This window comes from Lactiplantibacillus modestisalitolerans (genome assembly GCF_005405425.1).
Classification (GTDB): domain Bacteria; phylum Bacillota; class Bacilli; order Lactobacillales; family Lactobacillaceae; genus Lactiplantibacillus; species Lactiplantibacillus modestisalitolerans.
In genome coordinates this window covers 1-182383 of the sequence record NZ_BJEA01000008.1, presented here as the reverse complement: position 1 = coordinate 182383, position 182383 = coordinate 1, and the positions used below count along the sequence as shown (strand labels likewise).

The 182383-nt window shown below is 50.5% G+C and carries 144 protein-coding genes, 1 tRNA gene, 1 CRISPR repeat array and 1 riboswitch; of the genes, 89 read left to right on the top strand and 56 right to left on the bottom strand.

Annotation, left to right across the window (positions count from 1 at the left end):
• Positions 1 to 617 precede the first annotated feature (617 nt).
• From FFM79_RS05485 to FFM79_RS05475, 3 genes are read right to left on the bottom strand one after another with little or no spacing between them, the layout of a single operon-like run.
• The gene (locus FFM79_RS05485) at positions 618 to 2003 is read right to left on the bottom strand and encodes a glycoside hydrolase family 1 protein (protein WP_137642464.1); all 1386 of its coding nucleotides are present in this window, start codon (positions 2001 to 2003) and stop codon (positions 618 to 620) included.
• A 27-nt stretch (positions 2004 to 2030) separates the two neighbouring features.
• Positions 2031 to 4748, bottom strand: a complete 2718-nt coding sequence (locus FFM79_RS05480) for an alpha-mannosidase (protein ID WP_137642463.1) — start codon at positions 4746 to 4748, stop codon at positions 2031 to 2033.
• A gap of 8 nt (positions 4749 to 4756) precedes the next feature.
• The gene (locus FFM79_RS05475) at positions 4757 to 6046 is read right to left on the bottom strand and encodes a glycoside hydrolase family 125 protein (RefSeq protein ID WP_137642462.1); all 1290 of its coding nucleotides are present in this window, start codon (positions 6044 to 6046) and stop codon (positions 4757 to 4759) included.
• A 504-nt stretch (positions 6047 to 6550) separates the two neighbouring features.
• On the opposite strand from FFM79_RS05475, the gene FFM79_RS05465 reads away from it, so the two are divergent.
• Together FFM79_RS05465 and FFM79_RS05460 are read left to right on the top strand one after the other, a co-directional pair.
• On the top strand, positions 6551 to 7609 hold the full coding sequence (locus tag FFM79_RS05465) for a GntR family transcriptional regulator (protein ID WP_137642461.1): 1059 nt from the start codon (positions 6551 to 6553) through the stop codon (positions 7607 to 7609).
• A gap of 4 nt (positions 7610 to 7613) precedes the next feature.
• Positions 7614 to 9752: a GH92 family glycosyl hydrolase gene (locus FFM79_RS05460; RefSeq protein ID WP_137642460.1), complete on the top strand. Its 2139-nt coding sequence runs from the start codon at positions 7614 to 7616 to the stop codon at positions 9750 to 9752.
• A 378-nt stretch (positions 9753 to 10130) separates the two neighbouring features.
• Here the strand turns inward: FFM79_RS05460 and FFM79_RS05455 are convergent, their stop codons facing one another.
• The 12 genes from FFM79_RS05455 to FFM79_RS05400 all read right to left on the bottom strand — a co-directional run bounded on the left by FFM79_RS05455 (position 10131) and on the right by FFM79_RS05400 (position 28128).
• Positions 10131 to 11612 (bottom strand): response regulator transcription factor, encoded by a 1482-nt coding sequence (locus tag FFM79_RS05455; RefSeq protein ID WP_137642459.1) that lies wholly within the window; start codon positions 11610 to 11612, stop codon positions 10131 to 10133.
• Positions 11613 to 13343 carry a sensor histidine kinase gene (locus FFM79_RS05450; protein ID WP_137642458.1) on the bottom strand — a complete coding sequence of 577 codons (1731 nt, stop codon included), beginning with the start codon at positions 13341 to 13343 and terminating at the stop codon, positions 11613 to 11615. It abuts the gene before it with no gap.
• Positions 13344 to 13616: 273 nt separating this feature from the next.
• Positions 13617 to 14747 carry an ABC transporter ATP-binding protein gene (locus FFM79_RS05445; RefSeq protein ID WP_137642457.1) on the bottom strand — a complete coding sequence of 377 codons (1131 nt, stop codon included), beginning with the start codon at positions 14745 to 14747 and terminating at the stop codon, positions 13617 to 13619.
• Positions 14748 to 15884: 1137 nt separating this feature from the next.
• Positions 15885 to 16745, bottom strand: a complete 861-nt coding sequence (locus tag FFM79_RS05440) for an ROK family protein (protein ID WP_137642456.1) — start codon at positions 16743 to 16745, stop codon at positions 15885 to 15887.
• Positions 16726 to 18471 carry a sensor histidine kinase gene (locus FFM79_RS05435; protein ID WP_137642455.1) on the bottom strand — a complete coding sequence of 582 codons (1746 nt, stop codon included), beginning with the start codon at positions 18469 to 18471 and terminating at the stop codon, positions 16726 to 16728. Before FFM79_RS05435 ends, FFM79_RS05440 begins: the two co-directional genes overlap by 20 nt.
• Positions 18472 to 19089: a DUF624 domain-containing protein gene (locus FFM79_RS05430; RefSeq protein ID WP_137642454.1), complete on the bottom strand. Its 618-nt coding sequence runs from the start codon at positions 19087 to 19089 to the stop codon at positions 18472 to 18474. It lies immediately after the preceding gene.
• An 18-nt stretch (positions 19090 to 19107) separates the two neighbouring features.
• Entirely contained in the window at positions 19108 to 20733 is a 1626-nt protein-coding gene (locus tag FFM79_RS05425; protein WP_137642453.1) for a glycoside hydrolase family 13 protein, read from the bottom strand.
• 725 nt (positions 20734 to 21458) lie between these two features.
• Entirely contained in the window at positions 21459 to 22934 is a 1476-nt protein-coding gene (locus FFM79_RS05420) for an ABC transporter substrate-binding protein (protein ID WP_137642452.1), read from the bottom strand.
• Between the two features lie 149 nt (positions 22935 to 23083).
• Positions 23084 to 24001, bottom strand: a complete 918-nt coding sequence (locus FFM79_RS05415) for a carbohydrate ABC transporter permease (protein ID WP_137642451.1) — start codon at positions 23999 to 24001, stop codon at positions 23084 to 23086.
• Positions 24002 to 24016: 15 nt separating this feature from the next.
• A complete protein-coding gene (locus tag FFM79_RS05410; RefSeq protein WP_137642450.1) occupies positions 24017 to 24997 on the bottom strand; it encodes an ABC transporter permease in 981 nt (326 codons plus the stop codon).
• 333 nt (positions 24998 to 25330) lie between these two features.
• Positions 25331 to 27181 carry a beta-N-acetylhexosaminidase gene (locus FFM79_RS05405; RefSeq protein WP_137642449.1) on the bottom strand — a complete coding sequence of 617 codons (1851 nt, stop codon included), beginning with the start codon at positions 27179 to 27181 and terminating at the stop codon, positions 25331 to 25333.
• A gap of 107 nt (positions 27182 to 27288) precedes the next feature.
• Positions 27289 to 28128 (bottom strand): helix-turn-helix transcriptional regulator, encoded by an 840-nt coding sequence (locus tag FFM79_RS05400; RefSeq protein WP_137642448.1) that lies wholly within the window; start codon positions 28126 to 28128, stop codon positions 27289 to 27291.
• A gap of 149 nt (positions 28129 to 28277) precedes the next feature.
• Between FFM79_RS05400 and FFM79_RS05395 the strand changes: the two genes are divergently transcribed.
• The 4 genes from FFM79_RS05395 (at position 28278) to FFM79_RS05380 (ending at position 34220) form a co-directional block, all read left to right on the top strand.
• Positions 28278 to 30053 carry an ABC transporter ATP-binding protein gene (locus FFM79_RS05395; protein ID WP_137642447.1) on the top strand — a complete coding sequence of 592 codons (1776 nt, stop codon included), beginning with the start codon at positions 28278 to 28280 and terminating at the stop codon, positions 30051 to 30053.
• Entirely contained in the window at positions 30031 to 31821 is a 1791-nt protein-coding gene (locus tag FFM79_RS05390) for an ABC transporter ATP-binding protein (protein ID WP_137642446.1), read from the top strand. The genes FFM79_RS05395 and FFM79_RS05390 overlap by 23 nt, the downstream gene beginning before the upstream one ends.
• Before the next feature lie 451 nt (positions 31822 to 32272).
• The gene (locus FFM79_RS05385; protein ID WP_137642445.1) at positions 32273 to 33340 is read left to right on the top strand and encodes a LacI family DNA-binding transcriptional regulator; all 1068 of its coding nucleotides are present in this window, start codon (positions 32273 to 32275) and stop codon (positions 33338 to 33340) included.
• A gap of 13 nt (positions 33341 to 33353) precedes the next feature.
• Complete coding sequence (locus FFM79_RS05380) at positions 33354 to 34220, top strand: helix-turn-helix domain-containing protein (RefSeq protein ID WP_137642444.1); 867 nt, start codon at positions 33354 to 33356, stop codon at positions 34218 to 34220.
• A gap of 179 nt (positions 34221 to 34399) precedes the next feature.
• On the opposite strand, the gene FFM79_RS05375 is transcribed toward FFM79_RS05380, so the two are convergent.
• From FFM79_RS05375 to FFM79_RS05360, 4 genes are all read right to left on the bottom strand, one after another.
• Positions 34400 to 34702, bottom strand: a complete 303-nt coding sequence (locus FFM79_RS05375) for a winged helix-turn-helix transcriptional regulator (RefSeq protein ID WP_137642443.1) — start codon at positions 34700 to 34702, stop codon at positions 34400 to 34402.
• Positions 34703 to 34959: 257 nt separating this feature from the next.
• Positions 34960 to 37563 carry a bifunctional acetaldehyde-CoA/alcohol dehydrogenase gene (gene adhE / locus FFM79_RS05370; protein WP_137642471.1) on the bottom strand — a complete coding sequence of 868 codons (2604 nt, stop codon included), beginning with the start codon at positions 37561 to 37563 and terminating at the stop codon, positions 34960 to 34962.
• A gap of 295 nt (positions 37564 to 37858) precedes the next feature.
• Positions 37859 to 38320: a universal stress protein gene (locus tag FFM79_RS05365; RefSeq protein ID WP_137642442.1), complete on the bottom strand. Its 462-nt coding sequence runs from the start codon at positions 38318 to 38320 to the stop codon at positions 37859 to 37861.
• A gap of 138 nt (positions 38321 to 38458) precedes the next feature.
• Positions 38459 to 39010 (bottom strand): PadR family transcriptional regulator, encoded by a 552-nt coding sequence (locus FFM79_RS05360; RefSeq protein WP_137642441.1) that lies wholly within the window; start codon positions 39008 to 39010, stop codon positions 38459 to 38461.
• Between the two features lie 113 nt (positions 39011 to 39123).
• On the opposite strand from FFM79_RS05360, the gene FFM79_RS05355 reads away from it, so the two are divergent.
• From FFM79_RS05355 to FFM79_RS05335, 5 genes are all read left to right on the top strand, one after another.
• Positions 39124 to 39660 (top strand): phenolic acid decarboxylase, encoded by a 537-nt coding sequence (locus FFM79_RS05355; protein WP_137642440.1) that lies wholly within the window; start codon positions 39124 to 39126, stop codon positions 39658 to 39660.
• A 353-nt stretch (positions 39661 to 40013) separates the two neighbouring features.
• Positions 40014 to 41069 carry an ABC transporter ATP-binding protein gene (locus tag FFM79_RS05350; RefSeq protein WP_137642439.1) on the top strand — a complete coding sequence of 352 codons (1056 nt, stop codon included), beginning with the start codon at positions 40014 to 40016 and terminating at the stop codon, positions 41067 to 41069.
• The gene (locus tag FFM79_RS05345) at positions 41062 to 41976 is read left to right on the top strand and encodes a carbohydrate ABC transporter permease (RefSeq protein ID WP_137642438.1); all 915 of its coding nucleotides are present in this window, start codon (positions 41062 to 41064) and stop codon (positions 41974 to 41976) included. Before FFM79_RS05350 ends, FFM79_RS05345 begins: the two co-directional genes overlap by 8 nt.
• Before the next feature lie 53 nt (positions 41977 to 42029).
• Positions 42030 to 42794, top strand: coding sequence for a carbohydrate ABC transporter permease (locus tag FFM79_RS05340; protein WP_137642437.1), 765 nt, complete (start codon positions 42030 to 42032; stop codon positions 42792 to 42794).
• Positions 42778 to 44040, top strand: coding sequence for an extracellular solute-binding protein (locus FFM79_RS05335; protein ID WP_137642436.1), 1263 nt, complete (start codon positions 42778 to 42780; stop codon positions 44038 to 44040). Before FFM79_RS05340 ends, FFM79_RS05335 begins: the two co-directional genes overlap by 17 nt.
• A gap of 107 nt (positions 44041 to 44147) precedes the next feature.
• Here the strand turns inward: FFM79_RS05335 and FFM79_RS05330 are convergent, their stop codons facing one another.
• The 8 genes from FFM79_RS05330 to FFM79_RS05295 form a co-directional block, all read right to left on the bottom strand.
• Entirely contained in the window at positions 44148 to 45092 is a 945-nt protein-coding gene (locus tag FFM79_RS05330; RefSeq protein ID WP_225424386.1) for a helix-turn-helix transcriptional regulator, read from the bottom strand.
• 159 nt (positions 45093 to 45251) lie between these two features.
• Positions 45252 to 47603, bottom strand: a complete 2352-nt coding sequence (locus tag FFM79_RS12815; RefSeq protein WP_170177387.1) for an LPXTG cell wall anchor domain-containing protein — start codon at positions 47601 to 47603, stop codon at positions 45252 to 45254.
• Between the two features lie 51 nt (positions 47604 to 47654).
• Entirely contained in the window at positions 47655 to 48287 is a 633-nt protein-coding gene (locus FFM79_RS05315) for a uracil-DNA glycosylase family protein (protein ID WP_170177386.1), read from the bottom strand.
• 197 nt (positions 48288 to 48484) lie between these two features.
• Positions 48485 to 48916, bottom strand: coding sequence for a WYL domain-containing protein (locus FFM79_RS05310; RefSeq protein ID WP_263854454.1), 432 nt, complete (start codon positions 48914 to 48916; stop codon positions 48485 to 48487).
• The gene (locus FFM79_RS12720) at positions 48900 to 49457 is read right to left on the bottom strand and encodes a hypothetical protein (protein ID WP_225424384.1); all 558 of its coding nucleotides are present in this window, start codon (positions 49455 to 49457) and stop codon (positions 48900 to 48902) included. Before FFM79_RS12720 ends, FFM79_RS05310 begins: the two co-directional genes overlap by 17 nt.
• A gap of 165 nt (positions 49458 to 49622) precedes the next feature.
• Positions 49623 to 50474, bottom strand: a complete 852-nt coding sequence (locus tag FFM79_RS05305) for an LPXTG cell wall anchor domain-containing protein (RefSeq protein ID WP_137642432.1) — start codon at positions 50472 to 50474, stop codon at positions 49623 to 49625.
• A gap of 437 nt (positions 50475 to 50911) precedes the next feature.
• Entirely contained in the window at positions 50912 to 51712 is an 801-nt protein-coding gene (locus FFM79_RS05300) for a 2-keto-4-pentenoate hydratase (protein WP_137642431.1), read from the bottom strand.
• Positions 51713 to 52312: 600 nt separating this feature from the next.
• Entirely contained in the window at positions 52313 to 52780 is a 468-nt protein-coding gene (locus FFM79_RS05295; RefSeq protein WP_137642430.1) for a GNAT family N-acetyltransferase, read from the bottom strand.
• Between the two features lie 217 nt (positions 52781 to 52997).
• On the opposite strand from FFM79_RS05295, the gene FFM79_RS05290 reads away from it, so the two are divergent.
• A complete protein-coding gene (locus tag FFM79_RS05290; RefSeq protein ID WP_137642429.1) occupies positions 52998 to 53882 on the top strand; it encodes a DegV family protein in 885 nt (294 codons plus the stop codon).
• A gap of 376 nt (positions 53883 to 54258) precedes the next feature.
• On the opposite strand, the gene FFM79_RS05285 is transcribed toward FFM79_RS05290, so the two are convergent.
• From FFM79_RS05285 to rpmH, 9 genes are all read right to left on the bottom strand, one after another.
• The gene (locus FFM79_RS05285; protein WP_137642428.1) at positions 54259 to 54744 is read right to left on the bottom strand and encodes a helix-turn-helix domain-containing protein; all 486 of its coding nucleotides are present in this window, start codon (positions 54742 to 54744) and stop codon (positions 54259 to 54261) included.
• Between the two features lie 10 nt (positions 54745 to 54754).
• Positions 54755 to 56074, bottom strand: a complete 1320-nt coding sequence (locus FFM79_RS05280; RefSeq protein WP_137642427.1) for a C1 family peptidase — start codon at positions 56072 to 56074, stop codon at positions 54755 to 54757.
• 575 nt (positions 56075 to 56649) lie between these two features.
• Complete coding sequence (lepB, locus tag FFM79_RS05275) at positions 56650 to 57237, bottom strand: signal peptidase I (protein ID WP_137642426.1); 588 nt, start codon at positions 57235 to 57237, stop codon at positions 56650 to 56652.
• A gap of 198 nt (positions 57238 to 57435) precedes the next feature.
• Positions 57436 to 59349: a tRNA uridine-5-carboxymethylaminomethyl(34) synthesis enzyme MnmG gene (gene mnmG / locus FFM79_RS05270; RefSeq protein ID WP_137642425.1), complete on the bottom strand. Its 1914-nt coding sequence runs from the start codon at positions 59347 to 59349 to the stop codon at positions 57436 to 57438.
• 20 nt (positions 59350 to 59369) lie between these two features.
• Entirely contained in the window at positions 59370 to 60761 is a 1392-nt protein-coding gene (gene mnmE / locus FFM79_RS05265) for a tRNA uridine-5-carboxymethylaminomethyl(34) synthesis GTPase MnmE (protein ID WP_137642424.1), read from the bottom strand.
• A 257-nt stretch (positions 60762 to 61018) separates the two neighbouring features.
• On the bottom strand, positions 61019 to 62065 hold the full coding sequence (jag, locus tag FFM79_RS05260) for an RNA-binding cell elongation regulator Jag/EloR (protein ID WP_137642423.1): 1047 nt from the start codon (positions 62063 to 62065) through the stop codon (positions 61019 to 61021).
• 743 nt (positions 62066 to 62808) lie between these two features.
• Positions 62809 to 63642, bottom strand: coding sequence for a membrane protein insertase YidC (yidC, locus tag FFM79_RS05255; protein ID WP_137642422.1), 834 nt, complete (start codon positions 63640 to 63642; stop codon positions 62809 to 62811).
• 15 nt (positions 63643 to 63657) lie between these two features.
• On the bottom strand, positions 63658 to 64002 hold the full coding sequence (rnpA, locus tag FFM79_RS05250) for a ribonuclease P protein component (RefSeq protein WP_003640224.1): 345 nt from the start codon (positions 64000 to 64002) through the stop codon (positions 63658 to 63660).
• A gap of 111 nt (positions 64003 to 64113) precedes the next feature.
• Complete coding sequence (rpmH, locus tag FFM79_RS05245) at positions 64114 to 64248, bottom strand: 50S ribosomal protein L34 (protein ID WP_003640225.1); 135 nt, start codon at positions 64246 to 64248, stop codon at positions 64114 to 64116.
• Positions 64249 to 64753: 505 nt separating this feature from the next.
• Here rpmH and dnaA point away from each other — a divergent pair.
• From dnaA to FFM79_RS05130, 23 genes are all read left to right on the top strand, one after another.
• Positions 64754 to 66115 carry a chromosomal replication initiator protein DnaA gene (dnaA, locus tag FFM79_RS05240; RefSeq protein WP_137642421.1) on the top strand — a complete coding sequence of 454 codons (1362 nt, stop codon included), beginning with the start codon at positions 64754 to 64756 and terminating at the stop codon, positions 66113 to 66115.
• Positions 66116 to 66288: 173 nt separating this feature from the next.
• Complete coding sequence (gene dnaN, locus FFM79_RS05235; RefSeq protein WP_137642420.1) at positions 66289 to 67428, top strand: DNA polymerase III subunit beta; 1140 nt, start codon at positions 66289 to 66291, stop codon at positions 67426 to 67428.
• 540 nt (positions 67429 to 67968) lie between these two features.
• The gene (gene yaaA, locus FFM79_RS05230) at positions 67969 to 68202 is read left to right on the top strand and encodes a S4 domain-containing protein YaaA (protein ID WP_137642419.1); all 234 of its coding nucleotides are present in this window, start codon (positions 67969 to 67971) and stop codon (positions 68200 to 68202) included.
• On the top strand, positions 68203 to 69327 hold the full coding sequence (gene recF, locus FFM79_RS05225) for a DNA replication/repair protein RecF (protein ID WP_137642418.1): 1125 nt from the start codon (positions 68203 to 68205) through the stop codon (positions 69325 to 69327).
• A complete protein-coding gene (gyrB, locus tag FFM79_RS05220) occupies positions 69324 to 71270 on the top strand; it encodes a DNA topoisomerase (ATP-hydrolyzing) subunit B (RefSeq protein ID WP_137642417.1) in 1947 nt (648 codons plus the stop codon). Before recF ends, gyrB begins: the two co-directional genes overlap by 4 nt.
• A 130-nt stretch (positions 71271 to 71400) precedes the next feature.
• A complete protein-coding gene (gene gyrA, locus FFM79_RS05215; protein ID WP_371852203.1) occupies positions 71401 to 73956 on the top strand; it encodes a DNA gyrase subunit A in 2556 nt (851 codons plus the stop codon).
• A 305-nt stretch (positions 73957 to 74261) separates the two neighbouring features.
• Positions 74262 to 74561 (top strand): 30S ribosomal protein S6, encoded by a 300-nt coding sequence (rpsF, locus tag FFM79_RS05210; protein WP_137642415.1) that lies wholly within the window; start codon positions 74262 to 74264, stop codon positions 74559 to 74561.
• A gap of 35 nt (positions 74562 to 74596) precedes the next feature.
• On the top strand, positions 74597 to 75202 hold the full coding sequence (gene ssb / locus FFM79_RS05205) for a single-stranded DNA-binding protein (protein WP_137642414.1): 606 nt from the start codon (positions 74597 to 74599) through the stop codon (positions 75200 to 75202).
• A gap of 35 nt (positions 75203 to 75237) precedes the next feature.
• Positions 75238 to 75474: a 30S ribosomal protein S18 gene (gene rpsR, locus FFM79_RS05200; RefSeq protein WP_125072224.1), complete on the top strand. Its 237-nt coding sequence runs from the start codon at positions 75238 to 75240 to the stop codon at positions 75472 to 75474.
• A 240-nt stretch (positions 75475 to 75714) separates the two neighbouring features.
• The gene (locus FFM79_RS05195; protein ID WP_137642413.1) at positions 75715 to 77727 is read left to right on the top strand and encodes a DHH family phosphoesterase; all 2013 of its coding nucleotides are present in this window, start codon (positions 75715 to 75717) and stop codon (positions 77725 to 77727) included.
• Positions 77728 to 77739: 12 nt separating this feature from the next.
• Complete coding sequence (gene rplI, locus FFM79_RS05190) at positions 77740 to 78192, top strand: 50S ribosomal protein L9 (protein WP_137642412.1); 453 nt, start codon at positions 77740 to 77742, stop codon at positions 78190 to 78192.
• A gap of 15 nt (positions 78193 to 78207) precedes the next feature.
• Entirely contained in the window at positions 78208 to 79641 is a 1434-nt protein-coding gene (gene dnaB, locus FFM79_RS05185; protein WP_137642411.1) for a replicative DNA helicase, read from the top strand.
• Positions 79642 to 80155: 514 nt separating this feature from the next.
• Positions 80156 to 81385, top strand: a complete 1230-nt coding sequence (locus FFM79_RS05180) for an MDR family MFS transporter (RefSeq protein ID WP_137642410.1) — start codon at positions 80156 to 80158, stop codon at positions 81383 to 81385.
• A 25-nt stretch (positions 81386 to 81410) separates the two neighbouring features.
• The gene (proB, locus tag FFM79_RS05175; RefSeq protein ID WP_170177389.1) at positions 81411 to 82199 is read left to right on the top strand and encodes a glutamate 5-kinase; all 789 of its coding nucleotides are present in this window, start codon (positions 81411 to 81413) and stop codon (positions 82197 to 82199) included.
• 31 nt (positions 82200 to 82230) lie between these two features.
• Positions 82231 to 83481: a glutamate-5-semialdehyde dehydrogenase gene (locus FFM79_RS05170; protein ID WP_170177385.1), complete on the top strand. Its 1251-nt coding sequence runs from the start codon at positions 82231 to 82233 to the stop codon at positions 83479 to 83481.
• An 830-nt stretch (positions 83482 to 84311) separates the two neighbouring features.
• The gene (locus FFM79_RS05165; protein WP_137642409.1) at positions 84312 to 85937 is read left to right on the top strand and encodes a peptide ABC transporter substrate-binding protein; all 1626 of its coding nucleotides are present in this window, start codon (positions 84312 to 84314) and stop codon (positions 85935 to 85937) included.
• Between the two features lie 473 nt (positions 85938 to 86410).
• Complete coding sequence (gene glgB / locus FFM79_RS05160) at positions 86411 to 88303, top strand: 1,4-alpha-glucan branching protein GlgB (RefSeq protein ID WP_137642467.1); 1893 nt, start codon at positions 86411 to 86413, stop codon at positions 88301 to 88303.
• Positions 88296 to 89435, top strand: a complete 1140-nt coding sequence (locus FFM79_RS05155; RefSeq protein ID WP_137642408.1) for a glucose-1-phosphate adenylyltransferase — start codon at positions 88296 to 88298, stop codon at positions 89433 to 89435. The genes glgB and FFM79_RS05155 overlap by 8 nt, the downstream gene beginning before the upstream one ends.
• Positions 89432 to 90601: a glucose-1-phosphate adenylyltransferase subunit GlgD gene (gene glgD, locus FFM79_RS05150; RefSeq protein ID WP_137642407.1), complete on the top strand. Its 1170-nt coding sequence runs from the start codon at positions 89432 to 89434 to the stop codon at positions 90599 to 90601. Before FFM79_RS05155 ends, glgD begins: the two co-directional genes overlap by 4 nt.
• On the top strand, positions 90594 to 92042 hold the full coding sequence (glgA, locus tag FFM79_RS05145; protein ID WP_137642406.1) for a glycogen synthase GlgA: 1449 nt from the start codon (positions 90594 to 90596) through the stop codon (positions 92040 to 92042). Before glgD ends, glgA begins: the two co-directional genes overlap by 8 nt.
• A 1-nt stretch (position 92043) precedes the next feature.
• Complete coding sequence (locus FFM79_RS05140) at positions 92044 to 94446, top strand: glycogen/starch/alpha-glucan phosphorylase (protein WP_137642405.1); 2403 nt, start codon at positions 92044 to 92046, stop codon at positions 94444 to 94446.
• A gap of 14 nt (positions 94447 to 94460) precedes the next feature.
• Complete coding sequence (locus FFM79_RS05135) at positions 94461 to 96278, top strand: glycoside hydrolase family 13 protein (RefSeq protein WP_137642404.1); 1818 nt, start codon at positions 94461 to 94463, stop codon at positions 96276 to 96278.
• A 306-nt stretch (positions 96279 to 96584) separates the two neighbouring features.
• Positions 96585 to 97352 carry a Cof-type HAD-IIB family hydrolase gene (locus tag FFM79_RS05130; protein WP_137642403.1) on the top strand — a complete coding sequence of 256 codons (768 nt, stop codon included), beginning with the start codon at positions 96585 to 96587 and terminating at the stop codon, positions 97350 to 97352.
• 273 nt (positions 97353 to 97625) lie between these two features.
• Here the strand turns inward: FFM79_RS05130 and pgmB are convergent, their stop codons facing one another.
• The 4 genes from pgmB to FFM79_RS05110 form a co-directional block, all read right to left on the bottom strand.
• Positions 97626 to 98297 (bottom strand): beta-phosphoglucomutase, encoded by a 672-nt coding sequence (gene pgmB, locus FFM79_RS05125; RefSeq protein ID WP_137642402.1) that lies wholly within the window; start codon positions 98295 to 98297, stop codon positions 97626 to 97628.
• Between the two features lie 11 nt (positions 98298 to 98308).
• Positions 98309 to 101032: a glycoside hydrolase family 65 protein gene (locus FFM79_RS05120; RefSeq protein ID WP_137642401.1), complete on the bottom strand. Its 2724-nt coding sequence runs from the start codon at positions 101030 to 101032 to the stop codon at positions 98309 to 98311.
• Between the two features lie 632 nt (positions 101033 to 101664).
• Entirely contained in the window at positions 101665 to 102096 is a 432-nt protein-coding gene (locus FFM79_RS05115; RefSeq protein WP_137642400.1) for a pyridoxamine 5'-phosphate oxidase family protein, read from the bottom strand.
• 149 nt (positions 102097 to 102245) lie between these two features.
• Positions 102246 to 102318: transfer RNA gene (locus tag FFM79_RS05110), tRNA-Lys, on the bottom strand.
• 326 nt (positions 102319 to 102644) lie between these two features.
• Between FFM79_RS05110 and yycF the strand changes: the two genes are divergently transcribed.
• The 11 genes from yycF to FFM79_RS05055 all read left to right on the top strand — a co-directional run bounded on the left by yycF (position 102645) and on the right by FFM79_RS05055 (position 116830).
• Positions 102645 to 103352: a response regulator YycF gene (gene yycF, locus FFM79_RS05105; protein WP_137642399.1), complete on the top strand. Its 708-nt coding sequence runs from the start codon at positions 102645 to 102647 to the stop codon at positions 103350 to 103352.
• Between the two features lie 12 nt (positions 103353 to 103364).
• Positions 103365 to 105239: a cell wall metabolism sensor histidine kinase WalK gene (walK, locus tag FFM79_RS05100; protein WP_137642398.1), complete on the top strand. Its 1875-nt coding sequence runs from the start codon at positions 103365 to 103367 to the stop codon at positions 105237 to 105239.
• The gene (locus FFM79_RS05095; RefSeq protein WP_137642397.1) at positions 105220 to 106545 is read left to right on the top strand and encodes a YycH family regulatory protein; all 1326 of its coding nucleotides are present in this window, start codon (positions 105220 to 105222) and stop codon (positions 106543 to 106545) included. Before walK ends, FFM79_RS05095 begins: the two co-directional genes overlap by 20 nt.
• Positions 106546 to 106556: 11 nt before the next feature.
• Complete coding sequence (locus tag FFM79_RS05090; RefSeq protein WP_137642396.1) at positions 106557 to 107411, top strand: two-component system regulatory protein YycI; 855 nt, start codon at positions 106557 to 106559, stop codon at positions 107409 to 107411.
• Between the two features lie 264 nt (positions 107412 to 107675).
• Entirely contained in the window at positions 107676 to 108491 is an 816-nt protein-coding gene (locus tag FFM79_RS05085; protein WP_137642395.1) for an MBL fold metallo-hydrolase, read from the top strand.
• A 111-nt stretch (positions 108492 to 108602) separates the two neighbouring features.
• Positions 108603 to 109868, top strand: coding sequence for a S1C family serine protease (locus FFM79_RS05080; RefSeq protein ID WP_137642394.1), 1266 nt, complete (start codon positions 108603 to 108605; stop codon positions 109866 to 109868).
• A 555-nt stretch (positions 109869 to 110423) separates the two neighbouring features.
• Positions 110424 to 110903 (top strand): 23S rRNA (pseudouridine(1915)-N(3))-methyltransferase RlmH, encoded by a 480-nt coding sequence (gene rlmH, locus FFM79_RS05075; protein WP_137642393.1) that lies wholly within the window; start codon positions 110424 to 110426, stop codon positions 110901 to 110903.
• A gap of 155 nt (positions 110904 to 111058) precedes the next feature.
• The gene (locus FFM79_RS05070) at positions 111059 to 112504 is read left to right on the top strand and encodes a hypothetical protein (RefSeq protein WP_137642392.1); all 1446 of its coding nucleotides are present in this window, start codon (positions 111059 to 111061) and stop codon (positions 112502 to 112504) included.
• A 403-nt stretch (positions 112505 to 112907) separates the two neighbouring features.
• Entirely contained in the window at positions 112908 to 113960 is a 1053-nt protein-coding gene (locus FFM79_RS05065; protein WP_137642391.1) for a hypothetical protein, read from the top strand.
• A gap of 498 nt (positions 113961 to 114458) precedes the next feature.
• Entirely contained in the window at positions 114459 to 116267 is a 1809-nt protein-coding gene (locus FFM79_RS05060) for an AIPR family protein (protein WP_137642390.1), read from the top strand.
• Between the two features lie 260 nt (positions 116268 to 116527).
• Entirely contained in the window at positions 116528 to 116830 is a 303-nt protein-coding gene (locus tag FFM79_RS05055) for a DUF3784 domain-containing protein (protein ID WP_225424383.1), read from the top strand.
• Positions 116831 to 116910: 80 nt separating this feature from the next.
• Here the strand turns inward: FFM79_RS05055 and FFM79_RS05050 are convergent, their stop codons facing one another.
• Positions 116911 to 118089, bottom strand: a complete 1179-nt coding sequence (locus FFM79_RS05050) for an MFS transporter (RefSeq protein WP_137642389.1) — start codon at positions 118087 to 118089, stop codon at positions 116911 to 116913.
• A gap of 253 nt (positions 118090 to 118342) precedes the next feature.
• Here FFM79_RS05050 and FFM79_RS05045 point away from each other — a divergent pair, with 253 nt between their 5' ends.
• The 5 genes from FFM79_RS05045 to FFM79_RS05025 all read left to right on the top strand — a co-directional run bounded on the left by FFM79_RS05045 (position 118343) and on the right by FFM79_RS05025 (position 123080).
• Positions 118343 to 119008: a hypothetical protein gene (locus FFM79_RS05045; protein WP_137642388.1), complete on the top strand. Its 666-nt coding sequence runs from the start codon at positions 118343 to 118345 to the stop codon at positions 119006 to 119008.
• Positions 119009 to 119284: 276 nt separating this feature from the next.
• Positions 119285 to 119551, top strand: coding sequence for a Mor transcription activator family protein (locus FFM79_RS05040; RefSeq protein ID WP_137642387.1), 267 nt, complete (start codon positions 119285 to 119287; stop codon positions 119549 to 119551).
• Between the two features lie 150 nt (positions 119552 to 119701).
• The gene (locus FFM79_RS05035; RefSeq protein WP_137642386.1) at positions 119702 to 121222 is read left to right on the top strand and encodes a serine hydrolase; all 1521 of its coding nucleotides are present in this window, start codon (positions 119702 to 119704) and stop codon (positions 121220 to 121222) included.
• A 10-nt stretch (positions 121223 to 121232) separates the two neighbouring features.
• Positions 121233 to 122357: a PrsW family glutamic-type intramembrane protease gene (locus tag FFM79_RS05030; protein ID WP_137642385.1), complete on the top strand. Its 1125-nt coding sequence runs from the start codon at positions 121233 to 121235 to the stop codon at positions 122355 to 122357.
• A 135-nt stretch (positions 122358 to 122492) separates the two neighbouring features.
• The gene (locus FFM79_RS05025; protein WP_137642384.1) at positions 122493 to 123080 is read left to right on the top strand and encodes a uracil-DNA glycosylase family protein; all 588 of its coding nucleotides are present in this window, start codon (positions 122493 to 122495) and stop codon (positions 123078 to 123080) included.
• Positions 123081 to 123475: 395 nt separating this feature from the next.
• On the opposite strand, the gene FFM79_RS05020 is transcribed toward FFM79_RS05025, so the two are convergent.
• Positions 123476 to 124468, bottom strand: coding sequence for a choloylglycine hydrolase family protein (locus FFM79_RS05020; RefSeq protein ID WP_137642383.1), 993 nt, complete (start codon positions 124466 to 124468; stop codon positions 123476 to 123478).
• 236 nt (positions 124469 to 124704) lie between these two features.
• Between FFM79_RS05020 and FFM79_RS05015 the strand changes: the two genes are divergently transcribed.
• The 3 genes from FFM79_RS05015 to FFM79_RS12610 all read left to right on the top strand — a co-directional run bounded on the left by FFM79_RS05015 (position 124705) and on the right by FFM79_RS12610 (position 127140).
• Positions 124705 to 126060 (top strand): threonine/serine exporter family protein, encoded by a 1356-nt coding sequence (locus tag FFM79_RS05015; protein WP_137642382.1) that lies wholly within the window; start codon positions 124705 to 124707, stop codon positions 126058 to 126060.
• Positions 126061 to 126164: 104 nt separating this feature from the next.
• The gene (locus tag FFM79_RS05010; RefSeq protein ID WP_137642381.1) at positions 126165 to 126908 is read left to right on the top strand and encodes a tyrosine-protein phosphatase; all 744 of its coding nucleotides are present in this window, start codon (positions 126165 to 126167) and stop codon (positions 126906 to 126908) included.
• A gap of 64 nt (positions 126909 to 126972) precedes the next feature.
• Complete coding sequence (locus FFM79_RS12610; protein ID WP_170177383.1) at positions 126973 to 127140, top strand: hypothetical protein; 168 nt, start codon at positions 126973 to 126975, stop codon at positions 127138 to 127140.
• 506 nt (positions 127141 to 127646) lie between these two features.
• On the opposite strand, the gene FFM79_RS05005 is transcribed toward FFM79_RS12610, so the two are convergent.
• A complete protein-coding gene (locus FFM79_RS05005; protein WP_137642380.1) occupies positions 127647 to 129071 on the bottom strand; it encodes a 4-hydroxyphenylacetate 3-hydroxylase N-terminal domain-containing protein in 1425 nt (474 codons plus the stop codon).
• A 353-nt stretch (positions 129072 to 129424) separates the two neighbouring features.
• On the opposite strand from FFM79_RS05005, the gene FFM79_RS05000 reads away from it, so the two are divergent.
• The gene (locus FFM79_RS05000) at positions 129425 to 130102 is read left to right on the top strand and encodes a type 1 glutamine amidotransferase (protein ID WP_137642379.1); all 678 of its coding nucleotides are present in this window, start codon (positions 129425 to 129427) and stop codon (positions 130100 to 130102) included.
• A gap of 69 nt (positions 130103 to 130171) precedes the next feature.
• On the opposite strand, the gene FFM79_RS04995 is transcribed toward FFM79_RS05000, so the two are convergent.
• Complete coding sequence (locus tag FFM79_RS04995; protein WP_137642378.1) at positions 130172 to 131101, bottom strand: helix-turn-helix transcriptional regulator; 930 nt, start codon at positions 131099 to 131101, stop codon at positions 130172 to 130174.
• A 108-nt stretch (positions 131102 to 131209) separates the two neighbouring features.
• Here FFM79_RS04995 and FFM79_RS04990 point away from each other — a divergent pair, with 108 nt between their 5' ends.
• The 6 genes from FFM79_RS04990 to FFM79_RS04965 all read left to right on the top strand — a co-directional run bounded on the left by FFM79_RS04990 (position 131210) and on the right by FFM79_RS04965 (position 136663).
• Positions 131210 to 131857, top strand: coding sequence for an FMN-dependent NADH-azoreductase (locus FFM79_RS04990; protein WP_137642377.1), 648 nt, complete (start codon positions 131210 to 131212; stop codon positions 131855 to 131857).
• A gap of 655 nt (positions 131858 to 132512) precedes the next feature.
• On the top strand, positions 132513 to 134495 hold the full coding sequence (locus tag FFM79_RS04985) for an elongation factor G (RefSeq protein WP_137642376.1): 1983 nt from the start codon (positions 132513 to 132515) through the stop codon (positions 134493 to 134495).
• Between the two features lie 11 nt (positions 134496 to 134506).
• A complete protein-coding gene (arsC, locus tag FFM79_RS04980) occupies positions 134507 to 134935 on the top strand; it encodes an arsenate reductase (thioredoxin) (protein ID WP_137642375.1) in 429 nt (142 codons plus the stop codon).
• A gap of 60 nt (positions 134936 to 134995) precedes the next feature.
• Positions 134996 to 135886 carry an EamA family transporter gene (locus FFM79_RS04975; RefSeq protein ID WP_137642374.1) on the top strand — a complete coding sequence of 297 codons (891 nt, stop codon included), beginning with the start codon at positions 134996 to 134998 and terminating at the stop codon, positions 135884 to 135886.
• A 145-nt stretch (positions 135887 to 136031) separates the two neighbouring features.
• Entirely contained in the window at positions 136032 to 136238 is a 207-nt protein-coding gene (locus tag FFM79_RS04970) for a helix-turn-helix transcriptional regulator (protein WP_137642373.1), read from the top strand.
• The gene (locus FFM79_RS04965) at positions 136235 to 136663 is read left to right on the top strand and encodes a hypothetical protein (protein ID WP_137642372.1); all 429 of its coding nucleotides are present in this window, start codon (positions 136235 to 136237) and stop codon (positions 136661 to 136663) included. The genes FFM79_RS04970 and FFM79_RS04965 overlap by 4 nt, the downstream gene beginning before the upstream one ends.
• A gap of 137 nt (positions 136664 to 136800) precedes the next feature.
• On the opposite strand, the gene FFM79_RS04960 is transcribed toward FFM79_RS04965, so the two are convergent.
• Positions 136801 to 138132 (bottom strand): MATE family efflux transporter, encoded by a 1332-nt coding sequence (locus FFM79_RS04960; RefSeq protein WP_137642371.1) that lies wholly within the window; start codon positions 138130 to 138132, stop codon positions 136801 to 136803.
• Positions 138133 to 138328: 196 nt separating this feature from the next.
• Positions 138329 to 138484, bottom strand: coding sequence for a hypothetical protein (locus FFM79_RS12605; RefSeq protein WP_170177382.1), 156 nt, complete (start codon positions 138482 to 138484; stop codon positions 138329 to 138331).
• A gap of 253 nt (positions 138485 to 138737) precedes the next feature.
• Between FFM79_RS12605 and pepI the strand changes: the two genes are divergently transcribed.
• Complete coding sequence (pepI, locus tag FFM79_RS04955) at positions 138738 to 139628, top strand: proline iminopeptidase (RefSeq protein WP_137642370.1); 891 nt, start codon at positions 138738 to 138740, stop codon at positions 139626 to 139628.
• A gap of 145 nt (positions 139629 to 139773) precedes the next feature.
• Here the strand turns inward: pepI and yaaA (FFM79_RS04950) are convergent, their stop codons facing one another.
• The 6 genes from yaaA (FFM79_RS04950) to FFM79_RS04925 form a co-directional block, all read right to left on the bottom strand.
• Positions 139774 to 140520 carry a peroxide stress protein YaaA gene (gene yaaA, locus FFM79_RS04950; protein ID WP_137642369.1) on the bottom strand — a complete coding sequence of 249 codons (747 nt, stop codon included), beginning with the start codon at positions 140518 to 140520 and terminating at the stop codon, positions 139774 to 139776.
• Positions 140521 to 141026: 506 nt separating this feature from the next.
• The gene (locus FFM79_RS04945; RefSeq protein WP_137642368.1) at positions 141027 to 141263 is read right to left on the bottom strand and encodes a hypothetical protein; all 237 of its coding nucleotides are present in this window, start codon (positions 141261 to 141263) and stop codon (positions 141027 to 141029) included.
• Between the two features lie 17 nt (positions 141264 to 141280).
• A complete protein-coding gene (locus tag FFM79_RS04940; protein WP_170177381.1) occupies positions 141281 to 142009 on the bottom strand; it encodes an energy-coupling factor ABC transporter ATP-binding protein in 729 nt (242 codons plus the stop codon).
• Positions 142010 to 142013: 4 nt separating this feature from the next.
• The gene (locus FFM79_RS04935) at positions 142014 to 142832 is read right to left on the bottom strand and encodes an energy-coupling factor transporter transmembrane component T (protein ID WP_137642367.1); all 819 of its coding nucleotides are present in this window, start codon (positions 142830 to 142832) and stop codon (positions 142014 to 142016) included.
• Complete coding sequence (gene cbiM, locus FFM79_RS04930; RefSeq protein WP_137642366.1) at positions 142810 to 143793, bottom strand: cobalt transporter CbiM; 984 nt, start codon at positions 143791 to 143793, stop codon at positions 142810 to 142812. The genes FFM79_RS04935 and cbiM overlap by 23 nt, the downstream gene beginning before the upstream one ends.
• Before the next feature lie 14 nt (positions 143794 to 143807).
• Complete coding sequence (locus FFM79_RS04925) at positions 143808 to 144473, bottom strand: Crp/Fnr family transcriptional regulator (RefSeq protein WP_137642365.1); 666 nt, start codon at positions 144471 to 144473, stop codon at positions 143808 to 143810.
• Between the two features lie 251 nt (positions 144474 to 144724).
• Here FFM79_RS04925 and larA point away from each other — a divergent pair, with 251 nt between their 5' ends.
• Genes larA through larE form a run of 6 tightly spaced genes read left to right on the top strand, consistent with a single transcriptional unit; the run spans position 144725 to position 149742 of the window.
• Positions 144725 to 145999, top strand: coding sequence for a nickel-dependent lactate racemase (gene larA / locus FFM79_RS04920; RefSeq protein WP_137642364.1), 1275 nt, complete (start codon positions 144725 to 144727; stop codon positions 145997 to 145999).
• 9 nt (positions 146000 to 146008) lie between these two features.
• Positions 146009 to 146746, top strand: a complete 738-nt coding sequence (gene larB, locus FFM79_RS04915) for a nickel pincer cofactor biosynthesis protein LarB (RefSeq protein ID WP_137642363.1) — start codon at positions 146009 to 146011, stop codon at positions 146744 to 146746.
• Between the two features lie 30 nt (positions 146747 to 146776).
• Entirely contained in the window at positions 146777 to 147691 is a 915-nt protein-coding gene (gene larC, locus FFM79_RS04910) for a nickel pincer cofactor biosynthesis protein LarC (protein WP_137642362.1), read from the top strand.
• Between the two features lie 38 nt (positions 147692 to 147729).
• Positions 147730 to 148161, top strand: coding sequence for a nickel pincer cofactor biosynthesis protein LarC2 (gene larC2, locus FFM79_RS12810; protein WP_137642361.1), 432 nt, complete (start codon positions 147730 to 147732; stop codon positions 148159 to 148161).
• A gap of 5 nt (positions 148162 to 148166) precedes the next feature.
• Complete coding sequence (larD, locus tag FFM79_RS04900) at positions 148167 to 148880, top strand: D/L-lactic acid transporter LarD (RefSeq protein WP_137642360.1); 714 nt, start codon at positions 148167 to 148169, stop codon at positions 148878 to 148880.
• A 31-nt stretch (positions 148881 to 148911) separates the two neighbouring features.
• A complete protein-coding gene (gene larE / locus FFM79_RS04895) occupies positions 148912 to 149742 on the top strand; it encodes an ATP-dependent sacrificial sulfur transferase LarE (protein WP_137642359.1) in 831 nt (276 codons plus the stop codon).
• A gap of 532 nt (positions 149743 to 150274) precedes the next feature.
• Here the strand turns inward: larE and FFM79_RS04890 are convergent.
• Positions 150275 to 151246 carry a zinc-binding dehydrogenase gene (locus FFM79_RS04890; protein WP_137642358.1) on the bottom strand — a complete coding sequence of 324 codons (972 nt, stop codon included), beginning with the start codon at positions 151244 to 151246 and terminating at the stop codon, positions 150275 to 150277.
• A 114-nt stretch (positions 151247 to 151360) separates the two neighbouring features.
• A riboswitch (TPP riboswitch) is annotated at positions 151361 to 151467 on the top strand.
• A 77-nt stretch (positions 151468 to 151544) separates the two neighbouring features.
• Between FFM79_RS04890 and thiM the strand changes: the two genes are divergently transcribed.
• The 6 genes from thiM (at position 151545) to FFM79_RS04860 (ending at position 157992) form a co-directional block, all read left to right on the top strand.
• Positions 151545 to 152333: a hydroxyethylthiazole kinase gene (gene thiM / locus FFM79_RS04885; protein WP_137642357.1), complete on the top strand. Its 789-nt coding sequence runs from the start codon at positions 151545 to 151547 to the stop codon at positions 152331 to 152333.
• Positions 152334 to 152348: 15 nt separating this feature from the next.
• Complete coding sequence (gene thiD / locus FFM79_RS04880; RefSeq protein WP_137642356.1) at positions 152349 to 153173, top strand: bifunctional hydroxymethylpyrimidine kinase/phosphomethylpyrimidine kinase; 825 nt, start codon at positions 152349 to 152351, stop codon at positions 153171 to 153173.
• Positions 153163 to 153810: a thiamine phosphate synthase gene (gene thiE, locus FFM79_RS04875; protein WP_137642355.1), complete on the top strand. Its 648-nt coding sequence runs from the start codon at positions 153163 to 153165 to the stop codon at positions 153808 to 153810. Before thiD ends, thiE begins: the two co-directional genes overlap by 11 nt.
• 113 nt (positions 153811 to 153923) lie before the next feature.
• Positions 153924 to 154655, top strand: a complete 732-nt coding sequence (locus tag FFM79_RS04870; protein ID WP_137642354.1) for a gamma-glutamyl-gamma-aminobutyrate hydrolase family protein — start codon at positions 153924 to 153926, stop codon at positions 154653 to 154655.
• A gap of 124 nt (positions 154656 to 154779) precedes the next feature.
• Complete coding sequence (locus tag FFM79_RS04865; protein WP_137642353.1) at positions 154780 to 156174, top strand: flavocytochrome c; 1395 nt, start codon at positions 154780 to 154782, stop codon at positions 156172 to 156174.
• Between the two features lie 228 nt (positions 156175 to 156402).
• Positions 156403 to 157992: an HIRAN domain-containing protein gene (locus FFM79_RS04860; protein WP_137642352.1), complete on the top strand. Its 1590-nt coding sequence runs from the start codon at positions 156403 to 156405 to the stop codon at positions 157990 to 157992.
• A 101-nt stretch (positions 157993 to 158093) separates the two neighbouring features.
• Here the strand turns inward: FFM79_RS04860 and FFM79_RS04855 are convergent, their stop codons facing one another.
• Positions 158094 to 158555, bottom strand: coding sequence for an NUDIX hydrolase (locus FFM79_RS04855; protein ID WP_137642351.1), 462 nt, complete (start codon positions 158553 to 158555; stop codon positions 158094 to 158096).
• Between the two features lie 240 nt (positions 158556 to 158795).
• Here FFM79_RS04855 and FFM79_RS04850 point away from each other — a divergent pair, with 240 nt between their 5' ends.
• From FFM79_RS04850 to csn2, 7 genes are all read left to right on the top strand, one after another.
• Complete coding sequence (locus FFM79_RS04850) at positions 158796 to 160160, top strand: amino acid permease (protein WP_137642350.1); 1365 nt, start codon at positions 158796 to 158798, stop codon at positions 160158 to 160160.
• Between the two features lie 95 nt (positions 160161 to 160255).
• The gene (locus tag FFM79_RS04845; protein WP_137642349.1) at positions 160256 to 160918 is read left to right on the top strand and encodes a hypothetical protein; all 663 of its coding nucleotides are present in this window, start codon (positions 160256 to 160258) and stop codon (positions 160916 to 160918) included.
• A gap of 22 nt (positions 160919 to 160940) precedes the next feature.
• The gene (locus FFM79_RS04840) at positions 160941 to 161723 is read left to right on the top strand and encodes an alpha/beta fold hydrolase (protein WP_137642348.1); all 783 of its coding nucleotides are present in this window, start codon (positions 160941 to 160943) and stop codon (positions 161721 to 161723) included.
• Between the two features lie 80 nt (positions 161724 to 161803).
• Positions 161804 to 165871: a type II CRISPR RNA-guided endonuclease Cas9 gene (cas9, locus tag FFM79_RS04835; protein WP_137642347.1), complete on the top strand. Its 4068-nt coding sequence runs from the start codon at positions 161804 to 161806 to the stop codon at positions 165869 to 165871.
• A 198-nt stretch (positions 165872 to 166069) separates the two neighbouring features.
• Positions 166070 to 166975: a type II CRISPR-associated endonuclease Cas1 gene (cas1, locus tag FFM79_RS04830; RefSeq protein ID WP_137642346.1), complete on the top strand. Its 906-nt coding sequence runs from the start codon at positions 166070 to 166072 to the stop codon at positions 166973 to 166975.
• Positions 166953 to 167258, top strand: a complete 306-nt coding sequence (gene cas2 / locus FFM79_RS04825) for a CRISPR-associated endonuclease Cas2 (RefSeq protein ID WP_137642345.1) — start codon at positions 166953 to 166955, stop codon at positions 167256 to 167258. The genes cas1 and cas2 overlap by 23 nt, the downstream gene beginning before the upstream one ends.
• Positions 167255 to 167926 (top strand): type II-A CRISPR-associated protein Csn2, encoded by a 672-nt coding sequence (csn2, locus tag FFM79_RS04820; protein WP_137642344.1) that lies wholly within the window; start codon positions 167255 to 167257, stop codon positions 167924 to 167926. Before cas2 ends, csn2 begins: the two co-directional genes overlap by 4 nt.
• 29 nt (positions 167927 to 167955) lie before the next feature.
• A CRISPR array of direct repeats spans positions 167956 to 169179; the repeat unit is 36 nt; unit sequence GTTTTAGATAGAGGTCATTTTAAATAGGTCAAGAGC.
• 72 nt (positions 169180 to 169251) lie between these two features.
• Here the strand turns inward: csn2 and FFM79_RS04815 are convergent.
• Together FFM79_RS04815 and FFM79_RS04810 are read right to left on the bottom strand one after the other, a co-directional pair.
• Positions 169252 to 171996: an HAD-IC family P-type ATPase gene (locus FFM79_RS04815; RefSeq protein WP_137642343.1), complete on the bottom strand. Its 2745-nt coding sequence runs from the start codon at positions 171994 to 171996 to the stop codon at positions 169252 to 169254.
• Between the two features lie 260 nt (positions 171997 to 172256).
• Positions 172257 to 172451 (bottom strand): PspC domain-containing protein, encoded by a 195-nt coding sequence (locus FFM79_RS04810; RefSeq protein WP_137642342.1) that lies wholly within the window; start codon positions 172449 to 172451, stop codon positions 172257 to 172259.
• 231 nt (positions 172452 to 172682) lie between these two features.
• Between FFM79_RS04810 and FFM79_RS04805 the strand changes: the two genes are divergently transcribed.
• From FFM79_RS04805 to FFM79_RS04775, 8 genes are all read left to right on the top strand, one after another.
• On the top strand, positions 172683 to 173102 hold the full coding sequence (locus FFM79_RS04805; RefSeq protein ID WP_137642341.1) for an Hsp20/alpha crystallin family protein: 420 nt from the start codon (positions 172683 to 172685) through the stop codon (positions 173100 to 173102).
• 607 nt (positions 173103 to 173709) lie between these two features.
• Positions 173710 to 174927: a family 1 glycosylhydrolase gene (locus FFM79_RS04800; protein WP_137642340.1), complete on the top strand. Its 1218-nt coding sequence runs from the start codon at positions 173710 to 173712 to the stop codon at positions 174925 to 174927.
• Positions 174928 to 175484: 557 nt separating this feature from the next.
• Positions 175485 to 176717, top strand: a complete 1233-nt coding sequence (locus FFM79_RS04795; RefSeq protein ID WP_137642339.1) for an MFS transporter — start codon at positions 175485 to 175487, stop codon at positions 176715 to 176717.
• 283 nt (positions 176718 to 177000) lie between these two features.
• The gene (locus FFM79_RS04790) at positions 177001 to 179508 is read left to right on the top strand and encodes a beta-galactosidase (RefSeq protein ID WP_137642338.1); all 2508 of its coding nucleotides are present in this window, start codon (positions 177001 to 177003) and stop codon (positions 179506 to 179508) included.
• 168 nt (positions 179509 to 179676) lie between these two features.
• Positions 179677 to 179802: a hypothetical protein gene (locus tag FFM79_RS12805; protein WP_263854453.1), complete on the top strand. Its 126-nt coding sequence runs from the start codon at positions 179677 to 179679 to the stop codon at positions 179800 to 179802.
• Between the two features lie 10 nt (positions 179803 to 179812).
• Positions 179813 to 180661, top strand: a complete 849-nt coding sequence (locus FFM79_RS04785; RefSeq protein WP_137642337.1) for an aldo/keto reductase — start codon at positions 179813 to 179815, stop codon at positions 180659 to 180661.
• A gap of 76 nt (positions 180662 to 180737) precedes the next feature.
• Entirely contained in the window at positions 180738 to 181613 is an 876-nt protein-coding gene (locus FFM79_RS04780; protein ID WP_137642336.1) for an aldo/keto reductase, read from the top strand.
• A gap of 138 nt (positions 181614 to 181751) precedes the next feature.
• Positions 181752 to 182207 carry a nucleoside 2-deoxyribosyltransferase gene (locus FFM79_RS04775; RefSeq protein WP_137642335.1) on the top strand — a complete coding sequence of 152 codons (456 nt, stop codon included), beginning with the start codon at positions 181752 to 181754 and terminating at the stop codon, positions 182205 to 182207.
• The last annotated feature ends 176 nt before the right edge of the window (positions 182208 to 182383 follow it).

Genomic DNA, 182383 nt, shown 5'->3' with positions numbered 1-182383 from the left:
TCTCGATTCAAAATCAAGAGACCCTACACATTTGATTCGTCGAAACTTTGTTCAGTTTTCAAAGGTCTAATTCGTTACGTCATTTCCTTAACGCAACTTAATTATCATAACATCTCAATCAAATCATGTCAACAACTTTTTTCAAAGTTATTAACGATTAACATGTCATGGTTGCCGTGACGACAACAGAAACAATCATATCAAGGACCTAATAATAAGTCAAGGATTAATTAAAATTAATTTTAATGGTTCCCAATTAATATGCTTATCACCGCCGTTACTCGTTGCAGCAGCGTTTACTAATTTACCAATTGAAACGCCCCTTGTCAACTATTTTCGCATAAAAAAATGATTTACACCTAAAAGCGCTCACCGGCAATCGTCTAAGCGCGTTACCAGCGAGCGTTTTTCTTCAATAATCATTACTCATTATTGGAGGCTGCGACATAAGTCATAGTCTCTTGTGCGTTGCCGCATGTTAATAGCCAAAACGCGCACCAGCTAGCCGACTTTCGGCACACGCTCGCATCCGTTCCAGCTAGTCCAGTCGGCCCTACCAACGTTTACTGCCGCAACTTATCGCAGCGTTTCGGTTATCACGAGCTAACCGCAAACATTCACAGTTGATTCGTCGCACTCAGCTTCGCGTACCAGGCCGCCGACTTTTTCAACGTCTTCGTTTGCGTATGAATGTCATTTCGAATCAGACCGTAACGGTTATGGTAGGCGTGATTCCACGACCAACAATCAATCCCGCTCCAAACAAAGTAGCCCCGACAATCAGAGCCCGCCGCCATTCCTTTGGCTAGCGCCTCCAGGTGGTCCTTCATAAACGCGATCCGGTAATCGTCCTGGACGACGCCCACGCCGTTCAGGAAGCGCTCCTCACCGGCAACGCCCATCCCGTTCTCCGAAACGAACCACGGAATGTTGTGGTAGTTCAGCCGCAGGTTATCGGCAATATCCGTTAGCGCCTGCGGGTAGATTTCCCACCCGCGGTCTACGTTCATAACCCGGCCCGGCATGGCGTACTCCTTGAAGTAAATGTCGGGTAGCCAGGGCTGCAGGCTCTTCGGGCTGACGTCCGGGCGCTGCACGCGAACTGGATGATAGTAATTAACGCCCAGGACGTCGACCGGATTGGCGGCGATAATGGCGAGTTCCGCGGCGGTCGCGTCCCAGAGGACCTCGTCTTGTTTCAAGGTCGCCACCAGCTCCGCTGGAAAATGCCCGCGAACCGCCGGATCCAAGAACAGGTTGTTAGACCACAATTCCGCAAAGCGCGCGGCAGCCTGGTCCGCGGGATCCGTCGACGCGGCGTAGGCCGGTGTTAAGTTCAGAATAATCCCAATTTGTTTGGTGGTTTCGGGATACAACTGACGAAACGCCGCAATCGCCTTCGCCGACGCGAGGTTCATATTGTATGCAACCTGAACCGCCTTGGGGCCATCCGTTAAACACGGGTAGTGCCAACCGTACAAGTACTGGCCGTCCACCACCACTTTGGGTTCGTTGAAAGTGTACCAGTCGTCGACCCGGTCACCAAAGAGCTTGAAACACTGGGTGGCAAACTTAACGAATAAGTCAACGACGTGTTTAGATTCCCAGCCACCATACTGCTGATAGAGTTCAACCGGTAAATCAAAGTGGTGCAAATTTAAATACGGCCGAATCCCGTGCGCCAGCATGGCATCGATCACCCGATTATAAAAGGCCGCCCCGTCCGGATCAACTTCGCCGGTTTCAAAATCAGCAATCAGGCGCGTCCATTGAATCGACGTGCGCAGGCCCTTAATTCCCGCTTGGGCCATTAGTTCTAGATCGTGCTCATAGTCGTTATAGAAGTTGGAAGCCGTATCCGGCCCCACGCCGGCGTCAAAGGCCGCCGGGTCGGTCGCGTACCAGTAATCAAAAACGTTTTGGTGCGGTTTATGGAAGTTGCCTTCCGTTTGCGGGCCGGACGTTGCCGCGCCCCACATAAAAGTACTCGGAAATGTCGTCATGGTTTTCGTTCCTTCCATTAGATGGCGTTACTCGCAATGATCAGTTGGTTGCGAACAGTCCGCAAAAAGCAGCGTCTTAATTTCAGCCGGTGCGAGTTGATCAACGGGGGTTGCGGTTAGTGGTTCTTCAAAGAAATTAACTGCTCGTGGCGTTTGCCCGCAACATTGAACCGCTAAGTCAGTTGCCGTCTGACCCAAATTGTACCCGCGCAACGTCCAGCCAGTTGAAGCGTTGGCGCGTTTCAAGCTCGTTACCGCAAAGGTATCCGTGTTCAGTTCAAGGTACTGCCCGTTAGTCGGCAACAGCCCAGCGTGGCGGTCGGTGGCAATGACACTAAACGGCACCTGCGCGTTGCGGGCCCGTTGGTAGCTCCGGTAGCGCTGCGTTTGACTGCCGTCAGTTAGTTCCAAACTATAATGGAACGTAAAATCACCGTGACACTGGGCTTCTGGCGTTGGGAAGTAGCCCCAGTCGCCCATTTCGCCCACACACCGCAGAAGTGTTAGCGCGATGGTGTTATCGGCCGGTAAGATTTCGTATTCGTTGAGGCCGAAGTTACCGATCGTCACCCCGTCGTGGTCGTCCGCCAGGCTAGTAAAGGCTTGCTGGTGTTGGGGATTGGTCGGATTTTGCCACGTAGCAGCCGGGCGGTTGGGCCGGACAGCCGTTTCGTAGATTGAATCGGTCGCATTAACCGTTGTGTTTAAAGCGGTCGTGAACCGCACCCGTAAGCGGTGATCGTCCATTTGATTATTCAGGTGTGATTCAAATTTAATCTGGCGACTGTACTGTCCCAGCCGAATGCGGGTCGTAATCGTCAGTGGCGCAACCGTTGGGGACCGGTGTGCGGTTCTGGCCGTGATGTCGACGACCGCTTGCGCCTCCTTTGCTAAGGTGGCATCCGCCGCGACTGGAATTTGTAATTCGTTAACCAATTCAATTTCGGTCCCCACCCCGTCCGCGTGAATCAACCGGACGTGGCTTGGAAAGTCCGTCGACAAAATAGCTTGATTATCGGCCGTTTGACGGTAAATGTACTCGTTACCCATGTCGCCGGTATCTTCAAAGACCAACATTTGATGGTAACTACGGCCCGTTTCCCGGTTGGTAATCGTTAAGCTACCGTCGGCTTCAACCACTAACTTGACCCAGGCGTTGCTAATTTCCCGCGGGTTGGCTTCAACCGGTGCAATTGGTGCGGCCGGCGTTGCCGCGGCTTGTAGTGCCAGGGTTTTCCACCCGAAGGCTGGCAAGGTCGTCACACTGAACGCCAGCGTCAGGTCAATGGATTGGTACGGCACCCGAAAACCATCCTTGGGTAGGTCGTAGTGAAAATTGACCGCTTTCGATACTAAGCGGTACGGCACCGGTTCACCCTGAGCATTAACGACTTCTAGTGGTGGTAGGGCCGCCAGTTCCTGTTCTAGTTCGGCACGTTGCTCCTGAATCGTCCCGGCATCACTGAAGTTACGCCGGGCCCAAGCAACGGTCACTTCGGTCAACCCGCCCTTCGCGTAGCCACTCGTATTCACCACGATAAACGGCCGGGCACCGGGCACAAAATTATTGGTAGTAATTTTAGCTGCCAGCGTTGCCAGTGCGTCCTGAGCCACGAACCGCGCGACCTCCTGCGACTTGGCGTACCTGGTCAGCATTTCGCGGTGAACCTCATCAACGGAGCAGCCGCAAATACTATCGTGCGGGTGATTTTGGAGCAGGAGCTTCCACGCGTAACGTAGCCGGTCGTGCGGATAATCGCCGGCCGGATAAGCCATCGTCGCCAGCGGTTCGGCCTGATTTTCCAACAGGCGTTCCGTGCGGGTATTTTCCTGCTTGAGGTACACCCGACTAGAGGCCGTGTTCGCTAGCGTGTACCAGCCGTCGGTTTCCTGACTGGTCAGCTCGCCGTGAATCGTGCTGAGGTCGGCCGGCAACGTCGCGCTAAGTGCCTGCAAATAGTCCGGAAAGTTCGACTGCACGAACTCGTAATCCGGATATAACTCGTTGGCGACCTTAATCGCCGCGGTAACGTCTTGCTGGACCGGCTCGTGGTCGACCCCGTTCATCATTAATAAATTATCGGTTGACGCAAACTTCTCAGCATCCGCCAGCTTCTGGTCCCAGAACGCCTTGGCCGCCGTGCGTTCAACCGGGATTTCGTTCCCATTGCTGTACCAGTTGGCAAAGAGCAGGCCCAGAATCTTCGTCCCATCGGGGCCTTGCCACCACATCTCGGAATACTGCGACTCGTAGTCGGCGTCGCTCACCTGATTATTGAAGCCGGTCGGGGTGACACCGCGGCCAAATGCCGCCGTTTTAAGGTTAGCGAGCGCCATCATCTGCGGTGTTTGGCCCATGTTTCCGAAGGTATCCGGGAAGTATCCCAGCGACACTTCTTGGCCGTACTGACGGGCCTCGTCGCGGCCAATCACCATGTTACGCACGTTGGATTCGGGGCTAATTAAAAAGTCATCCTGCAAAATATAGAACGGCCCAATTTGTAGCTTACCCGCCCGAATCGCAGCGGCTAGTTCGGGTTTCCGTTCGGGACGGACGGCCAAGTAGTCGTCGAGGGCGATCATTTGACCATCCAAGTGAAAACTGTCAAAGTCGGGATCGTTTTTAAAGAGGTCTAAGAGGTCGTCAATCAAGGTCACTAGGCGCATGTGATGCTGTTCAAACGGCATGTACCATTCGCGGTCCCAGTGGCTATGGGAAATAATGAAGACTTTTTTCTTGGTCATGAGTTGGCCTACCTTTCAATGTTGTAGCCGAGCGTCGTGAGTAAGAGTTCGCAGTACATCATGTTCGCCCACGAGAACCATTCGCGGGTAAACTGGCGGTCATCGTCCACGTGAAACGATTCGTGCATTAAATCGGTGCCGCCGGTCGTTTCTACTAAGGTCGTCAACGCTTTGATTTGTAGGTCGCGTTGATCAGTCGTGAGTCCCTCCATCGCAATCGCAATCGGCCAAATGTAATCAACCGGCGTATGGGGGCTTCCCTGACCCGCCGCTAATCGCCCGCTATAATAGTAGGGATTTTCCGGACTTAGGAGCGTCTGGCGGGTGCGTTGGTAGTTGGCATCCATCAAATCACAGTAACCAAGGTACGGCGCGCTCAACAGGCTTGGCACGTTCCCATCATCCATGAGCTTGGCGTGGCCGAGTCCGTCCACCTCGTACGCGTACACTTTTTCGCCGTTTGCGTTTGTGGTATAGCCGTGCGTTTCAATCCCGTCCCGCACCGTGGTCTGCAACCGCTTGGCCCGGGCCACGATGGTCGGATCATCTAAAATCTCGGTAAAAATCGTTTGTAAATAACCCAAGATCACAACCGCGAACATGTTAGCCGGAACCAGGTAGCCGTATTCACAAGCGTCGTCACTCGGGCGGAAGCCGGACCAAATCATCCCGGTATCGGCAACCGGCGTCCCGCGGCCATCCCGTACCAACGTGTCCTCCGGCCGATCGACCGTCCGAATGAAGCGGTACGGCGACGTCGCGTGGTGTTGCTCAACCTCAAAGGTCGTTAGTAGTTTTTTGACACCGGTTACAAAATTAGCATCAAACTGTGCCGTCACCCCGGCGTTACGGTATAACAAGTACGCCAATTGAACCGGGTAACACAGTGAGTCGATTTCAAACTTACGTTCCCAGATCCACGGTCCCATTTCAGTCTGATCAGATTGGTGACCGTGCCCATTGGCAGTTTCATTAAAGGCGTTGGCGTACGGATCAAGCGTCATATTGAAAAACTGCCGTTGGACCACCCGGGTAATCAGGTCGGCAATCGCCGGCTGTTCGCGAGCCAACACGAGGTACGGCCGGACTTGCGCGGTTGAATCGCGTTGCCACATGGCCGGAATATCGCCGGTCAGAATAAAGGCGTAGCCCTGTTCGTCGTCGGAAATCGTGGTCGCTAACGTGTTTAGAAAAGTCTTCTGGAAAACGCGCCCTAAACGCGGGTCGCGCGGTTGGCTGAGCGCGTCGATTTGCGCGACGAACGCCTGCACTTGTGGATCAACGTAATTGGTTGTCATTTTTTCACCTCATCGATTTGATATATCATTTGCCGTCATTATACCATGGTCCACCAGATTGTCTATATCAAATTGACCCGAATTCTTCCCTTTTTTTCTCAAAAATGATATATTTACTAGGGACTTATTGCTTCCGTCAGCAGGGGGCTGCCTAACTCGTACGCCCCACCCTAATTTTCAATACCCCACAGACAAACACTAATCGTACGCTAGCCGAGAACGTGCTACTTACTATTCGCAACTGGACTCGTGGAAGAACTAGCCACGACTAGTAAATCAACCAAAAACAAACGGACTATCTAGCCAGCAGGGGGCGCGACCATGGCTCAGTGGTGAAATTATTCTTAGTCGGAAGTGGGTTGCTTCCGGCTTAGAATAAGGCTCGAATTTGAGATTGCTCAGTGATTTTCTGAGTGAGCTCAAATCGATGCCCACCACGTTCCAGCCACCCGGTCGCGCACCCTGCTGGCGGAATAATCACCATCACCAGAAAGGATGCCTTACATGCCAAAATCTGAACCACGTTACGTGACGATCTTTAATGACCTGAAAACGCAAATTACGTCGGGCGCGCTCAAAGCCGACGACCAATTACCAACCGAACTGCAACTGGCTAAAGCCTATAACGTCAGCCGGATTACCTCTAAACGCGCCCTTACCGAATTAGAAGCCCAAAACTTCATCTACCGCCAACAAGGCAGTGGCAGCTTCGTGCAACCGCACCACGCCCTGGCACCGGATAAGCAACTGCTATTCGTCCTCCCGTTTCCGGCCGACGCCGGGCTCGGCGACTACGCGTCCGGTATCAGCCAAGCGGCCAGCGAGCACGGCTACCAAGCCGTTACGATGGATACCCGCAGTTTTACCCAATTAACACCAGCCGAATTGCGCCAGAAGTACGCGGGCTTGATCTATTTACCACAGGACTTATACCAGGAAGCCGAACTGCTTTACCAACTAAAATTAGACCAGTTTCCAATCGTCCTCCTGGATAAGGCCTTTCCAGAACTCGGTCTGCCAGTCGTGACCGCCGACAACTTGGACGGCGGGCGCCAAGCGACCGCCAGTCTAATCCAAACGGGTCACCAACGGATCCTGTTCTACGCCCACAGTGACCACGGCCGGCTGCCCAGTTCCGTTTATGAGCGTTACTTTGGCTACCTGCAAGCGTTACACCAGGCGCACCTCACGCCGGTCGCGCCGATGCGGGAGCTGCCCGCACTCAACCAACTGACGGCCACGGCCTGGCTCAGCTACCTTGACAGCCACGCCGTGACGGCGATCGTTGTCGAAAACGATCTGATTGCCATCCAGCTGATGAATGACCTGCGGGCGGTTGATGCGACCATTTGGCAACGCCTATCGATCATTGGGTTTGACAACATTCAGGCCGCCAGCCTAACGTACCCCACGCTTTCAACCGTTGCGCAGGATTTTCAGGGGATGGGTCAACGCGCGGTCAAACTACTCTTAACCGCACCCACGACCCCCACAGTCGTGCACCTGCCAATTAAGCTGATTGCGCGGGAATCGACCCACGCCGCCCCACATAAGGAGGACTAATCTCATGCTGATCGACGCCATTGATATTCGCCAGGGCACCCAAAACAGCCCGGAACGCTCCCACGGAAACTGCTTACCGTACGTCGGTGTGCCGTTCGCAATGAACTACTTTAGTGTTCAAACGAACGGTGCGGCCGGTGCCTGGTTTTTTTCGCCAACCAGCCCGCGCTTTGAAGGCATCCGCTTGACCCACCAACCGAGTCCGTGGATCGGTGATTACTGTCACCTCCTACTGCACCCGGTGACCTGGGAAACCCCCACGGCTAACTTAGACCTGACTGGCAATTACCGGCCGCGCGAAGCCCGCTTTAACGCCCACGACCTGCGGGTATTCGATGACCACTTTGACGCCCTGACCAAGCTCACCCCGACCACTTACGGGGCGAGCGTTCAAACAACTTTTTACGACGGGGCGACCGCCCACCGCGGCCTTGCCATTCAGCTACCAGATCAGGGGGAATTCACCTTGACCGACCACGGTGTCCGGCTGGCAGTTACCGACTACCACGGTGGCGAGGATCCCGATTTAACGCTGTACCTTGAACTGAACATTCCCGAGCTCGATGTGAACGCTAGCGGCTACTACGACGCCGAACGGCAATGGCACGCGGCTAGTAGTGGGCGTGGACAAAAAATGACGCTCCTACTCGCCACTAAGGCGACCCGGTTGAACTGGCAGTTGGCAACTTCCTACGTTAGTTTGGACCAGGCGCGGTTAAACTTGAGCCGGATTACGCCCAAGTCCTGGGCGGCGCTCCGAAATGAAAGCGCTGACGCGTGGAACCAGTACCTCGACCGCGTCGAGGTCCACGACCACCACCCAGCCACCGTGCAAACCTTCTACAGTTGCCTGTACCGGCTGTTCCTCTTTCCGCAGCGTTTTTACGAACTCGACGCTCACGACCAGCCCGTCCATTACGATACGACGGCTAAGCAGGTCAAACCGGGCATTTTATATACCAATAACGGTTTTTGGGATACGTCCAAAACGGTTTACAGTCTCTTTTCCATTTTGGCACCGGAACTACTGCCCCAATTTTTACGCGGCTTTTTAACTAGCTACCAAGAAACCGGCTACCTGCCGCGCTGGCTCGCACCAGACGAACGCGGGATGATGCCCGGCAACCTCGTCGACTCAATCATTGCGGAGTGTGCCGTCAAGGACCTCGCGCCCGAATTAATGCCGCAACTCCTCGTTGCCATGAAGGATAGCGATGCTAAGCCGGCTAAGGGTGACCGTTACGGCCGCCAGGGGAGTGCGGATTATGACCAACTCGGCTACGTGCCGGCCGACCGCTACCCCGAAAGTGTCAACTGGACGCAGGACTACGCTTACAGTGATTACTGTATTAGTCAGGTCGCCGCTAGTTTGCAGCAGCCCGAACTAGCCGCCAAATACCGGCGGCTTTCCAAGCGTTACCTCAACTTGGTCGACCGCGCTTCCGGCTTTTTACGCCCGAAAAATGCTAACGGTCAGTTTAAAGCCAACTTTGCGCCCGACCGCTGGGGCAGCGATTACACCGAGGGCAGCGCGTGGCAAAATAGCTTCAGCGCCTACCACGACATTCCCGGCCTGATCGCCGCGCTGGGGGGCCCCGACCGCTTCGACGCCCAACTGAGCGCCCTGTGCAACACCCGTCCCAGCTACCAAGTCGGCGGCTACGGGATGGTCATTCACGAAATGGCCGAAATGGCGGCGGTCGACTACGGCCAGCTGGCAATCTCCAATCAGCCGAGCTTCCACTTGCCGTACCTGTTCACTTATTGCGGTCATCCCGAAAAGACCCAGGTAACGGTCAAGCAGCTCCGCAAGTTGTTCAACGCCGGTTTCACCGGCTTTCCGGGCGATGAAGATAACGGTTCGATGGCCGGTTGGTTCATCTTTGCCTGTTTAGGGTTTTACCCGGTGTGTCCGGCCGATGCAACTTACGTGCGCGGCATTCCGGCGTTTGACCGAGTTATTTTACACTTACCGGACCACGATGTGACGCTCACAACCGCGAACAATCACGACCACAATAACTTCGTGACTAGTTTTGCGATCGATGGTCAGCCCCACGAAGCGCTGACACTGACCCACGCGGACTTATTGAAGAGTACCAACATCGTAACGCGGTTAGGTTTGGTGCCGAACCCGGCTTAGTCCGTAGTTATTCAAATAACACTCATCCTAATTGGTACTTATATTGCCGCCAGCAGCGGGGATAACCGGTTGGCTGGAACACTGCAGGCATCGATTTGAGCTCACTCAGAAACCCACTGAGCAATCTCAAATTCGAGCCTTATTCTAAGCCGAAAGAACCCCACTTTCGACTAAGAATAATTTCGCAGTTGAGCCATGGTTATCCCCGCTACTGGCTAGGCTAGCCTTAATATTAATTATCACGATTTACTTTAGCTCAGTTGGATTTGATGCAGATAGTTACGTGAAGTGCCTACTAAGTTAAGAGTAGCTTGCTGTTCATTTTGACAATCATAAAAAACGCTTGCCAATCGAAATGATTGACAAGCGTTTTTTGAATCAGTGCGCCGGCTGCTTATGCCGAAGCGCTTGCTGCCGGTACTCCTTTGGTGAAATATCGCAAATCACCCGGAAGTTTTTGTAGAAGTAGCCGCTATTCGTGTAACCAATCGCCAGCGCAATGTTGGTGATGCTGTCATCGGTATTCACGAGCAACTGCTTAGCTTGGTCGATTCGGTACTGGTTGAGGTACTTGGAAAAACTCGTGTGGACCTCTTTTTTAAACAATTGGCCGAGGTATACCGGGTTCAGGTGCAGGCGTTCGGCAATTTGCGTGAGCGACAGGTCCTGGGCGTACTCCTTGGCAACGATGTCGACGACCCGGTTGATGTTTTGCGAGAAAACATACTGCTGCTTAGGCTCGTAGGTCGCAATCATCGTAACGATCGCATCTTCCAACACCGCTAGCGTGGGCGCGTCGTCGACCGCCGCCAATTGTTGCTCATAGTCTTGATTACTCAACGTTTGGTGGTTACTGAGGACGTTTAAAATCAAGAAGGCGACCTGGCGCGCGTAGGACGGTGCGACGTGTTCGGCACTTAGTTTAGCAAACATCGCGTGGACTAGCGCAGTCATCTCGTCGCGGTCGTCAGCCGCCAGCGCTTGCTTAAAGGCATCGAGTGAAATTTTGGGTATTTCAGCTTGGCGGAGCCATTCCACCCGGCGCGCGCCCGAAAGAAACGGTGCCCGGTCCTCGTAGAATTGGTACAATTCCGCGAGCGTTTGGGCCTGTTCCAAACTATCCGCTAGTTTCGCCAGCTGGCTCACGCGTTGACCGACCGTTACGAAGGCCTTACCACTGATCAACTGGGTTGCCTCCAGCTGGCGCACAAACTGGTTTAGCAGCGTATGGCTGCCAACAAATACAATCATCAGTTGATTTTGACTACTATAATAGAGCTTTTGACGCTGCTCCCGGCAAGCTTGCGCAAGGGCTTCCAAATTCGTCACTTGGTTGTAGCAAACCATTGTAAATTTAGTTTGATCCGGCGCCACCCCGGCACTCGCCAATAACTGGGCCGTCTGCGCGGCGTTCAGCTCCTGCGCAACTAGGCGTTCAGTTTGCATTTCCAAATAGTAGCGCTGGGTCGCGTCAGCTTGTTGCCGCTGTTCTAGGCGCGCTTGAACCTGTTTTAACACCCGTTCAAGTTCATGCGCGTCGATCGGCTTAACGAGGTAGTCGACGGCGCCTAACCGTAAGGCCTGCTTAACATAATCAAATTCTTGATAACCAGATAAGACAATCACAATTGGCGGTTGCGGCAGCGTTTCGAGCCCCCGCATGAGGTCAATCCCCGTCATTTCGGGCATCCGCACGTCGGTAATCACCAGGTCAACCGGTGCTTGCTTGAACGCGGTCAGCGCCTGTTTGCCGTTGCGCGCGGTTTGCACGATTTCGAAACCGTACTGCCCCCAATCGACAATCTTCGCCATGCCCTTTAAAATCATGTATTCATCATCCACAATCATGACACGATGCACTTAATCCACCCTCTTTTCAAAAATCAATTCGACCGTAACGCCCCCCTGCGCATTCGTTTGAATGGTTAGTTGGGCGCGGTCCCCAAAGGTCCCCTGCAAGCGCTCGAAAACGTTGTGCAGGCCGATACTACGCTGCGTTGACTCCGATTCTACGGTCTGCGGTTGGGCCAATTGGGCACGCACCGCGTGCAACCGGACTGGTGAAATCCCGCGGCCGTTGTCGGTGACCCGCAAGTGCACGTCCGCGCCATCCAGCCACGCCGTGACGTCGACGGCGTTATCCGTGCGCGCATAATCAATGCCGTGCGCGAAATAGTTTTCGACGAGCGGCTGGAGAATAAATTTCGGAATCACGAGTTGTTTTAATTCCGGCGCGATGCGTAACCCGTAAGCAATTTGGTCCGGAAAACGCATTTGATATAAATAAATATATTTTTCGATAAAAGCAACTTCCCGTTCAAGCGTGGTCGTCGGCGACTGATCCGTATTATTACGCAGGAGCGCCGCAAACGCGTAAACCACGTCCGCCAGCTCGGTCTGATTGGCCGCAACGGCGTACATCCGAATGTATTCCAAGGTGTTATACAAAAAATGGGGCTGAATTTGCGACTGTAAGGCCCGCATGTTGGCGTCCTTCTGGGCGAGCTGCAAGTGATAAATTTGATAAATATAATGATTGATTTCATCGAGCATTTGATTCAGCCCGTTCGCTAGCACTTGCAGGTCGCCAGTTTGATGCGGCACCGGCATTCGGACGTCGAGGTTGCCGTGCCCCACTTGCCGCATAGCGGCAATCATGGCCGTAAACCGCGCCCGGTAACGGCGAAAAGTCCCCCAGAGACCGCCAATCAAGACGAGGTCGATTGCTAACGCGATGGCTGCAAAGCGTAAAATGAGTCGCTGCTTGCGCTGACGTAAGTAATCGCGGCCGGTCAACGCAATAATCTGATGGCCATTCGGCAAGCGCACGTGGCGCAACCGGTACGTCGCCCGCAACTGGTGCAGGGAGCGCTGACTGTCGACTAGCGTTTGTTGGGCGGCCGTCGTAGCCGTGTTCAGCTGCCGCTTAGAAACGGCCGGCCCCCGGTAGCGGTATAGCGGCGTCCCGTCCGCCGCCAGTACCAACACCTGCAACCCACGGGCGTTGGCGACGTGCGCTAACGCCCGCGTTAACGGTTGCGTCGCGTAAACCAGGTAGAGGTTGCCGTACGACGTTGGTTCGGTATTATTAACAAAGGTGTAGTGAAAACTAAACTGACTGCCTAAATCCGGCGGGGTCAGCGTCCGCTGACCCTTAGTTTGCTGGCGCGTACTGACGAAGGCGTGCTTCGAATCACTCATCGTAATCACCATTTTTTTAATTGCGGTGTTCCCCGCAAACACCTGCGCCGACTCGGTCGGCAAGTAGTAAAACAAATCGTCTTGCCGGTGAGCGCGACTATAAGCCAAGTACTGGCCCGCGCTCAACTGAAAGTACTGGTACAAATTATCCATCTGCCCGCTGGTACTGGTCAGTCGCTGCCCCGTATCGCGGACTTCCCGGTCGTTCGCGACCACCTGATCAGTCACCTTATCCATCCCGTTGATCAAACTGGTCGTGACGTCGCGCTCCAACGTTTTCAGCGTCATCCAGCTAATTAAAGTGACAAACGAACCAATCACAACGGTTAGTAATAGTGCGTAATAAATCATCAAATTCAATAAATTATAATTGCGACAAAACTTCACCATGTTCGTTGCGCCCCCCGATTAACGTTTCAAAACCGCCCCCTGCATAAATTTGCTAAACCGCAGTCACAAATTGCTAGCGTTTTCAAAAATTAATGTCAAGCTTAAAAAAGTGAGTTCAAGTTTATAATAAATATAATTCACAGCATTAACCAGTAAAGGCGCTCGCAGTTTTGCACGCGAGCGCCTTCCGTAACCAACGTTTGTTAATTACCGTTACTTTGCTTAATTCCCACCGGCTAGCCGGATTATACTACTATTCTTGGGGGTTGCGGTTTACGCCGGATTTTCCTCGGCTTCATCCAACATAATTGAATTTTGCGTTTCCTTATCAAAGAAGTGCGCCTTATTAATATCAAAGCCCATGTCTACGACCGAACCCGGCTGATGAAAATCACGGGCATCAACGTTAGCCACAAACTCAGTGTCACCAACCTGACTGTACAGCTGACTAGTTGCCCCGAGCAATTCGGACACGTTGACAGTCGCCTCCACCGTTTGGTCCGGCCAGGTTTTAATAAAGATTTCTTCGGTATGGATATCCTCCGGGCGAATCCCAAACACGATGTCCTTGCCGTTGTATCCCCGCTTATCAAGGACCTTCGACATCCCCTCCGGAATGTGTAGGTGCACACCCTTATGGTCATCAATCACGCCGTCCTGATAACTCACGTTGAAAAAGTTCATCGCCGGCGACCCAATGAAGCCCGCCACGAACATGTTCCGTGGTTGGTCATAAATTTCAGAAGGCGAGCCAATTTGTTGTACTTCCCCGACCGACATCACGACGACCCGGTCCGCCATCGTCATCGCTTCGGTCTGATCATGGGTCACGTAAATCGTGGTCGTTTCCAAGCGTTGGTGTAACTTCGCAATTTCCGCCCGCATGGACACCCGGAGCTTAGCATCCAAGTTTGAAAGTGGCTCGTCCATTAAGAAAATCGGCGCATCGCGGACAATCGCCCGCCCTAACGCGACCCGCTGCCGCTGCCCACCAGACAAGTCGGCGGGTTTGCGGTCCAAGAAGTCGGTCAATCCTAAAATTTTCGCTGCTTCCTGCACGCGTTTATCGATATCTTCCTGACTATATTTCCGTAACTTCAGTCCAAACGCCATGTTACCCGCCACCGTCATATGCGGATACAGGGCGTAACTTTGAAAGACCATCGCGATGTCGCGATCCTTCGGCGGCACGTCGTTCATCAACTTACCACCAATCTTCAACTCGCCCTTACTAATTTCTTCCAGCCCAGCAATCATCCGCAAAGTGGTCGATTTCCCGCAACCAGACGGACCAACGAAAACAATGAATTCCTTATCCTGAATGTGCAAATCAAAGTCGTTAACCGAGTTCTTATCCGAATTCGGGTAGCGCTTATAAATGTGATTCAAGTCAATCTTAACCATTCTAATTCCCGCCTTTCAGTCTCAGTACCAATTACTTTTTCAGTTTTCTAATTGCTTTAAGTGTAATTGAAACCGCTCCCATCCACCATGGACACCCTGCCCAAAAAGCGCCGCCCCGTTCGGCCAACTGCCCAAAAGTTAACCGACTTTTAGTAGATTTGTATTTGTTCTGGAAAAATCTAGCTTAATTATCGTCAGCAGGTTATCGTCCTAGGCCGCCCTGCAAGGGCCCCGGCATAAATAGGCAATAATACGTCTGACTGCCGCCAGCAGGGGGCCGCGACCGGTTGGCTGGAACGTGGTGGGCATCGATTTGAGCTCACTCAGAAAATCGCTGAGCAATCTCAAATTCGAGCCTTATTCTAAGCCGGAAGCACCCCACTTCCGACTAAGAATAATTTCACCACTGAGCCATGGTCGCAACCCCCTGCTGACTAGGTTAGTAGTTCGAATTGATTAAGCGGAGAACTATTTTAGCGGGGCTAGTTCATTCATCAGAGGCCGGGATAATACTAACTTTCTGGCTGGTTAAATCGCACCAGTCTTAGACCGCGCTGGGGCCACGATTAGGGGCTTGGTATTCGGTCAGTCCTCCGAAATACTTAGCAACCAATCGAAAACTAATCACTGTTAAAAAAAAGAAACATTCGCTTGTCAGAATCTATGTACTTAGTACCATGGCACCCGCCTTGGTAGCCCTCGACTTCATAGTTAAGCAAGTCAATCCCAATACGTGGGCTACCGGTCATCTCAGTGGACACTTCCACTGACCAAATACTCGACTTACGACTACTAAGGATGACCGAGCTTTAATTGAATTGAGCCCGGGAATCGCACCTTGAACGTCACGGTCGCTCCGTTCTCGTTGGGTACCACGATCATTGCCGTGATGCCAACCCAGCCCTGCGAGGGCCCCGGTAAATGCTCAGCTGTGTCGATTCACTTGGCAAGCGTCGTTGGCTTGCTTAGTGAATGGCCGGTGTTTAAGACGCGGGTTGTCGGCTTAAACCCGTGCCCACAGCGTTCCAGCGTTATGCCGGGGCCCTTGCAGGGCGGCCCAGGACGACCAGACCAATAAAGCATCCTAAAAAAATACCACCAACCTATATAAAGTCAGGTTAGTGGTATGAATAATAATTAGATTAAGGTGGCCGCCAACGCCCAATCGCCGACCGTGGCGGAGGCATTGTCCGCGAAGTGGCTGTGGACGATCAAATTGTCTGGAATTTGAACGTAGCCGTTATTGAGCTGGTCGAAGTACTCGCGGACCCGCGGCATGTCGTCGTCGCCAATCACCGAACCGCCAAAAATGATTTTTTCGGGAGTGAGGTTGACGTAAGCGTTGAACGCCATTTGAGCGGCGTAGTAATCAATGAAGTCAAAGACCTGGTTGTCGCGGTCCAAGTTTTCACCGCGAATACCCGTCCGGGCTTCAATCGTTGGGCCGGCCGCGACCCCTTCAAAGCAGTGGTTGCCGTGGAACGGGCAGCCGCCTTCGTAATGGTCGTCCGGGTGCATGATGACCGGCGCATGGCCCATTTCGAGGTGGGAATAGCCGCCAATAAAGTGGCCGGCTTGGATTGCGCCCCCACCAATACCAGTGCCGATGGTAAAGTAAACGGCAGAGTCAACGTTTTCGGCTTCCCCCGAAACGGATTCACCGTAAATCGAAGCGTTAACGTCAGTTGTAAAGTAGATTGGCACGTGTAGCGCGGCGGTTAGAATTCCAACGATGTCGGTGTTGGCCCAGCCGGGTTTCGGCGTTGCTAAAATGTGGCCGTATTCCTTAGTACCGTGCTTAATCCCAATTGGGCCAAAGGAACCGAGGCCGATTGCATCGACCGGATTTTCTTTAAAGAAGTCGATGCAGGCCGCCAACGTTTCGTCGGGCGTCGTCGTTGGAATCCGCTTCTTCGTGATCAACTCAAAGCGGTCGGACCCGACCGCTAACACAAACTTAGTCCCGCCCGCTTCAATACTACCTAATTTTTTCATCATGCTTACCATCCTCACTAGTTTCATTTTTTGTATTATTATGATCGTTAAATTGGAGATCCACCTGGACGCCCTGCGGTTCGTTGTGCCGAACCGTCATTTGAAAGGACGCCCCAAAATAGTCGGCCATCCGTGAATAAACGTTTTGCAGTCCAATCGACTGATGGCCGGCGGTATCAAATGGGACCCGCATCCGCTGGTTGATTGCGGTTAATTCATCGCTGGTCAAATCGTGCCCGTTGTTACGAAGCCGGATATAAATGCGGGCGTCTTTCCGCCAGGCTTTTACACTGATGGCGTTGTCGTTACGAGTAAAGTCGATGCCGTGGACGAAGTAGTTTTCGACTAACGGCTGCAAGCTAAACTTCGGTAACTGGACGGCCGCCACGCTAGGATCGACGTCGAACTGGTACGCGAACTGATCTGGAAAACGCACTTGGTACAAAAAGACGTACTTTTCGACGAAGCTCAGTTCCTGACTGATCGTGGTGCGCGGCGATAAATCGGTGTTGTTGCGCAGCAGGGCCGCAAAACTGTACACCACGTTGGCGAGTTGCGGTTGGTCGGCGTCGAGGGCCGCCATCCGAATATATTCCAGCGTGTTGGACATGAAGTGCGGGTTGATTTGCGCCTGTAACGCCTTGCGATCGGCTTCCTGCTGGGCAATTTGAAGCTGATAGATCGTGTAAATGTGCTGGTGAATTTCCGTCAACATCGCGTTAATGCCCGCTGCCAGCGTGTGTAGGTCGCTCGGTTTTAGGTCAACTGGGACCCGCGCATCGAGGTCGCCGTCGGACACCTGTTTTACGGTGGCGACGATCGTGTCGAGCTGGTGTTGGTAGCGCCGAAACGTTAGCCACAGCCCCACGCTTAGGCCGAGCAGGAGCCCGACGCCAAGTAGGAGCAGCGGTAGCGCCCGCCCAAGCAGGAGTGACCGCAACGTGGTCCGATTAATGGCCATCGTGAGGCGGTAATTGCTGGCAAGGCGTTTGCGCGTTACACGGTAGCCGGCCAACCGGCTTAAACGGTCGTCGTGAAGCGCTTGCATAAATTGGCGCTTTTGAGTGGCCGTGACCGCCGGGCCCCCGAAATAGAACGCATCTTCGTTAGCAAGCGACTGAACCGCAATCTGAAACGAGCGGGCCGCTGGCAGTTGGTGGAGCTGGCGGATGAGCGCCCGCTGATTAAAGCTCACGCTCACCACCCCGTCGACTTCTAAAGTATACGGGTTAACGAGCGGTGCGCGCAAGGCGTTTGGTTGGTGAACGTCCTTTTCTGAGTATAACGCACCACCGGGCCGTTGGGCAGTCGCAATAAAAACTTTTTTGTGATTGGTTAACCGGACGGTCAGCTGTTGCACTTGATCATACTTGATAAACAGTTGCCGACTTTCAGTGGGCCAAAAGAAGTACGGCGTGCCACGTAAGCTTTGATCAATGGCGTAGTTACTGTACTGCGCGATACTCGCCGTAAAGTAAGTTTGCAGGCTCGGCAGGTGCCCCTGCGTGTTAGTCGCAAACTGGTCAACAATCTGCTGATTCTGGGCTAGCGTTTGGCTAACTTGGCGTTCAGCCGTACTTTCGGCCTGCTTGATTTCGGCGGTGGTCGTCGCGACCCGGACCGTAACAAAAATCAGGGTCGCCACGATGACCAACACCGTACTAATTAACGTATAGCACTTGATCAGGTTCGCAAAGCTGGCTTGCCGGGCGCGCTCGGACCAGGGCATTTACCCGGCCCCAAGCTGCTGGTCGACCTTGGCGTACCACTGGTGGGACAAAATGTCCGCCACGACCACGTAAATGCCGGGACTCAGAAACAGGATCATCCCCGGCCATTTGAGTGAAATCAGGATGAGCACCCCGGTCATGATGATGAAGCCGAGGAGTTGCATGAAATTGTTGAAAAATTGAACGATGGCTAACTTCACCGCGTTTTTAAAGCTGACGGCGTACCGCGAGCGGGTCATTAGCGTAAAGATGGCTAAACAGAAATCGAAAATCAGGGCGGCCACGATGATGAACTGCACGAAAACTAACCAGTAGGCCCCCTTAATGGTCGTGCTTAGGTAAAGATTATAGGCGAGCACCAAACCGGCCCCTAAAAAGAGCCAGGTATGGGCGTTGATCCGCCAAAAGTCCGTCCGGAAACGGCGCCAGCCCTTTTTAAGCCCGTATTCGTGGTAGTCCCACTGACCGTCCATGTAAAGTTCGGTGACCGTACGGGCGGCCGGGCCAATTCCGAAAATCAGCAAGCCGGCACAGGCAAACAGCCAAAAATAAATCGTCATAATAAAAACGATAAAGACCCGGGTAAAAATTTTATCAGCAGCGCGTCCAATTGCCATGGTGGATTCCCCCTTAAATTAAATCAGTGCGACGATCATGGCTTCGTAGGGTCGGAGTTCGACCGTCCCGAGGCCGTCCGGATAATCCGGATAATTTGATAAGATTAAGCGCGTTGGCTGCTCTGGCAACGTTACGGTAACCGGTTCGGCACCAAAATTGGTACAAATCAACCAGCAAACGCGCCCCCAGGAACGGGTGTAGGCAAATACTGGTTCCGGCACGGCCGTCAGTTCGTTAAAGGTCCCGCGCTGTAAAACTGGGTTCGCGCGCCGTAGCGCAATCAAGCGTTGGTAGGTCGCAAAAATGGAAGTGGACGCTTGCCGGTCCGTCGCCACGTTGATGGCGGGATAGTTGGCGTTCACCGCTAACCACGGTTGCCCGCTCGTAAAGCCCGCGTTAGCCCGGCCGTCCCACTGCATCGGCGTGCGGGCGTTGTCGCGACTAAAGCGGTTCAGTTTCGTGAGGGCTGCGGTTGGCGCGTCCCCTTCCGCCAGTAACTGGCGATAAATGGTTCGCGCTTCAACGTCGTTGACCGCCGCGATGGTGCTCACCGGACAGTCCGTCATCCCGATTTCTTCCCCCTGATAAACGTAGGGCGTGCCCTTCAACCCGTGCAGGGTGATTGCCAGCATTTGCGCACTCCGTACCCGCCAAGTACCCGCCGCGCCAAAGCGCGAAACGGCCCGCGGCAAATCGTGATTGCTCCAAAACAGGCTGTTCCAGCCCCGCGTCGCCAAGGTCGTTTGGCAGGCGTACAGCGCGGCCTTCAGCCGACCAACGTTGAGCGGCCGCACCGCCCACTTAGGACCGCCGAGTTGCCGGTCGGCCCAGAGGTGGCCAAACTGAAAGATCATGCTGAGTTCTTGATGAGCGGCGTCGCTGTATTGCAGCGCATCCACGGGACTGGCGCTCCAAGCCTCCCCGACCGTCAAAACGTCGCGGTCGCCCCAGGTGGCCCGGTTCATCTCGTGGAGGTAGTCGTGCAGGTGCGGCCCGTTAACCAGTTGCTTTTGAAACGGCCGCTTGCCGAGCATGTCGACCACGTCCAGCCGAAACCCCGCCACCCCCTTGGCCAGCCAAAAATTAATCATCCGATAAACCGCGTGCCGCAAGCGCGGACTTTGCCAGTTTAAATCGACCTGCTTGGCAGAAAAGAGGTGGAGAAAATACTGCTGACTGGCGGCATCCAACTCCCAGGCGGACCCCCCGCTAAAATCAGATTGCAAATCGTTCGGCGCCTGCCCGTCGACTGGGTCGGACCACACGTAGTAGTCGCGGGTCGCCCCAGCCGGATCGGCTTTAGCGTTTACGAACCAGGGGTGCTCGTCACTAGTATGGTTAAGGATCAGGTCCATGACGACTCGAATGCCGTGGGCTTTTGCCGCCGTAATTAACGCGTCCATGTCCGCCATCGTCCCGTATTCGGGATTAATGGCTTCGTAATCCGCAACGTCGTAACCATTATCCGCGTTTGGACTACGGTAGACGGGGCTGAGCCAGATGGCACCCACGCCTAGTTCTTGTAAATAATCTAAGCGACTGATAATCCCTTGTAAGTCGCCGATGCCATCACCATCACTATCTTGAAAACTCCGCGGATAAATCTGATACACCACGGCTGATTGCCACCACGGTTGCCCCATGTGGACAGCCCCCTTTCTATGTTTCTGTAACTCTATATTTATATATTTTTATAGATTTAGTATTAAACTGCCACTACATCCCCCACTGCCGCCCTGCAAGGGCCCCGGCATAACGCTGGAACGCTGTGGGCACGGGTTTAAGCCGACAACCCGCGTCTTAAACACCGGCCATTCACTAAGCAAGCCAACAACGCTTGCCAAGTGAATCGACACAGCTGAGCATTTACCGGGACCCTCGCAGGGCTGGATTGGCATCACGGCAATGATCGTGGCACCCAACTAAGCCCTTAAGAGTTAATTTCCATTTTTAAAAGTGAACAACCTTAATGACCAGGAAATTCAGCCCGTTAAAATAAGGCGCCGCTCAATCGTCTCAAACCACTAACCTAGCCAGTAGGGGTTTGCGACCATGGCTCAGTGGTGAAATTATTCTTAGTCGGAAGTGGGTTGCTTCCGGCTTAGAATAAGGCTCGAATTTGAGATTGCTCAGTGGTTTTCTGAGTGAGCTCAAATCGATGCCCACCACGTTCCAGCCAACCGGTCGCAGGCCCCTACTGGCGGCAGTTTAACTCCCTATTGCCGGGGCCCTTGCAGGGCGGCCTAGGACGATGACCTGTTGACAGTCATTAAGCCTATTTTCTAATGTGATTCTTGAACTGGAAAATTCGGCTATGTATACAAAGAAGTCGTGTGCTGCGCACCCGACCTCTTTGTGTTGACGACACTTATTTTTGATCTGCGAGGAAGGCGTCGTACTGTTTCTGCAATTCTTTTTGAACCTTGTCGTAGCCCGCCGTCTTTAATTCTGCGTCCATCTTCTTGATGGTTGGTTCTGGATCCGCCGTCCCGGTGTTTAGAATGTCGAGGTACTTACTCATTACGTTGGATAAGTTCGTAATCTCAGTCTTCATCGAACTCATATCCGGGTTAAAGCCTAACGCTGCGGATGTCTTGGAATCCTTGATTGATTGGTCGCGCTTATCAATCATTGCATCCGTCGTCTTGTCGAGCGTGTAGAGGTTCTTGTTGTTCCCCATCATCCAAGCACCGATGAAGTAGTTTGGTTTGTAATTCTTAGTTAGCTTGATCTTACCCTTTTCCTTGTCCGTGAAGTTCCACTGTTGCCCTTCAAGCCCCCACGCAATGTTGTTTAGTAAGGTCTTGTTCGTGTTCAACAGGTTCAATACTTGCATGGCTTCCTTCTTGTGCTTAGAAGTCTTGGAAATCGTCCAGACCGCAACTTGCGCTTGTGCGGAAGACTTGTAAGGGTCAGTGATGGCCTTCGATTGCATCTGTTTGCCACCGGCGTTGTTGATCAAAGCGGTGTCGCCGTAATCGTAAGGGCCTTGCGTTTCTTGGCGTACGAACCAAGTGTTGTCTTGCAAGTTGTACTGGGTGCTAGAAGTGGCCGCATCCTTTGGAATGTACCCCTTTTGGTAGTAGCTGTGCAGGGTGTTTAAAATGCCCTTCATTTCAGCCGTATCGTAAGCATTCACAACTTTGGTGTTCTTGCCGCTGGAATCAACCGCAAATGGTAAGCCGTTCCCCAGTGGGAAGTCCATTGCCCGGGGTGACGCCTTGAAGCCCTGACCAATGGCAAAGCCGGCTACGCCTGGGTTTTCTTTGTGGAACTTCGCTAAGGCCGGTTCCATGCTAGCGTAGGAGTTCACGTCATCGATGTTAATGTTGTACTTCTTCAAGAAAGCCGAGTTAAACGTCAGCATGTTTTGCGCAAAGACGTTCGCGTTCACTGGGAAACCATAAATTTTATTGTTAACTTTGAGGCCCTTCCAGTAGGCTGGATCGACTTGTTGGTAAGCCTTCTTCGCCACGCCACTCTTGAGTTCGTCGCTCATGTCGGCGTATGCCCCTTTGAGGGCGTTATTCGTGTAGTTTTGCGCGAAAGCGAGGTCGTAGCTGTTCCCAGAAGTGACCATGACGTTGTATTTCTGCGTGTAGTCACCCCAGCCGATGAAATTCATTTTTAAATTAATATTTTTATACGTCTTATGAATTTCCGTGTTGGCTTTCTTGATCAGCGCATCGTAGTTTTTCGGCTTGTCGCCGGGCATGTACATGTTGACGGTGGTCGCTTTGCTGCTGGAACTGCTGCTACTGGATGACTTCCCGCAGCCGGCTAATGCAATCGTTCCTAGAGCGGCGAGGCTGACGACGGTTGCACCTTTGATTAATTTATTCATCGTTGTTTTCCCCCTCGGAAAAAATTTAGTCAAAACGCAAAGACCTAATTAACAGTGCTAAATTGATGACAAGTTGTTTCAAACGAGGCATCCCACCCATCTGTAAAGTAAGTTGGTGTTGAACGCAAGCAGTGGTGGTGCGGTGGGCGTTAGCCCTTGACGCCGCCGATGGTCATTCCTTTGACGAAGTACTTCTGGAAGAACGGGTAAGTTAAGGCAATTGGGAGGGTCGCGACAACGACGATCGCAAACCGCATCCCTTCGCTCGGAACGTTGGCGGCTCCGGCGACGGCCCCGTTATTAGCCATGTTCTGCGTCATGTACTGGATATTGTTTTGAATCTTGACCAACAAGTATTGAAGCGGGGTGACACTGTCCTTGTTGATGTACAGCAAGGCGTTCATCCAGTCGTTCCAGTAGCCGAGCGACGTGAACAAACTAATCGTGGCGATTCCTGGAATCGCAAGCGGAACGACGATCGTCCAGAAAATTCGAAATTCGCTGGCACCGTCAATCCGGGCCGATTCAATAATTGGCTCCGGAATTGACGTTTTAAAGAACGTCCGCATGATTAAAACGTTATACACCCCAAAACTCATTGGCAAAATCAAGGCCCAGATGTTATCTTGCAAGCCCAGCATTTGGGTCACAATCAAGTAAGTTGGGACCATCCCGGGAATGAAGAGCATCGAAATCAGGGCAAAAATCGTAAAGAAGTGGGCGTAGGCGAAGTCCTTTCTCGAAATCGCGTACGCGTAAGTGGAACTAAACAAACTGTTCATGATCGTCCCCACGACGGTCACGAAGATGGTAACGCCCAGTGAAACGAGCACTTGGTGGCCCATCTTGGACAGGTATTGATAACTCGCAAAAGTCCAATGTTTCGGCCAAAACTGGTAGCCGTAAGTTGTAATATCTGACTCCTGCGTTAATGACAGGATGATGATGAAGAAGAACGGTAAGATACAACTAAGGGCAAAAATCGCGAGAAAAATGTTGAAAAATAGGTTGGTGCCCGGCCCAAACTTACGAATTTCAACCGCAGTAATTTGTTTCTTTTTACGCAATCCCGGCACCCCCTTTTAAAATAGTGCTGATTCTGGTTGCTTGCGACGAACGACCCAGTTACTAATGAAAATCAGGAGTGCCCCGACGATCGATTGGAGTAACCCGGCCGCGGTTGACATCCCAATATCGTTGGTGGTCGTTAACGCGCGGTAAATAAAGGTATCGAACGTTTGGGTCACGTTGATCAACGTCCCCGACGACCTTGGAATCAAGTAAAACAGCCCAAAGTCACTGCGGAAGATCCCACCGATGTTTAAGATCAGCATCAGCGTTGCAACCGGTAAAATGTGTGGGAGCGTCACGTTCTTGATTTGTTGCCACTTATTGGCCCCATCAATCATCGCGGCGTCGTAGTAAGTCGGGTCAATCCCCATGGCGGTTGCGAAGTAGAGGATACTGTTGTACCCGATCCCCTTCCACACGCCCAGGAAGATGATGATAAACGGCCAGACCCACGGCGAGTTGTAAAAGTCGATCGGCGTCCCACCAAACGTTTGAATAATGTGGTTCAAGATTCCCTTATCGGAGCTTAAGAACGCGTAAACGAAGTACGCGAGAATTGCCCACGACAGGAAGTACGGGAAGAGCATCGAGGTTTGGTAGACTTTCAACAAGCGTTGGTTGCGTAACTGGCTCATCACGACCCCAAAGAAAATCGCGAAGAAGAAGTTTAGCAATAGGAACGTCAAGTTGTACCCAATCGTGTTACGTAACACAATCCAGAAGTCCGCCGACTGAAAGAAGAACTTAAAGTTCTGAAACCCAACGAAGGGACTGTGGAGCACGCTGTAAATAAATCCCTGGTCTGAATATTGAAAACTCTGGAAGGCCACAACGTTAGCCAACACTGGAATGTAGAAGAAAACGATTAAAAATAACGTCCCTGGTGCCACCATCAGTAAAAATACCCGGTTGGACCATAGTCGTTGGAAAAAGTTCTGGTCTGGCTTTTGCGAAACCGGAACTGGATCCGTATTCGTAACACCTTGTGTCATATCGTTTCTCCCTCCTTTCAATTAATTACAAGCTCATAGTAACCGCTTTCTTTCACGGCAACAATCAACGAACTAAAGGGAAAAAGATACAAATTTAAGGTCTTTAACAAAATTAGGTCTATTTTCGGCTAAAAAAGCAACAGCATTTATAAACCGCGTTATAACGGGCTTTAAGTGCTGTTGCTTAACTATTTTTATTGCTAATTTAGGGTAAATGTTTCACGTGAAACACGCCCCTACCTCGGATTGGGTATACTTTGGGTCCTGACCGGTTCGGCGGCCGACGCACCCCAAGTACTCCAGTTCGCGGTGCGCTTAGGACTGGCAGTTAACTTAGAAAGATAGGTCGCAGGCGCTCACGATTTGCTTGTAGAGCCCGTGTCCGACCACGCCGTTATTAAATTGGTCCATTGGCAGCAGCGGCGCGTGAAGTTCGGCCAGTTGTTCCTGCCCCGCCCGCCAGCGGTTGATGCGCCATTTAACCGTCGCGCACCGGGTTAGTTGGCCGCCTAAGCGAACGTCCATGACTTCGTAACCCGGGCCCCGGCGTTGCTGGTGCCACAACTCGCGCCAGATTGCCATGAGTGGTTGTAAGGCCGCCACGTAAGCGTCGATCGCGGTTAAGGCTCGTTCAGCCGTGGCGTCGTCGGCCGTCGACCAGCCCAGTTGCGCGACCGCTTGTAGGGCCCCGGACTTCGCCAGAACCGTTTGGGCGAGTTGGCGGTAAAACGTGAGCATCAACCGGTTTTCCGCTCGGACCTGCACGTTGCCGAGTTGCGTGATCAGCGGTTGGTATTGCGCGGGCAAGTCAATCGCCGCTAAGTTTTGGCGGTACCGTTGTAGCAGTAGGTCCTCGTACAGAACGATTTTACTAACGTTGTCGGCGTCCACGTTGACCGCCTTGGTAAAGTTATCGAAGCGGTCGAGTAAGCGGTAAAAGTCCGGCGCTTCACCTTGGAATAAAGCGTACTCTTGGTCGATCAGTTCCGGGGTCACCCGGTCATGGTACTGATAAGTTGCGAAGGCTTGCAGTCCGTACCAGGCGGCACTGAGCGGAACTTCCGCCCCGTCGTCGAACCACATTGTCGCGACGACTTGCGGCACACCGCACGCCTTAGCCGCCTTGAGACCGGCGTCGACCGTTGCCAGCATTTTACTTTGGTTGGGCGCTAGGGCACTCCAAGTCCAGATGCCCCCGGCAAACACGACGTTATCACTTAATTCAAAGTGCTGCGCGAAGCGGTCACGGTAAGTTTGCTGATCTTCGTGGTAATAATCCCAGTAAACCTGCCCGACTGGCGGCAGGCTGGCCTTAAAGTCGGCGTCAAAGTGCACCGCCGGGTCGTACATTTCGTGCTTTTCAGAAGCAAAGGTGAACCATAGGTCGCTCCACATATAGGCGTCGAGTCCGAGTTCGGTCGTCAGCTCGACCACCAGTTTAAGCTGTTGTAAGATCAACGTTTGCTGGTCCGTAAAGCCGTTTTGATCAAGGTAGCGCCCACGGCCAAGTTGGTAAGCCTCGTCCATCCCAATGTGAATTTTGTTAGTCGTAAACGGCGCGGTCGCCGCTTGCAGTAAGTGGGTCAAAAAAGTCCGGGTCGCCGGTGCTCCCACTAGTAACGTGTCGGTCGTATCCTTCACGGCGGTATGGGCTTCCCACTTCAACGCGTTATGCAGGTGGGCGAGCGTTTGAACCGCCGGCACCAGCGTCACGCCAAACTGGTCGCCATAACGCGCAAGTTCGTGCAGTTGCGCCTGGGTGTAGCGACCACGTTGGTGCCCAAAATACGGTTCTTCGGGAATCTCAAACAGGTCCTCCAAATATAACCACAGTTCGGTGTAGCCCATCCGCGCCAAGCGCCGAATCGTCGTTTTCAGCATCGCGACGGTCGGGACCCCGTTGCGGGCCACGTCGAGCATCGCCGCGAGCACTTGAAACTGGGGCGTTTGATGACAGTCGAAGTCGGGTTCCTGCCCCGCGCGGGCGCTTAGTAGCGCCGCGCCGCGCATTAAATCCGCCTGGCTACCATACGTGAGGGTCGTGTGCGCCCCCCTCTTTTGAATCTGGATTCCGGGTGCGCCGGCCTGACAGTCGACCGTCAGGGTGCGGGCTAAATTGCCGGGTAAACAAACGGCCGTGACCGCTTGTTGTTGGGTTGCGTTTAAACCGTGCCATTCAATCATCTTGGTTCCTCCTTGGGGCTGACCGCCCGTATTTGCCCCCGAGTATACCTGGTCAGGCGCCAAAATAAAACCGCTTTCACTCGAAAACTTGGCTGGTGCTGATAGCCCTAATTTTTAGATGCGGGTTGCCGTTGACTCGGTGGCGTGCCAAAAAATTGCTTGAACCGCTTGCTGAAATGGTACGGGTCCTGGTAGCCGACGAGCTCGGCCACTTCGCTAACGCTGTGCTGTCCCGTAGTCAGTAAATCCTGGGCCCGTTGTAACCGCAAGTGCGTTAAATACTGAATCGGACTGATTCCGCGGACGGCTTTAAAGGTGCGCGATAGGTAACTCGGACTGACGTGCAGCGTTTCAGCCAGCGCCCCGAGGGTCAGTGGTTCGGCGTAGTGCGCTTCTAGGTAGTAACTCGCAGCACTAACTAGCGCTTGGCGGTCAGCCGTTGAGCTGGCGGGTGCGCTTAGGGCGAGGTAGTCCGCGCTGACCGGGTTACTGGGCAGCGCCCGTAACAACCAGCATAACAGTTCCACCACCAACGCTTGAACCAGCGCATCGTGGCCGAACGCGTCTGGGTGGTGATTTTCGGCAATCAGCCGCTGGGCCGTGGCTAAAAAGTCGGTTTGGTAACTCCCCAAGTCAATCAGACTATCCGCAAACGGGAGGTGATCGGGTTGTTGCCCCGGTAAGGCCACGTGTCGAAAACCAACGTGCAGTTGCAGGCTTTGCGTTTGCGGCGGCTGGGTCTCCTGGTGATGAACCCCCGGATTAAAGAGCAACGCCTGGCCGGCCACGACCCGCCGCCACCGTCCCTCAACGTTGTAGTCCGAAAAGCCCGTGACCATGATCGACAGTTCTAAAAATTGATGTTGATGATACACGTAAGTGCCCGGTCGTTCGTTACGATATGCAAACGCATACAAAACTTCCGGCGTTAAATTCACTTTTGGCATCAACCCACCCCCTTCGGCAAAAAAAGCCATCCCTTTAGGCAAAAATCACCATTCCGTTTAGTCGCGGCCCGCCGCATACTGAAGTCAACTGAGGGGCGTACCGCGATTGGTATCCCCATTGTACTCGATAAGTTGAGAGGTGAACATTAATGGAGAATCCTTATCGCTGGATTTGGCAGTACGCCCGCCGGAGCCGTTGGCAAATCTGGCTAGCAAGTGGCTTGATCATCTTAAACGCCGTCAGCGTCGTCGTGGTGCCGTTAATTGGCGGGTTACTCGTTGATCAGGTCATTACGCAACGCCACTTGGAACGACTCGTTCCCCTGCTAGTCACGATGGTGGGCGTCACCCTGCTGCGCACCATCATGCGCTACGGCTACATCATGCTCTGGGAACGGGTCGGCCAAAACGCGTTGTTTGATTTACGCCACGACCTGTTTGCTAAGTTACAGTCGCTCGACTACCCCTTCTTTACCCGGGTCACCAACGGGGATTTGATGGCCCGCCTGACCGGGGATACCGACGCAATTCGCCACTTTTTATGCTGGGTCACTTATAACACGGCCGAATGCCTGCTGTGGTTTTTAACCGCGATCGTGGTGATGGCCCGCATTAGTTGGCCGCTCACCGTGGCCCTCGTTTTAGTCACCCCGCTAATTGGCTGGCTCACCACGCGGATGAGTCGGGAGGCTCACCAGGTCTTCTTCAACATCCGTCAAAGCTTCGCCCGCTTAAACGCCATGGTCGAAGAAAATATCTCGGGTAACCGGGTCGTCCGCGCCTTTGCCCGCGAGTCCTATGAAATTCATAAGTTTCAGCAATACAACCAGGATTACCGCGACCAAAACATGGCCTCCGCGGCAGTGTCACGCCGGTATTTGCCCGCGTTGGACTTTCTGGCAGCCTGCTTAGCCGTGATCGTCCTCCTGTTCGGTAGCTGGCTGGTGATTCAACGCCAGATGACGCTGGGTGACCTGGTCGCGTTTAACGGCTTTTTATGGCTGTTGAACCAGCCGATGCGGATGAGTGGGTGGTTGATCAACGATATTCAACGTTTTTCAGCGGCTACCATTAAAATTAAAAGTCTCTTGGAGGCGCAACCGACCCTGACCCCCGCCCAATCACAGTCGGCGCCGGCCATTCAAGGTGCGGTGCGCTTCGAGCACGTCGACTTTGCGTTCCCAGACGCCCCGGCGGTACCGGTCTTAATGGACATTGACTTCGCCGTTCAGCCGGGCCAAACGGTCGGGATTCTCGGCGAAACTGGCTCTGGCAAAACGACCCTGATGAACTTAATTGCCCGCTTCTACGACCCAACGCGTGGCCGCGTTTTGGTCGACGGGCGCGATGTTCGGCACTGGTCGGAGGCGGCGTTGCGTAATCAAATTACGATTGTCACCCAGGACCTCTTTCTCTTTTCTGATTCGATCAACGACAACATCAACTATGGGAACCCGGTGGCGACACCCGCCTTTATTCGCCGCATGGCCACCGTGGCGGACGCCCACGATTTCATTACGGCCCTCGCGGACGGCTATGACACCGTCGTTGGCGAGCGGGGCGTGGGCCTCTCCGGTGGACAAAAGCAACGGATTTCCCTAACGCGCGCGCTCGTTAAAAATCCGCGCATCTTAATTTTAGATGACACCACTAGTGCCCTCGATATGGAGACCGAAGCGACCATTCAACGCCGTTTACAGGCCGTGACGCGCCATAAAACCGTCTTTATCATTGCGTCGCGAATTGCCTCGCTTCGCCAAGCGGACCAAATTCTGGTTTTGCGGCACGGTCGGATCGTTGCGCGGGGCACGCACGAGCAACTAATCGCTCAAAACGGCTACTACGCCGAAACTTACCGCCGCCAATTAGGCGCACTCACCACTACGAAAGGGGGCCGGGCACATGACCACGCGGAACACGGCTAATCAGGATGAAACTTTAAAACGCCACTTTAACTGGCACGACTACGCCCGCTTAGGCCACTACTTGCGGCCGTACACGGTGCGGTTGGTGCTGGTACTCGGATCGATTCTAATCGGCAACGTTGCCGTCGTGTTAGGCCCCTTCCTAATGAAACTCGCCATCGACCAAGCAATTCCGCAGCGCAACCTCCCTCAGCTGGGTGCGCTTGGCGCCGTTTTTTTCATTAGCTTGTTAATCGCTTGGGCCTGCTTTCGTTACCGCATCTGGGCAATCACCGCAATTGGCCAAAACCTGCTGATTGACATGCGAACCGACCTGTTTACCAACTTACAGCGGCTTCCGTTCGCCTACTTCGACACCCGCCCACACGGCAAAATCCTCATCCGGGTCGTCAATTACATCAACACCCTCAGCGACCTGCTCGCCAACGGGCTGGTCAACCTGATTTCCGACGTCATTTCGGTGGGCGTCACGCTCGCCTTCATGTTCGCCATTAACTGGCGGCTGACGCTCGATAGCCTAGGGCTCATTCCACTTCTAATTATTTGGGCCTACGTCGTGCAAAAGAAACAACGAACCGCCTTCCGGGAGTTAAGCAATAAACAGTCGAACTTGAACGCCTATTTACACGAGAGCATCGCTGGCATCAAGGTGACTCAGGGCTTCGCCCAGGAGGCCGCCGCCACCGCTAACTTTGACGCCATCGCCGATGACAACCGCCAAGCTTACATGCGCGCGGTCAAAATTCAGTACGCACTCAGCCCGGGCGTCCAAAACATTTCGACCCTCACGACCGCCCTGATCTACTTTATTGGGATTCAGCAACTCGGCGTGGTGGTCAGTACCGGGACCCTAATTGCCTTCATCGGCTACGTGAATAATTTTTGGAACCCGGTGATTAACATTGGAAACTTTTACAATTCACTGATCACCGCCACCACCTACTTGGAACGAATTTTTGAAACGATGGACGAACAACCGACCGTGCGTGACGCCGATGACGCCTTCGACCTGCCCCCGGTCAAGGGCGACGTCCGCTTTCGTAACGTCTGTTTCCAATACGAGGCGGACGGGCCGCTGATTCTCGACCACGTCTCGTTTCACGCGCGTCCTGGTCAAACCATCGCCCTAGTTGGGCCGACCGGCGCTGGTAAATCCACCATCATTAACCTGCTGGCCCGTTTTTACAACGTTACCAGTGGGCAACTGACCATCGACAACGTCGATAGTCAGCGGGTCACCCTGGCCTCACTGCGTTCGCAAGTCGGCGTCATGCAGCAGGACACCTTCATTTTTTCGGGGACCATCATGGATAACATCCGTTACGGCCGCCTCGATGCCAGCGACGCCGACGTGCTCCGGGCGGCTAAGGTGGCCCGCGCCGACGACTTTATTCAGACGCTCCCCGCTGGCTACCAAACGGTCGTTCAAGAACACGGCGGGAGCTTATCCGCTGGTCAACGCCAACTGATCGCGTTTGCCCGCGTCTTATTAGCTGACCCCCGTATTTTAATTCTCGACGAAGCGACCGCCGCCATTGATACGCAAACGGAGGCCCTCCTCCAAGCGGGCTTAGCGGAACTACTCAAGGGGCGGACTAGCTTCATTGTCGCCCACCGGCTTTCGACGATTCGGCAGGCCGACCAAATTCTCGTGATCGACCACGGCCAAATTGTCGAAGCGGGCCGGCACGCCGAGTTAATGGCGCAACGGGGCGTTTACTACGAGCTTTATGATTCGCAGTACCGGTTGCTGCAGGCTACTGAGTAGTGCTGCGTACCATTGTTTATTAGGTAGTGTTCATGCTCTGCGATATAGCCGAAACGTGTTCCAGACCAACTGACGCCTGCGCCTGCTACGCTAACGTCACGATGCCAAACCCAGGCGACTTTCTGCGATATTGCCGAAACGTGTTCGGAGCGGCTGACGCCTGTGCCTACTACGCTAAGGCGCCATCGCATAAACCGCGGCGCTCCCCTGCTTTATGGCCGAAACGTGTTCGGGCCGACTGGTATCTGCGCTTGCTACGCTAACGTCACGATGCCAAACCCAGGCATCATGCCCTTAGCTAGGCAATGCTCAATACCAACCCGTCGGCCCTCACACTCTACTATTTAAAGGTCAGTTGGTATACTTTGTTACTTGAAGCCAACCATGTAAGCGCTTAGAATCGGCTTTGATGAGAACCACTGACCACTTTACAGATGGGAGGGCGCCAACGATGGTCAAGTACGCCAACATCTATCAAGACTTACGCTTAGCCATTTTACGGGGCGAGTACGCCCCCAACGATCGCCTGCCGAGCGAAAACGCCGTCGCGTTAAAATACGGCGTCAGCCGCATCACGTCCAAACGAGCACTCAACGAATTAGCGGCAGCCGACCTCGTTTACCGCGTGCGTGGGGGCGGCACCTACGTTAAACCGCACCGGAGCACGACCCAACGAAAACTGCTCCTCGTTCTGCCATTTACGGACACGACCGCCTTTGGCAACTACCGCGGCGGCATCGACCAAACACTGAAAGGCACCACCTGGCAATTACAACTGATGGCCAACGAAACGTTTCTCCAACAAGACCCGACCACCCTCGTCCACGCCGTCGCCGGGGTCATCTACTACCCGCAAAACTTAGCGACCGAGCTCCCACTCCTGATGGCGTTACACGCGCAACGCTTACCGCTGGTCGTCCTCGATAAACGGCCCGCGGCCCTGGCCGTTCCGAGCGTCATTAGCGACAACGTGGCCGGGGGCCGCCTGGCTTGCCAACACTTGCAACAGCTGGGCCACCGACGGATCGCGTTTTTGGCGGAGACCCCCTTTTGGCAAACCTTTACGGGCACCGTCAGCGACCGCTTCATGGGCTATTTCAACCAGCTCCAAGAAAATCCGACCGACCCGCACCTGGCGCTACGGTGGGCCCAGGCCTTGCAAGCCGACGTGGACGTAGTGCGCCTGCAAGCCTATTTAAAGGCCCAACAAATCACCGCGCTGATCGCGGAAAACGACGTGGTGGCGCTCCGGATCATGCGCCAATTAAAGGCCGTGGACGCAGCGGCTCTGCAATCACTAGCGATTGTGGGCTTTGACAATTTACCGGCCGCAGCCGCTGAAACGCCAGCCCTAACGACGGTCGTTCAGGACTTCAACGCGCTCGGAGCGCAGGCCGTTGAAGCGCTTCTTGATCAAATCAACAACCCCACGAAAATCTGCGCCCAACAAACGGTGGCGGGGGTCAAATTGATGGTCCGCGCGTCGACGCAGGCGGTACGCGTCCCAACACATTCCTAGGGAGGGGAAAGCAATGGATATTCAAGCCTTATTACAGTGGTACCCGCAGGCCCGCTTAACGTCCAGCCCGGTGACTGCCGAACACGTTCGCAACGTGCCGTTACCTAACGGACAGTTTTTGTGCGTCGCCGAAGCCGACCTTAGTCCGCGCGAGCGAGCGTTGCTGGCAACCATTGCCACTGCCCCCCCGTCACCGCACCCCGTCGATCAATGGTCGGCCTTTCTAACGGGCACCACGGCCAGCGCCCCGGTTACGGCGGCTAAACACTTTCAGGTCATCCACTTCCACGTTCGGTTTAGTGACCCCAGCCAGTCCAAAGCACAGTGGCGGGGCGCCCTCGCCGACCTCGTCGACGACGTCTTACACGGAGCCTTTACGAGTTCGAGCCGCGGTTACCTGTTGTTGCAACAACCGATCAGTGCCGCGGCGAGTAACGATTTAGGCGGACTGCTCGCGTTACTCGACGATGACTTTTCCGCGACGACCCACCTCCTGATCGGCGCGCACTACGACAATTTAAAACAATTAGCGCAGGGGTTTGCGTTTGAGACCCAACTTTTTACAACCATCCCTCCGCAAGCGGTGACCCGCATGACCACCGCGCTAATTCCCGAACTCGTCGCCACGCAAGCGGCCCGGCTCGCCCCCCTCGCCGACGCCTGCTTACGCGACGGCGCGACCCAACAGCTGATCCACGCCCTCTACCACACGCAGGGCAACGTTCGCCAGGCGGCTTGCGACCTTTTCGTCCACCGCAACACCCTGCTTTACCGCATCGATAAGTTCGAGCGCGCGAGTGGCTATAACTTGAAGCAAATGGACGATTTGGTTTACTGTTACCTGTTGACGTTGGCGTGTCCGGCGGAGAAAATTAGTTAAAAATTCGGGCCCCCAAGGTAGCGTTTAGCTAACCTCGAGGGCCCGATTTAATTTTGTTAATCATGTTGATGCTGTTCATCGGACGCTTTCAAGTCCTGTTGCTGCTGGGCCGTTTGTAGCCTAGCTAACGTTGCTCGCCACAACCTAAATTACTTTTGTTCAGTTTCACAAACAATCACTCAACGCATCCCCACAATCATCCGGTCGCCCCACGCTTCCAACTCCGCCAAGCTCTGTCCCAGCTCCGCGCCGGTCGCCGTCAATCGGTATTGGTAGTGAGCCTCTTCGCTGATCAAGCCGAGTTGCTGCATCTTGGCTAGTACCGTGAGTAATTTCAGCGTGCTCAGGCCGCGCACGCGCCGGCGAAGTACCATGAAGTCAACCGCTTCCGTACCTAAATTACTGAGAACGAGTGCGTACCAGCGGTCGTTCAAAAGTGCTAGGCCCACCTTCGTTCCAATGTTCAAATCGCGCATTACCATGTTCGCCGCATCCCTTCACTTTGAAATTATTCTTTCAGTGTAGGCGTCCCACCCTTAAAATGCGACTAATAAGTTTGCGGGAAAAAGGACGCGGAACCGCAAAAGCCGTGTCACGTTGTTCAGTAACCTAAACAAGGGTGTCCAATTAGTTAGCCGCAACCAAAAAGACGCCCCGCACCAACCATCACTGGTCGTTGCGGGGCATCCTTTTGCTTAGTAGTAGGCACCACTAACAAATTTAGTTAAAGACGATTGGCTTACTTTTCAACACCGGCGCCGTCCCATTCGCGTTCCAGAATGCCCTTCAATTCCTTGATGAGCGGTTCACGTGGGTTAGCAGGCGTGCATTGGTCTTCGTAAGCGAGTTCGGCTAATTCGTCAACGTGGGCATCAAAGTCCTTCTTTTCAACCCGGTTAGCCTTCAAGGAGAGGGTCACACCCATTGAGTGTGCCAATTCGATGAACTTGTTAACCAAAGCTTCTTTGAGGGCTTCGTCGTCCTTGCCAGTCAAGCCAATGGCCCGGGCAATGTCGGCGTAGTCTTTGAGCGCAGTATTGTAGTTGTACTTCGGCCACATAGCCAACTTAGTTGGGATTTCAGCGTTGTAACGAACCACTTGTGGGTAAGTAATCGCAATCGCTAACCCGTGAGGTAAGTTGAACGCCCCACCTAATTTGTGGGCTAAGGAGTGGTTGATCCCCAAGTAGGCGTTCGCGAAGGCCATCCCAGCCATCGTAGAAGCGTTGTGCATGTGCTCACGCGCCTTCTTGTCGCCGTCGTAAGACGCTTTCAAGTACTTGAAGGCTAACTTCAAGGCTTGAATTGACCATGCCCGACTGTAGTCGGAAGCCATAACTGAAACGTATGCTTCAGTGGCGTGGGTGATAACATCCAAACCAGTCCAAGCGGTCGTACGTGGTGGCACAGTTTCAACGAACTGTGGGTCCACGATCGCAATGTCTGGTTGCATTGCATAGTCGGTAACTGGGTACTTAACGTGCGTATCCGAGTCGGTAATAACCGCGTAAGGCGTTACTTCGGAACCAGTCCCAGAGGTGGTTGGAATCCCAATGTAAGTAACCTTGTTTGGTACGGGTACCTTGTAAGTCCGTTTCCGGATATCCAAGAACTTCTGCTTTGCGCCGAAGAAGGATGCGTCTGGATGTTCGTAGAAGAGCCACATCCCTTTGGCCGCGTCCATTGCGGACCCACCACCAAGGGCGATGATCGTGTCCGGCTTGAAGCCTTTCATCCGGGCAACCCCTTTGTAAACGGTGTTAGTTGAAGGGTTTGGTTCAACTTCTGAGAAGACGTCAATGTCAACGGGGTCCTTGCGGCTGTTCAAGACTGCCGTAACCCGGTCAGCATAACCAAATTCAACCATCCCAGGGTCGCATACTAGAAATACGCGCTTAAGGCCGGCCATCGTTTCAAGATAGCGGAGAGAGTTTGGTTCGAAGTAGAGCTTGGGAGGCATCTTTACCCATTGGATATTGTTCCGACGCTTCGCAACGGTTTTGATGTTGATCAGGTCCATATCTGAAACGTTATGGGAGATCGAGTTACCACCGTACGAACCAGTCCCTAGAGTAAGTGACGGAATCATGTTGTTGTAAATGTTACCTAAGCCCCCAACGGAAGTTGGTGAGTTAACTAAGATCCGGCAAGCTGGCATTTGTAAGCCAAATTCCTTCACTAATTCATCATCCGTGGTGTGAATGCCGGCCGTATGTCCTAAACCACCATAGTGGAGTAATTCATCGGCCCGCTTGAATGCGGCTTCGTGGGATGCTGACTTGTAAACGGTCAGCACTGGTGATAATTTTTCACCTGAAAGTGGGAACTTCAAGCCAACGCCGTTTAATTCGGCAATTAAGACCCGGGCTTCCTTATCAACGTCCTTTAAGCCGGCCATTTGAGCAATTTCATAGGCGGACTTCCCGGCAACCGGACCACGTACCGTGTGCCGGTTTGGATCGATAACTGCTTCGGTCAAGGCTTGCACGTCTTTTGGTTTAACAATGTAGCAACCTAAGCGTTTGAATTCGTCCATCACGTCGTTGTAGATTTCTTTATCAATGATGGCACTGTTTTCAGAAGCACAAATCATCCCGTGGTCAAAGGTCTTAGATAAGACGATGTCGTTGACCGCTTGTTTGATGTTGGCCGTCTTTTCAATGTAAGTTGGGCCGTTACCAGGACCAACCCCTAAGGCTGGCTTACCTGATGAGTAAGCGGCTTTAACCATGCTAGGACCACCGGTTGCTAAGATGGTGGCAACGTCTGGGTGGTGCATCAAGTCGTTAGTCGCTTCGATGCTTGGGTGTTCGATGAACAGTAAGGCATCGGCTGGGCCACCGGCTTCGGCAATTGCTGCTTGCATGACGCGCGCGGTTTCAGCACAAGTCTTTTGGGCTTGTGGGTGGAACCCAAAGACGATTGTGTTCCGGCCCTTCAATGAGATTAAGGTTTTGAAGACAACCGTTGAAGTTGGGTTGGTTACGGGTGTAACCCCGGCAACGATTCCGACTGGTTCGGCAATCTTCATCATTTTCTTTTCATCGTCATCTTCAATCACACCAACGGTCTTATCATGACGAATGCTGTTCCAAATATATTCACTTGCATAAATGTTCTTGATTGCCTTATCTTCAACAACCCCACGCTTCGTTTCTTCAACAGCTAACTTGGCTAATGCCATGTGCTTATCCAAAACGCCAACGGCAACTTTTTCACATAAGTCGTCGATTTGTTCTTGTGTATACGTTTTCAAAACTGCTAAAGCTTTCTTCGAGCGTTTAACTAACCCGTCGACTTCGTTTTCGACTTTGGCAGCTTGAGTTTTTTCTGTCGTTTTCATCATAACAATGGTGCCTCCATTTCGTAGCTTGTGAATTAATTTACAATCTCTATTATATGCGTGCTTGTTCAAAATGCAACAAGAAATTTAGATTTTTTGCTTATTTTTTTAAAAAAATCGCTAAACCCTTAATTATCAAGGCTAAACTGACCTAATCACTTACTTTTTAATAGTTCACCAGTGCACAAAATGGCATAAATTAAAACCGTTACAGCTTGTGCAAGTTGTAACGGTTAATAAATTTAGTAACTTAATTATCAGTAAATTTTCATCAACGCTTTCACGTTGACCGCCATTAACGCACGACGATTACTGAAATCGGGGCTTTTTTAGCCAACCGGGGACCGATTGCGCCCGCAATCTTAGAATGCGGGAACTGGGTATCGGCACCGGTTACCAGTAAGTCCGGCTTAAAGTCCGGAATAACCCGATCCAAAATTACGTCATCGACGTCGCCGCCCTCGTAGACCAACGGCTGAACGTTTTGAACGCCCTTTTGCTCAGCCAGCTGAACATACTTCGCCACGACCGCTTCGACATGGGCGCGTTTCTCGCGTAATTTTGACGGTGTGAGTGAATCAAAGATGTTGATGTCTTCGCTTTCCAAAACCGAGCAAATCCCCAGCGGTGCGTCGTAATCGTGGGCGACCGTCGTTGCGTAACGAAAAGCACGTTCGGACGACGTGTTGTCATCCTCATCGACCGTTAGCAGTACCCGCCGGTAAACTAACGGTTCGGCCATTTCTTGATTATCCATTCAGGAAGAACCCCCTCATTGATTTGACATGTGGTTGTCGTTTTAATTATAACCCTGCTACGGTGGACCGCAAGCTTCCTGAAAAAAGTTGGCCCAAACCGCACCCCGGAAATCCCGGCCGCAGTTTCGCCACTTAACTTAACGGGCCGTTGGCAAGGCGGCGAGGCTTTGCTTAAGCCAGTCAACGTAGTACTCTTCGCGGCCGAGCGCGTGTTGCAAAATCAAATAGTGGCCGTAATGAGCCTGCTTGCTGGCCGGGTCCGTAAAGACCGTTTTCAACCGCTGTTGCAAGTGATGATACTTAGTCGTGTGTAACTGCAGTTGTTCTTGCAGCATTTCGGGTAAACGCGGGTCGTGATTGGACCGAATAAAGTACAATTTCAAAATGAATTCGTCCTTGGTTGCGGTTAAATCCGGCGTCCCCGTGCTGATCCAGTCACGTAAGATCGCACTCCCCTCAGTGGTGATGTGGTAGAGCTTTTTTTCAAGCTTGGCGCCGCTAACGGTCACTTCGTGGGCAATGTAGCCCTGCGTTTCTAGTCGTTTTAACTGTGGGTAGATTTGGCTGTGCTGGGCTTGCCAAAACTCACCAATCTCGTTTTCAAAGGCCTTCGTGAGGTCGTAACCGGTGAGTGGCTGTTGATTGAGTAATCCTAAAATGATGAATTGTAACTTGTTTTTTTGCGCCATTGGAAGTTCCCCCTTGACGATTTACTAGCTTCAGTATACACTAGCTTTGTTGTTTAAAACATGTAATTAATTACATGATAGTAATAACATAAAAAGACAAAGAAGGCTTTCACATGACTAAAACGTTTAAAACCCTAGCCGACTTCCTCGGCACCCACTTTATTTACACCTACGACAACGGTTGGGAATACGAATGGTACGCTAAAAACGACCACACCGTTGACTACCGCATCCACGGCGGCATGGTTGCCGGTCGCTGGGTCAAAGACCAGGAAGCGAACATTGTAATGCTTACCGAAGGCATCTACAAGGTCGCTTGGACGGAACCAACCGGGACCGACGTGGCCCTCGACTTCTTACCGAACGAAAACAAGGTCAACGGGACGATTTTCTTCCCGAAGTGGGTTCAAGACCATCCCGAAATCACGGTGACCTTCCAAAACGAACACATCGACTTAATGGAACAGTCCCGCGAAAAATACGCCACTTACCCGAAGTTGGTCGTCCCAGAATTTGCGACAATCACGTATAAGGGCGCGGCTGGCCAAGATAACGAAGACGTCATTGCCGAAGCTCCTTATCCGGGCTTGCCCGACGCAATTCGTAACGGTCAGTACTTCGACGCTGATTATCACCGTATCAAGCACTAATGTTTCACGTGGAACAATCGACTTCAAAACCGCGTATAAACCTGATCGTACTTAATAAGCACTGACCGATTATTTGCATGCAGACCATCACTGGAACCTGATCCGCTTTGAGATCAGGTTCCTTTTGTCATTCGTCATAATAATTAGTGCGCTTATTCTATGTCGTTTTTTCTACAATCTAGCCCAAATCGGTACTCAGCCAATCAGCGTCTACGCCCACTACAACAACGCTTAGCGGTATTTCTTTGCTTCTGAACTGGGCTCCAAAAGTCAGTTGAGCCGTACCGTTTCACCGCTGAATAGTTTATAATTAACAACATATTCATTTATTTTGGCTGAAGGAAGAACCCACCATGGAAGTTAATTTAAAACATCTTAACCTAACTTATCCAGGTCAACAACCGCTATTTCAAAACTTAACCTGTACCCTTGCTGACGGTGAGTTGGTTGCGCTGGTCGGGCCCAGTGGTAGCGGTAAAACCACGCTTTTAAACGTCTTGGCCGGTATCCTGACACCCGATGCGGGTCAGGTGGTCTTCGACGGCACCGACGTGACCCGGGCGACCTTGCAGCGGCGCAATATTGGGATGGTGTTTCAGGATTACGCGCTCTATCCGCACCTCAGCGTGCTGGATAACATCGCGTTTCCACTGAAAATGGCCCACGTTAAAAAACGCTTACGCTATCAACGCGCCCGGCAGCTCGCCGAACTCGTTGCAATTACGCCGCAGTTAGCGAAATACCCGGCGCAACTTTCTGGCGGTCAGCAACAACGCGTCGCGCTAGCCCGAGCACTGATCAAGCAACCCGCCGTCCTCCTCCTAGACGAACCGTTATCGAACTTAGATGCCAATTTACGGGTGGCGCTACGAACCATGATTCGACGGATTCAGCGACAAACGCACGTTACCACGGTCTTCGTGACCCACGACCAAAATGATGCGTTACAAATTGCTGACCGTATTATCGTCTTAAACCACGGGAAAATTCAGCAAATGGCCACAACAACCGAACTGTATCAACGGCCACAAAACCAATTCGTTGCCCAGTTCATCGGTCAACCGCGCATCAACTTAATCCCGATGACGGCCGTTCGACCGTACTTCGCGGTGCAGTTAGCGCCCACCCTACTAGCGAATGCGGTTACCGTTGGTATTCGTCCCGAAGCGCTCGAATCAGCTACCACCACGGCCACCACGCTGGCCCAGTTACCGGTTCGCCTAGTCGCGCAGTGGTCGGTTGGTAAGGAGCAACTAACCACGGTTCAGTTCGCCCAAACAACGCTGATCAGTACCGCCGTGCCGGCTACCACCCAGCCATTAACGACCACCCTTGCGGTTCGCGCTAACGGCTGTTATTTTTTCGATGCTGAGGGTAACCGGTTAGAAATGGGGGTGCCCCATGCTTAATTCACGACCAACCGTTCGTTCAACGCTGAAAGCGCTACTATACATCGCGCCGCTACTTGTGATTAGCCTCGCATTCACGTTCTGGCCGTTGCTGGAAGCGTTTGCCATGGGCTTTTATCGCCATTATAATTTTTATCTCAACCAAATTGGTAGCCTTAGTTTAGCTAACTTTCAGTTTTTGTGGCACGACGCGGCCTTTCAATTGGCCCTCCGAAATACGCTCATCTTTATTATCGGCGTGGTGCCAGTTTCAATCGGCTTAGCCCTCTTACTGGCACTCAGTTTGCACCACGCGCGCCACTTTGCTAAGCTCCTGCAAACCATTTATTTCTTACCGCTAGTCACGAGTAGCGTCGCCATTGCCATTGTGTGGCGGTGGCTGTTTAGCGCCGAACATGGCGGCTTGAATGGTTGGCTAGCGATCATCAACCGAACGCCGGTTGACTGGTTGAACGACCCGCGCTACTCACTATTAGCGCTAATCATCGTCTGTATCTGGCATAGTTTGGGGCTTAACATTATTTTATTACTAGCTAGTCTTCAACAAATTGACCGCCGCTACTACCTGGCCGCCCAGCTAGACGGTGCAAATAGTTGGCAACAATTTACCAACGTAACTTGGCCGTTACTGACGCCGATGATCCTGCTCGTTAGTATTAACGCCGTTATCGTCAATTTAAAAGTTTTCGACCAGGTTTACGCGCTGTTCAACGGCTCCGCCGGTCCGGCCAACGCCGACCTGACACTGATGTATTACCTCTACCAGAAATTTTACGTTGAAGATCAGCCCACAATCGCAGCGGCGTGTGGCATCGTGCTCTTCGGTATTACGGTCGGCTTAACCCTAGGAACCCTTTGGGTGTTACGTCGTCACCATTACCCGCAACGGGGGTGGTCCCCATCTTAACCCGTTGTGCACGCTTCTTGCGGGGGGCACTCCTACTAATTAGTGCCCTAACCATGTTACTGCCCTTTATTTGGATGGTGTGGGCGAGTGTCCAAACCCCAACTTACACCGCAACGTTAACGACGCCCTTTTCGGACTGGCACTGGCAAAATTACCTAACGGCTTGGCAAGCGGCTCCCTTTGGTCGTTACTATTTAAATTCAATCATTGTCGCCCTTGCCACGACTACCGGGCAACTCGTCACGAGTATTCTGGCCGCCTTTGCGTTTACCCACCTACGCTTTTATGGGCGCCGCATTCTGTTTAACGCCCTGCTCGTCACCATGATGGTCCCGGGAGAACTACTCCTGATTCCAAACTTTAAAACGTTGAGTGCCCTCCACTGGGTCGACCACTACGCAGCGCTGATCATCCCGTGGACGGCCAGCGTCTTCATGATGTTTACCCTGCACCAAGCCTTTGCCGCCCAGCCGCGCACGACTTACTACGCCGCCAGACTCGACGGGGCTAGCGATTGGCAGTACTTATGGCGCTTATTAGTGCCAATGAATCGCACCGTCATCACGGCGGTGGGTATTCTCCAACTTATCAGCACGTGGAACGCCTTTATGTGGCCGTTGATCATGACTAATACCGATCGGCTACGGACGCTGCCGCTCGGTTTGCTAACCTTTAGTAGCGATATTGGGACCAATTATCCATTGCTCATGGCTAGCACGGTCCTGGTGATCGCGCCACTGATCATCATTTACTTATTTGTCCAAAAAAATTTAATTCTAGGAATTTCGCAGGTGAAATGGCATGAAAAAAGTCATTAGAAACGGATTATTATTAATAGTCACACTAACCGCCAGCATCACACTCGCGGGGTGCGGTCAGCAACGCACCAGCCAGTCAACGCGAGTGACGGTCACTTTTTGGCACGGTATGACCGGCCATAATAAGACCGTTCTGCAAGGGTTAGTCCAGGATTTCAACCGTTCCCAATCAACATACCGCGTCGTGGCTAACGGTCAGGGGACCTTTAGCAATTTACAACAAAAAATCATGACGGCCGCTAAATCCAAAACGCTCCCAACGATTGCCCAAACTTCCTATACCAACGTTCCCAACTACGTGAAGGGGGGGCTGATTGCCCCGTTCAACACGGACTTAAGTGCTAAAGAACTTGCGGGAATTCAACCGGCTTTTTTGAAAGCTGGTCAGTACCAAGGCAAACAGTACGCCCTGCCCTTCTCCAAGTCCGTGCGCATTATGTATTATAACCAACGGCTGTTGAAGCAGCTAAATTTAAAAGTGCCGACAACTTGGAAAGCGGTCCAACACGTTGGTCAGGTGGCACAACAGCACGGCCTAACCGGCTTAGCACTTGACCGGGCCTACCTGGGTGAACTCAACGATCTCGCGCACGCGGCCGGCCAGCCCCTGGTAACCACCAACCTAAAGGTCAACGCGGCGGCGCCCCAGACCGTTGATGCCGTTCAACCATTAGCGCACATGCTCAAGACCGGCACGGCGAAAACGGCCGGCGCAGACAATTATGGTAACGTCCGCTTTCTCAAGGGCCGGACCGTACTCTACTGCGGGTCTTCCGCCGCACTGGGCTTAATCCAAGCCAGTGCCCCCAAGAATTTTCAGTGGGGCACCACCCAGACACCTAGTTATCAGGGCCAACGCGCTAACTGCGTGGCCGGAAACGACTTAGTACGCTTTAAAACTGGTACGAAGGCGCAGCGCCAAGGTGGGGCCGCCTTCATTAAATACTTATTACAAAACCGTCAAACCATTCGCTGGGCAACGCAAACGGGTTACTTGCCCGTAACGACGGCGGCGGCCACCACCGCTAGTTACCAGCGTTACCTAAAAAAGCACCCGAAATTTAAGGCCGCGGCCAGCGAACTGAAAACGAGCTATACCGACCCAGCCTTTCTAGGCTACAGTCAATATTTAACGGCGTTGCAGACGACCGCCGACGATTTAGCCGTCAAGCACGTGGCCGCTGCGACGACCCTAAATAAATTGCAACAAACTACCGAAACGATTATCAAGACTAATCAAAATTGAGCACAAAAATGGCCGGCTAGGAAGAAATTCCTGGCCGGCCATTTTTGTGTGCCCCCACTCCAACTGACCTACACTCGTATTATAGTGCACGCCAATGACACAATTTGTCACTGATACTGTTTGAGGGCCGCTTGTAAGGCTTTTTTCATCCGCTTCTTTAACAATGGTGGCGAGACCACTTCGACGCCCGCCCCCTGACTCAATAGCCAGAGCATCGCGCCATCGACCTTTACGTAGGCCTCAATTTTATGGCTACCGTCGGGTAACGTCGCCAACACGCGGGCCTGCGGAAATTGGTCCAAAACCGTTTGCAGCGCATTGCGATAAATAAACTGAATTGGGGTCACCGATCCGGAATCCAACAAGTAGGATTGGCGGCGATGGTCCTGTAACGAGAACCGGTGCGCGTAATCCAAATGCTGACCCGCCGTGTGATCTAAGATCTTCACGATTCGGTCTAAGCGGTACAGCCAGTAGCCGGCGTGTTCCTCGCTCAGCATCGCAATATAAAAATAGTGCACCTCAAAGAAAACCGCTACCGGCTGTGCATGGTGGGTTTGCGGTTGGGGCACGTGAAAATCGCTCCCATGGTAAACAAAGGTCATCCGCTGATTAGCCGCAATCAAATCCGTAATTATATGGAGGCGTTCCAGGAGTGGTTTGGGTCGCGACAGCGCCGTATAACTCCCCCGCGCCAACGTTAACTTTTGGCGTAACTCGGCCTGCAATTCTTCGGGCAAGCCCTTCGCCAAATAAGCCAACGTATCCTTTAATTCCGCCACCGTTAAAGCCCGGCTGCCTAGCAAAACGTGGCTGGTCACGAGCGCTTTTTGATAGTCCTCCCGGGTACTCTGCCGTAATAGGCGGTAAGTGCCCGCGCACTCTTGCAGCTCACCAACCCCGTTTTCAATTAGCGCGTTGCGGACGTACGCAAGGTCGCGCTGATAGGTGCGCTTACTGATGGCGTACTTGGCTAATACTTTTTCAGTTTCAACACTTTGACCACTCATAAGTTGCACTAGTAATTCCGCAATTCGACCATTACTCTGCATACCGGTCCCACTTTCCAACGTACTTTTTATGTAAGCATTAATCACGCTTATCATACTAAAGATTCGTTGAAATGAATAGTCACGGGTCTTGTTTCACGTGAAACAATTTAATTAAAAACGCCTGCTAGCGCGAGCTAACAAGCGTTCTGAAATGCAATTTTAAGCGCGGTGCTTGCGGCTAACCTTGGTCAGGCCGAGCATTCCCAGTAGAAACGCGCCCAATACGGCTAAGTAGCCTTGATGCGTTTCGCCGGTTTGTGGCAAGGTGTCGCCAGTCGCCGTCTTACCTTGGGTAGTCTTGGTATCAGCATTAGTAGCTGCTAATGAGGTTTGACCCTTAGCATTCGTTGCCACGTTAGTCGTGGTAACACCACCATTAAGCTGTGCACCCGTAGCAGTTGTCCCTACGCCGGTCGCGGTCCCCTGACTATTAGTCCCATTGAGACTGTCGGTCGTCGTACCATCATGGTTGGTCGTCGTTGAAGCCGTCGTCTTTTGACCATCAGTAGTTGTGGTTGTCGTACCATTCTGATTCTGGGTACTATCAGTGCCGGTAGTGGTGCCATTACCAGTACCATTTGCTTTAGAACCAGTGGTTGTGGAACCATTGTTATTGTTGGTCTTAGAATCAGTTGTCGTGGAGCCATTGTCGTTATTATTATCCTTAGCATCAGTTGTTGTCGAACCACTGTTATTATTATCTTTAGCATCAGTCGTCGCGCCAGCAACCTTCGTGTATTGTGGCGTATCCAGCTGTTCAATTTCACCGGTTAGCCGGTTAATTTCAACTCGCATGGTAGCCATATCAGCTTTATAGCCCGCAACGGTTGGAACCTTCACCTTAACGGTTTGACCAGGTTTGCTAGTAAAGTTCAGCGCTACCGTTGTCCATTGGCCACCCTTTTCAATCGTTACGTTACGGGTATAGCTTTGACTGTTTTGTGAGCCGAGTTCGGATGTTTTGGTGTATTTTAAGTCCGTCAAAACGTAAAAATATTCCGTACTATCAGAAATACCGATTTCAATCGTATCAACATTTGGTGTATAACCCGCTACTTTTGGTGCGGCTATGGTGACAATTGACCATGGCTTACCAGTCACCGTTCGGCTGACCCCATCATCACCAACGGTTGCAACGTAGCCCGTTGTTGTAATGGGCTTTGCATTCGTTGTGTTGTGAATTGGAAAATATGCTAGTGAATCATCCAGCGTCCAAATATAGTTGTCATAAGAATTGCCTTCCCGCATGTTAATCCAGGTCGTAGGTTTAGACTTATATCCTTCAAGTACTGGCGTTTTAACATACGTATATGTTCCAGTATCCCAATACCCAGGATTACCATCATCGCCATTTGCAATTTTAACAGTTAAATTTTTAAACATGATACGCTGATCTTTACCATTTACAATCCCAGGGAATGTCACATTTTCTGTATGATACTTCGTTGGTCTTGGCGTATTGGGAATTGTAACATTAGGAATACGCGTATATGACAAGTCCGTTAGTTGTGTAAATATTTCATCATCACTAATCCCAAGTTCCACCGTATCAGTATTAGCTTTATAGCCAGTAATTTTTGGAGCTGGAACGGTGACAATCGTCCAGGGTTGGGCATCCACTCCAAGATACGTAAGCTTTTTTTGTCCATCTATCTCTAGTTCTAAGTTCATTTCACGCTTCTGGATTGGCGCAGTACTGGTATTATTAATCGGAAAATATAGTACTTCCCCCGATAAAGCTGTTAAATCATCATCACTAGAATACACTGAAGTCGTTGGTGTTGATTTATAACCATTAATTTTTGGTGTCGCTATCTCTGCACTACTAAGCCCAGTATCTTCAGGATTGACTTTAACAACAACATTCTTTACAGTTCTTTGTTCCTCTTTACCAGCTATATTTAATGTTAAGGTTGCGTCTTTCGTAACGGTATCCCAATCTTCATCATTTTCTTCTAAGTTAGGAGCATCCATTAAATATCCCGGATTGATTTCTCCGTTAGCATCAGTAAGGTTCGGGTCCGTTTGGTACGTCACGTTCTTAGTTGCCGCTGGTGCGCTCGCCTTTAGTACCTGCACATTCGTTGTTGGCTCTTCCGCACTAGACGCCGTCGGTTGATCAGTTTTGTCATTGTCAGCTGGATCTGCTGCCGGTGCTTGTGAACTTGGCGCCTGCGACGCTACCGGTGCTTGTGATGCCTCTGGCGCTTGTGATGTTGCCGGCGCTTGTGATGCTGGTGCCTGTGATGCTGGTGCCTGTGATGCTGGTGTCTGTGATGCTGCCGGCGTCTCAGAATCGTTTTCCGACGTTTTCACGTCCGTACCATCAGCGTTATTGGTGTCTGCTTCTGGCTGAACGTTTTGCTCATTGTCATTACTTTGAGCCGTTTTAAGATTAGCCGTTACTTGTGGCGCATTCGTTGCCGCCGAAGCTGATTGTTGTTGACTTGCAATCCCCAGTGCACTTGCTAAAGCGGTCGCCGTTACCAACGTAACCATTTGTTTTTTCATCCTGAAATCCTCCTAAAGTACTACATTTATGTAACTATTTTTCTAACTACCCTAATCTACTTTTAATTGCCGTAGCTTATCCGCCTCGGCTAGAAATTCCACTTTGCTGACCGTTTGTGCCGACCAGTGTGGTAAAGTGATCACTTGAACCGCACCAACGTTCAACTGATTAGTCGCAACCATTTCCTCGTACAATGTTTGCGCCCCCTGCCCAAACAAAAGAACATATTGCGGCTGAATCAAATCAAACTCAGTTTGTAAACTAGCCAAACTTTGTTCCCACCGAGTTGCGTTTTTAGCTAATTTAATCTCCTTTAAGACCTTCTGTGCGTCAGATTCAGGGAAATCTTTAATGATATCCGTGATATAGCACCCCTCAAACGGGGTATTCATAATCATCCGCACCGTATTATAATCGCGACTCTTAGCCGACGTATCGTGAAAATTCTCCCAGTTGGCGCCGTCAGCATTCCCCCGACTGGCCCAATTTAGACCTAATAAAATCCCCCGGTCTGACAAATGGGCTTGCCGATAATCCGCGTCTTCCAACCGTTCTGCAAGTTTTCCGAGTCCACAATCCCGCTTATGAATGACCTGGGTTGGATCCGTCACGTTCCATAACGCCCAGCTCGAAAACTTACCATACTTACCTTTCAAAGCTTGGTAAGTCGCTGAACTAATCATTCCATCGCCTCCCATTCGGTAATGATTTCATCATAGCTGGTAGCGGTGTCATAATTTGTCATTTAATAACTATTATTAAGATTATTTTTAAAAATTTTTATGCTAAAAAGGACCGCGTCAGCAACTTGCCAACGCGGTCCCAATTATCCTAAAACCGCCCCTAGTTCCATTACAATAAATACCAGTAATTCATCTTATTACTGATACTGTTGCAAGGCCGTTCTCAGTTCGGTAGCCAGTCTTTTTTTCAAGGAAAGTGGTGATAAGACTTCAACACGGGCCCCCTGACCCATTAGCCAGAGAATTGCCCCGTCCGCTTTAACATAAGCTTCAATTTTATAACTCCCATCAGGTAAGGTTGCTAATACGCGGGCCGTTGGAAACTGATCCAAAACTGGTTGCAATGCATTGCGATAAATAAATTGCATCGGCACTAGCGAACCTGAATCTAGTAGATAAGTGTGTTGCCGGTGATCCTGTAAAGAGAACCGGTGTGCAGCGTCCAAGCGCTTCCCCGGACTGTGTTTAATAAGCTTAATAATCCGATCCAAACGGTACAACCAGTAGCCGTCATATTCCGCACTTAACATTGCAACGTAAAAGTAATGCCGCTCAAAAAATATCGCCACTGGTTGGGCATGATGGGTTTGCGGTTTGCGGTTTGCGGTTTGCGGTTTGCGGTTTGCGGTCGTCTTCGGCACTACCGTCATATGTAAAGGTCACCCGTTGATTTCCCGCAATTAGCTGTGTCATTTGAGATAACCGTTTCAAGAGTGGTTGGGGTTGCGACAGCGGCACGTAGCTCCCCTTAGCTGCCCGCAAACTCCGGCGTAACTCACTTTGGTCCTTCGCTGGTAGTCCCTGTGCGAGGTAGTCTAAAGTTGCTTTCAACTCATCAACCGTTAGTGCTCGACTCCCTAATAACACATGACTCATTATCAGTGCCTTTTGATAATTGGCCTGCACATCAGTTTGCTTAAGCCAGTAACAACCGGCGTGTTCGCACAATTCGCCCGCATTATTTTCCAATAGCGCATCGCGAATAAACGCGAAATCACGCTGATAAGTGCGCTTACTGATGCCGTACTTTTCCAATACCTTTGTTACTTCAACGTGCTGCCCACTCATTAACTGCACGAGTAGTTCCGCAATTCGACTATTACTTTGCATCTGGTCCCCCTCTTACCAACGCTTGTTACGTTTAATTATTTTAACTAAATACAATCACGATTATCATACTAAAGATTCATTGAAGTGAATAGTCTCAACCCTTGATTCACGTAAAACAAAAAACGCCCATTAGCGCGAGCTAACGAACGTTCGGAAATTTTATTTTTAAGCGCGGTGCTTACGACTAACCTTGGTTAAGCCAAGCATTCCCAGTAGAAACGCGCCCAATACGGCTAAGTAGCCTTGATGCGTTTCGCCGGTTTGTGGCAAGGTGTCGCCAGTGACATACTTAGCGGCCGTTTTACTTGAAGAACTGGTGGTTGCGGCAGTCGTAGTCGCTGTTTGTGCTGCCTGCGAGGAATCTCCCGCCATTGATGTATTATTAGAACTTGTATTACTACCATTGCCTACAAGTGCATTTTGTTTACTTGAGCTCTGTTGACTAGAAGCTACACTGGAAGAACTATTAGCCTTCGTTGGCTGGGTTGAACTCGATGAGTTTTGCTTAGCCGGGGTCTTAGTTCCTGTCGAAGAAGATGATTGCGTTGGCGTCTTCGATGATGAACTAGACTGACTACTTGATTGCGAGCTAGACGAAGAACTTGAACTACTGGAGGAAGAACCAGCAACCGGAGTATAAATAACCCCACCATTTACAAGAAAAGCTTCCCCAGTTATCGGACTTACCATAGCTAAGATAGTATCATTATTTGCCTTATATCCTGTCATCGTTGGAGCTTTAATCCAGACCTGTTCTCCAACTCGTGCAGTAAACGTGACCGGAGCAGTATATCCCGATTTTACATAATTATCATTATTGTCATAAATATCATAATCTACAGCTACACTATATTGTTTTTCTGGAGCCTGACTAGTGGTTGCCGCGCTAGCTGTTACCGGGGAAGCAACTGACGTAACCGCTGTGGTTGCGCCAACCCCAACGCCCATCAAAGCAACGGCGGCTAAACTTGTGTATGCGAGCTTCTTGGAATGCTTGATTACTGAAATTCTTTTCATTAATTCTTCCTCCTAAATAATGTGCTTAATTATGTAACGTTCCCCGAATACCTTCAGCTTTGTTACTATACTAATGACATAGATTAACTATGCATTATTTCTAAGCCGAATTTCTCAACCTTAATTAGACAATTTCCGAATGCTCATTAGTGGTCTCCGGTAAAAGTGCTTAGCTCACGCTTTATAATCCCCTTCACCACCAAACAATTCAGATAAAAATCACCTATCAAGTAGCTGCTTAACTTTCGGCGAATACCCCATTGATTGGTCCGGTACCTTCAGTCAGCAATACACTTATTATAGCTGAAAGCGGTGTCACAGCTTGGCGCTTTTTGCCTTCCACATTAAATAATTTATTATTTATTATAAAAATAATATAAAAGACCGCGTCAGCAGCTTGCCAACGCGGTCCCAATTATCCTAAATATTTAGCGCGGTTAGTCCGCACTGACCTCCAATGCGACACTGCCTAATCCTTGATCAAAGTTTGCCTGCCAGTGTCCGGCCGTTAAGTGCGGTGGTAACACAAAGGTCCCCGACGAGACCCGTTGCCCCGCCGTTAACGTTCGGCCCTGCGCCGCCAATTTAGCAACTAACCAGTGCAACGAGTTTAACGGGTTACCCAAAACTTCACTCGCTTGGCCGGTTTTAACTGTCTTACCGGCATGTTCTAAACTGCACTTCGGCGTTGCCACGGCGTCAACGGTCTCAAAGACTTGGTCCGTATCCCGTTCGGTACCGTAAACGACCAGGCCCCCAACCGCGGCATCCGCCACGACTAAATTCTTTGGTAAATCAGGGAACCAGTCCGCAAAGCGGGAGTCCGGCACCTCTAAGCCCGGCGCTACGGTCGTTTTGTGCCATAAATCGGTTAAACTATCGCTAGCGGCCAAATCTTCCTTCGCCTTAAACACCAACTCGACTTCGACGAGTGGCTCCATCAATTGACCCCGCCGAACCTTTGCCGGGGCCGCCAAGAAGTGGTCAGCGACCTGCGCGCCGTAGAGCGGTGCGTCAGTATCGAACATTTGCTGCGTGGTTGCACTCGTTAACGAGACCTTGTAGCCGCCCACCGGCTGGTCCTTAAACACGGTCAGTTGGGTTTGCACCCGGTAGGCCGCATCCTCATCGCTAACAGCGGCCGTAAAGTCGGCCATCTGGAGCGGTTGGTGCGTTTGATAAGCGTCAAATAAGCGTTGTGCGAAGCCGGTTTCGGTGGTAGTAGTTGTCATTGTCATAAAGCTTACCTCCATATGTGTTGAGAATGTACTTCAAAAACTATGTGTCCGGGAGCGTTACTGCGGTTGTTTTGAAAAAATTATGTGTTCAGTTTCGATAAAAAATATGTGTAACCGCAAGCCCGGTTAGCGTATGTGTGCTTCGAGGATGCCCAGTCCCCGGTTTACCTGGTGGCTAGCTACCGTTGCCCACGTTAGTTGGTAACTAGCCACGCGAATGTCCGATTCCATCATCCTCACCACCTTTAATTTAAACTAAAAACGCCCTCTAATTAGCTCCAAAGAGTTAATTAAAGGACGTTGTGAACGGGGTACCACCTTTATTTATGCCAACCTCGCGATCAGCACCTTCATCCGTACGGCCATTTGGCGATACGGGGGTACGCTAATGGGTACCAGCCAGCGCCTTCTCCAATTACTTTCGGGACGCGACTCCAAGGTGATCCGTACCGCCTGGTCGTGACTGCCTCACACCAATCCGCAGCTCGCTGACTAACCAGTTCAGTACCGTTCCTCATCACAGTTTTTAATCTAAATTTAATTAATGGTATGAGTTTAAGCCCGGTTTTCGGGAAAGTCAACCCCTAAATTAAAAATAAATTAGAAACGCTCCCGGTTGGTAATCCGGCCATACTGGGCGCGCTGGGTATCCTTCAACGTGTAGTTCGGCGGGAATGCGTCGCGGTCCGCGGCAACGATTTGAAAGCCGACTTGCGCGTAAAACCGTAGGGCCGCTTCGTTAGCCATCACACATTTAAGCGTAATCGGCGCCGTTGCGTACTGACGAACTTCTTCGAGTAAGCGCGCCCCGACCTGCAAGTGGCGGTAGCCCGGATCCACGAAGAGCAGGTGAATAAAGTTTGCAAGTTGATAAAAGGAACAAAACCCCACGCGCTGACCATCTAGCCAGGCGACTAACACAAATTCGCCGCGACTATCGCGCTCAAAGTCCGCGAGTTGCGGGTTCGCCACCCACGGAAAGTCCTGTTGCCGGTCAGTAAGATAAATTGCTGCCAGCGCGGCCTGGTCGGCTGGCGTGGCTGGTCGAATTGCAAGTGCCGTCGTCATTGGGCACCTCCCCCTTTCACACGACTAAACGTTGTGGTCTATTATGCCGGTTTTAGGTCACCCTGACAAGCAGGAGTGCCGCTAGCGTCCGCGGGTGAGTAGCGTTATAATACTACTTAATTCTGGTCCCCAATTTAAGCGGATCAGGGCCGACTTTGAAGACTGGTGGTACTTACTTGTAAGGACCTCCCAATACCTCATAGAAAAGGACTAATTTATGAAAACCGCAATCGTTACGGATAGTGCCAGCTACTTATCAGCCGCTGACATTCAAAAATATAACATTCACGTTGTGCCAATTACTGTTATCTTTGGCCAACAGACTTACTTAGAAAACGTCGAAATTACTTCCAAAGAATTTTATGAACGGATGCGGACCGCCCCCGAATTACCAACCACCACCCAGATCACACTGGGGCAGATGCAGACCATGTACGATCAACTTGCTGAGGAAGGCTATGATTCGGTGATCAGTATCCACCTATCTTCCGGGATCACAAGCTTCATTACGAATCTAGAGAGCTACTTACCCAACGTGACCAACATTAAGGTCTACCCGTTTGATTCTAAAATCACGGCGGCCGGTGAAGCCTACATGGTTCTACTGGCCGCAAAATTGGTAGCGGCCGGTTACACGCCGGAAGCCGTCCTTGAACAGCTCGCCGAAATTCGGAAGACGACCGAAGTCTTCTTCGTCGTTGATAACTTGAGCCACTTAGTCCGCACGGGGCGCCTTTCTAACGCCTCGGGCTTGGTGGGTAACCTCCTGCGAATCAAACCGGTCCTCACCTTTGAAGATGGGAAAATCGTGGCCATCGAGAAGGAACGAACGATGCGGCGGGCGTACGCATCGATTAAGGCTAAGTTGGCGGCCGCAGTAGCGGCGGCCGACTACCCGCTACGCGTTACGATTGAAAACGGAAATAATCCGCGGCTCCAAGCCGAATGGACGGCCGATTTAACGGCCAGCTTCCCCGACTTGACGATTGACGAGGGCGAAATTGGCCCGGTCGTTGGCGTCCACGTTGGTGAGGGTGTCATGGGCCTGATTTGGGCTAAGGACTGGGAAAAGTGGCCGGTTAAGCCGCAATCAGAAAACTGAACATAATGAGTTAGCGGGCGGTCCTGAGAGGGCCGCCCGCTTTTTCTAGTATTCGTCATCCGCAGTATGCTTAATTCCAAGCAAAGTTTAGCATAATTTTAGGTCTTCGCCGGCAAAACGAGCTTTTTTCAGCCCACCAATTAAGTACGCAGGATCATACTACCGTTCAATTGTCATATTTTTGCTTATTAATAATAAAAAAATACCCCGTCGCTTTTCCACGGCGACGGGGCACGTACTTAGGGATGACGAACGCCAGTGCACACCTGCAGTTCAATCCCAGCGGGAAAGATGGGTTCGTCTAGTTCTGGCCACAGGTTTGGAAGGCTGTGGACCACCGAATTGAGGGTGGAGTTATTTCTAACCCCACTATTTATTAACTTCGCTTTTTCTTCCCCTTTCCATTTTTTTTGCGCTTATTTTTTTTACTTTTTTTCTTAGAAGTTGGCGCAACGTCCTTCGACCGCAGTTTTACGGCCTTTTTAATTAATTTTTTACGTTCATCCGGCGTGAGTGTTATCCAAATGGATTGTAATTCTGTTGCCAACGGGTCACTCGTTGGTTCGGGGGTTGCGCTCGTGGCTGCTGCCACGTTCGGGGTCGCCACGGTGGGCGCCTCATCCGGTTTCGCCGCCGTTGAAGTGGCCGCCACCGCCGTTTCGGGCGCCGCACCGATTAACCATTCAGGCGCGACGTCCAGGGCGGCGGCTAACGTGACGACTTTATCATACTTCGCCACGTACTTTTCGCTCAGCCACTGACTGATCGACGAACGTCCAATCCCGGTCTGTTTCGCCAACTGCGCGGCACTGAGGCCGGCTCGCTGCATTGCCAGCGTTAACCGTTCTGCAAAAGTTTCCATTAGCCGCCCCCTAGTGCAACGGATCCCAAGCGGGCAACCGCCGCGCCGGTTCCGTTAGCAAGTCTTGAAATTCAGGGGCCAAGAACCGCCGGTGTACCACGACTTCGTAGACGTAGGCGTTAAACCAGTCCTGGCTCATGACGAAGTAGCCCTTGTCGCCAACTTCGGCGCCCCAACTATTTTCAACCTTCCACTTGGTCGGGACGGCGTCAACCAGGTCCACGCCGGTCAAGGTCATCGCGTGGCTGACCATTCCCTCACCCGTAACGAGGCGTTGGGCCTTCGTCAGTTGGTCATCAACGTCGAAGAGCGCTGCCGTTTCGTACAAGTGCGCGTCGAGGTACCCCTGCTTACGGTCGAGTTGCTGGAGCACATCGTTCCCAAACCACAGTGTTTCGCCAGCTTGGAGCTGTTGGACGGCAACGTTAGTCAACACGTCCATATCGACGTTCAAAAATTCAATTGGGTGGGCGCCGTTAATGACGTTATCTTGGTCGGGTAAGCTGTAAAGCTGGTTAAACGGCTTGTCCGGTGAATTTGTTACGACAACGTAATCGTTTAAGTCGGTATCGAAGTAGTCCTGGTAAAACCGTTGCGGGGTCAGGCCACTTTGACGATGATACTGTTGCTGATCATCGCGGTAGCTGAGCGTGAATTCGGTCGGCGGTTCACCGAAGGAATAGGCGGTGATCCGATAAATTTCGGCGAGCATCGTTTGTTCGGCGGCGTGCAAATCAGCGGCACTCGCGTTAGCTTGGACTAATTCGCGTAACTTAAGACCGTCTCGCCGGAGCTGGCGGGATAAAATAGCCTGAAACGCACCCGTATCATTAGTGTTGGCCGTTTCGGGCATGGCGCTTGCGGGCACGACCCCGTATTTTTCAACGAGGCTGGCGGCCATGGCCCACTGACCGCCGTCTTCGCCGGGATTATCGAAAAAGAACTGGACTAACCGGTCATTAATCGGTTGACGCGCGGTTTGTTCAACGTTGCGGAAAAAGGTGTTGGCCCGTTCAATCCGATCCCAGAAAAACAGGTAGTTTTCGGATAATTCAAAGTCTTTGACGTGGTACTTAGTGGCAAACTTATGCCGGAGTGTGTTGAGTAATGAAAACTCCCAGCAGCGACCGCTATGCTTTTGGTTGCTAACTTTGCCGGTCGGCACTTCGATTGAGAACGTTCGGTCTAAATGCGCGGTGGCTTGGTAATTAAAGCTGGCGGCACGAATGCCGTTGCGTGTGATGGTCCGAGTAAGGACGGCCCGCTGGGCGGTGTTGGCGTGTTGGGCGCGCAGTGCGGCCAGGGTTTGAGGTGTTAATTCGGTTGCCATGGTGATTCCTCCTTCTATCAATTCAATTGTTATTATTTTAGGCTTATAGAGTGTGAAGTTCAAACGCAGAGTGCGAGGACCAGCGGGTTGGTATTGAGCATTGCCTAGCTAAGGCGTTATTGCCCGGGTTTGGCAATGGCGACTTAGCGTAGCAAGCGCAGATACCAGCTTGGTCGAACACGTTTCGGCTATATCGCAGAAAACCGGCGGGGTATGGCATGGCGCCAGTGGCGTAGCTAACCGCAGGACCAGTTTGACCTGAACACGTTTCGGCTATATCGCAGCAAGCCAGCAGGGTTGGTATTGAGCATTGCCTAGCTAAGGCGTTATTGCCCGGGTTTGGCAATGGCGACTTAGCGTAGCAAGCGCAGATACCAGCTTGGTCGAACACGTTTCGACTAGCTGGCAAAGAAGCGCCCGGTTTTGGCATTGTGCTCTTAGCGTAGTAAGTGCAAGCGTCAGCCGACCCGGAGCACGTTTCGGCTATATCGCAGCAAAAAGCAACCAAAAAAAGTGACCGAAGCCCCTCAAAACAGGCATTCGATCACTTCATTTCATCCCACCAATCGCAACGATTAGTAGGCCAAATTATTTACGTTATGTCGGCGCGTTTGATTCGACGTCCATAATGGGACCTTAACGACCCCAATGACCCGGCTCGCCGGGACAAAGCCCCAGTAACGGCTATCGTTTGAAACCGACCGGTGATCCCCAAGCACAAAGTAACTATTGGCAGGCACCTTAGTGGTTTTAAGGTTCCAGTTATTCCGCTCAGACAGCGAACCCACGTCCCAATTACCAGTTCCCTGCGTGCGCTCAAACTGGCTAATAAACTTTTGACTGATTGGTTTACCATTCACGTAAATGTGCCCGTCCTGAGCTTTAACGGTGTCACCAGGCATTCCAATCACGCGCTTCACGTACTTTTCGTTTTTACCGCTAGCATCCGGATCGACGTGATAGGCATTAAAAACAATCACGCTTAAATGGCGAACCTTCAACGGTTTAACGACCGCGACCCGCTCCCCGTTTTCCAGGTTAGGGTCCATCGACGGGCCGTCTACCCGAACCATCGTAAAGACAAACTGACGAATTACGGCCGCAATTGCCAGACCGATGATAATCGGTAGAACCCAGCTCAAAATACTTCTCACAATTTTCATGACACGTTTCTCCCTTAACCCACTCTAACCTGCAATTATTATAATCCAATCGGCCGTAATTGTCTGGAAATGTTTAATCGTTTGGATTAGATTTTACTAGTAAAAAGGAGCGTTGTTAGCTACCAGCCAACAACGCCCCCCTTGCAGGCGTAAGTTCCGACTTATTCCGGAACGTTCCACCTATTATTAGCTATTAAATTAGTCTTGCACCTTCGCAATTTTACCCTGTTGAATATAAACACTCAAAATCGCAATATCAGCTGGGTTGACCCCACTGATTCGTGACGCCTGCGCAATCGTCGTTGGTTGAATCTTCTTCAGCTTTTGATGGGCTTCCGTTGCCAGGCCATCAATGGCATCGTAATCAATCCGGTCAGGAATCTTTTTGGCTTCCATCTTCTTGAGGTGTTCAACCCGTTCCTCGGCCTTTTGAATGTAACCCGCGTACTTAATTTGGATTTCAACCTGTTCAATCACGTGCCGTTCCAATGGTTCTGGCGGCGCCGGAATAAACTTGGCTAAGTCGGCGTAGCGAACTTCCGGCCGCTTTAATAGGTCGGCTGCTAAAACGCCATCCTTCAAGGCGCCGGAATGGTGGGCTACCAAGAAGCTATCCACTTGTTCGTTTGGCTTGATTCGAATCTTGCCCAAACGGTCAAGTTCGTCTTGGATTGCTTGCCGTTTGGCTTCAAAGGCTGCGTAGCGTTCGTCGTCAATCAGTCCAAGTTCACGACCCTTATCAGTCAACCGTAAGTCGGCGTTATCGTGCCGTAAAATCAACCGGTATTCCGCCCGACTCGTTAACAGCCGGTAAGGTTCGCTCGTCCCCTTGGTCACTAAGTCATCAATCATCACACCAATGTACGCGTCACTACGCTTCAACGTCATTTGGTCGCGGTCAAGAGCCCGTAAACCAGCGTTGATTCCGGCGATCAAGCCTTGACCAGCCGCTTCTTCGTAGCCGGACGTTCCGTTGGTTTGGCCCGCGGTATATAGGTTTTTAACCAGCTTGGTTTCTAGCGTTGCTTTCAATTGGTAAGGTGAGACCACGTCGTATTCGATGGCGTAGCCCGGCCGCATCATTTCGGCGCTTTCCAGCCCCTTGATGGAGTGCAAAATCCGTTGTTGGACTTCTTCTGGCATCGAAGTGGAAAGCCCTTGAACGTACCATTCATCCGTGTTACGGCCTTCTGGTTCCAAGAATAATTGGTGGCGCTTCTTATCCGCAAACCGCACGATCTTGTCTTCGATCGACGGGCAGTAACGCGGACCGACCCCTTCAATCACACCGGTAAACATCGGCGCACGGTCTAAGTTCTCGCGAATGATTTTGTGGGTCGTTTCGTTGGTGTACGTTAACCAGCAAGAAAGCTGGTGCTTCAAATCAAGGTAATCCTGATCCTTAGTTTCAAAGCTGAAGTGATGCGGTTCGGGGTCACCTGGTTGTTCTTCGGTCACACTGTAATCAATCGTGTTCCCGTCAACCCGGGGTGGCGTCCCGGTCTTGAACCGTTCCAGCTTAAAGCCTAAACGTTCCAAATCACCAGACAGCTTCATGGCTGGCTGCGAGTTGTTTGGACCGGACGAGTACATCAATTCACCGATGATGATCTTACCCCGGGCAGCGGTCCCGGTCGTCAAAACGACACTCTTCGCGCTGTAACGGGCCCCAGTGTTGGTAATGACCCCTTTGCAGACGCCATCTTCCACGATTAGCCCGTCGACGATGCCCTGCCGGAGCGTCAAGTTGGGTTCGCGTTCAATCGTATGCTTCATTTCGGCACTGTAAGCGTGCTTATCCGCTTGTGCCCGTAAGGCCCGGACCGCCGGGCCCTTCCCGGTATTGAGCATCCGCATTTGAACGTAGGTTTTATCGATGTTGCGACCCATTTCGCCACCGAGGGCGTCAATTTCGCGAACCACGATCCCCTTGGCTGGGCCCCCAACTGAAGGGTTACATGGCATAAACGCAACCATGTCGAGGTTGATCGTCATCAATAACGTGCGGTTACCCATCCGCGCCGCCGCTAGCGCCGCTTCAGAACCCGCGTGACCGGCACCCACAACGATGACGTCGTAGTCCCGACCCTGATACTGCTTCACTTCTGTCATTATCTTCGTTTCCTCCTACACTACTTACCCAGACAGAACTGGCTAAATAGCTGGTCTAATAATTCGTCTTCGTAACTATCCCCGGTAATTTGACCCAGGAATTCCCAACAGCGGGTCATATCGATTTGAACGAGGTCCACTGGCATCCCAGCTGCAATCCCTGTCTGCACGTCTTGCAAGGCTTGCTTAGCTTGGTTCAATAAGCCAATGTGCCGGGCGTTGGTGACCATGATACTGTTCTGATTACTTTCAATTCCTTCATTAAAGAACATCTTCGCAATTCGCTGTTCCAATTGTTCCACGCCGGACTGTTGCAAGACGGACATACTTAAAACGTCCTTAGCATCAACCAGTTGCGCCAGTTGCGTTTGATCCAGCTTAGTTGGCAAGTCGGTCTTATTGAGGATAATAATCCGCTTGGAGTCGGCCGTCTGTGCAATTAGCTCCCGGTCTTCGTCCGTTAGCGGTTGGCTACTATCAAGGACCAACAAGACGAGGTCGGCCGCCCCAATGGCTTTACGACTGCGTTCAACCCCAATTTTTTCAACCTTGTCCTCGGTGTCCCGAATCCCGGCCGTATCAACCAATTTTAGCGGCACCCCGCGTACGTTCACGTATTCTTCGATCACGTCACGCGTCGTCCCGGCCACGTCGGTCACAATGGCCTTATCTTCGTGGAGCAAGTGGTTCAGCAAGCTTGATTTCCCAACGTTGGGCCGACCAATAATCGCGGTCGCTAGCCCTTCGCGTAAAACTTTCCCCTGCTTGGCCGTTTTCAATAACTGGTCAATGCTCTGTCCAACTTCGGTCGCCTTTTCCTTCAGCATCTTCGTCGTCATCGCTTCAACCGCGTCGTATTCTGGATAGTCGATATTCACTTCGACCTGCGCCAAGACGTCTAAAATGTCTTGCCGGAGGTGGCGAATCAGTTTCGAGAGGTCCCCGTCCAATTGATTCAGGGCAACCTTCATCGATTTATCGGTCTTAGCACGAATCAGGTCCATGACCGCTTCCGCTTGCGAGAGGTCCAAACGGCCGTTTAAAAAGGCCCGCTTGGTAAACTCGCCCGGTTCAGCCATCCGCGCCCCGTGACTCAAAATCAGTTGTAAAATTTCGTTCGTCGCGACTAACCCGCCGTGACAGTTAATTTCGACAACGTCTTCACGCGTATACGTTTTGGGTGCGCGCATGACGGACGCCATCACTTCGTCCACTTCTTGATGGGTATCCGGGTCAACAATGTGCCCGTAATTGATCGTGTGGGTGCGGACTTTACTCAAGTCCTTCCCCTTAAAAATCTGGGAAACGACGTTCATCGTCTGGTCCCCACTAATCCGAATAATTGAGATACCACCTTCACCAGGTGGCGTTGAGATTGCCGCGATCGTATCAAATTCCGTGGTCGTTGGCATTCCGATCATGTCCTTTCTTAGCTCGGCGATGGCCAGTGACTGGCCGCACGTCTTTTATCGCCTAATACCATACCAAATTTTACTTACAATTAGTTAATAATATGTCCTAAAAGCAGAAAAAAAGCGCCTAGTCCACGCCACCTTAAAGCGTGGATAAAGCACTTTGACTACTTTATCTAAAAGATAAGAATGATTAATACTTACTATAATAGCTCATTGGGCGTTTGTCAAACGCCTGTTTGCGTTTCCGGGATGAACTATTTCCGAACCGCAACCACAACGGCCCGGTGGGGGTCGCGTCCCTCTGAAAAGGTTGTGACGTGGCGGTTATTCGCCAATTCAGCGTGAATTAATTTCCGTTCAAATGACGGCATCGGGTCCAGAAAAACCTGCTTCCCAGTCGCGATGGCTTCCCGGGCGGTACTTTCGGCTAACCGCTTCAAAGTTGCTTCGCGGCGATCCCGATAGTCGTCCACGTCGAGGACCACGTTGACGTGGGAGGCCCCGTGATGATTCATATAAACTTGGGCCAAATCTTGAAGCGCGTTAATCGTCCGGCCGTGCTTACCGATCAACAGCCCCTGCTTAGCGGTATCGAAATTCAACAAGGCGTGCCGGTTACCAAAGTCCACGTCCAAGTCAGCGGTAATCCCAAGTTGCTTAACGATCTCTAGCAGGTACGCGCTTAAATCCCGAACGGCTTGTTCGTTGGCTGCTTGCCGGGCCGCGATTTCTTCGGGGGAACGCACGGGTTCGGTTCGAGCGCCAGACTTCGTTTTCGCCCCCTTATTTTCCTTAGCCGAAGCAGCCACTTGCGTTCCCTTAGTCGCCTTGTCAGCTTTAACCGTTTTCGGCATTTTCGCCACTTTGGGCGCCGCCTTAGAACGGTGCGTGGCATGCGGATGAGCCGGCGTCGTTGCGTGGGCCGACTTAGCCTGAGCCTGATGATGGTGCGCCGCCGCACTCGTTGGTTGGTCAGCGTGCGTGTGCTTAGCGGGCGCTGCTTGCGATTTCGGGGTTGGCTGGGTAGCCGCCTTCACCGTGCCAAGTGGTTGCGGGCTAGCCGTTGCCTGTGACTGCGCCGCTGTCGTTGCGACCGGCTGTGCCGAAGCCGGGGCGGAACTAGCCACTGCGGAGGCCGGCTTAGTCGTTAACTGAACCCGTGCCGGGCGCTTACCAATCCCCAGGAAGCCCTTTTTTGGTTCAGCGACGACCGTTACCGTCACTTGATCACGCGTTGTGCGCATTGCTTTTAATCCTGCCGCGATGGCGGCGTCGACGGTATTGCCTTCAAATACTGTCATATGTGTATCCTCCTCAATAAAAATACCTGCGTCCATTATAGCATTCCCGTTCGGGGAACGTGACGCCGTTTCGGTGGATTTTTGGGGGAATTGGGGGTGGTGGGTTTTTGACTGGATGGTAAATATTATTACAAATTTGCTCGTGTTGCCACTCAATCGTTTCTCGTTTGTTGTTGACCAGATTTTTATATGTATTGATTGGTATCGTCATTTCTTCGGTATGGCCGAAACGTGTTCCGGGTCGGCTGACGCCTGCGCCTACTACGACAGCGGCACAACGCAAAAACCGCTGCTCCCCCTGCTTTATAGCCGAAACGTGCGAAACCAAGCTGACCTCTGCGCTTGCTACGCTAAGCCGCCATTGCAAAGACCGCAATACCGTCGACGCTTTCCCTTCTTTATAGCCGAAACGTGCTCCGGGTCGGCTGATGCCTGCGCCTGCTACGACAGCGGCACAGCGCAAAAACCGCTGCTCCCCCTGCTTTATAGCCGAAACGTGCAAAACCAAGCTGACCTCTGCGCTTGCTACGCTAAGCCGCCATTGCAAAGACCGCAATACCGTCGGCACTTCTCCTTCTTTATAGTCGAAACGTGCTCCGGACCAACTGACGCCTGCGCCTGCTACGACAGCGGCACAACGCAAAAACCGCGTCATACCGCTGTCTAGGCAGTGCTCAGCGTCAAACCGTTGGCCCTCCGCACTCTACAAAAAAAGACCCACCACACGGCAGGTCCACTTGTATTTAACGTTTATGATTGCGCAACGCGCGCTTTCTGGCCTTTTCCAAGGCTCGCTTCCGATCCTTTTCCTTCTGCTTACGCTCCGCCCGCTCACGATTAATCTTGAATGGGTTTTGCAACAGTAAGGTTTGTCCAACTTGGAACGCGTTAGAAATTACCCAGTATAACGACAAGGCCGACGGCACGTTGATCGCCGTAATCAAAATGATTACCGGCATCAAGTACGTCATCGACGTCGTCATCCCGTTCGTTTCCGGCTGCGACTTCATCGCTAACCACGAACTTGCGAACGTAAATAACGCCGCTAAGATCGGTAACACGTAGTACGGATCCTTGCTACCTAATTGTAGCCATAAGAACGAACCGCTCTTCAGCACTTGGGTGCGCCAGATTGCTTGGTACAACGCAATCAGGATTGGCAATTGAACTAACAGCGGCAACATGCTGGCCATCGGGTGAACACCGTACTGCGCGTACAGCTTCTTCATTTCCGATTGGAGCTTTTGCTGCGTCTCCATATCCCGTGAGGAATACTTCTTTTGAATTGCCTTCATCTGCGGTTGGATTTCTTGCATCGCAACCATGTTCCGCGTCTGGAAAACCATTAACGGTAAGATGATAATCCGGATGATCACCGTAAAGATGATGATCGCCATTCCGTAGCTATGACCAAACAAGTTTGCTAACCAAATAATCGCCCGTGAGAAGTTCAGGATGATCATGCCATCCCAAAATCCAGTACTATTCTCCGTGATTGGTGTATTGCTACACCCCGTCAGAACAAGTGCGATCGTAAATACGGCCAGCATTGCCAGTATTTTTCTGTACTTTTTCAAACGAATGTCCTCACTTTAATCATTGTCCAGCAGGTGCGCTAGCTTTAGCGCATGGCTAAGATAAGCTTTGGTTTCGGCTTGCGACTTACCGGCAACGGTTGGTCGGGCAATGACGAGGAAGTCAGCATCTTGTTTAAGCTGCGGCTTTAACTCGGTGATTGATTGCCGAATCCGGCGCTTGACCCAGTTCCGTGCGACGGCGTTCCCAATCTTTTTACCGACTGAGATACCCACGCGAAAATGAGGTTGCCCCGGCTTTTCCAAAACGTAAATGACAAATTGACGATTGGCATACGAGTTGCGGGTCTCAAAAACTTGTTGGAACTCAGTTTCCTTTTTTACCCGATATGATTTTCGCATAATCCATCTCCATGTGTGCGCTCAAGCTCACCTGAGCGAATTGCTACACAACTTTACAGCCCTAAACCGGAGTCTAGGACTGTAAAGAAAAAGCCACTGATTATCAGTGGCCTATGCAGACAATACTTTTCTGCCTCGTTGACGCCGACGAGCTAACACTTTACGGCCATTGCTGGTGCTCATCCGTTTGCGGAAGCCATGTACACGTTGACGATGACGCTTCTTTGGTTGGTAAGTTCTCTTCATGGTGACACCTCCCTTTAATAATGACATGAATCAATCTGATTAAGTCGTTAGTTTAAAAACGCAGTTCATATCTAAACGCATTTCTTGACTACTATAGCATAGATTGCCCCATTTGAAAACCAGAAATGTTTTTTTCAGCCGGACTTTTTTAACGGCAAATATTTATTTTTTGCGAATATATCTGTGGATTGTTTCTGAATGCGATTTGGCGTTCCACAAATTACGCACAGGCTTTTTGACAAACTGACACCCTGTGGATTTAGTTATCCACAGGCAATAATCATCGTGTGGAAAAGTCGCGTAGGCGCTAACACAGCAAGGCCGCTTTTAAACTTATTTTTGTGGATAACTCAAAAAGGTTTGCGTTTTTTGAATTTTATCGACAGGCTGTGGATTTTTAAAAAACAGCCTGTGAATTCTTTCAACTTGCATTTGTCCACCTGTGGAAAACTAGATACGTTCATGCTAGAATAGACTTACGTTTTTTAAGAAAAGGGGTATCCACGTGCTGGAACGTAATGACTTATGGAATCTCATTAAGTTCTCAATGGAACAAGATCTGTCCAAGATCACGTTTCAAACGTTTGTCGAACCGGCCAAACCGCTCCAACTCGATAATTCGCAGATGACGATTGAAGTCCCAACCAATCTTCACCGCGACTATTGGGAGAAAAACCTTGCCACTAAATTCGCAGACATTGCGATGCAGGCAACCAACGAGCAGATTCGGCCCGTGATGATAACGGAAGAAGAACGTCAGCAACTGACCCAAAAGGCGCCAGCTGCAACCGGTAACGTTGCGGAAAAACCATCAACGACCGCAACTACCCCCACATTTATGCGGGAAACGAAACTCAACCCTAAATATACATTTGATACGTTCGTGATCGGTAAGGGTAACCAAATGGCCCACGCCGCCGCGTTAGTTGTGTCGGAAGAACCCGGCACCATGTATAATCCGTTGTTTTTCTATGGGGGCGTTGGTCTGGGTAAAACCCACCTGATGCACGCTATCGGTAACAAATTGTTAGAAACGGATCCCAACCGGAACGTAAAATACGTAACGAGTGAATCCTTCACCAATGAATTGATTAACGCAATTCAAACCAAGCAACAAGAACAGTTTCGCGAAGAGTACCGCAACGTTGATTTACTACTCGTTGACGATATTCAATTTTTTGCGAATAAAGAAGCGACCCAGGAAGAATTCTTCCATACATTTAATGCGTTGTATGAAGATGATAAGCAAATCGTTTTAACTTCCGACCGCTTGCCAAACGAAATTCCCCAGCTTCAAGACCGCTTAGTTTCGCGCTTTAAGTGGGGCCTTTCTGTTGACATCACGCCACCGGATCTCGAAACGCGGATCGCAATTTTGCGTAACAAGGCCGACCTCGAAGGTATCAAGATCCCCGACGACACGTTGAGTTACATCGCCGGTCAAATTGATTCCAACGTGCGTGAGCTGGAGGGCGCTTTGGCGCGCGTTCAAGCCTATTCGCGGCTAAATAACTCGCCCATCACCACCAGTTTAGTGGCCGACGCGTTGAAGAGTTTGCACCTCAACAGCAAGTTGTCCGAGGTGTCGATTCCAATCATTCAGGAAAAGGTTGCGAAGTATTTTCACGTGACCATGGCGGAATTAAAGGGGAAGAAACGCAACAAGCAGATTGTGACCCCGCGTCAAATCGCGATGTACTTATCACGGGAACTGACAGATAGTTCGCTCCCCCGCATTGGGAACGAATTCGGTGGTAAAGATCACACCACTGTCATTCACGCCTATGATAAAATCGAAGCAGCCCTTAAAACGGACACCGAATTACAAAAAGCGGTTGGCGACTTAAAGGGCCAGTTAAAAAAGTAGTGTGGATAAAATTGAATAAGTCTAAAAGTTTTCCACAACTTATGCACATGTGGAAAACTCCGGTAATTCAATCTTTTGAAATCTTTTCCACAATATCCACCGCTCTACTATTACTACGAACTTTAAGAACTTAATTAATTAAAGACCAGCTACCAACGAAGAGAGGATCACTTATGAAATTCACGATCAACCGATCAGCATTCATCAAAGAATTAAATAACGTGCAACGAGCCATCTCATCTAAAACGACGATTCCGATTCTAACGGGATTGAAACTAGACGTTGCCACCGACGAAATTACCTTAACCGGGAGTGACGCCGACATTTCTATCGAAACGACCATCGTCGCGGACGATGACAACAATACGTTAGTCGTTAACGAATCCGGCTCCGTTGTGTTACCCGCCCGTTTCTTCAGTGAAATCGTAAAGAAGTTACCCGAAGATACCATGACGGTTGCGGTTCAAGACGGTTTTCAAACCCAAATCACTTCCGGAGCAGCTTCGTTTACTATTAACGGTTTAGACCCGGAAAACTACCCGCACTTACCAGAAATTGATGCCACCAACACGGTGACCCTGGCCGGAGACGTCTTCAAAGAACTCATCAGTCAAACGGTTATCGCCGTTTCAACGCAAGAAAGTCGCCCGATTTTAACCGGGGTCCACTTTATCTTATCCAACGGTGAATTTTTAGCGGTCGCCACCGATTCCCACCGGTTAAGCCAACGAAAAATCCAGTTACCAGATGCCAGCAACGCCGACTACGACGTGATCATCCCCGGTAAAAGTTTGACTGAATTATCCCGGATGATTGGTGACGATAACCCGGACGTTCAAATGCGGTTATCCGAAAACCAAGTGCTCTTCGTACTGGGTAACACGTCGTTTTATTCCCGGTTACTTGAAGGCAACTATCCCGATACGTCGCGCTTGATTCCAAAGGAATCGAACACGACCGTCGAAATCGAAGCCCCCGCATTGTCCGCAGCCATCGAACGGGCTTCCTTGCTTTCACACGAAAGCCGCAATAACGTGGTTCGCTTCTCCGTGAACCCAAGTGATAAGACCATCACGATTTTTGGGAACTCACCAGATGTCGGGGAAGTCACCGAACAGCTCCAACCAGCGGAATTGACCGGCGACGAACTGGAAATTTCGTTTAACCCGGACTACATGAAAGAAGCGCTCCGCTCATTCGGCCAAGCCATGATCCGGATTTCCTTCACGATGGCGTTACGACCATTTACGTTGGTTCCAACTGAAGAAGGTGAAAACTTTATTCAGTTGATTACGCCAGTGCGGACGTTTTAAACTCGCTGAATAAATATACAAATCAACATTTAACCGCCCCCGAAAGGCTAATTTCCGGGGGCGGTTTTTTATGATTAATACGGCTGCAAACGGTGTCACCAGACGTTTTGAGGCTGCTGTAACTTTTGAAGTTTTGATAAATGTATAAAGTGCTTAGCCGCTGCGAATGCCCGCATGCTGGTTGATACGCCGTGTTCGGAATAATTGACGCTGGCGGTGGCATCCGCTAAGGCGCCAGTTCCAAAACCGGGTGCTTTGAACTTAGCTAGGGGCTACTCAGGGGAAAATTACCGAAATTCACATGCTAATTTTGGGAGTGCTTTCGCCGCTTTTGCTAATTTATTGGAATTTCAGCAAATTTACCCCTAGGCAAGTACCCTGACATTAAAATGGGTTAAATCGGCTTAAAATGGCTCTGAACGCGGTTATAAATTGAATTTTCACTTAAAAACCGGTATAATATAAGCTGTTATGAAGTGTCCGCGGACACTTTGGACGGTGCTTGAAACGCTTAGACCAGCAAGTTAGGCAGGTGACATTGTGAAACAGTCAGTAGAGATCAATACACCCTACATCACGTTAGGGCAGCTTCTGAAAGAAACGGCCATCATCGGATCGGGTGGCCAAGCGAAATGGTTTTTAAAAGAAACCACCGTACTTGTCAACGGTGAACCAGATGATCGGCGGGGTCGTAAACTTTATCCGGGCGACACGATTGAAGTTGCGGACAACGGGTCATTTTTTATTCGCTCAAATCAAGAAACGACTGATTAGATGTATTTAGAAAAATTAAGCCTGCATGATTTTCGCAATTATGCTGATCTGGACGTGCAATTTAGTCGCGGCGTCAACGTCCTGCTTGGGCAAAATGCGCAGGGAAAAACCAACTTGTTAGAAGCAATTTACGTGTTGGCCCTGACCCGCAGCCACCGAACCGCTAATGATAAGGAATTGATTCGCTGGCAGACCTCAAGCGCGACGTTACGGGGCCGGTTACATACGGCCACCGGCACGGTCCCACTCGAACTTGAGCTGGGGCGCCGGGGGAAGAAGGCCAAGGTCAACCACCTGGAGCAGGCCAAGCTGTCACAGTACGTCGGCCACTTGAACGTGATTGTGTTTGCGCCGGAAGATTTATCGATCGTGAAGGGCGCACCATCCGTTCGGCGGCGATTCATGGATATGGAGTTTGGCCAAATGAGCCCCAAGTATTTGTATAACTTGAGTCAGTACCGGACGATTTTAAAGCAGCGTAATAATTATTTGCGCCAGTTGAATCGCCAGCAAAGTAAGGACACCGTCTTTTTGGGGGTGCTCTCTGACCAGTTAGCGGCTTTTGGGGCTGAAATCATCTATAAACGCTTGCAGTTATTGAAGCAGCTAGAAAAATGGGCGCAGGGCGTCCATCAGGTGATTACGCAGGATCAGGAACAGTTGGCCTTTCACTATGTGACCCAGGTACCGGAAACGGCGCACGAATCAGTTGAGCAGCTCTACCAAGCGCTCCAAACGATGTACAGCAAGCAACAAGCCAAGGAGATTTTCCAAGGCACGACCTTGCTGGGCCCGCACCGGGACGATTTGCAATTTAGCGTTAATGGTAAAAACGTCCAAACGTACGGCTCACAGGGCCAACAGCGGACGACGGCGCTCTCCGTTAAGTTGGCGGAAATTGATCTGATGAAGGCCGAAACCGGTGAATACCCGGTTTTGTTGCTCGACGACGTGTTATCAGAACTCGATGCCGCGCGTCAGACCCACTTACTTAAGGCAATTCAGGATAAGGTGCAAACCTTCCTGACGACGCCGAGTTTGGACGGGGTCGCGCGGCAATTAATTCACGCGCCGAAAGTATTTGAAGTTAGCCAAGGCAGTTTACATGAGGAGGAATCGCATTGACCGAGAACGAAAAAGAAACCAAGCTTGAAGAAGCGCGCGAGTACGATGCTAGCCAAATTCAAGTTTTGGAAGGGCTCGAAGCTGTCCGGAAGCGTCCCGGGATGTATATTGGGACGACCAGTAGCCAAGGACTCCACCACTTGGTTTGGGAAATTGTTGATAACGGGATTGACGAAGCCCTCGCAGGTTTTGCCAACGAAATCCACGTTACCGTTGAAAAGGATAATAGTGTGACGGTCACCGATAACGGTCGGGGGATTCCAGTCGACATTCAAAAGAAGACTGGGAAACCCGCACTGGAAACGGTCTATACGATTCTGCACGCCGGTGGTAAATTCGGCGGTGGCGGTTATAAAGTTTCCGGCGGACTCCACGGGGTAGGGGCCTCGGTCGTCAACGCGCTTTCTTCCGAACTGGACGTCAAAGTTACCCGGAACGGCCACGTTTATTACATGGACTTTTCCCGTGGGAAGGTCAAGACGCCCATGAAGGTTATCGGTGAAGCGGGCGACGACCAACACGGGACGGCCGTTCACTTTACACCGGATCCCGATATTTTCCGCGAAACGACGACTTATGATATCAACGTCTTAACGACCCGGATTCGGGAACTGGCCTTCTTAAACAAGGGCTTGCGGATCACGATTCGTGATAACCGCCCCGAAGAACCGACCGAAAGCGACTTCTTGTACGAAGGCGGGATTCGGCACTACGTTGAATATCTAGATAAAAACAAGAACGTTCTCTTCCCAGAACCAATTTACGTGGAAGGCGCACAAAAAGGGATTACCGTGGAAGTGGCGTTACAGTACACCGATGATTACCACAGTAACTTGATGACCTTCACCAACAACATCCACACCTACGAAGGTGGGACCCACGAAGAAGGGTTCAAGCGCGCATTAACGCGGGTCATTAACGACTACGCTCGCAAGAATAACTTGCTAAAAGACAACGACGCCAACCTTTCTGGGGAAGACGTGCGGGAAGGCATGACCGCGGTCGTCAGTGTTAAACACCCGGACCCGCAATTTGAAGGGCAGACTAAGACTAAGTTAGGTAACTCGGATGCCCGGGTTGCGGTTGATCGGCTATTTTCCGAACACTTTAATAAGTACCTGCTTGAGAACCCGTCAATTGCTCGGAAAGTCGTTGACAAGGGGATGCTCGCCTCTAAGGCCCGGGTTGCCGCTAAGCGCGCCCGCGAAGTTACGCGTAAGAAGAGTGGGCTGGAAATTAGTAATTTACCTGGTAAGTTAGCCGATAACACCAGTAAGGACCCCGAAATCAGTGAATTATTCATCGTCGAAGGGGATTCCGCCGGTGGTTCCGCTAAGCAGGGACGCTCGCGCTTGACGCAAGCCATCCTACCAATCCGGGGGAAAATTTTAAACGTTGAAAAAGCCAGCATCGATAAAATCTTAGCGAACGAAGAAATTCGTTCACTGTTTACCGCGATGGGCACCGGTTTTGGTGGTGACTTTGATTTAAGCAAGGCCAACTACCATAAGTTGATCATTATGACCGATGCCGATGTCGACGGCGCCCACATTCGGACGCTACTCCTAACGTTGTTCTACCGCTACATGCGGCCGTTAGTTGACGCCGGGTTCGTTTACATTGCCCAACCACCGCTGTACCAAGTGCGGCAAGGTAAGTTCAAGCGCTACATCGATTCCGATGAAGAATTGACCGAAGTGCTCGGTCAATTATCACCATCACCGAAGCCCGTCGTCCAACGGTACAAGGGGCTTGGTGAAATGGACGCCGAACAGCTGTGGGAAACGACCATGGACCCAGATAAGCGCCGCTTGCTCCGGGTACGGGACGAAGACGCAGCGGATGCTGACGGGGTCTTCTCGATGTTAATGGGGGACCAAGTTAAGCCGCGGCGTGAATTTATCGAAGATAACGCTAAGTTCGTACAGGACTTAGACGTGTAAGCGCAGTTGACCTGCGTGCGACGGGTATGTACGCGTACCCGATTGGTAGAACGGAATAAGGAGGACGAAAGTTTTGGCTGATTCAGATTTATCGAATAATCGAATTACGGACGTGAACCTCACCAAAACCATGCGGACGTCGTTTCTGAGCTACGCGATGAGTGTTATCGTAGCCCGGGCACTGCCGGACGTGCGGGACGGTTTAAAGCCAGTTCACCGGCGAATCCTGTACGGGATGAGCGAACTAGGTGTGACGCCGGAAAAGCCGTATAAGAAGTCGGCCCGGATCGTCGGGGACGTCATGGGAAAGTATCACCCCCACGGGGACTCCGCCATCTACGAATCAATGGTTCGGATGGCCCAAGATTTCAGTTACCGCTACATGTTAGTGGATGGTCACGGGAACTTTGGTTCGGTCGATGGTGATAGCGCCGCCGCAATGCGGTATACCGAAGCACGGATGAGTAAGATCGCGGTTGAAATGTTACGCGACATTAACAAGGACACCGTTAATTGGCAACCCAACTACGATGACACCGAACGGGAACCAGAAGTCTTACCAGCGCGGTTCCCCAACCTGTTAGTTAACGGGGCGACCGGGATTGCCGTTGGGATGACGACGAACATTCCACCCCACAACCTGGCCGAAGTTATTTCGGCAATCCACCTCTTGATGAATAATCCGGATGCGACGACGGCGGACTTGATGGAAGTCTTGCCGGGTCCTGATTTCCCAACTGGTGGGATCGTGATGGGTAAGTCCGGGATTCGGAAAGCTTACGAAACCGGCCGCGGCAACATTATTATCCGCGCTAAAGTTGACATTAAAGAACAAAAGAACGGTAAGCAACGGATCATCGTGACCGAATTACCGTACATGGTCAACAAGGCTAAACTGATTGAACGGATTGCGTCTCTAGCCCGCGATAAGGAAATCGAAGGCATTACGGACATTAACGATGAAAGTGACCGGGAAGGGATGCGCGTCGTGATCGACGTGCGCCGGGACGCAAGCGCCTCAGTAATTTTAAACAACTTGTACAAGATGACCCTGATGCAAACCAACTTTGGGTTCAACATGTTGGCAATCGTCAAGGGTGCGCCGAAGGTTCTGAGTCTCAAGCAGATCTTAAACTATTACTTGGAACACCAAGAAGACGTCATTCGGCGGCGGACGCAGTTTGACTTGAAGAAGGCCCAAGCGCGCGCCCACATCCTGGAAGGGTTGCGGATCGCACTTGACCACATTGACGAAATCATTTCAATCATTCGTAACTCGCAAACCAGCGAAATTGCTAAAAACCAGTTAATGGACAACTACGGGTTATCTGATAAGCAGGCCCAAGCTATCTTGGACATGCGGTTAGTTCGTTTAACCGGTTTGGAACGCGAAAAGATTGAAAGTGAATATCAAGACTTACTGAAAGCCATCGCCGATTATAAGGCCATTTTGGCAAGTCGCGAACGCATTAACCAAATCATTTACGAAGAATTACTCGAAATTCAACGTAAGTTTGGCGATAAGCGTCGGACCGAATTAATGGTCGGCGAAGTGCTGAGCATCGAAGACGAAGACTTGATCGAAGAAGAAGAAGTGGCGGTCACGTTGACCCACAACGGCTACATCAAACGCCTGCCAACGACTGAATTTAAGTCGCAGCACCGTGGTGGTCGCGGGATTCAAGGGATGGACGTCCATGACGACGACTTCATTGAGCACTTGTTAACGACCTCGACCCACGACGTCCTGTTGTTCTTCACGAATGCCGGGAAAGTTTACCGGATGAAGGCTTACGAGATTCCAGAGTATGGGCGGACCGCTAAGGGGATTCCGGTCATTAACTTGCTCGGAGTCAACTCCGGCGAAAAGATTCAGGCGGTCGTAAACGTCAAGGGTGACGCCAACGACTCGGATAAGTACCTGTTCTTTACGACGGTTAAAGGGGTCGTTAAACGCACCCCCGTCCAAGAATTCGCGAATATTCGGAGCAACGGCCTCAAGGCAATTACGTTGAAGGACGATGACGAATTGATCGGCGTTAAGATTACCGATGGCAATCAAAACGTGATCATCGGAACGCACGCCGGCTACGCCGTTAGCTTCGATGAAACCAGTGTTCGGTCAATGGGCCGGACCGCAACTGGGGTTCGGGGAATTCGGTTACGTGATGACGACTTCGTGATTGGCTTTGACATCCTGAAACCTGACAGTAAGGTCTTCATCATTACTGAAAAAGGTTACGGGAAACAAACTGCCGCGGCGGAATACCCAATTAAGGGTCGGGGCGGTAAAGGGATCAAGACCGCCAACGTCACGGAAAAGAACGGCCCGCTTGCCGGGTTAACGACCGTTGACGGGACCGAAGATATCATGGTGATGACCGACCAAGGGGTCATGATTCGCTTTAATATCAGCACGGTTTCGCAAACTGGACGGGCAACCCTCGGGGTTCGGCTGATGCGTTTAACCGCTAGTGGCAAAGTAGCCACGATGGCGAAGGTTGATCCAGAAGTTGAAGCTGACGCGGATGCTGAATCAGCAACCAGTGCGGCGGATTCAGCGAGTGCGGTACTAGCAGACGGTCCGGTTGATGCCACTTCGGCGGCTGCGTCGGAAGCAACACCGGCCGATGCACCGGACGCAACGAGTGGTGAGGCCCATCCAACGGACTCAGATGAACAATAATTAACAACTAGCTTGATGAGTTGCGTTAAACCAATTTGTTAAGATTGCGGTCACCGCGGGATTTTTACCGGGTGGCCGTATTTTTTTGAATTATTTCCCGGGAAATTAACGGGAAAAATCAGTTTTTGGCGAACCTATTAGTTGTAACGGATTCCAAAATCTTTTTGTTCGTCGGCCAAGCTAAACCTTGCAACAACCTAACTTGGATGCTATACTTATAATTCGTGAGTATCTAAGTAGCCTTAGATTACTTTCCTTGCTCTTCAAGAAGAAGGGCCTGAAGTCCATAAGGAGGTGCAAATTTCATGAGTGAATCAAAGAAATATGAAATTACTTACATCGTACGTCCCGACATCGACGACGCTGCTAAAACAGCTTTAGTTGATCGTTTCGACAAAATCTTAACTGATAACGGTGCTGAAGTAATTGATTCAAAAGATTGGTCAAAGCGTCGTTTCGCATACGAAATCGGCGGTTTCAATGAAGGTACTTATCATATCGTTAACTTAACGACTACTGATGACACCCCATTAAACGAATTTGATCGTCTTTCAAAGATCAACGATGACATCTTACGTCACATGATCGTTAAACGCGAAGACTAATTAAACGAAACTAACTGAGAGAGGAGCACTTCTGCATGATTAACCGTACAGTTCTTGTTGGCCGACTAACAAGGGACCCGGAATTACGTTACACAAATGGTGGTGCCGCCGTCGCGACGTTCACCCTTGCCGTTAATCGTCAATTCACAAACCAGAATGGGGAACGTGAAGCTGATTTCATCAACTGCGTCATTTGGCGTAAGGCTGCTGAAAACTTTACGAACTTCACTCATAAGGGGTCGCTTGTTGGGATCGATGGCCGAATTCAAACCCGGAACTACGAAAACCAACAAGGGGTACGAGTTTACGTCACAGAAGTTGTCGTTGAAAACTTTGCCTTATTAGAGTCCCGGGCCGAGTCTGAACGTCATCAGGCTAATAACGGTGGTGGTAATAACAATTACGGTAACAGTAATTCGAATTACAACAATCGCAATAATAATGGCTATGGTAATCAAGGCCAAAATGCAGCTCCTCAACAATCATCAGCGGCTAACAATAATAATCCGTTCGGGAACGGCAACCCAACGTCCAATGCTGGTAGCAGTGCACCGTCAAGCAGTGCCAACAACAACCAGGCGGATCCGTTTGCCAATAACGGGGACCAAATTGATATCTCGGATGATGATTTACCATTCTAGTAGCATTGCTACCGTGATCGAGGAGGGAAATACCAATGGCACAACAAAGAAGAGGTGGCCGTCGTCGTCGTAAAGTCGACTTCATCGCCGCAAACCATATCGAATACATCGATTATAAAGATACTGACTTATTACGTCGTTTCATTTCTGAACGTGGGAAGATTTTGCCACGTCGAGTTACTGGAACTAGCGCCAAGAACCAACGTTCTTTGACGATCGCAATCAAGCGAGCACGGATCATGGGCTTATTACCATTCGTATCCGAAGAATAGTTCAGCTCTTTGAAAAGCCACAGCCATCGGCGCTGTGGCTTTTTCGTATTGTTTTGGATAGCGCTGTTTGAAATTGCTAGTCAGGCGTAGCAAGCGGTCTTAATTAAGGTCGTTAACGGGCTCAGCCCCGATACGACGGGCTTTGATAAGATGCGGGCCGCAAGTGATAGTTATGACTGAAGCCACTAGTGGTTTGTGATAAAATAGAGTTATTATTGAGAACTCTTGAGGGATTTTGAAATGAAAAAATTTTTTTCGCGCGAAAAAATTCCATTCTTCTTGCAAAATGAACAGTTACGGTTGCTTGCATTAGTCATTGCCGGGTTATCACTCGTCATGCTGGTGACGGGCTACCTCATGAACTGGATTTTTGGGACGATTATTTTAATACTGATTATCATGGCCGGCGTCTTATCGTATAATACGCTGATCGAACTCAGTTCGAGTGCCAACGAATACATTTCCGATTTATCTTACCGAATTAAACGCGGGGAGCAGGAAGCCCTGATTCAGATGCCCATCGGGGTCATGATCTTTAACGCCGATGACACGATTGAATGGGTCAATCCGTACTTGCAGCGCTATTTTGGGGATAAGGATGTTTTGGGCTACCGTCTAGAAGACGTGGACGCTGAATTGGCCGCCACGTTGACGGCGAATGCGGACACCCCGACAACGATTCGCTGGCAAGATTATCAGTTTGATTTACGCGTGCAACAAAGTACTAACACCGTCTACATGATGGACGTCACGAAGTACGCGGAACTGACGGACCAGTTCGAAGATGAAAAGTTAGTGATTGGGCAGATCTTTTTGGATAACTACGATGAGATTACCCAGTCAATGGCGGATACCGATATTTCGAACTTAAATAACTACGTCACGAACGAGTTATCTAAGTGGACCCAAATGTTTGGGATGTACTTAAAGCGGTTGGATGACGACCACTTTTTCTTACTCGGCTACGCTAGCAGCTTACGGCGGGTCGAAGAAAACAAATTCCAAATTTTGGACCGGATTCGGGAATCAACGTCGAAACAAAACTTTCCGTTAACTTTGAGCGTTGGGATTGCTTACGGTGAACGCAACATGAATAACCTTGCCGATCTAGCTCAGAGCAACATGGACCTCGCCCTTGGACGGGGTGGGGACCAAGTCGTTGTGAAGGCCGAAGACGAGCCCGCCCGCTTCTACGGCGGGAAGACCAACCCAATGGAAAAGCGGACCCGGGTTCGGGCCCGGATGATCAGTCAGACGCTCCAGGAATTAATGAACCAGTCCGACCAAATCTTTGTTCAGGGCCACCAGCAACCCGACATGGATGCGGTTGGAGCCTGTTTAGGATTACGGCGGATTGCCGAGATGAATGGTAAACAGTGTTGGGTCGTTTTGGATGAGCAGAACGTCCATTCCGACATTCAACGACTACTTGACCAGTTAAAATCAGACCCAACCATCGAAGCAGCCATTATTTCACCGGCTGAGGCGTTAGAAAAGGCGACTGACCAAAGTCTATTGATCATGGCCGACCATTCTAAGCCAAGCATTTCGATGTCGCAGGCGCTCTATGAACGGCTCGAAAACCGGGTCATGATTATCGACCATCACCGCCGGGGTGAAGAATTCCCCGAAAATCCGGTCTTGGTCTACATTGAACCGTACGCTTCCTCGACTTGTGAACTGATCACCGAAATGTTCGAGTACCAGTCCCACGACGCGGAACCAATCAATAAAATTGAAGCGACCGCCATGTTGACCGGGATTGTGATCGATACCAAGTCGTTTTCACTGCGGTCCGGCTCACGGACCTTCGACGCGGCCAGCTACTTACGGTCCGCCGGGGCGGATTCCTTACTGGTTCAGCAGTTCATGAAAGAAAACGTGGACAGCTACTTGCAACGCAACCATTTGATCGAATCGGTCGAATTTGTGAACCAGGATATGGCCCTCTGTGTCGGCGAAAACGACCAGGCGTACGATCCCGTCACGGCGGCGCAAGCGGCAGATTCGCTACTGTCAATGTCCGGGGTCGACGCGTCGTTTGTCATTACGCGTCGCGAAGACGGGCGGGTCGGTATCTCGGCGCGTTCGCTCGGTGAGATCAACGTGCAAGTTTACATGGAAAAACTGGGTGGCGGTGGTCACTTGTCGAACGCGGCAACCCAGATTGAAGGTAAGGCGGTCGATGAAGTTAAACAGGAGCTGATCGATTTACTGACGGCGACGGACGAACCGACCCCAGAATCTAATTAGGAGTGATAGTTGATGAAAGTTATTTTCTTAAGCAATGTTCGTGGTAAGGGCCAACGCGGCCAAATTAAAAACGTGCCGGATGGGTACGCACAAAACTTTTTAATTAAAAAGGGATTAGCGAAAGCTGCTACCAAGGGCGCCGTGGCGACCTTGAAGGCTGAACAAAAAAATGAAGCGGCCCGGGCAGCCGAAGAATTGGCGGAAGCGAAGCAAACCAAGCAGGCGCTCGAAGCTGACGAAACGGTTGTTGAATTAAAAGCCAAGGCCGGCACGGACGGCCGCTTATTCGGTTCAATTCCTAGCAAGCAAATTGCGACGGCCTTAGCCGACCAATATCAAGTTAAGTTAGATAAACGTAAAATCGAATTGCCAGATCCAATTCGGGTATTAGGTTACACAAACGTGCCCGTTAAGTTACACCCAGAAGTAACGGCCAAAATTCGGGTCCACGTGGTCGAAAAATAAAAAGGATGAACTTTAATGAACAATGATGTGCTAGATCAAACCCCACCTCAAAATATTGAAGCCGAACAGGCGGTTCTCGGGGCGATCTTTTTAAATGGTGACGCCTTGGTTGAAGCGATGGAGTTTGTCGAAGCGCAAGATTTTTACCGGCGCGCACATCAGATCATCTTTGCCAGCATGGTCACGCTGAATGACCGCGACGAAGCGATTGATGCGGTGACCGTTAGTGACCTTTTAACGGCCCAAAATCAGCTGGATGACGTTGGTGGGATGAGCTACATTGCCGAGTTAGCGGGGTCGGTTCCGACCGCGGCGAACGCGGGCTACTATGCCAAAATCGTGGCGCAAAAGGCGACGGTTCGGCGGTTGATCAAAACGGCGACCGAAATCACGCAAAAGGCTTACACGGAAAATGACGACGTCACGACGTTACTTGACGACGCTGAACGCGAAATCATGAACGTTTCCGAACAACGGAATCAGAGTGGTTTTAAGTCGATCAACGAAGTTTTGAACGCGTCGATTGAAGAAATTGACCGGTTGTACCAAAACGATGATGACATTACCGGGTTGCCAACCGGCTTTACCGAACTAGATAAGATGACGGCGGGCCTGCAGCCCGATAACCTGATTATTTTGGCGGCCCGGCCCGCCGTTGGGAAAACGGCCTTTGCGTTGAACATTGCCCAAAACGTAGCGACCAAGACCGATACGACCGTCGCCATTTTCAGTTTGGAAATGGGGGCTGAATCGCTGGTTAACCGGATGCTGTGTGCGGAAGGAAGTATCGACGCCGGTCATTTACGGACCGGGCAGTTAAACGAAGAAGAGTGGGAACACCTGGTGGTGGCGATGGGGAGCTTGTCCAAAGCAAGTATCTACATTGACGACACCCCCGGAATTAAGATGTCCGAAATTCGGGCCAAGAGTCGGCGGCTGGCTAAGGAACAGGGTAACCTGGGCCTGATCGTCGTTGACTACCTCCAACTGATTGAAGGGGGCAATACCGAAAGTCGGCAACAAGAAGTTTCCGAAATTTCGCGGCAAATGAAAAAGCTAGCCAAGGAATTAGGCATTCCCGTTATTGCCCTGTCCCAGCTTTCCCGGGGCGTGGAACAACGGCAAGATAAGCGCCCGGTATTATCTGATATTCGTGAATCCGGCTCAATCGAACAAGATGCCGACATCGTTGCCTTCCTGTACCGTGAAGATTATTATGATCGCGGTGATGAAGACGATGATGGTGGCGGTGGCGGCTTTAACGGCGGCGGTGGTGACTTTAATGGCGGTGATCCCCGCGATGAAGATGCCTCCGAAGACGTTGGTGAAGTTGAAGTTATTATTGAAAAAAACCGGGCCGGGGCGCGGGGAACCGTTAAACTGTTGTTCGTCAAACCGTTCAACAAGTTTTCGTCAGTTTCTTACGCGCAGGACCCGCAACAAGGTTAATCAAAATGGACGCTCAGTTTTGGCTGGGGGTCCATTTTATTTGGGACCATGATGCTTGGTGTTGAGCTGCCAGGAAGGTTACCAATTTAATTTTCAATCAGTTCGCTGTGATTACCGAAATGAGTAAGCAAGATGATACTAAATTTAGTAATCGTTCTGTGGGATGATCTTCATTAATTGAGATTTGTTAAATTACGCCGCAAAACTTCATATGAAGGTAAATCTAGCCAGTAGTGGGGGTCACCATGGCTCAACTGCGAAATTATTCTTGGCCGGAAGTGGGGTGCTTCCGGCTTAGAATAAGGCTCGAATTTGAGATTGCTCAGTGGTTTTTCTGAGTGAGCTCAAATCGATGCCCGCAGTGTTCCAGCCAACCGGTGACACCCGCTACTGGCGGCAGTCTTAGTACCACCTATTATCGAGCCGTTTTAGCTGGATTCTCACAAACGCCCTGTTATTTTTGAGAAATTTTGCTATGATGAAACTTAGAGTCTGTGAACGGGGTGGTGGTGCAATGGCACGTAAACAAGCAATCGCAACGCCCTGGCTAATTGCCGGGCAGTTTATGAATAACATTGGAATGAGCTTTATTTGGCCATTAACGACCATTTATATGCATAACGTTTTGGGAAAGTCCCTGACCGAAACCGGGGTCGTGTTACTGTTAAATTCAGTGGCGAACGTCCTGGCCAGTACGATTGGGGGCCGCATCTTTGACCGCAGTAATCCGTATTATTTATTACTGATGGGAATTGTATTGAACGGGGCGGCCAACTTCATGCTGATCTTTTGGCACGGTTGGCCGTGGTACCCGATTTTACTGGTCGTGACCGGTTTTGCGGCTGGGTGGTTGAACACCATGTTTAACGCCTTAGCAGCCAGCGTACCACGCCAAAAGGTTCGGCGAACGTTTACCTTGATGTACCTAGCGGCCAATTTAGGGGTCGTGTTCGGGACGATGTTTGTCGGCATCGTTTATAGTATGGGCATGGCGTTGTTGTTCTCAATGACGACCGGCCTCTTCGTTATTTTCCTGATTATTGCGTTGTTTGAATATAACGTGGATTCCTCTAACGTAACCGGGGTCGACCCGCGGCAGGAAAAAAACATCCGGTTACCGCGACCCAACTTCTGGATGGTTTGGACTTTCTTTATTAGTCTATTTATTATTTGGCTACTGTACGAACAATGGGTCAGCAACCTCTCCGTCTACATGACGAACTTGGGGATGCCGCTACGCAATTATAGCTTTTTATGGACGGTCAACGCCGGTTTACTGGTGGTCATTCAAAGTATTCTTAGTTTACTGGGTGACCGGATTAAAAACTTATATTATCAATTTTTCTTCGGCATGTTATTTGTCGGACTATCATTTTTATCACTCGTCAGCGCGCACGATTACCCGCACTTTATTTTTGCAATGGTCTTACTCACAATTGGGGAGGCCACCTGGTCACCGGCCATGCCAACGCTGGTCAGTCAGTTATCACCAGTCGCTGCCAAGGGCCGTTATCAAGGCTTAGTGCAAGCGTTTAGCGCGTTAGGGCGCTCCTTGGGCCCGTTATTCGGTGGGGTAATCATTGATAATTGGTCCTATAAGGCTTTGTTTTTATTAGCATTTGTGGTTTTATTAATAGTATTAGCAATTAACATGGGGGTCGTGCACGTGCATCAGCATACGGCCACCAATTATATGCAACTTGATATTCATTCGGACGATGTTTCACGTGAAACAAATAAATAAGAAGTTGGTGGCAACAGTGAAAGTGATGCGAGAATTGCACGCAAAGCGCGTCGTAATCAAGGTTGGGACGAGTTCGCTCGTCTATCCCGACGGCGCGATCAACTTACGGGCAATCGACCAGTTAGCGTTTGTAATTAGTGCGATGCGGCACCGTGGCCGTGAAGTCGTACTCGTCTCTTCGGGGGCAATTGGGGTCGGCTTAAACTACCTCGGTCTGAAAAAGCGGCCCAAAGCGATTCCTGAACAGCAGGCCATCGCAGCGGTTGGGCAAACCGAATTAGTTTCGATCTATAAGGAACGGTTCGCCGTTTACGAGCAAAAAATCGGCCAAGTTTTGTTGACCCGCGATATTTTCGTTTATCCGGAAAGTCACCAGAACGTGTTGAATACGTTCGAAGCCTTATTAGCGCAGAACGTCATTCCCATCGTTAACGAAAATGATACGGTTGCGGTTGATGAGTTGGATCATGAAACCAAATTTGGGGATAATGACCAGTTATCCGCCATCGTCGCCACCAACATCGGGGCCGACTTACTGATCATGCTTTCCGACATCGACGGCTTTTACACTGGCAACCCGAACGCCGACGCCAATGCCGAACTACTAACGCGCGTTGAACGGGTTACGGACGCAACCTACGAGCAAGCTGGTGGCAGCGGCAGCCGTTTCGGGACCGGCGGGATGGTCACCAAACTGAAGGCCGCCGAACGGATGCTGGCCGCGCACGGGCAGATGATTTTGGCGAACGGTGAAGACCCCGCCATCATTTTTAAAATTTTAGCTGGCGAGCCCGTCGGCACTTTATTTGGATAATTAAAGACACTTTAACTTAGGAGGTAGCTTCATGGAAATGACAACCGCTGATTTAGAACAGTTGGGCCAACGCGCCCAAACGGCTAGTGCCACGCTGGCCCAGTGTTCAACCACCGTTAAAAATACCGTTTTGACCGCCATGGCAGCGGCTTTACGGACGCACGCGAGTGAAATTTTAGCCGCTAACGCGCGCGATTTAGAGAATCCGCAAGTGCCGGCGAAGTTCGTTGACCGCTTAAAGCTAACGGCTGACCGGATTGACGCGATGGCGCTCGGCTTAGAACAAGTCGCGGGCTTACCCGATCCAATTGGCAACGTGGACCGGGCGTGGAAAAACGCGGCCGGCCTAATGATTGCCAAGCAACGGGTCCCGCTCGGCGTTATCGGGATGATTTTTGAAGCCCGGCCCAACGTGACGGTTGACGCGTCCGCGCTGTGCTTCAAAACCGGGAACGCGGTTATTTTACGGGGTGGTAAGGAAGCTTTGCATTCCAACCAAGCCTTAGTGCAAGTCTTGCGCGCCGTGTTAGCGGATCAGGGCTTGGACGAAAACGCGATTCAGTTGATCCAGGATACCTCCCACGAAACCGCCGCGAAGTTCATGCAGTTGACCGGCTACGTTGACGTGCTGATTCCGCGCGGCAGTGCGCGTCTGATTCAAACGGTCTTGCAAAAAGCGACCGTTCCCGTCATCGAAACGGGTGCGGGTAACTGCCACGTCTACGTCGACCAGGCGGCCCAACTTAAAATGGCTACTGAAATCGTCGTTAACGGCAAGGTCCAACGGCCATCGGTCTGCAACGCCACCGAAAAATTATTGATTCACGAAGCGGTTGCAAAGGACTACTTACCAACCATTATTCAAGCCCTGCGTGACCACGGGGTGGAAGTTCGCGGAGACGCAGCCACCCAAGCCATCGTGCCCGACGTGGTTCCCGCCACACCGGAAGACTGGGGTACGGAATATAACGACTTGATTATCGCGGTTAAAGTGGTGCAATCTGAGGATGAAGCGATTCAGCACATCAACCGCTACAATACCCAGCATTCCGAAGCGATTGTGACGGATAATTACCAAGCTGGGAAACAATTCCAGCAACGGGTCAACGCCGCTTGCGTTTACATTAACGCGTCCACCCGCTTTACGGATGGCTTCGAATTCGGTTTCGGGGCAGAAATTGGGATTTCAACCCAGAAACTGCACGCTCGCGGTCCGATGGGCTTAGCGGAGCTAACGTCGTATAAGTACGTGATCGATGGGAATGGTCAGGTACGGCAGTAAGGATACTTAATATTTGACAATGATGGAAGGGGCCCGGTGTGGGCCTCTTTTTTTGTTATATCTCGCCGAAACGTGTTCGGACCAGCTGACCTCTGCGCTTGCTACGCTAAGGCGCCATCGCACAACCCGCGACAACGCCTTAGCTAGGCAATGCTCAAGGTCAACCCGCTGGCCCTCACACTCTGCCTTTGAAACGTGTTCGGAGCGGCTGACGCCTGTGCCTACTACGCTAAGGCGCCATCGCATAAACCGCGATAACGCCTTAGCTAGGTAGTGCTCGGCATCAATCCGCCGCTCCTCACACTCTAAAAAAATCATTGACAAATGTAAACCAAAGCCTTAACCTTAAATTAATCAAAAAACCATGAAATTTTAATCTTAGGTAATTGCAGAGCAGAGTATGCGTGGCACCGTGATTTAGCGACCGTCGACAGTGCAAGGACGGCACCCCCCACGCAGAAGATGGGCTCGAAGTACCGGTCACCTTTCCGTGACCCGTTTGGGTGCGTTATTCCCCATCGAGTGGGTGCACTGCACCTAAATCGGGGTGGTAACACGGCAACGTCGTCCCCGTATGCCTGAGCGCATACGGGGACTTTTTCCGCTTGAAACGCGATTTCACCCCACGCAGTAGCTCAGCTGATGACAATGATCCGGGTTAAAATTGCTAGTTAAAAATTAGGGAGGTTGGTAACAATGACAACGCAACGATTTGGTACAAATGCTTTAATGCACGCAACGACTCACAATGGTGGACTCCCAAAAATGTGTTGCTGTTACGGCTTCGTAGGAGAAACGCATTAATTTTTAACTAGGGATGGTGTTGTTCAATGCAACTAAAAAAATGGATCGGGGGGACGGGCGTCTTGGCGCTCGGCCTAATATTAGCGGGGTGCGGCAAGCAGTCGCAAGCCCAAAGTAATGCCAACAAAACGTTAACGGTGACCGCAACCCAGTCAATGGCGACCGCCGACCCCAATAAGGCCGACGACATTGCCAGTCAGGCGGCCATCGCGCAGTTTATGGAAGGCTTGTACACGACTAATCAGAAGGGGAAGGTCGTGCCGGCGATTGCCAAAAAAGTCGTGCAGCCAACCAATGGTGGAAAGACGTACACCTTTAATTTACGGCACGACGCGAAGTGGGCCAACGGCAAGAAGGTGACGGCGGCGGACTTCGTGTACTCGCTTCGGCGGCAGGTCGATCCGCAAACGAAGTCGCAAGAAGTCGGCCACGTGGCTGAAATTCAAAATGCCAGTGCCATTACCGACGGGAAAAAAGCCGTACAAACGCTGGGGGCTAAGGCCCTGGGTAAATATAAATTGCAGCTGACACTGGAACGAAAGGTGCCCTACTTCAATTACCGGCTAGCCACGGAAATTTATCCGTTGAATAAGCAGTTTACCGAGAAGTATGGAAACCAATACGGGACCAGTGCCGCGAAGACGCTCTCAAACGGCCCTTACCAACTTAAAGGCTGGGATGGGACGAATGATACGTGGAAGTACGTGAAGAATCCGCACTACTATGCCAGCAAGGGCGTGCGCATCAAGAACGTGAAGGTGCAAACGGTGAAAACGAATTCCACCGCCCAAAACCTGTTTGAAAGTAACGCCGTGCAGGTTACCCAAATTACGGGTACTCAGGTGGCGAACGCTAAACAGGGTGCGCTTAAAGATCAATTAAAAATTACCAAGCTCAACCAGTTGTACTTTTTACTTTGGAACCAGAAGAATTCCGCTTTACAAAACACCGCCTTACGGCAAGCGGTTAGTTACGCTTTAAACCGGCAGTCGTTGGTTAAGAACGTGTTGAAGGACGGCTCCGTGGCGGCCAAGTCGCTAGTCCCAACTGGTAACGCCAAAAATCCGCAGACCGGGGCCGATTTTAATCAGGATACCGGCAACTTGTACCCGTACGACCCGCAGAAGGCCAAGCAATACTGGCAACGTGCCCAGGAAAGCTTGGGCCAGAAGAACTTGAAGATTCAACTGCTGACGAACGATAACGACGTTAACAAGTCGGTCGCTGAATTTATTCAAGCCGCGATTCAAAAGCACCTGGACGGTGTAACCGTCAGCATCAAGTCGGTGCCACTCTCGAACGAAATTTCGACTTTGAGTAAGGGCAATTTTGACCTGGCGACCCTGTCATGGTCCAGCGACTTCCAAGACCCCATCGATTTCTTGAATAAGGCCTCCATCACCAACTCGGTCGATTTCGGGAAGTTTGAAGATGCCGATTACGAAGCACTAATCAAGACGATCACGGCTGACCAGCAGTCCACGAAGGACCGCTACGCGACGATGCAGCAAGCCGCAAAAATGGTCGCTGCTAAGCAGGGGGTAACGCCGGTCTATCAAACGGCCGCCGCGCACCTGATTAGCGATAAGGTCGGTGGCGTTCACTTTACGTTGCTCCGGGATGCGTTGTACCGCTATGCTTACTGGAAGTGATGTTGGGGGTTAGGCTAATGCTCAATTTGCTGTTTTCCTGCAAGGTAGTCGAAACGTGTTCGGGCCGCCTGGTATCTGCGCTTGCTACGCTAAGTCGCCATCGCCAAGCCCAGGCGATAACGCCTTAGCTAGGCAATGCTCAATACCAACCCGTCGGCCCTCACACTCTCCAAAATAAAACTCACCGAATAAACTCACCCGAAAAAAGGCCGCTTTTTTCAGGTGAGTTTTTCTTTTGCCTGCAAACGTTGTTAAATCAAGCTGTGCACGTGAAAATTGTCATGAAAATTGACTAACGATTTACAATGAGAAAATGATGAAAACGCGTGCGGCCGTAAGCCTGGCAAGCCATTGCACTTGTTAGGTAAGGCAACCTAATTAAGGATAGTCAACCCCGGTCACCCTTTTTATAATAATGATAATTTCACTAGAACAATACTGAACAAGCATGTGGGGATGTGATGACTTTGACGATGGTAGTAGATTCACAAACGCCAAGTTACTTATTTAATACCGGCCGGGGCTTTCAGAGTCAGAATTTTTTGGGCTGTCACTGGCATTCGAACCAAACGGCGGACTTTCGCGTTTGGGCACCGCACGCGCTCGCGGTTGCGGTGGTTGGCGATTTTAACCACTGGCAACCAACGGCGCTCCGGGAACTGGGAACGACTGGGATTTGGCAGGGGCAATTAAGCAAAATATTTCCCGGGCAATTATATAAATTTCGCGTAACCGCCCCCGACGGTCAGAGCCAGTTGAAAATTGATCCGTTTGCACGGCAATTTGAAGCCAAACCGGGCGATGCGGCGGTGGTTTGTCCGCCCAGCCGGATGCACTGGCACGATAGTCTGTGGTTAGCGCGCCGCAAACGCACGCACCTGGAACGGCGGCCACTCAATATCTACGAGGTGCACCTCGGGTCGTGGCGCCGTCATCCGGACGGCAGTTACTACACGTACACGGAACTGACGGCGAGTTTGATTCCGTACGTTAAACGGCTGGGGTACACCCATATCGAACTAATGCCGGTGATGGAACACTTACTGGATCGGTCGTGGGGCTATCAACAGTTTGGCTACTTCGCACCGACCAGTCGCTTTGGGGACCGGGACGCCTTCCTACACTTCGTCGACGCGTGCCACCAGGCGAACCTCGGCGTCTTCGTTGACTGGGTGCCGGGCCACTTCATCCGTAACTACGACGCACTCTACCAGTATGACGGGACGCCAACTTTTGAATATGCGGACCGCGGTCGTGCGGACAATCATCGCTGGGGTGCGTGGAACTTCGATCTAGGCAAGGCCCAGGTCCAGAGCTTTCTCATTTCAAGTGCGCTCTTTTGGCTCGAAGAATGCCACCTTGATGGTTTACGAGTGGACGCGGTTTCGAACCTCCTCTACATCAACTACGACGCTGGTCAGGAACACCGCCTTAACCAGTACGGTGACGACCGCAACGTGGAAGGTATCGCTTTTCTGAAAAAGTTGAACGGGGTCGTGGCCGCCCGCCATCCGGACGTTGCGATGATTGCCGAAGAGTCGTCGGCCTACCCGCAGGTCACCGGCGCCTTACAGGATGGCGGTTTGGGCTTTGATTTTAAATGGAACATGGGGTGGATGCACGATACGCTCAACTTTTTCAAGCTCGATCCGTTGTACCGGGCGGACCACTTTCAATTACTGACGTTTGCGTTCGTTTATATGTACGATGAGCACTTTATCCTCCCGTTTTCGCATGATGAGGTCGTGCACGGCAAACGCTCACTCATGCACAAAATGCCCGGCGACCGGTATAACCAGTTTGCTAATTTGCGGACGCTACTGACGTACATGCTGGCCTTTCCGGGCAAGAAGCTTAATTTTATGGGTGCTGAGTGGGGTCAGTACTTGGAATGGCGCGATTGGAGCCAGTTAGAGTGGGTTGATTTAGATGACCATTTAAACCACGCGATGCAGCGCTTTACGGCGGCGCTAAATCAGCTGTATCACCAGCAGCGCCCGTTATGGGAACAAGACCAAGTTGACGCGGGCTTGCGGTTTACCCATACCGATGATCCGCAGAGCGTCACGATGAGTTTCATTCGGCAGGCGAAGCGGCCGCATGACTTCGTCGTTGCCACCTTTAATTTTGCGCCGGTGGAACACCGGCAGTACCGCATTGGCGTCCCGTATTGCGGGACGTACCACCTATTATTGAATACGGAAGCGCAGGCGTTTGGGGGCACGTGGACCCGTTTGGAGCAAACGTTTACGGCAACGGCCCAACCGTACCGCGGCCAGCCGGCTAGTTTAACCTGTACATTGCCGGCAATGGGGGCGCTACTGATTGCACCAACAAAGGTTTCAAGGGGGAGTACACATGTGTGAAAAGATGTTAGGGATTATTCTAGCCGGGGGCCAAGGGACCCGGCTCGGAAAACTCACGAAGGGGACCGCCAAGCCGGCGGTGCCGTTTGGTGGGCGTTACCGGATCATTGATTTTACGTTGAGCAACTGTGCGAATTCGGACGTTGAGACGGTCGGGGTGATTACCCAGTACCAGCCGTTGGAACTGAACGCCCACATTGGTGACGGCGCTAGCTGGGGTTTGAACGGCCTAAATGGTGGGGTGACCGTCTTACAGCCGTTTTCCTCGAGTGAGGGCAATAAGTTTTTTGAAGGGACCGCCCACGCCATTTACCAAAACATTGAATACATCGATCAGCAACACCCACAGTACTTACTGGTCCTCTCCGGTGATCACATCTACAAAATGGATTACCGGGCCATGTTACGTTACCACCAAGCTAAGCAGGCGTCGTTAACGGTGGGGGTGATTCACGTCACTGAAAAGGAGGCCCGGCGCTTTGGCATGATGAATACCGATGCGACCGAACGAATTATCGACTTTGAAGAAAAACCGCAACACCCGCAGAGCGATAAGGCCTCGATGGGGATTTACATTTTTGACTGGCCGACGTTACGGCGCTACCTAATTCAAAGCTTTGCGAGTGACAAATCGCTGGAAGACTTTGGTAAGGACGTCATCCCGTTTTACCTCTCACATAATGAAGCCGTTTACGCGTACGCGTTTCGGGGTTACTGGCGCGACGTTGGGACGATTCAGAGTCTCTGGCAAGCTAACATGGAGTTTCTGGAACCGGATAATGCGTTAAACATTGGTGATCGCAACTGGCGGATCTACTCCAAGGCGGCGGTGTTACCGCCGATGCGCTTGACCGCGACGAGTCAGGTGAACCACGCGATGGTCGTGGATAGTTGTTACGTTGCCGGGCGCGTTGACCACTCGATTTTGTCCCAGCAGGTAATCGTTGGGGCCGGTAGTCGCATTATGGACAGCATGGTGATGCCCGGCGCGACGATTGGCGAAGGGGCGCTGGTCGATCACGCCCTGATTGGTGAGGACGCGGTCGTGGGTGACGGCGCCGTTGTCCAAGGAACGCGCCAGCAGGTGGCCGTTGTCGGTTATCACGAAGTTATCGGGGGGATGCAAGTATGAGACCAGCAAGTGTGAGTGCCATCATTAATTTATTGGAACCCGCGGCGGCGTTAGCGCCCTTAACGGCGGCGCGGCCGGTGGGCATGTTGCCGTTTGGCGGCCGGTACCGACTAATTGATTTTCGGTTGTCCAGTATCGTGAATGCCGGGATTAAAAACGTCCTCGTAACGCTCCCCCGGTCGGGCCGCTCGGTTGCAGACCATCTGCGCAGCGGTCATGACTGGAACCTGAACACGATTCAGGGTGGGCTTTTCCTTTCGCCTTATAACGATTTAAAGTTGATCGCGCCGGAAAAAAAGTTGGCGCTGATCCACCACTACTACGATGATTCAATCGTCTTCTTAAAACGCAGTCATAGCGAGTACACCGTGGTGATGAGTACCCGCAACGTCGGTAATATTGATTTGAAGGCGTTACTGCGGTACCACCAGGAACGCGATAGTGCGATAACCGCCGTTTATAAACGGATCGCGCCGGACCAGCTGGTTGCGCCTAATACGGTTTTAAGCCTGACGGCGACCGGGTTAGCAACCGCCGTCGTTCCACTCAAGCAGGTTCAGTGGCAACCGACCGAAGCGGTCGCTAAGAGCATGGCGGTCTACCTACTGAGTACCGTTGACCTGATTGATTTGCTGCAGGCGGCCAATCAACGGGGCGACCTCGTTAATTTGGAACAATTGATGCGCCAAGCCGTCGCCCAAAATCAAACGAACGCCTTTGAATACACCGGCTTTCAGGCCAACATTCACGACCTGCACAGTTACTTTGCCGCGAACCTCGCGCTACTGGATGATGCCAATTTTCGGGCCCTGTTCGAAAGCTCGCGCCGAATCTACACGAAGACCCACAACGAAATTCCGACCTACTTTGCGGACGGGGCGCGGTGCCACAACTGCCTGTGCGGTCCCGGCGGCACGATTGCCGGGCAGGTGCGCCACTCCGTTTTGGCTCGCAATGTTAGCGTGGCCGCCGGGGCGGTCGTGACCAACGCCGTGATTATGGCGGGCAGTCGCGTCGGTGCTGGTAGTCAGCTGACCAACGTGATTGTCGACAAGGACGCGGTGATCGGCCCGAACCTTATTTTGAAGGGCACGCCTAAGCAACCGCTAGTTATTCAAAAGGGCCAGCAAGTCTTTCAGCAGACTGAGGTGATGAGCCGTGACTAAGCAAACGAAGGTTCTCTTTGCGACCGCGGAGGCGGCCCCGTTTTATAAGACTGGGGGTCTCGGGGACGTGAGTTTAGCGTTACCGCGGGCCTTACACGCGCAGGGGTTGACGGTCCGGGTGGTCGTGCCGTTTTATCAGCAACGGTTTCCCGCGCAGTACCAATCCCAGTTACGCGATTTAACCCATTTCACCGTTCAAGTGGGGGTCAAGCGCGCCTACTGCGGGGTCAAAACGCTCACGTTGGCCGGGATTCGGTACTATCTGATTGACAACCTCGACTACTTTGGTCGGCCCAACCTGTACGGTTACTGGGACGACGGGGAGCGCTACGCGTTTTTCCAGATGGCGATTTGTGAAATGTTGGAGCGGATTCATGACGTCCCCGATATTTTGCACCTCAACGACTGGCACACCGCCTTTATCCCGGTGCTCCTGAGTGAAAAGTATTACTGGATCGAGGCTTACCAGCGGATCCGAACGGTGTTGACGATTCATAATTTGCAGTTTCAGGGGCGCTTTGACCCGGTGATTTTGGACAGCCTGTTCCGAATTGGGATTCAGACGTTTAATGAGCAGGGAATCGCGGATGGGGGCTTGGTCAGTTTTCTGAAGGCCGGGATCAACTTCGCGGATGCGCTAACAACGGTTTCTCCGGCTTACGCCCAAGAAATTCAAACGCCAGCCTACGGTGAAGGCCTGGATGCAACCCTGCGCGCCAAACGGGGGCGGTTATGGGGAATTTTAAACGGGATTGATACCGCGAGCTATGACCCGGCCTTGGCGGTGCCCTATTCAGCAGCCACGCTGGATCGGCGGCGTCAAAATCGGGCGGCGTTGCAACGCACCGTTGGCTTGCCGGTACGGTCAGTGCCAGTGATGGCGGTCGTATCGCGCTTAACGGATCAAAAGGGAATGTCGCTATTACTGGATGCGCTCGACCCAGTTTTGAAGGCCCACGACGTGCAATTGGTGGTGCTAGGGACCGGCGCGCCGGCCTTGGAGCACGCGTTTCAAATTTATCAATTGGCCTACCCGACGAAGGTGGCGGTCAAGCTGCGGTTTGATGAGCGCTTGGCGCAACAGATTTACGGTGGTAGCGACTTGTTCTTGATGCCGTCCGCGTTTGAACCCTGCGGTTTATCACAGCTGATGGCGATGCGCTACGGCTGCTTACCGCTGGTGCACGCGGTCGGGGGCTTGCGCGACACCGTGGTGCCGTATAACCGCTACACCGGGGCCGGAACTGGCTTTAGCTTTGAAGACTTTCGCCCGGCCGTTTTGCAACGTCAACTGACGACGGCCTTGCAATTGGTGCAACGGCACCCCCGCGTTTGGCGACGACTGCAGCGGCAGGCCATGGCAACGAAAATGGATTGGCAGCGCGCGGCTGCGCGGTACGGACAGCTGTATCAAACGCTACTGCATGGTGAGGAGGAATAACGTGACAGTTACGTGTGCACAATTTAAGCGTGATTTTTTGGCGGAGATCAAAACGCTCTATGCCACGACGCTCAACGATACGTCACCGTTGGACCAATTAATTGCGCTGGGACACTTGGTGCGCCGCTACGATGGCCCCAACTGGGCCAAAACGGCGCGCGCCTACCAGACGCAACACCGCAAACAGGTGTACTATTTTTCAATTGAATTTTTGCCCGGGCGCTTATTAATGGCCAACTTATTAAACCTAAACCTGGTCACGACGGTGCGCCACGGGTTAAAGGAGCTGGGACTCGACCTGGATCAGATCCGGCAGGCGGAACCGGATCCGGCCTTAGGAAACGGCGGGCTGGGCCGGCTGGCGGCTTGCTACCTGGACGCCATGGCTAGCCTGGACATTGCGGGTAACGGAAACGGGATTCGCTACCGCTACGGCCTGTTTAAGCAGTTATTTATAAACGGTTACCAGGTTGAAATGCCCGACGACTGGCTACGCAACGGTAACGTCTGGGAAACCCGGCGCGAAAATAAGAGTTGCATCGTGCGCTTTGGTGGTCACGTTTGGCTCCAACCGCAAGCAAATGGCACGCTCAAGCCGCAGTACCGCGATACCGATGACGTGCTGGCGGTGCCGTACGACGTCGGTATCGTTGGTTACCATAACAGCGTTACGAATACTTTGCGCTTATGGTCAGCTGAATTGCCACCGAATGCGGACCACACCTACTATTCGCAGGCGCAGCGCGACCAAATCGACGACATCACGAAGGTCCTCTATCCGGACGATTCTAATTCGGCCGGCCAAGCCCTACGCTTGCGTCAGGAGTACTTTTTCACGTCGGCTGGGGTTCAAAGCATCGTTCGTCACTTTTGTGCCCACCATCACGGCATGCGGACCTTTGCTAAGCAGGTCGCGATCCACATCAACGATACCCACCCAACGCTAGTCATTCCGGAACTGATGCGCCTGCTGATGGACGAGCACCACTGCTCGTGGGACCTAGCTTGGGCGCTGACCCGTCAAGTGATGAGTTATACCAACCATACGATTTTACAAGAAGCGTTGGAAACGTGGCCGGTGGCGTTATTTCAGGGCCTACTACCCCGGATTTATCAAATCGTGGCCGAAATTGACCGCCGGTACCGCGCCCAAAAGACCCCGGTCTTCGGGGCGGCGTTAGTTGATCAGACCGCGCCCCTTGGTAACGGCCAGGTGCGGATGGCCTACTTGGCGGTGATTGGCAGTCACAGCGTGAACGGGGTGGCGCCGTTGCACACCGAGTTGCTGAAAAAAGACGTGCTCCACGGTCTCTACCAAGTTTATCCGGAGCGCTTCAATAATAAGACGAACGGCATCACGCTGCGGCGATGGGTTCAACTGGCGAATCCGCCGCTGGCCCGGACGCTCGACGCGCGGATTGGCAACTTGTGGCGCCGCAACCCGCGGTTATTGAAAACGTTACTTGCTTATCAGTATGATCAGGGATTTCTAACGGAATTAAGCCAAGTCAAGCTGGCCAATAAGCAAGCGCTGGCGGCGTTAGTGGCGCAGCGCTTGGGACTGCAAATTCGGACGGACGCCATTTACGACGTTCAGGTTAAACGGCTTCACGCCTATAAGCGCCAGCTGCTGCACGTGTTTGAGATTCTGCGTGAGTATTTTCAAATCAAGGATCAGCCCACCGCGCCGTTCGTGCCGCGGGTGCACATCTTTGGCGCTAAGGCCGCACCGAGTTACCACTACGCCAAGGCCATCATCAAACTAATCAACGCCGTCGCAAACTTAGTTAACCACGATCCGGTGGTGGGGTCGCGGTTGAAGGTCGTTTTTATCCCGAACTACGGGGTTTCATTGGCCGAAGTCATTATTCCGGCGGCCGACGTCAGCGAACAGATCTCAACCGCCTCCAAGGAGGCCTCCGGAACGAGCAACATGAAGCTGATGGCTAACGGCGCCCTAGCGCTCGCGACCTACGACGGCGCCAACGTCGATATTATTCAAGCGGCCGGTGCTAAAAACGAGTACCCGTTTGGTCTGACGGTGGCGGAAGTTTACCGCTACTATCAGCGTGGCGACTACCGCGCCCGCGATTTTTACCGCGGTAATCCCGAACTGAAGCGAATCGTGGATAGTTTGGTTGACGGTACGATTCCAGGAATTTCTACCGAGGGTCGCGAGATTTACGATTCACTGCTCCGGTATAACGACGAGTTTTTCGTGTTGGCAGATTACGCGAGTTACGTGGCGCAACAACGCCAAATTAGTCAGGACTACCAGGATCAGACCGCTTGGCAGCGGCGGGCGTTAGCCAACATCGCCGCCAGCGGGGCCTTTGGCGCGGACTTGGCGGTGGCGCGCTACGCCGACGATATTTGGCAGGTACCGCACGACCGGCTGGATTGAAAGGGGGACTGAGGATGCAGATTAAGTACGATTCATTTTCAACGGCTTATAAGCAGCCGTTTGGTGCGGTTTGCCGGAAGACCCGGCTGCGCTTCCACTTGCAAGTCGGCGCCCAGGCCCCGGTAACGGCGGTCGCCCTGTGCATCGTGCAGGATGGCCAGTGGACCCACGAGCAGGTGGTGGCGATGCACGTGACGGCGCCCAACCGCTATACGGCTAGTTTTAGTCCGACGGTCAGCGGGCTCTACTTTTACTATTTTCGGGTGGCGACGGCCATGGACACGGTTTACTACGGCTGTCGTAACGGTGGCCTGGGGGGCGTTGGCGTGCAGTACGCCGACCGTCAGCAGGTGCAAATGTACCAGCTGACGGTGCTTAAAAGTCACGACCCGTTGCCGGAATGGTACCGCCACGGGGTCGGCTACCAGATCTTTGTGGACCGCTTTTGTAACGGTAATCCGGACGGTCACGTTAACGCGCCCAAGCCGAATAGTTTTCTTTACGGCCACCTGACCGATCGACCGATGTATATTCGCAACGCTGATCACCAAGTTTTGCGCTGGGATTTCTACGGTGGCAATTTGCGGGGGATTACCGAAAAACTCCCGTATTTACAGGCGCTCGGCGTGACGATTCTCTATTTGACGCCAATCTTTAAGGCCGCCAGCAACCACCGCTACGATACCGGCGATTTCATGAAAATTGACCCGGTGCTGGGGACCTTGGCGGATTTTGACCAATTGGTCACGGCACTTCACCGCGCCGGCATGCACTTGATTTTGGACGGGGTGTTCGACCACGTGGGCGTGGATTCGCGCTACTTCAACCAGGCCGGGCACTACGATACGATCGGTGCCGCCCAGTCGCGGACGAGCCCGTACTACCCGTGGTTTACGTTCAAGAGTTATCCGAATGATTACGAGAGTTGGTGGGGCGTTCAGGACCTGCCGACCGTGGATAAAACGAACGCCAGTTACCGCCAGTTTATTTACGGTGGCACCGATTCGGTGATCGATTACTGGACGCGGCGGGGCGTGGACGGCTGGCGATTAGACGTCGCCGACGAATTACCCGACGACTTCATTGCCGGCATCCGCCAAACGCTCGACCACTACCCCGACCGGGTGTTGATCGGCGAAGTGTGGGAGGACGCCTCGCACAAGATTGCTTACGGTAAGCGCCGGCACTACTTGGAAGGGGGTGGCCTGCAGGCGGTGATGAACTACCCGTTACGGCAACTGATCATTAACGTGTTGAGCGGTAGTTTAACACCGGCTGACTGGTGGGGCCAATTGATGACGCTAAAGGAAAACTACCCCCGCAGTACGTTTCGGTTTAACTTCAACAACCTCGGTAGCCACGACACACCCCGAATTTTAACGATGTTGCAAAACGACCGTCAGCGCCTGCGATTGGCGTTTCAACTCCTACTGACGCTCCCCGGCGTGCCCTGCCTGTACTACGGCGACGAAGCCGGGATGACCGGGGGAAAGGACCCCGATAACCGGGCCTTCTTCCCGTGGTGGCACGTCGATGCGGGGCTGTTGCGGTTCGTTACGGACTGGATCCACTGGCGCCGCCAGCACCCGTGGCTAACGACGGCGGCGTTTCGGCCCTTTTACCTCGGCACGTACGGTATTGGTTATTGCTACTGGCAAGCCGACCACTGCGTCCTAATTGCCGTCAACGTCAGTGCGACCGCCCACAGCGTTACGGCCGCCGACCTACACCTCGCCGGACTACCCGCGAACGTTGCGACCAGCGTTCAGCAGCACCTCGTGGCGCAGTCCTTAACCGTTAATCAATGTAAAATTGTTGAAAACTTTACATGAAATTTACAAAAAATTGATAGTTGGCGGGGGGCGGCCGCTTGTATATTAAAAGAGTACTGCTGGACACCAACCCCGCGAAGCACGGTTTTGGTAGTACCCCGTCGATCCTTTAAAGACGTAAAGCAGGTCATGGCCGACTTAATTGGCCATGGCCTTTCTTTTGTTAGTTTTCAGAAAATACGGCCGGAAACCGCGGTCCGGCTTATCCGTTTCCGGCGCGTTATAATAGAAGTAACCGCTAGTGCCGTACCGGTCAAAACGGTACGCCTAACGGTCCCGTTTTACGGATTATTAGGAGGGATTTGTTTGTTTCAAGCAGTGGTATTTTTTGACTTGGACGGAACGCTGATGCGCGATGATAAGTCGGTGGCACCAAGCAGCGTTCAGGCAATCCAACAATTGAAAGCTAATCAGGTGTTACCGGTCATCGCGACTGGCCGGAACGTCTTTGAGGTCCGCCAGATTATGCGGGCGACCGGCATTGATTCGATCGTCAGCGCCAACGGCAGTTACGTTGCCTATCAAGGGCACTACCTCTCGGCGCACGAGATTGATAAGGACTTACTGGTCGATATGACCCACTTTGCTAATCAGCGGCACCACGCGCTCGCGTACTATAACAACGCCGGTTTTGCGTTGACCCATCAGAACGCGCTGACCGTGGATAACTTTGAGACCCTTAAGCAGACTGCCCGGGTCGAACCGGCTTTTTACCGGCACCAGCACGTTAATTTCTTGTTGACCTTTGATCCGAATGAACCAGCAGAATACCGGCAACGTTACCGCGGCCGGCTCGCCTTCGTTCGTAATAATCCACGGGCGCTCGACACGATGGTGTGGGGCGTTTCCAAGGCCGTCGGGATTCACGATATTTTGACCAAGGCGGGGTTGACCAACGTACCAACCTACGCGTTTGGGGACCAACTCAACGACTTGGAGATGTTTAAGGCGGTGCAAACGCCAATCGCGATGGGTAACGGTAATCCCCGCGTTAAACGCTTAGCGGCCTACGTGACCGCGGATAACATGCACGACGGTATTCGGCAGGGATTGCGGCACTTTGATTTGATTTAAGTTAACAATAAAAAGGAGAGTGGGCTAAAAGTCGGTTAGCTGGTGATCAGAGCTAGCTGACTTTTGGCCCACGTTTTGGTTATTAAGGTATGAGGCGACAAACCAGGGCGCTATGATAGCTGGGGATGATCTGCTAGAAAAGATGCCCGTAGTGTTCCAGCCAACCGGTTACACCCGCTGCTGGCGGCAGATCAACACCAAAAAAGAGAATGTTGTGACATTAGCCACAACATTCTCTTTTTTAATGGCATAAACTCGGACTAAAGCGTCCCGTTAAGCCATGCGCGCCTTGATATTTGCCAGCGTTAATTCCGCGGTATCCTTAAAGTTAATGTCCGCGGCCGCCAAGACCTGCGGATCACCGATGCCAATTGAGGTTTCGCCCGCACCGTTAATTGACTGGATACCAGCCGCGGCGTCCTCGACCCCAATGCACTGGGCGGGGTCCAAGTTCAACAATTCAGCACCACGCCGAAAAATTTCTGGGTCGGGCTTACCGTGCGTTAACGTCGTCGGGTCAACCGCCTTAGTGAAGACGGCACTCAGTCCCAATTTAGCCAGCACCCGCGCTGAATTTTTCGATGCTGACGCGAGGGAAAGTTGGTAGCCCGCGGTTTGGAGACTAGTTAAGAAGTCCTTGATCCCGGGTAATAGGTTCGCGGGTGTCATCTGGTCAACTAGTTCCAAGTAGTGGGTATTTTTTTCCGTGGCAAGGGCCTGCTTTTCCGCGGCACTAAAGTCGTTTTCACGGTGACCGTGCTTCAAAATCAAGTTCAACGAATCCATTCGACTAATGCCCTTGAGCGCATCGGCCAGTTGGTCATCCCACTGGACGCCGACCTTTTCGGCGACTTGGCGCCAAGCTTGGCTATGAAAAACCGACGTATCGGTGATCACGCCGTCTAAATCGAATACAAACCCTTTAATATCAGTAAACTTTGTCAAAGTAACTCCTCCTAATTTTCAGCGTAAGTCACGGTCAATGGGCGTTGCGGTTGCAACTGGTAAGGCTTGCCCATAATTTGAAGCTGGCTAGCTTGGTCGGCCGTGACGATAATTTGGTGATGATCAATCTTAAAGTGGTAGTTAACCCCCTTAAACCGGTGCTGGAACGCCAACTGCTGCCACTGATCCGGTAACTGCGGGTTAACGTGCAGCTCGTCTTCAAACGGCGTTACACCACCGAAGTTGCGGGTCGTCAAGTTAACGGTCGCACACATCACACCGAGGTGAATCCCTTCGGCGGTCGTTCCGCCCTGAATGTCGTAGTAGTCGGAAACCAGCGCCTGCGAGAAGAGCTGCCAGGCCTGGTCGTAGTTGCCGTCGAGCTGGTTTAACACGGCGTACACGATGCGCGATAACGTGGAACCGTGAGTTGTGCGAGCCAGGTAGTACTGGAGGTTGCGGTTCAAGTAGTTGGCCGGAAGGTGGTAACCGAGGCCTTCGATGATTCCTTGAACGGTTGCCACGTCGAAGTTGTAAAAGGCCATCAACGTGTCGGCCTGTTTAGCGACCTGGTAGGCGTCGGGAGTCTTGCCGACCGCCTTTAAAATCCGGTCCATCCGGGCGATGTTGCCGTACTTTTGGCGGTAGGCGCTAAAGTCGAGTGCTGGCAGCTTAAAGTAGCCCTCAAACTGGGCAATAATACCACTCCGGTTAATTTGCAGGGTGAGCTTCTGGCGAATCGTCTGCATTTTTTGCCCGAGGGCGGCGTGGAAGTCGGCGGCCTTCGCCGCACTTTGCCAGTCCGCTTCGCTGAGTTTAGCTTTCAACTGATCAATGACCGTGAATAACCAGGCGACCATGATGTTGGTGTAGGCGTTGTTGCGTAACCCGGGTTGGTCGCTGTTCGGGTAATTTTCGTGGAACTCGTCGGGCCCCATAACGCCGCTGATCGAGTAGCGGCCGGTCTTTTGATCGTAGTGGGCCTTGCTGATCCAGAAGGCCGCGATCGACAGTAACATTTCCATTCCTTGTTGACGCAGGAAGTCGACGTCGTTGGTGGCGTGCACGTAGAACCAGACGTTGTAAGCAATGTCGAGGGAAACGTGCCGCTGTAAACGACTATTATCGGGATCCCAGGTTTTGGTGATCGGGTTTAAGTGGGTAACTTGCGACTGCTCGTCACCGACTTGCGCGGATTGCCACGGGTACATCGCACCCGCGTAACCGGCGTCCTTGGCGTTTTTTCGCGCCGCTGCGAGCCGTTGGTAACGGTAGTTGAGCAGTTGTTTGGCCAACTTAGGCCGGTGCAACGTGTAGAACGGGAGAATAAACATTTCGTCCCAGAACACGTGCCCGCGGTAAGCTTCGCCGTGTAAACCGCGAGCCCCAACGGATGCATCGAGCTGGCCGCTTTCGATCGCCGCGGCGGAAACGAAACTATGGTAGAGGTTGACCCGTAATAACCGCTGGCTGGTGAGGTCACCCCCAACCTGGATGTCTGCGTTTGCCCAGGTCTTTTTCCAATAGGCGTTGCTGGCTGTGACCGTTTTGTCAAAACTGGACTGGTCTAATTCAGCCGCCACCCCGTCTAAAGGATGAGCCGTGCGAACGTTGCTGGTGGCAATCACGACGTTCTTATCGAACGTATAGGTTTTACCGGCCTGAACGGGTAATGAGACCGTCTGGCGAATACCCTGTGGCTGTTGCTGGCTCTTAACCGCTTCGTTGTCCTGCACGTCCGGACTGGTGAGCTTGGCACCAATCGTATAGTTGATTTTGGACGTCCGCGTTTGCCCGGACAGGAAGACCGCGTTCCCACGGGCTTCGATACCCAGTGTGCGGGTGTGGTGCTGATCAAATGCGCTGTAACGACTCACGTTACTATTGACAACGCTTCCATCAATGTCGGCATAAATCTGCAAACTACCGGCAAAGTTGAGCGGAGTGACTTGGTAACGAATGCTATAACGGTGCCAATCATGCATGTTAGCGAGCTTTTGTGAACGAATCCGAAGTTGGTGGCCGGAAGCTAGTTGAACGAGCTTAGTGGTTGTTAGAATCCCAGTTTTAAGGTCGAGGCTGCGGTAAACGTCCTGTAAGTCGTGACTGTTAATGGTAAACGGCGTTTGGTGGTCGACGCCAAAGGTGATGAACTGCGCGTTTGGCAGGTTAACGAGGTCCTCGTTAGTGACGGCGTGGTTCTGAATTTGGGTCGTTTCTTGATCAAAGACGCCGGCGACGTAGGTTCCGGGATAGTTGTCCTGATCGGCGTGAGCTTCGAGATAGGCCCCCCGTAAGCCAAAGTAGCCGTTCCCAACGGTCAGCATTGCTTCTTGACCGTTATTGCGAACGTCGTGGTACTGACCGTAGTAGTCCAAGTGCCACTTGAGGTAGTGGCGTTTTTCGCGGACGGCGGCAGCCAGCCCGGAACGCTGAACGGCGGCGCGGCTAACGACCGGAATGTTGAGCAGGTTAGTTAACGCTAACCCAACGTCGATGCGGTCGTAGTTGACGCCGACGATCGTGTCAGAAAACGGGTAGCTGAGCCCGTTGTCCAGAATGGCGGCGTCAAATTGTAGCCCCGCTAGCCGAACCTTGATGTTTTCGAGGTTGTCGCCAATCGACTGTTCGCGGTTGTAGGCGATGAGGTAGTGGGCGGTGGCGCGGTCGTCTTCCGCCGGGTGGTAAGTAATGTCCATGGCATCATTTTCAATTCTTAATCGAATTAACTTCAAATGAACATCCCCTTAGCTTGATTACAAAAATGAGTCATAATATAAGAAAGAAAATGTAAAAGCCTATTTCTACCGTAATCTAATTTGAAAGCGACTGCAAATATTCATCCCGTTTTGCAAGGATTTGAACGGTGAGGAAACAAAGAGTGTGAGGCCCAGCGCTTTGACCTCGAGCATTGCCTAGCTAAGGCGTTGTCGCGGTTTGTGCGATGGCGCCTTAGCGTAGCAAGCGCAGGGGTCAGCTGGGCCGAGCACGTTTCGGCCATATTGCAGAAAAGCACCGGGGTTTGGCATTGTGCCCTTAGCGTAGCAAGCGCAGATACCAGTCTGGCCGAACACGTTTCGACTATATTGCAGAGAGGAACACCGGCATTATGCGAACTGTACATGGTGCCGGTGGCGTAGCTAACCGCAGGACCAGCTAGCCCGAACACGTTTCGACTGAATCGCAGGGGAGCGCCGCGGTTTGTGCGATGGCGCCTTAGCGTAGCAGGCACAGGCGTCAGTTGGTCTGGAGCACGTTTCGGCTATACCGCAAGTGCGGTACCCAATTACTGACCATCCAGAGTAACCAAAACGAGGCTGCAACCAAAGTCACAGCCTCGTGGGTTTAAAGCCGTAAAACCGCCTCACTAGGAGTCTTCCGGGGACCACAGTTCGAGGTGGTCAGTATTAACGCGGTGCCGAATTTTGAGGGAATGGGTTTGAAACCGCAAAATCACTGGATCGTGGTAGTTGAGTTGCTGCTGAAAGGTATTCAGCGCGTCGTGCCAGTCGTGGTCAAAGGCGTCGTTACCGACGAGCGTTAGTTGGCCGCGTAAGAGGAGCGACGAGTAGTCGGCAACCTGGTAGTAGAGGAGGCTCGCCCGGTGCGTGTGGGCGAGGTTTTTAACGGTTTGGGTTTGGCGACTCGTATAAAAGAATAGGTGGTTTAACGACCGGTTGCCCGGTAATGGGCTTAAGACGACGAGCGTTGGGTAGCCGCTTGCATCGACAGTCGCCACGGTAAAGGCCGTTGCCCGTTGAAGCATGTTAAGGGCCGCTTGGCGGGTCGTATGTTGCATGGCGCGTCACTTCCTTTAAGGCTAGTTTGCCAAAAAATGTAAGGAAAGTCATTCGTTTTGCATTGCAAGTTACTATTCAAAATTATGCATAAAAAACCAGGTTCCACGGTGGATTATCACGGCGTGGAACCTGGTTAATAGTTATATGATGGGCAGTCAGGGGATCGAACCCTGGACCCACGGATTAAGAGTCCGTTGCTCTGCCAGCTGAGCTAACTGCCCATATCTCAACAGGAAATATAATATCATGATTTCGGGGGTCGCGCAATAGTATTTTGAATCTTTTTTCAAAAAAAGGGAATTTTTATTTAAATTCCGGGCGAAAGCGGTTACTAATTTGAACGGATAATTTCCCGGGAAATACAGTCAGCACGCGGATTTTCAACAAAAGAAAGCCGTCAATTTTTGTGATATACTAAGACCAGTGCCGAAAGAAACTTTTTTGGCTAATTTGAAGCGGACCGGCAATTTGGCGCCGCAACTAATCGAAGTTCCACCAAAAAAATTTAAAATTAAACCTGTTTTCCCCTAAGGAGGAAGAAATCGTTATGAAAAAAATCTTAGTCGTTGATGACGAAAAACCAATTTCTGATATTATGAAGTTCAATTTAACCAAGGAAGGTTACGAAGTTCACGTGGCTGCCGATGGTGAGGAAGCCCTCCAAAAAGTGGATGAAGTTCATCCGGACCTGATTTTGTTGGATTTGATGTTACCGAAGATGGATGGGCTGGAAGTCGCGCGGCAAGTGCGGAAAAATTATGACATGCCAATTATCATGGTGACGGCCAAGGATTCGGAACTGGATAAGGTCTTAGGGCTCGAACTCGGTGCGGACGATTACGTCACGAAGCCGTTTTCGAACCGGGAACTAGTAGCCCGGGTCAAGGCCAACCTCCGGCGACAAGGAGCGCCCGCAGCGCAACCCGCCGAAGTGGAGGAAAATTCCGACATTGAAATCGGTGATTTAGTGATCCATCCCGAAGCCTACATGGTTTCGAAGCGTGGTGACAATATCGAGTTAACGCACCGTGAATTTGAATTACTGCACTATTTAGCTCAACATATCGGTCAAGTGATGACCCGGGAACACTTACTGCAAACGGTCTGGGGCTACGATTACTTCGGTGATGTCCGGACGGTTGACGTAACGGTTCGGCGCTTGCGTGAAAAAATTGAGGATAATCCGAGTCACCCGAAGTGGCTGGTTACCCGGCGGGGAGTTGGCTACTACCTCCGCAATCCTGAAAACGAGTAGAGGTTAGTCACCGTGTTGAGATTTAAACGGAAAAACTTTTTTAAGTCGATCAATTTTAAAATCGCGCTAGTGTTCGCGTTATTACTATTGATTACGTTAGAAATCGTTGGGGCGGTGTTTGTCCGGCAACTGGAAACCAATAACGTGCGCCAATTCAAGGCGAGCGTTGAGATTCCAACTTATATTGATAACTCGTTGGCGGAACAACTGGCCTTAAACGATACGACCAAGGCTAATAATCAGATTAAGACGATTTTATCGAATTATAATACGACCAACATTGATGAAATCCGGGTCGTCGATAGTAAGGGGACGATTCGGGGCACCAACGACGTCAATGATCAGGGCGTAGTGGGTCAAAAGACCACGGACCGGAACATTAAGAACGCGATTTATAACAACCGCTCTTACACTAAAAACACCTATGATACGCAGAATAATGGCCGCTATTACGTTTCCATTGTCCCGCTGTACAGTTCCAGCTCAACTGGCAACAACAGTCAGTTAGTGGGGGTTCTGTACGTCCGAGCCAATATGAAATCCGTATATAGCAACATTAACAATATCATGGCGATTTTTGTGTTGGCGTCGTTAATTGCGATGATCTTAGGGTTAGGGATTGCGATCATTATTGCCCGGGCAATTACCCGACCAATCGAAGAAATGAAGCAGCAGACCCAACGGATCGCGCGCGGTGACTACGCTGGCCAAGTTCAGGTGTACAGTGATGACGAGTTAGGCCAACTAGCAAAGGCGATTAACAACTTATCAATTCGCGTTGAAGAATCGCAGGAGTCCACTGAAGCTGAACGCCGGCGGTTGGATAGTGTGCTTTCCCACATGAGTGACGGGGTCATTGCGACCGACCGCCGGGGTAACATCACGATTATCAACGAGACCGCCTCGAACTTTGTCGACGTTAGCGCCGAAAACGCGATTGGCAACTCGATTCTGGATATTTTGAAAATTCGCGACGACTATTCGTTGCGCGATTTGATTGAAAATCAGGACGAATTGATGCTCGACTTTTCTTCTAATGAGCGCGACCTGATTCTAAACGCCTACTTCTCACTGATTCAGCGGGAGTCTGGCTTTATTAGTGGGCTGGTCTGCGTGCTGCACGACGTTACCGAGCAGCAAAAAATTGACCGGGACCGCAAACAGTTCGTTTCCAACGTGTCCCACGAATTACGGACGCCATTGACGAGTTTGCGTAGCTATATTGAAGCGTTGAGCGACGGGGCCTGGAAAGATCCCGAAGTCGCGCCCGGCTTTTTGAAAGTGACCCAGGAAGAAACGGGCCGGATGATTCGGATGATCAACGAGCTGTTAAGCTTGTCACGGATGGATTCCGGGACGACCCGGGTCGACATGGAACTGGTGAACATGAACGAAATGTTTAACTACGTGTTGAACCGCTTCGATATGATTTTGAAAAAGGACGATAATCCAAGCAAGTACTACACGATCAAACGTGAATTTACGAAACGTGATCTCTGGGTTGAAATTGATACCGATAAGTTCACCCAGGTACTGGATAATATTATGAATAACGCGATCAAGTACTCACCCGACGGCGGGGTCGTAACCTGCCGGCTATTGGAGACTCATAACCAGGTCATTATTAGTATTAGTGACCAGGGGCTGGGGATTCCGCGGGCGGACTTGAACCACGTCTTCGACCGCTTCTTCCGGGTCGACAAGGCCCGTTCACGGGCTCAGGGCGGGACCGGTTTAGGACTCGCAATTTCGAAGGAAGTTGTCCAAATGCTCGGTGGCCGTATCTGGGTCGATAGTGTGGAAGGGCAAGGCTCGACATTTTACATTTCACTACCGTACGAACCATATGAGGAGGAGGATCTCTGGGATGACGACGCACAAAATTAGACGCATGTTACTGCCGCTAGCCCTGATGATTCTGGTGCTGATCAGTGTGGCACTCTCCGTCTATATTTGGATGAATCCGTCGCGCTACGAACGGGAAAGTAAGGTCAGTACGACCTCTTCTAATTCGACGCTGGCAACCCGTTCGGTGGATGACGTCTACTTGCCGACGCAACTGATTTATACGAATACGAAGGGCAAGCAGGCGCTGTTGATCAACAAGAACGTCAGCTTAGTCAGCCAGTTTAAGGACCAGATGCGCAAATGGCGCGCGACCAGCATTTCTAAGGTGCGGGTAACGTCGGCTAAAAGCTATACGGCCCTGCTGAACGGCGAAGAGTCGTACGTGCTTAACTTCCCGGACAGCGTCACGATCAGCATGTTTAACACGGTTTTTAAGCAAAATTTGCAAAATTTCCGCTCCTCGGAGTTTAGTCGAATCGTGATTCCGGTCAACGATACCGACCACCTGTACCTTTTAAATGATAACCATCACAGTATTTATAGCGTTCGCTTGAAGAACAAGTCGCTGAGTTCGCTGAGCGCGGTTTTACGCACGGATAAGGTCAAGGAGATTCCGGTCAAGATGACCTATACCAAAAATAATACTTACCTCGACTATACGGGTGCGGTTAAGATGCAACAGTATAGTTATTTAATGAGTAAGTTAGCGGCCAGCGAGCTGGCCAACCGGCTCTTAGACGCGGACGGCAATTCGACCGTTTCGGTCCATAATCGCAACGGTAAGCAGGAATACACGACCGGTAGCTTTAAGCGGATGACGGTTAACCCGAAGGTCGGGACGGTCTACTTTGAAGATTACAGCGACTCGGGCGAAACCCGCCAGTTATCGCTACGGAGTCAGTTGCAGAAGAGTTATACCCACTTGGCCTCGTTGGGGGTCCCAATGGATAATATTCGCTACTACGGTTTCGACGATACGAGTAACAGCGTCATTTATCGGAGTTACGTGGAAGGTTTCCCAATCTTTAACCAGACGGAAAACGGCGATGTCCGGATTCAAATGACGACCAACGGCCTGGACCGCTACTACTTCTCGCTGTACAGCCTGCAAGTGCCGGTTCCAACGACCGGTAAGCAACAGGCCGTCACCCTGCCAAGTTCGGAATCAGTTTTGAAGCAACTGGAAGCGGCGGGTTATCATAGTAGTAAGATTGGCCGAATTGAACTCGGCTACCAGTGGTCACAAAATAAATCATCGAAACTAGTTATCGACCTGACGCCGACCTACTACGTGGATTACAACGGTAGTTGGCGGACGTACACGTCGATGCTCAACGGATCGTAGGGGGTGGCCACATGAATTTTCGAAGAATTGAGTGGATTTTCCTGGTAGCCTTCGTGGTCCTCGACATTTTCTTAGCGTTTATGTACATTCAAAATAATACCCACTCCACTAAAACGGCCGGTAACACGACGACCACCATTATTCGGGAGATGCGGGCCGACGGGATCAGCTTTAAGAATCCCGCCACCAAGGAAGGAACCGGCTACTACATCGCCGGGAACAATGACAACGGCTTGAAGCAACACCTTAGTCAGCTTTCTGGACAAACGGCCCGGGTGCAGAGCACCGGTAAACTCACGAGTAGTTTGCGGACCCCGCAAACGTTGAACGAAGACGACCTCAAGGACGATTTGACCGCGTTCATGCAGCAAAACTCGAACGTGATTCACGGGGACGAGTACGTCTATGACGCGGCGCTCTCGTCGGAGGGCGACTACGTCTTCGTGCAAAAGGTCGCGGACGGCGAAATCCTGACGAGTACCGGACAGGTGCACCTGTCCGTCAATAAGAATGATCAGCTAACCGGCTACACGCAAAGTTACGTGAATAACGTGAAGACCCTGCGTGAAAAGGCGGTCACCATCAGTGAAAAAAAGGCGCTCGTCGCGCTGTATCAATATAATCAAGTTTCAAATAACTCCAAGATTGTTTGGGGACGGCTGGGCTATTCGCGGCTAGTCAAGCTGAAGAATAGCAGTGTTTACGTGCCAACTTGGATCTTTGCGGTTCGTAGTAAGAACAGTTCTAACGTGACGATGCACCGCATTAACGCCTTTACCGGTGCGTCAATGAAGAACGGCAACGACTCCAGCGAAAGTGAAACGAGTAGTATTGAAACGAACGCGGGTATGATTTGGAATTTCTAATTGAGACGAACGGCTTTCAGGCAAGTGCGCTGAAGGTCGTTTTTGATTGCGCTGTACCAATTAGTGTTGAAATTGCCATCAGCAGCGGGTGTCACCGGGTGGCGAAAACACTGTGGGCATCGATTTGAGCTCACGGGGAAACCCCAATCCCGGGGGTGCGGTTCCGCGACTTTTTTCCCCGCGGGGCGTTAGCTTTCCAACGTGGTTAAAAGCGTGTATCATATTAAGATAGTAGCGGATTTCAGAGATGGGAAGAACCGAAAAATGGGATTAAAGTTAGCAACAGATCAAATGCAAGTGAGCGTTTTGGCGTCCGGCAGTACCGGCAACGTCACTTATATCGAAACGCCTGAACATAAGGTACTGGTCGACGCGGGGTTAAGCGGCAAAAAAATCGCCAACCTCATGACGTCGATTGGTCGCGACATTAACGAAGTTGACAGCCTGTTCGTCACGCACGAACACACCGACCACTGCCACGCCGCCGGGATTTTAGCCCGGAAGTACGGCATGGACGTCTACGCCAACCAGGGGACCTGGGACGCCATGGCCCACAAGATCGGCAAGGTGCCACCAGAATTATGCCACGTCTTCGACCCCGACACGACGCTGGGACTCGGCGACCTCGATATTGAATCGTTCAGTGTCTCGCACGACGCGGCCGAACCCCAATTTTACGAACTCCACCACGCGGGTAAGTCGTTTGTGATCATCACCGATACCGGCTACGTGTCGGACCACGTGGAAGGCGTTATCCGGGATGCGGATGGTTACTTATTTGAATGTAATCACGATTTGGAAATGCTGCGGATGGGGCGTTACCCGTGGCCCCTCAAGCAACGGATTTCGGGTGATGAGGGTCACTTGTCCAACGAGGACGGCGCGAACGCGTTGATGGACGTAATCGGGCACCGGACGAAGCGGATATACTTGGGACACCGTAGTCAGGATAACAACATGAAGTCGCTAGCCCACTTAACGGTGGCCTCGATGCTCAAGGCCCACGATTTTGGCGTTGAACACGACTTTCAGTTGTACGATACCGAGCCGGAACAAGCGACTAAGTTAATCACACTTTAGGTCGATTTAATATTTCCACTAATTTTCAGTCATAGAAAAATCATATCTTTTGGTTAAAATGAACTTAAAAATCAGCATTAGTAGGGAGGGATCGCGTTTCGACGCGGCATTATGGCTAACAAATCATTAATTAAAGTGGCGGTTACCGCGCTGGTCGCAGGCTTGATCGGTGGCGGAGCCGCTTATGGCGGTATTAATTATTTCAGTAGTAATAACGTCACGACGTCTCAGACCAGCGTACCAACTGGCTCCAACAAGTCGGGCTCGACGTCCACGGCAAACGTTAAGGTGAATGTCAGTTCCCAGGCCACCAAAGTTTATAAGAACAATAAGGCGGCGGTTGTTTCGGTCATCAACTTGCAAAAGCAAAGCACGACCAGCAACTGGGGCGGGATTCTCGGTGGCGACGACGGGTCGTCGGATAGTGAGGATTCGAACTCGAGTTCCAGCTCGAACAGTAAGTTGGAAGAGTACAGTGAAGGTTCGGGGCTGATCTACAAGGTTAGCGGCAACGCTGCCTACATCGTGACGAACAACCACGTGGTTAGCGGGTCGAACGCGGTCCGGGTCATCATGAGTAACGGAACGAAGTTGGATGCCAAGTTAGTCGGGACCGATTCCGTGACCGACCTAGCTGTATTGAAAATCAATTCGGCGAAAGTAACTAAAACCGCAAGCTTTGGTGATTCCGATAACATTGAAGTTGGGGAATCGGCCCTAGCAATTGGCTCCCCACTCGGCTCGAATTACGCGACGACCTTAACGGAAGGGATCGTCTCGGCGAAGAAGCGGACGGTCGCCACGACCAACACTTCTGGTCAGCAAACCGGTTATGCTAGCGTTATCCAAACGGATGCGGCGATTAACCCGGGGAACTCTGGTGGACCGCTCTTTAACTTAGCGGGCCAAGTCATTGGGATCAACTCGATGAAGTTATCGTCGGATAGTTCCGGGACGAGCGTTGAAGGGATGGGCTTTGCCATTCCAAGTAACGAAGTTGTTAAAATCATCAACGAACTCGTTAAGAACGGTGAAGTTGTCCGGCCAGCCTTAGGAGTTGCGACTTACAACCTGTCCAACATTTCAACGAGTGACCGTAAGTCGGTCTTGAAATTACCAACGAGTGTCACTAAGGGGGTCGTCGTTATGAAGACCTATAGTGGCTCACCGGCCAAGGCCGCTGGGATTTCGAAGTACGACGTGATCACCGAATTAGGTGGTAAGAAGGTCACCAGCTTAGCAACGTTACGGACTGCGCTTTACGAGCATTCGGTCAACGATACGGTCAGTGTCAAGTATTACCATAATGGTAGTCTGAAGACGACGAACATGAAGTTAACGGAAACTACCAAAGCGTTGTCTAATCAAAGTAATTAAATCGTCAGTTTTCATTAACGTCTCTGAACGCCGATCGCGTTCAGGGGCGTTTTTTTAGGCTTTGGGCCGGACCAACTGAAAAGCCGAAGGTCCGAGTTTCAAGTGAACGCCAATTGGCCGCTAACGTGCATAAATTACGCAATAATCCGAACATCCGGGCCGCAAGTACAAACCAGCATTTTTTGCAAGTTTGGCGCCTGTGGAAAACTGTGGATAACTTCGGGGATAAAATGACGGCTTAAAAAGTGAGCGTAATTAACAGCCGGAAATTCGGCAATTCGGCTTGTTTAAAAGTTATCCACAGGTGCGACGACGGCCTGTGGATTGAATTTCAAAAAAATATTTTAAGTTGGCTAAATTCTTGATATAATGGGATTTGTAAACGAAAACAGCGAACAAATGTTGCGGTGGATAACTGTGGATAAGTTGGGAAAGACTTGACAAATCAATGACAAATAAATGTTGTGGCAAACAAACGTTCACCACAACATATAGAAATTAGAGTTATGCACCTGTGGATAACTATGTGAATAACTTGTGTAAAGGCGGTCAATTATGAACATCAAAATTATCTGTGTCGGTAAATTAAAGGAAAAATATTTTAAACAGGGGATTGCGGAATATGCAAAACGGATGAGTAAATTTGCGAAATTCCAAATTGTCGAAGTTCCCGATGAAAAGGCCCCGGAGTCGTTAAGTAACGCAGAGATGGCTAACGTCATGGAAAAGGAAGGTCAGCGAATCCTTGCCAAAATCAAGGATCGCGACTACGTCTACGCGTTAGCGATTAAGGGCAAGGAACGTTCCAGTGAAGAATTTGCGGCTGAAATTGATAAGTTAACGACATACGGCCATAGCGACATTGACTTTGTGATTGGCGGTTCCCTCGGCCTTTCACCGGAAGTGCTTAAGCGTGCCGACACCCAAATCTCATTTGGGCGCTTTACGCTGCCGCATCAGTTGATGCGGTTGGTGCTGTCGGAGCAGGTGTACCGGGCATTTATGATTAATATTGGGTCGCCGTATCATAAGTAATGGCGTCGATTAGTTTGAGTAAATGTTGTTTGGGATGCAATTGCTATGGAATTGTACTTACTAGAGTTTATTGGAGATATACTACGATTCGAAAATCTATTTATCTACAGTTATTTGATGAAAATAGTTTTTGATTTGAGAGGGAGATGGTCTAAATGAATAATCTAAGTTTAAGCATTCAAAAATTCTGTAAATCTGGATTTAAAGATAATGATGCGATGAATGAGTCATTAAAGCTATATGAAAACCTTAATAGTGGGGAAAAGAAACTTTGTGAAGAAAAAATGTATACCATATTTCGCGGAAAATTTGACCAATGTTATACTGCTGCTCAATATGATAAAGCGTTGAAATGGCTAAATAAGACTAAAGAGAACCCGCGATTTGCTAAAGAGCTTACTAATAATAAGGCCCATTTTCTGGTTGAGGCCGTTAAAACATTGTTAATGCTTTATCTTGAGAATAGGGATGAAAAGTTACTGATAGATGCAAAAGAATTATTTTTTGATATTAAGACTAGTGAATTGGAAAATGATACGCTGAAAGAAATTTTTGAAGAAGATCAAGCGATAATCAGTGATGTCAAGCACGAATTTTTATGGACTAGAACATCGTTCCTCGTCCCTATAGCGTTAAAGACTATTGAGAATGAAGTTTCAATTGATATTCCTTATAAAAATGATAAATTGCACGCTGTTGTTTCGGTTAGAAGAGAAGGATTAAATGGTAATAGCGCAAGTGTTTCTAAGTTAAAAGATCGCGACTCTGTCATTAATTCATCTAAATGGACTATATGGTTGAATAAATATCTTTCTTGTGAAGTGACTAGTGAGTATGATGATACTGCAACTGTGATGCAGTTTTACGCTTGTAATATTGTAAATAGAATCATTGATGCTTATAGAGAACAGACTGGTGAGTATTGGATTAAAAGTATCTATCCAGCAATGATTAGCGGTCACTCAATTGAATATGGGGTTGGTGATAAAACAATTCGCAAAATTCCTTTTTTTGATCACGGAAAGTATCAACTTTCTACTCAACCAATTTCGGTTAATTTAGAAAGTGAATATATTCGAAAAAAAATGCCGCTTTATAAGCTATTATTAATGGAAGCAAAATCGTATTTATTGGTTGGTGCATTAAGAGAGTGCGTAATATCTCTTAACTCAGCTTTTGAAAACTTTACTTACGTAGTTGTTTGTTCGTCTATTGTTGCGAATAGTAATGGGGAGTATGCTCAGAATTTTTATCTTAAAGTACAACAGTATCAAGATTATTTTCTCCATGACTATTTAACTGAAGATGAATACGCCGATGCCGTTAAAAAAGGTATAGTGAAAGCACATGGCATGTCTATGTACGCGATTTATAAAATATTTCATAAAATTTTTAATAATTATATACATGATTTTTCTAAAACAAAATTAAATAAATTGATATCAGTAATTCGTGCTGGTCGAAATGAGATTACACATGGCAATCCTGAATTTACTGAAGTAAATGCAAAACAAATTAAGCGACAGATTACAACTTTTGAGGAATTAATTAATTTTGTCCAAAACACGATTACTGAGGCTAATGTAGTATCAAATAAGTAAAAAATCATCCTGTATTCTAAATCGAACCCCCAATATTGAATTTTTGTTTCTAATCTTGGAGCTCATTTACTATGAGTCTTTTTATTCAATTATTATGCGTTGCACTTCAATTATAAATTAGTCGTTAAAAAAGTTCCCAACTTTCAAGTGAATTGGAATCCCATAAAAATCAATACTAGTTGACACAAAGTCATAAATGAAGCGTATGTACGGTGGTGTGAGAAGTCAGTAATTTAAATAATCGAGTATCGTTTACTTGATTACGTTCGGGAAGAATATTCATAACGGTGTAAAAGATGTTCGTAAGGATTAGTTCAATTGAAACAGTGTTAGTTTTTGAAGTACAATTTAAAGCGTATACGTAATGTAAACGCTTAATTAAATTAAAAGGGGATTAGGGGTAATGAAAAAAATAATGAGAGTTGTAAGTCTGGTAGGAATACTAGGCTTATTAGTAGTTGTATTAGTAGCATGCGGTAATAAAAATGTGACGAATAGTGATACGTCTTCAGGATATCATAACTCAATCAGTAAAGGATTGGACGCAGTTGCTGAGAACGAGATGGACAAGGCGTTAGCGTACTTCGACAATGCTTTGACGCAGAAGCCTGAGGATGCTAACGCTAAAACTTATCGAAATCAGGTACAAGCCTACGTTGATACGAATTCTCAACTTAAAGTTGGGAAAGTTCAAAAGGCAATGACAATCATTACAGATAGCATAAAAATTAAAAATGGTGCTAAGAGCCTGGATAATAAATTGGCTGATTTGCAGATGACCGTTAAGGCTGATTTAGCTGAGTATAAAAAACTGGATAAAGAAGTCACGGATCAGTTAAAAGTTACAAATGGCAACTACTCAAGTGATGTTTTGAAGCAATGTAAAAACATTAAGTGGGATAAGAAGCCCTATTTAAGTAAATTAAAGCCCAAAGTAAATAAATTGATCAATCAGTCTGCTCAGGACGGTGGTTCTAGCAGTTCAGTGGCTTCAACTAGTAGTTCGTTAGCAGATACCAAAGTAAATACAGCGGATAGGAAAGAAGCAGCTCAAATGCGCCAGAATATTGTACAATCAGAGCCTGGTAAATGGGATAGTGCTGCGTTAGAACAAGTACCTAATTCAGTCATTGTAGCTATAATTAAGAAGGCGAAAGATTCAGGTGGTGATTCTGGTACAATTGCTAACATGATTGCTCAGCAATACCCTAACATCAAGAATAGTTCATCAGACAATTCGGATGAGTCAGTTGATGCCAGCACATATACGAATAAAGATCGCGCAGATCAGATTAGAACAGTTTTAGCTAATAATCAAAATCTTTCAAAATCTGGGTTAGCTGCGATTCCTGATGATGAGATTATCAATGCGGCTGAAGAAGGCTTTATGTCAAATTCAGATATTGCTCGTACAGCAGGTACATTAGTACAGAGCCATCCAAACTTGAAGCAATAAAAATGAGGATCCTAATCAACTTAAATGAATATTAATGAAAAATATGCCATTGGGGCTTCAAAGATAATCGGTATATTTTTTTACTAGTCTATATAATTAGTCTGATTATCAAAATTACGATTATTTAAGAATAAATGACAGGTTTTAATTAATTGTTGATATTGAGTGAGAAAATGGTTGGGTATTCCACGCGAATTAAAAGTAATTATTACTTGTATATACTATACTTGAAAAGTGAAAAGACTCAATATATCAACGCTGGTGCCTGCTGATGATGCGGATAATCGAACCATAAGTGATGAAATTAACTTAAGATGCCTACTTGAAGTGTGAATGTTTTTCAATTAATAAATTATAGATACAAGATTAGTGTATTTATTTATAGTCAGTTTACAGTGAAAAGAAAACGCTTTTATACTAAATACAGTAGGGTAGATTTAAAGGCTGTAATTATATTATGATATGTGAATTACATAATACTGGAAGGAAGTTAGTAAAATGAATGAAATTGAACATGCAATCGACGAAATGAAATTGTTATTGAAAGACTTTCCAGCTGATACGAAGCCTAAGAATGATGTAGATTGGTTCACTTTAATGGCATACAATTACGTTATTAATGAAAGAGGGTACCTTAAGGATATTGATTTAATAACAGAATATAGAAATTATTTTGTGAACGGGAGTAATGATGGTGGAATTGATATGCTTTACTACAATGACAAACTATCAGTATTAGGAATTTTACAAACTAAATACTCGAATAATATTGATGTAAATAGTGCTACTGCTGAAATTCAAAAAATCTTGCGCACTGTTGAGAAGCTACAAAATCATGACTTTTCAAATTTATCTCAGATTGTTAAAGATAAGTTTCGTAGCTTGAATGATGGAATTAATGAAGATGTTACATACGAAATTACGTTGGTAACTACATCAACTTTTGATAAAGAAAGGGCCTTAAAGAATGTTGGGTCGACTAAACGGTTTAAAAATAGTGTAGATTTTAACATTGTTAACGGTTTAGATTTAAGTCAAAAGATTTATACCATTAAAAACGGTATTCAAAGGGTTGATAATGGTAAGTTGGAATTAATTAATGTGGTCAATCAATCGGGTAGAAGTATGGAATATAGTTCTAATAGTAAAAAGGGGATTTTTGTAAGTGCTAAAGCTAGTTCCATAAAAAAACTTTATGACTTATATGAAAATAGAGGATTGTTTGATCTAAATGTCCGTAAATATATTAAAAGAAATAGTATTGATAAAGGTATCATTAATACGATACAGAGGGATCCAACTGAGTTTTGGTTTTTAAACAATGGATTAACTATTGCAACCTCTGATTACCAAATAGATGGAAATGTAATTCATTTGCAAGACTTTTCTGTAGTAAATGGTGCACAAACTACTACTCTTATTGCTCGTAATTACAAAGAAACAGATTTTGCTGTGCCGGTAAAGGTAATTGCACCTGCATTTGAATTGGAAGGCGATCAACAGGATAACTTCTTTTCAGGTGTTTCTGAGGCCACAAATTCGCAAAAGCAAATTCGCCCACAGGATTTAAAAGCTAATACTCGTGAATTAAGAGCTCTACAGCATGTGCTTAAGCCATATAATATTTTCTTAAAGATTAAACAGGGAGTCAACGCAACAAATAAATATGATTTAATTAAAATTGAAGATATGGCAAAACTAATTTATTCGTTTGTTAATCAAGCACCTGGAACAGCTAGAAGTAGTGTTCGTTCACTTTTTGAATCACATTATAAAACTATTTTTTTAAATCCTAATTATGATCAAGATCCCAATAAAATAGAATTTTTACGAGATTTAGTTATGTTATATTTTAAGGTAGATGAAATTCAAGGAAACTTATTGCGAGAAGGTAAGGCAATGACTCAAGATAGTGCAGCGATTTTTGGTAATGGGAAATTCGCTATTATGGCTTTGTTAGGGGTAGCTTACCGATATGTAAATGAGGATGCTCAATCATGGCCGCAAGTAAAAGAAAAGGATTACATTTATGGATCATTTATGCAGAACGTGACTGATGATTTTGACAAGAAGTTGAAGTTTGCAATACTAAAAATTGTTCATGTTATTCAAGTGGGATATGATCGGCGAAAAAAGAGTGCACCAGGTGTAACCATAACTAATTACTTAAAAAAGGATAGTAGTTATGAGCAACTGGCACAGGAATTTTTAACAAATTTGGCATCGTCTGAAAATGATCCAGAAATGGACGCTCTTTATCCGAGTTGCTTGGTATTAAAACGCGATAGTGAAGTGAAAAGCTTTTAAACTGGGAGAAATTGCTGTATGTCACGATATAGATATATGTTAATTAAAAAGTTAGTTTGATTACGAATCTTAAAACATCCTAACGAATGAAGACTTTTAATAAGCAACACAGACTAAATTTGCAAACACTCAGATAGCGATTGTTATAGATGTTAATAGATTAAAGGAAGTTTCTGATAATCGATATTATAATCAAAATCTTAAAGTTAAATTTATTCAGACCTATTTAAATTGCATAATTTCCAAATTAGGAGGACATGATGCAAATTTTACAATTGTTGGGTGCCCTGATATTTTTACTATTTGGTTTAGCGTTAAGAAAGGGGAAACTGCTTTTTCTAATTGCAGGAAATAATAACGCCAGAAAACCGTATAATCAGCAATCAAAGCTAGCTGGGCGGTATGTTGGCATTATTATGTATGGCGCTGCAATCGCCTTACTACTGGTCTATCTTGTTCCTAACCTTCCAGATTCATTCTGGATTTTCATTACCATCTTTTTCATTTTATTTATGATTGGCATCACATATTTATTTTATAAAAATAGTAATTTAAGAAAATAAATTTAGATTGGATATGAAAAGCGTCTGAATTGCGCACGATTTGTGTACGCATTCAGACGCTTTTTCAAATAGTCCCATAATTAGTCAATTTTATTTGCATAGCGGGCATTCGTTTGGTTCAACCACACCGAAATACTCAATGCAATTACCGCGAACAACACGCCGCCCCAACCTAAACTAGTCAAACCGGCCGTCCGGAGCACACCCGAAGCCGTTGCGGAGCCCAACGAAATACCGATATTAAAGAAGATCGCGTTTAATGCCGACGCCAAGGCAATTGCCTGCGGATAATCCGACTCGGCCACGTCCAAAAAGTGAACTTGAATGGACGCACTCCCAATCAAGATAATCAACGTTAAAAGCAATAACAGACCATAGCCACTCCAGGCCCGACTCATCGCCAACGGGAACGAACACAGTAGAATAATATCTAATAAGTAAAACTTAGGCAACTGCTTTAGCCCATCGTGTTGTGCCAACGTCCCCGATAGTCGATTACTGATAATGCTAACGATACCAATAATCATTAATAACCAGTTCAACATGGTCGTATTAAAGCCTAACGTGGTTGTAATCAACGGCCGCACGTACGTATAGTACGCGTACGACGTCGCCGCCGTAAACAGAATTAGCGCTGCGCCCAAGTAAACCCGTTTGTCAGTCAGCAGTACGAGTTGGTCTTTAATCCCACTCGGCTGCTGCTTCAAGTTGCGGGGCACCAAAATACCCAGCACAATGCAAGTAACTAAACTTAATAATGAAATTAGATGAAACGCATCCTGCCAACCAAAGTGGGTACTGATTGCCGTTCCAATCGGCACCCCGATCACGGACGCAATACTGAAGCCCGCCGCAATCCAAGAAATCAAAATCGCGCGCTTATTGCGGGGTGCGATGGTACTGCAAATTGCAATACTTAGGGACTCAATGGTCCCCGCTACCACCGCCGTAATCATTCTGGCTGCAGCCATCATCGGAAAGCTAGTTGCAAAGCCCGTCAAGGTATTACCAATCAAGAAAATAATCATTAAGGCCATGAACGTATGGTAGCGGTTAAAGCGATTGGTTAAAATGGTGATTAATGGGGTACTAATGGCATAAACCGTGGCAAAAATGGTCACCAGGTAGCCGACCGTGGAAACTTTCACGTTCAGGGACCCCGAGATATCCGAGATAATTCCGACCACAATGAATTCGTTGCAGCCCAGCATAAACGACACCAGTACGAAGGCGGCCGCTTGTAAACGATACTTAGTCACGAAAAACGCCCCTTTTTTAGAATAAATGCTCACTCCTTTCACTTTAACGGTTTTGGCGGGAAATAAGAAGAGTTTCATAATTGAAAAATAATATTATATTTTAGTTTGGTTCGATTGCTTACTAAGCATTGGGGCTAAATATTTAGGATAAATATTAATTATTAAGTGAATGACAAATTATGACGGGGGTATCTGCGAAAATAAACCTTAATATTGAGTAAGGCTATTTGAATTCATTTAGGAGGAAGCTAGCATGAAAAAGGGGATTGTCATTAGTATCGTAGCAATTATGGGACTGACGTTAACGGCTTGTAGCCAACAACCTGCGGCGAACAAGACTAAAAGCACTTCGACTTCAAAGGTGACAACTAGTTCCAGTAGTCGCAAAAAAACTAGTAAGATTAAGCGAACACATAAACATGCCAAAACGGTAGCGGCTGCAGATCAGGCAACGCATGACAATCGTACGAAAGCAACGGTTGCTAGTGAATCTTCAGTGACTAGTAGTCAGAGCAGTTCGTTAACAGATTCAACTCAAACTGATGCAGACAGCAGTACAGCAACTAGTTCAACGGTAAGCTCATCAGCAAGTTCAGCGGTGAGTTCGACTAGTAGTCAACAATCGAAAATTAAGCAAATCGACTGGGAAGAAGCCGCAGAACTTATCATAAAGGGTGGTTTCGTTGATTTTAATGAAGAAGCGGCGCGGGATTTCTCGGAGGGAAGTCGTGAATTGGCTAATGGTGGTTTTGAAATGCGAACCTATCCGGGCGCAAAGGGAATTGATATTTTTAAATTGACACCACATGCGGACGGGTCCGTGGATATCACGGCTCAGTATGGAAGCTTGGATGGTGGCTTTGGCTTATTACCGGATCAAAGCATGTATGGCCCTTCCTCGGCAACTGTTCAACGTTAACAAAAGAGGATAAAAAAGTTACGCACTCGAGCACAACCTTAAAACGGAATGTTTCACGTGGAACATTCCAAGCACCGCAATCATCACAATCTCGCCGCTGTTGATGGGCTTGCGTTTTTAACTTAATTTTTTTCAACAGAGAAGACGTTTCCGCGTCTTCTTTTTGTCATTTATAAGGTTAAAGTTCAGGCGGAATATCCCGCTGTTAGTCAGGTGTTAGTGCAGTTACGAATAGCCTACGAAACGCTTAAAATCGCTAGTGAGGAGGTGGAGAAGATGGGTCACGATGCGCAAGAAATCGAGGTTGCAACGCTACATCAATTTTACCGGCGCCTAAGCGAATTAGTGGGTACCGAGGCGATGCTTAAAATTTATGAACAATATAAAGGGACGCAATTAAACGTGCCAGTACACTTGTACGACCGGGAACTAGCGGCCAAGCGGGTGCTAGCGGAATTTGACGGTCAAAATCAGTGGGAACTTTCGCGGCGTTACGGTTACTCACAAAAGTGGGTTTATAAAGTGTTACGCGAATTAAAATAAACGGGGAAAAGCCCAGCCGGATGAAAGTCGGGGGTGCTTTAACGGGGAATTAAGGCGCCATCTCCTGATGCAGGGCGTTCGGCCGGGGCTGCTAACGGGGCGAGTTAGTTTGGACACTGACTTTGCGCCGAAAAAAGGATAGTGAAAAAGATGATGAAAATTTGTTCGAGTTGCGGCCAGCCGAATGCGGCTGAAAACCGTTTCTGTGAGAACTGTGGGGCGGACTTAGCGGGAAGTCCGGCCGGTAAGCGGTGTCCGCGCTGTCAGACGGTGAACGCGGCGGATAACCGGTTTTGTGAAAACTGTGGTTATGATTTTGAAACCACTACGATTGGTCAAACGGACTCCCAAACGCCCCCGGCGACGACTTCCGAGCCGGCCGCTGAATCGGCAACGGCAACTGATGCCACTAGTTCTGCAGCCACTTGGGAAGGCGGCAGTGCTGGTGGGGACCAGTCGGCCGCAAGTGAAGCACCGGTAGCGGCTAGTCAGGTGCCGCCACGAACTGACACGACGAGTCAGACGCAACCAACGCGGCAGGCGACGTCGTCAACCGCACCCAAATCAACTGCGGATCGGCCGCAAACCAGTAAGACGGCCACCCGGCCACAGCCGGGTGGCCCGACCAAAACACCGTTACGGGCGGCGCAACATCAGCCCAAAAAGCCACAAAGTCGGCTGGTGGCCGGCCTCGTTTTAGTAATTTTGGTGCTTGCGGTGGGGGCGTTTGTCTACTATCAAAAGCAGCAAACGACAACCGTCAAACCGGCCGCCGTTCAATCTAGTCGCAAGGCTAAATCGCATTCGAAAACGGCGTCAACTAGCAGTTCCAGCAGTCGGCAGTCTAGTTCCACGAATCGGTCGACCGCGTCTAAGGTGACTTTTCACCCGGACCAGGTCCGGGCCGACATTAACAATACGATTGCGCCGCTATCCGGTGACAGCGAGGTTTACGTGACGCCGGTGAAGGGCAGCCAGCAAGTGAGCGTCAATAATGGCTCGCAACGGTCGGCCAGCACGATTAAAATTTTTATTTTGGTAACGGCCTATGCCTTGGAGAAAGAGGGCGCGTTTGACCTCAACGACGAGTACACCATTAGCGACGATGACAAGGTCGGCGGGACCGGTGTCATGCGAACGATGGCGGACGGAACGACGCTCACTTACCACGAGGTGCTGACGCACATGATTGCGGATAGCGATAACATGGCGGCTAACGTCATGATTGACGCACTAGGCGGATTTAAATTAATTAATAATAAAATTGAAAGCTTAGGCGCGACCGACACCCAGTTGAACCGGAAGATGATGGACACCGACGCGCTGGAAGACGGCGACGATAACGTGACGTCGGCTGAAGACCTCGGTCAGACATTGAAGAAGATGTACAATCATAAGCTGGTTTCGGCGGACGCTGACCGGGCCATGTTGACGATCTTAGCGCAAAACCATAACCGCACGAAACTGCCGCACGACCTCCCTGGTGATGCGACCGTCTACAACAAGACCGGTGAGTTTGCCGACTATGGTGTTCAAAACGATGCGGCGATCATGGCGAACAAACGGGGCGCGTTCGTCGTCGTAGTGCTATCCCAGGATGGTCAGCAAACTGAACAAGTCGACGCCATGAACCGGCTGGGGTTGCAGTTGTATCAGGATATTTTGAAATAGGGGTGGAATGATGAACTATTGTTCAAACTGTGGGCACGCGTTGCAACCCGGCGCGAAGTTTTGCCCGGCTTGTGGCGCCCAGTTGGCCGATCAAGCGGGGCCGCAATCGCCCGCGACCGGCGAAGAAAACGTCAACCGAGTGAAGGGCTTATACGGTAACGCGACCGCGAAGCTCAATCAATTTACCGGTGAAAGTGGGGAGGTCAAGGTCAGTTTATCGGACCTGTTTTCCGAAGTTTTTAAGCACCACACGAAGGGCGAGGCCGAGAACATCTTTATCGCCGGTACCGAAACGACCACGCCGGCGTTAAACGACGTGTCGGATGATTGGGCTAAGCCGTGGGTCTTTTCGCGGGTTCTAGCTGGTTTTTTGATTGCGTTTGCGGGCTTGCTTTACTTATTTGCTGAATTTCGAAACGAAAATGCCATTCCGGGTCTAATCATGGTGGGGGCGTTGGCCGTGCCGTTTTCCGGCTTGATTTTCTTCTTTGAATCTAACGCTTTTCAAGACGTTAGTATTTTTGAAACGGTCAAGATTTTCTTTATTGGTGGGGTTTTCTCACTGATTGTCACCCTTGTACTCTATGAATTTGTTAGCTTCAGTGAAACCTCTAAAATTACGGGTCTCCTGACCCTACAAGATGGCCTCGCCATCGGGGTGGTCGAAGAACTCGGTAAAGTGTTGATCATCTGTTACTTCGTCAACCAGTTGAAAGTGGAACACGTGCTGGACGGCCTATTGATTGGGGCCGCGGTCGGGGCCGGTTTTGCGTCGTTTGAAACGGCGGGCTATATTTATCGTGCCGGTGGTTATCTGATTGAAGTGGCCGTTGTTCGGGGCTGGTCCGCCATTGGTGGGCACCTTGTCTGGGCCGCAATTACCGGCGGCGCGCTTATGGTTGTGAAACGCAAGGCGCCGTTTAAGTTTAGCCAGCTACTGGATACGCGCTTCCTCGTGTTCTTTGCACTGGTTGTCATCATGCACGCGGTTTGGGACTGGGACGTAACGATTTTGGGGAGCTATAACTTGAAAATTATTGCCCTCATTATTGTGGCCTGGATCGTCGTGTTTGTACTGATGAACGCGGGGCTGAAAGAAATTGGACATTTGAAGCAGGATCACTCAACTGAATAAAGGTCAATTAACCGCTCCCGGCAAATGAGGAGCGGTTTTTTAGATCTGCGGTGCCCCGGCCAATTGGTGTATAATCAAGAAAATTACCCCGCTAACCGCGGGCCTAAACCAAGTAAAGGATGGGTGATCAGTGGCATGACAGTTGAGGAAATCAAACGGGCAATCGAAGCGGATCCGGATAACGCGGCGTACACGGAAAAGGGGTGGGAACCCCTGTTTCACGTGCTGCCGTCAGCGACGATTTTAGTAATCAGTCAGGCGCCCGGGCGAATCGCCCAGAGCACCAAGACGTACTTCAACGACGCGAGTGGCGACCGGCTGCGGGACTGGATGGGCGTGACCCGTGACCAGTTTTACGGGAGCGACCGGATTGCGGTAATGCCGTTAGATTTCTATTATCCGGGTAAGGGTAAGAGCGGGGACCTGCCGCCGCGCAAGGGCTTTGCGGATAAGTGGCACGAACCGTTATTGGCGTTGATGCCGAACGTGCAGTTGACGATGCTGGTTGGCCAGTACGCCATTAAGGCTTACCTGGGTCGCTCGCGGCAAAAAACGTTAACCGCGACCGTCCAAAATTACCAGGATTATTTGCCAGATTATTTTCCACTAGTGCACCCGTCACCGCTGAATTATGGCTGGCAGAAGCGCAATCCCTGGTTTCAGGAAAAGGTGGTGCCGGACTTGCAACAGCGCGTTGCAAAGGCATTGAAGTCGGACAATTAATTGTGATGGTCGTAACCGACTTAAAAATGGACCCGTCCAAGGCTGAAGCTTTGCACGGGTCCATTTTTGGTAGTGGTCAAAAGATAATTTAGACCACCCCGCTGAAAAAGCCGCCCGCTACTTGTCCGACGGCGAAGCTAGCGCTAACCACTGGCGTTGTTTCACGTGAAACACGCGTGTTGGTGACAAAGATGATTTTTTCGGGTTGGTAATCTAAGGCGATACGCAAAGTAGGGTGATTTGTTTTCTACTATAACAAAGGCCGGTCAGGGAAAAGCTTCAGCTTTTCCCTGACCGGCCCTTACTTTGGAGACTAAGGTCACAGCCTCCTGTATGTCGCTTCATATTAGTAGCTAAAACGTGCACCAAAAGTTAGCTGACTGTTGGCACACGCGTTAACCTGCCGTCAACTGATGCACCTGTGGCTTGCGGTTAAGCGGGTACGCAACCGGCTGGGTGGCGCTGTTCAGTAGTTCGGCGGTCAAGCGCACCTGTTGCAGGTCACCGGGGTTTTCGTACAATTCGATGGTGTAGGCGCGGGCGTCGAGGTCCATGTACGCGCGGTATTCCGTGTAGTCGCTTGGGCCGGCCGTCATTTGTTTGACGCCCTTGGGTAGCGTGACGCTATTTAAAATCAATTGTAACAAGTTCAACGTTGTGCGAGTATCGGTGGCGCCGGTTGCAAAGCGCTTCAAGAAAACGGTCCGGATGAAGCGAGCAACTGACGTGTAGTCTCCGGGCAGGCCAATGGCACCGGTGCCGGGACCAATCGTTTTGGGTAAAAAGCCGCCAACCGCGGGCGTCTTGGGCGTCGCATTCGAGAGGAGCGCGTAGTTACTGAGGTTTTGCAGGTGCCAGTCGAGGTCGGGGGAATTGGTCATCACGCCGACGGGGTCGGCCGTCAGCCGCAGTTCATCACTTGTCGGTTCTAGGACTGCGGTTTGGCCACTTCGGTCACTGATGATGAAGTGTAATGGTGGGACCACGTTGATCAGATTAGCAGCGTGGGCGACGAATTGGAGCTTGGGCAGCTGTTGCCGCAAATCAGCGATACTACGAGCGTTACCAAGCGCCCAGGCGATGAAGTCTTGCGGTGAGAGGCCGAACTTGTCGGGAGCTGGAGCCGCCGGGTAGTGCGCGTTATCGGGGAAGTAGAGTGCTGCGACTCCTAAACCGTGCTCGTTAACGCCGTCGCCAAACATTTCGTGGCCGAGCTTACGACCCGCGCCTAGAAACCCGTACTTAGTCGTAAACGGGGCCACGTCGGCATCAATCTTATAATGACGTGGAATGAACAGAATTTGGGCCCCAAAATCAAGGGTGTAGTCCATCGTACGGGCAAGGAAGTGTCCGCCAGCTTGGTTGGTATAACTTAAACTTGTACACATTGGCATCAGTCCTTTTGAAATGATGGGGCTAATTTAGCACAGCGGCCCGTGAAGTTCTATTACGAGGGTCTGATCGTTAACTTTCCAAGTCAAAATACGGCGGTAAGCGGTTGAATGTTTCACGTGGAACATTCTGATTTACGCCGCTAATTGGGACGTAAAAGGACTATAATGGGGGTATTCAGACCCGGTGATTAGTCGGGCTACAAGTGCGGAAATTGAACGGAGGGCGGAACATGACTGACAAGCAAGCACCGGCGCGACCAGTAGCGACCCCGCTGTCGCAACGGCATCACATGACAATTCCCTGGAAGGATTTTATTCGGAACGAGGACGTCCCGGCTAAACGGGCCAGCATTCAGGAGCGGACCTCAATTGTTGGCCGAATTGGGATTTTAATGCTTTCCTGTGGAACGGGGGCCTGGCGGGTGCGCGACGCGATGAACCACGTGGCCCGGAGTCTTAACTTAACCTGTTCGGCGGACATTGGGTTGATTTCATTACACTATACCTGTTTTAGTCAGCACCATAGTTACACGCAGGTCTTATCACTCCCCAATACCGGGGTGAATACCGATAAATTGGATAGTTTAGAGCGCTTCGTGGCGGCGTTTGACGAGCAGTATGCGAACCGCACGATTCGTGAGATTCATACGGCTATTGATACGGTGCGACAACGACCAAAGCAGTACCCACCCCTGATGCTGGGTTTGGCCTCAGCAATTGCCTGCATGGGCTTTATTTTTTTGCTGGGCGGTGGGATACCTGAAATGATCTGCTCCTTTGCGGGTGCGGGCGTTGGTAACTACGTCCGCGCGAAGATGGGTAAGCACAGTTTAACGACGATTGCCGGCATCGCAATTAGCGTGGCGGTCGCCTGCCTAGTTTACATGGCCAGTTTCGAGCTCCTGCAGTGGGGCTGGCAAATTGCGGGGCACCACGAGGCTGGCTACATTGGCGCGATGCTTTTCGTGATTCCCGGCTTCCCGTTCATCACGAGCATGCTCGACATTTCCAAACTAGACATGCGTTCCGGGTTAGAGCGGCTGGCGTACGCCATCATGATTACACTGGTCGCGACCCTGGTCGGCTGGTTAGTCGCCATCAGCTTTAACTTTAAACCGGCGGACTTCATGCCGTTGGGCTTGTCGCCGCTCGCGTTATTACTGTTGCGCTTGCCGGCCAGTTTCTGCGGGGTCTACGGTTTCTCAGTGATGTTTAACAGCTCGCAAAAAATGGCGATAACCGCGGGCGTGATTGGCGCGCTGGCGAACACGTTGCGCCTGGAACTAGTTTCGTTGACCGCGTTGCCGCCGGCTGCGGCGGCGTTTTGCGGGGCCTTGGTCGCGGGTTTGCTGGCATCGTTAGTTAACCGCTATAACGGCTATCCGCGGATTTCGTTGACGGTTCCCGCCATTGTCATCATGGTACCCGGATTATATATTTATCGCGCGATTTATAACATTGGCAGTAATCAAATTGGCGTCGGCGCGCTGTGGCTGACGAAGGCCGTGTTGATTATCATGTTCTTACCGTTGGGCCTGTTTGTGGCCCGCGCCTTGATGGATCGTGAATGGCGCCACTTTGATTAGTAAGTAAAACACCCGCTAGCGGTAACGTTAGCGGGTGTTTTGACTGTTCAGCGGGCGCGCTGGCGGTTATACTGCTGGGTAAAAAGAAAAACGGAGGCGCAACCATGCAACCCATCACAAATTTACGGGTGCTCGGTGGTCATAATCAATTCACGGGCGCGGCGGTCAAGCCCGGCTACTTTTACCGGGCGGGCCAATTAGATCAGCTAGACGCACAACAACAAACTTATTTACGCCAGAAGCTTCGGCTTCAACGCATCGTCGACTTTCGGACGGCGGACGAACGCCAGCGTTACCCCGACGTTCGGTTAGCCGGTGTGACGTACGAGGTGATCGACGTCCTAGTGGCAACGAATAATAACGGGGCTAGTTTGCAGTCAATGGTCGCGGCAAGTGGGGCGGTGCATGCGCGGATGCTTGAGCTTTACGAGCAGTTCGCGTTGGCCCCGACCGCCCAAGCCGGGTACCACCAATTTTTGACGTCGTTACTTGTGCCACAACCCGTACTATTTCACTGTTTTGCGGGCAAGGACCGGACCGGTATTGCGGCCGCATTAATCTTAAAGTGTCTGGGCGTGAGTGACGCGGACATCTTGGCAGATTACCTGGCCACCAATCAGGCCCGCCAGGCCGCTAACCAGCAAATTTTAGCCCACTTAGCCGCGCAGGTCAGTGCGGACCAACTGCGGGCGGTTCAAGCGGCCCTTGTCGTGGATCAGGACTATTTAACGCACTATTTTGAAGTGATTGAACAACACTACGGGTCATTTGAACACTACCTCGTGGCGGGCTTGCGGCTGGCGCCAACTTTTACCCGTGATTTCCAACAATTGTACCTGGAAGCCTAATTCAAGCACCGTTTGATTGGTTCAACTGAATCTGTATAATGGGACTCGAGGTGGTGAATACCGGATGGTACTACTGATAGTCCTGCTAATCCTGGTTTACATGCTGATTTCGTTGGTCATCGCCGCCATTAAAACGTTAATTGCTAAAAAACGTGGGCGCGGCGGCCATTTCTGGAAGAATTTTTGGGAAACCTTGCTGGACGTTGTGTTTGATCCGATTAGTTGGTTTTAAAATTTGAATTAGAACGGCAAACGGGACTGTGACGATGGTCACAGTCCCGTTTGGTGGGTTTGGGTAGATAGTGATAGTGATAGTGTGCACTTCTCTACAATACAGCCGAAACGTGCTCCAGACCAACTGACGCCTGCGCCTGCTACAATAACGGCCCAACGCTTCTCTGCAATATGGCTGAAACGTGTTCGGGCCGACTGGCATCTGCGCTTGCTACGCTAAGGCGCGCTTCTTTGCGATATAGTCGAAACGTGCTCCAGACCAACTGACGCTTGCGCCTGCTACAATAACGGCCCAACGCTTCTCTGCAATATGGCTGAAACGTGTTCGGGCCGACTGGTATCTGCGCTTGCTATGCTAACGGCCCAACGCTTCTCTGCGATATGGCTGAAACGTGCTCCAGACCAACTGACGCCTGCGCCTGCTACAACAACGGCCCAACGCAAAGAACGCGTCAGGCCGTTGTTTAGGCAGTGCTCAGCGTCAACCCGTTGGTCTTCCGCACTCTATGATTTCATAATCCGATCAATCATTTCATTTCCAGCCCGAAGATCCTCTCCCGCATAATGCTGCGAGCGAATCCGCATCGGGTCGCCGCCATGATAATATTCGTACATTAACTGCCGTTGACCGAAACCGGCGGTCGTTAAATCGAAGACCAAGTTCAAGAACTTAGCCCGTTCCTTAGCAGTGGCTTTGGACGTACCTAACGCCTGTTCCAAGATAGGGCCATTGTCCCCGTTAAATTCCTTGAAACCCGGAACCCCAACCATCGAACCCGCCGCTAAGTGCTGGGCTACCTTGAGCGCTTCTTCGTAGTATTCGGGTAGCGTCGACCGCACGGCTTGAAGCGCCTGCTGGTTAGGCGTATAAATTCCAAAGTCATCGAGCCGACCTTCCTCTTCCGAACGCGCAATCGTCCCCTTGATCAGCTCAAGGTTAGCGGTTAAGCGTCCCAGTTTTTCCTGGACACCGAGAAAGCCGTCCAGACCAAGGAGTTTGGCAGTCCGAATGGCGAGGGTGGTGGCAAATTCCAGTTTGGTAATGCCCCGGACCTCGTCTTGATGCGATGAATGGATGAACATGCCCGAATCCATGAAGAAACGGTTACTCATTTCGACGTCGTTGTCAACAAAGACCCGCTCCCACGGAATAAACGCTTCATCGAAAACGATGTAGGCGTCGATTTCATCGAGGGCGTTACTTAGTGGGAAGTCGTCCTCGGTGTACCCGGTGTAAACGGGGTGGTCGAGGAGCTTCCGGCAGATAATCTTAACGCCGGGCGTGTTCAGGGGTGTCGCAAAGGCCACCGCGTAACTCGTGTCGCCCTTTTCGAGGAGTAATTCAGGCGGATTAAAGATTAGTAAATCATCGGCAATCGGAGCCATCGTGTTAACCATCTTGGCGCCGGAAACGGTGATTCCTTCCATGGTGCGTTTAGTTACGTGAACGCCCGCGTAACCGGACGGAATGGCGTTAATGGCTTTTTGCCGGTCCAGCTGTGGGTTTTGGAGGGCGTGACTAATGAAAATATCCTCGGTTTTAACGTGTTCAGCGTAATGTTTAGCGTTGGCTGCAAAATTGGTATACTCGTTATGGCCTAAAAAGTGACTCCGTACGGCGAGTGCTGCCATGGCACTATTTAGGAAGTCCGGGGTCCGGCCCAGCAGCCCATTATTACTTTCGGCGATTTCTTGGTAGGCGCGGTGTTTTTGCTTTAAGTCAGCGGATGTTAACGGTACCTTGAACGCAATGTCGTAACGCTGACCATCCTCAATGTAAGTATGGACGTCCTGATGGGTGCGCTGAAGCGCGTAGTACTGGTTGTTCAGCGCGAGTGTTTTACGGAAAATCGGGACGTCGGCCACGTTGATTCGTTGACCGTTTAAGTAGACGGCGCGGCCGTCATTGAGTTGTTCGATCGTGTGCATTGTAAATTCCCCCTTGCGTGTGTTCCCCTTAACCATATCACAATGTAAGCGGTTACAAAAGGCTTTTTTTAAGCCGTTAAGCGGGTAGAAAAGTAAGCTTTAACCGCACCCCCGAATGTTAATAGCCGAAACGGGCGTCAAAAGTCAGCTGGCTCCGCTTAACCCCGTAAGTCAAACAATCCAAACCCGAGATTATTCGCTTTACGCCGTTAATGCTCATCAGCTAACCGATTTTTTTCACACGCGTACAGCTTTTTTTCATCAATTGGTATAGACGGTGGTATAATAACGCTATCTTGGGCAGGTGCAGGCGATCCCCATTCCAAACATTGCCGGTGAAGAAAGGAACGCATATGCGAATTAACGTTTTACAACACACGCCAAACGAGGGCCCCGGGATGATTGCGGACTGGGCCCAAGCGCACGGGCATGCTTTATATACGTACCATCCCTATCAATTTGGGCACCTGCCAACCGCGGCGGAAACCGATATGTTGGTTATTTTAGGTGGGCCAATGAGTCCGAATGACGATTTACCGTGGATCAAGCAAGAACGGCAGCTGATTGCGGCGTTGCTTGCAACCGATACGCCAATGTTTGGGGCCTGCTACGGTGCCCAACAAATTGTGAAGACCCTCGGCTACCCAATCACGAAAGCGCCGGTTAAGGAAGTGGGCTGGGCGCCCGTTTACCGGGAATCAACGATTATTCCGGGAATTCCCGCGCAGTTAATGGCGTTGCACTGGCACGAGGAAATGTTTGTGATTCCGGTGGGGGCAACGCGCTTATTTTCGACACCCCAGGTCGCTAACCAGGGGTTTGTGCTTAACCACCACGTTATCGGACTACAATTTCACTTTGAACCGAAGGCCGATAACGTACGTGAAATGGTCGTTAACGATTACCCGTACATTGCGGGGTCGGTGTTAAAGCAGACGGCGGCGGATATTTTGGCGACGCCGGTGCCGCCGGAAAATCGGCAAGTTATCGCGACGTTGCTCGACTACATTACGGCTGGTTCAGAAAGCTGAACGCGGCTTAACTAGCATTATTTAGCAATAAAACCGGAGCGGTGACGAATGTCACGGCTCCGGTTTGCGTTAAGAATAGGCGTTCAAAATTTGACGCACGGCGGCGAGGTAGCCTTCTTTGAGCGCGGTTGGCGCCAGAATTTTAACGTTGGTGCCTAAACTGAGCAAATATTGCACCATATAATCGAATTCTTCGGGGCCGTAACCCCCGGTCAGGTAGTCCTGCCCGGCAACTTGTTTTAGCTGCATGTGCGGGTAACGGTTCTTTAAAACCAGCTCCCGACCGAGGGGCGTCAGTTCGCAGCGAAACTGGATGTTGTGTTGTTGCTGGGCGTCCGCTTGCTGGGCTTCGGCCAGTTTGGGGCGCGGTAAGGCCGCCGGTGCGGTTGCTGGCGTTACGGCGGTCACGCGGTCACAGCGAATGATTCGCCAACGTTGGTGGGTGCGGTCAAGGCCGCTGACAAACCAAATCCCGTGGCGATATAGTAGGTCGTAAGCTTGAAAGAGTAGCGGCGCTCCTTGACCTTGCAGGTCGAGGCGTAGGACGGCTTCGTTTAGGCTCGCGGTTAATAAAGCACTTAAAAACCGCGGGCCGTCTAAGTTGGGGGTGTCGTAGTAGTGAACGACGGCCTGCATTTTAGCAACTTTTTGCTGCTCAGCGAGTGGGAGCGTTGCGAGTAATTTTTGGTAGATGGCGTGGTAGGATTTTTCAAACGGCGTTGCCGACAACCGTCGTAGCGCTTTAAGCGCGAAAAACAAGGCGTTAATTTCTTGAATATTTAAGAGGACCGGCACCCAGAGCTGCTGTTTGACGAGCCGGTAACCACCGTAGCGGCCGGGGTCCACGTAGAAGGCCAGGCCCAGCTGTTCTAAGCTGGTCACGTCGCGCAAGGCGGTGCGCTTGGAAATTTGGAATTCCTGCATCAGGTCCTGCAGGTGAAAGTGGTTGCGGTAGCTGAGAAAAATGAGCTCTTGGTTGAGGCGTTCTGAGCGGTGCACTGGTAATTCCTCCTATATTTAATTAATTGTTCAAAGGTGCCAGCGGTTGGCACCATTCAATTATAAACTTAATGATGTTGAAAAGATAACGAAAACGAGGTCATTAAGATGAAAACATTAATTATTAACGCGCATCCCAACTTTGCTAATCAGCAGGCCAATTCGGCCCAGCTTCAAAAAGCCTTTCTACAACGCTTCCGGGACCGCTTTCCGGAAGACCAGGTGGACGTGCTGAACTTAGCCGCAACGCCCTTACCACGCTTGACCGAAGACGAATTACTGGGCATGTGGCAGCGCCAAGCGGCCCACGTAACGTTGACGCCAACGCAGGCCCGCGCGCAGCAAATTAACCGGCAGTTGTTAGATCAATTCAAAGCCCATCAACGGATCGTTATCGTGACGCCGATGTTGAATTTTAACATCACGTCACAAATGAAGGATTACATGGACAACATTTTAGTAGCTCGCGAAACTTTCCGCTATACCGAAAGTGGCTCGGTTGGCCTGATGACTGATAATCGACGGGTCCTACTATTGCAATCGAGTGGTTCGATTTATACCCGGGACGACCGCTACACGCCAATGGAGTTTTCGCGGTTATACTTGGAAAAGCTCTTTAAGACCATTATGGGCTTTGACGATTTTCAAATTGTCCGTGTTCAAGGCACTCAAACCCAGGGAGTGGACCCGCAGGCGGCGCTTCAACAAGGTTTAGCAGAGCTAGGGCCCGCGTTTGAACAGTTTTATCAAGATTAATTGGTTCTGTACCAATTGGTGTTGAAATTGCCGCCAGCAGCGGGTGTAACCGGGTGGCTGGAACACTGCGGGCATCGATTTGAGCTCACTCAGAAAAATCACTGAGCAATCTCAAATTCGAGCCTTATTCTAAGCCGGAAGAACGACACTTCCAGCTAAGAATAATTTCGCAGTTGAGCCATGGTTACACCCGCTACTGGCTAGACTGGTTTTTATATTGGGTTTCACGGGTGACTCTGATAAGTCACAATTAATGCAGATCATCCTGCAGAATGGTTACTAAATATAATGTAATCTTGCTTGCTATTTCGCTAATCATAACGAACTGCTTGAAAATTCAATTGGCAACCTTCTTAGCATATCAACACCAAATATCATAGACCCATTAATTAGCGAAAGTGGCCCGTTTTTACGGTCCACCTTTTTTTTGCAGCGGAGAACTGCTTGCGGTGACTGGCCCGATGAGTTGGCGGGACCAGAGGTTAAAAGTGGCTTGAGCGGGCTTAATTACTATTGTTGACTGATTGGTAAATAATGTTCGGGCGCTTACCAGCGAAGTTTTCAGTGTCACATTTACCGGATAACCGGTATACTACAAGTAACGGCCCCGCGGGGCTTAACTGCTGTGATTGAAGAGATTTGAGGGATTCAACTGATGAAACAACTTGTAGCGGGCGTCATCGCCCACGTGGATGCTGGCAAAACAACACTGACCGAAGCCCTGCTGTATAAGGCCGGGGCGGTGCGACAACTTGGCCGGGTCGATAACGGGGACGCTTTTTTAGACCCGGATGACCTGGAAAAGCAACGCGGCATCACGATTTTTTCGCACCAAGCTAATTTAACCTATGATGATTTAGAATTGAACTTACTAGATACTCCGGGTCACGTGGACTTTGCGACTCAAACTGAACAAGTTTTGAGCGTCCTTGACTACGCGGTTTTAGTTGTCGCGGCCACCGATGGCATTCAAGGTTACACCCGAACGCTGTGGCGCTTGCTCCAACGCTACCAGGTGCCGACCTTTATCTACGTTAATAAATTAGACGCAACTGGAACGAATGGTCAAAAATTATCGGAACAGCTTCAAAGCGCACTGGCACCGGGCTGCATTGCTTTTAACGCGGTTACTGGGACCAACCAAGCTACTGATGCTAGTGGGGACTTACCCGCGGCGGCGCTTGATGATATCGCGTCGCAAGACGAAGCCGTGTTGACCGACTACCTTGAAAGTGGGGAACTGACCGACGCTACCGTGCAGGACTTGATCCAACGGCGACTAGTCTTTCCGTGTTACTTTGGCTCCGCGCTGAAATTAACGGGCGTGGACGCGCTGATGGCGGGACTAAACCGCTGGACGCAACCCACCCAGCCCGCGCACGATTTTGGCGCGCGAGTTTTTAAAATCACTCACGATGACCAGGGCGAGCGGTTGACCTGGCTACGACTGACGGGGGGTGCCCTCGAACCTAAAGCGGTCGTTTTAGACGATCAAAAAATCAACCAACTTCGCCAGTATAACGGGACTAAGTACACTATTCGTCCCCACGTTACGGCGGGCGAAATCTGCGTAATTCCCGGCTTAACGGGAACCTATCCCGGTCAAGGCTGGGGCGCAACCATCGACGCTAGTCAACCGAGCTTGCAGCCGGTCTTGACCTACGCGGTGACGCCTAAAAACGCTGACTTACACACGTGCTTAGCCGCGCTAAGACAATTAGAAGACGAAGACCCCCAGCTGCACGTGACCTGGTCGCAACAACTGCAGGAAATTCGGGTCCAAGTCATGGGCACGATTCAGCTAGAAGTGCTGACGCAACGGTTGCAGGATCGATTTGACTTGACGGTTGCGTTTAGTGCTGGCAGTATTCTTTACCAAGAAACGATTAACAAAGCGGTGGAAGGCGTCGGCCATTTTGAACCGCTGCGGCATTACGCGGAAGTCCACCTATTACTTGAACCGGCGCCGCGCGGCAGTGGGTTGCAATTCGACGCCGACTGTTCGTTAGAGGTGCTCGGTAAAAACTGGCAGCACCAGGTCCTGTCGAATTTAAAGGCCAAGACCCAGTTGGGCGTCCTCGTGGGGGCCCCGCTCACGGACGTTAAGGTGACGCTCGTTAGTGGGCGCGCCAGCATCGTCCATTCAGTTGGCGGCGACTTCAGAGAAGCGACTTGGCGGGCGTTGCGCCAAGGACTGATGATGTTACGTAAGCAGGGCGCTTGCGAGTTACTGGAGCCGTGGTACCAGTTCCGACTAGAGGTCGGTCAAGATCAAGTTGGGCGCGCCATGACGGATATTCAACGCATGCACGGTGAATTTGACGCACCGGTCCCGAGTAACAGTGTCACGACTGACGGGCAACCGCTGACGTTGATCACCGGGACGGCGCCAGTTGCGGCGATGCAGGATTATTCGCAGGCCGTCCGGGCGTACACCCATGGTCAGGGGCAACTAGAGTGCCTCGTGGCGGGCTACCGGCCGTGCCACGATACGGAAGCGGTAGTAGCGGCGCAGGACTATCAGCCGGTCGCCGACCTGGAAAACACGCCGGATTCGGTGTTCTGCGCACACGGTGCCGGTTACCCGGTGGCCTGGGATCAGGTGCCCGCGATGGCCCACGTCCCGTATTTGAGTTAGGGAGGATGACAATGCGACGCATTTATTTTTTATGTACGGGAAATTCGTGCCGGAGCCAAATGGCGGAAGGGTTCGCCAAACGCATCCTAGGCCCAGATTGGCAGGTCGCAAGTGCCGGGGTGGAGGTCCACGGGGTTAACCCGTTAGCCGTTCAGGTGATGGCCGAAGCGCAGGCCCCGATTACGGGGCAAACCTCGAAGTTGATCGACCCGGATTATTTGCGGCAGTGTGCCGTGGTCGTCACGTTGTGCGGGAATGCGCGCGACCGTTGTCCGCGCTTGCCGGCGGGCGTTCGTCAGCTCCACTGGCCGTTGCCGGACCCGGCGCAGGCGACGGGCACGTCGACCGAACGGTTAGCTGCTTTTCGCGCGGTGCGTGACGACTTGCAGCAGCGGATCGAAGCGCTGGCCATAACGTTAAACGGCGCGGACACCCTTTGAATTCTGGTGCGGTAGCGGTACCATAACTATTGGGTTAGAATTCAAAAAGGATGATTTAGGTTGAAAAAGATAGCACCAATTTTTGTGGGCCTGGGCGCAATTAGTTTTGGCGTTCCAGCGTCCCTCTTTAAGATTGCCCGTCATGAGGGCGTTGTAAACGGACCGCTGCTGTTCTGGTCATTTTTAAGTGCGGTGATTATTTTAGGTATCATTCAAATCGGCCGGCGTCAGTGGCTCAGCAAGCAGGGGACCAATTGGAAACAGATTGGACTGGTCATTGCGGCCGGGACCGCGTCGGGCTTTACCAACACCTTCTATATTCAGGCGTTGAAACTGGTACCGGTCGCGGTCGCCGCCGTGATGCTGATGCAGGCGGTCTGGTTGTCGACGTTGTTGGGCGCCATTATTCATCGTCGCCGGCCGTCACGACTGCAAGTCGTTAGCATCATTTTAGTGCTGGCCGGGACCGTCCTAGCGGCGGGGCTGTTTCCGATTGAGCAGGCCTTGTCACCGCTCGGGATTCTGTTCAGTTTTCTGGCGGCTTGCGCTTACGCCTGCACGATGCAATTTACGGCTAGCCTCGGTAATAACCTCGACCCGCTGTCCAAGACCTGGTTACTTTGCCTGGGTGCGTTTATTTTAATTGCCATCGTTTGGGCCCCGCAAACGTTACATTCACCAACGACCGTCGCAACGGTTAAGTGGGGTGTTTTGATTGCGCTGTTCTCGATGGTCTTCCCGTTAGTGGTTTACTCCATCTTTATGCCGTACTTGGATTTAGGTATCGGCCCGATTTTATCGTCGCTGGAATTGCCGGCGTCGATCGTGGTCGCGTTCGCGCTCCTAGGCGAAACGGTTAGCTGGTCGCAAATCCTGGGGGTCGCCGTGATTATTGGTGCGGTGATTTTACCAAACGTTTTGAATATGCGGAAACCGCGGCAACACGCGTAACTAAAACTCGCTTTCTAGGTGGAAGGCGAGTTTTTTAGTACCTTTTTGAAAAAGTGCGCCAAACCGCACCCATTTTATTGTATATTGACTGAACGGAAGGTATAATTTACATGGAAAATATAAATTACATCAAAGGAGGGGTTGAATGGTTAATCGCGTGCGCGCGTTACGACAAGCGCAGGGGCTAACGCAGCGAGAAGTCGCCGCGCGGGTCGGCATTACCCGGCAAACGCTAAGCTTAATTGAGAAGGGGGCGTATAATCCCTCATTGCGCTTGTGCTTGGGATTATGCGATGAATTACACAGCACCTTGGATACGGTGTTTTGGGTACCAAAGGAGGAGCGAGCATGAAAAAAGTTACGGATGAACGGTTGAAAGTACGGAATTTAAAAAATATCCGGATTGGGTTTGTAGTTGAGAACTTGTTCTTAGTAGGCGTGATTGGCTGGCAGGCGTTTCACGGTCGCGGCTTAGCCGTGTTAAGTTGGCAAAACGTTGCGGTAGTCGCCTTATTGATTGGGAGTTTGACCGTAACCATTTTAGGGTTAAACGTTAGCGAGCCCGTCGCGGATAAACCACGCTTCTCAGTCCGGAAGTTGATCTGGCAGGGTGTTTTTGCGTGGCTCGTTTGTACGTTGCTGTGGTACTTACTGATTCAAAACCAGTCCGTCGTCCGCCACGTATGGTTAGCGCTGGGACTCGGGCTAGTGATTGCGCTGGTTTGGCTAGCGATTCGTATGTATGGGAACCATTTCCGACAGGGTGATGATGACTAATCAAAGGAATGGAGGAATTGTTTCACGTGAAACAATCTTCATTAGTCGTCATCAGCGAGCTAAAGAGTTATTGAATATTAAAAAGGGGCGCTACCACGTAAAAATGGTAACGTCCCTTTTATAGTGCTAAAAAACAATTAACCGCGGGCGGGCAAGATGCCCTTAAAGGCCCGGTGGAATAAGCCCCAGCCAATTAAGCAGGTTAAAACGTCCGCCACTGGTTGGGCCCAAATAATCCCGGTTAAACCGAAAAAGTGGGCCAAAATGACAATGGCTAAGCCGAGTAAAACCGCTTGCCGGGACAACGCCATGATTAAGGCGCTGGTGCCAGCCCCAATCGATTGAAAGACGGTCGTAAAGACCAGAATAAAACCGACTAGCGGCGTCGTAATTAGCATTGCCCGTAACATCACCGTTCCCATCGAAACGATGGCTGGTTGCGTCATAAACAAACGAATTAATTGCGGCGCGAAAATAATCAAAAGCACGGCACAAATCAGGGCGTAGCCGCCCTCAATTTTAAGGTCGTAGCGCAGCGTTGCGCGTAAGCGCGCCCAGCTTTTGGCCCCGAACGTGTAGCCAATCAAAGGCTGCGCGCCAAAGGCAAACCCGACCATCACCATCATCACGACCATGTAGACCTTTTGCACGATACCCATCGCCGCGACAGCTTGCGCACCGTAAGCGGCCAGGTAACTATTTAAAATCATCATGCCGACACTCTGGGTCAAGTTAGTCAGGGATGCCGGAATCCCGACGGCTACAACGGCGCGGAAGGCAGGAGCGGACACGTGGGCCAGCTTCGGTGCTAGTGAGAGTCGCTTGGTGCTCCGCATGAACCAGACGAGGAGCCCGGTGTTAACCGCGTAGCCGAGCACGTTGGCGAAGGCCACGCCGGAAGCGCCCCAGCCGAAGACGAAGAGGAATAAGGGGTCCAAAATAATCGTCAGGACCGTTCCGCTGATCGTCGCAATCATGGACAATTTGGCGAGCCCCTCGGTCCGAATAATGTTGCCGGGAACTAGTGAAACGATAATGAACGTCGAACCCAGCACGAGGACGCGGTAAAAGTCGGCGATGTACGGCTTAGTCGCTGCGGTGGTCCCGAGTAGGCCGAGGATTGGATCCTCAAAAACTAACATCAAGGCGGTTAAAATGAGGCTCAGCGCAATTGCAATGTAAAAACAAAAGCTACTAACGCGGGCACTCAGTTTGTAATCATGCTTGCCAAGGGCCCGGGAAATGACGGCACTCCCACCGAGGCCGAAAATATCCCCAACCGCAAGCATGAAGGAAAAGAGCGGACTGCCGAGTGCAATTCCGGCCACCAGGTCGGCGTTGCCGGTCTGGGCGACAAAGAAGGTGTCCGCTAAGTTGTAGATCATACTGGCAACCATTCCAAGGACAACTGGTAGTGCGAGTTGCATGTAAGCTTTCGGAATGGGGGCCTTTTCAAATAAATCGTTAATAAAAAGTCACTCCCTATCTGAACGGTCGCTCGTCAAAGGTGACTTGCCAGAACAGAATTAATCTCAAACTATAATCATACGCCTATCAAAATTAACCAACAACCTAACATGATTATGTTAGCTTCAATACCAATCAAAAAAGACCAATTCAGTTGAATTGGTCTTGGCTTGAGATGTTTAAATTGGGCCGAACGATTTAGAGAAAATCGATTTGGTGTAAGTTAGCCGGCATTTGACCGTAATGATGGTCCTTAGTGCCAGCTTGCATGGCCTTAGCGCCATTGACAAAGTGGACACCCGTTGCCGCAATTAATCCCATTCCTAATACAGTAATAATACTCAATACCATCATTATTCACCCTTTTCTGATTACTTAACGCCTTTAGTATAGCGCCTGACGCGCAGGTGTCATTTGGGTTCTATTAGAGAATGGTTAAAACTTTCTTATTTTCACCACTTTAGCCTTAAAACGTTCGATTATTAATCAATAACCGGGTAAAACTTAATTGATAGCGCTTTTTCGGTTTAAAATCCAAAGCGCTAAATTGGCATCTGGCGTACAATAATAAGCGTTAATTAAGAAACTTTGCAAAGGGGTGTTCGCAATGGAAATTGAAACGGGCACGGTTGCGTTTGGACCGTATCAAACTTATTACCGGATTGCGGGTTCGCGACAGTCAGCTTTAACGCCGTTGTTACTGCTACACGGTGGGCCGGGGTCGACCCATAACTATTTTGAAGCGTTTGACGCGCTGGCCGCCGCGACGGGCCGGCCGGTGGTGACCTATGATCAGTTGGGGTGCGGTCAATCGTCGTTACCAACGGAGCAAACGGTCTACCAGGCGCAAACCTGGTTAGCGGAGTTGGCCAATTTAAGGACGGCGTTGCACTTAGACCGGGTGCACCTGCTCGGGCAGTCGTGGGGTGGCATGTTAGCTATTATGAGCCTGTGTGATCAGCGCCCAGCTGGGATTCAAAGCTTGATTTTAGCAAGTACGTTGTCTTCGGCTAAGTTGTGGGCGCAAGAGCAACACCGCTTAATCAAATTAATGGCGCCGGCGGATCAGCAAGCCATTGCGACGGCCGAACGCACGGGTGATTTTAGTGGTCACGCTTATCAGGCTGCCAACGACCGGTTTATGTGGCAACACGCGTCGGGACCGGTCACGGCGGCCAGCCCCGAATTTTTGCGGCGCCCGAAACGGGGTGGTCGTCAAGCTTACGAAACGGCGTGGGGGCCAAATGAATATTGCCCGACGGGAACGCTGGCAGATTACGATTATACCGCCCGGTTGGCAGAAATTAAGGTGCCAACGTTAATTACGAGTGGGACCGACGACCTATGTACGCCGCTAGTAGCGAAAACGATGCTGGACCACTTGCCCAACGCCCAGTGGCACCTGTTTGCGCATAGTCGCCACATGGCGTTTATTGATGAACCGGAGGCGTATCGGGCCTGCTTAACGGCCTGGCTTGCCGCTCACGAGCCAGCGTAATATTTCCCGGGAAATATTACGCTAGAAAAATTAGCAGTGTTAAGTGAAGGTAAGGAACTTTTGGTGACCGTTTCAATAACTAGCATTCAGAGTTGTAATTAAAAATTTCCCGCCAGTCTTAACTGCTGGCGGGAAATTTTTAGTACTAATGCCGATCAATAAATACCAATTTGGTTGCGGTTGAACGCGCCGCGTCGAAGTAGTAATCGGGATGGTCGAAATATTGAAGTTGGGCGGGATCCTGCACTTGGGTTTCCGCCATGTAACGGACCATGGCGCCCCGAGCCATTTTTGCCAGGGTGGCCTTGGTTTTTAATTTCCCGTTGACCTGACTCGCAAACACGACGTCGACCATCGGCTGGCTTGGAGCCAAGTACGGGCGAATCGCCTTAGCGTATTCTTGTGAGGCTAAGTTAATAATCGGTTCCGGCGTTGGCGTGAGCGCTTGGTATAACCGCGACCCCCAAAATGCGTATAGGTTAGGGGCCGTCGCAACGGGCAACTTAGCCTGCATTTCGAGTCGGTAGGGCACGATGCCGTCAAACGGGCGCAGAATGCCGTAAAAGCCGGATAAAATGCGCAGGTGTTGCTGAATGTAATCCAGTTCGGGTTCGGTGAAGATGTCGGCGGCCATGTACTGGTATTGAATCCCGCTAAACGCGAGAATCGCCGGGGTTAACTGGCGCGTTAAGTCGAGTTGTTGCAGCCAATCGTAGTTCGGCTTGGCGAGGCGGTCACTACATTTCCACAACGCCTTTAATTCGGGGTAACTTAACTGCCGGAGTCGGGCTAGAATTTCCGCCGTCGCCGCTAAGTAGGTTGGCTGGGTTTCAACGGCCAAGGAATCCTGATCGGCGACCATTTTCTTTGCGGGGGCAATAATGATTTTCATGAGGGGTACGTCCTTTCAGGTTGTTGATTTTAGCTTAGCATAAGTCCGGTTGGTAAAAAAATTCAAACAAAAAAATGAAACTTGATTGCGATTGCGGATTTACTGAATAGCGGTGTCAATCAGGCGTGGACGCTTAGCCCTGCTTCCACTATACTCAAGGTAATATGACTATTTTAAGGGGGGCGGCACCATGGCCGTTAAATTATCATAACCGCTGGAACAGCTCTTAAAGGCGAGCCTGCTTGGCGGGAATAAAAACCACCCGTTAGCGGGCTGGTAAATTTTGACCATTCTATACCACGATGGCGGTGGTGACCAGGTGCGTGATCGCAATTACTTGTTAGATCAGTACAACCAACACTATTTAGCTCGGGGAGAAGCACCAATGAGCGATGCCCGCAGTGTTCCAGCCAACCGGTTACACCCGCTACTGGCGGCAGTCCTGATACTAATTGATACAGAGTCACAAAAAGGCGCCGCGAAAACTCGCGGCGCCCTTTTAGTGGTTATAAGCGACTGTTATAAATTAAGAAACTGATGTAACAGGTATCGCCATTTGGTAAATCGTAACCGGTTGTTTCACGGGGACCCGCACTTTCGTGTAGGACCGTGAATTCACCTGAACCGTAGTCCTGGTCGTTTAGGTATTGGACCAACCGTTCGTCGCATTCTGCTAAGGTTTTACCCGTAACGACGCGCCGGTTCCAGCCACGATGAATGGTACCATCATTTGGATTAATCATGTCGACATCCTCCTTACTTATAAAGTCATCAATTGCGCTTGGCGCTCGGGCTGACGGTGTAAATCGTCAGCGCTAACGTCGGCAGCGATTTGGTGGGCACTGTTAAAAATGATGAAGCGTTGACCAACGGCTTGGACCTGTTGGAAATTGTGACTGGCCATAATAATGGTTTTGCCAGCGGCCCGTAAGCGTTGGAGGAGGGTCAGCATTTGTTGCTGAGCGGCAATTGTCAGGCCGTTGAGCGGTTCATCCAGTAACAGGACGTCCGGATTCAGGGCTAAGACACTTGCCAACGCGACCCGCTTTTTTTCGCCACCCGACAGCTGATAGGGCACCCGGTCACGCAAGGTGGTGCACGCGGTGAGGGCTAAGCAGTCGGTGACCCGTTGTTCAACGGCCGCGGCGCTTAACCCGAGTTGGCGCGGGCCAAACGCAACCTCTTCGGCGACCGAGGTGTTAAATAATTGGACGTCGGTATTTTGAAACACCATGCCAATTTGCTGGTGTAGGCGTTGACGGTGCTGGGCGTCCGCGAGGTAAGCGGCCGTGATCAGTTGGTCGTGAAACCAGTACTGACCGCGGTTGGGGGTTGCGAGACCGCTTAAAATTCGCAAGAGTGTGGATTTACCCGACCCGTTGGGGCCCATTAAACAAATGAATTCACCGGCGTTGATTGAAAGGTTCAAATCCACTAAACCCTTCGTATTAGGATAATCATAGCAAAGGTTTGCTAACTTAAGCAACATGGTATTAATTCCCCCATAGGATCAATAAGATTAAGGCAACGAGGTCGGGACTAAGCGATAAATAATCGCGCCAGTGGCTCCGGCGCTGGGGTGCGCGAACGTAGTGGCCGTTAAACCCGCGGGCTTCCATCGCTGCGTATAGTTCTAGTGCGTAGGCGTAACTTTTAAGGTACAGGTTACCGAAGAGCGCCCCGATTAATTGGTAGGGATGCTTGGTGGAAGCGACGGTACGTAAGTCGAGCGCCTCCAAAGTGAGTAGGAGGTACTGCCCGAGCATCCGCAAGTAAGTAATGGCAATCGCCAACGTCATGATTAAGATATCCGGGCAACGCAACGTTTTCAGTCCGACGAGAAGGTCGTTAAACGTGGTGGTTAGGCGGTAGTACTGGGCGTTGGCTAAAATTAAACTTGTTTTACAGCCAAAGAAGAGCAGTGTCGCCGGGCCGGTCAGCCAGTAACTCGGTAGCACTATGATTAGGGCGACGAGGCTGCTGATTAGCCAGCTTTTGACGAAGGTACGCAATTGCTGGGGCGGTAGCCAGAGTAATTGTCCGGCGAGAATTAACCCGAGGCACCACAGTAACGCTAAATTATTAATAATGGCGATCAATAAAACCATAATCAATAGACGAATTAAATTAATGTGGGCAGCAATCGGCCACCGGGTCGGCTGAATGACCGGGGTGGGTTGTGCTAGCTTAGTTAGTAGCTGGCGTAAATGGCGCTGGTTCCGCTGGAAAAAGGTCGCCTTAGACGCCGATTCCAGCGGTGGTTCTGGTTCCGTCAGCCAATTCGGTAGTTTATTTGGTTGTGTCGGTGCCACGTTGAAGACCTCGAATCAAGAGTAAGAAAATTATTAGGGCGGTTGCCGCGGATAAAACGTAGCCGACGCTCACGGGCAGGCCGCCAATGGCGTAGTCACTGAACAGGGCGTCAAATTGGAAGCCGTGTTGCATCCCTTGGGGGACGTGGGTTCCTAGGTGCTGTTGGACGAGCTGTTGCTTTAATTCTTGGGGACTCCATTCGCCCCAAGCGGTATTGCTGGCGAGCAAGCCCAGTGGTGAAAGAACGGCTAAGCCGGCTAGTAAGTAAACCCACGGCCGTTGATGAGTTTTAACGGGCGTCTGGTATAGGTTAGTAGGGGCGACTTTTTGCACGAACTGGAAGACAAACAAGCTGAAGAGCACTTCTACCCAGCCGGCTACCAGTAAGTGGGCCAGTAACATTGCTGGTACGGCAACGTTTAAGCCGTACGGGCAGTAAAGGGGCGTCCCGTTGGCAGTGTGGGCCAGCAGGGGTTGCAGACCCAGCTCAATGCCGGCAACTAAGGCGGCTAAGTTAATCCCCAAATAGGCCCCGACCGCTAGCCCGAGTTTGTCGTGGTGGTAGTGGTGACCAATGCGGTAACAGGCGTAGCCGACAAACGGCATGATGAAGGCCATGTTGAAGGCGTTAGCGCCGAACGCTAAGATGCCACCGTCACCAAATAGGAGCGCCTGTAACAACAGGGTAACGGTTAACGCGAGACAGGCCGCCCAGGGCCCAATGAGCACCGCGAGGAGGGTGCCCCCCACGGCGTGCGCGGTCGTCCCTCCCGGAATGGGTAAGTTAAACATCATAATTAAAAACGCCAGTGAGGCCGCGATTCCTAACATGGGGAGCGTCTCATGGCGCTTTTTAACTTGGGCTTTTACTTTTAAGACCGAAACGGTCCAAACCGGTGCCATGGCGGCGACCAGCGTCCCGCAAGTGGCGGGACTTAAATAATTATCCGGAATATGCACGGATGAGCACCTCTTTAATTTGCAATTTGATCTAAGAGGTAACTAATATCTTGAATAATAAATTTATGATTTTGAACCGCAATCACGCCGTCCGCCCGGAGTTCTTTGAGCATGCGGTTAACACTGCTCCGTGAACTGATGCCGCAGAAGCCGGCGATGTCGTCGTTGGTAATAATAAAATCAATTAAAACGCCATCGTTGACTTTGCGTCCAAATAAATCAACCAAACTATAGATAAACGCACAAATCGCACCCTTTTTACCGTTCATGACCATCCGCTGTAACCGTAAAATATTTTCCGATAATTTTTTTCGGTAATAATTTTTGACGTAATTTTGCAGTTCGGGCGTGCTGTTAACGTACTTCCAAAACGCGACCCGGTTGACCTGGTAAAACGTGGCGTATTCGGACTCGATTCGGACGTTAAACGGCTGGTCCGTCGAACGGGAAACCTCGTCACGTAAAAGTGAAATGACGTCGGGCTTAGCGATGTAGGATAAATTAAACTCGCGCCCGTCTTGTAAGATGATGCTATTTTTGATGATGCCGTCCTTCAAAACGTACGTATAGTGTTCGGATAGGCCGTGGTAGGTCAGGTACGTATGCCGTTTTTTCTTAATGGTTGGGACGTGGTGCGCTTCTAAGTAACTTAATAAATATTCAATATCAGTTAATACCATCTTTAGATTCATTTCTTTCGTGAATGATTTTGAGGTCAAAAGGAGATTATTAACGACTTTCAGCTTCAATCACGATAACTACTCTGACTAGCATACCGGTTTTCGTCAGCGTGGCAATCGCATTTAAAGTATACATTTGCTAACTATTTTTGGAAACTTAAAATGTAACGGACATGAAAGGCGAGCTCTAGTATAACAAAATATGCACGTTTTTAAATTAGTTTTATTGAGAAAGAGGATGACAAATCGTCATGGTTGCAATTGATTTACCATACGACAAACGGACGTTGACCGCTGAAATCCCGGATGAAAACTTCGCGGGTCAATTAGTCTCACAAGCAGCAACATATCATAACAAACTTTCTGAAAGCGAAACGGTTGAAAAATCGTTGGACCACCCGATTGGGTCCCAATCACTTGAAGAATTAGCGCGCGGTAAGCGCAATATCGTGATTATCAGTTCCGACCATACCCGGCCGGTACCGTCGCACATCATCACACCCATTTTATTGCGGCGTTTGCGTTCGGTCGCACCGGATGCTCGGATTCGGATTTTAGTGGCGACTGGTTTCCACCGGCCATCCACCCATGAAGAATTAGTGAATAAATATGGCGAAGACATCGTAGCCAACGAAGAAATCGTGATGCACGTCTCAACCGATGACGACGCGATGGTTAAAATTGGCCAGTTACCTTCTGGTGGTGATTGCATTATCAACAAAGTTGCGGCCGAAGCCGACCTGTTGATTTCCGAAGGGTTTATTGAATCCCACTTCTTTGCCGGTTTTTCTGGCGGCCGGAAATCGGTCTTACCGGGGGTTGCTTCATATAAGACGATTATGGCGAACCATTCGGGTGAATTTATTAATTCATCGAAGGCCCGGACCGGGAACTTAATGCATAACCCGATCCATAAGGACATGGTGTACGCCGCGCGGACGGCAAAATTGGCGTTTATCGTCAACGTTGTTCTTGATGAAGATAAAAAAATTATTGGTTCCTTTGCTGGTGATATGGAAGCGGCTCACAAGGTTGGCTGTGACTTCGTCCAAGAACTTTCCAGTGTGAAGGGCATTGACTGTGACATCGCCGTTTCCACCAACGGGGGCTACCCGCTTGATCAAAACATTTATCAAGCCGTTAAGGGTATGACCGCTGCGGAAGCGACGAACAAAGAGGGCGGCACGATTATTATGGTTGCCGGTGCTCGCGATGGTCACGGTGGCGAAGGGTTCTACCACAACTTGGCCGACGTTGACGATCCGAAGGAATTTTTGGACCAGGCGATCAATACGCCGCGGCTTAAAACGATTCCGGACCAGTGGACGGCCCAAATTTTTGCCCGCATCTTAGTTCACCATCACGTGATCTTCGTTTCAGATTTGGTTGATCCAGATTTAATTACGAACATGCACATGGAACTAGCCAAAACGTTGGACGAAGCCTTTGAAAAGGCGTACGCCCGTGAAGGTCAAGCGGCCAAAGTGACCGTTGTGCCGGACGGTTTGGGCGTTATCGTTAAGTAGGTGTGAACAATGACGACGACTGAAATTTTGCAACGGGTGGCGGCCGGCCAGTTAAGTGCGGAAGCCGCCGCGACCCAGTTAGAAAAAACGCAAACCGCGGACCTCGGATTTGCCAACGTCGATTTAAGCCGCCAGCGCCGTAACGGGTTTCCTGAAGTGATTTACGGGGCCGGCAAAACGGCCACGCAAATCGTGGGCATTATTAAAGCGATGGGCACCCAACCGCTCCCCGTTTTAACGACCCGCTTAACGCAGGAAAAGTACGCCGCGCTGCAGCCGGCCTTACCGAACGCGGTGTACCATGCCGCGGCGCGCTGCATGACGGTCGGTCCCGTACCAACGCCGAAAACGGCGGACTACATTGCGGTGGTGACGGCCGGGACTTCCGATCAACCGGTAGCGGAAGAGGCGGCCGTGACGGCCGAAGCGTTTGGCAACCGGGTTGAACGGGTCTACGACGTGGGCGTTGCCGGAATTCACCGGCTATTTGCCAAGTTAGACGTGATTCGCGGGGCGAAGGTCGTCATCGTGATCGCCGGCATGGAAGGGGCCTTAGCCAGCGTGGTGGGCGGCTTGATCGATAAGCCGTTGATTGCGGTGCCGACGAGCATTGGCTATGGAACGAACTTTCAAGGGATGACCGCGTTACTGACGATGTTGAACAGTTGTGCATCGGGCATCACGGTCGTGAACATTGATAACGGGTTTGGCGCGGCCTATTCGGCTAGTCAAATCAACCAACTGTAATTTTTAAATTAGTAGGAGCGAAAAAAACGGATGCGAACACTTTATTTAGACGCGTTTTCAGGAATTAGCGGCGACATGTTTTTAGGCGCGATGCTGGAACTCGGCGTCTCACTGGATCAATTGAAAACGGAACTCGCTAAATTGCACGTTCACGGCTACCACTTAACCAGTGAACGGTTAGCTAAGAGCAGTATTTACGGGACGAGTTTTGACGTTCAAGTGGCGGGGGACAAGGATCACGGCTTCATTGAAGCGGCCGGGTCCGCGCATCAGCATACGGCGGCGGACCACGAACCGCACCATGCACATGAACATGTGCACGCGACGACTGACCAGTCGGCCGCACACCAGCACGCCCTTGCTGCACCTGCTCATCAGCATGTAACTGACTCAGCGGGCCACCACCATCACCACGGGGAGGTACGGCACTTAGACGATATTTTAGCCCTAATTGATCACAGTGACTTAACGGCGACGGTCAAAGCCAATGCAAGCGCGATTTTTACCGAAATTGCGAAGGCGGAGGCGACCGTCCACCACATGCCGTTAAAGGCCGTTCATTTTCACGAGGTCGGCGCGCTCGATTCCATCGTGGACATCGTCGGCTGCTGTGTCGCGCTAGAACTGTTGCACGTGGACGAAGTGCTCGCATCACCACTAACTGACGGTAGCGGCTTTATTAACGTTGCTCACGGTCAGATGCCGGTCCCGGTGCCCGCCGTCATGCAAATGCGGGTCGGTAGTCAGGTGCCAATTCAACAACGGTTGGACATTCATACCGAACTGATTACGCCCACCGGGATGGGAATCGTCAAGACGCTGGTCAAAGCGTTTGGTCCGCTTCCAGAGCGCGCGACACCGTTAAAAATCGGCTACGGCTTTGGTAAGCGGGATACCGGCGGATTCAACGCGTTGCGGGCGGTTTTATTCGAAAAAAAAAACTAAGCCGGCGGGTTGTTGACCGGACTCAAGACGACGTCGTGGTGCTCGAAGCGAACTTGGATGATCAAACTGGCGAGGGGCTCGGTTACGTCATGCAACGGCTCTTAGACGCTGGCGCTTACGACGTTTTTTTCACCCCGATTCAAATGAAGAAGAACCGCCCTGCGACCCAGTTAACGGTTCTGGCCGATCCAGCGGCGCAAGAAGTGATGACCACGTTGATTCTGAGCGAAACGAGTACGATTGGGATTCGGTACCAAACTTGGCAACGAACGGTGATGAAGCGCCATTTTAAGGCGGCGCAAACGCCGTACGGTCCGGTTCAGATCAAGGTTGCAACTTACGGTAAAATCAGCAAAATGACACCGGAATATGCGGACTGTGCGCAGTTGGCGCAACGGTTGCACATTCCGTTCAAAACGGTTTATCAGGCCGCGATGAGCGCGGCTACACAGTTAGATGAGGAGGATTAAGGCACTTGTTACATGAATTGATGGCTGAATTTATGGGGACCGCCCTGATGATTATTTTTGGGGTCGGGGTGCACTGTAGTTCAGTTTTGAAGGGAACGAAGTATCGCGGCTCGGGCCACATTTTCGCGATTACAACTTGGGGATTTGGGATTAGCATTGCCCTCTTTATTTTTGGCAATGTTTGTATCAATCCCGCGATGGTCTTAGCCCAGTGTTTACTAGGCAACCTACCGTGGAGTAGTTTTATTCCGTATTCGGTGGCCGAAGTGTTAGGCGGGGTCGTTGGTTCGGTGATCGTTTGGATCATGTACGCGGACCACTTTAAGGCCTCTAGTGATGAAATTTCACCAATTACGATTCGCAACTTGTTTTGTACGGCCCCGGCCGTACGGAACTTGCCCCGTAACTTTTTCGTGGAATTTTTCGATACCTTTATTTTTATTTCAGGAATTTTAGCAATTTCTACGATTAAAACGCCGGGCATCGTCCCAATTGGGGTCGGCTTACTAGTTTGGGCGATTGGGATGGGCCTTGGGGGTCCAACCGGATTCGCCATGAACCTCGCCCGGGACATGGGGCCGCGGATTGCCCACGCGATTTTACCAATTGCCAACAAGGCGGATAGCGACTGGCAGTACGGCATCATCGTGCCAGGGATTGCACCATTCGTTGGGGCTGCGTTTGCGGCGTGGTTCATGCACGGTTTCTTTGGGATTTAGCAGTAAAAATTTATAAAAGAAGGCTACAATAATGTCAACATTAGCAACTAAAAAAGCAACTTTAACGCAATTATTGAAAGATTTAAAGACGGTCACGGTCGCCTTTTCTGGTGGGATCGATAGTACGTTAGTTTTGAAGATGGCGTTAAACGTTCTGGGCGCCGATAACGTGACGGCCGTCGTTGCCAACTCCGAACTGTTTACGGATGAAGAATTTGATAAGGCGGTTTCCTTAGCCGAAGAACTGGGTGCGACCGTTCAAACGACGACGCTCGACTACTTAAGCGACGACCACATCAAACAAAACACCCCGGACAGCTGGTACTACGCTAAAAAAATGTTCTACAACCGCTTAAATGAAATCGCCGCGGCCAACGGCAGTCACGCGGTTTTGGACGGCATGATCAAAAACGACGAGACCGACTACCGACCAGGTTTGAAAGCCCGGACCGAAGCCGGTGCCCGGAGCCTATTACAGGAAGCCGACTTCTTTAAAGTTGACGTACGGGCCTTAGCTCAGGAACTTGGCTTAACGAACTGGAACAAAGTGGCTTCCTGCTCCGTTTCGTCCCGTTTCCCATACAATACGACCTTGACCCACGAAAACATCGCGCAAGTCATGGCCGCTGAAAAGTACTTACGGAGCTTGGGCTTCCCAACGGTCCGGGTTCGGTTCCACGACGACATTGCGCGGATCGAATTACCAGAAGCGCGGATCGGCGATTTCTTGGTCTTCAATGACCGGGTTAACCGTCAATTACAATCGTTAGGCTTCCGCTACGTCACCCTTGATTTAGGTGGCTTCCGGAGTGGTCGGATGAACGACACGTTAACTAAGCAACAAGTTGAAGCGTTCGCTTAAAGTTAACCGGTAAGTAATGAATAAAAGCACTACCCCTATGAGTCCGCCGCGTGCGCGAACTGTTAAGAGGGTAGTGCTTTTTTCGGCCCTGTTTCAACCAGGGTTGTTTTGGTAAAAAAGGGGTGCTAGTTGGATTCGCAATAAACTCATTAGGAGTACCAAAAACCTAGCTCCTAAATTTTTATCATAAAACGTTGATTTAACAACAATTCTATCGACAAGACGTAGAAAATCAAACGTAAATTTCCGTACGTATTTAGTAAGTGTACTGCAGAATTATCTTTAGTAGTTGAGACCTGCTAAGGTAATACGCGGAATTTAGTATTAGGGCAAATCTAGCCAGTAGCGGGTGTAACCATGGCTCAACTGCGAAATTATTCTTAGTCGGAAGTGCAGTTCTTCCGGCTTAGAATAAGGCTCGAATTTGAGATTGCTCAGTGCTTTTCTGAGTGAGCTCAAATCGATGCCCGCAGTGTTCCAGCCACCCGGTTACACCCGCTGCTGGCGGCAATCTCAACGCCAATTTGGTTTGTTAATCAAAATTAACGACTAATTTGCCCACCACTTGGTCGGCCTGCAACTGGCTCAGGCCGGTGACGAGGTCGTCGCGCGTCAGCACTTGGCTGATCAGCGGGTCGACTTTTTGGTCGGCGACGAGTTGTAAGAGGCTACGGGTCATCCGGCCGAGGTCGGCGACTTGGGCCGGATTTTTGCTCCGGTGGGCGCCACCGAGGTCGATGCGACTAATCGTGACTGGTTGCTCGGTAGGAAAGTGCTCAGGCGCAGCCAAAATGCAGACGAGTTGGCCATTATAGGCCAGGCGCGGCAAGTCGGCTTCGGGGTGGCCAATCGAATTAACGATCAGGTCGACTCCCTGCCCGTGGGTCAGTTCGGTTAAGCGCGTGGTGACGTCTTCCTGGCGGTAATCAATTTGGGCCGCGGGGTGCAACCGGGCCACGAAGGCCTGTTTATGCGCCGAGACGGTGGTGTAAACCGTCTTGCCGGCCGCCTGAGCTAGCTGGATTGCCATACTACCAACACCACCGGCGCCCGCGTGAATCAGGACCGTTTGAACGGCGGCTAAGTTGGCCTTACGGTGGATGGCTTGGTAAGCAGTCAACCCGGCGCACAGACTGGCCGCGGCCGTTTCGAAGCTAACGGTGCTCGGAATTGGGGCGAGCGCTGCGGCGGGAAAGCTGACGTACTCGGCAAAGCAACCGTCGTTTGCCAAGTTGTCGTGACCGCAGACCCGTTGACCAGGGTGAAAGTCAGTGACGTTGGCCCCGACCGCTTCCACGATTCCGGCGACGTCCAACCCGAGAACGTGCGGGTAGTGCCACTGGGGGTGCGGTTCGGTGACTAATTTATAATCAACGGGGTTGAGTCCGACGGCTTGGGTCTTGATCAACACGTCATCACGACCCACGGCGGGCATCGGTCGTTCTTGCCACTGTAACGCCCGTAACGTGTGGGTCGTTGCCGTTGGTACCACTAAAGCTTGCATGCAAATCACTCTTTTCTATGAAATTCAGCTACTCTTATTATAGCCGACTTTGGGCAATCTACGAACATTCGCACCGTTGACGAAAACGCTAACAATCGTTAGACTAGAAGTAATTTCTAACACTAGGGGTGTCCAAAAATGGGCTGAGACGGCGCTGAGTGTGCCGATCCCTTTGAACCTGTAAGTTCAGACTTGCGTAGGGAAAGTGTCGGCGTCAAAGGGGGCGACCACTGGATCATGCACGTTGATCGGTGGTCGTTTTTTTAAACCGTGCGCCCGCGCTAAGGAGGAAAACGGAATGGCAATTAATTTATTAAGTGAACTACGGCAACGCAACCCGATCGTTTTAAACTTGGCTAATTTGGTGACCATTCAAGACGTGGCTAACGGCTTAAATGCGCTGGGAGCGTCACCAATCATGTCGGCCGAAGTTCAGGAAGCTGAACCACTCGTACAACTAGCGGGGGCGGTTTGCTTGAACCTCGGAACTTTGACGACTTCACAGGTGGCGCAGATGCACGCGGTCGGCCAGTTTGCCGCCCAGTATCAGAAACCGGTGGTCCTCGATCCGGTCGCAGTCGGGGCGGTCACTTACCGCAAGCGGGTCGCACTTGAGTTGTTAGCCGCGCTGGACGTGACCGTGATTCGCGGGAATGCCGGTGAAATTGCCGCGTTGGCGGACGTAGACTGGCAGGCACGGGGCATTGACGCGGGGACCGGGAATGGGGACTTGGTTGCCATTGCACGGGCTTGCGCACAGCGGTTTCACTGCATAGTGATTTTGTCGGGACCGACCGACGTGATCACGGATGGGACGCGGGTCGCGAAAGTCCTGAACGGTACGCCGTTATTTCAGCGCCACGTCGGTTCGGGCGACCTGTTATCGAGCATCGTTGCGGCCTTTTTAGCGGTCAGTACCGATCCGTTTGAAGCGGCCCAAACCGCGTGCCTCGTTTTTGCGGCGAGCGGTGAGTTAGTGGCGCGGCAATTGACGGCTAACCGGCCGGCGACCTTCGGCATTGATTTGATTGATAAACTCAGCTTGGTTAGTGGTCCAGAGCTAACCGCAATTCAAAAATTAGAATAGGGAGGAACTTTAAGAATGAATGAATTTCCACAAGCGTTAACGTTGGCCGGGACTGATAGTGGCGGCGGTGCCGGCGTGATGGCGGACCTGAAAACGATGCAAATGCGGCACGTCTTTGCGACGGCGGTCGTGGTGGCGGTGACCGCCCAAAATACCCGCGGGGTTCAGGACTTTATGGCGCTCCCCCCGAAATTAATTGATGAACAGTGTGCGTCGTTGGCGGATGATTTGAAGATTTTGGCGTGCAAAACGGGCATGCTAGCGGACGCCGAGCACGTCCACTGCGTTGCCGAGAATTTAAAGCGTTACGACTTTGGCCCGCTGACGGTTGACCCGGTCATGATTGCTAAGGGCGGTGCGGCCTTGTTAGCGGACGATGCGATTACGACCGTCCGTGACGAACTGGTCCCGTTAGCCACGGTGGTCACCCCGAACTTGCCGGAAGCACAACGGCTGACCGGGCTAACCATTATCGATGCTGACGGCATGGTGCGCGCCGGGCAGGCGTTGCAAGCGCTGGGTGCTCAGAACGTGATCATTAAGGGCGGCCACGGCGCCGACCCACAGATGGCGAACGACTACGTCCGTTTAGCTGATGGCACGGCCTTTTGGCTGGCGGCGCCGCGGACGGATACCGTTCGCACCCACGGCACCGGGGATACGTTGTCGGCCTGCATTACGGCGGAACTCGCGAAGGGCGTAGACGTTGCGGCAGCCATCCAAACCGCCAAGGCTTACGTTACCGGTACGATTCGCGATACCATTCAAGTGGGCCATGGCCACGGTCCGCTGAATCACTGGGCACCGCTGAGCCGGGAGGTGACCGTCCATGACGCTTGAATTTGATGCAAGCCAGTTACAAGCCTACTTTGTTTGTGGGACCCAAGATGTCGGGGACCGCGACCTCGAAGCCGTTTTGCAAGCTGCGCTGACGGCGGGCATCACGGCCTTTCAGTACCGCGATAAGGGGACGAGCCGGTTAACGGCCGCCGAACGGTTATCGTTGGGGTTGCGCTTACGCGACCGTTGTCACCAAGCCGGGGTGCCCTTCATCGTTGACGATGACGTGACGCTAGCCCTGTTACTCGAGGCGGACGGGCTCCACGTTGGGCAGAAAGATGACCGGATTGTTGACGTTTTGAACCGCGTTAACGGGCGGTTGTTTGTCGGGTTATCGTGTTCCACGCTGGCTGAAGTGCGGGCGGCCAATCAAATCGCCGGCCTGGCTTACCTAGGAAGCGGTCCAATTTTTCCGACCAGCTCGAAAGCCGATGCCGACCCCGTTGTTGGTCTGGCCGGCCTGCAACAACTCGTGGCGGCCAGTACCCGGCCCATCGTGGCAATTGGCGGAATTACTGAAGACCAACTCGCACCAATTGCCGCAACCGGGGCGGCCGGATCCGCTGTCATTTCAATGATTGCGCAGAGTCCGGATATCGCGCAAACGGTCGCGTTGATGCGCCGGGCCGCGCAATAAGTCTCGTAGTTGACTTTTAACGGTTCGCGTTTTAAGGTGATTTTAATCAAACTTTAACTGTTAGTCCCGGTTGCCGTTTGGCCGGGGCTTTTTTTGAGAAAGAGGGAATTGGAATGGCTAAACCAATGATTGGAATCGCACCCGGGACGTTGATCGTGGACAGTCAAATGTTTCCCGGCCGGCAGCGCGACTACGTTAACCGCGATTATTTACGCTCGGTAACGGAAAATGGCGGGGTGCCGCTAATTTTGCCGGTGACGACTGACCCGGAAACGATTGCCCGTTACGTCCCGGTGATTGATGGTTTACTACTGTGCGGTGGGCACGACGTTGCGCCCGCGACGTACGGTGAGGCCGCTAGTGCGAAACTAGGAGGGATCGACCCCGAGCGGGACACTTACGAACTGGCGCTGATCAAGGCGGTGCACGCCGTCCACAAACCAATCTTAGGAATTTGCCGCGGGGTCCAAATTTTGAATGTCTGCTACGGTGGGACGTTGTATCAGGACGTGAGCGCAATGCCGAGCGGTCAGGGTGTGCTGAAACATATGCAGGGGCAGCTAGCGGCTTACGGGATTCACGACGTGGCCGTAACACCGGACTCCGTGTTAGCGAGTTACTTGGGGGCGACCAAGGTGGCGGTCAATTCGTTTCACCACCAAACGTTACGGAAAATTGCACCCGGGTTTCAAACGGTTGCAACCGCCCCCGACCAGGTGGTGGAAGCAATTGAAGCAACGGCCGGTGGCTTACAACTGGGTGTCCAGTGGCACCCCGAAATGATGCAGCAAGCCGACAGTGTTCAGGCGCGCTTATTTGCGCAGTGGATTGCCGCTTGTAAATAACGGCAGTTGCGCTTAAAATACGGTAAAATTAATCGCGGGGTTGCATGCACGTGGTGGACCTCACGCCCAATGTTTCACGTGAAACATTGGTTACATAACTTGAAAAACAACGGGGGATGACAAGATGGCAACCGCTTTTCACTTTGAACCGAGCGCCGAAGCAACGCTGGCTGCGCAGTACGACGTCGTTATTATTGGCTCGGGTAGTACCGGGCTCGTGAGTGCGTTACAGGCCCATGAACTGGGGTTACACCCGGTAATTTTAGAAAAAATGACTAAGATTGGTGGGAACACGACCCGGGCCTCTTCCGGGATGAACGCCGCCGAAACGCTGGTGCAATTAAAGCACCACGTGGTGGACAGTTACACGGATTTTTACCGTGAAACGCTAGCCGGCGGTGGTGGTCAAAATGACCCGGCATTATTAGCGTACTTTACGAGTCACGGGGCGCTCGCCATTGACTGGTTGGCCGCACATGCTATCCAACTGGACGACCTGACGATTACCGGGGGGATGCGGGTACCGCGGACGCACCGCCCAAGCAGTTTGGCGCCGATTGGGGGCTTCTTAGTTACCCAATTGCTGAAGGCCGTTGCGGCCGCTAAGATTCCATTATTTACGGGCGTCACGGTGACGGATTTGCACCGGCACGATGCTCGGGTCACCGGCGCGCAGGTGCGGTTGACGGATGGGCAGACGCGGCTGATTCGAGCGCGCAGCGTGATTTTAGCGACCGGTGGCTTCGGTGCGAATCCGGAGCTGATTACGCGTTACCGGCCCGACTTAGCTGGTTACCGAACGACGAATCAACCGGGCGCAACCGGGGATGGGTTGCAATTAGCTGAACGGGCGGGCGCGCAACTCGTGGATATGGACCAGATTCAAGTTCACCCGACCGTTCAACAGGAAACCGACCACGCCTATTTAATTGGTGAGGCCGTCCGGGGCGAGGGCGCAATTTTAGTTGATCAAACCGGTAAGCGGTTCGTCAATGAATTGGATACCCGCAAAAACGTGACCGCTGCAATTGACGGGTTACCGACCCGGCACGCTACGCTGATTTTTGATCAAGCGGTACGGACGCGGGTGCCGGCGATTAACTTTTACGACCACGTGGGTTTGGTGACGACCGCGGCAAGCGTTCCGGCGTTAGCTGCGCAGTTAGATTTAGATGCGGCGAACTTAACGGCCACGGTAACCACTTGGAATCAGGCGGTAGCCGCGGAAAATGATGGTGCGTTTAACCGTCAGACGGGATTGCACGCGTTGACGACCGGACCGTTTGGGGCAATCCGGATCGCCCCGGCGGTTCACTACACCATGGGCGGTGTGAAAATTAACGCGGAAACGCAGGTGCTTGATACTAGCGGGCACGTCATCCCCGGCCTGTACGCGGCGGGGGAAGTCGTTGGCGGTTTGCATGGCAATAACCGAATTGGTGGTAACTCGATCGCCGAAACGGTCGTTTTTGGACGTCAGGCGGGCCAACAAGTTTTCCGCGATCGGCAAACGGACTAACTAACTTTAGAGCGTGTGTCAAAAGTCGGTTGACTTTTGGCACACGCTTCGGCTATTAACGTTCGAAGACACACAAGAGGCTGCGACCAAGGTCACAGTCTCATTTTATAACTGGGGGCGGTTCACGGGAATTTTTGTTAAGGCTTTCATGAAGGAGCAAGCTTTCGTATAATGAGAGTAAGTTAAGCGAGGGGGTTGGTACCGATCGTACAAGCAGTAGAAGTAGGGATGCAAATTACCACGGCGGACGCGCAAACGTACCGGATTTTGGCCGTGCTCGACCAGGGGCGGCGTTACTTGGCGCAACCACGTGAGAGTGATCAACCGGTAGCCATCGTGAGTGCAAACGAAATTGTTCAGATAACTAAACAAGCGACGGACTTGCCGGTCGTTGCGTTAGATACGGTGAACGTGGTTGGTGAACGTTACGCGGAAAATAGTGCCAAAACGCTAGCGGCATTGGAAGTGGGCGTAGTCGTCCTCCTGCAGCGCGAGCCGGATAATCAGCACGACCAAAACGCCATTTCGGTGTGGTCAACCGCGCACGCCCAAATTGGCTACGTTGCCCGCTACCAAAATCAGGCGTACGCGGAATTACTGGATCAGTCGGAATTGCTTTACGGCACCGTCACTAAGTTGGACCGCAAGCAGCAACGGGTCCAAATTCAACTGTGGCGGGTGACGGCCACCGCCACGGATGCGAGCCAATTGACGGCTCCGCTCCTAATTCGCCAGCGGTTACGGGCGATTCAACCCGGGGCCTTGGGGACGCTCCCGGAGCACAGCTTGCAAACGCCGCTGGGCACCTTGCTGGTCACCTGCAACGGCCGGCCGATCCCATACCAGTGCGTCGCGCTGTCCCCGTGGCTAATGCCGGACGACCGCCTCTTTGTCAGCAAGCGCTACGTGATTACGCCAGATTGGTCGCAGGTCAGTGCGCCGAGCCAGGTCAGTTGCCGGATCGCCTCAAGCGAGGCCCGGGTTATCAACCGGTGGCAAGATCCAGAGAGCTCGGCAATTGCGCTAACGGACGCAACGAGTTTTTACGCGGTTGGGCTAAGCACTAAGGCGCTGACGGGGCTGAACGATAACTTAGAAGCTAACGCCAGTAACGCGCAGGTCAGTTACCGAGTCGCCGCGGTGGCGGCCCACCACGGCGCCAGTTTTATGGTGAGTTGGCTACCATATGGCAATCCGTATACCCAGCCGGCGCTGCGGGTGGCGCTCCAATTTCCTAAGCCGCCGGTCGTCCCGTACTTGCCGTTACAGGCAACTCGCAAGCACGCTACCTTGACGCGTGAGGAATTGGCAACGCTACTCGTATCCGGCTTGCCAAATTATCAGGGCGGTCAGCCGTTAGCGCCGAGCATCTCGGACATTACGGTTGAAAAGTTACGGGTAACGTTGGGCGACGAAGCCTACCACGCGTTGGCGAATTATCGCCGGTACATCCACTTAGCCGCCGGAAGTACGACCGGGGTCAATGAAACGCTGTTACAAGCGCTGATTCACGCGACGGTTTACCACGAGCTGTTGGCGCTGACCTATTACGACCCAACCGTCGGAATCGTCAACCACCCGAGTTATCCGGTCCAGCTGTTTACGACCACCCCGGATCACGAGCGCGATATTGGCTTAATCGGCTGCCTGGCCTTCTATAACTACGAAACTTTTGATCTCGAACAAGTGCCGCTGAGTGCGATTAATTCGGCGGCGGTGATTGCCAATCCGGAACACCCGCGGAAGCACGCGGCCCCGGAAAATCCCGATTGGTTGCCAATCTTCTTAAAGAGTTGGAACCATCAGGATATTGACTGATTAGTAAAAAAATACCTTAAAACGCACCCACCTGCTTTGGTTAGTCCAATTCAGGTGGGTGCGTTTGTGACGAACGGTTAATGCCTAGGCAACTAACCGGCCTAAGCGCGGGCCCGTAGCCAGTTGGCGGCGGCCGTCAGCATGTCCGCGGTTTGTTGATTCATCAACGGTGGGAGTTGGTTGAAAGCGAAGTAGTCCAACTTAACGGTCTCATCGGTCGCCTCAGTTAAAACGTGTCCCCCGATCGGTTTGACCAGGTAGAGGGCCGCAATCGTCTGCGTTACGTCCCCATTGGGATAAGTCGTTTCACCACGGTCAAAGATGCCGATGTGATCGACGATTTCTACGTCGACGCCACTATCTTCCTTGTATTCGCGGACGCACGCTTGCGCGTAGGTTTCGCCATACTCGAGAAAGCCGCCCGGTAAACTCCAATTATGGGTGTCGGTCCGCAAATTGAGCAGGACCCGTTGCTGGTCATCAACTAAAATGCCGGCCGCGGTGTTTAAAATCATCGGTTTGTGTCCGACCAGTGCCCGGACTTCTTGAATATAATTTGCCATGCTTTCGACCTCGTTTCTAAAGTAATTACCCTATATTATACGCATTTTGGGGGACGGGCTAAAGGGGGCTTGCGGTCGACGAAATTTGACGAACGCGGGTTAAGCCTTGCTAGCACCCCCATAGTGGTCCTTCCGGTTAGCGGAATAATTTGCGTCTGCTTGCTTTTTTAGCTAAGATTATAGCTATGTGTTGTCAACTTTGACAACTTGTTCTTTGAATTTATGAAAAGAGAGTCAGTTATGCAAAGAAAACTTAGTATGGGCCAAATGCAGATGATTGCATTAGGTGGCACGATTGGCGTCGGCCTGTTCATGGGCTCGGGCTCAACGATCAAGTGGACCGGACCGTCCGTATTGATTGCCTACATTGTTTCGGGGGCGTTTTTATACCTGATCATGCGGGCACTTGGGGAGATGTTATACGTCGATCCCAATACCGGTTCGTTCGCCAAGTTTGCTTCCGAATACATTCACCCCGTGTTTGGTTATCTCACGGCCTGGAGTAACGTTTTCCAGTTCGTCGTTGTTGGGATGAGTGAAATGATTGCGCTGGGGGGCTACTGCCGGTTTTGGTGGCCGAACCTCCCGGACTGGATTCCCGGACTACTTGCAATCGTCTTCCTCTGTCTAGCCAACCTGGTGTCGGTTAAAATGTTTGGGACGCTTGAAACTTGGTTCTCGCTTATCAAGGTGGTTACGATTATCTTGATGATCATTGCCGGGCTCGGGCTGATTATTTTCGGAATCGGCAATAACGGGCACGCCATTGGTATTAGCAACCTGTGGACACACGGCGGCTTCTTTACCGGTGGGATTAAGGGCTTCGTCTTTGCCCTGTCAATCGTCCTGGCGTCCTACCAAGGGATTGAGTTAATCGGGGTAACGGCTGGTGAAGCGGAAAATCCGCAGACCACGCTAGTTAAGGCGATTCGTTCGACGGTTGCCCGGATTTTGATCTTTTACGTGGGTGCGATTTTTGTCATCGTCAGCATTTACCCGTGGAACCAATTGAATCAAATTGGGTCCCCGTTCGTGCAAACCTTCGCCAAGGTCGGGATTACGGCCGCCGCGTCGATCATTAACTTCGTGGTGATTACCGCGTCGTTATCCGGAACGAATTCAGGAATTTACAGTGCCAGTCGGATGACTTACACGTTGGCGGAAAATCACCAGTTACCCCGCAAGATGACGTTGTTAAACCGCCACGGGGTGCCGTTTTACGCGGTGATTGCGATTTCGGTCGGGATTTTTATCGGGATTGTTTTAAACGTGGTGTTACCAATCTTCTTTAAAGATGCCAGTCAAATTTTCGTGATGGTGTATAGTTCAAGTGTGCTACCCGGAATGGTGCCGTGGTTCGTTATTTTGGTCAGTCAGATCGAATTTCGGAAACAAAACGCGGCCAAGATGGTTAACCACCCGTTCAAGATGCCGTTGTCACCATTTTCAAACTACTTAACGCTCGCGTTTCTCGCGTTGACCCTATTATTTATGTTCATTAATCCGGAAACCCGCTACTCGATCTTGGTTGGGGTGGTTTTCCTGATTATCATGACGTTCGTTTACTTCCACAAGTACCACGGAAATACCGAGGAGAACTTGTAACCGCTAAAGAGGCTGTGATTTTTTCGCAGGCTCTTTTTTGTTTTGCCCGGCTTTGCGGTAAAATTAGGCCAATTAGACTAGAAGGAGTGGCACACATGGTTAAACAGGGACACTACGCGCGGGTCAGCCGCCAAAAAAAGCAGCGACAACTCAAGCAACGGCACCAGGCGCACGCCGACCGGACGATCGCAGTTGACGCGCTGGCCGAATTTTTACAGGTGCGTTACCACCTGACGCGCGGTAAGCAGCAACGCCCAGTGGTGCGCAAAACGATGCAACAATTTACGGCGCAATGGTTTCAGCAGGCCCAAGCAACCCCCAGTCCGTGGGACGTAACGGCGCTGACAACGCAAACCTTGCAACAATTCAATCGCCAATTGCCGTGGCAGGGCTATGCAATCATTGATGCGCAAATCGTTGATTTTCAGCAATTTTTGATGAAGGAAGTGCCAGCCGTGCCAGTGGCCCAGTCTTTAAGCTTGAAGACGACTTTAACCGCAAGCAGTTGGCAACGGCTACTCACGACACAACTGGCCGTTAACGCCTTATTAGGTTTGTTTGGGGACCAGTTGGCGCAAGTCACTACGGATCAGGTGGATCAATTACGAGTAGGGTTACGGACAACGACGGGGGCGCTTGATTGGGCCAAGGCGGCCAGCTTGTTGACACCGGTCACGGTGGTGCCGGAAAAGGCCGATGCGGCGAGTCAAACCTGGTTAGCACAATTAAATAAGCTTGCGCCTGCTGATTTTGACTAATCATTCAAAAAGGAGAAAAAACATGCAATTTACAACTTCGGATCAAGTTACGTTGGATTATACGGATGAAGGGAGCGGGCAACCAATTGTCATTTTGACTGGTTTTGGTGGCTCCAAGGAAATCTGGCGGGCCCAGATTCCGGTTCTGCTGCGGGCGGGTTACCGGGTGATTAATATTGACGCGCGCTGTCAGGGCTTGTCGCAACATACGGCCAAGGGATTACGGTTGAGCCGTCACGCGATCGACGCCCACGAGTTGATGGTGGCGCGCGACGTTCAGCAGCCGATTTTATTAGGTAATTCGATGGGCGCTTCGACCTGGTTTGCGTACCTGTCATTGTACGGTAATGCGGGAATTCGTGCGGTCATTGACGTTGACCAGACCCCTAAAATGATCAATACACCGGACTGGCCGTACGGGTTTAAAAAGGTCGAGTGGCGCGACTTTCCGGACTACTTCAAAAAGCCGTTGGGCCACTCGACCTTCAAAAAAATCGATGATGCGACTTACGCGGCGGTGAAGGCGGTTGAAAAGCAGGCCCCGTTTGACGGCGCGTTGACGTTACCGTTGTTGATTAATCACGCCTTTCAAGATTGGCGCGACGTCATCAGTGCATTATCGATGCCGTTTCTAATCATTGCGGGCGCCCGTTCACCGTACTTTAACGCGGACTTTGCAGCGGTAACGGCGAAGATGGCGGCCGCCGGGCAAAGTGTGGTCGTGCCGGACGCGGGCCACATTGTGATGGCGGAGCAGTCGGGGGCGTTTAACCGGGTGTTGATGGAGTTTTTGAAAGCGCTTTAAGTTAACCGGTTTTTGGGTTGTATTAACTATGCTGGATAGGTGATAATAAGTTTGAGTTTTAACTATTGGAGGGAATTCTGATGAGAAAAAAGTATGCGGTCGGGTTGGATATTGGGACTAGTTCGGTTGGCTGGACAGTGGTTGATTTAAACGGTCGACAAATGCGTGTTAAGGGGAAGGTTGCGATTGGTGTACGTTTATTCAAGGAAGGGGAAACTGCGGCTGACCGGCGTAGTTTTCGAACGACGCGTCGACGATTAAAACGGGTAAAGTGGCGGCTACGATTATTGCGTGAAATCTTTGACCAGCCGATTAGCAGGATTGACCCGGGCTTTTTTGCTCGACGTAAATATTCCAACATTTCGCCGCGCGATTCGCAAAATAACGGTTTGAAAAAAACACTTTTTAATGATCGAACAGATCGAGACTTTTATCAACAGTATCCAACTATTTATCATCTACGCCATGCGCTCATGACAGAAAAAAAGCAGTTTGACATTCGCGAAATTTACTTAGCAATCCATCACATTGTAAAGTATCGAGGAAATTTCTTACGTAGCGGGAGTGCGGCAGAATATCAAAGTGTCCCATTAGAAATTGGACCGAAGCTGGAAACGATTAACCAATTACTTAATGAAATTGATCCTGAGTTGAACCTGGTATTGACGTTGGACGAAGCTAGTCTGATGAAGCAGAAACAAGTGTTATTAGCAAAGGATGCTAGTGGGTCGGACCGAAAAAAGCAATTGATTGGGCTACTTTATCAAGTAAATACGTCTGATAAAAAATTAAAGAAGCGGCAAAAAAACGTTGTCACGGAATTAGGAAATGCTCTGGTTGGTTTTAAAACTAAAGTTGATACTTTAACGTTAACTGAAATTGATCCAGAATTAAAAAAAGACTGGGCGTTTGAGATGGGAACTAGTCAGGACAACTTACCAGCAATTGAAGGGGATTTATCGAATCAAGCTAGTGAGCTAATTGAAACGGTTATTGCGCTTTATAATGGGATTAATTTAGCGCGGCTTATTCCAGAAGGAATGAGTTTTTCACAAAGTATGATTGCACGCTATAATCAGCATGCAGCTGACTTAAAGCTATTGAAACAGTATATTGATACGCAAGATGATGTTCAGCGGAGACATGCGGTGCGGGCAACTTACGATCAGTATATTGCTGGTAAGGATAAAACGCAGACTGGTTTTTGGGATCGGCTAAAGAAGTTGCTTAAGCCGGACTTAAATAAAAATAAATTAGCGGATCAGATTGAGTCTGAAATCGACCTAGGAAAGTTCATGCCCAAGTTACGGACTAGTCGCAATGGCTCAATTCCTTATCAGATTCATCAAAATGAAATGGATCAGATTATTGCTAATCAACGAAAATACTACCCGTGGTTAGGAACGGAGAATCCAAACGCTAAGCGTCGTGGAAAGTTTCCGTATAAGTTAGATGAACTGGTCGGGTTTAGGGTGCCTTACTACACTGGACCACTAATTACGAGTAAGGATCAAAAGAAAACTTCTCATGCTAAATTTGCCTGGATGGTTCGTAAAGATGCGGGTGAAATTACACCATGGAACTTTGATGACAAGGTGGACCGCGAGAAATCAGCAATGCGCTTTATTAATCGCTTGACAACGACTGATACTTATTTGATTGGTGAGGACGTCCTTCCACAACAAAGCTTACTTTACCAGCGGTTTATGGTATTAAACGAGTTAAATAACGTTAAAGCTGATGGTTGCGATTTATCACCAAAATTAAAACAAAAGATTTTCGAACAGTTATTTATGAAACAAAAGACGGTAAGTATTAAAGATTTGCAACAGTATCTACGAGCGACCGGGAAGTTTGAAACCTTACCAGAAATTACGGGGTTAGCTGATTTAAAGAAGTTTAATAGTGCGCTTACAACTTATAATGACTTGATTAAAATTTTTCCGGAAGCCTTAGCTGATCAGACAAAGCGAGCTGATATTGAGGAAATTGTTTTATGGATGACAGCTTTTGAAGATACGTCAATATTAAAAACGGCGTTAGAGCGCATCGGATGGTTAACGGAAAAGCAACGACAGAAGTTGAGTAAAATTCGGTACCGTGGTTGGGGACGCTTATCACAAAAACTATTGACTGAACTAAGGGATGATAGTGGTCGTTCAATTATTCAATTGCTGTGGGAGACTAACAATAACTTTATGACCTTAGTTAACCGGCCAGAGATCAAGCAACAAATTCAAACGGCAAATGAAGCTGATATTGCCGATACGGGGTATTCTAACGTAATTGATGATTTTTACACTTCACCACAAAATAAAAAGGCGATTCGCCAAGTCATGCGGGTGTTAGAAGACATCAAAAACGCAATGGGAGGTCAGGAGCCGGAACGGATTTTTATTGAATTTGCTCGTGGTGGCGGTAAGGCCGGACAAAGAACGATGGCTCGATCACATCAGATTGAGATGATTTACGACAAGTTGGCAAAGGAGATTGTGGATGAAAATGTCCGTGATGAGCTTAAAACTAAGGTGAAAGATAAGGCAACTTTTACTGAAGAGTTAACTCTCTATTTCTTGCAAAACGGCCGGGATTTATACTCAAACCAACATTTAAATATTGATAATATCAATAAGGGCGTTTATCAAGTCGACCATATCTTACCGCAATCCTTCATTAAGGACGATTCGCTCGATAATAAAGTATTAACAACACGAGCAAATAATCAAGAGAAGGGAAATAGGTTTCCGATTGAAGCTTTTGGTGAACAATATAAGTATTATTGGGAAAAGTTAAAAGCGTTTGGATTAATTACTCAGCGAAAACTAAATCATTTGGAAATGAAGTCAAGTGATATTGATAAGTACGCGACTGGTTTTATTAATCGGCAACTTGTTGAAACACGGCAGGTCATTAAATTGACGGCGGGTTTATTGGCAAACCAATATCCAGATACGAATATTGTTTCTGTTAAAGCGGGTTTGACTCATCAGTTTAGAAAAGCGTTTGATTTCCCTAAGAATCGTGATATTAATGATTATCATCATGCTTTTGATGCTTATTTAACAGCATTGTTAGGTACTTATCTTTTAAAACGGTATCCAAAAATGGAACGATTCTTCGTCTATGGGAAATTTGCTAAAGTCAAACTTAGTTTAAGAAACTTTAATTTTATCAAACCGTTAGAAAAGCAAAAAATTATTTATGCACCTGGAACGGATGAGGTTGTTTGGCATCAGCATAATGATTTGCAGGCGCTAGCTAAAATTTATGATTTTAAGCGGATCTTAGTTACGCATGCGGTTTATGAGAGACATGGTGCTTTGTTTAATCAAACTATTTATAAAGCCGGTCAGAAAAATAGTGTTCCTAAAAAACAGCATTTAGATATGTCAATCTATGGCGGATATTCGGGTGTAAATACTAGCTATATGGCCATCGTGAAAGTTCCAAAGAAAAGTAACTTTGAGTTTCAAGTTATTAAGATTTCGGTGTTAAATCTTGAATCAATTCGACAGTTACGTGAGCAAGGCTTAACGGAGAAGCAAGCTGTTGCGGAGGTAATTAAGCCACTAGTTAAAGTTGGTAAGCGTAAAAAATCGTCGGAGAGTGACCTGGGATTTGAAGTAGTTTTACCACACGTGAAAATAAATCAAGTCTTTAGGGATTCGATTAAGGAAACTGTACACCGATTTGCACTATCGTCTGATCAATATTATTTGAATTTACAGCAATTATACTTACCGCTGAAAATTCAACGGGCTTTCGCAAATCGTCAAAAGAACGGTGATGAAAATTTGAACTTAGTATTTGATGAAACAATTGCACAAATTAATCGATACTTTACACTTTATGACATGAACCATTATCGGGAAAAATTAACGGCTGGACGTGAAAAGTTTGTGCAGTTACCACCGTTTACGTGTGTTGAAAATAAAAAGACTATCCTTGGTAAGGATAGCGTGCTGTCGGATATTTTTACTGGGATTCATGCTAATGCTGCACGGAAGGATTTAAAAATTATCGGTCTCAGTACACCGTTAGGATTACTTCAAAAGTCAAGCGGGCTCACTTTAACTGCGAATGCTGAAGTTATTTATCAATCTCCAACTGGCTTATTTGAAAGAGTCATACGGTTACGCGACTTATAGTTATTAGAAACAAAAAGGATGCCATTCTAATAAATGACATCCCATACATATGTAAGTGGTCCGAATACGGACTCAAAAGATAAAACTTTGGCATAACGCCTCGTTTGATTTTAACGCTAGAGATCATGTTAAATAGGTCAAAATCTAACACACCTAAATAGTAGCATGGACATATAAAGTTTGCAAGGAGGTCTTTAAATGGGATGGCGAAATGTATTGGTTACGCAACACGCAAAGATTTCGTATACGATGAATCGATTAGCAATTCAGACGGATCAGGATAAATTTACGGTACCAATTAGTGACATCCAGTTATTAATTATTGGTACTACTCAAGCAGTAATTACAAGCGCAGCTATTTGTGAATTAGCTGCGGCCCATGTAAAAATTATTTTTACTGATCATCAGGGAGAACCGATTAGTGAGACTAATGACTATTACCCAACCAGACGAACAGCGAGACTAGTCCGGACTCAAACGATGTGGCCAGAAAAAAGGATAGGTAATCTTTGGACTAAAAACATTGGTAGCAAGATTCAGAACCAAATTCAGGTAGTTGAGTTTGTTGGTAGTAATCCACAGCTATTAGTTGACGAACTTGATAAGTTAGAGCTTAACGATGTAACTAATCGGGAAGCCGTTGTTGCCAATAAATATTTTACAATACTGTTTGGTAAAAAATTTGTTCGACGTGATTTTTCGCCGGTGAACGCTGCATTAAATTATGGTTATTCGATTTTACTATCGCTCACTAATCGAGAAATTGTTGTGAACGGTTATTTAACTTGTTTAGGGATTCATCATGTTAGTGAAGATAATGAATTTAACTTAGGATCGGATTTAATGGAGCCCTTTCGTCCAATTGTTGACCAATGGGTCAGTCAACAAACTTTTCAGGAATTTACACCCGACGTTAAGATTGGATTGGTTTCGTTAATGAGTATTGAAATTGGATTTAACGGTCGGCGAACGTATCTAAGTAACGCGATTTCTGAACATGTTGCTAATTGTTTGCACTTTTTAAGTGGTGAGACGAACGAAGTTAAAATTGAGGTGACCATTCCAAATGAGGTATCGAGTAATGCGATTAATAGTCATGTTTGATGTACCGATGGATACGTCGGAGCAACGGCGAGCTTATCGCCATTTTAGAAAGGCCTTAATTCGTGAGGGCTTTTTGATGATGCAATACTCGGCTTACGTTCGAGTTTGCGTGAATAAGAAAGCGGCGGAGTTTACGGAAAAGCGGATTGCACCACTGGCTCCACCTGGAGGCAAGGTTCAAACGATGATGATGACTGAAAAACAGTATCAGGCGATGCATTATCTTGTTGGTGAGCCAAGCGAAGACGTATTGAATTCTGCAGAGAGGACGATTGTTATTTGAATATCACATACTATCCCTTTAAGCCGTTTGAAGTAAAGGCTAATCAATTTAACGTTTTTGATATTGGTCATAGCAAAATGTATTATGATTTTTGTCGAGGGTTTCAAGATAGTGCGGATACACTTTGTACTAGTGATGATAACTTTCATGTTAAAACAGTGACTAGTCAGTATAGTTGGTATGGGGATTTGATGCTTTCAGTAGATTTAAATAAGCTCTTTTTAAGAAAGATACAGCATCGAATTATTGATATAATGGCAGAGGAACAGAGAATTGATTTGATTGACCAAAGCAGAAAAATTATTTCACAGGTCTCGGATATTAGTTTTTTGATGGATTTACCTTTAGAAATTAGTGATTTGCCGAACATTGATCAGGTTATTAAATTTGCTGGAATTAGTTTTCCGTCAGATTTAAAGGCCCATCCAGAAATGATGTTAGAAACATTGATTCAAACTCATGTTGAGTTGGGATCAAAAAAGACTATTGTGTTAACGAACGTTAGCCACTATATCACGTTTCAACAGTTACAGAAGGTTAAGCAGGTTCTTCAAGAATTAAATGCAACTGTTATTCTTATTGAATACTCAGAATGTAGTCGTAAAGATAAATTCAATGTTCCTTGTTATTATTACGTTGATGAGGATTTGGTTGACTGGCGGTCATGATATTATGATAAATCAATGTGGAAAAGGTGGTTTTAGATAGAGGTCATTTTAAATAGGTCAAGAGCGCCGGTCGATATTGTTGTGCCTGATATGGTGTTTTAGATAGAGGTCATTTTAAATAGGTCAAGAGCAAACAGATTTAACAGTGCTCAATCAGACCCGTTTTAGATAGAGGTCATTTTAAATAGGTCAAGAGCAGTTACACCTTCCTTGTCATTTGTTTCACGGTTTTAGATAGAGGTCATTTTAAATAGGTCAAGAGCTAACGCGACGATTCGCGCGGCGAATGCGGGGTTTTAGATAGAGGTCATTTTAAATAGGTCAAGAGCAATTACGAGCCAATTAGATGCAAACTTTAAGTTTTAGATAGAGGTCATTTTAAATAGGTCAAGAGCGTTGGCCCCGCCGCACCAGAATTGTCTTTAGTTTTAGATAGAGGTCATTTTAAATAGGTCAAGAGCGGACGTGGACGAGTCAACACTAGACGAATTGTTTTAGATAGAGGTCATTTTAAATAGGTCAAGAGCATTATGTACAGAAATGTATCTTCTTCGACTGTTTTAGATAGAGGTCATTTTAAATAGGTCAAGAGCACCACCAGTGCCGAATACGAGGACGACGATGTTTTAGATAGAGGTCATTTTAAATAGGTCAAGAGCCAACGACCTTAAGCACCTTAGCCAACCCGAGTTTTAGATAGAGGTCATTTTAAATAGGTCAAGAGCAAAAAACTAGCATGAGTATGACGTAGTGAAGTTTTAGATAGAGGTCATTTTAAATAGGTCAAGAGCTCGCCGGTCATATCGTAATGACCCGCGCCGGTTTTAGATAGAGGTCATTTTAAATAGGTCAAGAGCGGTGTTTAATGTCAATATCATCAAACCCGCGTTTTAGATAGAGGTCATTTTAAATAGGTCAAGAGCTGTTTCGGCAAAAAACGAGCTGTCTGAGCTGTTTTAGATAGAGGTCATTTTAAATAGGTCAAGAGCAGATATTATTCGCAGTGGCGCCGGTGATACGTTTTAGATAGAGGTCATTTTAAATAGGTCAAGAGCCTATCGAGTCTAATGCTGGGCTGGCACGGAGTTTTAGATAGAGGTCATTTTAAATAGGTCAAGAGCAAAGGCATGACATAGCAGTGAAGGAGGGTAGTTTTAGATAGAGGTCATTTTAAATAGGTCAAGAGCCACGGACACGGCTTAGATGGTCCAGACACTGTTTTAGATAGAGGTCATTTTAAATAGGTTAAGCTATATTATCCAAAAAATAGGTCGAGCAACAATTACCAATACTGGTATTTGTTGCTCGACCTTGTTTCTTATGGTTTAGTTTAGGACGGTTTCCTTACTAAAACGAAAACGTAAGAACTTGCCAATTTCGGTAACCACCAAAACAATGATCCCACAAATGATTGGAATGCCCCAACCGTACCAGAAGTTGATGCTGGTCGTGTGGAAGACCGATTGCATGAATGGCAAGTAGATGATTCCTAATTGTAACAGGATCAAAATGCCAATGATGTAAAAGGCCATCTTGTTTTGGAAGAAGTACTTGGAAATGACCGGGTGATCGTTTCGCAAGTTGAACAGGTAGAAAATCTTACCAAAAATAATGATGTTGAGCGACATCGTACTCCCAATCACGTTTGGTAAGCCGATAGCGGTCAAGTAGTCGTAAGCAAAGATTCCGAGTCCTGAAATCAGGAGTGAAACGTAAATAATCTCAAAGGTGTCCAGTTTATTTAAGAGCCCCGCTTTAACGTTCCGCGGTCCCCGTAGCATGATGCCTGCTTCGGGCGGCTCAAAAATAAACGCAAACGGAATGGTTAATGCCGAAACCATGTTGATCCAGAGTAACTGGGTCGGGTAAAGCGGTAACTCGTGGCCCATTAAAATACTAATAATGACGACGAGGCCTTCCGCAAAACTGGTTGGCAGTAAGAACCGGATCGTTTTCCGAATGTTATCGAAGACGTGGCGACCTTCACGCACCGCCGCAACGATGTCCGCAAAGTCGTCGTCAGCTAAGACCATGTCAGCCGATTCCTTGGCAACTTCGGTTCCCTTGATCCCCATGGCAACCCCAATATCGGCTTGCTTTAAGGCGGGGGCGTCGTTGACCCCGTCACCAGTCATGGATACAACGTGGTCGTTGGCCTGTTGGGCCCGCACGATGCGGAGCTTGTTATTCGGCGTTGCCCGGGCAAAGACGTTGTAGTTATCAATTTCAGCCTTCAACTGTTCGTCATCCATTGCGTCGATTTCTGGTCCGGTAATCGCGTTGACGTGGCTTGCCAAGTTCAACTTGTTGGCAATGGCCATCGCCGTATCCGGGTGGTCCCCAGTGATCATCTTGACGTCGACGCCAGCCTGGCGAAGCTGTTGGATTGCTTGGGCCGCTTCTTCACGGGGCGGGTCAATGATTCCGACTAAGCCGGCTAGGTGTAACCCTTGAATGGCTGACGGATCAATTTCTTCAACGCTAGCATCCACAACTTGGTAGGCTAAGGCGACGACTCGTAAGCCGTCGGCGGTTAAGTCATCCATGGCCTGATCCCAGTAGCTGGTGGTGTTGGCCTGGTCCGTTAAACGTAAAACCGTTGCGGGCGAACCCTTAACCATCAATAACCGCTGGCCGTCTAAATCGGCTAATCGAGCGGAGAACCGGAACGCCGAGTCGAATGGTAGTGAGTCGACTTCCGCAACTTCCGGGTCATGGCCAGTCATCTTCCGATAAAGGGTGGTTAACGCCCCGTCGGTCGGTTCACCGGTCAGTTCCCAGCGGTTGTTTTCAAAGTGCAGTTCCGCATCGGTCGTTTGGCCGGCAATCTTGACCAACCATTCCATGTCGGGGTCACTGTGCCAATCAACGGTCTTACCCGCTAATTTCAACGCCCCGTCAAAGTTAACGCCACCGTTGTGGTCATAACCAACTCCGGTAACGTCAAACGCCTGTTGGGGGGTTACGACCTTGGTAACGGTCATTTCGTTCTTCGTTAACGTCCCGGTTTTATCGGTGTTAACGATGTCTACGGCCCCAAGGGTTTCAACGGCGGGGAGGGACTTAACGATGACGTGTTTCTTCGTCATTTGACGGGTCCCCATGGCTAGGACAACCGACGTGCTGGCTGGCAATCCTTCAGGCATTGACCCGACGACCATCGTAATGACCGCAATTAAGAGGGTTGGTAAGCTATAGGTATCCATGACGGCCCCTAAAATGAAGAGTAAGACCGCTGCGACGATAATCGCAATCGAAAGTCCTAACCCTAAGGAGTTTAAGTTCTTCATTAATGGGGTCGCCGTCTGCTTAACTTCACTGACAGATTGCTGAATGTGCCCGATTTCGGTATTTTCAGCGGTTGCGGTTACGATTCCGAGTCCCGAACCACTCGTTACCGCGGTGGACGCGTAGACCATGTTCTTCCGGTCAGCGAGCGCCAACGTGGTTGCGTCCATGGGTTCTTCTTGCTTTTCAACCGGGCTAGTTTCACCAGTTAGCACCGATTCCTGGACGTTTAAGTTGTCGGCGGAAATCAGGCGCATGTCGGCGGGCACCGCGTCACCAGCTTCCAGGTTAACGAGGTCGCCGACGACCAGGTCGCGGGCGTCAATTTCGAGTTTTTGACCGTCCCGAATGACGAAGTTTTTGGAAATCAGCATTTCGCGGATGCGTTCCAGCGCGTTGCCGGCCTGGCGTTCCTGGACGTAACCGATAATGGCGTTGGCGATAATGACCAGCCCAATAACGATCGAGTCCGAGTAGCGTTGCATGACGAAGGTCATCACGGCCGCGGCGGCCAAAATATAAATAATACTGTTATTAAACTGCTTGATGAATTGAATAAATCGGGACGTCCGCTTAGTCTCGAGTTCATTTCGCCCATCATGTTGTAGACGGGTCGCAGCTTCAGTAGCGCTCAACCCGGCTTGCGGGTCAGTGCGGTATTGCGATGCTAAAGTTGATTCATCAAGCTGCCACAAATTGGCCGTATCGACGGTATCCGGGGGCACCTGGTCTTCAGGTTTAGCGTCCTGAGTTAACGATTGTTCAGTTTTCTTGTTGATCATTCAATCCACTCCTATATAAATAAATTAGTATTAGCGATGAGGTTCAGTAAAATCACGGCGTTTGTTGCGCGTTACGACGGCCAATTTTGCCACGTCCCTTCCATTATTAGTTTCGGTAAATCTATTATATATGAAACACGTAATCTATGGATATTAAAATGTCTAACATTTCGATGACGTTTATGACGGCCAGATGTCAGACTGGTTCACCCGAGTGGTAAAAAAGGACTTGAACCGCAGTCCAAGCCCGGTGTCGCGAACTATGCGTCATCGACGGGATCCTTCATTAATAGCCACAAAACTAAGTAAATGATGATGCCTGGAAAGGCGGTTAAGGATAGAACGAGGTAGATGACCCGGATAAGGTTGGGATTCCAATCGTAATGGTCGGCGATTCCACCTAAAACGCCGGCTAATACTCGGTTGTCGCTGGAACGGTGCAGATTGATTTTCATAATAAGTAGCCCCCTTGGTTTGGTTTACCTCTAATGTACCAAGTTTAGGGGTAAAGGGCGACTGATATGAACAAAATTATTAAAAATTTAGCACTCTACACATACGAGTGCTAAATTCTTGCAACTCAATTTAAAGCTGTTAAGATGTAGTTGAAAGGTCAAGGAAGGTCAAATAAAAAGATGACCAACCGTTGACCGCAGCCAAAACGTATTTGAAAGGGGATTGTGATTATGGCTAATGCTTTAATGAATCGGAACGATGGGATGTTGGATCCGTTTGATCGGATGGTGCGCAACTTCTGGACACCGTTTGAAACGATGACGGAAACGTTGAAGACGGATATCAACGAAACGGATGATCAGTACCAAGTTAAGGTTGATGTTCCAGGGATTGATAAGAAGGACGTCAAGTTGGCTTACCGCGACAACGTCTTGGCAATTAAGGTTCAAAAGGATAGCTTTGTGGACCATGAAGACCAAAAGCAAAACGTTGTGATGAACGAACGCCATAGTGGCACCTTGCAACGGAGCTATATGTTACCAAACGTGGCGGCTGATAAGATTACCGCGACCCAAGCAGATGGCGTGTTGACGATTACGTTGCCAAAGACGGCGCCAGCTAAGAATGCCGGTCAAATTGAAATTCAATAAAACGTGGTGGTGCATTGAGCACCATGCTTAGAACAACGAGGCTGTGATTGCAATCACAGCCGTTGTTTGGTTCTATACCAATTGGTGTTGAGATTGCCGCCAGCAGCGGGTGTCACCGGTTGGCTGGAACACTGCGGGCATCGATTTGAGCTCACAGGGAAGCCCACCCCGCAATCTCAAATTCGAGTCTTATTCTAAGTTGAAAGCACCCCACTTCCAGCCAAGAATAGTTTCGCAATTGAGCCATGGTTACACCCACCACTGGCTAGATTTACCTGAATGCGAAGCTTCGCGACTTACCTTAGTCAGTCTCTTTTTAATCAAACCTAGTTTTAAAGAATACTTACTAAAACTTGCCTGCGTAGTTTAGCAATTGCAGTGAATTTATTAGAAGTTTAACGGCTAACTTTTTTGGCAGAGCAACACCGCATAGCATGGAGCCCGTCGTTAAGGGTTCCAGCTGCTGGGTATTGAAACAGTTCGTGACGGCTACCCGGTGGTTGGACACACTCGATTTTTTTGCACTCAAGACGGTTGCGCCCGTGCATAAAAATGCTTATTATTGTATGTAACCGGATACAAAACGAACTAAAAACGAGGTGATCAGATGAATGACGCATTTCCAAAGGGGTTTCTCTGGGGCGGTGCCGCAGCTAACACGGCCTTAGATTGGCAACGCCTGTTGAGCGGGACGCCCGCAATTCCAGCCGGGGTTGCGGCTGGAAAAGTCGCTGCGCCGCTGGAACAACTCACGGCGGATACGCTACCGGCAAACTGGCCGGCTGTTTTAGAATTAATCCGGACGATTGGTTATAAAACCCTCCGCGTTACCCTGGATTGGGCCGTTCTCTGTCGGGAGGGGCGGCAACCGGAAGCCCAATTGCTGGAAACGTATCGGCAAATTTTTATGCAGTGTCAACGTGACGGAATTGAACCAATCGTTGTCCTGACTACCGGGACGCTCCCGCCAACCCTCGCAACGGCTAAAGTTGACTGGACGGACCGGCAGGTGATTACGCAGTTTGCCGGCTATTGTCAAACGATGTTACTGACCTTTAAGGAATGGGTTCATTACTGGATTGCCTTTGATGACGTTAACGCAACCTTTGTGCAACCTCGGGGCCCGAAGTTAACGCGCCAGGCTCAGTTTCAAGCATTGCATCACCAACTAGTAGCGAGCGCAGAAGTTGTCCAGTTAGCCCACCGCGTGAACCCGGATAACTGGGTAGGGTGCCAGTTACGGGGACGCTTTAATTACCCAGAAAGTGGTCAGCCCGCCGACGTTTTAACGAGTCAAAAAACGCTAGCCATTAATAATTGGGTGTGTGGTGACGTTCAAGTACGTGGGAGCTACCCGTACTTTACGAAACGGTACTTGGAAATTCAGCACGTACACTTACATACGGAACGTAATGATTTAGCAACTCTTCGAGCGGGAAAAGTTGACTTTTTAGCCGTTAACTACGTACCAGCGGGTGACGCTGAGAGTGATCCGGATGGACTTCGGCTTTATTTAAATACCGTTTATGGTCGTTACGGCGTTCCGGTATTACTGACAACGACTGGCCGTTCGGATTTAACGGACGACCAACGGATTACGCAGTTGAAAGCCAATATCGAGGCGATGCACGTCGCAATTGAAGACGGTGTCGATTTAATTGGCTACGTTCCCCGGGAATACTTGAATTTGAGCCACCCGCAGGCTGGAACGTCCCAAGCGCACTGGCTGCCTACGAAGAGCGTGTACTGGTATCGCAAAGTGATTGCTTCGAACGGGGCTGACCTCGGCTTAGATAACCTCGCGATTAAGTGGGGCCTTAAATAAATTGGTTCCATGATATATGGTGTTGATTTGCTAACAAAAGATGCCAATTAGGTTTTCAAAAAAGCATTATGATTGCCAGAATAAGTGGGCAGGTTACGCTTGATTTAGTGAACGTTCAGTAGCGCCGATTTCACCAATAGAGATTTATTGAATTCAGCTGCAACCCGCGTAATAAGGTGAATTTAGCCAGTAGCGGGTGTAACCATGGCTCAACTGCGAAATTATTCTTAGTCGAAAGTTGGGTGCTTTCGGCTTAGAATAAGGCTCGAATTTGAGATTGCTCAGTGGGTTTCTGAGTGAGCTCAAATCGATGCCCGCAGTGTTCCAGCCAGCCGGTTACACCCGCTGCTGGCGGCAGGCTTAATATCAATTGGTACAGAATCAATAAATTTAACCGTGCCGACTATTTCCCGGGAAATAGTCGGCACGGTTTTTGGGGCAATTAACCTAATTATTGCCCGGGAAATAATCCCAGTCAGGCGTAAAAATATGGTAAGGTAGTAAGCACGGCCGTTGATTAACCGGCTTATTCGATTAGAAATTAGAAGGTGACAATCGTGGATGACGCAGAACGTGAACAGGGGCCGTGGCGACGTAACCTAGTCGTTTTATGGTTCTGTACGTTTGTTGCGGGGATGGCGTTTAGTGAAATTATGCCATTCCTATCATTATTTATTAACCAGTTAGGTGACTTTACGAAGGCGCAAGTTTCCTTTTATAGTGGACTTGCATTTGCGGCGGACTACGCCATCTCCGCCATTTCAGCTCCACTGTGGGGTATCTTAGCAGATAAAAAGGGTCGCAAGATCATGTTGTTACGGGCGTCACTCGGGATGGCGCTGGCCATGGGGCTCATGGGATTTGTTACCAACGTCTGGCAACTGATTGGCTTGCGCGCGTTACAGGGTGTTTTTGCCGGTTTTATTTCCAACGCACAGGCGCTAATTGCATCGCAGGCGCCCCGTAAGTACAGCGGGCACGCCCTTAGTACCTTAATTACGGGGGCGGTTAGTGGGCAATTATTCGGCCCGGTCATTGGGGGCTTTTTAGCCCACATCTTTTCCATTCGCAATACGTTCTTCATTACGGCGGGGTTATTAGTGCTAGCCTTCTTGCTGAGCCTTCTGTTTGTGAAGGAACACTTCAAGCCGGTCGAGCACCATCGCGAACCGGGACAGTCGCGTAACCCGTTGGCGGCCTTTCAAAACCCAACCTTAATTATCGTGATGCTGTGTTCAACCGCCATCGTCCAATTTGGGAACGCCTCGATTGCGCCGATTATTAGTTTGTACGTTCGCGAGTTAATGCACTATCACGGGCCAATTACGGTCGTTGCGGGGATTATCGCCGCCTTACCGGGAATCTCAAATATTTTTGCCGCTCCGCGGTTGGGGCGCTACGGTGACCGCCACGGCTCTGGTAAAGTACTTTTGTTTGGCTACATTTTTGCCGTCATTATGTACTTCCCCCAAGGAATCGTAACGAGTGTGCTTGCTCTGGGAATTTTACGGTTTGCGATTGGTATTTCTGACGGGGCGCTCTACCCAGAAATTCAAACCGTCTTAACGAAAAATACGCCGGTGCACCTGACGTCAACGATTTTCAGTTATAATCAATCGTTTCAAGCGATTGGGAATATGCTGGGGGCGCTTCTTGGGGGGCTAGTTGCGGGGTGGTTCGATTACAACGCCGTCTTTGTCATGACGGCCGTCTTGCTATTAGTTAACTTGATTCTCGTGTTATGGTTAGTTCCTGAAATTTGGCAAACGCGGCGCGTCAATGCCGATTAAATGATTTGATTCATCCAACCGACCGGGCAATTTTTGCCGGTCGGTTTTTTGCTGGAAAGTTAGTTAAGGGTCCCGAGTGAAAGGTGTATGATTGATAATGAAGTTGATTTAAAGCGCTTTCATCGGTGAGAAAACCGACTATTGTCTAGCTCAAACCCAGGGTACTCGGCCCCGACAGGAAGCGCGTTGAACGGAGATTAATTTTTAGGGAAGGATGGCCACCGAGAGTTGCCGCCCGAGGCAAGGGGGCGGTTGAACCCGGGGGCCTAATGGCAAACGTGCTTTGAAGATTTATTTACTAAACGATATAGAAACGCTCCCACTCAATTATGCTCAGCTAGCGGCGGCCTTGCAACGACGGGCCCGCTTAACGATTGCGCCAACGCTCCGCTTTTTTGCCCTCCGGACGACGCCATTGACTGCATTGGCGGTAGGCCCGGACGACGCGGTTGTTTTGGGCTTTGGTCATCGTGGGCCGCAGCCCAATTTGCGGCCCCAACTGGCCTATTTTAAGCGGTTGGGAGTTCGGGTAATTTTGGCGACCGAGTTGCGGGCGCGCCACGCGACTGACCGGTACTTTGATAAGACCCGGGACGATATGGCGATTTATCAGCTGGCGTTTGAGCAGCGCCTGCAAGTGTTGGACGTGGATAGCCGTCTGAATAGTTGGTATCAGGCGTTGCCGCCTGAGGAGCAGAGCGCGGCGCTGACCGCCGCCGAACGCGGGGAACCCGCTCAAACGCTAGCGGTAGTCCTTGCGCCGTGGCTCGTAAATTGGCTGTTTCGGCGGCTACTCCGGGCCGAATTACTGGCGGACTTTAGTTATGGGGCTTGCCAGTACCCGGAAGTCTGGGATGCGCCAACGAACGCGACCGACCGGACCCACGCCCGGCAACTGGGGATGAATACCGTACGGATTGGCGAGTTCTTTTGGGACCGGCTGGAACCGCAGGAGGGGCACTATCAATTAACTTACTTGGAAAACTTGTTAACCGGTTACCAACGGGCGGGGCTCAAAGTGATTCTTGGGATTCCGTCGCCGACACCGCCGCGATGGTTTACGCAACACTATCCGGCCGCTCGAGTCGTCAACGCGGACGGGCAGGTTGAAGCGCACGGCTCCCGTCAACACGTTTGTACGAATAACCCAATTTTTCGGCGAAAGGTTTATCAGCTAACGCACCAAATTGCCCGGGTAGCGGCGCGCTTTGAAAATGTCATCGGGATTCAAATTGATAACGAGTTTAAGTGTCACGTTGATCAGTGTTTTTGTCCGACTTGTCGCCAGTTATGGCCGGAGTGGTTGCGGGCCAAATATCAAACGATTGACCGCTTAAACGCGGCTTGGGGGACGGCGGTCTGGAGTGAACGGTACCCCGATTTTGAAGCGGTGGTCCTACCCACCAAAACGCCATTTGCGCATAACAGTGGGTTAGATAACGCGTTTCGCCAGTTTACCGCCGATACCGTCAACGACTTTTGTGCTGGAATTGCCCAAATCTTAATTGCGGAAACCACAATTCCGTTGACGCATAACTCGTCGCTCAACTTTAACCTGATGAATGATCAGCTCTTTAGTCAGTTGGACATTGTCGGCTTTGATACCTATCCCACTGCTAACCAGTATTGGAATTTTCCGATTAACTTGGACCGGTGGCGTAACCTGAAAACGCAACCCGAGATGTTGCTCCTAGAGACGGCGACATCCCACGTCGGCTACACCGGACACTACGTTGCCCCGAACCCCCGCGGGTTTCTGTTACCGGAAATCTTCTTAGGCTACGCGGCGGGACTAAAAAGCTTTTTGTTTTGGCCGTTTCGAGCCCAGCCGAACGGCATTGAACAGCCCCACAGTGCGGTCGTGACTCAAACCGGCAGTCCCGATTTAGGTTACGAAGACGTTGTTCGGGGTGGGCAACTACTGGCACAATACCGGCCCTTCTTAACACAATCACGGGTCGTCCGCGCTAAAATCGCGCTCGTGTATTCTGATAATGCTAAGCGGGCGATGCGGGTCGAATCCGGCGGGATTTACGAGTACCGCACCCAAATCACCCAAGTTTACCGGGCACTTACGCAGCGGGGGCTTGCGGTTGAGCTGGTTTCCGAAAATGCGGATCTCAACGCTTTTGATTGCGTTTTGATGCCCTTTATCCGGAACGTTAACGACTGGTTACTGGCAAAGTTGCGGGCGTTCGCTCAACGTGGCGGGCAATTGATTATCGGGCCGCTGACTGGGGATCGAACGGCGGATATGGGCTGGCTTCGCGGCACGAACGGGCTGGGCGCCCTCGGTGAGTGGCTGGGGGTGACCAACGTCGTTCAATTTCTTTCGGCGGCCGGTCCGACCCAGGTGCGCGTTCAAATTGGTAATCAAATGGATGTAATTGGCGGCCTCGTCACGCTCTTTGAGACGGCCCACCCGATGGCTGGGGTTACAACCGTCGCGCCGGTTGCGGGGACTCGTAACCTGATTTATCAACACCATAACGTTTACTATCTAGGGGGGCTCCCAGTCGATCCGGACAACAGCCCTCTCTGGGACACTTTAGTGGCGCGGGTGATTAAGCCGAGGGATGCGGACCAGCCGTTCTTAGATACGGCAAATGGGCTGTTCAAGTACCGGCGTGAAAGTCCGCGGGAAGTTCAGTTTTACCTGGCTAACCTGGCGTTAACACCGGCGACGTTCAGCTTACATCAAAGGGCCCGCGATGCGACTGGCCGGGTGATTGCGGCGGGAACTCATCAGCTGGCTAGCTACCAGTACCAACTCCTTCGGTTTGAAAAGTGACCGGTAACCGTAAGCCCCAAGTAGCCAAAATATGCCGATAAGCCGCGTCAATTAACGGTTCGTTAGGTTAGTGTTGACTGAAAATGGTCATGTCAGGACTTTAAAATTGCCTTCGACCTACTCGAGGGTACTAAACTAGGGGCATTCATTTAAGAGGAGGCCGTTTACATGGCAGTCATTCAAATTATTAGCGTCGTCTTAGTTGCAACTGGACTTTTAACTTTAGTGGGTGACCCGACCAAACAGCGGTCGCCACGGACTAAGCGCGTTTTATTGAAACGTTTTAACAAATAGGAGGGGTTACATGGCAAGTTTAACGGAAACATACGTACTGAAAAACGGCGTTGAAATTCCCAAGGTCGGTTTTGGGACCTGGCAAATTCCAAGCGGTTATGCGACTTACCAGGCGGTGACGGCCGCACTGGCGGCGGGCTACCGGCACATTGATACGGCGTTAGTTTACGGTAATGAAGGTAGCGTTGGGCAGGCGATTCGCAACTCTGGGATTCCGCGGGACCAAATTTTCGTTACGACTAAGTTACCCGCTGAAACTAAGACCTATCAAGGAACGCTGGATGACTTTCGCAATTCACTGCAAAACTTGGATCTAGATTACGTGGACCTGTACCTCGTCCACGCACCGTGGCCGTGGGCCGAAGCGGGGCGGCGGTATGATCAAGAAAATCGCCAGGTCTGGCAAGCCATGGAATCCATCTATCAAAGCGGGCGGGCCCGGGCCATCGGGGTTTCGAACTTTGCGGTTCCGGACTTAGAAAACATCCTCGCAGACGCAACCGTCAAGCCAATGGTTGATCAAATCCAGTACTACCTCGGCTTTACGGAGCCTAAAATCACGCGTTTTGCGCAGGACCACGACCTGTTAGTTGAAGCCTATTCGCCGCTTGCGACTGGGGGGATTTTAAACAATCCGGACGTTCAAGCCTTCGCGGATAAGTATGGCGTGAGCGTGCCCCAACTAGCGCTGCGCTTCGTCCTGCAAAACGGGGTATTACCGCTCCCCAAAGCGGTCAATCCTGCTCACATTCAGGCGAACACCCAGTTAGATTTTGAGATTAGCGTGGCCGACATGCAGGCGCTAAACGCGTTCCCCGATGCAGCCGGCTACTTCATGCACAACCCGACGCAGGGCTAGCGGGTTAAATGATTGACCAACGCGCCGCCTTGACGTTAAATGGGGCTGTAGCGAATTTAGAATAGGAAGCGATTCGATGACAAACATTAACGCGGCAAACGCCGGAACGTACGCGTTTGACGATCAATTTAAAGTTAACCGGTTGGGATACGGCACGATGCAGCTGACGGGCCCCGGTACCTGGGGGCCGTACGCCGATCCCGATAACGGGATTAAGGTGATTCGCCAGGCCATTGACTACGGCATCAATTTTTTTGATACGGCGGATTCCTATGGGCCATGGTTTGCGGACCGGTACCTAGCAGCCGGGTTAAAGGGCGCTGCTAACCGCGACCAGCTCTTTATTTCCGACAAGGTCGGTCAAACGCGGCAAGGGCCAAATATCTGGACGCCGCATGGAGAACCCAAGTACTTGCGACAACAAGTTGAAGTGTCGATGATGACGCTGGGGATTGACCACGAAGATTTGGTTTTCTTGCACCGCATCGACGACCACTTTTCAATCGCGGAGCAGGTCGGCGAATTGAAGCAGTTACAAGCCGAAGGGAAAATTAAGCACATTGGCTTAAGCCAAGTGACCGTGGAACAAATCAAGGAAGCCCAAAAAGTGGCTAAGATCGACGCGATTGAAAACTTGTATAACGTTTCTAACCATCATGACGACGACGTGGTGGATTACGCCCGCGCGCAAGGCATGGCCTTCTTACCGTGGTTCCCACTGGCAACTGGCAAGTTAGCTCAGCCGGGGAGTGCCCTGAGTACGATGGCGCAGAAGTACCACGTTAGTCCGGCGCAAATTGCGCTAGCTTGGTTATTGAAGCGTTCCGATAATATCATTCCAATTCCGGGGACTAGCTCGGTTGAGCACTTAGCCGATAACGTGGCTGCGGCCAACGTAACGTTATCTGATGCGGACTTCAACGGCTTAAGCCAGTTGAGTGCGCAGGGCTAAGTGGTAAAAAAATAAAAGAAGTCTATTTAGCGGCGAACCGTCCCGGTAAGGGTGGGGTTCGCCGCTATTTGCTGACTTGTATTTCCAGAATTGGCCCGTTAAAATGGGACAACGGTAGAAGAAAGAGGATTGATAAAAATGACAACCCGGATTAAAAGTACCCACCCCGCCATCTATTTGGCCGGACCATGGTTTAGCGCGGGCCAACCCGAACGACTGGCGAAGATTGAACAGTTAATGGATGAGTTAGGATTAACGTATTATAGCCCCCGCTTAGATGGAATTGACTTAACCCCGGATGCCACCGAAGCGGACCGGAACGCCGTCTTTGCGGATAACGTGGCGCATTTAAAGGCGGCCCAACTCGTGGTTGCCGTCGTGGACGGTTTCGATACCGGGACGATCTGGGAAACTGGGACCGCCTATGGGTTAGAAATTCCAGTGGCCTATTACGGTGAAACCATCGCAGACGGCACGTTTAACGTGATGTTAGCAAAATCCGGGAAAGCGGTTGTTGAAAACATGGCCGATTTACGAGCCTTTTTACAGGAGCCGACTTCGGATGCGTTTCAATATACGGGAACCATTCGTTAATTTGAACGAACGGTCAAGATGGTTATAGCGGTATGGCTATTAATATTAAAAAAGCACAAACATACTAAGACTAGTCAAGCCCGGATAGTGAAAACTTGTCGCCTTACCGGTTGGTCCTAAAGCGGCTGGAAACATACTAATATAAGTGGTGAAAGAGATAGTTTGACGAAGCTGCT

Coding starts and splice junctions, on each gene's coding strand:
- FFM79_RS05485 (WP_137642464.1), bottom strand. CDS start 2,003: ATGACGACATTTCCGAGTACTTTTATGTGGGGCGCGGCAACGTCCGGC.
- FFM79_RS05480 (WP_137642463.1), bottom strand. CDS start 4,748: ATGACCAAGAAAAAAGTCTTCATTATTTCCCATAGCCACTGGGACCGC.
- FFM79_RS05475 (WP_137642462.1), bottom strand. CDS start 6,046: ATGACAACCAATTACGTTGATCCACAAGTGCAGGCGTTCGTCGCGCAA.
- FFM79_RS05465 (WP_137642461.1), top strand. CDS start 6,551: ATGCCAAAATCTGAACCACGTTACGTGACGATCTTTAATGACCTGAAA.
- FFM79_RS05460 (WP_137642460.1), top strand. CDS start 7,614: ATGCTGATCGACGCCATTGATATTCGCCAGGGCACCCAAAACAGCCCG.
- FFM79_RS05450 (WP_137642458.1), bottom strand. CDS start 13,343: ATGGTGAAGTTTTGTCGCAATTATAATTTATTGAATTTGATGATTTAT.
- FFM79_RS05445 (WP_137642457.1), bottom strand. CDS start 14,747: ATGGTTAAGATTGACTTGAATCACATTTATAAGCGCTACCCGAATTCG.
- FFM79_RS05440 (WP_137642456.1), bottom strand. CDS start 16,745: ATGATGAAAAAATTAGGTAGTATTGAAGCGGGCGGGACTAAGTTTGTG.
- FFM79_RS05435 (WP_137642455.1), bottom strand. CDS start 18,471: ATGCCCTGGTCCGAGCGCGCCCGGCAAGCCAGCTTTGCGAACCTGATC.
- FFM79_RS05430 (WP_137642454.1), bottom strand. CDS start 19,089: ATGGCAATTGGACGCGCTGCTGATAAAATTTTTACCCGGGTCTTTATC.
- FFM79_RS05425 (WP_137642453.1), bottom strand. CDS start 20,733: ATGGGGCAACCGTGGTGGCAATCAGCCGTGGTGTATCAGATTTATCCG.
- FFM79_RS05420 (WP_137642452.1), bottom strand. CDS start 22,934: ATGAATAAATTAATCAAAGGTGCAACCGTCGTCAGCCTCGCCGCTCTA.
- FFM79_RS05410 (WP_137642450.1), bottom strand. CDS start 24,997: ATGACACAAGGTGTTACGAATACGGATCCAGTTCCGGTTTCGCAAAAG.
- FFM79_RS05405 (WP_137642449.1), bottom strand. CDS start 27,181: ATGATTGAATGGCACGGTTTAAACGCAACCCAACAACAAGCGGTCACG.
- FFM79_RS05400 (WP_137642448.1), bottom strand. CDS start 28,128: ATGCCAAAAGTGAATTTAACGCCGGAAGTTTTGTATGCGTTTGCATAT.
- FFM79_RS05395 (WP_137642447.1), top strand. CDS start 28,278: ATGGAGAATCCTTATCGCTGGATTTGGCAGTACGCCCGCCGGAGCCGT.
- FFM79_RS05390 (WP_137642446.1), top strand. CDS start 30,031: ATGACCACGCGGAACACGGCTAATCAGGATGAAACTTTAAAACGCCAC.
- FFM79_RS05385 (WP_137642445.1), top strand. CDS start 32,273: ATGGTCAAGTACGCCAACATCTATCAAGACTTACGCTTAGCCATTTTA.
- FFM79_RS05380 (WP_137642444.1), top strand. CDS start 33,354: ATGGATATTCAAGCCTTATTACAGTGGTACCCGCAGGCCCGCTTAACG.
- FFM79_RS05375 (WP_137642443.1), bottom strand. CDS start 34,702: ATGGTAATGCGCGATTTGAACATTGGAACGAAGGTGGGCCTAGCACTT.
- adhE (WP_137642471.1), bottom strand. CDS start 37,563: ATGAAAACGACAGAAAAAACTCAAGCTGCCAAAGTCGAAAACGAAGTC.
- FFM79_RS05365 (WP_137642442.1), bottom strand. CDS start 38,320: ATGGATAATCAAGAAATGGCCGAACCGTTAGTTTACCGGCGGGTACTG.
- FFM79_RS05360 (WP_137642441.1), bottom strand. CDS start 39,010: ATGGCGCAAAAAAACAAGTTACAATTCATCATTTTAGGATTACTCAAT.
- FFM79_RS05355 (WP_137642440.1), top strand. CDS start 39,124: ATGACTAAAACGTTTAAAACCCTAGCCGACTTCCTCGGCACCCACTTT.
- FFM79_RS05350 (WP_137642439.1), top strand. CDS start 40,014: ATGGAAGTTAATTTAAAACATCTTAACCTAACTTATCCAGGTCAACAA.
- FFM79_RS05345 (WP_137642438.1), top strand. CDS start 41,062: ATGCTTAATTCACGACCAACCGTTCGTTCAACGCTGAAAGCGCTACTA.
- FFM79_RS05340 (WP_137642437.1), top strand. CDS start 42,030: ATGTTACTGCCCTTTATTTGGATGGTGTGGGCGAGTGTCCAAACCCCA.
- FFM79_RS05335 (WP_137642436.1), top strand. CDS start 42,778: ATGAAAAAAGTCATTAGAAACGGATTATTATTAATAGTCACACTAACC.
- FFM79_RS05330 (WP_225424386.1), bottom strand. CDS start 45,092: ATGCAGAGTAATGGTCGAATTGCGGAATTACTAGTGCAACTTATGAGT.
- FFM79_RS12815 (WP_170177387.1), bottom strand. CDS start 47,603: ATGAAAAAACAAATGGTTACGTTGGTAACGGCGACCGCTTTAGCAAGT.
- FFM79_RS05315 (WP_170177386.1), bottom strand. CDS start 48,287: ATGATTAGTTCAGCGACTTACCAAGCTTTGAAAGGTAAGTATGGTAAG.
- FFM79_RS12720 (WP_225424384.1), bottom strand. CDS start 49,457: ATGCAAAGTAATAGTCGAATTGCGGAACTACTCGTGCAGTTAATGAGT.
- FFM79_RS05305 (WP_137642432.1), bottom strand. CDS start 50,474: ATGAAAAGAATTTCAGTAATCAAGCATTCCAAGAAGCTCGCATACACA.
- FFM79_RS05300 (WP_137642431.1), bottom strand. CDS start 51,712: ATGACAATGACAACTACTACCACCGAAACCGGCTTCGCACAACGCTTA.
- FFM79_RS05295 (WP_137642430.1), bottom strand. CDS start 52,780: ATGACGACGGCACTTGCAATTCGACCAGCCACGCCAGCCGACCAGGCC.
- FFM79_RS05290 (WP_137642429.1), top strand. CDS start 52,998: ATGAAAACCGCAATCGTTACGGATAGTGCCAGCTACTTATCAGCCGCT.
- FFM79_RS05285 (WP_137642428.1), bottom strand. CDS start 54,744: ATGGAAACTTTTGCAGAACGGTTAACGCTGGCAATGCAGCGAGCCGGC.
- FFM79_RS05280 (WP_137642427.1), bottom strand. CDS start 56,074: ATGGCAACCGAATTAACACCTCAAACCCTGGCCGCACTGCGCGCCCAA.
- lepB (WP_137642426.1), bottom strand. CDS start 57,237: ATGAAAATTGTGAGAAGTATTTTGAGCTGGGTTCTACCGATTATCATC.
- mnmG (WP_137642425.1), bottom strand. CDS start 59,349: ATGACAGAAGTGAAGCAGTATCAGGGTCGGGACTACGACGTCATCGTT.
- mnmE (WP_137642424.1), bottom strand. CDS start 60,761: ATGCCAACGACCACGGAATTTGATACGATCGCGGCAATCTCAACGCCA.
- jag (WP_137642423.1), bottom strand. CDS start 62,065: ATGACAGTATTTGAAGGCAATACCGTCGACGCCGCCATCGCGGCAGGA.
- rnpA (WP_003640224.1), bottom strand. CDS start 64,002: ATGCGAAAATCATATCGGGTAAAAAAGGAAACTGAGTTCCAACAAGTT.
- rpmH (WP_003640225.1), bottom strand. CDS start 64,248: ATGAAGAGAACTTACCAACCAAAGAAGCGTCATCGTCAACGTGTACAT.
- dnaN (WP_137642420.1), top strand. CDS start 66,289: ATGAAATTCACGATCAACCGATCAGCATTCATCAAAGAATTAAATAAC.
- recF (WP_137642418.1), top strand. CDS start 68,203: ATGTATTTAGAAAAATTAAGCCTGCATGATTTTCGCAATTATGCTGAT.
- gyrA (WP_371852203.1), top strand. CDS start 71,401: ATGCGGACGTCGTTTCTGAGCTACGCGATGAGTGTTATCGTAGCCCGG.
- rpsF (WP_137642415.1), top strand. CDS start 74,262: ATGAGTGAATCAAAGAAATATGAAATTACTTACATCGTACGTCCCGAC.
- ssb (WP_137642414.1), top strand. CDS start 74,597: ATGATTAACCGTACAGTTCTTGTTGGCCGACTAACAAGGGACCCGGAA.
- rpsR (WP_125072224.1), top strand. CDS start 75,238: ATGGCACAACAAAGAAGAGGTGGCCGTCGTCGTCGTAAAGTCGACTTC.
- FFM79_RS05195 (WP_137642413.1), top strand. CDS start 75,715: ATGAAAAAATTTTTTTCGCGCGAAAAAATTCCATTCTTCTTGCAAAAT.
- rplI (WP_137642412.1), top strand. CDS start 77,740: ATGAAAGTTATTTTCTTAAGCAATGTTCGTGGTAAGGGCCAACGCGGC.
- dnaB (WP_137642411.1), top strand. CDS start 78,208: ATGAACAATGATGTGCTAGATCAAACCCCACCTCAAAATATTGAAGCC.
- FFM79_RS05180 (WP_137642410.1), top strand. CDS start 80,156: ATGGCACGTAAACAAGCAATCGCAACGCCCTGGCTAATTGCCGGGCAG.
- proB (WP_170177389.1), top strand. CDS start 81,411: ATGCGAGAATTGCACGCAAAGCGCGTCGTAATCAAGGTTGGGACGAGT.
- FFM79_RS05170 (WP_170177385.1), top strand. CDS start 82,231: ATGGAAATGACAACCGCTGATTTAGAACAGTTGGGCCAACGCGCCCAA.
- FFM79_RS05165 (WP_137642409.1), top strand. CDS start 84,312: ATGCAACTAAAAAAATGGATCGGGGGGACGGGCGTCTTGGCGCTCGGC.
- glgB (WP_137642467.1), top strand. CDS start 86,411: ATGGTAGTAGATTCACAAACGCCAAGTTACTTATTTAATACCGGCCGG.
- FFM79_RS05155 (WP_137642408.1), top strand. CDS start 88,296: ATGTGTGAAAAGATGTTAGGGATTATTCTAGCCGGGGGCCAAGGGACC.
- glgD (WP_137642407.1), top strand. CDS start 89,432: ATGAGACCAGCAAGTGTGAGTGCCATCATTAATTTATTGGAACCCGCG.
- FFM79_RS05135 (WP_137642404.1), top strand. CDS start 94,461: ATGCAGATTAAGTACGATTCATTTTCAACGGCTTATAAGCAGCCGTTT.
- FFM79_RS05115 (WP_137642400.1), bottom strand. CDS start 102,096: ATGCAACATACGACCCGCCAAGCGGCCCTTAACATGCTTCAACGGGCA.
- yycF (WP_137642399.1), top strand. CDS start 102,645: ATGAAAAAAATCTTAGTCGTTGATGACGAAAAACCAATTTCTGATATT.
- FFM79_RS05095 (WP_137642397.1), top strand. CDS start 105,220: ATGACGACGCACAAAATTAGACGCATGTTACTGCCGCTAGCCCTGATG.
- FFM79_RS05090 (WP_137642396.1), top strand. CDS start 106,557: ATGAATTTTCGAAGAATTGAGTGGATTTTCCTGGTAGCCTTCGTGGTC.
- FFM79_RS05085 (WP_137642395.1), top strand. CDS start 107,676: ATGGGATTAAAGTTAGCAACAGATCAAATGCAAGTGAGCGTTTTGGCG.
- FFM79_RS05080 (WP_137642394.1), top strand. CDS start 108,603: ATGGCTAACAAATCATTAATTAAAGTGGCGGTTACCGCGCTGGTCGCA.
- rlmH (WP_137642393.1), top strand. CDS start 110,424: ATGAACATCAAAATTATCTGTGTCGGTAAATTAAAGGAAAAATATTTT.
- FFM79_RS05070 (WP_137642392.1), top strand. CDS start 111,059: ATGAATAATCTAAGTTTAAGCATTCAAAAATTCTGTAAATCTGGATTT.
- FFM79_RS05065 (WP_137642391.1), top strand. CDS start 112,908: ATGAAAAAAATAATGAGAGTTGTAAGTCTGGTAGGAATACTAGGCTTA.
- FFM79_RS05060 (WP_137642390.1), top strand. CDS start 114,459: ATGAATGAAATTGAACATGCAATCGACGAAATGAAATTGTTATTGAAA.
- FFM79_RS05055 (WP_225424383.1), top strand. CDS start 116,528: ATGCAAATTTTACAATTGTTGGGTGCCCTGATATTTTTACTATTTGGT.
- FFM79_RS05045 (WP_137642388.1), top strand. CDS start 118,343: ATGAAAAAGGGGATTGTCATTAGTATCGTAGCAATTATGGGACTGACG.
- FFM79_RS05040 (WP_137642387.1), top strand. CDS start 119,285: ATGGGTCACGATGCGCAAGAAATCGAGGTTGCAACGCTACATCAATTT.
- FFM79_RS05035 (WP_137642386.1), top strand. CDS start 119,702: ATGATGAAAATTTGTTCGAGTTGCGGCCAGCCGAATGCGGCTGAAAAC.
- FFM79_RS05030 (WP_137642385.1), top strand. CDS start 121,233: ATGAACTATTGTTCAAACTGTGGGCACGCGTTGCAACCCGGCGCGAAG.
- FFM79_RS05025 (WP_137642384.1), top strand. CDS start 122,493: ATGACAGTTGAGGAAATCAAACGGGCAATCGAAGCGGATCCGGATAAC.
- FFM79_RS05020 (WP_137642383.1), bottom strand. CDS start 124,468: ATGTGTACAAGTTTAAGTTATACCAACCAAGCTGGCGGACACTTCCTT.
- FFM79_RS05015 (WP_137642382.1), top strand. CDS start 124,705: ATGACTGACAAGCAAGCACCGGCGCGACCAGTAGCGACCCCGCTGTCG.
- FFM79_RS05010 (WP_137642381.1), top strand. CDS start 126,165: ATGCAACCCATCACAAATTTACGGGTGCTCGGTGGTCATAATCAATTC.
- FFM79_RS12610 (WP_170177383.1), top strand. CDS start 126,973: ATGGTACTACTGATAGTCCTGCTAATCCTGGTTTACATGCTGATTTCG.
- FFM79_RS05005 (WP_137642380.1), bottom strand. CDS start 129,071: ATGCACACGATCGAACAACTCAATGACGGCCGCGCCGTCTACTTAAAC.
- FFM79_RS05000 (WP_137642379.1), top strand. CDS start 129,425: ATGCGAATTAACGTTTTACAACACACGCCAAACGAGGGCCCCGGGATG.
- FFM79_RS04990 (WP_137642377.1), top strand. CDS start 131,210: ATGAAAACATTAATTATTAACGCGCATCCCAACTTTGCTAATCAGCAG.
- FFM79_RS04985 (WP_137642376.1), top strand. CDS start 132,513: ATGAAACAACTTGTAGCGGGCGTCATCGCCCACGTGGATGCTGGCAAA.
- arsC (WP_137642375.1), top strand. CDS start 134,507: ATGCGACGCATTTATTTTTTATGTACGGGAAATTCGTGCCGGAGCCAA.
- FFM79_RS04970 (WP_137642373.1), top strand. CDS start 136,032: ATGGTTAATCGCGTGCGCGCGTTACGACAAGCGCAGGGGCTAACGCAG.
- FFM79_RS04965 (WP_137642372.1), top strand. CDS start 136,235: ATGAAAAAAGTTACGGATGAACGGTTGAAAGTACGGAATTTAAAAAAT.
- FFM79_RS12605 (WP_170177382.1), bottom strand. CDS start 138,484: ATGATGGTATTGAGTATTATTACTGTATTAGGAATGGGATTAATTGCG.
- pepI (WP_137642370.1), top strand. CDS start 138,738: ATGGAAATTGAAACGGGCACGGTTGCGTTTGGACCGTATCAAACTTAT.
- yaaA (WP_137642369.1), bottom strand. CDS start 140,520: ATGAAAATCATTATTGCCCCCGCAAAGAAAATGGTCGCCGATCAGGAT.
- FFM79_RS04945 (WP_137642368.1), bottom strand. CDS start 141,263: ATGATTAATCCAAATGATGGTACCATTCATCGTGGCTGGAACCGGCGC.
- FFM79_RS04940 (WP_170177381.1), bottom strand. CDS start 142,009: ATGTTGCTTAAGTTAGCAAACCTTTGCTATGATTATCCTAATACGAAG.
- FFM79_RS04925 (WP_137642365.1), bottom strand. CDS start 144,473: ATGGTATTAACTGATATTGAATATTTATTAAGTTACTTAGAAGCGCAC.
- larA (WP_137642364.1), top strand. CDS start 144,725: ATGGTTGCAATTGATTTACCATACGACAAACGGACGTTGACCGCTGAA.
- larB (WP_137642363.1), top strand. CDS start 146,009: ATGACGACGACTGAAATTTTGCAACGGGTGGCGGCCGGCCAGTTAAGT.
- larC (WP_137642362.1), top strand. CDS start 146,777: ATGCGAACACTTTATTTAGACGCGTTTTCAGGAATTAGCGGCGACATG.
- larE (WP_137642359.1), top strand. CDS start 148,912: ATGTCAACATTAGCAACTAAAAAAGCAACTTTAACGCAATTATTGAAA.
- FFM79_RS04890 (WP_137642358.1), bottom strand. CDS start 151,246: ATGCAAGCTTTAGTGGTACCAACGGCAACGACCCACACGTTACGGGCG.
- thiM (WP_137642357.1), top strand. CDS start 151,545: ATGGCAATTAATTTATTAAGTGAACTACGGCAACGCAACCCGATCGTT.
- thiD (WP_137642356.1), top strand. CDS start 152,349: ATGAATGAATTTCCACAAGCGTTAACGTTGGCCGGGACTGATAGTGGC.
- thiE (WP_137642355.1), top strand. CDS start 153,163: ATGACGCTTGAATTTGATGCAAGCCAGTTACAAGCCTACTTTGTTTGT.
- FFM79_RS04870 (WP_137642354.1), top strand. CDS start 153,924: ATGGCTAAACCAATGATTGGAATCGCACCCGGGACGTTGATCGTGGAC.
- FFM79_RS04865 (WP_137642353.1), top strand. CDS start 154,780: ATGGCAACCGCTTTTCACTTTGAACCGAGCGCCGAAGCAACGCTGGCT.
- FFM79_RS04860 (WP_137642352.1), top strand. CDS start 156,403: ATGCAAATTACCACGGCGGACGCGCAAACGTACCGGATTTTGGCCGTG.
- FFM79_RS04855 (WP_137642351.1), bottom strand. CDS start 158,555: ATGGCAAATTATATTCAAGAAGTCCGGGCACTGGTCGGACACAAACCG.
- FFM79_RS04850 (WP_137642350.1), top strand. CDS start 158,796: ATGCAAAGAAAACTTAGTATGGGCCAAATGCAGATGATTGCATTAGGT.
- FFM79_RS04845 (WP_137642349.1), top strand. CDS start 160,256: ATGGTTAAACAGGGACACTACGCGCGGGTCAGCCGCCAAAAAAAGCAG.
- FFM79_RS04840 (WP_137642348.1), top strand. CDS start 160,941: ATGCAATTTACAACTTCGGATCAAGTTACGTTGGATTATACGGATGAA.
- cas9 (WP_137642347.1), top strand. CDS start 161,804: ATGAGAAAAAAGTATGCGGTCGGGTTGGATATTGGGACTAGTTCGGTT.
- cas1 (WP_137642346.1), top strand. CDS start 166,070: ATGGGATGGCGAAATGTATTGGTTACGCAACACGCAAAGATTTCGTAT.
- cas2 (WP_137642345.1), top strand. CDS start 166,953: ATGCGATTAATAGTCATGTTTGATGTACCGATGGATACGTCGGAGCAA.
- FFM79_RS04815 (WP_137642343.1), bottom strand. CDS start 171,996: ATGATCAACAAGAAAACTGAACAATCGTTAACTCAGGACGCTAAACCT.
- FFM79_RS04810 (WP_137642342.1), bottom strand. CDS start 172,451: ATGAAAATCAATCTGCACCGTTCCAGCGACAACCGAGTATTAGCCGGC.
- FFM79_RS04805 (WP_137642341.1), top strand. CDS start 172,683: ATGGCTAATGCTTTAATGAATCGGAACGATGGGATGTTGGATCCGTTT.
- FFM79_RS04800 (WP_137642340.1), top strand. CDS start 173,710: ATGAATGACGCATTTCCAAAGGGGTTTCTCTGGGGCGGTGCCGCAGCT.
- FFM79_RS12805 (WP_263854453.1), top strand. CDS start 179,677: ATGGCAGTCATTCAAATTATTAGCGTCGTCTTAGTTGCAACTGGACTT.
- FFM79_RS04785 (WP_137642337.1), top strand. CDS start 179,813: ATGGCAAGTTTAACGGAAACATACGTACTGAAAAACGGCGTTGAAATT.
- FFM79_RS04780 (WP_137642336.1), top strand. CDS start 180,738: ATGACAAACATTAACGCGGCAAACGCCGGAACGTACGCGTTTGACGAT.
- FFM79_RS04775 (WP_137642335.1), top strand. CDS start 181,752: ATGACAACCCGGATTAAAAGTACCCACCCCGCCATCTATTTGGCCGGA.